Origin of the sequence: Serratia sp. JSRIV002, from assembly GCF_019968725.1 — a bacterium.
GTDB classification, from domain to species: Bacteria; Pseudomonadota; Gammaproteobacteria; order Enterobacterales; family Enterobacteriaceae; genus Chania; species Chania fonticola_B.
Genome location: NZ_CP074143.1, coordinates 979,588 through 1,210,273, shown reverse-complemented (window position 1 = coordinate 1,210,273; position 230,686 = coordinate 979,588). Strand labels below are relative to the sequence as shown.

The 230,686-nt window shown below is 54.5% G+C and carries 187 protein-coding genes, 6 tRNA genes, 3 rRNA genes, 4 pseudogenes and 1 other annotated feature (1 of these 201 cut by a window edge); of the genes and pseudogenes, 70 read left to right on the top strand and 130 right to left on the bottom strand.

Translation table 11 applies throughout. The annotated features are described in order from the left end of the window. A protein-coding gene (locus KGP26_RS05500) for an endonuclease/exonuclease/phosphatase family protein (protein ID WP_021181971.1) crosses the window boundary here: on the bottom strand, positions 1–724 show its 5' portion. It extends 50 nt beyond the left edge of the window; the window shows 724 of its 774 coding nt (coding positions 1–724); its start codon is at positions 722–724; the stop codon falls past the left edge of the window. Positions 725–974: 250 nt separating this feature from the next. Further along, a pseudogene (locus KGP26_RS05495) lies at positions 975–2,151 on the bottom strand (MFS transporter). A 105-nt stretch (positions 2,152–2,256) separates the two neighbouring features. Between KGP26_RS05495 and yafC the strand changes: the two are divergent. Continuing rightward, the gene (yafC, locus tag KGP26_RS05490; protein WP_021805641.1) at positions 2,257–3,147 is read left to right on the top strand and encodes a DNA-binding transcriptional regulator YafC; all 891 of its coding nucleotides are present in this window, start codon (positions 2,257–2,259) and stop codon (positions 3,145–3,147) included. Here the strand turns inward: yafC and KGP26_RS05485 are convergent. Next, positions 3,144–4,016, bottom strand: a complete 873-nt coding sequence (locus tag KGP26_RS05485; protein ID WP_021805642.1) for a hypothetical protein — start codon at positions 4,014–4,016, stop codon at positions 3,144–3,146. The genes yafC and KGP26_RS05485 overlap by 4 nt on opposite strands. 178 nt (positions 4,017–4,194) lie before the next feature. Between KGP26_RS05485 and KGP26_RS05480 the strand changes: the two genes are divergently transcribed. The 5 genes from KGP26_RS05480 to KGP26_RS05460 are packed head-to-tail and all read left to right on the top strand — an operon-like array spanning position 4,195 to position 8,527. Beyond that, positions 4,195–5,481: a PTS sugar transporter subunit IIC gene (locus tag KGP26_RS05480; protein ID WP_021805643.1), complete on the top strand. Its 1,287-nt coding sequence runs from the start codon at positions 4,195–4,197 to the stop codon at positions 5,479–5,481. A 1-nt stretch (position 5,482) separates the two neighbouring features. After that, entirely contained in the window at positions 5,483–6,448 is a 966-nt protein-coding gene (locus KGP26_RS05475) for a N(4)-(beta-N-acetylglucosaminyl)-L-asparaginase (RefSeq protein ID WP_223665125.1), read from the top strand. Further along, on the top strand, positions 6,441–7,901 hold the full coding sequence (locus KGP26_RS05470) for a M17 family metallopeptidase (RefSeq protein WP_223665124.1): 1,461 nt from the start codon (positions 6,441–6,443) through the stop codon (positions 7,899–7,901). Before KGP26_RS05475 ends, KGP26_RS05470 begins: the two co-directional genes overlap by 8 nt. A 1-nt stretch (position 7,902) precedes the next feature. After that, a complete protein-coding gene (locus KGP26_RS05465; protein WP_021805646.1) occupies positions 7,903–8,214 on the top strand; it encodes a PTS sugar transporter subunit IIB in 312 nt (103 codons plus the stop codon). Between the two features lies 1 nt (position 8,215). Next, a complete protein-coding gene (locus KGP26_RS05460; protein WP_021805647.1) occupies positions 8,216–8,527 on the top strand; it encodes a PTS lactose/cellobiose transporter subunit IIA in 312 nt (103 codons plus the stop codon). A gap of 46 nt (positions 8,528–8,573) precedes the next feature. Here KGP26_RS05460 and dkgB read toward each other — a convergent pair whose 3' ends face one another. The 9 genes from dkgB to rluD form a co-directional block, all read right to left on the bottom strand. Then, complete coding sequence (gene dkgB / locus KGP26_RS05455) at positions 8,574–9,377, bottom strand: 2,5-didehydrogluconate reductase DkgB (protein ID WP_218519826.1); 804 nt, start codon at positions 9,375–9,377, stop codon at positions 8,574–8,576. A gap of 215 nt (positions 9,378–9,592) precedes the next feature. Continuing rightward, a tRNA-Asp gene (locus KGP26_RS05450) sits at positions 9,593–9,669 on the bottom strand. Between the two features lie 94 nt (positions 9,670–9,763). Next, positions 9,764–9,879, bottom strand: a 5S ribosomal RNA gene (gene rrf / locus KGP26_RS05445). 102 nt (positions 9,880–9,981) lie between these two features. After that, positions 9,982–12,889: ribosomal RNA gene (locus tag KGP26_RS05440) — 23S ribosomal RNA — on the bottom strand. A 242-nt stretch (positions 12,890–13,131) separates the two neighbouring features. Next, positions 13,132–13,207 (bottom strand) — tRNA-Glu (locus KGP26_RS05435). Positions 13,208–13,412: 205 nt separating this feature from the next. After that, positions 13,413–14,953 (bottom strand): 16S ribosomal RNA (locus KGP26_RS05430). Together the 16S, 23S and 5S rRNA genes with 2 tRNA genes alongside form the textbook arrangement of a ribosomal RNA operon. Positions 14,954–15,503: 550 nt before the next feature. Further along, positions 15,504–18,077: an ATP-dependent chaperone ClpB gene (clpB, locus tag KGP26_RS05425; protein ID WP_021808129.1), complete on the bottom strand. Its 2,574-nt coding sequence runs from the start codon at positions 18,075–18,077 to the stop codon at positions 15,504–15,506. Positions 18,078–18,207: 130 nt separating this feature from the next. Then, entirely contained in the window at positions 18,208–18,939 is a 732-nt protein-coding gene (gene yfiH / locus KGP26_RS05420) for a purine nucleoside phosphorylase YfiH (protein ID WP_021808130.1), read from the bottom strand. Then, positions 18,939–19,916: a 23S rRNA pseudouridine(1911/1915/1917) synthase RluD gene (rluD, locus tag KGP26_RS05415; protein WP_021182199.1), complete on the bottom strand. Its 978-nt coding sequence runs from the start codon at positions 19,914–19,916 to the stop codon at positions 18,939–18,941. Before rluD ends, yfiH begins: the two co-directional genes overlap by 1 nt. 132 nt (positions 19,917–20,048) lie before the next feature. Here rluD and bamD point away from each other — a divergent pair, with 132 nt between their 5' ends. The 4 genes from bamD (at position 20,049) to pheA (ending at position 22,929) form a co-directional block, all read left to right on the top strand. Further along, a complete protein-coding gene (gene bamD / locus KGP26_RS05410; RefSeq protein ID WP_021808131.1) occupies positions 20,049–20,780 on the top strand; it encodes an outer membrane protein assembly factor BamD in 732 nt (243 codons plus the stop codon). Between the two features lie 312 nt (positions 20,781–21,092). Next, positions 21,093–21,437 (top strand): ribosome-associated translation inhibitor RaiA, encoded by a 345-nt coding sequence (raiA, locus tag KGP26_RS05405; RefSeq protein WP_021182197.1) that lies wholly within the window; start codon positions 21,093–21,095, stop codon positions 21,435–21,437. Between the two features lie 124 nt (positions 21,438–21,561). Beyond that, positions 21,562–21,687: a sequence feature (Phe leader region), on the top strand. Further along, the gene (gene pheL / locus KGP26_RS05400) at positions 21,563–21,610 is read left to right on the top strand and encodes a pheA operon leader peptide PheL (protein WP_192958309.1); all 48 of its coding nucleotides are present in this window, start codon (positions 21,563–21,565) and stop codon (positions 21,608–21,610) included. Its footprint overlaps the feature before it by 48 nt. Before the next feature lie 84 nt (positions 21,688–21,771). After that, positions 21,772–22,929 (top strand): bifunctional chorismate mutase/prephenate dehydratase, encoded by a 1,158-nt coding sequence (gene pheA / locus KGP26_RS05395; RefSeq protein ID WP_021182196.1) that lies wholly within the window; start codon positions 21,772–21,774, stop codon positions 22,927–22,929. Between the two features lie 39 nt (positions 22,930–22,968). Here pheA and tyrA read toward each other — a convergent pair whose 3' ends face one another. Further along, positions 22,969–24,090: a bifunctional chorismate mutase/prephenate dehydrogenase gene (gene tyrA / locus KGP26_RS05390; protein ID WP_223665123.1), complete on the bottom strand. Its 1,122-nt coding sequence runs from the start codon at positions 24,088–24,090 to the stop codon at positions 22,969–22,971. 6 nt (positions 24,091–24,096) lie between these two features. Further along, the gene (locus KGP26_RS05385; RefSeq protein ID WP_021182194.1) at positions 24,097–25,170 is read right to left on the bottom strand and encodes a 3-deoxy-7-phosphoheptulonate synthase; all 1,074 of its coding nucleotides are present in this window, start codon (positions 25,168–25,170) and stop codon (positions 24,097–24,099) included. A 665-nt stretch (positions 25,171–25,835) separates the two neighbouring features. Between KGP26_RS05385 and KGP26_RS05380 the strand changes: the two genes are divergently transcribed. The 6 genes from KGP26_RS05380 to KGP26_RS05355 all read left to right on the top strand — a co-directional run bounded on the left by KGP26_RS05380 (position 25,836) and on the right by KGP26_RS05355 (position 30,228). Next, positions 25,836–27,182: an anaerobic C4-dicarboxylate transporter gene (locus KGP26_RS05380; protein WP_021182193.1), complete on the top strand. Its 1,347-nt coding sequence runs from the start codon at positions 25,836–25,838 to the stop codon at positions 27,180–27,182. A 203-nt stretch (positions 27,183–27,385) separates the two neighbouring features. Next, on the top strand, positions 27,386–28,150 hold the full coding sequence (locus KGP26_RS05375; protein ID WP_021808133.1) for a YdiY family protein: 765 nt from the start codon (positions 27,386–27,388) through the stop codon (positions 28,148–28,150). Between the two features lie 279 nt (positions 28,151–28,429). After that, a complete protein-coding gene (locus KGP26_RS05370) occupies positions 28,430–28,648 on the top strand; it encodes an HP1 family phage holin (protein ID WP_021808134.1) in 219 nt (72 codons plus the stop codon). Continuing rightward, positions 28,632–29,186 (top strand): lysozyme, encoded by a 555-nt coding sequence (locus tag KGP26_RS05365; protein WP_115160223.1) that lies wholly within the window; start codon positions 28,632–28,634, stop codon positions 29,184–29,186. The genes KGP26_RS05370 and KGP26_RS05365 overlap by 17 nt, the downstream gene beginning before the upstream one ends. Before the next feature lie 56 nt (positions 29,187–29,242). Further along, entirely contained in the window at positions 29,243–29,461 is a 219-nt protein-coding gene (locus KGP26_RS05360) for a DNA-binding transcriptional regulator (protein WP_021182189.1), read from the top strand. Positions 29,462–29,580: 119 nt separating this feature from the next. Beyond that, the gene (locus KGP26_RS05355) at positions 29,581–30,228 is read left to right on the top strand and encodes a helix-turn-helix domain-containing protein (RefSeq protein ID WP_223665122.1); all 648 of its coding nucleotides are present in this window, start codon (positions 29,581–29,583) and stop codon (positions 30,226–30,228) included. Here the strand turns inward: KGP26_RS05355 and KGP26_RS05350 are convergent. The 6 genes from KGP26_RS05350 to ffh form a co-directional block, all read right to left on the bottom strand. Further along, entirely contained in the window at positions 30,225–30,605 is a 381-nt protein-coding gene (locus KGP26_RS05350) for a VOC family protein (protein ID WP_021182186.1), read from the bottom strand. The genes KGP26_RS05355 and KGP26_RS05350 overlap by 4 nt on opposite strands. Before the next feature lie 193 nt (positions 30,606–30,798). Beyond that, positions 30,799–31,155 carry a 50S ribosomal protein L19 gene (gene rplS / locus KGP26_RS05345; protein WP_004712521.1) on the bottom strand — a complete coding sequence of 119 codons (357 nt, stop codon included), beginning with the start codon at positions 31,153–31,155 and terminating at the stop codon, positions 30,799–30,801. Positions 31,156–31,232: 77 nt separating this feature from the next. Continuing rightward, positions 31,233–31,976 carry a tRNA (guanosine(37)-N1)-methyltransferase TrmD gene (gene trmD, locus KGP26_RS05340; protein WP_021182185.1) on the bottom strand — a complete coding sequence of 248 codons (744 nt, stop codon included), beginning with the start codon at positions 31,974–31,976 and terminating at the stop codon, positions 31,233–31,235. Positions 31,977–32,028: 52 nt separating this feature from the next. Further along, positions 32,029–32,577 (bottom strand): ribosome maturation factor RimM, encoded by a 549-nt coding sequence (gene rimM, locus KGP26_RS05335; protein WP_021182184.1) that lies wholly within the window; start codon positions 32,575–32,577, stop codon positions 32,029–32,031. Positions 32,578–32,595: 18 nt separating this feature from the next. After that, positions 32,596–32,844 carry a 30S ribosomal protein S16 gene (gene rpsP, locus KGP26_RS05330; protein ID WP_004932501.1) on the bottom strand — a complete coding sequence of 83 codons (249 nt, stop codon included), beginning with the start codon at positions 32,842–32,844 and terminating at the stop codon, positions 32,596–32,598. 214 nt (positions 32,845–33,058) lie between these two features. Continuing rightward, a complete protein-coding gene (gene ffh, locus KGP26_RS05325) occupies positions 33,059–34,420 on the bottom strand; it encodes a signal recognition particle protein (RefSeq protein WP_223665121.1) in 1,362 nt (453 codons plus the stop codon). A 166-nt stretch (positions 34,421–34,586) separates the two neighbouring features. Between ffh and KGP26_RS05320 the strand changes: the two genes are divergently transcribed. Continuing rightward, the gene (locus KGP26_RS05320) at positions 34,587–35,381 is read left to right on the top strand and encodes an inner membrane protein YpjD (protein WP_024530732.1); all 795 of its coding nucleotides are present in this window, start codon (positions 34,587–34,589) and stop codon (positions 35,379–35,381) included. Positions 35,382–35,445: 64 nt separating this feature from the next. Then, positions 35,446–36,735, top strand: coding sequence for an HlyC/CorC family transporter (locus tag KGP26_RS05315; protein WP_021808138.1), 1,290 nt, complete (start codon positions 35,446–35,448; stop codon positions 36,733–36,735). 52 nt (positions 36,736–36,787) lie between these two features. Here the strand turns inward: KGP26_RS05315 and KGP26_RS05310 are convergent, their stop codons facing one another. Continuing rightward, positions 36,788–37,879 (bottom strand): IS4 family transposase, encoded by a 1,092-nt coding sequence (locus KGP26_RS05310; protein WP_223664561.1) that lies wholly within the window; start codon positions 37,877–37,879, stop codon positions 36,788–36,790. A 459-nt stretch (positions 37,880–38,338) separates the two neighbouring features. On the opposite strand from KGP26_RS05310, the gene KGP26_RS05305 reads away from it, so the two are divergent. After that, entirely contained in the window at positions 38,339–39,493 is a 1,155-nt protein-coding gene (locus KGP26_RS05305; RefSeq protein WP_371824934.1) for an IS481 family transposase, read from the top strand. 75 nt (positions 39,494–39,568) lie between these two features. Here KGP26_RS05305 and luxS read toward each other — a convergent pair whose 3' ends face one another. The 13 genes from luxS to pncC form a co-directional block, all read right to left on the bottom strand. Further along, complete coding sequence (gene luxS, locus KGP26_RS05300) at positions 39,569–40,084, bottom strand: S-ribosylhomocysteine lyase (RefSeq protein WP_021182180.1); 516 nt, start codon at positions 40,082–40,084, stop codon at positions 39,569–39,571. Positions 40,085–40,248: 164 nt separating this feature from the next. Next, positions 40,249–41,811 (bottom strand): glutamate--cysteine ligase, encoded by a 1,563-nt coding sequence (gshA, locus tag KGP26_RS05295; protein WP_059199887.1) that lies wholly within the window; start codon positions 41,809–41,811, stop codon positions 40,249–40,251. Positions 41,812–41,892: 81 nt separating this feature from the next. Further along, complete coding sequence (locus KGP26_RS05290; RefSeq protein ID WP_039996317.1) at positions 41,893–42,321, bottom strand: YqaA family protein; 429 nt, start codon at positions 42,319–42,321, stop codon at positions 41,893–41,895. Next, on the bottom strand, positions 42,318–42,884 hold the full coding sequence (yqaB, locus tag KGP26_RS05285; RefSeq protein WP_024485178.1) for a fructose-1-phosphate/6-phosphogluconate phosphatase: 567 nt from the start codon (positions 42,882–42,884) through the stop codon (positions 42,318–42,320). The genes KGP26_RS05290 and yqaB overlap by 4 nt, the downstream gene beginning before the upstream one ends. Positions 42,885–43,199: 315 nt before the next feature. Next, positions 43,200–43,276, bottom strand: a tRNA-Arg gene (locus KGP26_RS05280). 52 nt (positions 43,277–43,328) lie between these two features. After that, a tRNA-Arg gene (locus KGP26_RS05275) sits at positions 43,329–43,405 on the bottom strand. Between the two features lie 200 nt (positions 43,406–43,605). Further along, positions 43,606–43,682: transfer RNA gene (locus KGP26_RS05270), tRNA-Arg, on the bottom strand. Positions 43,683–43,685: 3 nt separating this feature from the next. Continuing rightward, positions 43,686–43,778: transfer RNA gene (locus KGP26_RS05265), tRNA-Ser, on the bottom strand. A gap of 331 nt (positions 43,779–44,109) precedes the next feature. Then, the gene (csrA, locus tag KGP26_RS05260; RefSeq protein ID WP_004091602.1) at positions 44,110–44,295 is read right to left on the bottom strand and encodes a carbon storage regulator CsrA; all 186 of its coding nucleotides are present in this window, start codon (positions 44,293–44,295) and stop codon (positions 44,110–44,112) included. Positions 44,296–44,549: 254 nt separating this feature from the next. Continuing rightward, complete coding sequence (gene alaS / locus KGP26_RS05255; RefSeq protein WP_071682370.1) at positions 44,550–47,177, bottom strand: alanine--tRNA ligase; 2,628 nt, start codon at positions 47,175–47,177, stop codon at positions 44,550–44,552. Between the two features lie 131 nt (positions 47,178–47,308). Then, on the bottom strand, positions 47,309–47,842 hold the full coding sequence (recX, locus tag KGP26_RS05250) for a recombination regulator RecX (protein ID WP_024485176.1): 534 nt from the start codon (positions 47,840–47,842) through the stop codon (positions 47,309–47,311). A 58-nt stretch (positions 47,843–47,900) separates the two neighbouring features. Continuing rightward, positions 47,901–48,965, bottom strand: coding sequence for a recombinase RecA (gene recA, locus KGP26_RS05245; protein ID WP_065686951.1), 1,065 nt, complete (start codon positions 48,963–48,965; stop codon positions 47,901–47,903). A gap of 112 nt (positions 48,966–49,077) precedes the next feature. Next, positions 49,078–49,566 (bottom strand): nicotinamide-nucleotide amidase, encoded by a 489-nt coding sequence (pncC, locus tag KGP26_RS05240; RefSeq protein WP_223665120.1) that lies wholly within the window; start codon positions 49,564–49,566, stop codon positions 49,078–49,080. Positions 49,567–49,769: 203 nt separating this feature from the next. Between pncC and KGP26_RS05235 the strand changes: the two genes are divergently transcribed. The 5 genes from KGP26_RS05235 to KGP26_RS05215 all read left to right on the top strand — a co-directional run bounded on the left by KGP26_RS05235 (position 49,770) and on the right by KGP26_RS05215 (position 79,286). Next, positions 49,770–51,161 carry an MFS transporter gene (locus tag KGP26_RS05235; RefSeq protein ID WP_209524145.1) on the top strand — a complete coding sequence of 464 codons (1,392 nt, stop codon included), beginning with the start codon at positions 49,770–49,772 and terminating at the stop codon, positions 51,159–51,161. 685 nt (positions 51,162–51,846) lie between these two features. Next, positions 51,847–74,358, top strand: a complete 22,512-nt coding sequence (locus KGP26_RS05230) for an Ig-like domain-containing protein (protein WP_223665119.1) — start codon at positions 51,847–51,849, stop codon at positions 74,356–74,358. A 186-nt stretch (positions 74,359–74,544) separates the two neighbouring features. Then, positions 74,545–75,942, top strand: coding sequence for a TolC family outer membrane protein (locus KGP26_RS05225; protein ID WP_223665118.1), 1,398 nt, complete (start codon positions 74,545–74,547; stop codon positions 75,940–75,942). A gap of 25 nt (positions 75,943–75,967) precedes the next feature. Next, the gene (locus KGP26_RS05220; RefSeq protein WP_223665117.1) at positions 75,968–78,106 is read left to right on the top strand and encodes a type I secretion system permease/ATPase; all 2,139 of its coding nucleotides are present in this window, start codon (positions 75,968–75,970) and stop codon (positions 78,104–78,106) included. A 10-nt stretch (positions 78,107–78,116) separates the two neighbouring features. Next, positions 78,117–79,286 carry an HlyD family type I secretion periplasmic adaptor subunit gene (locus KGP26_RS05215; RefSeq protein ID WP_166734185.1) on the top strand — a complete coding sequence of 390 codons (1,170 nt, stop codon included), beginning with the start codon at positions 78,117–78,119 and terminating at the stop codon, positions 79,284–79,286. 57 nt (positions 79,287–79,343) lie between these two features. On the opposite strand, the gene dinQ is transcribed toward KGP26_RS05215, so the two are convergent. Both dinQ and mltB read right to left on the bottom strand, forming a co-directional pair. Next, positions 79,344–79,427 (bottom strand): damage-inducible type I toxin DinQ, encoded by an 84-nt coding sequence (gene dinQ / locus KGP26_RS30385; RefSeq protein WP_363135933.1) that lies wholly within the window; start codon positions 79,425–79,427, stop codon positions 79,344–79,346. A 372-nt stretch (positions 79,428–79,799) separates the two neighbouring features. Next, complete coding sequence (gene mltB, locus KGP26_RS05210; protein ID WP_071682374.1) at positions 79,800–80,879, bottom strand: lytic murein transglycosylase B; 1,080 nt, start codon at positions 80,877–80,879, stop codon at positions 79,800–79,802. Positions 80,880–81,146: 267 nt separating this feature from the next. Between mltB and KGP26_RS05205 the strand changes: the two genes are divergently transcribed. From KGP26_RS05205 to KGP26_RS05190, 4 genes are all read left to right on the top strand, one after another. Continuing rightward, positions 81,147–81,884: a carbonic anhydrase gene (locus tag KGP26_RS05205; protein ID WP_223665116.1), complete on the top strand. Its 738-nt coding sequence runs from the start codon at positions 81,147–81,149 to the stop codon at positions 81,882–81,884. Between the two features lie 201 nt (positions 81,885–82,085). Next, positions 82,086–82,559 (top strand): (2Fe-2S)-binding protein, encoded by a 474-nt coding sequence (locus tag KGP26_RS05200; RefSeq protein WP_021179470.1) that lies wholly within the window; start codon positions 82,086–82,088, stop codon positions 82,557–82,559. Next, positions 82,556–84,826, top strand: a complete 2,271-nt coding sequence (locus tag KGP26_RS05195; RefSeq protein ID WP_209524123.1) for a molybdopterin cofactor-binding domain-containing protein — start codon at positions 82,556–82,558, stop codon at positions 84,824–84,826. Before KGP26_RS05200 ends, KGP26_RS05195 begins: the two co-directional genes overlap by 4 nt. 6 nt (positions 84,827–84,832) lie before the next feature. Beyond that, complete coding sequence (locus KGP26_RS05190) at positions 84,833–86,164, top strand: cytochrome c (protein ID WP_223665114.1); 1,332 nt, start codon at positions 84,833–84,835, stop codon at positions 86,162–86,164. Between the two features lie 240 nt (positions 86,165–86,404). Here KGP26_RS05190 and KGP26_RS05185 read toward each other — a convergent pair whose 3' ends face one another. From KGP26_RS05185 to KGP26_RS05170, 4 genes are all read right to left on the bottom strand, one after another. After that, the gene (locus tag KGP26_RS05185) at positions 86,405–87,559 is read right to left on the bottom strand and encodes an IS481 family transposase (RefSeq protein WP_223664977.1); all 1,155 of its coding nucleotides are present in this window, start codon (positions 87,557–87,559) and stop codon (positions 86,405–86,407) included. 86 nt (positions 87,560–87,645) lie between these two features. Further along, positions 87,646–89,010: a sigma 54-interacting transcriptional regulator gene (locus KGP26_RS05180; protein WP_223665113.1), complete on the bottom strand. Its 1,365-nt coding sequence runs from the start codon at positions 89,008–89,010 to the stop codon at positions 87,646–87,648. Beyond that, positions 88,997–90,769, bottom strand: coding sequence for an ATP-binding protein (locus tag KGP26_RS05175; RefSeq protein WP_115160343.1), 1,773 nt, complete (start codon positions 90,767–90,769; stop codon positions 88,997–88,999). The genes KGP26_RS05180 and KGP26_RS05175 overlap by 14 nt, the downstream gene beginning before the upstream one ends. Next, on the bottom strand, positions 90,759–90,932 hold the full coding sequence (locus tag KGP26_RS05170) for a hypothetical protein (RefSeq protein WP_181817575.1): 174 nt from the start codon (positions 90,930–90,932) through the stop codon (positions 90,759–90,761). The genes KGP26_RS05175 and KGP26_RS05170 overlap by 11 nt, the downstream gene beginning before the upstream one ends. Positions 90,933–91,085: 153 nt before the next feature. Here KGP26_RS05170 and KGP26_RS05165 point away from each other — a divergent pair, with 153 nt between their 5' ends. From KGP26_RS05165 to KGP26_RS05155, 3 genes are all read left to right on the top strand, one after another. Then, positions 91,086–91,538, top strand: a complete 453-nt coding sequence (locus KGP26_RS05165; RefSeq protein ID WP_115160344.1) for a periplasmic heavy metal sensor — start codon at positions 91,086–91,088, stop codon at positions 91,536–91,538. A 322-nt stretch (positions 91,539–91,860) separates the two neighbouring features. Then, the gene (locus KGP26_RS05160; protein WP_115160345.1) at positions 91,861–92,328 is read left to right on the top strand and encodes a glycine zipper 2TM domain-containing protein; all 468 of its coding nucleotides are present in this window, start codon (positions 91,861–91,863) and stop codon (positions 92,326–92,328) included. A gap of 147 nt (positions 92,329–92,475) precedes the next feature. Next, a complete protein-coding gene (locus tag KGP26_RS05155) occupies positions 92,476–93,930 on the top strand; it encodes a carboxylesterase (RefSeq protein WP_209524117.1) in 1,455 nt (484 codons plus the stop codon). A gap of 45 nt (positions 93,931–93,975) precedes the next feature. Here the strand turns inward: KGP26_RS05155 and KGP26_RS05150 are convergent, their stop codons facing one another. The 7 genes and pseudogenes from KGP26_RS05150 to KGP26_RS05120 all read right to left on the bottom strand — a co-directional run bounded on the left by KGP26_RS05150 (position 93,976) and on the right by KGP26_RS05120 (position 101,774). After that, positions 93,976–94,554 (bottom strand): helix-turn-helix transcriptional regulator, encoded by a 579-nt coding sequence (locus tag KGP26_RS05150; RefSeq protein WP_223665112.1) that lies wholly within the window; start codon positions 94,552–94,554, stop codon positions 93,976–93,978. A 122-nt stretch (positions 94,555–94,676) separates the two neighbouring features. Continuing rightward, positions 94,677–95,861 carry a fimbrial protein gene (locus KGP26_RS05145; protein ID WP_209528810.1) on the bottom strand — a complete coding sequence of 395 codons (1,185 nt, stop codon included), beginning with the start codon at positions 95,859–95,861 and terminating at the stop codon, positions 94,677–94,679. A 122-nt stretch (positions 95,862–95,983) separates the two neighbouring features. Beyond that, positions 95,984–97,183 (bottom strand): fimbrial protein, encoded by a 1,200-nt coding sequence (locus tag KGP26_RS05140; RefSeq protein ID WP_223498933.1) that lies wholly within the window; start codon positions 97,181–97,183, stop codon positions 95,984–95,986. Positions 97,184–97,243: 60 nt separating this feature from the next. Next, positions 97,244–99,899: pseudogene (locus tag KGP26_RS05135) on the bottom strand (fimbria/pilus outer membrane usher protein). A gap of 75 nt (positions 99,900–99,974) precedes the next feature. Next, positions 99,975–100,676, bottom strand: coding sequence for a fimbria/pilus periplasmic chaperone (locus KGP26_RS05130; protein ID WP_223665624.1), 702 nt, complete (start codon positions 100,674–100,676; stop codon positions 99,975–99,977). Between the two features lie 53 nt (positions 100,677–100,729). Next, positions 100,730–101,275 (bottom strand): fimbrial protein, encoded by a 546-nt coding sequence (locus KGP26_RS05125; protein WP_059199865.1) that lies wholly within the window; start codon positions 101,273–101,275, stop codon positions 100,730–100,732. Between the two features lie 118 nt (positions 101,276–101,393). Then, positions 101,394–101,774 (bottom strand): winged helix-turn-helix domain-containing protein, encoded by a 381-nt coding sequence (locus KGP26_RS05120; RefSeq protein ID WP_218519839.1) that lies wholly within the window; start codon positions 101,772–101,774, stop codon positions 101,394–101,396. A gap of 719 nt (positions 101,775–102,493) precedes the next feature. On the opposite strand from KGP26_RS05120, the gene KGP26_RS05115 reads away from it, so the two are divergent. Beyond that, the gene (locus tag KGP26_RS05115; protein WP_223665111.1) at positions 102,494–103,312 is read left to right on the top strand and encodes a winged helix-turn-helix domain-containing protein; all 819 of its coding nucleotides are present in this window, start codon (positions 102,494–102,496) and stop codon (positions 103,310–103,312) included. 149 nt (positions 103,313–103,461) lie between these two features. Here the strand turns inward: KGP26_RS05115 and KGP26_RS05110 are convergent, their stop codons facing one another. Further along, the gene (locus KGP26_RS05110) at positions 103,462–103,851 is read right to left on the bottom strand and encodes an SHOCT domain-containing protein (protein ID WP_024484143.1); all 390 of its coding nucleotides are present in this window, start codon (positions 103,849–103,851) and stop codon (positions 103,462–103,464) included. A gap of 417 nt (positions 103,852–104,268) precedes the next feature. Beyond that, on the bottom strand, positions 104,269–104,520 hold the full coding sequence (locus KGP26_RS05105; RefSeq protein WP_059199862.1) for a DinI-like family protein: 252 nt from the start codon (positions 104,518–104,520) through the stop codon (positions 104,269–104,271). 431 nt (positions 104,521–104,951) lie between these two features. Between KGP26_RS05105 and KGP26_RS05100 the strand changes: the two genes are divergently transcribed. Next, positions 104,952–105,527 carry a tyrosine-type DNA invertase gene (locus KGP26_RS05100; protein ID WP_094983298.1) on the top strand — a complete coding sequence of 192 codons (576 nt, stop codon included), beginning with the start codon at positions 104,952–104,954 and terminating at the stop codon, positions 105,525–105,527. 111 nt (positions 105,528–105,638) lie between these two features. On the opposite strand, the gene KGP26_RS05095 is transcribed toward KGP26_RS05100, so the two are convergent. From KGP26_RS05095 to KGP26_RS05050, 10 genes are all read right to left on the bottom strand, one after another. After that, positions 105,639–106,253: a helix-turn-helix transcriptional regulator gene (locus tag KGP26_RS05095; protein ID WP_223500896.1), complete on the bottom strand. Its 615-nt coding sequence runs from the start codon at positions 106,251–106,253 to the stop codon at positions 105,639–105,641. Next, positions 106,250–106,915: a hypothetical protein gene (locus tag KGP26_RS05090; RefSeq protein WP_223665110.1), complete on the bottom strand. Its 666-nt coding sequence runs from the start codon at positions 106,913–106,915 to the stop codon at positions 106,250–106,252. The genes KGP26_RS05095 and KGP26_RS05090 overlap by 4 nt, the downstream gene beginning before the upstream one ends. A gap of 66 nt (positions 106,916–106,981) precedes the next feature. Next, positions 106,982–107,899: a fimbrial protein gene (locus KGP26_RS05085; protein ID WP_059199858.1), complete on the bottom strand. Its 918-nt coding sequence runs from the start codon at positions 107,897–107,899 to the stop codon at positions 106,982–106,984. 13 nt (positions 107,900–107,912) lie between these two features. Next, on the bottom strand, positions 107,913–108,413 hold the full coding sequence (locus tag KGP26_RS05080; protein ID WP_137751119.1) for a fimbrial protein: 501 nt from the start codon (positions 108,411–108,413) through the stop codon (positions 107,913–107,915). Between the two features lie 21 nt (positions 108,414–108,434). Then, positions 108,435–108,962 carry a fimbrial protein gene (locus KGP26_RS05075; RefSeq protein ID WP_223665109.1) on the bottom strand — a complete coding sequence of 176 codons (528 nt, stop codon included), beginning with the start codon at positions 108,960–108,962 and terminating at the stop codon, positions 108,435–108,437. Positions 108,963–108,984: 22 nt separating this feature from the next. Next, on the bottom strand, positions 108,985–111,624 hold the full coding sequence (locus tag KGP26_RS05070) for a fimbrial biogenesis usher protein (RefSeq protein WP_094983302.1): 2,640 nt from the start codon (positions 111,622–111,624) through the stop codon (positions 108,985–108,987). An 82-nt stretch (positions 111,625–111,706) separates the two neighbouring features. After that, positions 111,707–112,375, bottom strand: a complete 669-nt coding sequence (locus tag KGP26_RS05065; RefSeq protein ID WP_059199855.1) for a fimbria/pilus periplasmic chaperone — start codon at positions 112,373–112,375, stop codon at positions 111,707–111,709. A gap of 125 nt (positions 112,376–112,500) precedes the next feature. Beyond that, a complete protein-coding gene (locus KGP26_RS05060; RefSeq protein WP_021179445.1) occupies positions 112,501–113,043 on the bottom strand; it encodes a fimbrial protein in 543 nt (180 codons plus the stop codon). Positions 113,044–113,121: 78 nt separating this feature from the next. Further along, on the bottom strand, positions 113,122–113,670 hold the full coding sequence (gene fimA, locus KGP26_RS05055) for a type 1 fimbrial major subunit FimA (protein ID WP_024530428.1): 549 nt from the start codon (positions 113,668–113,670) through the stop codon (positions 113,122–113,124). Positions 113,671–114,075: 405 nt separating this feature from the next. Then, positions 114,076–114,747 carry a tyrosine-type DNA invertase gene (locus KGP26_RS05050; RefSeq protein ID WP_115160357.1) on the bottom strand — a complete coding sequence of 224 codons (672 nt, stop codon included), beginning with the start codon at positions 114,745–114,747 and terminating at the stop codon, positions 114,076–114,078. A gap of 90 nt (positions 114,748–114,837) precedes the next feature. Here KGP26_RS05050 and KGP26_RS05045 point away from each other — a divergent pair, with 90 nt between their 5' ends. Then, entirely contained in the window at positions 114,838–115,071 is a 234-nt protein-coding gene (locus KGP26_RS05045) for a hypothetical protein (RefSeq protein WP_223665108.1), read from the top strand. A gap of 267 nt (positions 115,072–115,338) precedes the next feature. Here KGP26_RS05045 and KGP26_RS05040 read toward each other — a convergent pair whose 3' ends face one another. From KGP26_RS05040 to KGP26_RS05000, 9 genes are all read right to left on the bottom strand, one after another. Next, on the bottom strand, positions 115,339–116,136 hold the full coding sequence (locus KGP26_RS05040) for a hypothetical protein (protein ID WP_223665107.1): 798 nt from the start codon (positions 116,134–116,136) through the stop codon (positions 115,339–115,341). Between the two features lie 68 nt (positions 116,137–116,204). Further along, on the bottom strand, positions 116,205–116,735 hold the full coding sequence (locus KGP26_RS05035; protein ID WP_223500892.1) for a fimbrial protein: 531 nt from the start codon (positions 116,733–116,735) through the stop codon (positions 116,205–116,207). A 9-nt stretch (positions 116,736–116,744) separates the two neighbouring features. Further along, a complete protein-coding gene (locus KGP26_RS05030; RefSeq protein WP_223665106.1) occupies positions 116,745–117,227 on the bottom strand; it encodes a fimbrial protein in 483 nt (160 codons plus the stop codon). A gap of 14 nt (positions 117,228–117,241) precedes the next feature. Further along, the gene (locus KGP26_RS05025; protein ID WP_223500889.1) at positions 117,242–117,676 is read right to left on the bottom strand and encodes a fimbrial protein; all 435 of its coding nucleotides are present in this window, start codon (positions 117,674–117,676) and stop codon (positions 117,242–117,244) included. A gap of 74 nt (positions 117,677–117,750) precedes the next feature. Next, positions 117,751–118,506, bottom strand: coding sequence for a fimbria/pilus periplasmic chaperone (locus tag KGP26_RS05020; RefSeq protein ID WP_059199841.1), 756 nt, complete (start codon positions 118,504–118,506; stop codon positions 117,751–117,753). A 14-nt stretch (positions 118,507–118,520) separates the two neighbouring features. After that, positions 118,521–121,055, bottom strand: a complete 2,535-nt coding sequence (locus KGP26_RS05015; protein ID WP_223665105.1) for an outer membrane usher protein — start codon at positions 121,053–121,055, stop codon at positions 118,521–118,523. Positions 121,056–121,073: 18 nt separating this feature from the next. Further along, positions 121,074–121,652: a fimbrial protein gene (locus KGP26_RS05010; RefSeq protein WP_223498923.1), complete on the bottom strand. Its 579-nt coding sequence runs from the start codon at positions 121,650–121,652 to the stop codon at positions 121,074–121,076. Positions 121,653–121,693: 41 nt separating this feature from the next. Next, complete coding sequence (locus KGP26_RS05005; protein ID WP_223665104.1) at positions 121,694–122,251, bottom strand: fimbrial protein; 558 nt, start codon at positions 122,249–122,251, stop codon at positions 121,694–121,696. A 162-nt stretch (positions 122,252–122,413) separates the two neighbouring features. Next, the gene (locus tag KGP26_RS05000; RefSeq protein ID WP_223665103.1) at positions 122,414–123,085 is read right to left on the bottom strand and encodes a helix-turn-helix transcriptional regulator; all 672 of its coding nucleotides are present in this window, start codon (positions 123,083–123,085) and stop codon (positions 122,414–122,416) included. A gap of 394 nt (positions 123,086–123,479) precedes the next feature. Between KGP26_RS05000 and KGP26_RS04995 the strand changes: the two genes are divergently transcribed. Both KGP26_RS04995 and KGP26_RS04990 read left to right on the top strand, forming a co-directional pair. Next, positions 123,480–124,277, top strand: a complete 798-nt coding sequence (locus tag KGP26_RS04995; protein WP_209555211.1) for a winged helix-turn-helix domain-containing protein — start codon at positions 123,480–123,482, stop codon at positions 124,275–124,277. After that, entirely contained in the window at positions 124,270–124,746 is a 477-nt protein-coding gene (locus tag KGP26_RS04990) for a hypothetical protein (protein WP_223665102.1), read from the top strand. The genes KGP26_RS04995 and KGP26_RS04990 overlap by 8 nt, the downstream gene beginning before the upstream one ends. A 133-nt stretch (positions 124,747–124,879) precedes the next feature. Here the strand turns inward: KGP26_RS04990 and KGP26_RS04985 are convergent, their stop codons facing one another. The 10 genes from KGP26_RS04985 to KGP26_RS04940 all read right to left on the bottom strand — a co-directional run bounded on the left by KGP26_RS04985 (position 124,880) and on the right by KGP26_RS04940 (position 132,717). After that, the gene (locus KGP26_RS04985) at positions 124,880–125,701 is read right to left on the bottom strand and encodes a hypothetical protein (protein ID WP_223665101.1); all 822 of its coding nucleotides are present in this window, start codon (positions 125,699–125,701) and stop codon (positions 124,880–124,882) included. A gap of 52 nt (positions 125,702–125,753) precedes the next feature. Beyond that, positions 125,754–126,299 carry a fimbrial protein gene (locus KGP26_RS04980; protein ID WP_223665100.1) on the bottom strand — a complete coding sequence of 182 codons (546 nt, stop codon included), beginning with the start codon at positions 126,297–126,299 and terminating at the stop codon, positions 125,754–125,756. 10 nt (positions 126,300–126,309) lie between these two features. Continuing rightward, positions 126,310–126,795: a fimbrial protein gene (locus KGP26_RS04975; RefSeq protein WP_218519850.1), complete on the bottom strand. Its 486-nt coding sequence runs from the start codon at positions 126,793–126,795 to the stop codon at positions 126,310–126,312. A gap of 10 nt (positions 126,796–126,805) precedes the next feature. Continuing rightward, positions 126,806–127,294 (bottom strand): fimbrial protein, encoded by a 489-nt coding sequence (locus KGP26_RS04970; RefSeq protein ID WP_218519851.1) that lies wholly within the window; start codon positions 127,292–127,294, stop codon positions 126,806–126,808. After that, entirely contained in the window at positions 127,291–127,827 is a 537-nt protein-coding gene (locus KGP26_RS04965) for a fimbrial protein (RefSeq protein WP_218519852.1), read from the bottom strand. The genes KGP26_RS04970 and KGP26_RS04965 overlap by 4 nt, the downstream gene beginning before the upstream one ends. Then, complete coding sequence (locus KGP26_RS04960) at positions 127,820–127,984, bottom strand: hypothetical protein (RefSeq protein ID WP_181817579.1); 165 nt, start codon at positions 127,982–127,984, stop codon at positions 127,820–127,822. The genes KGP26_RS04965 and KGP26_RS04960 overlap by 8 nt, the downstream gene beginning before the upstream one ends. 190 nt (positions 127,985–128,174) lie before the next feature. Continuing rightward, on the bottom strand, positions 128,175–128,936 hold the full coding sequence (locus KGP26_RS04955; RefSeq protein ID WP_115160378.1) for a fimbria/pilus periplasmic chaperone: 762 nt from the start codon (positions 128,934–128,936) through the stop codon (positions 128,175–128,177). A 100-nt stretch (positions 128,937–129,036) separates the two neighbouring features. Next, positions 129,037–131,547, bottom strand: a complete 2,511-nt coding sequence (locus tag KGP26_RS04950) for an outer membrane usher protein (RefSeq protein WP_223665099.1) — start codon at positions 131,545–131,547, stop codon at positions 129,037–129,039. A gap of 13 nt (positions 131,548–131,560) precedes the next feature. Then, a complete protein-coding gene (locus KGP26_RS04945) occupies positions 131,561–132,103 on the bottom strand; it encodes a fimbrial protein (protein ID WP_223665098.1) in 543 nt (180 codons plus the stop codon). 71 nt (positions 132,104–132,174) lie between these two features. Further along, entirely contained in the window at positions 132,175–132,717 is a 543-nt protein-coding gene (locus tag KGP26_RS04940) for a fimbrial protein (protein ID WP_094982092.1), read from the bottom strand. Positions 132,718–133,250: 533 nt separating this feature from the next. Between KGP26_RS04940 and KGP26_RS04935 the strand changes: the two genes are divergently transcribed. Together KGP26_RS04935 and KGP26_RS04930 are read left to right on the top strand one after the other, a co-directional pair. Next, complete coding sequence (locus KGP26_RS04935) at positions 133,251–134,033, top strand: winged helix-turn-helix domain-containing protein (RefSeq protein ID WP_094982093.1); 783 nt, start codon at positions 133,251–133,253, stop codon at positions 134,031–134,033. Beyond that, positions 134,017–134,511: a hypothetical protein gene (locus KGP26_RS04930; RefSeq protein WP_094982094.1), complete on the top strand. Its 495-nt coding sequence runs from the start codon at positions 134,017–134,019 to the stop codon at positions 134,509–134,511. The genes KGP26_RS04935 and KGP26_RS04930 overlap by 17 nt, the downstream gene beginning before the upstream one ends. A gap of 103 nt (positions 134,512–134,614) precedes the next feature. Here the strand turns inward: KGP26_RS04930 and KGP26_RS04925 are convergent, their stop codons facing one another. Further along, positions 134,615–135,187, bottom strand: a complete 573-nt coding sequence (locus tag KGP26_RS04925) for a helix-turn-helix transcriptional regulator (protein ID WP_223665097.1) — start codon at positions 135,185–135,187, stop codon at positions 134,615–134,617. 409 nt (positions 135,188–135,596) lie between these two features. Then, positions 135,597–136,217: a LuxR C-terminal-related transcriptional regulator gene (locus tag KGP26_RS04920; RefSeq protein ID WP_094982096.1), complete on the bottom strand. Its 621-nt coding sequence runs from the start codon at positions 136,215–136,217 to the stop codon at positions 135,597–135,599. Between the two features lie 588 nt (positions 136,218–136,805). Between KGP26_RS04920 and KGP26_RS04915 the strand changes: the two genes are divergently transcribed. The 10 genes and pseudogenes from KGP26_RS04915 (at position 136,806) to KGP26_RS04870 (ending at position 146,832) form a co-directional block, all read left to right on the top strand. Continuing rightward, a complete protein-coding gene (locus KGP26_RS04915; RefSeq protein WP_223500879.1) occupies positions 136,806–136,952 on the top strand; it encodes a LuxR C-terminal-related transcriptional regulator in 147 nt (48 codons plus the stop codon). 619 nt (positions 136,953–137,571) lie between these two features. Next, positions 137,572–138,123, top strand: coding sequence for a fimbrial protein (locus KGP26_RS04910; protein ID WP_094982098.1), 552 nt, complete (start codon positions 137,572–137,574; stop codon positions 138,121–138,123). A gap of 59 nt (positions 138,124–138,182) precedes the next feature. Then, positions 138,183–138,899, top strand: coding sequence for a molecular chaperone (locus tag KGP26_RS04905; protein WP_094982099.1), 717 nt, complete (start codon positions 138,183–138,185; stop codon positions 138,897–138,899). Further along, on the top strand, positions 138,874–139,440 hold the full coding sequence (locus KGP26_RS04900) for a fimbrial protein (protein WP_094982100.1): 567 nt from the start codon (positions 138,874–138,876) through the stop codon (positions 139,438–139,440). The genes KGP26_RS04905 and KGP26_RS04900 overlap by 26 nt, the downstream gene beginning before the upstream one ends. Positions 139,441–139,447: 7 nt before the next feature. Then, entirely contained in the window at positions 139,448–140,167 is a 720-nt protein-coding gene (locus KGP26_RS04895; protein WP_094982101.1) for a molecular chaperone, read from the top strand. Continuing rightward, entirely contained in the window at positions 140,164–140,928 is a 765-nt protein-coding gene (locus tag KGP26_RS04890) for a molecular chaperone (RefSeq protein ID WP_094982102.1), read from the top strand. The genes KGP26_RS04895 and KGP26_RS04890 overlap by 4 nt, the downstream gene beginning before the upstream one ends. A 15-nt stretch (positions 140,929–140,943) precedes the next feature. Continuing rightward, positions 140,944–143,547, top strand: a complete 2,604-nt coding sequence (locus KGP26_RS04885; protein WP_223665096.1) for a fimbria/pilus outer membrane usher protein — start codon at positions 140,944–140,946, stop codon at positions 143,545–143,547. A gap of 34 nt (positions 143,548–143,581) precedes the next feature. After that, a complete protein-coding gene (locus tag KGP26_RS04880; protein ID WP_223498908.1) occupies positions 143,582–144,700 on the top strand; it encodes a hypothetical protein in 1,119 nt (372 codons plus the stop codon). A gap of 18 nt (positions 144,701–144,718) precedes the next feature. Further along, on the top strand, positions 144,719–145,840 hold the full coding sequence (locus tag KGP26_RS04875) for a hypothetical protein (protein ID WP_223498907.1): 1,122 nt from the start codon (positions 144,719–144,721) through the stop codon (positions 145,838–145,840). A 366-nt stretch (positions 145,841–146,206) separates the two neighbouring features. After that, positions 146,207–146,832 (top strand): annotated as a pseudogene (locus KGP26_RS04870) (Fic/DOC family protein). Here KGP26_RS04870 and KGP26_RS04865 read toward each other — a convergent pair. Then, positions 146,829–146,996 (bottom strand): hypothetical protein, encoded by a 168-nt coding sequence (locus KGP26_RS04865; protein WP_172413946.1) that lies wholly within the window; start codon positions 146,994–146,996, stop codon positions 146,829–146,831. The pseudogene KGP26_RS04870 and the gene KGP26_RS04865 sit on opposite strands and share 4 nt — an antisense overlap. 551 nt (positions 146,997–147,547) lie before the next feature. Between KGP26_RS04865 and mutS the strand changes: the two genes are divergently transcribed. Then, on the top strand, positions 147,548–150,103 hold the full coding sequence (gene mutS, locus KGP26_RS04860; protein ID WP_223500876.1) for a DNA mismatch repair protein MutS: 2,556 nt from the start codon (positions 147,548–147,550) through the stop codon (positions 150,101–150,103). Between the two features lie 125 nt (positions 150,104–150,228). Here mutS and rpoS read toward each other — a convergent pair whose 3' ends face one another. The 8 genes from rpoS to KGP26_RS04820 form a co-directional block, all read right to left on the bottom strand. Then, positions 150,229–151,227 carry an RNA polymerase sigma factor RpoS gene (rpoS, locus tag KGP26_RS04855; protein WP_024484093.1) on the bottom strand — a complete coding sequence of 333 codons (999 nt, stop codon included), beginning with the start codon at positions 151,225–151,227 and terminating at the stop codon, positions 150,229–150,231. A 54-nt stretch (positions 151,228–151,281) separates the two neighbouring features. Beyond that, entirely contained in the window at positions 151,282–152,262 is a 981-nt protein-coding gene (gene nlpD / locus KGP26_RS04850) for a murein hydrolase activator NlpD (RefSeq protein ID WP_172413947.1), read from the bottom strand. Positions 152,263–152,529: 267 nt separating this feature from the next. Continuing rightward, on the bottom strand, positions 152,530–153,156 hold the full coding sequence (locus tag KGP26_RS04845; protein ID WP_115160389.1) for a protein-L-isoaspartate(D-aspartate) O-methyltransferase: 627 nt from the start codon (positions 153,154–153,156) through the stop codon (positions 152,530–152,532). Further along, complete coding sequence (gene surE, locus KGP26_RS04840) at positions 153,150–153,911, bottom strand: 5'/3'-nucleotidase SurE (RefSeq protein ID WP_094982108.1); 762 nt, start codon at positions 153,909–153,911, stop codon at positions 153,150–153,152. Before surE ends, KGP26_RS04845 begins: the two co-directional genes overlap by 7 nt. A 295-nt stretch (positions 153,912–154,206) precedes the next feature. Beyond that, positions 154,207–155,391, bottom strand: a complete 1,185-nt coding sequence (locus tag KGP26_RS04835; protein ID WP_223498905.1) for a CfaE/CblD family pilus tip adhesin — start codon at positions 155,389–155,391, stop codon at positions 154,207–154,209. Between the two features lie 10 nt (positions 155,392–155,401). Further along, the gene (locus KGP26_RS04830) at positions 155,402–158,065 is read right to left on the bottom strand and encodes a TcfC E-set like domain-containing protein (protein ID WP_223665095.1); all 2,664 of its coding nucleotides are present in this window, start codon (positions 158,063–158,065) and stop codon (positions 155,402–155,404) included. Positions 158,066–158,182: 117 nt separating this feature from the next. After that, a complete protein-coding gene (locus KGP26_RS04825; RefSeq protein ID WP_094982111.1) occupies positions 158,183–158,680 on the bottom strand; it encodes a CS1 type fimbrial major subunit in 498 nt (165 codons plus the stop codon). A gap of 82 nt (positions 158,681–158,762) precedes the next feature. Next, positions 158,763–159,488, bottom strand: a complete 726-nt coding sequence (locus KGP26_RS04820) for a fimbrial protein (RefSeq protein WP_172413948.1) — start codon at positions 159,486–159,488, stop codon at positions 158,763–158,765. A gap of 424 nt (positions 159,489–159,912) precedes the next feature. On the opposite strand from KGP26_RS04820, the pseudogene KGP26_RS04815 reads away from it, so the two are divergent. After that, positions 159,913–160,059: pseudogene (locus KGP26_RS04815) on the top strand (hypothetical protein); the annotation flags it as partial. 57 nt (positions 160,060–160,116) lie between these two features. On the opposite strand, the gene truD reads toward KGP26_RS04815, so the two are convergent. The 4 genes from truD to ftsB are packed head-to-tail and all read right to left on the bottom strand — an operon-like array spanning position 160,117 to position 162,683. Further along, entirely contained in the window at positions 160,117–161,163 is a 1,047-nt protein-coding gene (gene truD / locus KGP26_RS04810; RefSeq protein WP_166734129.1) for a tRNA pseudouridine(13) synthase TruD, read from the bottom strand. A gap of 3 nt (positions 161,164–161,166) precedes the next feature. Further along, entirely contained in the window at positions 161,167–161,640 is a 474-nt protein-coding gene (ispF, locus tag KGP26_RS04805) for a 2-C-methyl-D-erythritol 2,4-cyclodiphosphate synthase (RefSeq protein ID WP_021179414.1), read from the bottom strand. Positions 161,641–161,651: 11 nt separating this feature from the next. Beyond that, the gene (ispD, locus tag KGP26_RS04800) at positions 161,652–162,359 is read right to left on the bottom strand and encodes a 2-C-methyl-D-erythritol 4-phosphate cytidylyltransferase (RefSeq protein WP_094982113.1); all 708 of its coding nucleotides are present in this window, start codon (positions 162,357–162,359) and stop codon (positions 161,652–161,654) included. Between the two features lie 3 nt (positions 162,360–162,362). Next, positions 162,363–162,683 (bottom strand): cell division protein FtsB, encoded by a 321-nt coding sequence (ftsB, locus tag KGP26_RS04795; protein ID WP_039995518.1) that lies wholly within the window; start codon positions 162,681–162,683, stop codon positions 162,363–162,365. Between the two features lie 392 nt (positions 162,684–163,075). Here ftsB and KGP26_RS04790 point away from each other — a divergent pair, with 392 nt between their 5' ends. The 3 genes from KGP26_RS04790 to KGP26_RS04780 all read left to right on the top strand — a co-directional run bounded on the left by KGP26_RS04790 (position 163,076) and on the right by KGP26_RS04780 (position 165,403). After that, a complete protein-coding gene (locus tag KGP26_RS04790; RefSeq protein WP_218519861.1) occupies positions 163,076–163,846 on the top strand; it encodes a basic amino acid ABC transporter substrate-binding protein in 771 nt (256 codons plus the stop codon). An 83-nt stretch (positions 163,847–163,929) separates the two neighbouring features. Then, positions 163,930–164,697, top strand: coding sequence for an amino acid ABC transporter permease (locus KGP26_RS04785; protein ID WP_059199800.1), 768 nt, complete (start codon positions 163,930–163,932; stop codon positions 164,695–164,697). After that, positions 164,681–165,403, top strand: a complete 723-nt coding sequence (locus KGP26_RS04780) for an amino acid ABC transporter ATP-binding protein (RefSeq protein ID WP_071682246.1) — start codon at positions 164,681–164,683, stop codon at positions 165,401–165,403. Before KGP26_RS04785 ends, KGP26_RS04780 begins: the two co-directional genes overlap by 17 nt. 48 nt (positions 165,404–165,451) lie before the next feature. On the opposite strand, the gene KGP26_RS04775 is transcribed toward KGP26_RS04780, so the two are convergent. From KGP26_RS04775 to cysG, 5 genes are all read right to left on the bottom strand, one after another. Then, positions 165,452–165,769 (bottom strand): DUF3561 family protein, encoded by a 318-nt coding sequence (locus KGP26_RS04775; protein ID WP_179256326.1) that lies wholly within the window; start codon positions 165,767–165,769, stop codon positions 165,452–165,454. A gap of 88 nt (positions 165,770–165,857) precedes the next feature. Further along, the gene (gene cysC, locus KGP26_RS04770; protein WP_223498900.1) at positions 165,858–166,475 is read right to left on the bottom strand and encodes an adenylyl-sulfate kinase; all 618 of its coding nucleotides are present in this window, start codon (positions 166,473–166,475) and stop codon (positions 165,858–165,860) included. A 1-nt stretch (position 166,476) separates the two neighbouring features. Then, the gene (gene cysN / locus KGP26_RS04765; protein ID WP_059199796.1) at positions 166,477–167,907 is read right to left on the bottom strand and encodes a sulfate adenylyltransferase subunit CysN; all 1,431 of its coding nucleotides are present in this window, start codon (positions 167,905–167,907) and stop codon (positions 166,477–166,479) included. A 12-nt stretch (positions 167,908–167,919) separates the two neighbouring features. Then, a complete protein-coding gene (gene cysD / locus KGP26_RS04760) occupies positions 167,920–168,828 on the bottom strand; it encodes a sulfate adenylyltransferase subunit CysD (RefSeq protein ID WP_024485711.1) in 909 nt (302 codons plus the stop codon). A 10-nt stretch (positions 168,829–168,838) separates the two neighbouring features. Next, positions 168,839–170,269, bottom strand: a complete 1,431-nt coding sequence (cysG, locus tag KGP26_RS04755) for a siroheme synthase CysG (protein WP_223665094.1) — start codon at positions 170,267–170,269, stop codon at positions 168,839–168,841. A gap of 342 nt (positions 170,270–170,611) precedes the next feature. Here cysG and KGP26_RS04750 point away from each other — a divergent pair, with 342 nt between their 5' ends. The 3 genes from KGP26_RS04750 to KGP26_RS04740 all read left to right on the top strand — a co-directional run bounded on the left by KGP26_RS04750 (position 170,612) and on the right by KGP26_RS04740 (position 172,393). After that, positions 170,612–171,694 carry an aminopeptidase gene (locus tag KGP26_RS04750; RefSeq protein ID WP_223498899.1) on the top strand — a complete coding sequence of 361 codons (1,083 nt, stop codon included), beginning with the start codon at positions 170,612–170,614 and terminating at the stop codon, positions 171,692–171,694. 83 nt (positions 171,695–171,777) lie between these two features. Next, positions 171,778–172,053 carry a hypothetical protein gene (locus KGP26_RS04745; protein ID WP_024485708.1) on the top strand — a complete coding sequence of 92 codons (276 nt, stop codon included), beginning with the start codon at positions 171,778–171,780 and terminating at the stop codon, positions 172,051–172,053. A gap of 13 nt (positions 172,054–172,066) precedes the next feature. Then, positions 172,067–172,393 (top strand): type II toxin-antitoxin system RelE/ParE family toxin, encoded by a 327-nt coding sequence (locus KGP26_RS04740; RefSeq protein ID WP_223498898.1) that lies wholly within the window; start codon positions 172,067–172,069, stop codon positions 172,391–172,393. Positions 172,394–172,444: 51 nt separating this feature from the next. On the opposite strand, the gene cysH is transcribed toward KGP26_RS04740, so the two are convergent. Then, on the bottom strand, positions 172,445–173,179 hold the full coding sequence (gene cysH, locus KGP26_RS04735; RefSeq protein ID WP_179248794.1) for a phosphoadenosine phosphosulfate reductase: 735 nt from the start codon (positions 173,177–173,179) through the stop codon (positions 172,445–172,447). Positions 173,180–173,402: 223 nt separating this feature from the next. Here cysH and KGP26_RS04730 point away from each other — a divergent pair, with 223 nt between their 5' ends. Next, entirely contained in the window at positions 173,403–174,494 is a 1,092-nt protein-coding gene (locus KGP26_RS04730) for an IS4 family transposase (RefSeq protein WP_223664561.1), read from the top strand. Between the two features lie 137 nt (positions 174,495–174,631). Here KGP26_RS04730 and cysI read toward each other — a convergent pair whose 3' ends face one another. After that, positions 174,632–176,347, bottom strand: coding sequence for an assimilatory sulfite reductase (NADPH) hemoprotein subunit (cysI, locus tag KGP26_RS04725; RefSeq protein WP_223665093.1), 1,716 nt, complete (start codon positions 176,345–176,347; stop codon positions 174,632–174,634). Continuing rightward, a complete protein-coding gene (gene cysJ / locus KGP26_RS04720) occupies positions 176,347–178,149 on the bottom strand; it encodes an NADPH-dependent assimilatory sulfite reductase flavoprotein subunit (protein ID WP_094982120.1) in 1,803 nt (600 codons plus the stop codon). The genes cysI and cysJ overlap by 1 nt, the downstream gene beginning before the upstream one ends. Positions 178,150–178,568: 419 nt before the next feature. Between cysJ and queD the strand changes: the two genes are divergently transcribed. Then, positions 178,569–178,928, top strand: coding sequence for a 6-carboxytetrahydropterin synthase QueD (queD, locus tag KGP26_RS04715; protein ID WP_021179400.1), 360 nt, complete (start codon positions 178,569–178,571; stop codon positions 178,926–178,928). Positions 178,929–179,138: 210 nt separating this feature from the next. On the opposite strand, the gene queE is transcribed toward queD, so the two are convergent. Further along, a complete protein-coding gene (gene queE / locus KGP26_RS04710; RefSeq protein WP_021179399.1) occupies positions 179,139–179,810 on the bottom strand; it encodes a 7-carboxy-7-deazaguanine synthase QueE in 672 nt (223 codons plus the stop codon). A 319-nt stretch (positions 179,811–180,129) separates the two neighbouring features. Between queE and KGP26_RS04705 the strand changes: the two genes are divergently transcribed. The 4 genes from KGP26_RS04705 (at position 180,130) to KGP26_RS04690 (ending at position 186,624) form a co-directional block, all read left to right on the top strand. After that, the gene (locus KGP26_RS04705; protein ID WP_223665092.1) at positions 180,130–181,467 is read left to right on the top strand and encodes an aromatic acid/H+ symport family MFS transporter; all 1,338 of its coding nucleotides are present in this window, start codon (positions 180,130–180,132) and stop codon (positions 181,465–181,467) included. Positions 181,468–181,865: 398 nt separating this feature from the next. Continuing rightward, positions 181,866–183,557 (top strand): urocanate hydratase, encoded by a 1,692-nt coding sequence (hutU, locus tag KGP26_RS04700; RefSeq protein WP_024483429.1) that lies wholly within the window; start codon positions 181,866–181,868, stop codon positions 183,555–183,557. Continuing rightward, positions 183,554–185,089, top strand: coding sequence for a histidine ammonia-lyase (gene hutH / locus KGP26_RS04695; protein WP_059199788.1), 1,536 nt, complete (start codon positions 183,554–183,556; stop codon positions 185,087–185,089). Before hutU ends, hutH begins: the two co-directional genes overlap by 4 nt. 140 nt (positions 185,090–185,229) lie before the next feature. Then, positions 185,230–186,624 (top strand): amino acid permease, encoded by a 1,395-nt coding sequence (locus tag KGP26_RS04690; RefSeq protein WP_059199787.1) that lies wholly within the window; start codon positions 185,230–185,232, stop codon positions 186,622–186,624. A 51-nt stretch (positions 186,625–186,675) separates the two neighbouring features. On the opposite strand, the gene KGP26_RS04685 is transcribed toward KGP26_RS04690, so the two are convergent. The 14 genes from KGP26_RS04685 to rlmD form a co-directional block, all read right to left on the bottom strand. Then, positions 186,676–187,872: a methionine gamma-lyase gene (locus KGP26_RS04685; RefSeq protein WP_059199786.1), complete on the bottom strand. Its 1,197-nt coding sequence runs from the start codon at positions 187,870–187,872 to the stop codon at positions 186,676–186,678. A gap of 32 nt (positions 187,873–187,904) precedes the next feature. After that, positions 187,905–188,276 (bottom strand): hypothetical protein, encoded by a 372-nt coding sequence (locus KGP26_RS04680; RefSeq protein ID WP_094982126.1) that lies wholly within the window; start codon positions 188,274–188,276, stop codon positions 187,905–187,907. 11 nt (positions 188,277–188,287) lie between these two features. Continuing rightward, a complete protein-coding gene (locus tag KGP26_RS04675) occupies positions 188,288–189,478 on the bottom strand; it encodes an FAD/NAD(P)-binding oxidoreductase (protein WP_223665091.1) in 1,191 nt (396 codons plus the stop codon). Between the two features lie 292 nt (positions 189,479–189,770). Beyond that, the gene (locus tag KGP26_RS04670) at positions 189,771–190,493 is read right to left on the bottom strand and encodes a hypothetical protein (protein WP_223498895.1); all 723 of its coding nucleotides are present in this window, start codon (positions 190,491–190,493) and stop codon (positions 189,771–189,773) included. A gap of 165 nt (positions 190,494–190,658) precedes the next feature. After that, positions 190,659–191,402: a molecular chaperone gene (locus KGP26_RS04665; protein WP_179249332.1), complete on the bottom strand. Its 744-nt coding sequence runs from the start codon at positions 191,400–191,402 to the stop codon at positions 190,659–190,661. An 8-nt stretch (positions 191,403–191,410) separates the two neighbouring features. Next, on the bottom strand, positions 191,411–192,748 hold the full coding sequence (locus KGP26_RS04660) for a fimbrial protein (protein ID WP_071682260.1): 1,338 nt from the start codon (positions 192,746–192,748) through the stop codon (positions 191,411–191,413). A gap of 29 nt (positions 192,749–192,777) precedes the next feature. Beyond that, positions 192,778–195,345, bottom strand: a complete 2,568-nt coding sequence (locus tag KGP26_RS04655) for a fimbria/pilus outer membrane usher protein (RefSeq protein WP_223665090.1) — start codon at positions 195,343–195,345, stop codon at positions 192,778–192,780. 20 nt (positions 195,346–195,365) lie between these two features. Then, a complete protein-coding gene (locus KGP26_RS04650; protein ID WP_223665089.1) occupies positions 195,366–196,094 on the bottom strand; it encodes a molecular chaperone in 729 nt (242 codons plus the stop codon). A 138-nt stretch (positions 196,095–196,232) separates the two neighbouring features. Then, positions 196,233–196,766, bottom strand: a complete 534-nt coding sequence (locus KGP26_RS04645) for a fimbrial protein (RefSeq protein WP_059199781.1) — start codon at positions 196,764–196,766, stop codon at positions 196,233–196,235. Positions 196,767–197,397: 631 nt separating this feature from the next. Further along, positions 197,398–198,693 (bottom strand): phosphopyruvate hydratase, encoded by a 1,296-nt coding sequence (gene eno, locus KGP26_RS04640; RefSeq protein ID WP_021179388.1) that lies wholly within the window; start codon positions 198,691–198,693, stop codon positions 197,398–197,400. Between the two features lie 80 nt (positions 198,694–198,773). Then, entirely contained in the window at positions 198,774–200,411 is a 1,638-nt protein-coding gene (gene pyrG, locus KGP26_RS04635; RefSeq protein ID WP_024483442.1) for a glutamine hydrolyzing CTP synthase, read from the bottom strand. 366 nt (positions 200,412–200,777) lie between these two features. Further along, positions 200,778–201,572, bottom strand: coding sequence for a nucleoside triphosphate pyrophosphohydrolase (gene mazG, locus KGP26_RS04630; RefSeq protein WP_223665088.1), 795 nt, complete (start codon positions 201,570–201,572; stop codon positions 200,778–200,780). A 59-nt stretch (positions 201,573–201,631) separates the two neighbouring features. Beyond that, positions 201,632–203,866, bottom strand: coding sequence for a GTP diphosphokinase (gene relA, locus KGP26_RS04625; protein ID WP_021179385.1), 2,235 nt, complete (start codon positions 203,864–203,866; stop codon positions 201,632–201,634). A 9-nt stretch (positions 203,867–203,875) separates the two neighbouring features. Continuing rightward, positions 203,876–205,213 (bottom strand): 23S rRNA (uracil(1939)-C(5))-methyltransferase RlmD, encoded by a 1,338-nt coding sequence (gene rlmD, locus KGP26_RS04620; RefSeq protein ID WP_218519873.1) that lies wholly within the window; start codon positions 205,211–205,213, stop codon positions 203,876–203,878. 67 nt (positions 205,214–205,280) lie between these two features. Here rlmD and barA point away from each other — a divergent pair, with 67 nt between their 5' ends. Then, positions 205,281–208,013: a two-component sensor histidine kinase BarA gene (gene barA, locus KGP26_RS04615; RefSeq protein ID WP_223665087.1), complete on the top strand. Its 2,733-nt coding sequence runs from the start codon at positions 205,281–205,283 to the stop codon at positions 208,011–208,013. A gap of 275 nt (positions 208,014–208,288) precedes the next feature. On the opposite strand, the gene garR is transcribed toward barA, so the two are convergent. From garR to KGP26_RS04595, 4 genes are read right to left on the bottom strand one after another with little or no spacing between them, the layout of a single operon-like run. Then, positions 208,289–209,173 carry a 2-hydroxy-3-oxopropionate reductase gene (garR, locus tag KGP26_RS04610; protein WP_223665086.1) on the bottom strand — a complete coding sequence of 295 codons (885 nt, stop codon included), beginning with the start codon at positions 209,171–209,173 and terminating at the stop codon, positions 208,289–208,291. Between the two features lie 10 nt (positions 209,174–209,183). Beyond that, on the bottom strand, positions 209,184–209,957 hold the full coding sequence (gene garL, locus KGP26_RS04605) for a 2-dehydro-3-deoxyglucarate aldolase (protein WP_059199776.1): 774 nt from the start codon (positions 209,955–209,957) through the stop codon (positions 209,184–209,186). A gap of 21 nt (positions 209,958–209,978) precedes the next feature. Further along, complete coding sequence (gene gudD, locus KGP26_RS04600) at positions 209,979–211,310, bottom strand: glucarate dehydratase (protein WP_094982131.1); 1,332 nt, start codon at positions 211,308–211,310, stop codon at positions 209,979–209,981. Between the two features lie 48 nt (positions 211,311–211,358). After that, positions 211,359–212,717, bottom strand: coding sequence for an MFS transporter (locus KGP26_RS04595; protein ID WP_223665085.1), 1,359 nt, complete (start codon positions 212,715–212,717; stop codon positions 211,359–211,361). A 443-nt stretch (positions 212,718–213,160) separates the two neighbouring features. Here KGP26_RS04595 and garD point away from each other — a divergent pair, with 443 nt between their 5' ends. Next, positions 213,161–214,732, top strand: coding sequence for a galactarate dehydratase (garD, locus tag KGP26_RS04590; protein ID WP_223665084.1), 1,572 nt, complete (start codon positions 213,161–213,163; stop codon positions 214,730–214,732). 134 nt (positions 214,733–214,866) lie between these two features. Here the strand turns inward: garD and KGP26_RS04585 are convergent, their stop codons facing one another. The 3 genes from KGP26_RS04585 to dgt form a co-directional block, all read right to left on the bottom strand. After that, the gene (locus KGP26_RS04585; RefSeq protein ID WP_059199773.1) at positions 214,867–216,021 is read right to left on the bottom strand and encodes a CdaR family transcriptional regulator; all 1,155 of its coding nucleotides are present in this window, start codon (positions 216,019–216,021) and stop codon (positions 214,867–214,869) included. Positions 216,022–216,200: 179 nt separating this feature from the next. Next, a complete protein-coding gene (gene degP, locus KGP26_RS04580; protein WP_059199772.1) occupies positions 216,201–217,607 on the bottom strand; it encodes a serine endoprotease DegP in 1,407 nt (468 codons plus the stop codon). A 192-nt stretch (positions 217,608–217,799) separates the two neighbouring features. Beyond that, entirely contained in the window at positions 217,800–219,317 is a 1,518-nt protein-coding gene (dgt, locus tag KGP26_RS04575; RefSeq protein ID WP_115159088.1) for a dGTPase, read from the bottom strand. 138 nt (positions 219,318–219,455) lie between these two features. Here dgt and mtnN point away from each other — a divergent pair, with 138 nt between their 5' ends. From mtnN to KGP26_RS04555, 4 genes are all read left to right on the top strand, one after another. After that, positions 219,456–220,157: a 5'-methylthioadenosine/S-adenosylhomocysteine nucleosidase gene (mtnN, locus tag KGP26_RS04570; RefSeq protein ID WP_223665083.1), complete on the top strand. Its 702-nt coding sequence runs from the start codon at positions 219,456–219,458 to the stop codon at positions 220,155–220,157. Position 220,158: 1 nt separating this feature from the next. Then, complete coding sequence (gene btuF / locus KGP26_RS04565) at positions 220,159–220,965, top strand: vitamin B12 ABC transporter substrate-binding protein BtuF (protein ID WP_166734105.1); 807 nt, start codon at positions 220,159–220,161, stop codon at positions 220,963–220,965. Further along, positions 220,962–221,576 carry a TRIC cation channel family protein gene (locus tag KGP26_RS04560; RefSeq protein ID WP_209554998.1) on the top strand — a complete coding sequence of 205 codons (615 nt, stop codon included), beginning with the start codon at positions 220,962–220,964 and terminating at the stop codon, positions 221,574–221,576. The genes btuF and KGP26_RS04560 overlap by 4 nt, the downstream gene beginning before the upstream one ends. Positions 221,577–221,800: 224 nt before the next feature. After that, positions 221,801–222,037 carry a hypothetical protein gene (locus tag KGP26_RS04555; protein ID WP_059199768.1) on the top strand — a complete coding sequence of 79 codons (237 nt, stop codon included), beginning with the start codon at positions 221,801–221,803 and terminating at the stop codon, positions 222,035–222,037. 54 nt (positions 222,038–222,091) lie between these two features. On the opposite strand, the gene erpA is transcribed toward KGP26_RS04555, so the two are convergent. Continuing rightward, complete coding sequence (erpA, locus tag KGP26_RS04550) at positions 222,092–222,436, bottom strand: iron-sulfur cluster insertion protein ErpA (RefSeq protein ID WP_021179368.1); 345 nt, start codon at positions 222,434–222,436, stop codon at positions 222,092–222,094. Positions 222,437–222,525: 89 nt separating this feature from the next. Then, entirely contained in the window at positions 222,526–223,953 is a 1,428-nt protein-coding gene (gene clcA, locus KGP26_RS04545) for a H(+)/Cl(-) exchange transporter ClcA (RefSeq protein ID WP_115159087.1), read from the bottom strand. Between the two features lie 177 nt (positions 223,954–224,130). Between clcA and hemL the strand changes: the two genes are divergently transcribed. Continuing rightward, positions 224,131–225,420, top strand: a complete 1,290-nt coding sequence (hemL, locus tag KGP26_RS04540; RefSeq protein ID WP_059199767.1) for a glutamate-1-semialdehyde 2,1-aminomutase — start codon at positions 224,131–224,133, stop codon at positions 225,418–225,420. Between the two features lie 37 nt (positions 225,421–225,457). Here hemL and ampE read toward each other — a convergent pair whose 3' ends face one another. Together ampE and KGP26_RS04530 are read right to left on the bottom strand one after the other, a co-directional pair. Further along, the gene (gene ampE, locus KGP26_RS04535; protein ID WP_223665082.1) at positions 225,458–226,312 is read right to left on the bottom strand and encodes a beta-lactamase regulator AmpE; all 855 of its coding nucleotides are present in this window, start codon (positions 226,310–226,312) and stop codon (positions 225,458–225,460) included. A gap of 354 nt (positions 226,313–226,666) precedes the next feature. Next, the gene (locus KGP26_RS04530; protein ID WP_121608725.1) at positions 226,667–227,035 is read right to left on the bottom strand and encodes a hypothetical protein; all 369 of its coding nucleotides are present in this window, start codon (positions 227,033–227,035) and stop codon (positions 226,667–226,669) included. Positions 227,036–227,433: 398 nt separating this feature from the next. On the opposite strand from KGP26_RS04530, the gene nadC reads away from it, so the two are divergent. After that, on the top strand, positions 227,434–228,324 hold the full coding sequence (gene nadC, locus KGP26_RS04525) for a carboxylating nicotinate-nucleotide diphosphorylase (RefSeq protein ID WP_223665081.1): 891 nt from the start codon (positions 227,434–227,436) through the stop codon (positions 228,322–228,324). Positions 228,325–228,433: 109 nt separating this feature from the next. Here nadC and KGP26_RS04520 read toward each other — a convergent pair whose 3' ends face one another. From KGP26_RS04520 to KGP26_RS04510, 3 genes are read right to left on the bottom strand one after another with little or no spacing between them, the layout of a single operon-like run. After that, a complete protein-coding gene (locus KGP26_RS04520) occupies positions 228,434–229,117 on the bottom strand; it encodes a LuxR C-terminal-related transcriptional regulator (RefSeq protein WP_209528846.1) in 684 nt (227 codons plus the stop codon). Further along, positions 229,114–229,815, bottom strand: coding sequence for a response regulator transcription factor (locus tag KGP26_RS04515; protein ID WP_024529781.1), 702 nt, complete (start codon positions 229,813–229,815; stop codon positions 229,114–229,116). Before KGP26_RS04515 ends, KGP26_RS04520 begins: the two co-directional genes overlap by 4 nt. 9 nt (positions 229,816–229,824) lie before the next feature. Next, the gene (locus KGP26_RS04510) at positions 229,825–230,517 is read right to left on the bottom strand and encodes a response regulator transcription factor (RefSeq protein ID WP_080660661.1); all 693 of its coding nucleotides are present in this window, start codon (positions 230,515–230,517) and stop codon (positions 229,825–229,827) included. Positions 230,518–230,686 lie beyond the last annotated feature (169 nt).

The window sequence follows — 230,686 nt, the reverse complement described above, 5'->3', positions numbered from 1 at the left end:
TGTGGTCTGAGGCCTGAGTCACCAGCACCGAGGCCTCTGTAACGCCCAGGTTGCGGTAAAAGATAAAATCCAACGGGCGGCCAAAGGCTTTGCGGCGATGATCGTCGGCGAAATTGACCTCGTGCAACGCCATATCGCTGGCAAATTGATACAGCGCGTTGATGCGCTTGCGGCTCCAGGCGTTAAAATCTCCCGCCATAATCACCGGCCCCCGATGAAGGGCGATCTGCTCGCCAATCGGGCCAAGCTGCTTGCTGTAAACGTCCACTCCCAGGCTAAAGTTCACCGCGTGGATATTCACGACCATTAACAGTTGGCCATCTAATAGAGGGTAGACGGTGATCAACGCCGACTTGGCCAAACGCAGCAGCGGCTCCCGTTCGCGCAGCGGGCAACAATACACCGGATGTGCAGCCGCCAGCGTCATCACGCCGGAAGGGTGTTGCGGCAACACAAAGGCGGGCACCTGATCGGCCGCCAGATAGTTAGAGGTGGCAAAGCTGACCAATTCCGGCGTGGTCTGCGCCTCCTGCAATAGCACCAGCTGCGCATCTTTACCGAAGTCTTTCAATACCGAAAGCCAATCGGCACGCTGCTGTTTGAAAATATTCCATACCATCACCCGCAGCGCACCAGACGTAGGCAACGCGGCCCCGGGCGGTAGCGGCTGATTGATGGCACCAGGGAAAATCCGTTCAACTGGCTGGCCCGCAACATACCTCATTGCATAAGTTCGTTTCGGCACGTTATTCGCCTATTTCCCGTTCGGATGAAAATCACGTTGATAGCAACCTGGCTACCAAGACTCAATTCAGTATACGCCTGAGCGGCTCTGCCAACATGGCTTTTAGAGATCCAGTTATAGGGGCAAGGCGGGCCGATTTCAATCAATGCCGTGTATGTGTCTGTAAAGGTTCGCGCTGAATGCGCAAAGGCCCGCCAATGCGGGCCAAGAAGAAAGGTACAAGATGGGATCAGGCGAACTGCCGTGGGTGTTGTTTATCCAAGCGGCCACTGAGGCCAATCAGTAAAAACGCCCCCACGACAATCAGCGCACCGATCCAAGGCGTTTGTGCCAACCCTAGCGAAGCCACGGTCTGCCCGCCAATCACGGAGCCCAATGCTATCCCCACGTTAAAAGCCGCGATATTCAGGCCTGAAGCAACGTCCACCGCGTTCGGCGTGTACTGCTCGGCCTTCTGCACCACATAAACCTGCAAGCCTGGGACATTGCCAAAGGCAAATACCCCCATCACCACTACAGTCAGCAGCGCGGCGGTGCTGTGGCTGGCGGTAAATTGAAACACCAACAGCAAAGCGGCTAACGCGGCAAAGATAAAGCTCAGTGCCCGCACCGCGCCATGACGGTCGGCCAGCTTGCCGCCCCAAATGTTACCGATGGCTACCGCTATGCCATAGGCCAGCAAAATCCAACTGACGGCCGGAGCCGAAAAGCCAGCCAGCTCCTGCATCATCGGTGCCAGGAAGGTAAAGGTCGTGAATACCCCGCCGTAGCCCAGCGCGGTAACGGCGTAAATCAGCAGCAGGCGCGGGTGTGTCAGCACTTGCAACTGATCGCGTATGCTGGCACTGGCCTGGTTCTTGATGTTGTTCGGGATCAGGATCAGGCTGGCAATAATCGCCACTATGCCAATCAACGACACCGCCAGGAAGGTCTCACGCCAGCCGAAGTGCTGGCCGATAAAGGTGCCTAACGGCACGCCTGTCACTAACGCAACGGTCAAGCCACCAAACATGATGGCGATCGCCGTTGCCGCCTTCTCTTTGGCTACCAGGCTGGTGGCAATGGTTGAACCCACCGAGAAAAACACCCCGTGCGCCAGGCCAGTCAGTAAACGAGCAACCACCAGTGACTCATAGCTCGGTGACTGCCAGGCCAGCAGGTTGCCAAGGGTTGAACAGCACCATCAGGCCCACCAGCAGCATCTTGCGCGGCACGCGGCCGGTTAAAGCGGTCAGTACCGGCGCACCGATCGCCACCCCAATGGCATACAGGGTCACCAGCAGCCCTGCGGACGGCACGGTGACGTTCAACTGCTCGGCGATGGTCGGGATCAAGCCGACAATCACAAACTCCGTGGTGCCGATGGCATAGGCACTGATGGTCAAGGCAAGTAAAGCGAGAGGCATTGCTAACTCCAAAATAGCGTTCGGGTTGATAGCGGTGATTATCTGCCTGTGCTTAAATGATAAAAATGCTCAAAATTTCAAATAAATTTTGCTGATGGAGCAACAATGAAGGCAAATTCGGATGAACTGATCACCTTTGTCACCGTGGTGGAATGCGGTAGCTTCAGCCGTGCGGCGGAGCACTTGGAACAGGCGAACTCGGTGGTCAGCCGCACGGTAAAAAAGCTGGAGAGTAAGCTGGGGGTCACGCTGCTCAATCGCACCACCCGCCAGATAAGCCTGACGCAGGAGGGAGAAAACTATTTCCGCCAGGTGCAGAAAGTCCTGAGCGATATGGCCGCGGCGGAAAATGCGCTGATGGAGAGCCGCCAGCGGCCCCAGGGCCTGTTGCGCGTGGATGCCGCAACGCCGGTCGTGTTGCACGTGCTGACCCCGTTGGTTGGCGAGTTTCGTGCCCGCTACCCGGAAATGTCGCTCTCGCTGGTCTCTTCAGAAACCTTTATCAACCTGATTGAGCGCAAGGTCGACATTGCCATCCGCGTGGGGGAACTGACAGACTCAAGCTTGAAGGCGCGCAAACTGATGACCAGCTATCGAAAAATTGTGACGTCACCGGCCTATCTGCAGCAGTTCGGTACCCCGCAAAGCGTAGAGGAGCTGGCGCAACACTGCTGCATCGGCTTCAACGATCTGCCCAACCTGAACCGCTGGCCATTAGCCTGCGCCGATGGCCGGCAGGTGGAGATTACACCGGGGCTGACTACCAACAGCGGAGAAACACAGCGCCACCTTTGCCTGCATGGCAACGGCATCGCCTGTCTGTCGAACTTTATGATCGATGAGGATATTCAGCGTGGGGATTTAGTGCAGATCCTGGTTAAGGAGACGCTGCCGGTTGCCATACCTGTGAACGCGGTTTATTACAGCGACAGCGCCGTAAGCAACCGCCTGCGCAGCTTTATTGACTTTCTTAGCGAAAGCCTGACCCCCCACTAACCTGGCCGATGCTGCAACCAGAATGCGGTGGGCGTCAGGCCACCCAGCTTCTTCTGCGGCCAGTGTTGGTTATAGCTGGCACAGAGCGCCTGCAACACGTTATCCAGCGATGAGCTCTCCGCCGCTGGTAGCAACTGCGCCAGTTGGCTTTCGAGCCGCAGCACAATCTCCATTTGCGGTAACGCGGGTTGTTGCAACGTTATCCCCTGCTCCCGGCACCATAGCTGTAAGGGATGGGTTTGAGACTCGCTATTGCCGAACAGCTTTTTATTTTCAGTCTCAAGAGATTGTATATCACCTGGGCAGTGCGGTAACAGTTCCTTCAGCCAGTTGACCACCAGCATCGGCGAGGCTCCCGCAAAGGCTCGTGCACTCAGCCAGCCGCTGACCTTCTCTTCGGCCCACAAGAGGTGCTGCTCGCCGCCATCTTCGGCCGATAGGCTAATTCGTTGATAAAAAAGAGCGAGATTCCCCGGCCGTTCACCAGCCTTCACCGCCTTTTTACCTCGTAGCGCCCTATTTTCTGCCTCACCACGTTGGCCCACACCGCGCAGATAGCGATCCAATCCCGCACGGGAGATCGGCTGTTGCATGCCCTGAACCACCACCACCAGCAGCTCATCCAGCGGCAGCTGTAATTTTTGTCTCAGCCAGTTGATAAGCAAACTTTGCTCATCCGTCAGCGCCTTGCGAAGGGTCTTGGGCACCGTATGGCGATCGGCGACATCCTGGCGCTGCCGCCAACGGCGTACCGTCGCCACGGAAATGCCCAGCTCCTGCGCCAATACGCGGTCACTTTTATCCGATTGCTGGATATAACGCCGCACTCGTGGGGTGGTGGTCGCATTCGCATGCAGCTTGATTTCCATCGTGGACTCCACACTAGAATTGATGCTCTATCATAACCAATCTTGTGAGATATTTTATAAATTTACCTCACACTGTGAACTGATTCACCTTTCTTTAAAATCCATTCCCTGATAATCCCAGCTAATAAGTCGCCACCCTTACCTGTTTTCTCCAATAAGCATACCTACGGGGTTTACCATGAACAACGCTCTGGGATTTCTTGAAGCCAAGCTGATGCCTCTGGCGGCCAAGGCCGCACAGCAGCGGCATTTGTGTGCCATCCGCGGTGCCTATGTTTCCTTTATGCCGTTCATTATCGTCGGCTCGATCCTGCTGGTGATCTCGTCATTCCCCAATCAGGGTTACCAGCAGTTTATGGCAGGCCTGTTTGGCGCCAGCTGGAGCAATATCATCGAGATCCCGTTCAACGCGGTGTTCTCCACCATGTCGCTGTTTGTCAGTTTCCTTACCGCTTACCGCCTGGCGGAACATTATGACGAGGATCGCGTCTCCAGCGGTATTCTGTCGCTGGTGTGCTTCCTGATCCTCACGCCGTTTATCAAGGTAGAAGCCTTGGGCAATATCAATGTGATCCCAACCGAGTGGATCGGCAGCAAGGGGCTGTTTGTGGCGATGATCGGCTCACTGCTGTGGACCGAACTGTTCTGCTACCTCAAGCGCCGCAAGCTGATTATCAAAATGCCCGAAGGCGTACCACCGGCGGTACAGGAATCCTTCGCCGCTCTGCTGCCTGCGCTGTTCGTGATTATCCTGGTGCTGGCGATCCGTATTCTGTTCGAACACACCAGCTACCAAACCATTCATCAGTTTATTTATAACGTAGTCGCCACGCCGGTACGTCACTTTGGCACTTCCTATATCGGTGCGCTGCTGACGGTATTGAGTATCACCATCCTCTGGTCGGTGGGGATCAACTCCGGTTCGATGGTCAACGGCATCATTCGCCCGCTGTGGATGGAAAACCAGACCGACAACATCGCCGCTATCCAGGCCGGGGTCACGCCACCGCACATCGTTACCGAACAGTTCTTCGATATGATCTGGATGGGCGGCGCTGGTGCCACCCTGTCGCTGGTGATCGCCATTCTGTTCTTTGCCCGTAGCAACAGCATCCGCGAAGTAGGTCGCATGGGGGCTGCGGCTTCAATCTTCAACATTAATGAACCGATCCTGTTTGGCCTGCCGGTGATCATGAACCCTATCATGCTGATCCCCTTCAACCTGGTCCCGGTGGTGTTGGTTACCGTGCAATACGTGGCGATGAAGGTGGGGGCCGTCGCCGTCACCACCGGGGTATTTATCCCCTGGACGCTGCCGCCGGTGATCAGTGGCTTTATCGTGACCGGCCATTTGAGTGGCAGCCTGATGCAGATCGTTAACCTGCTGATCGGCGCCATGCTTTATCTGCCTTTCCTGCGCATTTTGGACAAACAATATCGCGCAGCCGAAACATCAGGAGTTTGATATGTGGGGAATGATTGCAACCTGGCGTATGGCACTGGAAGGCGTCACCCAGGCCAGTGAAACACTGAAAGCCGGAGCAAGCGCCGCACAAAGCGTGGTTAGCGCGGTGGCGGAAGTGGAGGACTTTCCGTTTTATAAATCTGTCGGTTTCGGCGGTCTGCCTACCGAAAATGGTGAGGTAGAACTGGATGCAGCCTTTATGGATGGCGATACGCTGGCCTTTGGTGCCGTTGGTAACCTGGTGGATATCGCCAACCCGGTGAAGGTTGCCCAGGCGCTGAGCCGCGAACGCTTCAACAGCGTCCTGGTGGGCGCTGGCGCACGTGAGTGGGCCCTTAGCCAAGGTTTTGCCGACAAGACCATGCTCACCGAGCGAGCAACCCAGCACTATCGTAAACGTTGCCGCGAAACCATCGATAAGGGCCTTAGCCCCTACGATGGTCACGATACCGTCGGCATTATCGGCCTCGATTTGCATGGCTCAATGAGCGTGGCCACATCTACCAGCGGCTTGTTTATGAAACGCCGTGGCCGCCTGGGTGATTCACCGGTGATTGGCTCCGGTTTCTACTGTGACAGCCAGATCGGTGCGGCAACCGCCACCGGCGTGGGTGAAGACCTGATGAAAGGCTGCACCAGCTATGAGATCGTGCGCCGTATGCAGCAAGGCATGACGCCACAACAGGCGGCCGATTCGGTCATCTTCGAGCTGGAAGACCGCCTGATTGCCCGCTTTGGCCGGGTGGGCGATCTCTCCGTAGTCTGCATGAATCGGCAGGGAGAATTCGGCATCTCTACCAATATCAAAACCTTCTCGTTTGTGGTCGCCAGCGCCATCCAGCCACCGACGGTGTACCTGGCAGAACGCCGTGCCGAGCATACCCACTACACTCCAGCCAGCGAGCAATGGCTAACCGACTATGCCGAGCGCATTCGCGCGCCGATTGAGGAGATCCATTTTGATTAATTATCGATTGCTGAGTGAAATCCCCGCGTGGGAAGTTAACAGCCATGTGATTAGCTATCCCGGCAGCTCACTGCAATTACCCTGCAATGCTGCCCTGTTACAGGAACTGCAGGCCACCGCCCAGCAGCAAACCGCCGACTGCGCCTATGGCTGTGCTCCGGCAGGCCGCGTCACGCTGTTGCCAAAAACGTTCTGGCTCGATGGGCAAACCAGCAAGCTGGTCGCCGCACTGCGTCCTCTACTACGCAGCGGTACTAGTACGCAGTTGATCGTCGACTGCACGGCGTTTGATCGCCGCAGCCTGCCGGCACTGAACCCTCTGCTGCACTTCCTGTTCAACCTGGATTACCAACTGAGCGATCTCGGTCTGAAAAAGGCAGACGCGTCACCCACACCGCGTATCCAGGAGTTGGTGTTCTATTGCCAGCCGGAGCAACGAGCCACTCTCGAGCAGCGGCTGTCTCAAGCGGCTGCCACCGCCATGGGGATGAAGGCAGCACGACGCATTGCCGACATGCCAAGCGATCGTTGTACCCCGGCATTTTTCGCCAGCGAGATCGCCCGCCAGATTGCCCCCTATCCCAGCCTGAGTTGCGAAGTGTTGGATGAACAGCAGATCGCTGAACAGGGTCTTGGCTTGCTACAGGCGGTTGGTAAAGGTGCCGATAATCCTCCGCGTCTGGTGGTGATACGTTACCAGGGGAGCGACACTGGCCCCTTCAGCGCCTACGTGGGCAAAGGTATCACCTTCGATACCGGCGGCCTGTGGCTAAAAGGTGGCGATGGCATGTACACCATGAAATATGACATGTGTGGCGCAGCTAACGTCTTTGGCCTGATGCTGGCCGTGGCAGAACTCAAGCTGCCGGTCCGTCTGGTAGGCGTACTGGCGCTGGCCGAAAATATGATTGGCCCGGCAGCGATGCGCCCAGGCGATGTCGCAACCAGCTACAGCGGCTTAACCGTGGAAATCAATAACACCGATGCCGAGGGGCGGCTGGTACTGGCCGATGGCATCGCCTACGCCAGCAGGTTGACCCATAATCAGCAGCCGCCAGAATACGTGATCGATCTGGCTACGCTCACCGGCGCGGTGGTCAAAGCCTTGGGTTACGATCTTAGCGGCCTGATGACCGAGGATGAAAACCTGCGTCACGATCTCACTCAGGCAGGCTTGCGTAGTGGAGATCCTCTGTGGTCGCTGCCTTTAGATGATCGCTTCAGCAAACAGGTCGAGAGCCATATTGCCGATCTGTGCAACACGCCGACCAACAATGCGGCTATCAGTACCTCTGCCGCCTACTTCCTAAGCCGTTTCAGCCCGGCGGATATTCCCTGGGCGCACCTTGATATCAGCGGTACCGCGCTGTGGCGCGAAAATGGCCGTAGCGTGGCCTCTGGCCGACCGATCCCACTTTTAATCCAGCATTTGCTGGAACGCCTGGAGAAATAACATGAAAAAGATCCTGTTAGTGTGTGACTTGGGTATGTCCACCAGTCTGCTGGTGAAAAAGATGCAGGAAGCAGCCATTGCGCGCGGTATTGACGCCGAGATCTGTGCCAAGTCGATCCGTGAATACAAAACGGCGGTAACCGAATTTGACGTCGCGCTGCTGGGGCCGCAGATCCGCTATAAGCTGGCCGAGTGCGAGAAGATTGCCCAAGAGCACCATAAAAAAGTCGCCTGCATCGATATGATGGCCTACGGCACCATGAAGGGTGACAAGGTATTGGATCAAGCCCTGGCACTGATTGAGGAGGCCTGAAATGGATTTGGAAAACGAGGTGATGGAACTGATTGCCAATGCGGGTTACGCCCGCAGTCTGGTGTTTCAAGCCATGCGCTGTGCGCGCGAAGATGAAGATTTCGTGCAGGCCGAACAGTATATGCAACAAGCGCAGGAGGCACTCTCTGGCGCTCATCACGTGCAGACCAAACTGATCGAAATGGACGAAGGCAGCGGTAAAATCCCGGTTCATCTGGTGATGGTCCATGCACAGGACCATTTGATGAACGCAATTATGTTGATGGAAATGGGCCGTGAGATTATCGCCCTACACCAAAAGATCGCTCGTTAAGACCAGCCAGGCCGTCTGTGGCGTCAAACCACAGACGGCCAATCTATCAATCCCAGTTTGGTGCCAGACCTTCCGGGCTTACCAGACGGCCATTGCATTCTAATGCAGCAATCTCAGCCATTTCATCATCAGACAGCGTCAGTTGCTGGGCCAACAGATTGCTCGCCAGGTTTTCACGCTTGGTCGAGGACGGGATCACCGCATAACCCAGTTGCATAGCCCAAGCCAGGATCACCTGAGCCGCCGTCACATCACGGCGCTTGGCGATATTGTTGATGACTTCATCCTGCAGCGCCTTGCCATAAGCCAACGTCATATAAGAGGTGATGCCAATGCCATGCTGTTGCGCAAATTCAACCACCTGACGGTTTTGCAGATACGGCGAGAGTTCGATTTGATTGGTGGCGATCGCATCAGCACCCACCGCATCAATAGCACGCTGCATCAGTTCAACGGTGAAGTTGGAAATACCAATCTGGCGCGTCAGTCCGAGTTCCTTAGCCTTCACCAACTCCGCCATCGACTCGGCAACCGAGATTTCATCGTTCGGTGACGGCCAATGGATCAGGGTCAGATCCACATAGGAGGTTTGCAGCTTTTTCAGGCTTTCTTGCAGACTTGGGATCAGTTGGTCTTTGCCCAGGTTGGCGATCCAGATTTTGGTGGTGATAAATAGCTCTTCACGTTTCACGCCACTGGCTGCGATAGCTTGGCCAACGGCCGCTTCGTTCTCATAGATTTGTGCGGTATCAATGGCACGGTAGCCCAGTTCCAGAGCGGTGCTCACGGAATCGATCACCACTTGATCTTGTAGACGGAAGGTACCTAAGCCAAATGCAGGGATGCTCATAATTGTGTTCTCTCGGTTTGTTTATCAAAACAGCTTGGGAGGATTATGGCAGCAGTTTTGTTGATCAAAAACGCCCTATTGTGCATAAGACTTTTGATTAATTGGCAACAATAATCAGAAATTGACGCTAATTGAGGCAGGAATAAACCATTGGGGTGTTCAATTTAAGCAAATGAAAAAGCCCTGAGTCAGAGACTCAGGGCTTATCAATTAAGTGGCGGAACGGACGGGGCTCGAACCCGCGACCCCCTGCGTGACAGGCAGGTATTCTAACCAACTGAACTACCGCTCCACCGATTCTTTTACGTCGCATCTTTTGATGCTGGCAAAACCACTTGGGTGATTTCGCGCATTATCAGGTGTCATACTGATAACGTTTATTTGATGCCTGGCAGTGTCCTACTCTCGCATGGGGAGACCCCACACTACCATCGGCGCTACGGCGTTTCACTTCTGAGTTCGGCATGGGGTCAGGTGGGACCACCGCGCTATTGCCGCCAGGCAAATTCTGTTTCATTCTTGGCCGTTACTTTCGTAACCACCAGAACCAATCTCGGAACTTCGCTGAAAATTGTCGTCTACTCTAAAACACCTTCGGTGTTGTAAGGTTAAGCCTCACGGATCATTAGTACTGGTTAGCTCAATGCATCGCTGCACTTACACACCCAGCCTATCAACGTCTTAGTCTTAAACGTTCCTTCAGGGACCTTAAAGGCCCAGGGAAGACTCATCTCGAGGCAAGTTTCGCGCTTAGATGCTTTCAGCGCTTATCTTTTCCGCACTTAGCTACCGGGCAGTGCCATTGGCATGACAACCCGAACACCAGTGGTGCGTTCACTCCGGTCCTCTCGTACTAGGAGCAACCCCTCTCAATCTTCCAACGCCCACGGCAGATAGGGACCGAACTGTCTCACGACGTTCTAAACCCAGCTCGCGTACCACTTTAAATGGCGAACAGCCATACCCTTGGGACCTACTTCAGCCCCAGGATGTGATGAGCCGACATCGAGGTGCCAAACACCGCCGTCGATATGAACTCTTGGGCGGTATCAGCCTGTTATCCCCGGAGTACCTTTTATCCGTTGAGCGATGGCCCTTCCATTCAGAACCACCGGATCACTAAGACCTACTTTCGTACCTGCTCGAGCCGTCACTCTCGCAGTCAAGCTAGCTTATGCCTTTGCACTAACCTCACGATGTCCGACCGTGATTAGCTAACCTTCGTGCTCCTCCGTTACTCTTTGGGAGGAGACCGCCCCAGTCAAACTACCCACCAGACACTGTCCTCACCCCGGATCACGGGGCCGAGTTAGAACATCAAACATTAAAGGGTGGTATTTCAAGGTTGGCTCCATGCAGACTGGCGTCCACACTTCAAAGCCTCCCACCTATCCTACACATCAAGGCTCAATGTTCAGTGTCAAGCTATAGTAAAGGTTCACGGGGTCTTTCCGTCTTGCCGCGGGTACACTGCATCTTCACAGCGAGTTCAATTTCACTGAGTCTCGGGTGGAGACAGCCTGGCCATCATTACGCCATTCGTGCAGGTCGGAACTTACCCGACAAGGAATTTCGCTACCTTAGGACCGTTATAGTTACGGCCGCCGTTTACTGGGGCTTCGATCAAGAGCTTCGCCTTGCGGCTGACCCCATCAATTAACCTTCCAGCACCGGGCAGGCGTCACACCGTATACGTCCACTTTCGTGTTTGCACAGTGCTGTGTTTTTATTAAACAGTTGCAGCCAGCTGGTATCTGCGACTGGCTTCAGCTCCGAGAGCAAGTCTCTTCACCTACGCGCCAGCGTGCCTTCTCCCGAAGTTACGGCACCATTTTGCCTAGTTCCTTCACCCGAGTTCTCTCAAGCGCCTTGGTATTCTCTACCTGACCACCTGTGTCGGTTTGGGGTACGATTTGATGTTACCTGATGCTTAGAGGCTTTTCCTGGAAGCAGGGCATCAACTACTTCTGCACCGTAGTGCATCGTCATCACGCCTCAGGGTTGGTAGCGTTCCGGATTTACCAGGAACACCCCCCTACACGCTTAAACCGGGACAACCGTCGCCCGGCTAGCCTAGCCTTCTCCGTCCCCCCTTCGCAGTAACACCGAGTACAGGAATATTAACCTGTTTCCCATCGACTACGCCTTTCGGCCTCGCCTTAGGGGTCGACTCACCCTGCCCCGATTAACGTTGGACAGGAACCCTTGGTCTTCCGGCGAGCGGGTTTTTCACCCGCTTTATCGTTACTTATGTCAGCATTCGCACTTCTGATACCTCCAGCAAACCTCACAGTTCACCTTCAACGGCTTACAGAACGCTCCCCTACCCAACAACGCCTGAGCGTCGCTGCCGCAGCTTCGGTGCATGGTTTAGCCCCGTTACATCTTCCGCGCAGGCCGACTCGACCAGTGAGCTATTACGCTTTCTTTAAATGATGGCTGCTTCTAAGCCAACATCCTGGCTGTCTATGCCTTCCCACATCGTTTCCCACTTAACCATGACTTTGGGACCTTAGCTGGCGGTCTGGGTTGTTTCCCTCTTCACGACGGACGTTAGCACCCGCCGTGTGTCTCCCGTGATAACATTCTTCGGTATTCGGAGTTTGCATCGGTTTGGTAAGCCGGGATGGCCCCCTAGCCGAAACAGTGCTCTACCCCCGAAGATGAGTTCACGAGGCGCTACCTAAATAGCTTTCGGGGAGAACCAGCTATCTCCCGGTTTGATTGGCCTTTCACCCCCAGCCACAAGTCATCCGCTAATTTTTCAACATTAGTCGGTTCGGTCCTCCAGTTAGTGTTACCCAACCTTCAACCTGCCCATGGCTAGATCACCGGGTTTCGGGTCTATACCTTGCAACTATTCGCCCAGTTAAGACTCGGTTTCCCTACGGCTCCCCTATACGGTTAACCTTGCTACAAAATATAAGTCGCTGACCCATTATACAAAAGGTACGCAGTCACACCACGAAGGTGCTCCCACTGCTTGTACGTACACGGTTTCAGGTTCTATTTCACTCCCCTCGCCGGGGTTCTTTTCGCCTTTCCCTCACGGTACTGGTTCACTATCGGTCAGTCAGGAGTATTTAGCCTTGGAGGATGGTCCCCCCATATTCAGACAGGATGTCACGTGTCCCGCCCTACTCATCGAACTCACAATTAATGCATTTTAGTGTACGGGGCTATCACCCTTTGCTGCGCGACTTTCCAGACGCTTCCACTAACACAAGAACTGATTCAGGTTCTGGGCTGTTCCCCGTTCGCTCGCCGCTACTAGGGGAATCTCGGTTGATTTCTTTTCCTCGGGGTACTTAGATGTTTCAGTTCCCCCGGTTCGCCTCGTATGGCTATGTATTCACCATACGATAGTGTGTCGAAACACACTGGGTTTCCCCATTCGGGTATTGCCGGTTATAACGGTTCATATCACCTTACCGACACTTTTCGCAGATTAGCACGCCCTTCATCGCCTCTGACTGCCTAGGCATCCACCGTGTACGCTTAGTCACTTAACCTCACAACCCGAAGGTGTTTCTGTAAACAGAGACACTGTCGTGCTGTTTATTTGAGAGACTCTATGACAGGTTAATCCTTACCCCGATACATCTACGGAGGGATAAGTTTCAGCTGTCATGTTTCAATTTTCAGCTTGTTCCAGATTGTTAAAGAGCAATATCTTAAACACGACTCGCAAGAGTCATCTTTAAGATAATCAGTCACGAATGACCGGTGATAATGTCTTTCACTCATTATCGGATGGCGTCCCCAAGGGGATTCGAACCCCTGTTACAGCCGTGAAAGGGCAGTGTCCTAGGCCTCTAGACGATGGGGACCCGAAATTTGCTTATCGAATCACTGATTCGATAATTTCGGGTAAAGGTGAGATTTTTCGTGAAAAATCGAGCGCCATTGTTGTTTGTCACTGCACTAGACAGTCACAAATTTCCCGGCACTTACCTATACCACAAGGTTTTGTTTGCTCATTACTTTTCATCAGACAATCTGTGTGGACACTGCACTCAACTGCATATCTTTAGGTAAGGAGGTGATCCAACCGCAGGTTCCCCTACGGTTACCTTGTTACGACTTCACCCCAGTCATGAATCACAAAGTGGTAAGCGCCCTCCCGAAGGTTAAGCTACCTACTTCTTTTGCAACCCACTCCCATGGTGTGACGGGCGGTGTGTACAAGGCCCGGGAACGTATTCACCGTAGCATTCTGATCTACGATTACTAGCGATTCCGACTTCACGGAGTCGAGTTGCAGACTCCGATCCGGACTACGACATACTTTATGAGGTCCGCTTGCTCTCGCGAGTTCGCTTCTCTTTGTATATGCCATTGTAGCACGTGTGTAGCCCTACTCGTAAGGGCCATGATGACTTGACGTCATCCCCACCTTCCTCCGGTTTATCACCGGCAGTCTCCTTTGAGTTCCCGCCATTACGCGCTGGCAACAAAGGATAAGGGTTGCGCTCGTTGCGGGACTTAACCCAACATTTCACAACACGAGCTGACGACAGCCATGCAGCACCTGTCTCACAGTTCCCGAAGGCACCAATCCATCTCTGGAAAGTTCTGTGGATGTCAAGAGTAGGTAAGGTTCTTCGCGTTGCATCGAATTAAACCACATGCTCCACCGCTTGTGCGGGCCCCCGTCAATTCATTTGAGTTTTAACCTTGCGGCCGTACTCCCCAGGCGGTCGACTTAACGCGTTAGCTCCGGAAGCCACGCCTCAAGGGCACAACCTCCAAGTCGACATCGTTTACAGCGTGGACTACCAGGGTATCTAATCCTGTTTGCTCCCCACGCTTTCGCACCTGAGCGTCAGTCTTTGTCCAGGGGGCCGCCTTCGCCACCGGTATTCCTCCAGATCTCTACGCATTTCACCGCTACACCTGGAATTCTACCCCCCTCTACAAGACTCTAGCTTGCCAGTTTCAAATGCAGTTCCCAAGTTAAGCTCGGGGATTTCACATCTGACTTAACAAACCGCCTGCGTGCGCTTTACGCCCAGTAATTCCGATTAACGCTTGCACCCTCCGTATTACCGCGGCTGCTGGCACGGAGTTAGCCGGTGCTTCTTCTGCGAGTAACGTCAATGAACAGTGCTATTAACACCGAACCCTTCCTCCTCGCTGAAAGTGCTTTACAACCCGAAGGCCTTCTTCACACACGCGGCATGGCTGCATCAGGCTTGCGCCCATTGTGCAATATTCCCCACTGCTGCCTCCCGTAGGAGTCTGGACCGTGTCTCAGTTCCAGTGTGGCTGGTCATCCTCTCAGACCAGCTAGGGATCGTCGCCTAGGTGAGCCATTACCTCACCTACTAGCTAATCCCATCTGGGCACATCCGATGGTGTGAGGCCCGAAGGTCCCCCACTTTGGTCCGAAGACGTTATGCGGTATTAGCTACCGTTTCCAGTAGTTATCCCCCTCCATCGGGCAGTTTCCCAGACATTACTCACCCGTCCGCCGCTCGTCACCCAGGAGCAAGCTCCTTGTGCTACCGCTCGACTTGCATGTGTTAGGCCTGCCGCCAGCGTTCAATCTGAGCCATGATCAAACTCTTCAATTAAAAGCTTGATTTGCTGCAACTCGTGCAGCGATGCTCGAAAATTAACTTTCGTAATCATTCATTCGCATGAATGACTGCTTGGTCACTCTTCAAGACTTGATATTTTTTTGCTACCGAAGTAGCTGGATATCGTCTTGTGAGTGCCCACACAGATTGTCTGATAAATTGTTAAAGAGCGTTCGTTACCGGGAAGTTTCTCGGTAACGCGGGAGGTGCATATTACGCTTTCCCGCTGAAGAGTCAACCTTTTTCTCTTACGAGACGCGGTGTTTTCACCGAGTTGCTTCTTCCTGGCTGGGCGACTTGCTCGTCGTTGTTCCCGGTCAGTGGAGGCGCATTATAGGGAGTTCTCAGAAGGGCGCAACCCCTAAATTCAAAAAACTTTTCAAGCGCTCAAATATCAGCCAAAACGGACGTTTTAGGATAATTATTAGTCTAAAAGACGCTGATTTCATGTTGTTGAACACCGAAAACCCGTCAACCAGGCTAAACCCAAACAAAAGGGGGCGGTAAAAACCGCCCCCTTCTATATAGCTACCAGCAACTACTTTTATTGCTTGGCAACGATATGGTCGTTTTCCACGTCCAGCGTCACCGGTTTGCCTGGGATCAACTTGCCAGACAAGATTTGCTGTGCCAGCGGGTTTTCGATTTCCTGCTGGATAGCACGTTTCAACGGCCGCGCACCATACACAGGGTCGTAACCGGTTTTGCCCAACAGCTCCAAGGCTGGCTCCGTAATACTGACTTCGTAGCCACGCTCTTCCAGACGCTGGTACAGACGCGCCAACTGGATCTTGGCAATCTGCGCGATATGTTTCTGGCCGAGCGGATGGAACACCACCACTTCGTCGATACGGTTGATGAATTCCGGACGGAAATGTTGGCTCACCATCTCCATGACCGATTCCTTCATCTGTGGATAGCTCATCTGACCGAAATGCTCCTGGATCAGATCGGAACCCAGGTTAGAGGTCATGATCACCACGGTATTACGGAAATCAACGGTACGACCTTGACCGTCTGTCAGACGTCCGTCATCCAACACCTGTAACAGGATGTTGAACACGTCTGGGTGCGCTTTTTCCACTTCGTCCAACAGGATCACTGAATATGGACGACGGCGCACCGCTTCTGTCAGATAACCGCCCTCTTCATAACCGACATAGCCTGGAGGCGCACCCACCAGCCGCGATACGGAGTGTTTCTCCATAAACTCGGACATGTCGATACGCACCATCGCGTCATCACTGTCGAACAGGAACCCAGCCAACGCCTTACACAGTTCGGTTTTACCCACCCCGGTAGGACCCAGGAACAGGAATGAACCGATCGGCCGGTTTGGATCGGAAAGACCGGCACGGCTGCGGCGAATGGCATTGGACACCGCGTTCACCGCTTCATCCTGGCCAATCACCCGTGAGTGCAGTTCCTGCTCGAGACGCAGCAGTTTGTCGCGCTCACCTTCCAGCATTCTGGCCACCGGGATACCAGTCGCTTTCGCCAATACTTCGGCGATTTCGGCGTCGGTAACGCGGTTACGCAGCAGCTTCATGGTTTTGCCTTCTGCCTGCGTGGCCGCCTCAAGCTGTTTTTCCAGCTCAGGGATTTTGCCATACTGCAGTTCAGACATGCGCCCAAGGTCACCTACGCGGCGCGCCTGCTCCAGCGTGATCTTGGCCTGCTCCAGTTCCGCCTTGATATTCTGGGTACCAGACAGCGAAGCCTTTTCCGCTTTCCACTCTTCTTCCAGTTCTGAGTATTCGCGCTCTTTCTGCTCCAGCTCGCTACTCAGCATTTCCAAGCGTTTCTTACTGGCGTCATCCGATTCCTTGTTCAGTGCCTGCTCTTCCAGTTTCAACTGGATGATGCGGCGCTCCAGGCGATCGAGCGATTCCGGTTTGGAGTCCATCTGCATGCGAATGCTGGAGGCGGCCTCATCGATCAGGTCGATGGCCTTATCCGGCAACTGACGGTCGGAAACATAGCGGTGCGACAATGTCGCCGCTGCTACGATCGCCGGGTCCGTTATCTGCACGTGGTGATGCAGCTCATAGCGTTCTTTCAGGCCACGCAGGATGGCGATGGTGTCTTCCACGCTCGGTTCCGCGACATAGACTTTCTGGAAGCGGCGCTCCAGCGCAGCATCCTTCTCTATATATTGGCGATACTCGTTTAGCGTGGTCGCCCCTACGCAGTGCAGTTCCCCACGGGCAAGCGCGGGTTTGAGCATGTTGCCAGCATCCATCGCGCCATCGGCTTTACCGGCACCCACCATGGTATGCAGCTCATCAATGAACAGGATGACGCTGCCTTCCTGTTTGGAAAGATCGCTCAGCACCGCCTTCAGGCGTTCTTCAAATTCGCCCCGGTATTTCGCCCCGGCAATCAACGCGCCCATATCCAGGGAAAGCACACGTTTATGCTTCAGCCCTTCGGGAACTTCGCCGTTGATAATGCGCTGAGCCAAGCCTTCAACGATGGCGGTTTTACCGACACCAGGCTCACCAATCAGTACCGGGTTGTTTTTGGTACGGCGTTGCAGCACCTGAATGGTGCGGCGGATCTCTTCATCACGGCCAATCACCGGGTCAAGCTTGCCCTGTTCCGCACGCTCAGTGAGATCGATAGTGTATTTTTTCAGAGCCTGACGCTGATCTTCTGCACCTTGGTCATCCACGCTGTCTCCCCCCCGCATTTGTTCAATGGCTTTGGCTATTTTATCCGCTGTAGCACCGGCTGCTTTCAGCAGATCGGTCAAGTTACCGCGATCTTCAAGCACCGCCAGCACAAACAGCTCGGATGAAATAAACTTGTCTGCCCGCTTTTGCGCCAGCTTGTCGCAAAGGTTGAGGACACGTACCAGTTCGTGTGAGGGTTGAACATCCCCACCGGTACCTTCAACCTGTGGCAGACGAGACAATGCCTGATCGATGTCGGTACGCACTCGCGCAGCATCAATCCCGGCAGAAGTCAGTAATGGACGAACCGTCCCCCCATCCTGATTGAGCAGGGCGCTCATCAGATGTAACGGTTCAATAAATTGATTGTCGCGCCCAAGGGCCAAAGACTGGGCATCGGCGAGGGCAAGCTGGAATTTGTTAGTAAGACGATCCAGACGCATAACACCTCCAATGTAGGTCAAAATTGCTACTGGAGATTAAATGAGGTCATCCCTCAAATTTTCAAGGTTATCTCGACACTATATTATGAGTACAACGTCATGCATCAGTGGATCGTCCTAGGGCAGTAGGTTATCTCACCCAGATCAAACTTGCCATACGTCCGGTTGTTCCGTCGCGCCGATAGGAGAAAAAATGACTCATTTCGTTCATTGTGCAACGATTACCGCCATAAATGGCGAAAATACCAGCACCTTGCAGGCGCTGACGAGCCAAAAGATAGAGGTCTGCGAGGAATTTTTCACCGTGGGGAGTAAAAGCGGCGGCGGCGGCGCTATCAATATCCATAAATGCCGCACGCACTTCAGCCCCAACTTCGAACCGGCTTGGGCCGATTGCCGGGCCGAGCCAGGCAGTGATGTTTTCTGGTGCGGCAGCAAAGCGCGCCACGGTATTTTCCAGCACGCCATGACATAAGCCACGCCAACCGGCATGCGCGGCGGCAACTTCATCCCCCGCTTGTGAAGCAAACAGTACCGGTAGGCAATCCGCCGTCATCACTGCGCAGACCAACCCGGCCACATTGCTGTAAACCGCATCGGCGCGCAAATCTTCAGGCGTTTGGCCATCCAGCGTCAGTACACGAGTACCATGTACCTGCTCCAGCCATAGCGGCATCTGCGGCAAGCCGGCGGCCGTGACCAAACATTGGCGGTTACGCGCCACGGCCTGTGCATCATCACCAACGTGCTCACCCAGATTCAGCGAGTCGTAGGGAGGAAGGCTGACACCGCCATGACGAGTGGAGCTGCAGGCTGTTACCCCTGCAGGCAGCGGCCAATCGGGTACAATCAGCGAACTCATTACCAATTCATCTGATCTTTGAATTCTTCGGTATCGAGCTTCAGCGCGTTGATCAGATCGACCATATCCTGTGGGATTGGCGCATGCCATTCCATCTGGATACCGCTGATCGGATGATACAGGCGCAACATGGTTGCGTGCAGTGCCTGACGGTCAAAGCCGCGCAACGTGTTGATAAAGGCCTCTGACGCCCCTTTTGGCGGACGTGGACGGCCACCGTAGAGTTGATCGCCCACCAGCGGATGGTCGATATACGCCATATGCACACGGATCTGGTGCGTACGGCCGGTTTCCAGGCGCAAGCGCAAACGGGTATGGGCGCGGAAATGTTCCATAATGCGGTAATGAGTCACCGCAGGTTTGCCCATTGGGTGCACGGCCATGTGAGTACGTTTGGTGGAGTGGCGGGCAATAGGTTGCTCCACCGTGCCACCCGCGGTCATGGTGCCGATCGCTACCGCTTCGTACTCTCGGGTGATCTCACGCTCCTGCAATGCCTCAACCAGGCGGGTTTGCGCCGGAACGGTTTTGGCAACCACCATCAGGCCGGTGGTATCTTTATCCAAACGGTGAACGATACCGGCACGCGGTACGTCGGCAATCTCCGGGAAATAATGTAACAATGCATTAAGCACCGTCCCATCCGGATTACCCGCACCTGGGTGCACCACCAGGCCGCGAGGCTTGTTGATCACCAGAATATCGGCGTCTTCATAGACGATATCCAGCGGGATGTCTTGCGGTTCCCAACGGGCATCTTCTTCAATCTGTGCATCAATGGCGACCGTCTCTCCCCCCAGTACCTTCTCTTTCGGCTTGTTTATCGTTTTGCCATTGACCTGTACCCTGTCTTCCAGGATCCATTCTTTTATGCGAGATCTTGAATAATCAGGGAACAATTCGGCCAAAGCCTGATCTAAACGTTGTCCGAGTTGAGTTTCGGCCACCGTTGCGGTGAGTTGTACTTGTTGTGCCATATGCAGCTTCTTCGTTAACGTTGGGTTTTCACGGCGATGCCGTTTAATATAATGTGCTATTGTAACTGGTCTTTTGTCGGGAGCTTAACGGACAGTCTCCCAAAATAACACCCTGAGGATAATCTAAACGTCATGACGCGTATGAAATATCTGGTGGCGGCAGCCACGTTGAGCCTGGCGCTGGCAGGTTGCTCCACATCCAAGGATACGGTTCCCGACAGCCCGCCTTCGGAAATCTATGCTACTGCCCAGCAAAAACTGCAGGACGGTAACTTTAAGGGCGCGATTACGCAACTCGAAGCGTTAGATAACCGCTATCCATTCGGGCCGTACTCTCAGCAGGTCCAATTGGATCTGATTTATGCCTACTATAAATCTGCCGATTTACCTTTGGCACAGGCCTCTATCGATCGTTTTATGCGTCTGAACCCAACGCATCCGAACATCGACTACGTCATGTACATGCGCGGTCTGACAGATATGGCGTTGGATGACAGTGCTCTGCAAGGCTTCTTCGGGGTTGACCGTTCTGACCGCGATCCACAGCATGCCCGCGCCGCATTCCGCGACTTCAGCCAGCTGATCCAGCAGTATCCGAACAGCCAATACGCGACCGATGCCTACAAGCGTCTGGTATTCCTGAAGGACCGTCTATCCAAGTACGAGCTCTCAGTGGCGGAATACTACACTAAACGTGGCGCTTACGTCGCGGTAGTTAATCGCGTTGAGCAGATGATGCGTGAATTCCCGGATACCAAAGCGACGCGCGATGCGCTGCCGCTGATGGAAAACGCCTATCGCCAGTTGCAATTGAATGCTCAGGCCGACAAGGTAGCGAAAATCATCGCCGCCAACGCGTCTTGAGTCTTTGATATGGGCACAAAAACAAAACGGCAGCTTCGGCTGCCGTTTTCATTTGCTGCAAATTCAGCCGTTTTAAGGATAAATACACAAGCAAAAACACGGTGTTAGCAAGGCTGCACCACCGGTTAACCTATCGATAATGCGCGTTCTGCTGCCAAGACTCAAGCGTTAGATGGCAGTTTCAGATGCTAAATCACAGATTGAACTAACTTTGCAAAAAGTGACAAAAATTTGTGTTTTCCATCACGCATTTCGGCAAAAAGAGCGGTATGCTGAATCTATCCAAGACGGAAAGACAGAGAGGTAAGTTATATGACACTCAACATTACCAGCAAACAAATGGATATCACCCCCGCAATCCGTAATCATGTCGAAGACCGTCTCAGTAAACTGGAAAAGTGGCAGGCGCAGCTGATCAACCCACACATCGTCTTATCTAAAGAACCTAAAGGGTTTGCCGTCGACGCCACCATTACCACGCCTAACGGTCCGCTGGTTGCCAGCGCCAAACATGAAGACATGTATACCGCCGTTAATGACCTGATTGCCAAACTTGAGCGTCAGTTGAACAAGGTACAACACAAAAGCGAGGCACGCCGCGCTTATGCCAGCGTGAAAGACCTGGCTCCAGTAATCACGCAGGAAGAAGAGGAATAACTCTGCAAGTGATTGTTTCACATCAAACGCGCCCTAGGGCGCGTTTTTTGTCTGTCGGTTTCTATTGACACAATGAAAAGCCAGCGGTTACTTTAAACCCTGATTTACACACATTTTGGAACGCCATGAGCCGTAAACCGTTTTTCTTCGCATTCTTTTTTACCTTCCCCTGATTGGGAGGCGTTTCGTCGTGTGAGAAAGAATGCGAAGACGAACAACCAAGCCTCCTCAAGCAGGGGGCTTTTTTTATGGCTATATGACAACCCTCCCCGCTGGGCTTCAAGCTGCGGCTTGCAAGACGACGGGATTAGAAGAATACAAGGCAAAGCTGATTATGACTGATAACCCGTTACTCGTGCTGCGCGAACGCATCAGCGCACTGGATATGAAATTGCTGGCCCTGCTGGCAGAGCGCCGTGAACTGGCGGTGGAGGTGGGCAAAACCAAACTGCATTCGCACCGCCCGATCCGCGATAAAGAGCGTGAGCGCGATCTGTTGGACGCCTTGATCAGCGCGGCCAAACCTTATGACCTCGATGGTTTTTACGTCACTCGCCTGTTCCAGCTGATTATCGAAGACTCCGTGCTGACCCAGCAGGCCCTGTTGCAGCACCAGCTTAACCAGACCAGCCAACATTCCGCGCGCATTGCCTTCCTGGGGCCAAAAGGCTCTTACTCACATCTGGCCGCCCGCCAGTACGCCGCCCGCCATTTCGATCAGCTCATCGAATGCGGCTGTCAGAAATTCCAGGACATCTTTACCCAGGTGGAAACCGGCCAGGCGGATTACGCCATTTTGCCCATCGAGAACACCAGTTCCGGCTCTATCAACGATGTGTACGACCTGCTGCAACATACCAGCCTGTCGATCGTGGGTGAGTTAACCTTGCCGATCGATCACTGCGTACTGGTAGCCAGCGACACCGATCTGCAGCAGATCGAAACCGTCTATAGCCACCCGCAACCTTTCCAGCAGTGCAGCCAGTATTTGAACCGCTATCCACACTGGAAGATCGAGTATTGCGAAAGCACCGCCGCCGCTATGGAGAAGGTCGCCAAGCTGAACTCGCCAAAAGCTGCGGCGTTAGGCAGCGAGGCCGGTGGTGCGCTGTACAATCTGCAGGTACTGGAACATAACCTGGCTAACCAGCAGCAGAACATCACTCGCTTCATTATTCTGGCGCGTAAGGCGATAGAGGTTTCCGAGCAGGTTCCGGCCAAAACCACGCTGATCATGGCCACCGGTCAACAATCCGGTGCTCTGGTGGAAGCTCTGTTGGTGCTACGTGACAATGGCATCATCATGACCAAGCTGGAATCACGCCCGATCAACGGTAACCCGTGGGAAGAGATGTTTTACATTGATGTGCAGGCTAACCTGCGTTCTGTGGCGATGGAGAAGGCGTTGAAAGGGCTGACACCGATCACCCGCTCGCTGAAAGTGCTGGGCTGTTATCCAAGCGAAAACGTGGTGCCGGTCAATCCGTCTTAAGTAGCAAAAAGGGTTCGGCTATGCCGAACCTTTTCCCCTCTATTGACGGCTATCGTTCGCCTGGCGCAGCAAAGAACGGCTCTCAACCAGGAAGCGCTGGGCATAATCACCAAACCAGTGCTCCACCTTCTGGAAGCTTTGAATAAAGGCCTGCTTGTCGCCCTGTTCCAGTAGCTTGATCGCCTCACCAAAGCGCTGATAGTAGCGTTTGATCAGATGAATATTGTCTTCAGAAGACATGATGATATCGGCGTACAGCTGCGGATCCTGAGCAAATAGCCGCCCCACCATTGCCAGTTCCAACCGATAGATCGGCGAAGAGAGCGCCAGCAACTGCTCCAGCTGTACGTTCTCTTCGGCCAGATGCAGGCCGTAAGCAAAGGTAGCAAAGTGGCGCAGCGCCTGGATAAAGGCCATGTTCTGATCGTGTTCGACGGCGCTGATACGATGCAAACGCGCGCCCCAAACCTGCAACTGCTCCAGCAACCACTGGTAGGCTTCTGGCTGACGACCATCGCAGTACACCACCACCTGTTTGGCCACGCTGCCAACATCCGGGCCGAACATTGGGTGCAACCCCAGTACCGGGCCACCGTGTACGGCCAGCATCGCCTGTAACGGTCGGCTCTTCACCGAAGCCAGATCGACCAGAATACAGTCCTGCGGCAGCGGCGGCAGTTGGGCGATCACCTGCTCGGTAATATGGATCGGCACGCTGACAATCACCATACCGGCATCTGCCAGCAGGCTATCCGCCTGCGGCCAATCCTCTTGATCCAACACTTTAACCTGATAACCCGACAGCGTAAGCAACCGGTTAAACAGGCGGCCCATCTGGCCATTACCGCCAATAATGACGATAGGGCGCAGCTGTGGGCACAGCGTTTTGAAGCCTTTATCGTTCTCGCTAGTGTAGGATTCACGCATCACACGGCGAAGCACGTCTTCGATCAAATCTGGTGGAACGCCGAGGCTTTCCGCTTCCTGGCGGCGAGAGGCCAACATTGCCGCCTCCCGCTCAGGTACGTAAACCGGTAAACCGTAGTGGCTTTTGACTTCCCCTACTTCCGCCACCAGCTCCAGGCGTTTCGCCAACAGGGCCAGCAGCGCTTTATCCACTTCGTCAATTTGATCGCGTAATGCGGTCAGTTCAGCCACCATAACTCACTACTCTCCAGTGCGTGCCATCAGCGCAGCGCCGAGTTCCTGATGCATTTGGCGCAGCAGCGTCTCCGTGCTTTCCCAGTTGATGCAGGCATCGGTCACCGATACGCCGTAGCGCATATCCACACGCGGCTGTTCAGAAGACTGGCTGCCCTCGTGCAGATTGCTTTCCAGCATGATGCCGGTAATCGAACGGTTACCCGCTCTGATCTGCTCAACGACGGATTCGGCAACCGCTGGCTGACGGCGATAGTCTTTATTTGAGTTGCCATGGCTGCAATCTATCATCAAGGACGGATGGAGTCCCGCATCCTGCATCTGTTTTTCGCAGGCGGCAACGTGCTCAGCGCTGTAGTTAGGCGTTTTACCACCGCGCAGGATCACATGACCATCCGGGTTACCCTGGGTTTGCAGCAGGCAAACCTGGCCAGCCTGATTGATACCGACAAAACGGTGCGCCATGGATGCAGCGCGCATCGCGTTGATGGCCGTGCCCAGGCTACCGTCCGTACCGTTTTTGAAGCCCACTGGCATTGAGAGGCCGGAAGCCATTTCACGGTGCGTCTGAGATTCTGTAGTACGCGCACCGATCGCCGACCAGCTGAACAGATCGCCCAGGTATTGCGGGCTGTTCGGATCCAACGCTTCGGTCGCCAACGGCAGGCCCATACCGACCAGATCCAGCAGCAGGCGACGCGCAATGTGCAAACCCGCTTCTACATCAAAGGATCCATCCATATACGGATCGTTGATCAGGCCTTTCCAGCCGACGGTGGTTCTTGGTTTTTCAAAATAGACGCGCATAACGATATACAGCTGATCGCTCAATTCAGCCGACAGGGTTTTCAGACGGCGCGCGTAATCCAGCGCGGCATCAGGATCGTGGATCGAACATGGCCCACAGACCACCAGCAGACGGTGATCTTGCCCTTTAAGGATATTGGCAATGGTTTGGCGGGCCGTCGCGATTTCCGTTTCATCGTTGGCACTGAGTGGGAACTGGTTCTTCAGCTCTTCCGGGGTGATCAGAACCTGTTCTGCACTGATATGTACGTTGTTGAGCGCGTCTTTTTGCATGATCCTATTCCTGTCGTTTGCCGTTATGCGTGTGCGTAGTGAAAACATTGAGCGTTACAGGTGCTACCTTAACCACTCCTTGTAAAGTTTTCAATCCATTTACTGTAAATAAAAAATTACCATCATGAACAGCGAAGTAAAACATCGGCGACAGAAAACAAAATACAGATCAAATAGCTGTTTTATTTAAATAAAAAAACAATAGGCCAATAGGGCGCAGCGAAGAAAAACCAACGTCAGCCTCCCTAAAAAACACAGGCCGTAAATAAAAGTGAACACAAAAATAGATTACTCATTGGCCCTGAAGCGATCAAAAAAACACCACTTCGGCGTGTAGGAGGCACTGCATGCCACGCCCGCATAGCCAACAAATTCCTTGGCAAACCCGCCCCATCCATCGCCAAATTAAACAACTATAAAACAATTGTCATACATTTAACTGGCAATTGATTTTCATTCTTTATTCATTTGAATCTATATCAGAAATAATAGTCACTCTATTGAATAAATATTGCGGGATCTCACAGTTATCCCTCGCCAAATAAATAACTATGGCATAAATCGCTCACACCTCTTTAGGGTTACTCTGCGAAGACAGAGCCCGTACTGCCTGCATTGAGGAGCGATGGGCGTTAGCAGTTATTTCTTTCTGACAAGGGACTCTCATGATCACATTGCAATTCGCAATTATTATTATCTGCCTATTAGTCGGCACCCGATTTGGCGGTATGGGGCTAGGCTTAATAAGTGGTATTGGCTTATTTCTGCTGTGCTTTATTTTCGGTTTGGAACCAGGAAAACCTCCTGTAGATGTCATGCTCACCATTTTGGCGGTGATCGGCTGTGCCTCGGTGTTACAAACCGCTGGCGGCCTGAATGTCATGATGCAATATGCCGAGCGACTACTGCGCCGCCACCCACAACACATCACCTTACTCGCCCCTTTTACCACCTGGACGCTGACCTTTCTGTGCGGTACCGGCCACGTGGTCTACACCATGTTCCCGATCATTTCTGATATCGCCATCAAAAAAGGGATCCGCCCAGAACGCCCTATGGCCGTCGCCTCTGTTGCCTCACAGATGGCTATCACCGCATCCCCGGTTTCCGTGGCCGTAGTATCACTGGTTTCGATCATTGCCGCCGGTCATGGGATCGGTAAAGCCTACTCGCTGCTGGAGATCCTGGCCGTTTCTATCCCGGCTTCGCTGGTCGGCGTATTGATGGCAGCATTGTGGAGCCTGCGCCGCGGCAAAGATCTGGATAAGGATGCGGATTTCCAGGCCAGGATCCAGGATCCGGAGCAGCGTGCCTATATTTACGGCGGCACCGAAACCCTGCTCAATCAAACATTTCCCAAGCAGGCTTACTGGTCAACGCTGATCTTCTTCGGCGCTATCGCTATCGTGGTTATGCTCGGCGCCTTTGCCGATCTGCGTCCTTCCTTTGCCGATGCCAAAGGCGTATTAAAACCACTGTCGATGAACCTGGTGATCCAGATGATGATGCTGATCGCCGGTGCCGTGATCCTGATGGGCTGTAAAGTCAAACCTAGCGATATCGCCAACGGTGCCGTATTCAAAGCGGGTATGGTCGCCATCTTCTCGGTATTCGGTGTGGCATGGATGAGTGACACCTTCTTCCAGGCACATATGGGGGAGTTAAAAGTGGTGCTGGAAGACGTGGTGAAAAGCCAGCCCTGGACTTACGCCATCGTCTTGTTCCTGGTATCCAAACTGGTTAACAGCCAGGCCGCTGCTCTGGCCGCCGTTGCTCCAATGGCCTTGCAGCTAGGCGTCGAGCCTAAAATGTTGCTGGCCTTCTTCCCGGCGGCCTATGGCTACTTCGTGTTGCCTACCTACCCAAGCGATCTGGCCTGCATCGGCTTTGACCGCTCTGGTACCACTCGCATCGGTAAATTTATCATCAACCACAGCTTCATTATCCCTGGCCTGATCGGCGTGCTGTGCTCCTGCATCACCGGTTATCTGCTGGTGATGACCTTCCTTTAATCACGTTTCTGCCGGCAACGGACGCTCCCCGTTGCCGCAGCTAACACCGCCGCAAAAAGCCAACGGTATCACTAGACGAAAAGTGCATAAGCCCCCTGTTTAAACTAAAAACATAAGCTAACCAGGCCTATTTTTGTCCCCTCGGCGAATCGATATAATGTGACCGCTATCACTTATAATCACACTTAACTACTGGATCCAAAATGCTCTCTTTACGCGCTCGTCGCGCCATTCCGCTGTTTTTTAGCTGCTTGACCGCCTTCACCAGTGTTTCCGTGTTCGCCGACAATACCCTCTTCACCGCGATGGACGATCCGGCCACCGCCAAAAAGCCGTTTGATGGTAACGTCCAGGCTGGCTATAACGCCCAGTCAGGCAACACACAGAACTCGACCCTGTTGGCCAACACCACCATGACCTGGTTTAACAGCGATACGGCTTACAGCCTGTGGGGCTCGGCGAACAACACCACCTCCTCCAACGTACGCTCCTCGGAGAAATACCAGGCCGGTGGCCGTACCCGTTATAATCTGTCGGCTCGTAATTATATGTTTGGCCAGGTTGGCTGGTTGAACGACCGTTACAACGGGTACGATTCACGCTCTACGCTAACCGGGGGTTACGGGCGCCAGATCTTTAGCGACCCACGCCAAGATCTGCGTGTCGAATTCGGGCCAGGCGTTCGCCATGATGAATACCACGGCGGTGGCCGCACCACCCGCGCCCTGGCCTATGGCGCAGCCAACTATTCCTACAGGCTGACAGACACGGCCCGCCTATCCGAAGGTCTATCCGCTTTGGCGAACGACGAAACCACCGTTAACTCCGAAACCGCGTTAAACGTCGCCATCAATAACGACTTTGCCCTACGGCTGGCCTACACGGTGGTCTACAACACCAAGCCACCTGCCTCGGCACCGAAAAATACCGATACCACGACGTCAGTAACGCTGGTGTACGGTTTGTAATCTCGTCTTACCGCTCCGCACAGTCCTCCTCTAAGCCCATAATTAATGGGCTTTTTTTATTCCCATTCCCATGTTGACCATTTTGCTAAAAATAGTCCTATCCCCGCTTGACGACTTTAGCATTTTGATTAATACTGTATACATATACAGTAATTATTGCTAAGGTAAAAACCATGATAAACCCGGCAAATGAGGCCAATATCGACCCGCTTATCGTGGCCGACAGTCGCGTTATCCTACAAAACAACCCGCTGCGACAGCAGATGTGGGGTTAATGGGATGGAGAGATTAACCTCATTCATTACCTACTCCGCGGCGCTATTTCTCGCCTGGCTTGGCAAGCTCTCACCGCAGGATGTGGCCTTTCTGATCGGCGCGGCCGTAGGAATCGGCACCTTCCTGGTTAATTGGTACTACAGACGCAAGAGTCTGGAGATCCTCAAAAGCATCGAACGCGATGCGGCAGCACGGAGACTTTTTGATGAACTCAATCGTTAAGCGTTGCAGCGCCCTGGCCATTCTGGCGATCGCCATGCTGCTGCCGCAGGCCAATCACATTAAAACCTCCGAACAAGGGCTATACCTGATTGCCGATTTTGAGGGGTGCCAGTTAACCCCGTATCAATGCGCAGCAGGGGTTTGGACGCAAGGTGTCGGCCATACGGCCGGCGTTATTCCAGGTAAGTCCATAACCCCAGTGCAAGCGGCGGAAAACCTGCTGGAAGATATCCGTCGGGTAGAGAGCCGCATGGCAGCCTGTCTGCCACAGCAGATGCCCCAGGCCACTTATGATGCCGTCATGGCGTTTGCCTTTAACGTTGGTACGGGAGCCGCATGTCGCTCTACCCTGGTTTATTTCCTTAACCATGGCCAATGGCAGCAGGCTTGCGATCAGTTACCGCGCTGGATTTATGTCAATGGCGTCAAAAACCGCGGGCTGGAACGCCGCCGGGCCGCCGAACGTGAGCTGTGCCTAAAAGGTCTCAGCACGCCGAACACCACCAGTTTCCCAGGGAAAGAACAGCTCGCTCAGTAACTTTTCGAGCATTGCTGACGAATAGTTTTTCACCGTTTTATCAAGAGGGGGTCTCTATGATGCATTGTCCACTGTGCGGTAGCGTGGCACACACTCGCTCCAGCCGCTATCTGAGCGAGTCGACCAAAGAACGCTATCATCAATGCCGTAACATTAACTGCAGTTGTACCTTTGCCACCCATGAATCCGTGGCCCGGGTCATCGTTTCACCCGGCGACATCATTCCTGCGCAGCCGCACCCGCAAGAAAGCAAACAACGCGCCGCTGCGATGTAATGAAAAAAGGGGTTACCATCTGGTAATCCCTTGGTTTCACCAGAATAACGATAATCCAACCAGAGGGAATAGATGGTAAGCTTTGGAAAACCGGGTCCTTGAGATGATAGGGAGATCAAATGCAACAGCTGGTCTTGGAACACTGGAGTTTTCATGCGCCAAAAACGACACGGCAAATTGTTGTTCCTGATGGCTGTCGGGATTTAATTTTTCTGACTGACGGGAATGGGCAGCAGGAGATGAAGATCTCTGAGATCGACACCTGTGCCTATAGCGTGGAAAGCGCCGCAGGTGACCAATATGATGGTTTCCGGTTTCGGCCAGATTGTGTTATCGATGAAGGCAAATTATTTCATTACCTCAACGCATCCCGATTAACACCGGAGCATCCAACATTAGTGTCTATCATTCACGATACCGTTCGTGTGGATACGCAGCTTGCCGAAACATTGCAGTCGTTACGGCTTGCCAACTCTCTGACTCAGGCAAGCCTGGAGTTGGGGATTAGCGTTCGTACTCTGGAACGACTGGTGAAGAATAAAACCGGCAAGAGCCCGTTATTCTGGCTTCGTCTATTACGGATGAGAAGAACTGCATCAATGCTAACTGCCTGCGATCGTGTGTCCCTAACAGAAATCGCACTAAACGGTGGTTATTGTGACCAGTCGCACATGAATAGGGAGTTCCAGCACTGGTTAGGGATCACGCCTGCCGCATTCTGTATTAATCCCCATTGGCAACAGGCGTTTGGCGAAGGCTACGATTAGGCCATTACGGAACAGATCTCGACGAGGTTATGCTCTGGATCTGCCACGTAGCATATCGTTTGCCCCCAGGGCATGTGCTGAATATCTTCAACCAGTACCGCACCGGCATCCAACGCGGTTTTCAGCGCTTTCGGCACATCGTCGGTAGTGAAGGCAATTTCAAACACCGGATGGTGATAATCACTTTTAGCGCTCTTTTTACCCTGCCCAGCCAGCAACTCTCTTGAGCAAAATGACAGTCGCGTGGCACCGGTAGCCAACTCTCCCCAGTCCCCGCTTTCATGCAAACAATGGATCTCAAAGCCAAAGGCTCGATGATAGAAATCCATCGTTTGTTGCACGTTATCAACATATAAAATCGTATAGGCAAATTGCATCGCAGGCGCTCCATTCAGTGATCAGTGGCGGTAGTTTTACAAATCCGCCTTCCCGCGTATTGGATAAATACGACAGACGAATTAACGAGTGTGGCCATCATCGTCAAACCGCAACGCCATTCCGGCGCACCATAAAAAAAGGGGATTACCATGACGGTAATCCCCTTATAACTATTAACTTTTGGATGCAGCGTTAGTTAACGCGGTTCAGACGCTCTTTGATACGAGCAGACTTACCAGTACGTTCACGCAGGTAGTACAGTTTGGCTTGACGAACGGCACCACGACGTTTAACAGTAATGCTGTCGATTACTGGAGAGTGAGTCTGGAATACACGCTCAACACCTTCGCCGTTGGAAATCTTACGAACAGTGAATGCAGAGTGCAGACCGCGGTTACGAATAGCGATAACCACGCCCTCGAATGCCTGCAGACGTTTTTTGCTACCTTCAACGACCCATACCTTCACTTCCACGGAATCACCCGGACGGAATGCAGGTACGTCTTGCTTCATCTGCTCTTGTTCAATTTGCTTAATAATGTTGCTCATAATATGTCTCTTACCCTAGGTAAACTGATATATCGGTCTCGTCGAGACAACGCTCAGACGTTCCCTTCATAGTCCTGTTACTTAGCTCGATGTTCCCGTTGGAACTCGGCCAGCAACACCTCTTGCTCGTCAGTCAGAGCTAGGCTTTCTAGAAGTTCAGGTCTTCTAAGCCAGGTACGGCCCAGCGACTGCTTTAAGCGCCAGCGACGTATCTCGGCATGGTTGCCCGACAGCAGAACTGGCGGAACCTCCATCCCTTCTAACACCTCCGGGCGGGTATAGTGCGGACAGTCCAGCAATCCCTCAGCGAAAGAATCTTCTTCTGCCGAAGCCTGATGGCCCAGAACACCCGGTATAAAGCGGGCGACCGAATCGATCAGGGTCATTGCCGGTAGTTCACCGCCACTGAGAACGTAATCGCCGATTGACCATTCTTCGTCAATTTCGGTTTGGATCACGCGCTCGTCTATCCCTTCGTAGCGGCCACACACCAGGATCATCTTCTGGTTAGCCGCCAGTTCGCGCACACCGGTTTGATCCAGCTTGCGCCCCTGAGGTGACAGATAAATCACCTTTGCTCCCTCGCCTGCCGCTGCTTTTGCTGCATGAATAGCTTCCCGCAAGGGTTGCACCATCATCAGCATTCCCGGGCCGCCGCCGTAAGGGCGATCGTCCACGGTACGATGCCGGTCGTAGGTGAAGTCACGCGGACTCCAACACTGCACGCTCAGCAGGCCATTTTTTACTGCCCGGCTAGTTACCCCGTAATCGGTGATTGCGCGAAACATCTCAGGAAACAGGCTTACGATACCAATGAACACCAGCCAATCCCCATTTTGTTATTCCACTTGCTTCGACCATGAAATCCGGAGGTCAAAAACCAGGATCCCACTCAGCCTCGATAATCTTGGCGGCGAGATCGACTTTCTTGATAACCTGCCCATGAAGAAACGGGACCAACCGCTCCTTCATACCGAATGCATCTTTCAGGTTTGCCCGCACGACCATAACGTCGTTAGAACCGGTTTCCATCATATCGATGACTTTACCCAGTTCGTATCCGGAAGTGGTGACTACCTGGCAGCCCATAAGGTCTTTCCAGTAGTAATCATCGCCTTCCAACGGAGGCAACTGCTCGGAATCTACGACAATTTCGCAATTGGTCAGTAAATTCGCGGCATCCCGATCGTCAATGCCTTTGACCTTGATGATCAGATCCTGACTGTGGCGTTTCCAGTCTTCCAACTCGACAAACTGCCACTGACCAGAGCGCTGGATTAACCAGGGCTGATAGTCAAATATGCTTTCGGCGTTCTCGGTGGATGAAAACACTCTGAGCCAACCACGGATGCCGTAAGTAGACCCCATCTTACCGAGTACAATCGGCTGCTTAGGTGCTACCGGTTTGAGTTGCTTGCTCATTGCCACCACCGCGACAGATTAAGCTGCTTTCTTAGCGTCTTTGATCAGCGCGTGAACGCGATCAGAAACGGTAGCACCCAGACCAACCCAGTGCTCAATGCGATCCAGGTCCAGACGCAGTGCTTCAGCCTGACCAGATGCGATTGGGTTGAAGAAACCTACACGCTCGATGAAACGACCATCACGAGCATTGCGGCTGTCGGTCACTACTACTTGATAGAACGGACGCTTTTTAGCGCCGCCACGTGCCAAACGAATTGTTACCATAACATCCTCTTTAGTTAATAAAACAGCCGGGCCCCATTGAGGGACGGGGCCCGGTTGCAATATAAAAAGCCCGAAAATTTTACTCATTTTGGCGCAAAAAGCAATCTAAAGCGTAGATTGCCGGTAATTCGTTTTTGCACCATCACGCTCTCGGACAGGTTTTACCGTGATCGGTAAATCGGCAAACCCGCCACAGCCTTGCTGCGGCGTGGTTTTAACGGCCTGGGAAGCCCGGCGGCATCATACCTTTCATGCCACGCATCATCTTCGCAATTCCGCCTTTTTTCATCTTTTTCATCATGCGCTGCATATCGTCGAATTGTTTTAACAACCGATTAACATCCTGCACCTGCATGCCTGAGCCCATCGCAATACGACGTTTGCGTGAACCCTTGATAATTTCCGGCTTGGCACGCTCTTTCAGCGTCATTGAGTTAATGATCGCCTCCATGCGTACCAGCACTTTGTCATCCATCTGCGATTTGACGTTGTCTGGCAGTTGGCCCGCGCCCGGCAGTTTGCTCAGCATGCTGGCCATACCGCCCATATTACGCATCTGCTTAAGCTGGTCGAGGAAGTCGGTCAGGTCGAAACCGTCGCCCTTCTTCAGCTTGCTAGCCAGTTTTTCCGCCTGTGCGCGGTCAACCTTGCTTTCGATATCTTCGATCAGCGACAGCACATCGCCCATGCCGAGAATACGTGAGGCCACGCGATCCGGATGGAATGGCTCCAGCGCGTCGGTTTTCTCGCCCACGCCGAGGAATTTGATCGGCTTGCCGGTAATGTGGCGAATAGACAACGCCGCACCGCCGCGCGCATCACCATCGACCTTGGTCAGCACTACGCCGGTCAACGGCAGCGCTTCGTTAAAGGCCTTGGCGGTGTTGGCCGCATCCTGGCCGGTCATGGCATCGACTACAAACAGGGTTTCCACCGGCTTGATCGCCGCATGTACCTGTTTGATTTCGTCCATCATCGCTTCATCTACGTGCAAGCGGCCCGCGGTATCGACGATGAGTACGTCGTAGAACTTCAGCTTGGCCTGTTGCAACGCACGGTTAACGATGTCGATCGGTTTTTCTTTAACGTCTGACGGGAAGAAGTCGATGCCGACGCCTTCCGCCAGGGTTTCCAACTGCCGGATCGCCGCAGGGCGATACACGTCGGCAGAAACCACCAAGACTTTTTTCTTCTGCTTTTCTTTGAGGAATTTGCCGAGCTTGGCCACGCTGGTGGTTTTACCCGCACCTTGCAGGCCGGCCATCAGCACCACCGCCGGTGGCTGCGCCGCCAGGTTCAGCTCGGTGTTCACTTCGCCCATCGCGGCAATCAGCTCGCTCTTGACGATTTTGACGAATTCCTGGCCCGGCGTCAGGCTTTTGTTAACTTCATGCCCAACCGCGCTCTCTTTTACACGGTTGATGAAGTCACGCACGACCGGCAGCGCAACGTCCGCTTCCAGCAATGCCATACGCACTTCACGCAGGGTTTCTTTAATGTTCTCTTCGGTCAGCCGCCCGCGGCCGCTGATATTGCGCAGGGTGCGCGACAATCGATCGGTTAAATTTTCAAACATCGTCTCATGCTCAACGTAAGAGTCAGGCCGCAGTGGCGACACAATTGCGGCGATTATAACACGTTGCTACAACGATCTCTGCCTCAGCGTTGGAGATTGGTTGGAGTAGGGGCCGCTCAACGTTATACTGGCATTCCAATTAACCATGCCGATGCTAAATAACGCTATGCCAGTATTCTCTCTTGTGGCTTTGATGGCCTACCTGCTCAGCCTTGGACTGATCATTCCCAGTTTGTTGCGGAAGAATAGCGCATACCGTCGGCTGGCACTGGTCTCGGCCGTAGTGGCGCTGGTCTGCCATGCCATTGCCCTCCAGCAGCGCATTTTTGACGTCAGCGCCGGGCAAAATCTCAGCCTGCTAAACATCGGTTCCATCGTTGGCCTGATTATCTGTTCGGTGATGACCTACGTCGCCTCCCGCGATCGCGGCTGGTTCCTGCTGCCGATCGTCTACAGCTTTGCCATGATCAACCTGGCGTTTGCCAGCTTTCTGCCTGGGGAGTTTATCACCCATCTGGAAGCCAGCCCGGAGCTGATGGTGCATATCGGCCTGGCGCTGTTCTCCTACTCCACCCTGATTATCGCCACGCTGTACGCCCTGCAACTCGCCTGGCTTGATTACCTGCTGAAACATAAAAAACTCAGTTTCAGTGCCGATATGCCGCCGCTGATGAGTATTGAGCGTAAGATGTTTCATATCACCCAAATCGGTGTGGTGCTGCTGACGCTGACGCTGTGTACCGGCCTACTGTATATGGACAACCTGTTTAGCAAAGAGAACGTGCACAAGGCCGTGCTGTCCATCATGGCGTGGTTTGTTTATATCGTGCTGCTGTGGGGCCATTATCACGAGGGCTGGCGTGGCCGCCGCGTGGTCTGGTTCAGCTTTGCCGGCTCTTTTCTGCTTACCATGGCCTACTTCGGGAGCCGCCTGCTCCAGGAACTGATGATGGTGCGCTAAGTCTGGCCTGGCGCTCCATCGCCCTGCTGAGGCACTCTTCTCCCCCAACATAAGGAATACCGCGTTGGAGCACGTTTCGACAGAGACCCTCATTTTCATTTTGGTGATTATGGTCGTGGTCTCCGCTTATTTTTCAGCATCCGAAACCGGCATGATGACGCTCAACCGCTATCGTCTGCGCCACCTGTCTAAGCAAGGCAACCGTGCCGCACGCCGGGTAGAGAAGCTGCTGCAAAAGCCTGACCGCCTGATTGGCCTGGTGCTGATTGGCAACAACCTGGTCAATATCCTGGCCTCTGCGCTGGGAACCATTGTCGGGATGCGCCTGTATGGCGATATTGGCGTGGCAATCGCCACCGGGGTGCTGACCTTTGTCGTACTGTTGTTCGCCGAAGTGTTACCCAAAACCTTTGCCGCTCTCTATCCTGAACGAATTGCCTTCCCTAGCAGCTTCCTGCTGGCCCCGCTGCAAAAAGTCATGCTCCCACTGGTATGGCTGCTCAATGGCATTACCACCCTGGTGCTGCGGATTTTCGGCATCCGCACCAACGTACGTATCAGCGGCGCATTGAGTAAAGAGGAGTTGCGCACCATTGTGAACGAGTCCCAGTCGAAGATTTCGCGCCGTAATCAGGACATGCTGATTTCTGTGCTGGATCTGGAGAAGGTGACGGTGGAAGACATCATGGTGCCGCGCAATGAGATCGTCGGGATTGATATCAACGACGACTGGAAATCGATCATGCGCCAGCTGACACATTCTCCACACGGCCGCATCGTGTTGTATCGCGATTCATTGGACGACTCCATCAGCATGCTGCGCGTACGCGAAGCCTACCGGCTGATGACCGAGAAAAAAGAGTTCAACAAAGAGAACCTGCTACGGGCAGCCGATGAGATCTACTACGTGCCAGAGGGCACACCACTCAATGTGCAACTGGTGAAATTCCAGCGCAACAAAGAGAAGGTCGGCATCGTGGTCGATGAGTATGGTGATATCCAGGGGCTGGTGACGGTTGAGGATATTCTCGAAGAAATCGTCGGCGACTTCACCACCTCAATGTCACCTACGCTGGCGGAGGAAGTGAATCCACAGAGCGATGGCTCGGTATTGATCGACGGCAGTGCCAACGTGCGTGAGCTGAACAAGGCCTTCAACTGGACGCTGCCAGCCACCGAGGCCAGAACCATCAACGGCATGCTGCTTGAAGAGCTGGAGGAGATCCCCAGCATCGGGACCAGGCTGCGTATCAGCCACTATGATATCGATATCCTTGACGTGCAGGATAATATGATCAAGCAGGTGCGCGTCACACCGATTAAATCCTTACAGGCCAGCGTACAGAACCACTAGTCCCCTCACCCTAACCCTCTCCCACAGGGCTGAGTGATCCCCAGTAATATGGTCAACATCCCATGACCATATTACTGTACTCCTTTCCTAATATTTTCAGCGCATTAACTATTTTTATCCTTCTCACTATTATGGGGCGGTCTCGTAATATCTCCCAGGCAAGCCTCAGATATGACAGGACTCTCCTGTCTTTCACCGTATTGGCCTGATAATGGCGATGGAGTTGTTTCTTTTCTGCCATATACCCCGTCAGCCACATCACCAGGCTCGCCATGGCCGCCACTACACTCAGCACCTCCAGGCGTCCTTTACCCTGACTCCGCCCATACCTCATCCCATACCCGAAGCGGTGACTCTTTTCATCGCGGAAGTTTTGCTCTATCTGCATCCGACGGCTATAGAGTGTCATTATCTGAGCGGGCTCCAGACCTTCCACGTTGCTGAACAGTAGCCACGGTTCCTGCGCGCTTTTTCTATGTTCTTTTTCTGTTTTTGACTCAGTCCCTTTTCCATGCCGCCCTGCCGATGGACGCTTTTGCAGATAAAGGCTGCCACCGCAAGGGAGTTTGGGTTTACGCGCAAGCACACCATTGCCGACTTTCCGGGGGCTGGCTTCTGCCTGAAGTTCACTGACTTTCATCCAGTGTTTGCTTCCTTCAGGACGGAAGCAGATAACACCTTTGACCCTGCCCGTAAAAAACCAACCCAGTTGGCTTATATGCCTGAACCAGTCAGTTCTGAAGCCTGCATCCGTGATTATCGTGACGGACTTTCCAGCGGGAATGGCCGCGTGCAGGCGGTCAAGGAAGGCGCACTGTACCTGACTGTTTTGTGCCAGTTTGGCAGGCACGACTTCGCTCATCAGCGGCAGTGAACGGCCATTACAGATCAAGCTGGCTCGCAACAAGTGCCAGTTTTTGTCGTGCCATCCAGTCCAGTCGACAGCAATAACGCAGAACGGCATCAATGATGTGATAGCACCGGTAAGCAGTTGCTGGATGCGAGGCAGGTCGCGATGAAGAGCGGTATTACCGAGGGTTCGATCGGCTCGCTTGATTTTATTTTTGACGTGGGCCTTACCTGGAAGCATGCGGCCGATGCTGGTTAGCGTCAGGTCAGCGCCGTTGCAGAGTGCAGCGGCCATATCTGTAAGTCCCTTAATACGAAAGGAATGGATACCACGTAAAGACGCGGAGAAAAATTTCTGGCAAACTGTTTGTAAAGGCACGATGAGGTCTCTTCTGTTTTGTTAGCGCAACCAGTAGATCACACTTCATCGTGCCTTTCATTTTTTTCTGGGGATACCTCAGCCCACAGGGAGAGGGAACCGATCGAGTTAGGCTGAAAGTAGGGTGATTCTCCATAAGCACCGAAGGTTGAAGGGGCGAGCGGTTAGGTTGAAAGAGTTGTGATTGTTCATGAACACCGGCTGACTGACCTTACTCATCCTGGTTAAAGAGACGTTGCTTGATCACCTCTTTACTTCCAAAAGAGCAGGGACTATCAGCTCCCTCTCCCTGTGGGAGTGTACAGACCGGGGACATCATGAACACTTGTTCGGGGACATGGTAGACACTTACAACATAGGTATGAGTACTTCTGAGTGGAGTTGCTTATGCCGTGGGATGAGAGATCTGCCATGTCATTACGTACCGAGTTTGTGCTTTTCGCCTCGCAAGAAGGCGCTAATATCCGTGCGCTATGCCGTCAGTTCGGCATAGCGCCTGCTACCGCATACAAGTGGTTACATCGCTGGCACTCTGATGGGCGCGCCGGTCTGAACGAACGTTCTCGAGCGCCACACCATTCCCCCAGCAGAACCTCTGACACCGTTGTCCAACATCTCCGCGCTGCACACCTGGCCCATCCGATGTGGGGCGCACGCAAGCTCAAGCGGTGGCTCGAGATGCAGGGGCATACGTTACCGGCCGCCAGCACCGTGCATAACCTCATGCGCCACCATGACCTGCTACCGGGCGGTCCGTCACCAGCGCCCACCGTCGGACGCTTTGAACATGACGCCCCGAACCGACTCTGGCAGATGGACTTTAAAGGCCACTTCCCCTTCGCCGAAGGGCGTTGTCATCCGCTGACCTTGCTGGATGACCATTCGCGCTTCTCGCTCTGTCTGGCGCACTGCCCGGACGAGCGACGTGTCACCGTGCAGTCACAGTTGATAGCGGTGTTCGAACGTTATGGCTTGCCGGAGAGAATGACCATGGATAATGGTGCCCCCTGGGGCGACACGACGGGCAGTTGGACCGCGCTGGAACTGTGGCTGATGCGTCAGGGTATCCGGGTGGGTCACTCTCGGCCTTATCATCCTCAGACTCAGGGTAAGCTGGAGCGCTTCCACCGCAGCCTGAAGGCAGAGCTCCTGCAGGGACGGTGGTTTACCCATGCCGCGCAGTTGCAGGAGGTGTTCGACGCCTGGCGAGATACCTACAACCTGGAACGCCCACACGAAGCCCTGTCAATGGCGGTGCCAGCGTCCCGTTATCAGCCTTCATCGCGACAGTACAATGGCAATCCGGCGGCAGCCGAGTATGACGAGGGGGTCCTGGTCAGGAAAGTGGATGTCAGTGGAAAACTGAGCCTGAAAGGGATGGGTCTGAAAGTGGGCAAGGCCTTTATCGGTGAATATGTCGGGCTGAAGGAAAGTGAGAGAGAGGGCTACTACGAGGTATGGTGGTACAGCACGAAAGTGGGGATGATCGACCTGAGAAATAGGTCGATCATCATGGGTAAAGGATGTTAAAAAGTGTTCACCATGTCCTTGAACACCTGTCTACCATGTCCCCGGTCTGTACAGGGAGAGGGTTGGGGTGAGGGCCTAGATGTGCAGCTCTTGCAGCTTATCTTTCGGCAGCGCCAGCTCTTCGTTATGGTTCACTACCACACCGTGCTCAAGAATATGCTTGGCAATTTCCTGCGCCTCTTCCAGCGAGTGCATATGGTAGGTACCGCATTGGAACTCATTGAGTTCAGGGATCTTGCGCTGGTCAGTCACCTTCAGCACATCGGCCATAGCGGCTTGCCAGGCATCGGCCACGCGCTGCTCTTCTGGTACGCCAATCAGGCTCATATAAAAGCCGGTACGGCAGCCCATTGGTGAGATATCGATGATCTCCACGCCGTTACCGTTCAGATGGTCGCGCATGAAGCCAGCGAACAGATGTTCCAAGGTATGGATCCCACGCTCTGGCATCACTTCCAGATTCGGGCGACAGAAGCGCAGATCGAATACGGTGATGGTATCTCCATGAGGAGTTTGCATGGTTTTAGCAACGCGGACAGCCGGAGCCGCCATGCGAGTATGATCTACGGTAAAGCTATCCAGCAGTGGCATGTCATCACCTCTTGGTAAAATGAAATTATTTCGAAACTTTTTTCGTACCGATGAAACCTTTTACAACCCTGCGGGTCTTAATCTATGAAAGACGCGCATTTGTTATCATCATCACTGTTTTCAGAGATGTGTATTTGGCCACAGTGATGTGGCCTTTTTCTTTTTCAGCCCCCGCCGTTTTCCTTCAGGAACTGTTCAAAGCTTAGCGTATCACTGGCTTCTATGTCGCGCTGGCGCTGCCACGAGGCTTGCTGCTCCTGAGCGAGTTGCTCTTCGGTCAGCAGCTCCAACGGTTCCTCTATCAGCATTTTGCGATATTTTTCCGCCAGTTCAAGGCCAACGTTACCGGTGCCCTGCGCTTTCATTTTCTTGAGGATACGGGCCGAGAAGGTCAGCTCCGGATCGTCAAACGCCGCCACCAGTTGTTCACACACCTGCTGATATTGCCGATCGCCCGCTTCGCTATCCAACACCTCAGCCACGCGCTTCAGATCGTCAAACAGCGCCTTACCAACCTTATCCAACGGTTCACGGGTATCGTTACAGCCGATGCCAATGGTCTGGCCTGGCTTACGCCCTTCCAGGATCACCCGGTTCCAGTTTTTACGCGTGCACAGCAACTCATCGCTGCTCATTTCTGGCGCATCCGCCAATACGCACCACACCAGGAACAGATCCAGGAAACGCGCCTGCACCGCATCCACACCGATTGGCGAGAATGGGTTGATGTCCAGCGAGCGCACCTCGATATATTCGATACCGCCGCGTAACAGCGCATCTGACGGTGTCTCACCGCTGTGGGTGACACGTTTTGGTCGGATCGGGGCATAGAGTTCGTTTTCGATCTGCAACACGTTGCTGTTCAGTTGCAGATAGCGATCGCCCTCTTTCACTCCCAGCTTGGCATAGTCTTCTGAAGGCGTCGCAATAGCGCGTTTCAGACCTTGCACATAGGTTTGCAGATCGTTAAAGGTAATGCCCAGATTGCTCTGCGACTTATTGGTATAGCCCAGATCGCTCAGGCGCAGCGAAGTGGCATAAGGCAAATAGCACATGCCCCGTTCATTGCGCTCAAACGGCAAATCGGTTTCCCGGCCTTTGAGGAACGAGGAACAGATGGCGGGCGATGCCCCGAACAGATACGGGATCACCCAACCAAATCGGTAGTAATTGCGGATCAGGCGGAAATATCCCGCAGAGATCTGCTCTTTACCACTCTCTTCATCCTCAACACCGGCCCACGCCTGCCAAAACTCCAGCGGCAGGGAGAAGTTGTAGTGCACACCGGAAATGGTTTGCATCAACGCGCCGTAGCGGTTCTTCAACCCTTCCCGGTACAGCGTTTTCATCCGGCCAACGTTGGAGGTGCCAAACTGCGCCAGCTCGATATCCTGCTCGGCGTTGATAAAGCACGGCATGCTCAGCGGCCACATGCGCTCATCACCCAGATTGCGCGCCACGTGGCGATGGATATCGCGCAGGAACGTCAGCAAGTGATCGAGATCATCATCAACCGGTGTAATAAATTCTAACAGCGCCTCGGCAAAGTCCGTAGTGATCCAATGGTGCGTTAATGCCGCCCCCAGTTGTTCTGGATGACCCGTGCTGGCAAGCGTGCCATCTGCGGTTACCCGCAGTGTTTCACGCTCAATACCGCGCCGGATCCCTTTTAATGCATGAGGGTGGGCTTCCAACCAAGAAAGCGCCTGTGATACGTCCGGGATCAAATTGACCTCCCGCTTCTAAAAACGATAGCTGTAAGCATACTGAATCCGCTCCCTAGAGAATATTGAGTTATATTCACTTGGTTAATGCCACCAGGCGATACCCTGCAGCGTGATCATCGTCAAGATGATGTAACGCAACGCTTTTCCGATACACAGAAACAGCGTGACAAAGCCCCATGGCATGCGCAACCAGCCTGCCAACACGCACAATAAATCGCCCACAACCGGCACCCAACTGAGCAACAGCGCAGCCGGGCCAAAGCGTTGTAACCAACCAAGAGCCGTTTCCAGCCCGCGTTGTGGTTTCAACGCCGGTAACAGGCGCCCGATAATGACGTTGGTCAACCCACCCAGGGTATTTCCCAACGTTGCAGCCAGCACCAGTAAACCTGGTGAAGCGCTGCTGTTGGTCAACAACGCAACCAACACGATCTCTGAATTGCCAGGCAACAGCGTCGCACTAAGGAAGCTGCTGCCAAACAGCGACATGACCGCCAGCGTACTACTCACAACGTGCGAACGTCCACCACGGCCATATTGGCGCTTCTGGCGGCCTGAATGCCGAAATCGGCATCCTCAAACACCACGCAGTGCTCCGGAGGAACGCCGATCAACTCCGCACAGCGCAGGAAAGTATCCGGTTCCGGCTTGTGGCGTTGAACATCATCAGCCCCGACGATGGCATCAAAGCAGTCGAACAGCCCTAAATGACGCAGCAACATCTCCGCCATCCGGTGCTCACTGCCCGTCCCTACCGCCATGGGACGACGGCCATGATAAGACTTCACCACCTCAATCAGCGGTAACGGACGCACCGTGTCTAATAGCATGCTTTCTACCGCGCGGGTTTTCTCGGCGGCCAGTTGATGAGGATCGAGATCGGCCTGATGTGCGGCAATCACCGCCTGAGCAATACGCCAGGTAGGTGAGCCGTTCAACCCTGTCATGGCGGCCGCATCAAACTTCATTCCGTAACGTGCCAACACCTCGTGCCATGCCTTGAGGTGCGTTGGCTCGGTGTCCAGAATGGTACCGTCCATGTCGAAGATCAGACCCTGATAGCGATCGTACATCGTGACTCCATGACCATTGAGCAAAGAAAGCTACTTTAGCGTAAAGCCGAAAGGTTGTCGCTGCCAGAGCATGACGGAAAATGCGGTGTAGATAAGAGGTTGCGTAAGACAGAAAACAGAAGGTGGGAACTTAGAAATGAAAAGTAAAAAACCCGCCGAAGCGGGTTTCTCTAAGAAGATGGTGCATCCAGGAGGATTATTCAGCGCAAGCGCTTCACCCGTTGGGCCGTTGCAGTGCAACGTTATCCTCCCTAGTGCTACCTTCCATATTATATCTATCTACGAGTTAGCGTTCGCGATAGGTACATTATAATATGGTGCATCCAGGAGGATTCGAACCTCCGACCGCTCGGTTCGTAGCCGAGTACTCTATCCAGCTGAGCTATGGATGCAATCTAATTTTTTTAGCGAATATGTTTCGTTCCGTGAAACGTCACTGAAGAATGGTGCATCCAGGAGGATTCGAACCTCCGACCGCTCGGTTCGTAGCCGAGTACTCTATCCAGCTGAGCTATGGATGCACAGGAATTCTTTTTTGATACCGTATGGTATGTCGTTACTACCCCACCATACTGCAAAATATGGTGCATCCAGGAGGATTACTCAGCGTAACCGCTTCGCCCGCAGGGCCGTTGCTAAAGCAACGTTATCCCCCTTTGTGCTACCTTTCAGCTCGCATTCATCTGTGAGCTAAATACTCTCAGACAAACACTTAGTAATATGGTGCATCCAGGAGGATTCGAACCTCCGACCGCTCGGTTCGTAGCCGAGTACTCTATCCAGCTGAGCTATGGATGCAAATGGCGGTGAGGCGGGGATTCGAACCCCGGATGCAGCTTTTGACCGCATACTCCCTTAGCAGGGGAGCGCCTTCAGCCTCTCGGCCACCTCACCAGTACGCTTCTTGCGAATCGTGCCTAACTTGCTTTAGAGAAGCTCATCGGCACTGCGTGGCGCACATATTACTTTCGTGGGTTTATAAGTCAAACAATTTTTCCCAACTCTCGCGCGTTTGCACAAATCACAGGCAACATGAGTGATTTCGCGGCAAAAAGAGTGCTTTATCAACAAGAAAATGCCGTGCTACCGCGGATAGGAGTTTGATCGCAGGAGAAAGTTATTGGCAAAAAATGGGGGGAGATAACAGTTAGTGTGAAAAGAAGGGGGAAAGCGGGTCAAGAAAAGCAAGAAGCGTCTCGTTGTAGAACGAGACGCTACTTAGAAATCAGTAAGTCGTCTGTTGAGACTTCTCGGCCTGGATGCGCTGGTAGATTTCTTCGCGGTGAACAGACACCTCTTTGGGGGCATTCACACCAATACGAACTTGGTTGCCTTTAACCCCTAGCACTGTGACCGTAACCTCATCGCCAATCATGAGGGTTTCACCAACTCGACGAGTCAGAATTAACATTCTTTGCTCCTTGAAAGATTAAAAGAGTCGGGTCTCTCAGTTTCCCCGCCATTATCCATTATATGCAGTGAAAACGTAAGTCAAGAACCCACAATAAATGTAAGCAGACTTGGTGTCACTCCAGATTAAGAATAAGTTTAGCCGACCTGGAAAACTTTGTTCCCGCAATTGTCACTACATTGTGTTAGCACAGTCTAAAAACGCCATAAGCCACAGTGGCTTACGGCGTCAGTAACGCGCCTATTTATTTATATTCACAGTTTCGCGGCCACCCAGGCCTCTACGCTGTTTAATGCCGCAGGCAAGGCGTTGGCATCACTGCCCCCAGCCATTGCCATATCAGGGCGTCCACCGCCCTTGCCGCCAACCTGCTGTGCGATGTTGCCGATCAGCTCGCCGGCCTTAACCCGGTCGGTCAGATCTTTGGTAACCCCCGCAATCAGGCTGACTTTGCCTTCTTCCACCGTGGCCAACACGATGATCGCAGAACCCAGCTGATTTTTAAGATCGTCAACCATGGTACGCATGATCTTCGGCTCAACGTTATCCAACTGGCTGACCAGCAGCTTCACACCATTGACCAGCTTGGCTTGACTCGACAGCGAAGCACTTTCCTGCGCAGCTTGCTGATCTTTCAGCTGTTGCAGCTCTTTTTCCAGCGCACGAGTGCGATCGAGCACCGCACGCACTTTATCACTCAGGTTATTGCTGTCACCCTTCACCAGGTGAGCAACATCCTGTAACAAGTCACTCTGTTGATGCAAGGTCGCTATCGCCCCTTCACCCGTCACAGCTTCAATACGACGGATACCAGCTGCGGTACCAGACTCACTCTGGATGCGGAACAGGCCGATGTCACCGGTACGGTTGGCATGCGTACCGCCACACAGTTCGGTAGAGAAATCGCCCATCGTCAGCACACGCACGTGGTCATCGTACTTCTCGCCAAACAGTGCCATCGCGCCCTTCTCTTTGGCATCATCCAGCGCCATCACTTCGGTCTGCACCGACAGGTTACGACGGATCTGCTGGTTAACCAAATCTTCTACCGCGCGGATTTGTTCTGGCTTCATCGCTTCGGAGTGCGAGAAGTCAAAACGCAGGTACTTGTCGTTAACTAACGAGCCTTTTTGCGCGACGTGCTCACCCAGGATCTGGCGCAATGCCGCATGCAACAGGTGAGTGGCGGAGTGGTTCAGGCGGATACGGTTACGGCGTTCGCTGTCGATCACCGCATCAACGCGGTCATTCAACTTCAGCGAGCCGCTAGCCAACTTGCCCAGGTGACCGATAGCCTGGCCATATTTCTGCGCATCGCTCACCACGAACTCGATGCCGGCCGCTTTAAGCACGCCTTTATCGCCGACCTGGCCACCCGATTCGCCATAGAATGGCGTTTCGTCCAGCACCACAACGGCCTCTTCACCCGCATGGATCTCATCCACCGGCTGACCATCACGGAACAAAGCGGTCACTTTCGCCTGTTGCTCTTCGCGATCGTAACCATTGAACTGGCTTGCGCCGTCAACACGGATCAGGCTGTTGTAGTCCGCGCCAAAACCGCTGGACTCACGCGCACGGCGGCGTTGAGCCTCCATGGCCTGCTCAAAACCTTGTTCATCAACCTTAAGACCACGCTCACGGCAGACGTCGGCGGTCAGATCCACCGGGAAACCGTAGGTATCATACAAACGGAATGCCGTTTCGCCATCCAGGGTATCGCCCTGCAGCTTGGCCAGTTCGTCATCCAGCAGCGCCAAACCGCGCTCCAGCGTACGGGCAAACTGTTCTTCTTCTGATTTCAGTACCTGCTCAACCTGTGCCTGCTGACGCTTCAGTTCGTCGGCAGCCGGGCCCATCACTTCGATCAACGGAGCAACCAGCTTGTAGAAGAAGGTATCCTTCGCACCCAACATATTGCCATGACGGATCGCGCGGCGAATGATACGGCGCAGCACGTAGCCACGGTTTTCATTCGACGGGATCACGCCATCGGCGATCAGGAAGGCACAAGAACGGATATGGTCCGCAATCACGCGCAACGACTTGTTACCCATATCGGTTGCGCCGGTCAGTTTGGCGACGGCGGCAATCAGGGTGGTGAACAGATCGATTTCGTAGTTGGAATTGACATGTTGCAGCACCGCAGCGATACGCTCGAGGCCCATGCCGGTATCCACCGAAGGCTTCGGCAGCGGCAGCATGGTGCCATCCGACTGACGGTTGAACTGCATGAACACGATGTTCCAGATCTCGATATAGCGATCGCCATCTTCTTCCGGGCTACCCGGAGGGCCACCCCAGATATGGTCGCCGTGATCGAAGAAGATCTCGGTGCACGGACCGCATGGGCCGGTGTCGCCCATCTGCCAGAAGTTATCGGAAGCAAAGGCCGCGCCTTTGTTATCGCCGATGCGGATGATGCGTTCCGCAGGCACGCCAATCTGCTTCTGCCAGATGTCGAAGGCTTCGTCATCGGTCTCATAGACAGTAACCCACAACTTTTCTTTCGGCAGGTTGAACCAGTTTTCACCGGTCAGTAGTTCCCACGCGTAGCTGATGGCATCGTGCTTGAAATAGTCACCGAAGCTGAAGTTGCCTAACATTTCAAAGAAAGTATGGTGACGGGCGGTATAGCCGACGTTTTCCAGATCGTTGTGCTTGCCACCGGCACGCACGCAACGCTGTGAAGTGGTGGCACGCGAGTAGGCGCGCTTGTCCAGCCCCAGGAAAACGTCTTTAAATTGGTTCATGCCGGCATTGGTAAACAGCAATGTCGGATCATTGTTAGGTACCAGGGAGCTGCTTGCTACAACCTGGTGGCCTTTACTATGAAAGAAATCGAGAAACGCTTGACGGATCTCAGCGGTGCTCTTGCTCATAATTTTCCCGGAAAGACTAGAATAACGATGCGTGAACGAGGCTCGACATCCTGACGATATCCTCTGGTTCACGAACTAAATGTGGGGATAAGATAAATTTTCTTCGGGGGGAAGTAAAACGCCGTGTGCATTCATTGCGCAAAATCACGATAAATCGACTGAATTTCCTCCTGGAAGAAGCCGCGATAGAGCAGATAGCGCAACACCTTGGCTTTCTCTTTCCATTCTACCGGTAACGGATCGCCAAATTTGCGCAGCGCGATCTCCCTGGCTTGCTCACACCAGTCGATTTCGCATTCCGCCAGGGCGTCCTGCACTATTTCTTTATCTACGCCCTTTTGCATCAGTTCTGAGCGAATGCGTTGCGCGCCATATCCCTTGCGGCTGCGGCTGGCAATAAAGCTATTGGCGAAACGCCGATCGTCCAGCCAGTTATGCTGGTAGCAATAGCTAATCACCTGTTCAATGATTGCAGGATCGACGGGTTCTTCGGGGGGTTCTGTAGGGGATTTGCTACCGAATCTGGCGTTAGCCATAAATGGCGGCGCCGCAAGTTTGCGGCGCAGTTCGGCTTCACTATGATCGCGTTGGGACAATAGCCGCATCGCACGGCTAATCAACGTATTTTGCTGATTACCAGCAGATTGGGAACCTACATCATTCATATCTGCAAGCCTTGGTGATCGGTATACGCCCTAAGGGGCGTATACCCACCGGCAAAGATTAAAACTCTTCGCTGGTTTCTGCTTCGTTGTCATCGGCCTTCTCGGCACTGGCAGCAGCTGGCTCACCATTGCTGTGCAGCAACAGGTCGCGCAGTTTTTTATCCAGTTCCGCAGCAATGGCCGGGTTTTCTTTCAGGAAGTTACAGGCATTGGACTTACCCTGACCGATCTTCTCACCGTTGTAGCTGTACCAGGCACCGGCCTTCTCGATCATCTTGTGTTTCACGCCCAGATCGACCAGTTCGCCACGGCTGTTGATCCCTTCACCATACAGGATCTGGAACTCTGCCTGTTTGAACGGTGCAGCGATTTTGTTCTTCACCACTTTCACGCGGGTTTCGCTGCCGATCACTTCATCACCTTCTTTGATCGCACCGATACGGCGGATATCCAGACGGACAGAAGCGTAGAACTTCAGGGCGTTACCCCCGGTGGTGGTTTCCGGGTTACCGAACATCACGCCAATTTTCATACGGATTTGGTTGATGAAGATCAGCAAGGTGTTGGCGTTCTTCAGGTTACCGGCCAACTTACGCATGGCCTGGCTCATCATACGTGCCGCCAGCCCCATATGGGAGTCACCGATTTCGCCTTCGATTTCCGCTTTCGGCGTCAATGCCGCTACGGAGTCAACGATGATGACGTCAACCGCACCAGAGCGGGTCAACGCATCACAGATTTCCAGCGCCTGCTCACCGGTATCCGGCTGAGAACACAGCAGGTTGTCGATATCCACGCCCAGTTTCTTGGCGTAGATAGGATCCAGCGCATGCTCGGCATCGATAAACGCACAGGTTTTACCTTCGCGCTGTGCAGCGGCAATAACTTGCAGAGTCAGGGTGGTTTTACCGGAGGATTCCGGGCCATAAATCTCGACGATACGGCCCATTGGCAAGCCGCCTGCGCCCAGTGCGATATCGAGTGACAGCGAGCCGGTGGAGATCGTTTCTACGTCCATGGAGCGGTCTTCACCCAGACGCATGATGGAGCCTTTGCCGAACTGTTTCTCAATCTGGCCCAGTGCTGCAGCTAACGCCTTTTGCTTGTTCTCATCAATAGCCATTTTTGCTCCTTCGTTGCGCAATGTCAGTGTGACTCACATTGCCGCTGAATGTATGTTGTGCAGGAAATTGCTGCTAATTATACTGTATGGTCATACAGTATCAAGCCTAATTTTACAAAAATTCATCAAGCGCCGTTTGCAGCGCAAAAAGGGTTGCCTGCAGGCGCACCGCATCGCGATCGCCGGTAAATTGCATTTTGCGCGCCAGCACCCGGCCGGAACGTTCGGCAAAACCAAACCAGACGGTACCCACCGGTTTTTCCACACTGCCACCGTCTGGGCCGGCAATGCCGCTGACCGAGAGCGCAAGATCGGCTTTGGCCGCGTGCATCGCGCCCCGCGCCATCTCGCGCACCACTTCCTCACTGACCGCGCCATGAGCCTGCAAGGTCGCTTCCGCCACCCCTAGCAGTTCGTGCTTTGCCGCGTTGCTATAAGTGACAAAGCCGCGATCGAAATAGGCCGAGCTGCCGGCGATATCGGTAATTGCCTTGGCAATACCGCCGCCCGTACAGGACTCTGCACAGCTGATCCAACGCCCATTGGCCTTTAGCCTTTGTCCGACGGCAATACTGAGCTCACGCAACCGCTTCTCACTCATGGACTCTCCTTTGAATCAATCAAGGTATATGCGCCTGATGGTAGCATTTATCAAGCCTCTACGGCATTTTACCGGCCGAAATGCCATGCGCTTCGCAGTGCTGCGGTTTTAAGCCGTTGTACTAACTGCTAGTATCGGGGATACGTCCAGCTTGTTGCGGCAAACCCGTTTGCCTCAATCTTCGACTAAAACAGGAAGGCCGAGTGAAAAAAACGTTAGGTGTATTCTTTCCGCTGTATACCACCACCCTGCTGATGCTGCTGGGTTCAGGGTTACTGACCACCTACATTTCCCTGCGGTTAACCTCCATCAACGTCAGTGGCGCCCTGATCGGGGCCATTATCGCCGCCAACTACATCGGCCTGGTGATCGGCGGCAAGGTCGGCCACTTTCTGATTGCCCGCGTAGGGCATATCCGCGCCTATGTCTCCTGCGCCGGGATCATTACCGCTGCGGTGCTGGGCCACGGCCTGACGGAATACATCCCGGTTTGGGTGGTGCTGCGGCTGATTATCGGCCTGTGTATGATGTGCCAGTACATGGTGCTGGAGAGCTGGCTGAACGATCAGTCCGAATCCAATCAGCGCGGCATGGTATTCGGCTTTTATATGGCGGCCTCCTACCTTGGCATGTCGCTGGGGCAGATTGTGCTTATGCTACAAGCCAACCTTGGCATCAGCACGCTGCTGCTCATCGCGCTGTGTTTTTCCCTCTGCCTGGTGCCGATCGCCCTGACAACCCGTACCAATGCCCGGCATATGTCGCCCGCCCCGATGGAGCTGCGCTATTTTGTGCATGCCATTCCTAAAGTGTTGGCCACCACGCTGGTGATCGGCATGGTGGTAGGCTCCTTCTACGGGCTGGCACCGGTATATGCCAGCCAGCAGGCATTGACCACTCAGCAAACCGGTCTGTTTATGGCCATAGCTATCTTTGCCGGGCTGGTGGCGCAGTTTCCGCTGAGCTGGCTGTCAGACCGTTACAACCGCACGCTGCTGATGCGGGTTAATGCACTACTGCTGGTGATTGCCGCCTTACCGCTGGCCCTGTTGCCCCATATCGATTTCCCGGTGTTACTGATCGTCGGCTTCATAGTCAGCATGTTGCAGTTCACCCTATATCCGCTGGCGGTAGCGCTGGCCAACGACATGATTGAGCCAGAGCGCCGCGTCTCCCTGGCTGCCTGTCTGCTCATGGCATTTGGCGTGGGGGCCAGCATCGGGCCGCTGGCCGTCGGTGCGCTGATCCAGCCTTTGGGTGGGAATATCCTGTACGTGTTTTTCGCACTGTGTGGCCTGTTGATTATGGCCTTCAGCAGAACGGTCAAACAGGATGAGTCGCAGTTTGTACAAGATGCGCCAGTGCCCCATATCGCCATGCCAGACAGCCTCTCCAGCTCCCCACTTTCCCCGGCATTAAACCCGACGTTCGATGAGCAGACCATTCAAGATACGATGCCAGCGCCGGAGGCCGCTCCCGACCCGCTAGCAGAAACTCCGTTGGCGGAACTGCTGCCTGAAGAAGAGCCCGCCCATCCCCAAGGTGCAGATCCCGAAGAAGACACCGGGCTGAAAAAAGCCTACACCATGCTATAGGTCAGCCAGGCGTGGTCCGCCACGCCTCCTCACCCCAGAATATGAAGATTTTCTTATGACGCATAGAGAAATCAGTAGCATAACTAATAAATAAAAAGCATTAGCCTCACACTTTCAAAAAACATCTCTTTATTAGCCCGCAAAGACACGCCAATAAAACCCGTAAAAACCGTTAACTTTGTAATGTAATTATCTTATTTATTCCACCCGGTAGCACCAGTTATAAAATAAGTAAAACCTTTGACGTAAAAAAAATTAACCTATTGATTTTAATAAATTAACTATGTAATGGCAGCTAATTTAAATGGTAATTAAAATACAAATTATCTAATTTAAAATTAAAACACCCCGCTGAATTAAGAAACCATCAATTATCCATGGGTACTTACCCACCTTGGTAAATAAGAATTTTTATCAATAGCAAATTCGCACAATAATCATTACTACGTATGGCATTTTTATCAAAGCTCGCTTATACCTTACCTCACAGATAAATTAGGAAGATTAATCTCAAAACCCTTTCAGGGATGAGTTTAGTGTTAACTTTGTATTAATTAGTCATCTAAACACCAGGTTAAATTTAGCTCTAGGGCACCCCCTCGGGCATTCCAGCGCGCCTACAAAAGCCACACAAACGGCTTTGGCGCGCTATGCAAATTAACTTTGGCGTTCAGAGGCTAACCACATGGCACAATCCAATTTTACCCTTGGGGCTGTTGATATTATTGCTCGTCATGGCGGCGCGAAAATCGCTGACGTAGCAACCGGTACCCGTTCCGTCAGCCTCACACAAAGCAGTATTGTGCGGATCCATGGTACTCAGGCTTTGGTGAGCAGCTATGAACGCCAAGGTAACGACCTGATCGTGCATATGAAAGATGGCACCACGGTACGTTATCAGAGCTTCTTTGAAGTGGACGCCGACGGTAAACACAGCGAATTGGTGTTTGATGATGGCAATGGCGCCATCCAGCACGCGATATTCCCGGCAACCGCCGCTACCACTGAACCAATGCTGATCACGCCGCAGTTTGAATCACTGTCTGACGTTTCACCTCTGCTAATTGGCAACCATGATTTATCCAACGGTGCCATCGCCGCCATTCTAGCCGGCCTGGCGCTGGGGGCTGGCGTCGCCATCGCTACCGGGACGGGGAAGAACGACCACAACAATGACGAACCGTCCGTACCACCAGAACAACCTACCCTGACCGTAGGAAAACTGGGTCAGGACAACGTTCTCAACGCCAGTGAAGTTAAAATTGCCCAGTTACTGAGCGGCCTGACCACCGGCGTTGCCGCAGGCGTGACCATCACGCTGACGCTCAACGGCAAAAGTTACACCACTACCGTCGGGGCCGATGGCAAGTGGAGCTTTGATTTCAGCTCCGCTGCGCTTGCTGGCCTAAAAGACGGCAATTATCAACTGACGGTTAAACTGACTAACCAGGATGGGATCAGCGTCGAAAAAACGATCAGCGTACTGGTCGATACCACCCCGCCTGTCTTGACCGTCAACAAGCTGACCGGCGATGACCACCTGACCGGTGCCGAGTTAAAAGCGGCGCAGGCGCTGAGCGGTACCGGCGAGGTCGGGCTGACAATTACCATTACCCTGAACGGTAAAACCTACACCACGACGGTGGGTAGCGACGGCAAATGGAGCCTGCAACTGCCTGCGGCAGATCTGGCTTTGCTGAAAAACGGTAACTACGAGTTAATCGTGACCTCCGTCGATAAAGTGGGCAACCAAACCACGGTCGATCATCAGATCTCGGTTGATACCACCGTAGTTAATCCTACCCCGCAGATCACGATTAACGCCCTGACCGGCGATAACGTAATCAACGCCAACGAAGCGAAAAGCACCCAAACGCTGAGCGGCCATACGCAAAATGTTCAAGCAGGGCAAACCGTTACCATCACCTTGAACGGCAAAACCTATAGCGCAGTGGTTCAAGGCGATGGCAGTTGGTCGCTTTCACTGCCTGCCGCCGATCTGGCCGCGCTGGCCAATGGCTCGATCACGCTCAATGCCACCGTCACCGACAAAGCAGGCCAAAGCGCCAATGCGCATGAGAACATCACCGTCGATTTGACCGCCCCGGTGCTGACCGTCAACAAACTGGCCGGAGACGACGTACTCAACGCCGCCGAGGTGCAAACATCACAGACCCTGAGCGGCACCAGCAATCCTGGCCAGACCATTGTCGTTACCCTGAATGGTAAAACCTACACGACAGTCACTGGCGGGGATGGCAAGTGGAGCCTGGTACTGCCTGCCGCAGACCTGCAGGCGTTGGCTCAAGGGGATAATACCCTCACCGTGACGGCTACCGACGCCGCAGGCAACAGCACTACCGTGACGGAGCACTTGCAGGTAGATACCGTGCCACCGGTGCTGACGTTGGATAAATTTACCGGCGACGATTTGATCACCGTCGACGAGCAAAAATCGGCGCAAAACATCACCGGCACCGCTTCCGTCAGCGAGGCTGGGCAGGTGGTCAGCGTTTCCTTCAATGGTAAAACCTATACCGGCATCGTAGGTGCCGATGGCAAATGGAGCATCAGCGTGCCAGCCGCGGATATGGCCGCGTTGATCGACGGTAGCTATCAGATGATCGCCACGCTCAGCGATCAGGCAGGCAATACCACCACTACCGCGCCACAAGTGATCACCGTAGACAGCAATGCTTCGGCAATCAATATCGGTATTGTCTCTTCAGACGATAAACTCAACGCCGTCGAAGCCGGGCTTCCTCTTGCCATCAGCGGCACCACGGCCAACGTCGCCACCGGGGCTACCGTTACCGTCACGCTCAATGGCAAAACCTATTCCGCGCTGGTATTGGCAGACGGCAGTTGGACATTGCAGGTGCCTAGCGCCGATCTGCAACTGCTGGCCGAAGGCAGCAACACCATTTCTGCCAGCGTGACAGGCAACGATGGTTCTACCGTGACCACCACGCACAATCTGGACGTTTACACTCATGATTTGCCTGCGGTGACTCTGGACACGCCGTTTGGTGATGGCATCCTGAATGGCGCAGAAGCGGGTCAGCCACAGACGCTTACCGGCACCACCGGCATCACCAGCCCGGGCCAGACCATCACCATCACCCTGGGCGGTAAAACCTATACCGGCACCGTGGATGGCAGCGGCCATTGGAGCGTCACCATCCCTGCCGCCGATCTGCAAGCGTTGCCAGACGGCACGCCGGCCTTGACCATCACGGTTACCGATGCGGCGGGCAACAGCAATACGCTGAACACCACCGTCACCGTCGATGAGACCGCGCCAACCCTCACCATCAACACCATCGCGGGCGACGATATCCTCAACGCTGCTGAGGTGCTGGTGGCGCAGACCGTCTCCGGCACTGCGTCCGTTGCCGATGCGGGCCGCACCGTCACCCTGACCTTGAACGGCAAGACCTACACCGCTGTGGTACAAGCGGACGGCACCTGGAGCGCTTCACTGCCAGCAGCTGACCTCGCCGCTCTGGCCGACGGCAACCATAATCTGGTCGCCACCCTCACCGATGCGGCAGGCAACAGCACCAGCGTCACCCACGGCATCAACGTCGACGCCAACCCGACCAATCTGCCAACGCTCAGCATCGGCGTGTTCGCCGGTAACGACATTGTCGACGGCGCAGAGGTGAAAACCGCTCAGACCCTGACCGGTACCACCACTCATGTGGAAGCGGGCCAGACCGTCACCATCACACTAAACGGCAAAACCTACACCGCCACCGTGCTGGCAGACGGTTCCTGGAGCACCAGCGTACCGGCTGCCGATCTGGCGCGGCTGACCAACGGCCAGACCACCATCACCGCCACCGTCAACGACAGCGCCGGGAACCCGGCCAGTGCCAGCCATGACGTGACCGTCGACACCAGCCTGAGCGGGCTGTCTATCGCCGTCATTGCCGGTGATGACAAACTCAGCCTGGCAGAAAGTCAGTCGCCATTGGTCATCAGCGGCAGCAGTGCCAACCTGGCCACGGGCGCAACAGTGACCGTCACGCTCAACGGTAAAACCTACACCGGCACCACGCTGGCGGACGGTAGCTGGAGCGTCACCGTGCCTGCCGCCGACTTGGCGTTGCTGGCCGATGGCACCGCCTCCGTAACCGTGAGCGCCGTCGATCAGGCCGGTAACCCGGTCAGCGACAGCCACAATCTGGGCGTGTTTATCCATAGCCTGCCGGACGCCACCCTGAACACGCCATTTGGCGATGGCATCCTGAACGGTGCAGAGGCGGGCCAATCCCAGACGCTCACCGGTACCACTGGCATCACTACGCCGGGGCAGAGCGTTACCGTCACCTTGGGCGGTAAAACCTATACCGGCACCGTGGATGCCAACGGCAACTGGAGCGTCACGCTGCCAAGCGCCGACCTGCAAGCATTGCCAGACGGCACTCCGGCCTTGACCGTCACGGTCACCGACGCGGCGGGCAACAGCAATACGTTGAACACCACTGTCACCGTCGATGAGACGGCACCGACCCTCACCGTGAGTCTGGTTGCAGGGGATGACGTGCTGAACGCCGCCGAAGTGCTGGTGGCGCAGATCGTCTCCGGTACCGCCTCGATTGGTGATGCGGGCCGCACCGTCACCCTGACCTTGAACGGCAAGACCTACACCGCTGTGGTACAAGCGGACGGCACCTGGAGCGCTTCACTGCCAGCAGCTGACCTCGCCGCTCTGGCCGACGGCAACCATAATCTGGTCGCCACCCTCACCGATGCGGCAGGCAACAGCACCAGCGTCACCCACGGCATCAACGTCGACGCCAACCCGGCCAATCTGCCAACGCTCAGCATCGGCGTGTTCGCCGGTAACGACATTGTCGACGGCGCAGAGGTGAAAACCGCTCAGACCCTGACCGGTACCACCACTCATGTGGAAGCGGGCCAGACCGTCACCATCACACTAAACGGCAAAACCTACACCGCCACCGTGCTGGCAGACGGTTCCTGGAGCACCAGCGTACCGGCTGCCGATCTGGCGCTGCTGACCAACGGCCAGACCACCCTCACCGCCACCGTCAACGACAGCGCCGGGAACCCGGCCAGTGCCAGCCATGACGTGACCGTCGACACCAGCCTGAGCGGGCTGTCTATCGCCGTCATTGCCGGTGATGACAAACTCAGCCTGGCAGAAAGTCAGTCTCCATTGGTCATCAGCGGCAGCAGTGCCAACCTGGCAGTCGGAACTACGGTCACCCTGACCCTGAACGGTAAAACCTACACCGGCACTACCCTGGCGAACGGCTCCTGGAGCGTCACCGTGCCTGCCGCCGATCTGGCGTTGCTGGCCGATGGTTCCGCCTCCGTGACAGTGAGCGCCGTCGATCAGGCCGGTAACCCGGTTAGCGACAGCCACAACCTGGACGTATTTATCCATGGCCTGCCGGACGTCACCCTGAACACGCCGTTTGGCGATGGCATCCTGAACGGCGCAGAGGCGGGCCAACCGCAGACATTGACTGGGACGACTGGCATCACCACGCCAGGGCAAACCGTCACGGTCACCCTGGGCGGTAAAACCTATACCGGCACCGTGGATGCCAACGGCAACTGGAGCATCACCATTCCTGCGGCCGATCTGCAAGCATTGCCAGACGGCACGCCGGCCTTGAGCGTCACGGTCACCGATGCGGCGGGCAATAGCAATACGCTGAACACCACCGTCACCGTCGATGAGACCGCGCCAACCCTCACCATCAACACCATCGCAGGCGACGATATCCTCAACGCTGCTGAGGTGCTGGTGGTGCAGACCGTCTCCGGCACTGCGTCCGTTGCCGATGCGGGCCGCACCGTCACCCTGACCTTGAACGGTAAAACCTACACCGCCGTGGTGCAGCCAGACGGTTCATGGAGCACCAGCCTACCTGCCGCCGATCTGCAAGCGCTTAGCGATGGTAGCCATAACCTGGTCGCTACCCTCACCGATGCGGCAGGCAACAGCACCAGCGTCACCCACGGCATCAACGTCGACGCCAACCCGGCCAATCTGCCAACGCTCAGCATCGGCGTGTTCGCCGGTAACGACATTGTCGACGGCGCAGAGGTGAAAACCGCTCAGACTCTGACCGGTACCACCACCCAGGTGGAAGCGGGCCAGACCGTCACTATCACCCTGAACGGCAAAACCTACACCGCCACCGTGCTGGCAGACGGTTCCTGGAGCACCAGCGTACCGGCTGCCGATCTGGCGCTGCTGGCCAACGGCCAGACCACCATCACCGCCACCGTCAGCGACAGCGCCGGGAACCCGGCCAGCGCCAGCCATGACGTGACCATCGATACCGACCTCAGCGGGCTGTCTATCGCCGTGATCGCCGGTGACGACAAACTCAGCCTGGCGGAAAGCCAGCTGCCATTGGTCATCAGCGGCAGCAGTGCCAACCTGGCCACGGGCGCAACAGTGACCGTCACGCTCAACGGTAAAACCTACACCGGCACCACGCTGGCGGACGGTAGCTGGAGCGTCACCGTGCCTGCCGCCGACTTGGCGTTGCTGGCCGATGGCACCGCCTCCGTAACCGTGAGCGCCGTCGATCAGGCCGGTAACCCGGTCAGCGACAGCCACAACCTGGGCGTGTTTATCCATAGCCTGCCGGACGCCACCCTGAACACGCCATTTGGCGATGGCATCCTGAACGGTGCAGAGGCGGGCCAATCCCAGACGCTCACCGGTACCACTGGCATCACTACGCCGGGGCAGAGCGTTACCGTCACCCTGGGCGGTAAAACCTATACCGGCACCGTGGATGCCAACGGCAACTGGAGCGTCACGCTGCCAAGCGCCGACCTGCAAGCATTGCCAGACGGCACTCCGGCCTTGACCGTCACGGTCACCGACGCGGCGGGCAACAGCAATACGTTGAACACCACCGTTACCGTCGATACGACGGCACCAACTCTGACCGTGGGCCTGATTGCTGGCGATGATGTGCTGAACGCCGCCGAAGTGCTGGTGGCGCAGACCGTCTCCGGTACCGCCTCGATTGGTGATGCTGGCCGCACCGTCACCCTGACCTTGAACGGTAAAACCTACACCGCCGTGGTGCAGCCAGACGGTTCATGGAGCACCAGCCTGCCTGCCGCCGATCTGCAAGCACTCAGCGACGGCAGCCATAACCTGGTCGCCACCCTCACCGATGCGGCGGGCAACAGCACCAGCGTCACCCACAACATCAACGTCGACGCCAACCCGGCCAATCTGCCAACGCTCAGCATCAACGTGTTCGCCGGTAACGACATTGTCGACGGCGCAGAGGTGAAAACCGCCCAAACCCTGACCGGTACCACCACCCATGTGGAAGCGGGCCAGACCGTCACTATCACCCTGAACGGCAAAACCTACACCGCCACCGTGCTGGCAGACGGTTCCTGGAGCACCAGCGTACCGGCTGCCGATCTGGCGCTGCTGGCCAACGGCCAGACCACCATTACCGCCACCGTCAGCGACAGCGCCGGGAACCCGGCCAGCGCCAGCCATGACGTGACCGTCGATACCGACCTCAGCGGGCTGTCTATCGCCGTCATTGCCGGTGATGACAAACTCAGCCTGGCGGAAAGCCAACTGCCGCTGGCGATCAATGGCAACAGCCAGAACCTGGCCGTCGGGACTACGGTTACCGTGACCTTGAACGGTAAAACCTACACCGGCACCACGCTGGCAGACGGCTCCTGGAGCGTCTCCGTGCCTGCCGCCGACTTGGCCTTACTGGCCGATGGCACCACCACCGTGACCGTCACCGCCGTCGACCAGGCCGGTAATCCGGTCAGCGGCAACCACGATCTGGGCGTGTTTATCCATAGTCTGCCAACCGCCACCCTGAACACACCGTTTGGCGATGGCATTCTGAATGGCGCAGAAGCGGGTCAGCCACAAACCATCACGGGGTCTACCGGCATCACCACGCCGGGGCAGACCGTTACCGTCACCCTGGGCGGTAAAACCTACACCGGCACCGTGGATGCCAGCGGCAACTGGAGCGCCACCATTCCGGCAGCCGATCTGCAAGCGCTGCCAGACGGCACGCCTACCCTGTCCGTAACCGTTACGGATGCCGCCGGTAACAGCAATACGCTGAACACCACCGTTACCGTCGATGAGACTGCCCCAACCCTCACCGTTAACGTAGTGGCTGGGGATGATGTGTTGAATGCCGCGGAAGTACAGGTGGCGCAGACCGTCTCCGGTACCGCCTCGGTCGCCGATGCGGGCCGCACCGTCACCCTGACCTTGAATGGCAAAACCTACACCGCCGTGGTGCAACCAGATGGATCGTGGAGCACCAGCCTGCCCGCCGCCGATCTGCAAGCGCTTAGCGATGGTAGCCATAACCTGGTCGCTACCCTCACCGATGCCGCGGGTAACAGCACCAGCACTACCCATGTCCTCGGTGTGGATGCCAACCCGGCCAACCTGCCGACGCTCGGCATCAACGTGTTCGCCGGTAACGACATTGTCGACGGCGCAGAGGTGAAAACCGCCCAGACCCTGACCGGTACCACCACCCATGTGGAAGCGGGCCAGACCGTCACCATCACGCTGAACGGCAAAACTTACACCGCTACCGTGCTGGCCGATGGCTCCTGGAGCACCAGCGTACCGGCTGCCGATCTGGCACTGTTGGCCAACGGCCAGACCACCATTACCGCCACCGTCAGCGACAGTGCAGGTAACCCGGCCAACGCCAGCCATGACGTGACCGTCGATACCGATCTCAGCGGGCTGTCCATCTCCGTGATCGCAGGAGATGACAAACTGAATCTGGCCGAAAGTCTGCAGCCGCTGACGATCTCCGGCGACAGCGCCAACCTGCCGCTCGGTGCCATCGTCACCGTGACGCTGAATGGCAAGATTTACATCGGCCTAACCCTGCCAGACGGTTCCTGGAGCGTTCAGGTCCCAGCCGCCGATTTAGCGCTGCTGGCCGATGGCACCGCCACCGTCAGCGTCAGCGCCGTCGATCAGGGCGGCAACCTGGTCAGCAACAGCCATAATCTGGGCGTGTTTATCCACACTCTGCCGGACGCCACCCTGAACACGCCGTTTGGCGATGGCATCCTGAACGGCACGGAAGCGGGCCAACAACAGACCATCACGGGCTCCACCGGCATCACCACGCCGGGGCAGACCGTTACCGTCACCTTGGGCAGTAAAACCTATACCGGCACCGTGGATGCCAACGGCAACTGGAGCGTCACCGTCCCTACTGCCGATCTGCAAGCGCTGCCAGACGGTACACCGGCCTTGTCTGTAGTGGTCACCGATGCCGCTGGCAACAGCAATACGCTGAATACCACCGTCACCGTCGATGCAACCGCGCCAACCCTGACCGTGGGCCTGATTGCTGGCGATGATGTGCTCAACGCCGCCGAAGTGCTGGTGGCACAAACCGTATCCGGCACCGCCTCAATTGGTGATGCTGGCCGCACCGTCATCCTGACCTTGAACGGCAAAACCTACACCGCCGTGGTGCAACCGGATGGTTCGTGGAGTGCGTCACTGCCCGCCGCCGATCTGCAGGCGCTCAGCGACGGTAGCCATAACCTGGTCGCTACCCTCACCGATACTGCGGGCAACAGCACCAGCGTGACCCACAGCATCAACGTCGATGCCAACCCGGCCAACCTGCCGACCATCAGCGTCGGTGTATTTGCTGGTAATGACATTATCGACGGCGCAGAAGTGAAAACCGCTCAGACCCTGACCGGTACCACCACCCATGTGGAAGCGGGCCAGACCGTCACTATTACCCTGAACGGCAAAACCTACACCGCTACCGTGCTGGCCGATGGCTCCTGGAGCACCAGCGTACCGGCTGCCGATCTGGCACTGCTGGCCAACGGCCAGACCACCATTACCGCCACCGTCAGCGACAGTGCCGGGAACCCGGCCAGTGCCAGCCATGACGTGACCGTCGACACCAACCTCAGCGGCCTGTCGATTGCCGTGATTGCCGGTGACGACAAGCTGAATCTGGCCGAAAGCCTGCTGCCACTCACCATCAACGGCGGCAGTGCCAACCTGGCCACGGGGACAACCGTGACAGTCACGCTCAATGGTAAAACCTACACCGGTACCACGTTGGCAGACGGTTCCTGGAGCGTCACCGTGCCTGCCGCCGACTTGGCGTTGCTGGCCGATGGCACCGCCACCGTGACCGTCACCGCCGTCGATCAGGCCGGTAACCCGGTCAGCGGCAGCCACGATCTGGGCGTGTTTATCCATAGCCTGCCAGACGCCACCCTGAACACGCCGTTTGGCGATGGCATTCTGAATGGCGCAGAAGCGGGTCAGCCGCAAACCATCACGGGGTCTACCGGCATCACCACGCCGGGGCAGACCGTGACCGTGACCCTGGGCGGTAAAACCTATACCGGCACCGTGGACGGCAGCGGCAACTGGAGCGTCAGCGTCCCTTCTGCCGATCTGCAAGCGCTGCCTGACGGCACGCCAGCCTTGACCGTTACGGTTACTGACAGCGCAGGTAACAGCAATACGCTGAATACCACCGTCACCGTCGATGCAACCGCGCCTACCCTCACCGTGGGCCTGATTGCTGGCGATGATGTGCTGAACGCCGCGGAAGTACAGGTGGCGCAGACCGTGTCCGGTACCGGCTCGGTCGCCGATGCGGGCCGCACCGTGACCCTGACCTTGAACGGCAAAACCTACACCGCCGTGGTGCAGCCGGATGGTTCGTGGAGCACCAGCGTACCCGCTGCCGATCTGCAGGCGCTCAGCGACGGTAGCCACAATCTGGTGGCAATCCTCATCGATGCGGCTGGCAACAGCACCAGCGTCACCCACAGCATCAATGTCGACGCCAACCCGGCCAACCTGCCAACCGTCAGCATCGGTGTATTTGCCGGTAACGACATCATCGACGGCGCGGAAGTGAAAACCGCTCAGACCCTGTCAGGCACCTCCACCCATGTGGAAGCGGGCCAGATCGTGACCATTACGCTGAGCGGTAAAACCTACACAGCCACCGTACTGGCCGATGGCTCCTGGAGCACCAGCGTACCGGCTGCCGACCTGGCGTTGTTGGCCAACGGCCAGACCACCATTACCGCCACCGTCAACGACACTGCAGGTAACCCGGCCAGCGGCAGTCATGAGGTGACCGTCGATACCGACCTCAGCGGGCTGTCGATTGCCGTGATCGCCGGTGATGACAAACTCAACCTGGCGGAAAGCCAACTGCCGTTGGCAATCAGCGGTAGCAGTACCAATCTGGCCGTCGGCGCCACGGTTACCGTGACCTTGAACGGTAAAACCTACACCGGCACCACACTGGCTGATGGTTCCTGGAGCGTCTCCGTACCTGCCGCCGACTTGGCATTGCTGGCCGATGGCACCGCTACCGTGACCGTCACTGCCACCGATCAGGCCGGTAACCCGGTCAGCGACAGCCACAACCTGGGCGTCTTTACCCATAGCCTGCCAGAAGCTACCCTGAATACGCCGTTTGGCGACGGCATTCTGAACGGTGCCGAAGCGGGCCAGCCTCAGACCCTCACAGGGTCTACCGGCATCACCACGCCAGGGCAGACCGTCACGGTCACCCTGGGCGGTAAAACCTACACCGGCACCGTGGACGGCAGCGGTAACTGGAGCGTCAGCGTTCCTTCTACCGATCTGCAAGCGCTGCCTGACGGCACACCAGCCTTGTCCGTAGTGGTCTCCGATGCCGCCGGTAACAGCAATACGCTGAACACCACCGTCACCGTTGATGCCACTGCGCCTACCCTCACCGTGGGTCTGGTTGCCGGGGATGATGTGCTGAACGCCGCCGAAGTGCTAGTGGCACAAACCGTGTCCGGCACCGCCTCGGTCGCGGATGCGGGTCGCACCGTGACCCTGACGTTGAACGGCAAGACTTACACCGCCGTGGTACAGCCAGATGGATCGTGGAGCACCAGCCTGCCTGCCGCCGATCTGCAAGCGCTCACCGACGGTAGCCACAATCTGGTCGCTACCCTCACCGACGCGGCTGGCAACAGCACCAGCGTCACCCACAGCCTCAATGTCGATGCCAACCCGGCCAATCTGCCAACGCTGAGCATCGGCGCATTCGCCGGGGACGATATCGTTAACGGGGCCGAAGCGCTGGTCACTCAGGCCCTGTCCGGTACCACCACCCATGTCGAAGTCGGCCAGACCGTGACGCTAACCCTGAACGGCAAAACCTACTTCGCCACCGTGCAGGTGGGCGGCGGCTGGAGCGTTAACGTTCCGGCGGCGGATATGGCGCTGTTGGCCAACGGCCAGGCTACCATCACCGCCAGCGTCAGCGATCGGGCAGGCAACCCGGCCACCGGCAGCCATACCATCAGCGTTGATACGGCGGTGGAAAGCATCGCCATTAACCTGATTGCCGGCGACGATAAGCTGAACCTGACCGAAGCCTCACAGCCGCTGACCATCAGCGGGACCACGGTCAATGTGAACGCAGGCCAAACCGTTACCGTAACCTTGAACGGTAAAACCTACACCGGCGTCGTTCTGGCCAACGGCAGTTGGAGCGTTTCGGTGAACAGCGCCGATCTGCTGGCCCTGCAAGACGGCCTGACCACGGTCACCGCCAGCGTCTCCAACCCAGGAGTCGATCCGGTCAGCAACAGTCATTCGCTGGATGTGCATATCCATACCCTGCCAGAGCCAACCATCAATCTGCCGTTTGGCGATGGTTTCCTCAATCAGGCTGAAGCCGCCACGGCACAACTGCTGAGCGGCAGCACAGGCATCCCTGGTGCAGGACAAAGCGTGATCGTCACTCTGGGTGGCAAAACCTATACCGCAACCGTGGATGGCAGCGGTAACTGGAGCGTTTCCATCCCATCGGCCGATCTGCAAAACCTGCCAGCGGGCAGCAATACCATTAGCGTATCCGCTACGGACTCCGCGGGTAACAGCGTACCTGGCAGCACTACGGCACAGGTCGATCTGGTGCCACCCACTCTGGCGGTCAAGCCGTTTGCCGGGGATGACAAGGTTAACGCCCTGGAAAGCCTCAGCGACCAGGTGGTTTCCGGCACCGCTTCCATCGGTGACGCCGGCCGTACCGTCACAGTGACCTTCAACGGTAAGTCCTATACCGGGGTAGTCGCCAACGACGGCACCTGGAGTGCCACCATCCCAAGCGCCGATCTGCAAGCAATTGGCGATGGCAGTTATCCATTAACCACCACCCTGAGCGATGCGGCGGGCAACACCACTACCGTCACCCATACCGTGACGATCGACGCCAATCCGCTGGATCTGCCAACCCTGAGCATCAATGTGTTTGCCGGTAACGATATTATCGACGGCGCAGAGGTGAAAACCAGCCAGACGCTGAGCGGCACCACCACCCACGTGGAAGCAGGCCAGTTGGTGACCATCACGCTGAATGGCAAAACCTACACCGCCACCGTGCTGGCAGACGGTACCTGGAGCACCAGCGTATCCGCCGCCGATCTGGGCCAACTGGCTCAGGGCAACAGCACCATTAACGTCACCGTTAGCGATACTTCCGGCAACCCGGCTACAGCAACGCACAACGTGCTGGTCAACACGGCCCTGAGCGGCATCGCCATCGACGTGATTGCCGGTGACGATAAGCTGAACCTGGCCGAAAGCCTGTTGCCATTAGCTATCAGAGGCAGCAGCCTCAATCTGGCCATTGGCGCAAGCGTGACCGTAACGCTGAACGGCAAAACCTACACCGGCATTACGCTGGCGGACGGTTCCTGGAGTGTGCTGGTTCCACCGGCCGATCTGGCGCTGTTGGCAGACGGCAATATCAACCTGAGCGTTTCCGCTGTCGACCAGGCCGGTAACCCGGTCAGCAGCAGCCATACCTTGGGCGTATTTATCCATAACCTGCCAGACGCCACCCTCAATACGCCGTTTGGCGATGGCATCCTGAACGGCACGGAAGCAGGCCAGCCGCAGACCATCACCGGCTCCACCGGCATTACCACGCCGGGGCAAACCGTGACCGTGACCCTTGGGGATAAAACCTACACCGCCACGGTGGACGGTAGCGGCAACTGGAGCGTCACCGTTCCGGTTGGCGATCTGCAGGCATTGCCGGATGGGACGCCATTGCTCAACGTTGTGGCCACCGATTCTGCGGGCAACAGCAACACCCTGAGTGGCACCGTCGTGGTCGATAAGGTCGCTCCGACCCTCACCATCGGCGTCATTGCCGGGGATGACGTGCTTAACAGCGCAGAAGTGCTGCTCAACCAGACCGTCTCAGGCACCGCCTCCATCGGCGATGCTGGTCGTACCGTAACGCTGACGTTGAACGGTAAGACTTACACCGCAGTGGTTCAGCCTGATGGTTCGTGGAGCACTTCACTGCCAAGCGCCGATCTCACCGCACTGTCCGATGGCAACTATAACCTGGTCGCCACTTTGACCGATAGCGCCGGTAACAGCACTAGCGTCACCCACGCCATCGGGGTTGATGCCAGCGCGTTGAACGCACCGGTGCTGACCATCGGCACCTTTGCGGGCAACAATATTATTGACGGTGCCGAGGTGCAGGCAACGCAAATCCTGAGCGGCAGCAGCCTGAATGTTGAAGCCGGGCAGATCGTTGCCATCACCCTCAATGGCAAAACCTATACCGCCACCGTGCAGGCAGACGGTTCCTGGAGCACCAGCGTACCGACGGCCGATCTGGCTCTGCTGACCAACGGTAACTTAACGATCACCGCCGACGTCACCGATAAAGCCGGTAACCCGGCCAGCGCCACCCATGATGTTACGGTCGATCTCACCCAGAGCGCCCTGGCGATTGCTCCAATCACTGGCGATAACCAGTTGAACGCCATCGAAGCCGCCGCAGGGATCAGCATCAGCGGGAGTTCCACCAACGTTGCCGCCGGTGCAACCGTCACCATTGCACTGAACGGTAAGTTCTACGAGGCAATAGTGCAGGCCGATGGCAGTTGGACGACAACCGTTCCTTCAGCGGATCTGACAATCCTGGGCGATGGCAAACTGACCGTCACCGTCAGTGCCACCGACGAAGCGGGCAACCTGGTCACCGGTTCGCAGCAGTTGGGCGTGCTGATCAACAGCCTGCCGGTTGCCACCCTGAACACGCCGTTCGGTGATGGCTATCTGAACAAGGCGGAGTCCACCAGCGATCAAACGCTGAGCGGCACCACCGGGGTGAGCGGCAGTGGGCAAACCGTCAGCGTGGTGCTGGGAGGGAAAACCTATACCGGCATTGTCGATAACAACGGCAACTGGAGCGTGAACGTACCAAGTGCCGATCTGGCGGCCCTGCCTGATGGTCCAACCAATATTGGGGTCACCGTCGGCGACGTGGCTGGCAATACCTCCAGCATCAACTCCAGCGCCACAGTCGATCTGACCGTGCCGGTACTGACCATCAACACCATCAGCGGTGATGACACCATCAACATCGCCGAAAGCCAGCAAGCGCTGCAAATCACCGGGACCGCACCGATCAACGACAGCGGTCAGCCAGTGGTGGTGAAAGTCACCATCAACGGCTTGACCTATAACGGGCTGGTGCTGGCGGATGGCAGTTGGAGCGTCACCATTCCGGCTGGCGATCTGGCTAACCTGCCGAACGGTGCCTCCTCCATCACCGCCACCTTGACCGACGCCGCTGGCAACACCGGCAGCGTCAGCCACGGCATCACCCTGGATACCGACCCGGCCCAGGCGCCGCTGTTGACCATCAACACCCTGTCCGGCGATGACTACCTCAGCCTGGCGGAATCCAACCTGCCGCTGACCATCAGCGGGGGTAGCCAGCGCGTCGAACAGGGGCAACAGGTCACCGTAACGCTCAATGGCAAAACCTACACCGCCATCGTCGGCGCGGACGGCAGTTGGAGTCTGCAGGTTCCGGCTGTGGATGTGGGGGCCTTGCCAGACGGTAAAGACACCATCACCGCCACGGTTAGCGATACCTCTGGCAACCAGGCCACCGCCAACCACAACCTCACCGTGATCACCGATGCGGGCAATCTGCCGCAGCTGTCGGTCAACGTGATTGCCGGTGATGACATCATCAACGCCAATGAGGCAAAAGCCGCCATCATCATCAGCGGGGGATCCAGCCACGTGCAGCCTGGCCAGGTGGTCAGCGTGCTGCTTAACGGCAAAACCTACACCGCCGTGGTGCAAGCAGACGGCAGTTGGAGCGCGACGGTGCCATCAGCCGACGTACAGGCATTGCCACAAGGCTCGCAGACCGTGACAGCCTCGGTGACAGATATCGCCGAGAACCCGGCTAGCGCCACCCATAACGTCACTGTTGACACCGTGCCACCATTACTGGAGATCGATATCTTCGCTGGTGACGGCATCCTGAACCTGGCGGAAGCGCTACTGGGGCAAGTGTTGAGCGGGCATACCGATCCGGGCCTGACCGTTACCGTCACGCTGGGTGCCAACGTTTACACCGCCCTGGCGGATCCAACGACCGGTGCGTGGAGCGTGAATATCCCAAGCAATATCCTGCAAGGGCTGTTGGATGGCAACGTGACCATCGGTGTGAGCGTCACCGACGCCGCAGGTAACGGCGTATCAGACTCCATCACGGTGGCGGTCAATACCCATACGCTGCCATCACTGACGTTGAACCCGTTGTTCGGTGACAATATCCTTAATATTGCCGAACTGGGCGTCGCGACGCCAATCGGCGGTGCAGCGGCCAACCTGCTGGTTAACACCCCGGTCGTGGTCAAGATTGGCACCTACGTGGTGAACGGTATCGTGAATAACGATGGCACCTGGAGCGCGCTAATCCCAGCCAATGCCCTGGCCTTGCTGGCAGACGGCACCGTGCAGGTGGTGGTCTCCGCCGTGGATGCGGCAGGTAACCCTGCCAGCGCCGGTGGTTCACTGGAGATCCTGTCGCATATCCTGCCGAATCCAACCATTAACCTGCCGTTTGGCGACGGCGCACTGAACCTGGTGGAGGCCGGGGTCAATCAGCTACTGACCGGCACCACCGGCATTATCGGCAACGGTCAAACGGTGGTGGTCAGCCTCAACGGTAAAGACTACAACGCCACGGTCGGCAACAACGGCCAATGGAGCGTCACCCTGCCAACCACCGATCTGCTGGGGCTACTGGATGGCCCACACACCATCAGCGTGGTTGCTACTGATAAAGGCGGCAACAGCCACGGCGCGACGCTGGACTTTGACAGCATCCTCACCGGGCTGCCAGTGGCCGAGCTGAACACGCCATTTGTCGATGGCATCATCAACCATGCCGAAGCCTTGCTGGGCGGAGCCCTCACCGGTACCACCGGCATCAATAGCAATCTCGGCCAGACCGTGAAAGTGAACGTTAATGGCCTGACCCTGAACGCCACGGTAAATGCCGACGGTAGTTGGACACTGCCACTCGACAGTGCCACCCTGCTTGGCCTGCCGGATGGCACCTGGCCAATCACGGTAACCGTAACGGATAGCGTGGGTAACACCAGCAGCACCAACGGATCGGTCGATATCCTGATCAACAAGCTGCCGTTGCCAACCCTGGACCTGCCGTTTGGCGATGGCTTGCTGAATATTGCCGAAGCCGCGCTGGCGCAAACCCTGACCGGCAAAACCGGTCTGATCGGCAGCGGCCAGATCGTCACGGTGACGGTGGACGAAGGCCTGCCAAATCAGCAGACCTTTACCGCTCAGGCCGATGGACTGGGTGGCTGGTCTCTGCAACTCACCGCAGCACAGCTTGCCGTGTTCACCAACGGGCAACATACCATTGAGGTCACTGTCGAGGATCGTGGCGGCAATACGGCCACCACCACGCCGCTGGACGTTAACGCCCTGCTGACGCTGCCGACTCCTACCATAGTTCCGCCGTTTGGCGTTGACGGCGTGCTGAGCATCAGCGAAGCCGCCGGTGCGTTGACGATCACCGGCACCACCGGGGTGAATGGCGCAGGCCAGGCGGTGAAAGTGGTGATCGATGTCAATGGCGTCAGTTACAACGCGCAGGTTGATAGCAACGGCAACTGGTCGTTACCGCTGCCTGCGGCCACCCTGAGCACCTTGCTGGATGGGCCACACGTGCTGACCGTCACGGCGACCGACGCCGCGGGCAACACCAATAGCAGCAGCCTGAACTTCACCAGCGATCTCACTGCACCGGAGCCAACCATCAACACACCGTTCGGTGACGGTTTCCTCAACCTGGCCGAGGCCAACCTGGGGCAAATTCTCACAGGCAGCGCAGGTGATGCGACTACGGTCAGCGTGAAGATTGGGACGCAAACCTTTACCGCACAGGTCAGCGGCGGCAACTGGAGCCTGGCGCTGACTACGCCGCAGTTAAAAGCGCTGGCCGAGGGCGATAATACCATCACCGTGACCGCCACGGATGCCGCTGGCAACCAGGGCACGGCCGGTTCTTCAGTACATATTTCCGTCAACGCGCTGCCATCCGTCACCATCAGTAACTTTACGGCGGATAACATCATCAACTATGCCGAGAGCCAATCGGTACAGTTGATAACCGGTACCTCCACCAACGTCGCGGTTGGGCAACAAGTGACCGTTACGCTCAATAGCAAAACCTATACCGGGGTGGTGTTGGCCGATGGCAGTTGGAGCGTATCTGTCCTGCCTGCCGACTTGAAAGCCCTGAGCGGGACGCCAAGCATCACGGCTCAGGTCAGCGATCAGGCCGGGAACATTGCCGTCGACAACCACAACTTCACCGTTAACCTGACGCCTCCGGGCCAGATCATCACTCTCGATCCGGTGACAGGCGATAATATCGTTAACGCCAGCGAAGTTGGGCTGATCATCAACCTGACCGGTAAAGTGGTTGGCGGGATCGGGCTTGGTCAGGTTGTCACCATTATCGTTGGTGGCTTGCCACTAGGGATCCCGGTGACCACCCTGGCGGATGGCACCTTCAGCACCGTGGTGACCTTCCCGGTTGACGGCAATATCGTGGTTTCGGCCAGCACCACGTTGCTGACACCACTGCCAACGGTATTTACCGCCAGTGAAACCGTGTTGGTCGATCGCATTCCACCAACGCTCACCATCAATACCTTCGCGGGTAACGACGTGTTGAACGCCAGTGAAAGCTCAGTCGCCCAGGCGATCTCCGGTACCGCTTCGGTTTCGGAAGCGGGCCGCATTGTCACCGTCACGCTGAACGGCAAAACCTACAGTGCGCAGGTCAGTGGAGCCGGCACCTGGTCGGTCAACGTGCCACCGGCAGATCTGGTTAACCTGCCGCAGGGCAGTAGCACCATTAATGCCACCCTGTCCGACGCGGCAGGCAACACCACGCCGGCAACGCACGTCATTACTACCGATACCACGGCACCGCTGCTCTCGGTCGATCTGCTGACCGGGGACAATATCCTGACGCTGGCAGAAGCCCTGCTCGGCCAGACATTAACCGGGACCGGCGGCGTTGGCGAAACCGTCACCGTTACGTTGGGGCCGTTGACCGCCAGCGTGGTGGTTGGCCCGGATGGCAAATGGAGCATTCCGCTGCCGTCGCTTAATCTGCAAAGCCTGACCGATGGGCCGCAGATCATCGGCGTCACGCTGACCGACACCGCTGGCAACAGCAGCCATACCGACGTAACGCTAAACGTGGCGTTGAACAAAACGCTCGGCGCGGGGGTTAACGCCCTGTTTGGCGGCGATGGCGTGCTGAACCTGGCCGAATCGCTGCTGACTCAGGTGATCAGCGGTAACGCCACCGGCGATTACAACGGGGCGGTTGTTCACGTCACCATCGCAGGCATTACGCTGGATGCGGTCGTTGGGGGTAACGGCCAATGGAGCGTGTCACTGCTGCCTAGCCAGCTCAACCTGTTGGGTGATGGTCTGGCACAGGTCAACGTGCAGATCGTCGATTCCCACGGCAACGTGGTTAACGATCTGATCGATATCAACGTGCTGACCCACAACCTGCCGGTGATCGGCCCGGTCGTTGCCTTTGGCGATGGTCTGCTGAATGCGGTAGAAGCCGGTGTGTCTCAGACCATCAGCGGGGTGATTAACGGTCTTGGTATCGGTGGCGGCAGCGTTAGCGTCAGCCTGGGCACCAAAACCTATACCGCTAGCGTCGGAGCGGGCGGTGCCTGGAGCCTGTCGATCCCACCGCTGGATCTGGCTGCCCTGAGCGACGGCAATCTGGCGCTAGGCGTCTCGGTGACCGATTCTGCCGGTAACGTGGTGAGTAAAAATATCGATATCACCGCCATCATCCACAATCTGCCGCACATCGTGCTGGATCCGATCTTTGGCGACGGCATCCTCAACGTAGCGGATCTGCTGCTCAACCAGACCATCAGCGGCACCGTCACCAATCTGGAGAAGGGTGCCACTATCAATCTGGATATTGCCGGTTCGCAAACGCTGACGGCCACCGTAGGCGATGGTGGCAAATGGAGTGCTACCGTCACCCCGGATATCCTCGGCATCCTGCAAGGGCTGGGCAACGGTAACTTTACCGTCACCGCCTCGGCGACCGATGCGGTGGGTAACACCACCAGCGCCACTGCCGGGCTACAGCTGGATGTGAAACTGCCGGTGATCACGCTCGATCCGCTGTTTGGCGGTGATGGCTTCCTCAACGCGGCGGAAGCGTTGGTGGCGCAAACCGTCAGCGGTACCGTGGCCTTCGCCAGCGCCGGTGCGCAGGTGCAGGTTTCTCTTGGCGGTAAAAACTTCCTGACCACCGTCGGTGCCGACGGCAAGTTCAGCCTGGTGCTGCAACCTGCCGATCTGCACACCCTGCTTGACGGCAATATCAACGTTGGCGTTTCGGTGCTGGATGGCTCCGGCAACACCGGCGTGCTGAATACGGCGATTGATGTGATCGTCAACAAGCTGCCAACGCTGGCGCTGAACCCGCTGTTTGGCGGCGACGGCTTCCTCAATGCGGCCGAAGCGTTGCTGACCCAGACCATCAGCGGGACCACCACCAATGCGGCGGCAGGTTCCCAGGTGGTGATCAAGGTCGGTACGCTGCAACTGAACGCCACGGTCGGTGCCGACGGTAGCTGGAGCGCCACCATCAATCCGCTGCAGTTGGCGGATCTGGCGGCGGGCAATCTGATCGTCAGCGCCACGGTCACCGATCCGGCAGGTAACTCCAGCGGTGCCAGCGTAGGCCTCAACGTGGCGACCATTCTGCCAACGCTGACGCTGAACCCTCTGTTTGGCGACGGCACGCTGGATCTGAGCGATCTGCTGTCACCGCAGATCCTGAGCGGCAACGCTGGTAACGTGTCGGCTGGGACCACCATCACTCTGACGCTGGGCAGTCACACCTACACCACCAGCGTCGATGCCACCGGCAAATGGCAGTTGCCGATCCCAGCTCTTGATCTGCAAGGGCTGTTGGATGGCCTGACCAACGTCACCGCCAGCCTCACCGATGCGGCAGGTAACACCGTGAGCAAGGTCAGCCCGCTCAACGTGCTGATCAACGCCCTGCCAACCCTGACGCTGGATCCGCTGTTCGGCGGCGATGGCCTGCTGAATGCGCTGGAAGCGACCGGCAACCAGATCATCAGCGGGCACGCTACCAACGCACCGGGCTCTACCATTCAGGTTCATCTGGGCAGCAATACCTTCACCACCCAGGTGAAAGCGGATGGTAGCTGGTCACTCAGCCTGACGCCGCTCAACCTGTCCAGCCTGCTGGACGGCAATCTGTCACTGGGCGTTTCGGTCACCAACTCCGCAGGAAAAACCGGCAGCATCAGCGCCGATCTGGGTGTGGGTATCCACAACCTGCCGACCGTCAGCCTGGGCAGTCTGTTTGGCGATGGTTTCCTCAACCTGAGCGAAGCCAACCTGAACCAGCTGATCGGCGGCACCACCACCAACGCCATCGGCGGTAGCGTCAGCGTTAATGTGGGGGGACTGGTATTGACCGCCGCCGTAGGCAACGACGGGAAATGGAGCGTCAGCGTTCCTACCCTGAACCTGGTCAATCTGGCTGATGGGCCATTGTCGGTCGGCGTTACCGTCACCGACCGCTACGGTAACACCAGCTCGGCCAACGCCAACGCTACGGTGAAAATCCACGCGCTGCCGCTGTTGGGTATTGATGCTCTAGGGACTCTGACGGGTGCGCTGGGCATTCTGACCAACGGCCTGACCGTCAGCGGTACCAGCCTGAACGTGCAGCAAGGCGCGAAAGTCAGCGTCACCTTGCTGGGCAGTACGCTGCTAGGCACCGTAGACGCCACCGGTCATTGGTCGGTGAAATTCGACACCACCAACGCCCTCAAGGGTCTAAATGTGCTCAACCTGATCCCTACTCTGTTGGGCACCGTAGTGGCAGCTTCGGTCACCGACCTGGCGGGTAACGGGGTTAGCGTCTCTGCAGGGCTGACATCCGGTATCGAATTGCCACTGCTGCTGACGGCCAACGCGGCGGTCGAAACGCTGTCACTGGATACGTCGGGTGCCGAAAACACCAGCACCGACAGCGCGACCGATCTCACTACAGTACAGCATGCTCAGGTAGCCGCCGTGCAACACACCACGACAGAAACCAGCACGCCAACCAGCGAGGTCAGCAGTACCCAGACCACCACGGAGACCAGCGAGCCAGTCACCAGCACGCTGGTGGTGAACCCAACGCTGCCGGTTGATACCGCCGGTGTTACCACGGTTGAGGACACCACCTTCAGCATTGGCGGCGTCACCATCAATCTGGCGGATGGCACTACCGCAAGCGGTGACACCATCCATGGCAGCAGCGGTAACGATGTGATCCACGTCAACGCCCTCGACTTCCTGTCGATCGACGGCGGCGCGGGTATCGACACCCTGGAGCTGGATGGCAAAAACCTCAACCTGGATCTGACGGCGCTGGGCCTGAAGGTGCAACACATCGATATCTTCGATTTAGGTACCAGCGGCACCAACAGCATCACGCTGGATCTGCACGAAGCGCTGACCGTGAAGGACGCTTCCAGCGACGATCTGCTGATCAAGGGGACTACCGGCGACCAGGTCAATCTGACCCAGGGCGAAGGCGGTACCTGGAGCACAGTAGGTCAACGGACGGTAGACGGCCAAGTGTTTGATGTTTACCACAACTCAGCCCTCGAAAGCGGCAACACCCTGGGAGATGTCCTGGTGCAGCAAGGCCTGCACGTCAATCTGGTGTAGTACCCGGCCCATCCGTCAGCCACTGGCTCGTACGCAGCGAGCCAGTGGCATGGGAATGACAGAGTTCAGGCCAAGGCAGTGCGGCGGTTCCGTTCGGGAGACGGGCCGCCGAAATTAACGATCGTCACAATAACAAAGCCGAAACCGCAACCCAGCGCAGTTATCGGCATAGACGTGGTAGCGATAATGAAAAGACACCTTTATGGCATGGATGGAACTCGGCTCACGCTACGGCGTGCGGCCACAATCGGACTGTTTTTGGGCGGACTAGGCGGGCTGACAGGTCAGACTCCCGCCGCACCGCAGGTCGAATTTAACTGGCAAGCCGCACCAACAGAACGTTCGGTCATGACGCTGACGTTACAGGATGCGATCCTGCGAGCCTTTGCTCGTAACCCGCAGATCGCCCAGGCTTCGGCGCAGATTAACGTGGGTAAGGCCGATCTGGCGCTGGCACAAAGCGCCTGGTTCCCGCAAATTGCCCTCAACAGCAATTTTGGCAAATCCAGCCAGACCGACTCCTCCGGCACCTTGAACAACAACGCCTCGGCAGGCGTGACCCTGAATCAGTTGCTGTATGACTTCGGCAAAACCAGCGGCAGCATTGAGGAACAAAATAACCTCTCCGACGCCTATCGCTACACGCTGTACCAAACCATGACCGAGGTGGGCCAACAAACGCTGCAGGCTTACCTACAGGTCAAGCGCTATCAGGACTTGGGTACAGCGGCGGAGCGCAACCTGGTGTCACTGAACCGGGTCAAGGACATCGCCGAACTGCGGGCCAATGCTGGCCTCAGTTCACAATCCGACGTGTTACAGGCGCAAACCCGCATCGCCGGGATGAACGCCACGCTGGAACAGTATCGCGCCCAACACCGTTCAGCCTTGGCGCAGCTTTCCGTACTGACCGGCGTCGTGCCGGATAAATTGCCCGACCTGCCGCAGCAACTGTTGCAACAGAAAATCACCCTCAAGTCGCTACCCTATCAAAAAAGCAATGCGGTGCTCAGCGCCCAGGCCAAGCAGGAAGCCGCGACCCAGCGCATCCGCCAGGCCGAAGCGCAGCACTGGCCTACCATCTCGGTCCAGGCTGGCCGCACCCGCTATGAGAGCGATGGCAAAGACGCCCAATCCTATTGGAACGATCAGCTGCAGCTCGTGGTGCAGGCCCCGATCTATCAGGGCGGCGCGGTCAATGCCAAGGTCGATGCCGCCGAGGGCGATCGCCAGGCGGCACAGGCTCAGGTCGAGGCCGCCAAGCTGGATATGAACCAGAAAGCCTCCACCGCCTATGCGGACCTGATCGGTGCGCAGCAGCGAGAGCTTGCCGGAGCACAGCAGTTGAGCAGCGCGGACTATACCCGCAGCGTCTATCAGGACGAGTACAAGCTCAGCAAGCGCAGCCTGAACGACCTGCTCAGTGTAGAACAAGACGTGCTACAGGCAGAAAGCTCACGCGTCATCGCCCTGTACGACGGCTGGGACGCGGCGGTGCGCTACGCCTCCGCGGTCGACAACTTATTGGATATGTTGGGTATCGAGCGCCAACGAGCCAGTGGCGACAGCTTACCGTCGCTGTAGTCTGAATGATTTGCCAGGAGCGCTTATGTCACAACCTGCTTCACTCGAAGCCTGGATCGCAGCCATGGCCCGAGCGGCCAACGGCTACGGCCTGGCTGTCGATATCAAATCCGTCCGCCAGCAAATGCGCTGGTATGAACAACTGCCAGCCCCGCGCCGCCTGGAACGCCTGGGCCACCTGATGGGGCTTAGCGTCAGCTTGCAGCCACGGGAGAAAGTCCGCTGGCGCAACGAGATCCTGCCCGCGCTGATCGAGATCGACGACGGCGGGCTGATGGTGATCGAATCCCTCGACAGCGAAGGCAAGGCGCTGTATTGGCTCAACGACAGCGGTGACGTGCAGCGAGAAGCCGAGCTGGTGGAGCTGCTGCTGAAAGGGCAAGGTACCATTGTGCTGCTGGGAGCGGCGAAGCGCGGGCAGGATACGCGCATCGACGACTTCGTGCAGCCCTATCGCAAACACTGGTTCTGGCAACATTTTCGCGGGGCCAAACGGCAAATCGGCGAGATCTCGCTGGCATCGATCATCAGCAACGTGCTGGCACTGGCCGGTATTCTGTTTTCGATGCAGGTCTATGACCGGGTTATTCCGGCCCAGTCTTACTCCACCTTATGGGTACTGTTCTTTGGGGTGCTGATCGCGGCGGCGCTGGAGTATGCCATCCGCCTGTCGCGCACCGTGATCTCCGATCTGATGGGCAAGAAAATCGACCTGAAGATCTCAGGCATGCTGTTTGCCCGCGCCTTGGCGATCAAAAACGAAGCGCGGCCAAAATCGACAGGCTCGTTTATCTCGCAGTTGAGGGAGATCGATCAGGTACGGGAATTGCTGACTTCCACCACCGTGGGCGCGGCGGCGGATATGCCCTTCGTGCTGCTGTTCCTCGCCATTATGGCGCTGGTTGGTGGCCCGCTGGTGTTTATCCCGATGCTGGCGATCCCGCTGATCGTCATTCCTGGCATCTTGCTGCAATGGCCGATGGCCAAGCTGGCGAAGGAAGGCATGCGGGAAAGCGCTCTGCGCAACGCGGTGCTGGTTGAGTCGATCGAAGGGGTTGAGGATATCAAGGCACTACAAGCCGAGCCCTACTTCCAGCGCCAATGGGAGCAGACCCACGCGGTCAGTGCCAACATCGGTATGCAGCAGCGGCTGTGGGGCGCGCGGCTCAGCGGTTGGGCCTCAACGGTGCAGCAGTTGACCTATGCCGGGATGCTGGTGTTTGGCAGCTATCTGGTGCTCGCCGGCGATATCACTACCGGTACCATGGTGGCCTGTAGCCTGCTTTCCTCACGCACCATCGCCCCCCTGATGCAGTTGACCATGGTGTTCTCACGCTGGCAGCACGCCAAAACCGCCATGACCGGCCTTGACGATCTGTTGAAGAAGCCGCTCGATAAACCGGAAGAGGGCAAGATGGCTCATTGCCCGGTGCTCAGCGGCCATTTCCAACTGCGCAATCTGCAATACAGCTACGACGTGGAGAAAGGGGAAAACTCGATCACCGTCAATAATCTGGAGATCAAACCCGGCGAACGGGTAGCGATCCTCGGCAAGGTCGGCGCGGGGAAATCGACGCTGCTGAAGCTGCTCTCCGGTCAAGCCAGCGCCACCCGGGGCAAGGTGATCATCGACGGGGTCGACATCAGCCATATCGATCCCAGCGATGTACGCCGCCAACTGGGCTTTCTCTCGCAGGAGTCGCGGCTGTTTTTCGGCAGCCTGCGCCAGAACCTGATGCTCGGCCACCCTCATGCTACCGAATCGGAAATGCTTCAGGCGCTGCGGATCTCGGGGGCACTGAGCCTGGTGCAACAAGATGCCGCCAGCCTGGATCGCATTATTCATGAAGGAGGCCGCGGTCTGTCCGGCGGCCAGCGTCAGATGGTGTTGTTGAGCCGTATGATCCTGCGTAACCCGCAAATCGTGCTGCTGGATGAACCCACCGCCTCCATGGATGAACAGTTGGAAGAGTACGTGATCCGCCAGATGCACGGCTGGCTCAGCGGCCGCACGCTGGTGCTGGTCACCCATCGGCCAGCGCTGTTGAAGCTGGTAGATCGCATTGTGGTGCTGGATAACGGTCGCGTGGTGGCCGATGGGCCAAAGGATCAGATCCTGCAGGCAGCCAATAAGCCGATCAATAAAGAACAGGGCGTAGCATGAGGAGCAAGCAATGAGCAATATCACCATGCAAGACGATCTGGCACGCCAGGGGCGGCGGCATTCCTCGGTACTTTGGTTGACGCTGTTGGGAATGATCCTGTTTGTGGTCTGGGCCTATTTTGCCCTGCTCGATGAGGTCACCGTCGGCACCGGCAAGGTTACACCCTTAAGCCGGGCGCAGCTGATTGAGAGCCTGGACGGTGGGATTATCGATCACCTGTATGTGCACGAAGGGGACATCGTCAACAAGGGCCAGAAACTGGCGCAGTTGGATGTGAAACGCTTCCAGTCCAACTATGGCGAGGCCTTTTCCCGCGTACGCACCCTGCGCGCCTCCGCCGAACGCCTGCGTTCCGAGCTGACCGGCGAGCCACTTCAGTTCAGCGCCGATACCTTGAAGGAGCCAAGTCTGGTGGCCCGTGAACGCCAGCTGTATGAATCCCGCAAGCGCAACCGCGATGAGACCGTCAGCAACCTGCAACAGTCGATGCAGTTGGTCCAGCAGGAGTTACGCATGACCGAACCGCTAGTTGCCAAAGGGGCTGCCGGCCAGGTTGAAGTCATCCGTCTGCGGCGGCAGGTCAGCGAACTGCGCGGCAAGATTGACGAAGCAATTAACCAGTATGCCGTGCGGGCGCGTGAGGAGCAGGTAAAAAACAACGCCGATCTCGACGCCCAGTTAGAGCTGGTGAACGGTAAGGAAGATCAGTTGGATCGCGCCACCATGGTCTCGCCAGTGCGTGGGATCGTGAAGGATATTCAGGTGACCACCGTGGGCGGCGTGTTGCAGCCAGGCGGCAAGCTGATGGAGATCGTGCCGTTGGAAGATCAGTTGCTGATCGAAACCCGCATCAACCCACGGGATATCGCCTATATCCGCCCTGGCCTGCCCGCCACCGTCAAGGTAACCGCCTATGATTCGTCGATCTACGGCAACCTGAATGGCGAGGTGGAGAAAGTTTCCCCGGATACCCTTCAGGACGAGGTCAAACGTGACCAGTATTACTACCGGGTTTACGTGCGCACCAAGCAGGCGGAGCTGATGAATAAGGCGGGTAAGAAGTTCCCGATCGTGCCGGGAATGGTGGCCAGCGTGGAGATCAAAACCGGGCAGAAAAGCGTGCTGGATTACCTGATCAAGCCGCTGAACAAGGTGAAAGAGTCGTTGCGGGAACGGTAATTATTAAAGGCCAGAGAGTGGTTAGCCTCCCTGGCCTTATTTACGTTTCCACCTTCATCAGTCGATGAATCTGCGGATCAGTTCCAACAGCGCAACCAGCGCTTTCAGAACGATGAGAACTTTATCAATGAAAGTTTTCATCCGTTACTCCTTAAAAAGGAGTGAGAGCCCCCTACTTGCCCTTACATTGCCTGTTATAGGAGTTGCCCTTCATTGTTAGATATTGGCTGCTTCACTCCGGCTAGAGCACCAGAACCGGCACCACCCGTAACTCTAGCCAGGACTTGAATACGTTCCCTCGCATACCAGAGTTCAACAGCAAACAGAGCTAACCCTCTGATTATATCCGCTACGCGGTAGTTTGAAAATCAATCAAATCCTGCGTATACTGATCGAGTTAGATATTGGCTGTTTCACTCTGGTTAGAGCCACCAACTCAGGCCGGAAAGTAAAAAAACCCGATTCACCATCGGGTTTTTTTACGCCTGAAACTCGCTCAAAAATCAGAAAAACTCACTGCCCGCGCCGAGCCCTGCCCACCGCTTCACCCAACTGCCACACCGCCATCGAATAATGCACGCTGTGGTTATAGCGGGTGATGGCGTAGAAGTTCGGCAGGCCGTACCAGTATTGATAACGGTTGCCCATATCCAGGCGCAGCAGGCTGACCTGCTGATTACCTTCCAACGAGCCTTGCGGCGTCAACCCAGCCGCAGCCAGCGTAGCAACCGAATAATTGGTTTTAAAACCGGTCTCTAAACCAGGAGCCTGGCCATTAGCTGGCACCGCCACCGTTGCCCCACGCGTCCAGCCATGAGCTTTGAAGTAGTTGGCTACGCTGCCGATGGCATCCACCGGATCCCACAGGTTGATATGGCCGTCGCCGTTGAAGTCAACCGCATAGCTCTTGAACGACGAAGGCATAAACTGGCCATAGCCCATCGCACCGGCGTAGGAGCCGCGCAGGGAAAGCGGATCGTCACCTTCGGCACGCGCCATCAGCAAGAAGGTAGCCAACTCACCGCTAAAGTACTCGGCACGGCGTGGGTAGTTAAACGACAGCGTCGCCAACGCATCGATAATGCGCGTTTTGCCCATCACCCGGCCCCAACGGGTTTCCACCCCAATAATGCCCACGATAATTTCTGGCGGTACACCGTAAACCTGATAGGCGCGCTGGAGATCCGCCTCATATTTATTCCAGAACACCACCCCGTTCTGCACGTTATCCGGCGTCAGGAACTTGTTGCGATAGCGGATCCAGGCGCCGTTTGGCGACGTCGCTGGCTTGCCAGCGGGTGCCTGCTTATCCATCAGAGCCACCACCCAGTCCAGCTGTTTGGCCTGGGCCAGTACGTCATGCAACTGCTGGCGCTCAAAGCCGTGCTCCTGCACCATCTTGTCGATAAAGCGCGCCGTCGCCGGATTATTGGCAAAGTCGCCGCCCAACGGATGAATGGCATGCTCCGGTTCAAGCACAAAACCACTCTGCACCAGGCTATCTGGGGGGGCCAGTTGCTCGGTAGGTTTAGGCTCGCTGCTACAGGCAGCCAGCAAAGGGATCAGGGGTAAAAGCGTAACCAGATGACGCATCGGATATCCATATAGGCCAGGCAAAAATAGTTGTCGCTATGTTAAGCCATTGTCTGGCGCGAACAAACAGGAATCTGGTTCCCGGCGGCCTCATTTTGTTCACAAAATACCCAGCTGAAAAGCCAGGGCACATATACACTTACTAGTGCTTACCTTTATCAAGGCGATACCCGTTCAACGCCACTACTCCCGGTTGTTTCATTACCTCTGGGAACTGGCGCAATCAACGTGTTTTCTCTCCAAAACAGCACACGAGGAATAACGTATATGAGTAAGCTCCCCGATCAAGAACCGCCACGCCGTGCCCTGCTAAAACGTACCGCAGCCCTTTCAGTATTAGCTATGACCGGCATTGCCGGTTTCACCGCACCTTCAGTGGCCTTTGCCGCCGCGATGACCAAAGAACAGCGCGATAAAATGACGCCGGACGACATCATCGCCAGCTTTAAACAAGGCAATATGCGCTTTCGGGAAGGCAAAATGCAGCAGCATGACTATGTCGCCCAGAAGCAGGCCAGCGCTCAGGGGCAGTTCCCAGCAGCGGTCATTTTAAGCTGCATTGACTCACGCGCCCCGGCAGAAATTCTGTTTGACGTCGGCATTGGTGAAACCTTTAACGCGCGCGTTGCTGGTAACATTCAGAATGACGACATTCTGGGCAGCATGGAGTTTGCCTGTGCTGCTGCCGGAGCAAAAGTGGTCCTGGTGATGGGGCACACCGCCTGTGGTGCGATAAGAGGCGCTATTGAGAATGTCGAGCTGGGTAACCTGACCGGATTACTCAACAAGATCAAACCGGCCATCGACAAAACCGAATTCAAAGGCGACCGCAGCGGTAGCAACTATGATTTTGTTGATGCCGTCGCCAAAACCAACGTCGAGCTGACCATCGCCGATATCCGCAAAAACAGCCCGGTGCTGAAAAAGCTGGAAGAGGGAGGAAAAATCAAGATTGTGGGCAGCATGTACCATCTGGACGGCGGCAAGGTTGAGTTTCTCGCTTAACCCCTAGGTAACCCCTCACAACAGCGGCGGGCATTAGCTCGCCGCTGCTTATAACTCTTCTTGAGTATCAATGCATTACATCACATTCTGTTTCAATAATTATTCTGCTAATTATTGAAAACCCCTCTTTTGATCAAACAAGCCCCCAGCCATCAACATAGAATTCACAAAAAATTAAACTCATCAAGGATAGGGTTTTACATGGAAATTAAGGTTAATGGCCGTTTGGTCGCACTGAGCAACATCCCACCAGAGACTCCCCTGCTGTATGTCCTACGCAACGATCTACAACTCAACGGCCCCAAGTATGGCTGTGGCCTGGGCGAATGCGGCGCCTGTACCGTACTGATCGACGGCGTTGCGACCCGTTCTTGTTCCACCCCGTTGTCTGCTGCCCAGGGGAAAGCGGTCACCACGCTGGAAGGGCTAAGCCATGAAGGCCATTTACACCCGGTGCAACAGGGCTTTATCGATGAACAGGCCGCACAGTGTGGCTACTGCACCAACGGCATGATTATGACGCTGGTGGCGCTGTTTGAACGCGATCCCCAAGCCAGCGAGCAACAGATCAAAAACGAATTAGCCTTCAACCTGTGCCGTTGCGGTACCCATCTGGAAATTCTGGCTGCGGCGCAACAGGCCAAGCGGCTTCTGGCCGAGCGCGGTGCCCAATGATGGAGATGCAAATAACCCGTCGCCGCCTACTGCAGGCGGGTGGCGTAGTGATGGTCAGCAGTCTGTTACCCTTCAACGCGCTGGCGAGCAGCCCTGCAGCCACTGGTAAAGCGATCCCCCTGGACCGTATCAGCAGCTTTATTGCCCTCAGTGCCGATGGCAAAGTGACCGCGTTTAACGGCCACGTCGATCTCGGCACCGGCATACGCACCTCACTGGCACAGATTGTCGCCGATGAACTGGACGTGGCTTTCGACGATGTCACGCTGATCCTGGGCGATACCAATCGCACGCCCGATCAAGGCCCAACCATCGCCAGCGCCACCATTCAGGTAACCTCGGTTCCCCTGCGTCAGGCGGCTGCGCAGGTGCGACAATTGCTGGTGGAACTGGCCGCTATTGCCTTCAAGCGCCCGGCCACACAGCTGACAACCGCCAATGGCTTCGTGTTTGCCCCAGATGCCCCCTCAGCCCGCCTGAGCTACGCCGAACTGGCGCGTGGGCAGGATCTGCATCTGCCGCTGGACAGCAATGTGGTGCTGAAAAGCCCGCAAAGCGGCCAGTATGTGGGCAAACCGGTGGCACGCGTCGATATTCCAGCCAAGGTTCGCGGCCAACTGACCTATGTGCACGATATGCGCCTACCAGGCATGTTACATGGGCGGGTAGTGCGCCCGCCTTATGCCGGAGCAGACAGCAGTGCACCATTGGGAAAAGCGATGATTTCCGTCGATCGGGGATCCATCGCCCACCTGCCCGGTATTGTCAAACTGGTGGTCATCAATGACTTTATCGGCATCGTCGCCGAGCGTGAGGAGCAGGCGATCGCAGCCATGCGCCAACTAAAGGTGCAATGGCAACCCTGGGCCGGGTTACCGGATCTGTCTTTGGATAAGCTGCACGCGACGCTGGAAGCCATGCCGAAAGCCGAGCGAATTCTGCGCGACGATCCTGGCACCACCGACGCCCTTGCCGCAGTCGCAACGCAGGTCAATGCCGACTACGTCTGGCCTTATCATTTGCATGCCTCTATCGGCCCTTCCTGTGCCGTGGCCGAGGTAAATGCGCATCAGGTGGAAATCTGGTCCGGTACGCAAAACCCCCACGACCTGCGCAAAGACATTGCCAAATTGCTTGGCCGTGAGCCGGAGCAGGTGCATATCAACCGCATGGAAGCTTCCGGCTGCTATGGACGTAACTGTGCCGACGACGTTTCTGCAGATGCGGCCTTACTGTCACATGCCACCGGCAAGCCAGTGCGGGTGCAGTTGATGCGCGAGCAGGAAGCGGGTTGGGAACCAAAAGGTACCGGGCAATTGATCCGCGTTCGTGGCGGGCTGGATGCCAATCATCAGGTCGCCGCCTACGAGCTGAGAACCAGCTATCCCTCCAACAATGCCGTCACCCTGCCGCTGGTATTAACCGGCATGGTTGCCAATCGGCCAGACGTACAGCAGATGGGGGACCGTACCGCCGTGCCGCAATATGAATATCCGCATATGCGGGTGATTGCGGAAGATGCAGCGCCCATCGTGCGGGCTTCCTGGATGCGTGGCGTGTCGGCGCTGCCGAACGTGTTTGCCCATGAAAGCTGGATCGACGAGTTGGCCTACCTCGCCAAACAGGATCCGATCGCCTATCGGCTGCAATATTTAACCGATCCGCGCGCCATTACGTTGATCCACGCGCTGAAAAAACAGGCCAACTGGCAGGATGGCCCCGCCCATCATAATCCGGTGGTCGAGGATCAAGAGGAGGTCAATGGTCGAGGTTTCGCCTATGCCCGTTACTTCCACAGCAAATTCCCCGGGTTTGGTGCCGCCTGGGCAGCCTGGGTCTGCGATCTCAGCGTTAATCGCCGCAACGGGCAGATCACACTGAACAAGATCTACGTGGCCCACGACTGCGGGCAAATCGTCAATCCGGCCGGGGTGCGCCATCAGGTGCATGGCAACATCATCCAGTCGGCCAGCCGGGTCCTGAAAGAGTTTGTCACTTTTGACAGCAGCGGTGTGACCTCACTGGATTGGGGCGGTTATCCCCTACTACGGTTTGACGAACTGCCAGAGGTGGATATCCAACTACTGGATAACCCGCATGAACCGCCGATGGGAGCAGGGGAATCCGCCTCCGTACCGAGCGCTGCCGCCATCGCCAATGCGTTATTTGATGCGCTGGGCGTCAGGCTGCGCGAAGTCCCCTTCACCCCGGAACGGATCCTGAAGGCTTTAGCTACCGCCACCTCTTCCAGCCATGCAAACGGGTAACACATTATGCACAAGATAAAAAAAATCGCCGGGCTGGGCGCGCTGGCCGTTGCCATCATCGTTGCCGTGGGGGCGATTGCCACCTGGCAGCCAGAAATGGTGCAAATCGATCGCCTGGATACCCATACCTTCAGCCAGGCGCAGATTGAAGAAGGTGAGCGTCTGGCCGCCGTTGGTGATTGTGCGGTTTGCCACACGCGCCCCGGTGGCGAACGCAATACCGGCGGGCTGGCAATGGAAATCCCGTTCGGTACCATCTATACCAGCAATATTACGCCCGACCTGGAAACGGGGATTGGCGGATGGTCCTATCCCGCCTTTGAGCGCGCCATGCGCCACGGGGTCGATCGCCAGGGCAATTACCTCTACCCGGCATTCCCCTATACCGCATTTACCCGCACCAGCGACGAAGATCTCAAGGCACTGTACGCCTACCTGATGACGCAGCCAGCGGTGCACTACCAGCCGCCGAAAACCTCATTACATTTCCCGTTCAATATCCGTCAGGGGATCGTGACCTGGAACTGGCTCTATCTGACGCCCGGTGCCATGCAGCCAGACGCCAGCCAGAGTAAAGAGTGGAACCGGGGGGCCTATCTGACGGAGGGACTGGGCCATTGCAGCGCCTGCCATTCGCCACGAAACTTCCTGTTTGGGGAGCAAGGGGGCAGTAAACATTTGAGCGGTGGTGTCGCAGAGGGCTGGACCGCTCCGGCCCTGACCGCCAACGCTCAGTTACCGCTGGCCTGGAGCCAGCAGGATCTGCTGACCTTTATGCAAACCGGCTACTCCGCTAACCACGGTGTGGCTGCTGGGCCGATGGCACCGGTGATCGAGGAAGGCCTTTCTCAGTTGCCGCCAGAGGATTTGCAGGCGATTGCCACCTATTTACGCTCTTTCCATCCTCAGGATGAAAGCCTCCCGGGTAAGGCCGCAGAGATAAACCGGTTGGCGGAGCAAACGGTAGAACCGCTGACTTCACAGGGATCACGGATTTTCTCCGGTGCCTGTATGGCTTGCCACTCTCAGGAGAAAGGCGCGCAGATGCAGGGCGTACGCCCTTCCCTGGCCCTGAACAGCAACCTGTATAGCAGCAGCCCGGATAATGCCATCCGCGTGGTGCTTTCCGGTATCCAGCAGCCGGCCAAAGGCGAGTTAGGCTATATGCCTGCGTTCCGTTATAACCTCAACGACGAGCAAATCGCCGCGCTGCTGAACTATCTACGGCAGGACTTTACCAAGCAGAAACCGTGGCCTGATTTGCAGCAGCGGGTGACTGAACTGCGGGCGGAGACTGACCCCTCACCCCAACCCTCTCCCACAGGGAGAGGGAGCTGAACGGAGCGCGTGGCAGGGTGCAAAGTTATTCTGTAACTATTTGATAGTTAATTTGTAGCACGCTTACTCCCATTCCCAATTGACACTGCGTTGTCGTCAGCACAGGAGTTAGTCTGTAAACAATTGATGTAAAGACAATTTACTATAATTAAGTGGTGGCTCGATCGGTTCCCTCTCCCTGTGGGAGTGTACAGACCGGGGACATGGTAGACAGGTGTTCAAGGACATGGTGAACACTTTTTAACATCCTTTACCCATGATGATCGACCTATTTCTCAGGTCGATCATCCCCACTTTCGTGCTGTACCACCATACCTCGTAGTAGCCCTCTCTCTCACTTGCCTTCAGCCCGACATATTCACCGATAAAGGCCTTGCCCACTTTCAGGCTCATCCCTTTCAGGCTCAGTTTTCCACTGATATCCACTTTCCTGACCAAGACCCCCTCGTCATACTCGGCTGCCGCCGGATTGCCATTGTACTGTCGCGATGAAGGCTGATAATGGGACGCCGGTACCGCCATTGACAGCGCTTCGTGTGGGCGTTCCAGGTTGTAGGTATCTCGCCAGGCGTCGAACACCTCCTGCAACTGCGCGGCATGGGTAAACCACCGTCCCTGCAGGAGCTCTGCCTTCAGGCTGCGGTGGAAGCGCTCCAGCTTACCCTGAGTCTGAGGATGATAAGGCCGAGAGTGACCCACCCGGATACCCTGACGCATCAGCCACAGTTCCAGCGCGGTCCAACTGCCCGTCGTGTCGCCCCAGGGTGCCCCGTTATCCATGGTCATTCTCTCCGGCAAGCCATAACGTTCGAACACCGCTATCAACTGAGACTGCACGGTGACTCGTCGTTCGTCTGGGCAGTGCGCCAGACAGAGCGAGAAGCGCGAATGGTCATCCAGCAAGGTCAGCGGATGACAACGCCCTTCGGCGAAGGGGAAGTGGCCTTTAAAGTCCATCTGCCAGAGTCGGTTCGGGGCGTCATGTTCAAAGCGTCCGACGGTGGGCGCTGGTGACGGACCGCCCGGTAGCAGGTCATGGTGGCGCATGAGGTTATGCACGGTGCTGGCGGCCGGTAACGTATGCCCCTGCATCTCGAGCCACCGCTTGAGCTTGCGTGCGCCCCACATCGGATGGGCCTGGTGTGCAGCGCGGAGGTATTGGACAACGATATCGGGTGTTCTGGAAGGAGAATGGTGTGGCACTCGAGAACGTTCGTTCAGACCGGCGCGCCCATCAGAGTGCCAGCGATGTAACCACTTGTATGCGGTAGCAGGCGCTATGCCGAACTGACGGCATAGCGCACGGATATTAGCGCCTTCTTGCGAGGCGAAAAGCACAAACTCGGTACGTAATGACATGGCAGATCTCTCATCCCACGGCATAAGCAACTCCACTCAGAAGTACTCATACCTATGTTGTAAGTGTCTACCATGTCCCCGAACAAGTGTTCATGATGTCCCCGGTCTGTACAGGGAGAGGGTTAGGGTGAGGGGTCCAGAAGCGACTTCTGTAACTTGGCCAACAGCGTTTTACGGGTAATGCCGAGCTGTTTGGCCGCCTCGGTCTTGTTACCGGCGGTTTGTTCCAGCGCCGCCAAAATCGCCTGTTTCTCGACCTGCTCCAACGGCTGGATCGCTTGGCCACATTGGCGATCCGGCTGCACATCGACGCACTGGCTGATACTCAGCGGCAGCTCTTTTTCACTGATAAAGTCCCCACTCAGCAGGATCACCCCGCGCTCAACGCTGTTCTCCAGCTCACGCACGTTGCCCGGCCAGGGGTATTTCAGCAGCATATCCATCGCCAGCGGGGTGAATCCTTTAACCGGCTTACGGTTACGCTCGGCAAATTTGGCCAGAAAATGCATTGCCAACAGGGGAATATCTTCGCTGCGCGCCCTCAGCGGCGGGCTGTCCACCGTCACCACGTTCAGCCGATAGTAGAGATCCTGGCGGAACCTGCCAGCCTCCACGTCCGCCAACAGATCCCGGTTAGTCGCTGCGATCAGACGGACATCCACCGACAGGGTCTGATTACTGCCCACCCGCTGGATCTCCCTCTCCTGGATCGCCCGCAGTAATTTTGCCTGCATCAGCGGCGAGACTTCTCCAATCTCGTCCAGGAACAGCGTACCCTGGTCAGCCTCCATAAATCGCCCTTCCCGGCGTTTATCGGCACCGGTAAATGCCCCTTTCTCATGACCGAACAGCTCCGACTCCAGCAGAGATTCGCTCAAGGCGGCGCAGTTAATGCTCACCAATGGCCGCTCCTTGCGCAGGCTGTTGGCGTGTACGGCCCGGGCTATCAGCTCCTTGCCGGTGCCGGATTCGCCGCTGATCAACACCGTCGCTTCGGAAGGGGCGATCATGGCGATCATTTCCAGCAGCTTGCGCATCGGTTCACTGCGGCCAATAAAATTTTGCTGATCGAACCGCAAACGCTGCTTCAGATCCTGGTTCTCGCTCTTTAACGAGGTATGCTCCAGCGCGCGTGCCAATGTGAGCTGCAACGTATCGAAATCGAGAGGCTTGGTCAGATAGTCATAAGCCCCCGCCTTTATCGCTTCCACGGCAGACTCCACGTTGGAGTAGGCGGTCATGATCAGGATCGGGATCGCCGGGTTATAGCTTTTGATGGCCTTCAGCGCCGCGATGCCGTCCATTTCCGCCATCCGCACGTCGCTCAGGATCAGATCGAACGGCTGTGCCCTGACCTGTTCCAACGCTTGTCGGCCGTTATGCGCCACGCTGACCCGGTAGCCCCAGCCGTTTATCAGAGCCTCGAGGATAGTGCAGTGGCTGAGATCGTCCTCAACCAGCAAAATATGTGCATTAGACGTCTGCATGAGCCTCCCCTTGTTGATTGTTGTGCCTGAGCGGGATCACCATTGTAAAGCAAGTGCCCGCTGGTTGGCCGCTGGTGACAGCGATCGTCCCCTGGTGCTCCTCGATCACTTTCTGCACCATGGTCAGCCCCAGGCCGGTGCCCGCCGCCTTGGTGGTGAAGTAAGGGTTAAAGATTTTTCCCAGGTCGTCAGGTGGGATACCAGCCCCCGAGTCGCTGACGGTAATGCGCATCGCCCCCTCCTTGGTCGCTTCAACGTCAACCTCGAGTACGCCATCCGAGCCAATCGCCTGGATGGCATTGAGATACAGATTCAACAACACCTGAGTGAGGCGATCGGGGTCGATCTCCACCAGCGGCAATGCTTCATCACAGCGGGAACGGAGGGCGATATTGTTACTCTCAGCATCCTGACGGATCAGGTGCAGCGAATGCTCGATCACCTCGTTAATCGCCACCCGCTGCAAACGCAGATCGGCAGGGCGCACCAACGCCAGTAACTCGGTGATCACCCGGTTGAGACGATCGACCTCTTTCGCCATCACCTTGGCCAGTTCATGCTGTTCACTACCCGCAGGCGAGCGGTCGGCAAAATACTTGGCGAAGCCTTTGATGGAGGAAAGCGGGTTGCGGATTTCGTGGGCCACGCCAGCCGCTAAATCGCCGATAGCCGCCAGCTTTTCTTTGCGGCGGATCTCCGCTTGCAGTTGGCGAATCTCCCGCATATCGCGGAAGATAAACACGTTGCCCAGAAAATGGCCGCTGTGATTAACAATATTCGCCACGCTGATGCTCAACGGCAGGCTCTGCCCACCAGCCAGACGATGGTCAATATCCTGTTCGATAATAGGCTGGCCGTGGCTACTTTTCTGCGCCAGTTGCTGCCATTCGGCTGGCAGCGCCTGATGGCTAGGCTGGCCAAACAGCTCGGCGGCACTACAACCCAGCATCACTTCTGCCGCATGGTTAACCACCCGGATCTGGTGCTGATCATTGGTGGTGATCAAGCCCATCGGCAAGTTACTGATAATTTCGCTGGAGAAGGCCCTTGAGTCCTGCAACTGTTGGCTGGAACGTTGATAACGCCGCCCCCAGAACAGCGCCAATAAACTGGCTAACGCCAGCAACAGCAGGATGGACAGCAAAATGGAGGTGTTGCGCATATCCTTTGCCTGGGCGGCATCCAGCGCGACAGTGTCTAACGCCGCAAAAATGACGGCCTGCTCATCATCCTGAGGCTCGGCAGCCTCCTGCATACGCGATCGGTTCATCATATGGCCGGAGTGGCCGCTACCGCGCTTAAGCGGCTTAAACCAACGGTAGGCTTCAAAAGCATTCTGCTGCTGAGCCTGCGGCTCATCAAAGGTCGTCATATGCCACTGTGCATCGCTGGAAATCTTCAGCTCAGCCATCTGTTGCGGGCTATACAGCTGCTGGCCAACACGTTGCGGATCGCTGTGCGCCAGAATGCGGCCAGAGCGATCGGTAATGGCGATGTACAGCACGTTCGGCTGATAGGCCATCTCCTCCAACAGGGTTTGACGCTGATCGTGACGCCAGCGCATGCCCATACCGGTACGAGCACCGGATTCAAACGAACTCATCAACACCGCGCTTTTTTCTCGTAGCGTCTGGATCTCCACCTCACGCCCACGCTGCAGATCTTTAATGGCCAGCGTGATGATAATGCCAAGCAGTAACGCGACCGCGGCGATCGCAATCCAGGCAGGTAAGAGCGTCGATTTGGTTTTAAATTCCATGGGCTTCCTCTGCAACCGGCACGCCAGCGTGCGGGTAATTATTACCCACACTATCAGTATGGCGAGTAAAAATAACCCACTTTATCTCTGGATGGCGACCAGCAAACGGCCATCCTCCACCATCAGTTATTTTTATTACTGTCATAAACTTAACGCGCTGCATACTGGAGTTCCTTGGCTGGCGCCCGTTGGCTGAGATAGCCAAGCCCTAACGGCAATCCTGTATCTATACAATTCCCATGCCAGCCTGAAGCTGGCACGACGGTTGCAACTAAAGAAATGGAATCCATGAACCCTCAACCAAAGGAAATCAATCATGACGCTAACTAAAACCACCTTCGCCGCCATTATCTCCGTTGCCCTGCTGGCCGGTGTTAGCACTACCGCGCTGGCGCAAAATGGCAACCGCGCAAACATGACCAATGCACAGGGAACTCATCAGGGGATGGGTTATCAGCACGGTAACCGCGCGAACTTGACGCCTGAACAGCAAGCCGTCAGCCAGAAAGCCTTTGATGAATTCCAGTTGAAAACCGCCGATCTGCGCCAACAACTGATGTCCAAGCAATACGAATATCAGGCATTGCTGACCAGCAAGCCTTTGGATGAGCAGAAGGTCTTGGCCGTGAGCAAAGAAATCACCGCATTGCGTGATAACCTGTACCAACAGCGTGTGGCGCTCGATACCGATCTGGCCAAGGCTGGCGTACCGATGATGAGCCACGGGATGGGTGGAGCGGGGATGCACGGCGGACGTGGCTGTCGTTAAGCCTTAACGTTATCCTCAGATAACATCGGGAGAACACCAGATCTGTTCTGGTTTCTCCCGTCAATTCTTCCCCCTTCCCGGATCGTTCAGGCTGTCACCCCCGCGATACATTTATCCCCTGCTGAACAATTAACAACACTGATTAATGAGAATATTCTTGGTTAATTGACGTAAAACAACACACTAAAACGCTTAATCCTTATTCTTACGCCCGATTATAATTTTTTTTCGTACCGCCTGAATAAAATCAAGTTCCTGCCATACTTATTTGCATGAGACAGCGACTGTCTCTTTGCGCACTTAACTTGCCCGGAGTTTTCTTATGAATAAAACCATCATTGTTGTCGCTCTTGCTGCCGCCGTTCTCAGCGGATGTAACGCTAATCGCACCGCTTCCGGCGATACCTTTACTGCAGCACAGGCCAGGCAGGCCAACTTCGTCACTTATGGCACGCTGGTGTCCGTGCGGCCGGTCACCATCCAGGGGGGTGATGGCACCAACGCCGCTGGGGCTATTGGCGGGGCCGTAGTCGGTGGCTTCCTGGGTAACACGGTAGGTGGTGGCTCCGGACGCAATCTGGCAACCGCAGCGGGTGCCGTCGGGGGCGCAGCCGCTGGCTCAGGTATCCAAAGTGCCATGAATCGCAGCGCCGGGGTGGAACTGGAAGTGCGCCGAGATGATGGCGTGAATATCGTGGTCGTTCAGGCACAGGGCTCAACCCAGTTCCATACAGGGCAACGCGTTGCACTGGTGACCAATGGCACCACCACCACCGTCTCACCACGCTAAAAGGAATAGGTTACTTCAAGGTTTAGGAGCCAGACCGCAATATGGCTCCTTACTACTGCGATACCGGCTCCAGGGACGATCTCTCCTTGCGGGATAATAGCGAGTTTTCCGGCTCGGCCATTACAATAAAAAACGGAGTTAAACCTGATGTTTATCAAATGGATTAAACGCATTGCCCTGCTGCTGGTGGTGTTAATCGTCGGAGCGCTGGGCATGCGAGTTTATGATACTCAGCGTGGGCCATCGTTACAGCTTTGGCATACCTTTGTCCCAAATGAAATGCGCGCCGATGAGATCGATAAGGCCAGTTGGGCGGATTATCTAACTGCCGAGGACGCCATTTTCAAAGAGGTCCGCCAGAATGTGACCGACAAGCTGGACAGCAGTCAGCAGACCTCGTTGAACCGCTACTATGCCGACAGCCCAATCTATCCCGAAAAGTTTCCTACTGACTGGAACCGCTCCTACATTATGATGCCGGAAGGCAAACCGAAAGGCGCCGTGGTGCTGTTACATGGTTTGACCGATACCCCTTACAGCCTGCGGCATATCGCGGATAATTACCGTGAATATGGTTATGTGGCGGTCGGTATTCGTTTACCGGCGCACGGCACCGTACCAGGAGCACTGACCGACGTAGACTGGCAGGATTGGATGGCGGCCACCCGTTTGGCGATCCGTGAAGCCAAACGCCTGGCGGGTGACGACGTACCGCTGCATATCGTAGGCTTCTCAAACGGCGGCGCGTTGGCGATGAAATACACGCTGGATGCGTTGGATGACCCCCGCCTGACGAAACCCCAGCGTGTAGTGCTGATTTCGCCGATGATCGGCGTCACCAGCTTTGCTCGTTTTGCCGGTATTGCCGGTTGGCCTGCCATCTTCCCGGCGTTTGCCAAGGCGGCCTGGTTGGGGATTGTGCCGGAGTTTAACCCGTTCAAATACAATTCGTTCCCGGTAAATGCGGCACGCCAGTCCTTCCAGCTTACCCAGGCATTGCAAAAGCAGATTGCCGCCGATTCACGCAACGGCAAAATGGGCGAATTGCCGCCGATCCTGACGTTCCAATCGGTGATGGATTCTACCGTCAGCACCCGTGCGGTAATCACCGCCCTGTATAACCACCTGCCAGCCAACGGCAGTGAGGTGGTGTTATTTGATTTAAACCAGGCGGTGGCGTTTGGGCCGTTACTCAGAAGCTCATCCTATACCGCGCTGCCGCGGCTGCTACCACCGCCTCCGCGTAACTATACGGCCACCATAGTCACTAACGTAACGCCAGAAACTACCGATACTGAGGCTCGTACCATCGTCGCAGGGCAAACGGCAGAGACCACGGATCTGCTCGGTATCACCTACTTGCCGGATATCTTCTCGCTGTCGCACGTGGCCTTGCCGTTCCCGTTGAGTGATTCCCTGTACGGACGTTACCCGGAACCACGCAATCAGTACGGTATCAGCCTGGGGACCTTTGCCGCACGTGGCGAGCGGGCAGTGCTGGTGGTCGGGCTGGACTCACTGATGCGTCTGTCCTCAAACCCGTTCTTCCCTTATATGCTCAAGCGTATTGATGACAATATCGGCCCGGCTCCAACAAAATAAATTAGGTTAACCCCGGCCAGTCCCCAATCGGTGCTGGCCGGAGTTTCAACCGGCAAAAATGGCTGAATTGAGCACGCTGGTTTTTATTGGGCATGCCTGAAACAGGTTACGCACCCCCAATTTATGCAAAGCATTACGCCGGTGGGTATACACGGTTTTGGTTGAGATACGTAAGCTGAGGCCGATGGCTTGCATATTCATACCATCGATCATAGACAGCAGTACGGCCTTCTCTCTGCGGGTTAAGCTATCATGGAGAAAAGTAGCAACAGGAAGCTCCCCACCGACTATGTTGACTAACTCATTAAACACCGCGTCTACATCAGCATCCTCTGCCAAGGCAATATGCCGCTCAACACTCAGATTGAACTTTATTTTCATTGCGGTTGGCAAAAAAATTATTTTCCCAGGGAATTTGGCAACGGCAATCAAGAACGACATTTCACTGATTGAATTCAACATATAAAACACCAGCACATCCTCTTTACCAAAGCTACTGGCACTGGTGTTTTTCAGTTCATTGAGTGCCATTTGGTTAATCACTCGCCCCTCGGCATGCAAATACGCCTTGAGCCCAACAAAAAAATAATAGTTATCAGTAATGATATTAATTTTCCCAGGCATAGTAATGGCGCTCCTTTATAAAAACACATCTCCATCTCATCGCTGTCACAGCAAACCGAGGCCCAACTATGGCGAGTGGAACGTTCGTATAGTTATGAGTTATGCTATCTACGGGCCACAACTCAATAATAGTTAATGGTAAATACCACTTTGCCATTCGCCTTGCCCGGCGTCGGTGTTGCAGCCGTTTTAATATAGCGGGCAGCCAGGGGGATCCGAACGGTTGAGCTACCGTCTTTCGGTAATGTGATGCTCTGCTCTGCCGAGAAGTTAAACGGCGTCGGTGCTTGAGCACTCTCCCCCCAGCCGAGTTGGATGCCCACGCCGCTGGCCGCTCCGGATACCGTTGAGTCGATAGCCATAATGCCATTGGTGGCATCCAGCACCGTGGTTGTTGGCGTTAGGCGCACACCCAGGCTGTTATTCAGCGAAGTGGTAGTCGTGCTGCTCCCGGTATTGTAATTCATTAATAGCGGCGCATTTGTCGAATTATAAAAGCCGTAGAATTGAGGACAGTTAGTCAGGTTAATTGATGCATCAACCCAGGGAGTGGCGGCATTCGCCGTGCTAAAATACTCATTTATATCGTAACTCCCCAAGTAAACAGCAACAACAGGTGTGGAACAGGTCTGTGCTGATACCGTTATACTGCCTTGAAAACTGAAGATCCAATAATACAATGGTAACCCAGTGATCGTTACGGCATTAGTGTGGCTAGTGGGTGAATAGTCAATCGCCTCCTGAGTGGTAGGGAAATTTGCACCATTGATGCTGTAGGTTCCTGGTACCAGAGGGCCCGTTTTAACCAATACAATACTTCTCGGTGAGCTTGCGCCGATAGGGGTAATTCTAATACCTAATGATGAGTCTAATAAATTCTGCCCCTCAGCATAAAGTTTGGTGGGGGTTATCGCTCTATTTGACACGCCGGTGATAATCGCCACACCGATACCTGGGATACCGGTTTCATACACTCCATTGGCATAAGGTCCGGTTGTCAGGCCGGAGAGCGGTTTTGGCGTAGTCTTTAAACTCAATGATGTCGCATAATACAGATATTTTCCAACATCGGAGGCAACCCATTTCCCTTCAATATAGGTATCTTTCATGGTCAAGCTTGCCTGATATATTACCGTCCCCACTGGCACATCTACACCGGCCGAAATCACCGGTGGGCTCAAGGGAACGATGACGGTTTGCTGGCCGCCTGTCAGCGTCGCGGTAAACGTTGCCCAGCTTGGGCAAGAGATAACCGCTAGCACTATTCCCATCAACAATCCTGATACTTTATCTGTCGATCTTTTCATGAGTAATATCCTCTTTCTCATAATCTATGTAGGCCATGACAGAAAGAATAAAGTTGGAATTGGTGGCTGCACTAACTAGGGTCAACCGTCTTTATTTATCCGAGAGGCAAATTTTTTGTTGCTCAATAGTAATTTATCGTAAACGTCACTTTGCCATTCGCCAGACCCGGCGTAGGGTTCGCAGCCGTTTGAATATAACGGGCAGACAAAGGGATGCGAATGGTTCGGCTGCCATCTTTCGGCAGTGTCACCGTTTGTTCCGCGGCAAAGTTGAACATCGTCGGCGCCTGGCTACTTTCCCCCCAGCCAATCTGGATGCCTACGCCTGAAGCCGCGCCAGATACCGTCGAATCAATAGCCATAATCCCATTGGCAGCATCGATCACCGACGTTGTCGGGGTTAATCTCACACCAATATTGTTATTCAGTGCATTGGAAACCGTCGCCAATCCCGTGTTGTAATCCATCAGTTTCGTGGTATTGGTCGCATTATAAAAACCGTAAAATGTCGGGCAGTTGGTCAGATTGATAGACGCATCAAGCCAAGGAGTGGCCGCTCCCACTCGGCCAAAATACTCGCCTATTTCATAAGCCCCCATGTAAACAGCAACCACCGGGGTGGTGCAAGTTTGCGTAGAGACCGTCAGAGTCCCCTGGAAATTGATATTATAAAAAGTAAACGGCAGCCCGGTGACAGCGACGGAGCCAGGATGGCTATTCACCGGTTGTTCAAGCATAGTCTTGATACTCGGGAGATTTGCCCCGCTTAATGTAAAGCTACCGGGGGTGATCGGCCCTGTTTTAATTAGCGAGATATAACGTGTTGAACCGGTAAAGTTAAGCGCTCCACCTAACTCATTGCCAACCTGCCTGATAGGGTTCTCTACATCGGTGGTCACTGCTGGCCGATTAGGTATTATCGGGCTGCCATCAGGAGTACGTGAGATAGCCACGCCAATCCCGGGAATATTCGTTTGATAGACTGCGCCCGCAAACGGGCCGGTCATCAAGCCGCTCAGAGGCAACGGAGCATTGCTAATCAGCGTTGAGCTACTGTACCAAAATGATTTACCCACGTCGGCCTGTGCCCACTGGCAGCCCATCTTGGTGTTTTTCATCAACCAACTGCCTTGATAAAGCACGGTCCCCACGGGAATATCAACCCCAGCAGAAATCACCGGCGGGCTCAGCGGCACCGTTTCCGTTTGGGTTGCACCAGCATCAAACGAGCAATTCGCCACAGCCCAACTATTGGCGCTGATAACACTTAACAAAATACCGCCGAGCAGACCCGACACTTTATTTATCGATAATTTCATCATTCATTAACCCTCTTTCTGGCAGGCGTTACCAGAAAGGAAAACAGTTGTCATGCCTGGCTGTTAACCCTCGTTAACAGCCGATAGCTTGTCATTGTTCGCCAGTTTCGACCGCAGGGAACTGGCAGGGGCCATCGTCGTGCAAGGCGAATTGAATTGTTGTATCTGCTCTTGGCCCTTGGCCCTTGGCCATAGGCATCAGCATATAGCTGACGGTACATTGCATCTCACCACCTTCGCCCCATTTCACTTGCAACTGGCCCTTGTCTTGCGCCACACGCGCATACAGTTGCCCGCCCTGGCCCACTGAGCCTACGCTGTTGCCTTTGCTATCAAAGATATCGGCCCCGAACGGTACCGGCTCCCCTTGATAGGTTGCGTTCACCAGAATTGGCGTCCCCTGCTTAGTAGTATATTTCACCTTCACCACCGCACCGGAATATGGCGCCACTTTCTGGCTGGTGTTATCCAATTCCACACCGGCCGACGTCCCTTTCGGATCGAGACTGATCTCGTTCATCTGGTACGGATTCAGGTAAGGCACTATCGCGTACCCTCGTGAATCAATGCTCACGCCGGGATATGAGGAAACCTTAGCCCCCTCTGCACCTTTGGCTTCCACCAGCGCGAAGGTGTCCGACGTGTACGGTGTAAAGGTCACCCCGCCAGAGTGGGCGATCACCGTACCGTTCATCCCGGCAGAGGCGCTTTGATAGCCTTTACCCGTGCTGTAAGTACCGCTCAATGCCGTGGCCGGGCTACGGTAGTTACCGTTCAGCGAGCCGCTGGAACCCATACCCTGATTGGCATTCATCGCCGTCACGCCATAGCTGAACTGGTTATCCTGCCCTGTGGTGCCGGATACCGTAGCCTGCTGGCCATAACGGCCGCTGCTGTCATGGGACAAGTCCATCCGCAACTGTGGCGTGTGGGTTTCGTCGCTACGCCCCAACGGCAGGCTGAAGCTCAACAGATAGTTGGTCTGCGCCGTACCCAGGCTGGAGAAGCTGCGGTTAATGCTCAGGCCGTAGGACAGGTCCTTGTAGCGATTGTTGTAACCTATCTGGTACTGCTTCTCGCTGCCGTCTTTGTTCCAGTAATTCTGCAAGGAGCCGCTGATATACAGCTGGCCCCAGTTCTCCGGCAGACCTTGTCCCGCAGTCACCGTCAGGCGATTTTTGGCTCGCGAGATCGACTCCGGCGAGAACCCTTCTGCTACCGCGTCACGAGTCTGCATCGCGGTCATAAAGTCCATAAAGCCATCGGTTGAGAAGCGGTACGCTGCCAGCGACAGATTGCTGTTGGTTTCGCTGATCAGCTTGCTGTAGCTCACCTTGTAGCTTTGCCCACTCAGGCTATTACCCGACTCATGTCGGCCATTGGCATCGGTGCCGTTCCCCAAATGAGTACGCGCCTGGGTAACATCAAATGCCCAGGCACCAATCGGCGTGCCTACCGCCGCACCCAACTGCAGTGCGTAGTAATCCTGGCTGGCCTGCAGGCCACCATAGCCGGTGATGGCGTTAGTTAACCCCAACTGGTAGGTGCCCTGATACAGCGCCGGCTTCTCACGCAGGTTATCGCTACGTACTTCACCTGCGGTGATCGAATACCGTGATGACCCAGGCCGCAGCAGTTGGGCCACCGAAGCATAAGGCACGCTGAAAGTCTGCTCGGTACCGTCGGACTCACGTACAGTGACCTGTAGATCCCCGCCGTAGCCGGTCGGGTACAGATCGTTGATCAGGAACTCGCCCGGGGTGACCGTGGTTTCATACAACACCTGACCGCCCTGGCGTACGGTAACGCGGGCGTTGGTACGGGCAATGCCACGGATATCCGGCGCATAACCGCGCAGGGACTCCGGCAACATCCGCTCATCAGTAGCTAACTGAATACCGGTAAACGGCAGCGTATCGAACAGTTGCCCGGTGGTGTTCGATTGGCCCATCAACACGCGCGCCTTGAGTACTGGAATATCGCGCTGCAAATAAGTATTGAGGTTGTTGTACTGGTTCGGTCCGTTGTCCATCCGGGTATAAGACCCGTTGTGACGGAGATACCAGGCGCCGACATTCAGCCCGGCGTTCACACCAGCAAACAGCGAATTGAAGGTATTACCGTGCGATTCGCTGGTGTAGCCGTTGACGTTGTAGCCCATCAAGAGTGCCGGTACGCCGCTGTCCCACAGCTCCGGGCTAACGGTGCCGCGGGCGGTGTTGAGCATGTAAACCTGCGGCACCACAATATCCAGACGTTGCTCATTACTGTCGTAATTCACCTGAGCTTCCGGTAACTTGCTTTGGAGATCGAAGCAGACATCCCCTTTGTCCAGCGAGGTTAAAAAATCCGCTGGCAGCTTGGCGTAATCAAACGCAATGTTTTTAATCAGTTCGCGGGTCAGGCAGGGATAAACGCTTTTATCTGCCCGCGCTTTGAATTCAATGTCAGTATTGCTGATCGGTTGATTATTAACATATAAAGCCGTTTTATAGATCCCAGGCAATCCCGAAGAGCCATTGGCAAAACGACTGAGGTCAACGGACTTCTCATCATCCACATTCAGGAATGACGCATCGAACTCAAGATTTTTGGCGATGTCTTGTGGTGCAGAAACCGCGTTCTCAGCATTAACGTTAGCCGCAAAAAAAGTTGATAAAATAGCTATGGCCAGTGGCGATAACTGGCTACACAGGCCATATTGAAAATATTTAGACATAGATATCCCTTCAAGAACTGATTCCTGAATAGCGGTCAACCGATTAATGCGGGAGTGTTTTATATAGCGGGGGCGTTATTGTATCACTGCATCAAAAGTATTAACCGCACCGTAATCATTTACGAAACTCCCTGTAACCTTACTACCTGCACTGCCCGCCAAGTCCAATGTCATGGTGCTACGGGGGGCCACCATCGCATGGTCAAGTTTTTTGCCATTAACCGACAGGTTGACCAACGAGACATAATACGGCGTTGGGTTGCTAGCCTGTACCCGGTTACCCTGGCTGTTCCAGGTTAGCGCTTTAGCCGCTTCATTGGCGTTACCTTGCAGACCCGCAGGGCGATAGAACAGCTTGATGCGCGAACGGAAAGCCATCTGCAAGCGGTTCTCGGTCACTTTAGCCTGGGTTTTGGCCGGAACTTCCAGTACGTTCAGCCAGAACACCGATTCTTTATCCATCGGCAGCGAGCCACCGGCGTAGCTGATACGTAACGTCTGGCCCTTGCTCGGCTCCACACGGTTCATCGGGGGCGTCAGGACAAACGGCACCTTGATCGCGGCCGGTTTGGCGTCGGCGTCACCGTTATCGATCCAGCTTTGCAACAACACCGGTGATGGACCGCCATTACTGATTTTGACGCTGACTTCTTTGGCATCAGAGGGGTAAATCACCCGCGTACCACTAATCACCACGCTGGCCAGGCTACTGACGCTGAACAAGGCTGCGGCGGCAACAACGCCAACTTTTAGCACATTAGTAGAGAGTAATTTCATCATAAACTCCGGGAACTGACAGATTGGGAGGGGCGTACCCCTCCCACAGTCCATTACTGGTACTGAATAGAATAAACAACGTTGCTGACTACGGTACCCGCAGTGGTTGCTGCCTCTGCGTAGTAGCGAACGATGTACGGCAGTGTGGTGCTACCACTGGTAACGTCTTTATAAGTCATCGCGGTGGTCTGCTCTTGGCTACCGGCTTTGATCACGGCCTGAGTCGGGCTGGAAGCGTCCAGCAATTGCAGGCTGACGTTGGTAGCCGTACCGGTTGTGTTAAACAGGCGGCCAGTCACCGTATCAACAGAAGAACCCGCCTGGAAGAAAGCGGAGGCAGTCTCCAGGGTCCCTGAACAGTTGCTCAGGGACATCACGAAGCCGGTATCACCTGCTGTGCGAGCAGCGTTTTGCAGTTGGTTGGTGCCGACGGTTGGCAGAATGACGGTCGCGTCCGCACCCTGGCCATCAACCACAACGTCACAGGTATTGGCAGTCAGTTCACCGTTAAAAGTGATGGTACCGGTAGAAGCTGCCTGGGCCAGGCCAACAGTACCGAAAACAGCGATCAGGGATGCAGCGATTGCTAACTTTTTCATATATATTCCTACTTACCTTGTATTATGAATACCATTTTAATATCCATTAAAATGGCCTGGTGAATACCCATGGGGATGGATATAGCTAGATGACTCCAGCATTTATATTAACAACAACTTACTTAACAAATAGCGAAGAGACTCGCTGGTTATCGACGGAGTAGCCAATACCATGAACGTTCGCTATAAAATCTTCCGGGAGCCCAAGTGACGCCAGTTTCTTACGCAATTCATTTATTGCATGCCATAAACGCTGGCTGGACGAAGATAAATTAATCTCCTCCCAAACGTTTTTCATTATGTCATTTTTATAGATGACGGCATCCTGGCTATTCGCCAGCAAATAAATCAGTAATCGGGTCTGGATCTCGTTTAGAGAGATAACCTTGAAAAACAGGGTGCGCTCCGAAGCGCCATCAGAGTAATAAAGGAGTCTTCGATTGGCAATATCGAATTGAATGTCATCATCAATTAGGAATCCATAAAGTCTATTTTCCATATGCATCTCGGATTATTATTTTGGTTTAATAACAAAAATAACAAACCTCCCTTAGGTGAGACATTATAGGAGCAATTTCCACTATGGCAACCGCGCCAAGATGATCACATTGCTATCTCTAAAAGTCTCGCAACAGCCTTAAATACCGAAAAACAAAGCTCGATCAGCATTTAACGCTAGCTGACGCGAATCATTCTGGTGTTTTTCATAACTCATTACTTCACTTCATTTGAGTAGTCATAAATGTCAAAGATTTTTATCTTACAACATTTATAGCTACCCATTAAATTTTACTCATTAACATTCAATCCGTTACCTACAAACCCACGATTAGGATTTATCTGTTACACCGATATATAAAAGACGCTACCGGTGAATCTATCCTTTACCTCAGTAAGATGAAGCCGCTTTACTTCGCTCCCCCCTTGCTGATGGAATAAATACTAGGCGATTGATGGGATTATTCTGAGTGAAGTAGTTTTATTCTTGATAAAAAACAAAAAATGCATGTAATTCAATAAATTAAAGAATAACATTAAATCATAACAGACTATTCTCAACCGTTCTTAAATGACAGTCACTCTCATTTAAGATTGATTATTAACATATTGTTTTTTAAATGAATGTGAATTGTTACTGATTTTTCATGCCACTATAAACGGTTAAACTATACTTTAAATAATCCGGACACTCAGACAACAAAAAGATAATATACTGAAATGAAACATAAAGTTATCATTAACGACACCGTACTGTACCTCCCAGAAGAGCACCGTCTGTGCCCGCTGCGCGCTCGAGGCAAAGAAACCGTTTTAAACGTTCCTGCCAGCCGTTGCCTGCAATTAATGTTGCAACGCCCGGGCGAGGTAATCAGTCAAAGCGACTTTTTCAATGAAGTCTGGCAAAAACATGGCCAGTATGTCACTGCCAATACCCTCTATCAGAACATCTCATTGGTAAGAAAAGGGATGCGGGAAGCCGGGCTGAGCAAAAACATCATCCGCACGGTTCCCAAAGTCGGAGTGGTTTTTTCCGGCACCGTTGAAATACAGCAAGAAGAGAGCGCCAACGTCATAGTGCAGCAAAGCAATAAGCCAGATCCGCTCCCAGTCGAGAGCTCACAGGCCGAAACTCTGCCGCCAGAACGCACGGTTTTAAACCAGACCAAGCTATTGCGCTATGGCCTGTTTACGGCGTTCATCCTGGCTATGTTGATCCTGCTGGCCAGCAATCAATCGCAAAGCGCACGTTTTTTTGACAGCCACACTAAAGCGGCCACGATCAATCAATGTTCTGTCTATATAGATAGAGACGATCTGGAAACCAATGTGGCCGGCTACAAGGAGTATTTAACCGTTAACAATGTAGTCTGTAATCCGGATGAGTTTGTCTACATTACCCGAACCCCGGCAAACCACAACACGCTGGTATTATTTTGCGATACCACTGCACAAGGCGATCTGAGATGTTCCTCACGATTTCAAATCGATAATCAGCACGACCCTCTTGCTGGCCTACGACCAGCAGGGAGGCAATAGCGGTTCAGCCATATAATGACCAACGGCGGCGCTTGGTTGAGCGGTAGATTGCAAGAGATCTCAAGATGGGTTCACTGCCGAATATGGGTTATTAGGGGAGCTTGCCGCCCCCCTTCTCTCTCATGTCATATTTCCTGCCCACTTCAACCTCAGGCCAGTGCTTTAGCCTTCAACTGCTGGTATTCACTTTCGGTGATCACACCGTCATCCAACAGCTTTTTGGCATCCGAAATTTGCTCGGCCGGCGATTTGCCTGCCACCTCACGGATATACTCGTTGGTGGCTGAGACAGATTTTTGCACTTGCGCACGATGCCGCTCGGCCATGCCTTTACCACGGGCAATCAGATAGACCAGGGACGTTAACAGCGGGATGAACAGCAGGAACACAATCCATACTGCCTTATAAAAGCCGCTCAGTTGGTGATCGCGAAACAGGTCGGAGACGACCTGGAACAGGATAAACAGGTAGGCGATGAAAAAGAAAAATGAAAACGTGGTAACCAGAATATCCCACAGGGTAAGTAGGTGATAGGTCATTAGCGCTCCTTATGGTCTAGCAAAACCAGGATAAAACGGCTTTCAATAACAAATTGATGTTTTGCACCATAAGTATATGTCGAACTTTCATTTTTTCCATGTTGGGCGGGAAAAATACGGCACAGGGAGAGCATCTGGATGGGTAAAGCACGGGGCCCTCACCCTAACCCTCTCCCACAGGGAGAGGGAACCGATCGAGTGGGCTGAAAATGTGGTGATACATCTTGGGTAGGGGGCGTTCAAGTTTACTGAGATGACTTCTTTACTTCCAAAGAGTAGGGACTAACAAGCCTCCTCTCCCTTAGGGGATTCACTTTGGATGAGAAAGAGATCGAGTGTGCTGAGCTTATCGCTTTACTACCCAACGAGCAGGGGTTAACAGCTCCCTCTCCCTGTGGGAGAGGGTTGGGGTGAGGGCTATGCGTTACGCCAGTGGCCATGCAGGATGACATCGTCGACAATTTCCTGCACGGTCAATTTTGCCTCAACGTCATTAAAAAAATCACTGGTCACGATCTCAGTCTTATCATTCAGCCCTGCAATCACCGTGAGGTGACTAGCCGGGTAGACCTCATGGACGCGAGTTTGCAGTTCGTCCAGCAACGCCTCACGGGCTTTCTCAGAGAGGTTGTCGAACAGATTGTTATCAACTTTTATTTGAATATTCATTTGGCAGTCTCTAGCAAGGGGCTTGGGGTTATCCTTATCATGATAGGCTCAATGTACAATTTTTGGCTAGTGCCGGTTCACTACGCTGTACATCAACTTTTTATTCTGACAAATGTGAAATTCATTACACTTTACTCTATTAAGAAACCCAATATTCATTATGTTTGCGGGAAACAGTCAAATTATAGACTGTATTATCAATGCTAATTAAACAGTGCAATTGCCCTCCCCCGTAAATGCTGGATATTGACGGTAGTCACCTGTAATATCACAATAAACACCAAATAGGAATTATCCTATGAGATTACCTCCAACTGCACTTTTAACAAACTTTTATTGCACTCTTTGGATTTAATAACGGTAGGTAAGAACTTTATTCTATTTAATCCTAACTCTGGCGTTTTTTAAGCGAAAAAAAATAGGAGTTTTCTTTGGTACAGCGTAAATTTCTCACTCTAACAGAAGTCCGCAAACTGATGAGTGCTGCCAGAAATACACCGACTGGAGTACGAGATAGCTGCCTGATCTTACTGGCTTTCCGCCATGGATTCCGTATCAGCGAACTGCTACGCCTGCGCTTTCGCGATCTTGAAATGGCCGAAGGACGGATAAATATACGCCGGCTTAAAAATGGATTCTCTACCGTTCATCCTCTGATGAATGACGAATGCGAAGCAATTCTGGAATGGAAGCAGCACAGGGCCCAATGGAAACCCGGTGCAGACCCGGACATTATCTTTATTTCTCAGCGAGGAACCCAGCTATCGCGGGGTCAAGCCTGGCGCATTATCCGTCAGGCTGGCGAACTGGCGGGCACGGTCATCAATACGCATCCCCATATGCTACGCCATGCCTGCGGCTATGAACTGGCGGAAAGAGGTGCGGATACCCGATTGATTCAGGATTATCTGGGGCACCGAAATATTCGCCATACCGTACGCTATACCGCCAGTAATGCGGCACGATTCGCGGGGATATGGGAAGCGGGTAAACGCAAAAACGGCTAAACCCGCCGGAATAGCCTTACTTTTTGTGTATTATACAGCAAACTATGCTCCACCACCGCCGGAGATCGCTGATGACAGCGATCTCCAAATCAGGCGGTAACCGATATAGGGCTATTGATTAAAACAGGCATAGAGCTCGACTTCACTCTCAATGCCAAGCTTGCCCATCATGTTGCGTTTATGTGCACTCACGGTCTTGACGCTGCGGGAAATCTTCTTCGCTATCTGCGAAATACTGAAGCCCTCCTGCAATAAGCTATAAACCTTTATTTCCGATCGGGAAAAAGGTCTGGCATCGGCGTTGGGTAGACTGGCCCCCTGTTCACTACGCAGAGACGGACTGATAACAATCTTGCCAGCCAGAACCTGATCGACCTGATTAACTAACTGACGAATATCTTCAGATAAAGCAATATAGGACACCCCCGGTAGATAACCTGGGCATTCCAACACCTGTTTTCCTGGCACATCGGTCATAATCAGTAACGGTTTGTCCTGCCTGACTGATTGAACAAATGACAGCAGCTTCGCCCCCATAGTGATATTTTCATTCAGACCATAGAGCTCACTGACGATCAGATCAACAGCAGATAAATCATCATCAAATACCAAATCATAGATAGAGTGCGCCGGTACGATCTCAGCGTCGGGCAGTTTGCGCCTGAATAGCTGATGCAAACCATGCCAGGTAACAATGCAGGGATGCATAATCATTATTTTTTTCATCGAGTCTCACCACTCAGTCCGTTTATCTTGGTTAAATAAACCAGCTTACCCGCCAGCAGGTAGAGCTCCTCATTGGTTGTCATCTGTAACTTTCTAATGATCGATTTCTTCTGCGTGCTGATGGTGCGTACATCTTTGCCGGTCACATTGGCGATAGCCGTGGCACTACGCCCGCGCAGTAAGGCCAGCGCAATCAATCTTTCCTGCTTACCTAATAAAGCCGCATTTTTGGGCGCTTTGTCAGTCCGATCGCGGCCTAAAAACTGGGTGATTTGATAAAGGTTAACCGGATCGATCAATACCGTATCTACGCCAAACGCGTGGAGAAGTTGCACCATCCAGGCCATATCATGCTGCAACCAGATCACCGAGTTGGTTTTATGATGATAACTGGCAATATCTGACAAAAAGGATAATAACGACAGATAGTCAGTGCCACGAGATAATGAGCTAAACAAGATCACATCAGGTTTAAATTCATAAACTTTCTTTTTGGCATCGGTCAATTTACTGACCCGGCAAAAACTTAACTCCGTGCTGCCCGCGTCCCCCAGTAACCGCTGCAGCCCGATCCAATTGATCCTGGATGGCTCAACAACCAGAATTCGCTTGCGGCTTTCCGCTGTCGCATGCTCGGCTTGCTGATGATTTGCCTGCTGCATTTTTCCTCCTAAATAACCGTGTTTAGTGCCGTTTCCCCAGGCTTGAGGCCTCGTTCATACGCACATTCAAGGATACAAAAAGGTCACACCCACCACGGCCTTGACGTTACCCGCCACTACCTGACCGGTTGTGCGTGCATAGTTGGCGGTCAAACCTAAACTGACTGCAGAACTACCGACGGTCCCCAGCGCGACGTTCCTGTTGGTCGGAATAGCGCCATTGCGGTTGGCAACCTGAATACCAATTCCCTGAGCCACCGGTGCAGAGGCAGTGTTGGCAAAAATCGTGGATGCGGCATCCGTGGTTGGCCCGGTCAGGTAATAGGCCAGGTTTTGGTTCTGGGCACAGCGTACCGTCAACGGTATCGAAACCGTTCCCGGATATTCAGGCAGATTCACGGTGACATCTCGGGAAGAGACATCACAGCCACCGGTAGGGATCACCACGCTATTGCTGGCATAGATATTCCAAATATACGCATGCGATTCCCCCACGTTATTGGTTTGATGCATATTTAACACCGCAATCAAAGAACCACTGGTAATCGCCACGCCACCTGCGGTGCTGATAGGCGTGAGATAAAGCACGGCGGGCCATGGCGTCATAGTGGTGGTTCTATAGACAACGGACTTGGTTTCAGAGGTTGTCGGGAATGGGTAAGAAGTACCGTCATACACAAAGCTACCGGTGAAACTTGCTAGTACGCCACCATAGGCCGAACCTCTTTGCAGAGAAACGTAGTCTATTCGAGTATCTGGATAATCATTTCGGCAGGATATCTGACGGGACAAATCAACGATCAGGTTTTGGCCCACCCCGATCTGCGGAGTCAAATCCACAAACACGTTAGCGCTGCCGCCACCGATAGGGATGGTTGCCCCAGCCGCCGTTCGGCAAGCAAAGGCATGGGCACTGGATGAATAGCCAATCAAGAGCGCAGCTGCACCCAGATATTTCAGAAATACGCGGATTAAGTCTTTCATATGTTCTTCATCATCAGGAATAGGTGTAAGTCACGTTGATCAGGGATTGAATCGACCCCTGCGTCACATTGCCGCTGGGCGTGATGGCCCTCACTTGCAAAACCAGGCTGGCGGCCAGCGATGCGTCATTCACCGCCACGACTTTGGTACTGCCGTTGGGCAGATTTACCCCGCCGCTATCGGCCAGCTGCAACGCAATATTGCGGGCTGCGCCCTGATTGGCGTAATAGTTCCGGGTGCTATCGGCCGTGCCGGAAAAGGTCGCGGTTACCTTTGAGGTCCCCACCGGGCAGTTGGTGAGGTTCAATGTCACCGAATGCCATGGCGAAGTCGCACCTGCCGCCAGCAGGTTGAAGGTATACAAATCACCCAGCTCTACCGTGGTGGACACGGTGGATACCGTGCAGGGTTTTGCCACCACCTTGCCATTGATGGTGATGTTGACATCTGCCGCATGCGCCAGGGGGAGTACCATCATCAGTAACCACCCCGCGATCGGAACCAGCTTGCTCATGTTCATAGCCCTTTTCTCCGGTTACTGAAATTCCAGGGTGAAGTTTGCCGTCGCTCTGACCTGCCCGGCAGTCACCGGGGCGCGGGTTGCCATCAGGCGCGCATAGAAATACAGCGTATTGGATTGCCCAGCGGTGATGTTTGACCAGTTCAACCCGCTCGAGATCTCATTGAGAGCAATGGCATTGCCGCTGTTATCGAGGATCTGTATGCCCATGCCGGCTGCCGCACCGGCCCCACCGTCGATTTTCAGCAACGTCAGATTGTCGCTGTCTGCCACACCGGTGAAACCCGTTTTCACCGCGATGGCTGAACCGCCACATTTATCGAGCACGATGCTGAACGGCACCATCGGCGTCGTCGCCCCTACCCGATGCAGCTGTTTGGCCGCATTACTCATCAGATCCACCACAAAACTTTGCGACCCCGGAGCTATTGAGCAGGCATTGTCCTTAACGTAACCGTTAATGGCGATGGTGCTGTCCGCGGCCTGCGTTACCCTGGTGCTAAACAGCGCCAGCAGACACAGGCTATAAAGTTGTATTCTCATTGCTCGCCTCTCCCGCCCGGCGTCATCGGCATACTGCCGTTAGATAGCTGAGTGCCCGCTGCTGACTTTCCGGCGGCAGTTGGTAACTCGTCACGCATTGCTCGCCTGCACCCTCACCCCATTTGGCTTTCACCTCGCCACGTGGTGGCAGCCCGGTCAGATAGACCTGCCCACCGTCGGCAACAATGCTGCCAGAGCGGCCATTATCGAAGGACACTACCGTCCCGAATGGCAACGGCTGTCCGTTATAGGTCAGCGTCATCAGTACCTTCAGCCCGACATGGGTTTTAAAATCGGCCAGCACTACCGCGCCGTGATTCGGCACCACGCTGACCACCGCGTCATCCAGCTCGACGTTGTTTGCCAACGTATTAGGGTTCAACGCCACGCGGTTTTCCCGGTAATCCATGGCAAACGGCAGTACGGCATACCCCCGCGAGTCGGTACGTATCCCGCTCTGGTTTTCCACCGACACGTTACCCGCCCCCGGTGCTTTGACCAGGATCAGGGTGTCGTTCAGCGGTTGACTCAGGGTGATGCCGTTCTCATGCGCCAGCACGCCGCCGCTTAGCCCGTAATACAGTTGGCTGGTACCGCTGCTGCGGCTGTAACCCACGTTGGCGTTGCCAGAAGCCCCGCGATAGTTCAGCGAGGTGTTACCCGTCCCGCCTGAAGTGCCCGTTCCGCCTCCGGCGTAACCGGCCTGCACGTTGTAACTCAGGTTGTTATCCTCCAGTAACGTGCCATACACCCCAGCCTGATTGGTCATCCTGCCGCTCAGATCGTCAGACATGCTGTAGCTGACGCTGGAGCGGTTGAAAGCGGACTGGCTGTCGGAACGCAGCCAATGGCTGAACGGGATGCTGATGTTGAAGGCCAGCATATTGTCGCGTCCGTCCTGCCAGGCATTTTTGGTCAGACTGTAGCTGAGGGTATAAGTGATATCCTCCAACGTACCGCTGAAACCGGCCTGCAGTTGTTCATCCGCCTTACCTACCCCCCAATAAGTCTGGTGGCTACCGGTCAGATAAAAGGTGCCATTGTCCCCAACCTGCTGAGTCACCGTCATCTGCAACCGCCCACGCTTGTTGTAGGCCAGATTGTAGTAATCGGTGAGTTTCGGCATGAGTTCGACAATACCTTCATCGGTTGCCGCCTTATAACCGCTCATCTGGCGCCAGGTCGTATCACCCAGCGCGTAATAGCCACTGGTGGAATAGCGGTAACCGAGCAGTTGCAGGTTGGTGCCCCACTCGTTTAATGCCTTGTTATAAAGGAAGCGCAGCGACTGCCCCTGATGGGTGCTGTCATCCGGCAAGGTGGCGCGAGCCTGGGTGATGTCAAACGACACCGCGCCGAAAATGCCCAGGTTTTTAGCCACCCCAAGGTTGAATGCACGATAGCGGTCGGCAAGCTGAGTACCGCCAGACAGCGTCCAGCCGTCGGCCAGCCCCCACATCAGGGTGCCCTGGCCAAAGGTAGGTTTTTCTTGCTGATCGTTGCCGCTGCGATACTGCCCCACCATCACCGTATATCTCACCTGCCCTTGGCGCAGCAGCCCAGGAACCGACGTATAGGGCACGGTAAAGACCTGAGCCGTGCCGTCGGCTTCCTGAATGCTGACCTGCAAATCACCGCCGCTGCCCGATCCAGACAGATCGTCGATGGTAAATGGGCCTGGTGGCACCGTGGTTTGATACACCTCGAACCCATTCTGCTTGACCGTGACCCTGGCGGTGCCACGGGCAATTCCGCGGATCACGGGAGCATACCCTCGCTGGCTGTCTGGCAACATATTGTCATCCGTCGCCACCTGTACGCCGCGGAAGTTCGCGCCGTCGAAAACGTCCCCTGAGGTATAGCCGTCACCCAACGTCAGGCGACTGCGCAGCGGCGCAATATCCCGCTGCAAATAGGTATTGACGTGCTGCCAGCGATTTTGATTGGAGCTCGATCCGCCGCCGCTGGTATAGCTCCAGGTAGTATTATCCCGCAGTCGCCAGGCTCCCAGATTCACGCCGCTTTGTAAGTTAAGGAAGGCGTAATTGCTGTTGCTCGACTGGCTGTTACGGACATTACTGCCGGTGAAGCTGTAATTGAGCAGCCCGGCAGTGATGCCATTTTGCCACTGGTCAGGCGGGATATAACCACGGGCAGAGTTGCCCATGTAAGCCTGGGGAACACTGATAGACAGGCGCTGCCGCCCGACGTCAAAATCAGTGGAGGCTTCCTTGATCAGCGAGGTTAAGGGTACGCAGGCTTCCGATGCCAAGATGGCCATTCCTGGGACAGCCCGGGTATTAACGCCCATGGTGGCCAGTTGGCTGCGAGTCAGGCAAGGCACCAAGGCCTTGTTGTCGGCATCGGGCCGGAAAGAGACATCCCGGGTCGACATAAACCCGTCATTCATATAAATGTCGACACGGTAGATACCCGGAGGCGCCTCAAGTCCCTTTTCGAACCCTGACAGATCGGCTACCTTCGCCGGATCGTCAGCCAGAAAACGAGGGTTGAAGTAATTTTCCGCTCGAGCCGATGCATCGCCACATAGCGCCCACAGCATCAAGGCTAAAGGCGTTAAAGTCAGCTTTAAGATGGGGGCACCCTGGTGGTTATCGTTTATCACTCTGCGACTTTCCGTGCCGTTTTTCAGGTATAGCATGATCCCTCCGGTTCGATACAGGTCGCCCGGCTGCCTGATTTATCTGGTTATAGCTTGATGAAGTGGATGGCGGCTCCAGGCCTTACTGCATCACACCCTTGAATACCGGCGTTTGGGCACCGTAATCGTTGATCGTCCGATAGGAAATCGTGCTGCCTGCATCGGCGGGGAGCGCCACATTAGTCGATCCCATCGGCGACACCATGGTGTTTGCCAACTGCCGCGTGCCGGCGTTCAACTCGCTCAGCGTGATGAAATAGGGTGTAGGATTGACGATCGTCAACTCTTTGCCGCTACGTTTAAAACGCAGTTGCTCCGGAGCCTTGTCTGGCGCAATACTCAGCCCATTGGGGCGATAAAACAGTTTGATACGGCTGGTAATAGCCAATTGCAGGGTGTTTTCATCCTGGCGTGATTTGTCCAGTGAGGGGATCGCTTTGACGTTAACCCAGAACAGGCTCTCCCGATCCTTCGGCAAGCTTTGATTAGTCGCGTCAATAATGCGCAGCGTGTTCTCTTTTTTTCCCTGCATCAAATATAACGGTGGCGTAATAATCAGCCGACCGTCTTTCTGGCCATCGGCGTTTTCTACCCAGGATTGGATCAGATAGGTACTTTTCTCATCGTTATTGCTGACTCCCAAAGTCACCTGCTTCTGATCGGCAGGATAGATCACCCGGGTCGCACCCAGGCCGACTCCGGCGTTTGCCATACCCACATGCCCCGCCGCCAACAACAACAGCACGGACATTGCCTTTCCAACCTTCGAAATTGTTCTCACATTTACCTCGTCCATCAGGATCTGACTTCCATAACACTGCGTGGCCAAAGGCCAAACATTCACAGCGCTATTACTTTTCATCTTGCGGCCAAGGCCTACTGATAAGTCAGTGCGAACCAGGCCTGAGCGTTAGCCAAACCATTGTTCACCGGCTGTCCGGTGGCACGGTATTTCGCTACGAAATGCAGGATCACCGGCCCCTCTTGCAACGGCACCCAGTACCGCGGCGCGGTATTGAGTGGAATAAATCGGCCTCTGTCATCAAACAACGCCACGGCTACGCCAGAGGCGACACCTGGCCCGTCACCAACAGAAAGCACCTGCGGATTATTGCTGTCTGCCATGCCATGGAACATCACGCCCACGTTACGACTGACCGTGGAAGTGCAGTTCTGCAGATGTAAATCAAAGGGGACTGGATCGGCCTCATCGCCAGGCATACGAAACCGGTCGGTGGTGATATTCCCCATCGATACCGTCAAATTGCGATCTCCGGCTTCCACCGAACAGGTTTCAGCGATCACTTCACCCTGAAAGCGCATCAGACCACCGAGAGGTTGTTCCTCCCAACGATCGTCAGCAACGGCCTTCCCCACCAACAGCAGAGTTAGCAGGAGTCCCGCTCCCATTCTCCACATCGCACACTCCTTGCCTCCGATAGCTGAAAATCAGGCCTCCCTGGCCTGTCATCATCATCCTTGATAAGCTAATTCAGCTTACTGATACTGCACCTTGAAGGTCGCATCAGCATTGGCAATACCGGCAGTGGCTACGCCGGTCGCGATATAACGAGCCTGGAATGGAACAATAACGGTGCCATCAGAGAGCGTAGTAGCCGCACTGAAGGTAGCGCCATCAACCGCTAACGCAGTACCGGTGCGGTCAAGGATCTGAACGCCGACGTTGGTTGCGTTACCCGCCGCAGAGCCTTGCAGGGCCAGCGCGGTAGGATAGGTAGCGTTAACCGCTGTGCCGCTGAAAGCAACAGCTGCCTGGGTAGCAACGGTTGAATCACAATCATTCAGTTGGATGTTGAACCCGGTAGCGGAGCTAACATCACCAGCGGTAGCCAGTGAAGTTGTTTTAACCTGCCCCAATTGCACTGTCTGGCCAATAGAACCGGCATCCACGGCACAGGCCGCATTAACAACTTCCCCTTTAAAATGGATAGGGCCACCGTTGACGGTAGTAACCGTTGCCGCATTAGCGACGCCAGCCAGAGAAAGAACTGCGGCAATACCAGCAACCAGTGATTTGATTTTCATACTATTTTCCTTTGAACACATAATGTTTCATAACCATGAAAAAGTGTGGAGGTCGATTCCCCTGGCGGGCAACCGCACAGACTTCATTTCTACTCACGGCCGGACCTCCCTATTCCGTTCAGTTTTCGCCAACAACATGAGACATTTGGGGCTATTTTGTCGCACCCTATAAAAAAACGGTAAACACATTAACATCGAATTAATTGACTGATTTTCATTGCTTAATCATTAAAATAAAAGATTAAATGCTTTGCTATTATTAGGGGGATGTGTTTTTGGATATTTAAGGAATTTGCAACAGCGGGCTGGCGCAGTGGCCAAAATTTAGAGGGTAGAGATAGCGATTTACGGAAGTAAAAATATAACTTTGTTTTTCAGTTAGATAGATATTGATCAAGGAATTTTCTAATACAGGGCATTGCAAAATCTTATCTTTCGTTTAAGAATTAGGAACAGTTTAGCCCCAATTGTTTCATCTTTCACCTGATTATTTATCAATAAATCCTTTATAACCAATCCGTTACGCTCCCACATCCCGACAAAGCGCGCCGCGTTGCTGGCGGTATATCGCACGGTGTGCCTGATGTTACGATGCCCCAGATAATCCTGAATCAAACGGGTATCAGTGCCCCTTTCCGCCAATTCATAGCCGCAGGCATGGCGCAGCATATGGGGATGCGTATGGGTAGCGGTGCCCGCCAGTTCCCCTGCCTGACGGATAATTCGCCAAGCCTGGCCGCGCGATAGCTGAGTACCACGCTGGGAGATAAAAACAATCTGTGGATCCACTGCAGGCTTCCACTGCGCTCTGACCTGGTTCCACTCCATAATCGCCTTGCATTCATCACTCATCAGAGGATGAACGGTAGAGAATCCATTCTTAAGCCGGCGTATATTTATCCGTCCTTCAATCATTTCAAGGTCATGATAACGCAAGTTCAACAACTCGCTGATACGAAACCCATGGCGGAAGGCAAGCAGGATCAGGCAACTGTCCCGTATCCCGGTCTGTTTATTCCGGGCTGCACTCATCAGGTTGTTAACTTCGGTGAGAGTGAGAAATTTACGTTGTGCCACAAAAAACTCCTATTGCAATTAGGCTGGATATTACTCGCTCAAGAATTAATAAAATCTGTCGCTGACAGATTGCTTAAAGCATAGCCTATTGTGATGAAGGATTACCAAATAAAAATAGGTTTACCCACCCGCTGGCTAAAACTAAAAAAACAGCAAGACCATAAAAATTTAATGGGCTATTTCCAACACTTCACAAGCGTAAGATTTATCTCACCAAAAGAGCGTTTTTTAAGCAAGGCCAGGGCTAGCCTGACACCTACAGCTAAAACGAGGTTTTCTCCTAATCACTCTGGTAGACAAAAAATCAGCCAAAAAGAATTTTAAATTTTGTAATAAGATGAAAATGCCATCACGCTATTTTGCTAATCAATTGTTCATCCTGTTATTTTTAACCTGACAGAATGTCACATAACTATAGCGGTAATACATTAGCTTATTACGTGTATTCGCTTTATTGATTGAGAAGTTCAGATAAAGGGAAGGCAGTGGAACGGTAATAACAACCCGCGCGGTAGAAGGTCGTGGAACCTGTCGGAAACGGCTGAGGGCGTCGGCCCGCAAAACGCAGGCTGACGTCCTCAGGATAACACGTTAAAGAATATCCACATTAATCACTGCCGAACCGCGAAAAGCCCCCCCCGCCAGATTACCGTTAACCTTCAATATCGAAGCGATGGGTACGGCTATCGTTTGATTGGCCGCGATCTTTTCCAGAGTGCCAACATTGGCTGGCTGGTCGCGGACAAACAAATCCGCCGCCAGCGAGCCATCCATACGCAGCTTGATACCGGTGGTGGTCGTGTAACCGATCACCGTCACTTTAACCGTAGCACTGGCAGTGCATTTAACGAACAAGTCAGAGCTTTTTTTCAATCCTGGCACGCTAGCAGCCTGAATGTCCCCATAACTGATGTCTACCGAAGTACCAATCAGTGAACAGGCGGGGCCTGGCGGTGGCTGAGGCTTCCAGCCATCACCGGTTCCGCTGTGATGTTCAAGAGAAACGTTCATAGTCGGACCATCCGCAGGACGTTTGCCAACTTCCTGACCCAGCCCGAAGAAACTTATTTCATTGGCTTGCAATGTAAACGTGATAGGGAGGACTTTTGCTAAAACTTCACTACAGTTTCCGCTTGCCACCCCCGACGCGGAGGCAATCATTCGTTGATACATACCCGTGGTGGTACTCAATATCGCGTAAAAGTAAACTGTCTTGCCGGTTTTACACACAGTGGTGTAGCCACCGATACCATCAGGCTGGGCACTAATGGTCTGTTGCTTTGGCCCGGTCCAGCTCACATCGATTCCGGCGGTGTAACCATATAGAGGCATCAGTAGACCAGCAACCAGCACGGTTCTTTTGAGTAGTGCTGTTCCTATTAACGTCATTATCTGTTCCTTATTGCTCTGCGCTGTTACTGATTAGCGCCTTCACAGAGGCCAAGCGGCGTCAGCCCCTAGTCATAGGTCAATGCAAAGGTCATGCTGGCACTGAAAGGGCCGCGGTTAATGGTTCGGTTGGTAATCGCGTCTGGCTCGCCTTGCACATAAGCCATCATGCGCAGATAGTTGTCCCCTGCCGCTAATGGGTAGCGATGAGTGCCCAACTGGTTCAATGGCACAGGATTGCCATTTTCTGTCTCAACGCCAATACCAATGCCCGATGCCTGGCTGGAGGCATCCAGCGCCAGTAATCCCGGCAAGGCAGGATTTTCCACCCCGGTAAAGGTGATCTGTACCGATTTGCTCAACGTCTGATCGCAGTTGCTTAGATGCAGTTTGAACTCCCAACTGCGGGTTCTTTGATTGTGATACAACTGTTTGTCGATCACCGTACCAAAATCCAACGGAATGGTTTCTTCACCCGGAGGGATGATGCAAGGTTCCGCCACCAGCGTGCCGTGTAAGCGCATCTTTGCCGCCTGCACGCCCTGGCTCAGCACTAGCAGAGCGACGGTGGCGCAGAGATATCTCAGTATTTGCCGCATATCAGCTCCTTATTGGTAATCCGCAAGCAGCGTCGCCGTGACTTCAAAGGCCCCTTCTGTCAGCTCGGTGCCCGGTTTTTTAACCGGCACGGCTTCTAACATCGGTGGATTTTTTGGGTCAATAGAGATAGGCGTACCGAGCTCAAACGGCTCGCCGTTCTGGTAAATTTTGATGCCCAGATTGGCAATGTTGGTCTGTAGCGTTGCCGGCTCAAAGGCGGCCGCCGGGCCGATCAGCGTCAGTACCATGCTCCAGGCGGATCCCGCCGTACAGTCCAACACGTAATCAACCTGTCTGCGGTGCTTCACCCCATCCACGCTATTGACGCCGATCCGGTCAAAAGGCACGTCGAGGTCTTTGCCGTTGTTCACCTGGCAAGGAGGTGGCTCAATCAACGTACCGCTAAAGCCCATATTTTCTGCCGCTTGCAGTGGGCTTATGGCCAGCAGAGCAAACAATAGCAATAGTGACATCCCTGCAACCGATCTCATTCCTTTCTCCCGTTTCACTGGTAGTCGACCACCATCGTGGCTACCGACGTAAAGTAGCCAGCGGTGAGAGTGCCCCCTGGGCGCTTCACCAAGGTGGCAAACAATACAGGCTGATTTGGCAGCGTGAAATTCAGCCAGCTATTCACTGGCATTGCCTGGCCGTCATTTGACAAGGCGATCCCCAGATCGCCTTTCGAGGTTTGCAGAGCGCCGGCAAAACCGGCGTCCGTGCCCTGGATCTGCATTTTTAACGCGTTGGTATTGCCTGCCGAGCATTCCAACGTGTAAGGCACCGGCTGGCGGTAGTTGATACCATCAACCCGGGTCGTCATCACCTCGTTGGTAAAATCCACCATGATGGTTTGATCCCCGTTAATCACGCAGGGCGGCGGCAGTAAAATGTTGCCCGAGATAGTCAGGTTGGACGTCGCAGCAACGGCTGATGACATGCCCAAAACCAGTATCAAACCTGCAAGTCCCGTCGACGTTATCCACGGCATAGTTCACCTCTGTTGCGTGTAGGCTATGAGTTACGTTTGCCAGGTTCTGCCTGACAGGTATCACCCGCACAGCGGAAAATAAGTTCTGGGCGGCCACCGAAGTCATTCACGTAGGTCAGCACCGGCGCGCTACCTAAAGCACTGACGCTGGCGCTTAACGGTGCATTGGATTTAGGGGGAACCATCAACGGAACAAACCCTTTGGCGCTCTGGCCACCTTTAGTGGTGCTAGCCTCAACGATAGTGATGTAATACGGCGTCGGGTTGTTGATCACATAGCGATCGCCCTGGCGCGTCAGCGTCATTTTTTCCTGCCACGGCGTACTCATCTGTTCCTTGGTCGGTTCAATCGCCTGCGGGCGGTAGAACAGTTTAATGCGTGTCTGCAGCGCAATTTGCAGCGTATTCGGCTTGTCGCTGCGCGGTGGAATTTCACGCAGGTTGAAATAGAACAGCGATTCACGATCCTGCGGCAATTGCTGCAAAGCTGGCAGTCCCTGCACTTTCACCTGGCTTTTGGCACCAGACTCAATACGCTGCACCGGAGGCAGAACGATCAGCGGGCTGGTGATCTTGTTCCCCTGCTCATCCTCAATCCACCCCTGAGCCAGATAAGGCAGGTGTTTGTTTTCATTGCTGACGTTCATGCTGACAGACTTACTGGAAGCGTTATAAATCACCCGGGTACGATCCAGGGCAATCGCCGCATTAGCCTGTGAGGTAAGGATGGCCAGCAGCAAGGCACCAGCAGTTAATAAATGTGTGGTCGTTAATTTCATCAGTCTTTTTCCGTTCAGCTTCTGTTTTCCGTTGCCGGATTTTCCCCTGCGGCGATTGGCCGGCAAGGCAGCAGTAAATTCTGTGTCCCTTGCGGTGGGATATGCGTTGGCAGCGTTATTTCGCACTGGGTGATACCATTCCAACTGGTGGTCATCTTGGCGCCGGGCTGAATACCACTCAGATAAACGCTGCCGTCATCGTTGATAATGCCAACGTCCCGTTGCTTGCTATTTTGTACCGTAGCCCCGAAAGGCGGTGATGACCCATCAGCCAGACGAACCACCGCCATCGCTTTTTCACCAGCCACCACTTCAAAACGCCGTAAACCAATCGCCCCTTCGGTCAATGTCGCCTGCTGCACCGAACTGAGTGCCTCGGTCTTATCGTCCAGCGCGTTCAGATCGATGCTGACCTGGTTGCGGTAGTAGCTGTTAAGATCGGACACCACGGCTTTACCAAACCGGTTGGATAAGGTGGTGGCACCATAACCGCGCACAGGAACGCCTGCGACTCCGTCGGTATCCAATAAAATGCGCGTTCCGCCTGGCATGCCAATCCGATGCATAGCCACGCCCTCCCCGGTCGCCGTCACCCCACCTTGCAGCATCAGGCCCAGAGAGCTGGAACGCCCAGCTTGATAACCCGCGTTGGCACTCACTTGCGCGTCGTTGCCCAAGTGGGTGTAGTAACCGCTGGCAACCGCGCCTTGGCGAGCAGCGCCTGCACTGATCTGATAGGAGTCGGCGTCATTCACACGACCGAAATACCCCACCTGGTGAGTATTTTCATTGCGATCCCATGACCCGCTGTAGGTGATGGAACTGGAGTGACCCCAGGGAATGGTGAGCGCCAGATACATGCCGTCGTCATTGGTGCCGTTAAATTTGTTGCGATAGGCGGTCAACGAGAGGTTAAGATCCTTGAACTTGCCCAGATCGAAGTATCTCGCCAGCGACAGGTTATAATGATCGTTGGCACTGTCGTTCCAATAGGTCTGGTGGCTGTAATTGATAAACGTGCTCAGGCCCAGGTCGACAAACTGCTTATTGAACGTAACGGTGTACATCTCCTTGCTGCTCTGGGTGCGGTAACCGGTAGTCCGTGCGTCCAAAAATTCGCTCATGTTCATAAAGTTGCGTTCTGAGAAGCGATAGCCGGCGAACGTCACCTGGCTGTCATAATCGTCAAAACGCTTGGAATAACTGAGGCGGTAAGAGTTACCAAACAACGAGCTTTCCTGCGGCAAATTAGCCCGGGATTGGGTGACATCGAACGACAGTGCGCCCAGCATCATCAGATCGCGGCCAACCCCCAACGCCAACGCGTTATAGTCGTCGCTACCTACGCCGCCACCGTACAGTGACCAGCCATTGCTAACCCCCCAGGAGAATTCGCCGGTGGAGAACAGTGGCCCGCTGACGTTGTGTTTCCAATCGCTTGGCCGGCCTGCCGCGAGTTTATAGCGCAACGAACCTGGACGCGTCAGATAAGGGATACTGGCGGTGTTCACGATGAACTCCTGCACGCTGCCATCCTGCTCCTCAACGCGAACCTGCAGTTGGCCGGAAACCGCATCATTCAAATCCTGAATACGGTACGGGCCTGGGGCGACCTGAGTTTCATACAACACGCGGTCCTGCTGGCTAATGGTCACCTTGGCATTGCTTTTGGCGACACCACTGACTTCCGGAGCATAGCCGCGTAAGTTAGGTGGCAACATGTTGTCATCGGTATTAAGCGTAACGCCGGTGAAACGGAAGCTGTCGAAAATATCGGAATTGAGAAAGTTTTCCCCGAGCGTCAGGCGGGCAAGCAGCTTGGGCAAGGCCCGATAAGCGTAATAACGGCTCCAATCCAGGCTATTTTCGCCGTTGCCGCCAGACTGATTTCTCATCTGCAACTGCCAATCCGCGCGCAGACGCCAAGGGCCAAAGTTGGCCCCGGTAGTCCCATTACCACTCAGGCTATAGGCCTGATCCTGGTGCTGCTGGCGCGAGGTCAGGAAATTCAGGTTATAGTCAAACAACGCACCGGTAATGCCGTTATCCCAACGGGAAGGCGGATCCCAATCCTCAGAACTGTATTCAAGATAGGCTTGCGGCACGCTGAGCTGCAGGGATGACGTCGCCAAATCGCCCTGTACCGTCAATCCTGAAATACTTTGCAGATCGAGACATTGCCCATCGTCTTCCCAGATAATGTCCTTGAGCACGCTGTCTCTCAGGCCAAACAGCTCGATCAGTTCAGGCGTCAGGCAAGGTTCGCTGCTTTTAGGATCTGCTTTAGAGGGCGCGAAGGTGATTGAACGCTCCGCGATTTGCTGCTGGTTGAGAAACACCGCCATGGTGTAAGTCCCTGGCATAATATAGCCGCCACGGGAGAAATGGCTGAGATCGAGATTTTCCCGATCTTTAATATCCAACACATCGGTATTGAACTGGATATCATCTGCGGCATGCGTAAGATAAACCGGGCTTCCCAGCGATAAAGCAATACAGACCCACAATCCGCGCAGCCGGAAAGTAGAATTCGCAACAGGTTTGGCCATCGATAAAAATTCCGTTTATCAGTAATAATCCATTTTGAAACGCACGGTGGAGCGGTACTCACCGGCTCGCAGTATCTGGTGATTCGGCAACAGGTTTACGGTGTATTGCAGGAGCTTATCTCCGGAGCTTAACTCTGCCAGGGGCATAGCTACGCCGGGTAATGCGATGTTGCCTGATTGGTCTTTGATCTGTAGCCCAACGCCTTGGGCCTCGCCTTCAATACCCAGTAATGCGCCATCCTTCAAACCATCAAAGGTCACGCGGAATGCTTGCCAATCGGGCATCGTGGGATCAAAGCGTGGCAAGGTGCAGTTAATTAAGCGAATAACAAAAGGTTTGGCGATACCTTGCCCATCATGAGCAATCTGTGACGCAGGAACGGTGATCATCTCAATCACTTGCTCACGGCTGCTCATCTCAATGGCGCAGGCAGTTTCAATAATGCTGCCTTCCATGACGACACGGCCCCGTCCCAAAAACGTATCCGCCGTTGCGGTTACGCTAAACAGAGCGCTGAGCAGGCAACTCGCCACGATATATTCCATGTTGTTCACGCTGTTAATTCCCTTCGACACCATGACCTTAAGAATAAACATGCGGGTTTCCCCGCATGTGTGACCGTTAAACCGGTTAAAACTTACTGATAAGCCAGGGTAAAGGTCGTGGTGGTGCTGAAGTCGCCTGGGACGATTTCTGCAGCAGTTTTACCGTCTGCACCCATGTCGCCCTGCAGGTAAGCAGAGAAGTTCAGGATGTTGGTTTGATCCTGGATGCCCTGTGGAGCAGTTGGCTGGCCCAGTTTGATCAGCGTACCGCTACCGTCGGTGATAGCCAGGCTAGCGCCACGAGCAGTACCGGTGATGCCCAGCAGATCGGCGTTACCTGCAGAAGTTGGACCTGTGAAGGTGGTGGTTACCGTTTTAAGGGTAGATGCATCACAGTTTTCCAGGTGGATGTAGAAGTTTTCAGGGGTAGATTTACCGCCGTCTTTCAGCGCTACGTTAGCGATCTGGCCCATTGGGATGCGCTGGTTGTCATCGCCTGGGGCGATAGAGCAAGGTGCATCAATGATGGAACCGTAGAATTCGATTGTGCCATGGCCCGCATCCTGTGCAGCATTGGCAGCATTGGCAGCATTGGCAGCAGAAACAAAACCCAAAGCGATTGCGGCAACCATGAATTTGTTCAGTTTCATTATTTCTATTCCTTTATAAATTGATTGATATAAACAACTAATTAACCATCCATGTCCGGCATGGTATGGGGCACTGCATAAATACAAAGCGTCAGCCCATTAATTAACGGGCTGGCACTTCATTTAATTCATATCTCCGGCACTCAAGGCGAATTACAACGATCAGCCTTCCACGCTGGTACCGTAATAGACCCGCAAGGTCTTATAAAAACCTATTTTATTGGTACAACCGATTTTCTTCATAACGGACACGCGATGACTGCTGACCGTCTTTATATTAATACCTAAAATAGCACCGATCATTTTTGGCGTATAACCGCGAAAAAGATAATAGCAAATCCGTTTTTCTCTATTGCTTAACGCAGCCAGGGTCCCTTTAGGGATAAACTTGTCGCGTTTTGCCCATGTTGTATTTGGTGAATCGGCAATCTGTTTCAGTAGCGCTGTCGAGCACTCATTGGCCGCAATAAAAACAACCCGATCTCTATAGCGTTGATCAATACTTAGCGACAATATATTTAATAATGCAGTACTGGCAATCACCACCATCAACGTCCGGCTTTTCTTTTCACGTATCATTTCGCTAATCAGCAATGCACTGCGTGCCGAGCCATCCGATATCGAATGCTCAAAGGCAATATGACTGTGCTGTTGCTGCAACTTAAGCAAGCTACATCTGATACCTTGTAAAAAATAGCTATTATTGCTGGAGATATGGAAAGAAATCTCGGTTATATCTTCACTGTGATAATCAAAATCATACTCTCTCACACTGCGCCCGTCATCCATAACACTACCAAACTTATCGCCAAATCCATATAGGCTATCGTACATCTGCTTCCCGCCACTATCGCTGAAAAGTTGGATGCATGTTAGCGACCGACACCAAAATGCCATAATCAATTTATATCAACCTGTGAAATTTCATTTAATTAATATAAAAAAATCAATAAAATCATATAATTGAAAAAAATTTCACTTAAGATCAACCAAGCTTAAGAAGATGCCTAGAGCGGTATATTTGAGCATTAACCGACATTAATCAATTTACTAATCAGAAAAATCTTGATAAGTTTTATAGCGCAAGCCAAGGAACAGCCTGGATCCTGGCGGTTCAACGGTGATGCTTTAACAATCAGCAAGAAAAATCTCATTTAATAAAATCGTATACTATCCGTTGTTTTTTGTTTTAATAACGCTCGTGATTTTGGACAAGGAAGTGAAAGGAATGACTAGTAACTGTAGCGGTTATTATTATCTCATCGGTGACAGCGTTGAGTTCTGGCCTGAGGAAAACCTGCTTTACTCTCGTGTCAACGGTGAGAAAATCACGCTATTTATCGCAGCCTCACGCTGCCTTCAGCTCTTATTAAGCCAACAAGGTGAACTGGTTCCACAGCGGGATCTGTTTGAAGCCGGATGGCAAAAAAATGGTTTAGAGGTGTCTAACAATACCTTTTACCAAAACATCCTTATGTTACGTAAAGGATTAAAGCTTGCCGGCTATGAGCAAGCAGTGATAAAAACAGTGCCCCGCCAGGGCCTTACCGTTCCCTCAATGGTTCCGGTAGCAAAAATAATACCGGACACGAGTACAACCTCTGCCGAAGAAATATTTAGTGTAGAGGAAAACCCACTGCCAACACCCAGCAAAGTGGATAAAAAAGCATCCTCTCGGCCTCGCCATCTGTGGGCAATATTGCTTAGTCTCTCTTTTGGTGTCGGTATTGCGCTGTTAGCTGCATGGAATAGCACAGAGAACAAGAATTTCTTCTCTCATTTTAACTTCGTAGGGAATATAGAGCAGTGTTCGGTCTACCTCCACAGCGGCCAGACATCGTTGCAGTCCTACAGGCAATTTATTGCGCAGAACAACTTCACCTGCAAAAAACAGGAGGTTGTCTACTTTACTGCCAACCCATTGGTTCCACGAGCCTCAGTCATTCGCTGCGAATGGCCATTTGCTTCAGGGACCAAGAATCTCTGTATTTCTGAATATTATCTGGAGTGGCAGCATAATGAATAAGCCCCAACTTTTCGGTGTATTTACACTACTCTCTTTGTTGTTCCTGTTGCTCGCGCTGGGAGCATACCGCCTCTATAGCCACTATCAGCAAACACATTTTAACTGCGAAGCCATGTTGCTGGTTCACAAAGATGATGCGGAACTGGCCCTCATGGTTAACTTTATCTTCCAGGGTGATAATGGCATCGTCAGCCTGAAGGGCACCCTTAAGCAGGGCGATAAGACCACCAGCGTCAGCAGAAAAAGCTATTTTGATTTCAATCAGATGAAACAAGTTTATCATCTTAAGTCAATTTCAGCGGTGACCACACCGGCCGACAACAGTGACAGCAAAGATCTCGCCCGTTACCTCCCTCTTTTTTACCTGGAAGCGGGGCTGAAGTTCGACTTCACCGCTTACCCTGCTACCAAAGAAGGGTACGTTTTTTCTACCGGGCAGGTACCGTCATTTTACTGTGCACGTAAGTGAAATTTTGACGTTAACGAGTTTCACTTTGTGGAGGATACTCGTTAACGCTGAGATCGAATGGCTAAAACAGAAAACCGTAGGAAAGTATCTCTTTCCTACGGTGATAATATCGCCGTGGTTTGGTACGGCTTATCTACAGCACATCTACCACAACAACCGCAGACCCGCTGAACGCGCCAGCCTTGACGGTACCCCCTGTGGGGGCGAGAGTCGATGCAATCTGCACATCTGCCGAACCATTAATGGTGATTGGCGGCGGGAATTTTGAGCCGTTGATGGTAATAGTCGATTGTATTCCATTGTAGAAATTGACAGTGTTATCCGATAGAGCGGGGACAGTTATCACAACCTTAGCGGGAGTCGGGCAGGTTATCTTCGCCGTAAGGCTGGCGGTATTCCCAACAAAGGCAGTGCTGTCCACCAGGCCATGGTCGAGCACTGTTGGCCCGGTTATATCGCACCCGGTGGTGAAGGGTTTGAGAACAGTGTTTACGCACGACGTTGTCAGCCTCGCATTAGTGCTGTTAGGACCTTCATAGACAACACAGGTGCGAGTATTTCCTGTGTTCGCATTAACCCTGCTAGCTTTGCCCTTCCAGCTCCCACCTGTTCCGAGCCCGGTTCTCTTCATTAGTTCCGTTTGGAAATCCGACCAATAATAGTAATTCTTTGCATAGGTGGAAGTATAATAACTAAAGGCGCAGTAGGTATCAGTGGCATAGGCATTCCATCCAACATTATTCTTGGTCACACACACGTTAAAGAACGAGGTCGTGCCCGGGCGGATGTTTGTTGTATCATATTGTTCGACACCGTCGGTATAGGTGAAGAACAGCTCTTGTGTTGCCTGGTCGAATTGGGCACTGGTGATGATGAACGCAGCAAAGCTGGACGGACTGGCCATCAGGCAGAGTAAAGCAATTAGCGATTGTATTCGTTTCATGATGTTGTACATATTTATCAGATCTCGATTTCAGGAAAGGGCCGTTATGTGGCGGCACGACTTGCTACTGGTACTCCAGCGCGAAGGTCGCCGTGGCCGTAAATGCCCCCTCGACTATCCCTTGGTTGGCCTTGGCCGCAGGTTCTGCTTGCACATAGGCCTGCAAAGCAATCGTCATGTTGCCCTGCGTCAGTGGCGTGGTGGAGCTTTGGACATTGAGTGGTAACGCCTGGCCAGCCCCCGTTTCCATCCCCACTGCCACTCCACGGGCCACGCTGGCAGCATCCAGCGCCAACAACCCTGGCAATGCCGTGCTCTCGGTGCCCATAAACGTCAGCTTCACTCCCGTTGCCACCGCCATATCACAGTCATCCAGATGCAGCGAGAACGTCTGGCTGGGGGTGCGCGTATTGGTGTACAGGAACTTGTTAACCAGCGTGCCAAAATTCAGCTCTATGGCCTCGTCACCCGGGCGCAGGGTACAGGGCGCATTCACCAGCGCGCCTCTGAATTCCATGTTCTCAACTGCCTGAACCGAGGTGCAGAATAAAAGCGGGCAGGTTGACAGTAGTGCCAGACCGATCCGTGGTAACGCTTGCCATTGCTTCATCAAACGGCTCCTATTGGTATTCGGCCAGCAGCGTGGCGCGTGCGGTAAATGCTCCCGGGCTCGGTGGCTGCGCTGGATCGGCCACTGGTACCGCCATCATTGGCGGGGGGGATTGCGTTGTAACTTGGCTGGCAAACGAGTTCAGATAAAACGGATTGTCATTTCCCAGCGACATATGAATGCCCAATCCCGCGATGCTGCTCTGAATGGCTGCATCATCAAAACGGGTTGCCGTGCCCTGAATGCTCATCCGAACTGACCCTGCGGCGCTGCAATCAATCTGGTAAGGTACCGGCTTGCGGTAACGTACCCCGTCGAGATTACGGATCACCAGGTTGTCGCCAAAATCCACTTCGATCGGGTCACCGTTATTGATAGTACAGGGCAGCGCTTCCACCAGGCCGCCCTGAAAGTTCACCTGCACCGCTTGCGTTGGCTGCACCAGTGCAGCCATCATGCCCAGCAACATTGCCAAGAAAACTGTTTTAGCCGTCATTATTCATCTCTCACTGATAGTCCACCAACAGCGTGGTAACCGCGGTAAAGGCCCCTCCACTCAAAGTGCTGCCCGTGGCCTTAACCGGAACTGCCGTCAGTGCAGGACGAGCCGGATTGGTAAAATTCAGCCAGGTGTTCATCGGCAATTTGACGCCGTCACTGCGCAACTCGAGGCCCAGATTGGTTTTGCTGGTACCTAGCACGCTGGCATCAAAACCTGCCCCTCCGCCCTGAAATTGCAGTTTCAGCGTTGCGGAGGTCGCGCCAGTGCAGTCCAGCGTATAAGTGATGGGCTGTTCGTAATTCACCCCATTTATCCGCCCGGCCAGCATATCGTTGCCAAACACCACCGAAATATCGCTGTTGCTGTTAATCACGCAAGGCGGTGGTACCACCAGGGTGCCGGTGAACTTGACGTCCACGGCCTGCGCCGATAAAGCGCTACTCAGAACGATCGTCAGGGCCAGAACAGGCCATACCGCTGTTAGCTGTTTCATAACACCTCCACCAGCAGCGTTGCCGTGCTGTTGAATACTCCACCCGGCAGAATGGCCCCCGGCCGTTTCACCGGCACGGCACTGATGGCAGGCGGCGTGGCCGAATAGCCGAAGGTAAACCATTCACCCAGCGCTAACGCACTGCTGTCCGGTTTCAACAGCTTGATCCCCAGATCCGTAAAGTTGGTTGCCAACACGCCAGGATCAAAGCCGCTGACCGATCCCTGGAACCGCAGACGCAAGCTGGAAGCGCTGCCGGTACAGCTAAGGGAAAACGGCACCGGCGTGGCATAGTTGTTGCCATCAATGCTGGTGGTCTGCAAGGCACTGCCAAAGTTCACGTCAATCGCGGTGTTACCATTCACTATGCAAGCAGGTCCCGCCATCACGATCCCCTTGATGGTGAGCGCAAGCTGGTTGCTGGCCTGTGCCACAGACAGACACAACACCAGGCTCCCCACCATACCGAGAGCCGTACGCCAAAGGCTACTGAGAGCAGAACGGCCCTTAAGCCGATAAACCAGCCTATTCATAGCTCAGCCTGAAGTTGATATGGGCCAGATATGCGCCAGCTTGTAGCGGCGCCCCGGTACGCTCCGGCGCGATATAGTAGGTCAGTACGTTGTTGCCAGGTGTCAGCAACTGCGGCTGTCCGGCCAACCCCCGGCACGACGTCGCGGCGGGAGTCATCCGTCAGACGCAACCCCATAGCAGCCTGCGCCACGGGAGAAAGCAAGGCAGCCAGTGCCAGTCCGCTCAGGACGGAGCACTTTGCCGTCTTGCCGGGCAGTCTTCTCTTTTCCATGATTGTTTTCCTTGTTCTTCCTTCACGGTTCATACCCGCCAGGCACCGCCCATCACCACCACTGATGCCGGGTGATTATTTATCGCGCTTGCTTTCATCCACCTGGCAGTTGCTGCCACTGCATTTGAAAGTCAGCGTCGGTTGACCGCCGTAGTCATTGACATACACCAGCACCGGGCTCGCCCCTAACGCCGCCGCACTGCCGCCCAGCTTGATGCTACCCTTTGGCGGTACCATTACCGGTTCAAAACCTTTCACCACATCGCCTTCTTTCTTGACGCTGGCACCAATCAACGTCACAAAATACGGCGTTGGGTTGTTGACGGTGTATTGGTCACCCTTTTTGCTCAGCGTCAGTTGCTCCTGATACGGCGTCGCCTGTTGCTTGGCCGCCGCTTCGGCCAGTGCTGCCGGGCGATAGAACATCTTGATGCGCGTCTGCAGCGCTATCTGCAATACGTTCGATTTGTCGCTTTTCGGCGGGATTTCCCGCAGGTTGAAGAAGAACAGCGATTCGCGATCCTGTGGCAACATGTTGGCTCCCGGCGTTGCCTGGATTTTTACCTGGGTCTGCCCCTTGGGTTCAACACGCTGTACCGGTGGCAGCACAGTAAACGCACTGTTTCCTTCCAGCTTGGCGCCGTGAGCGTCTTCCAGCCAGCCCTGAGCCAGATAGGGCAGTTCCGGGTTCTGGTTACGCACGGTCAGACTCACCGACTTTTCATTCCCTGGGAATACCACGCGGGTCCGATCCAGCGAAATGGCCGCCTGTGCAGACGGAGCCAATGTGACTATCGCGACGCCTGCCAACAGGCTCATCACAAAATATCTTTTCATCATCATTCCTATACTCTTCCTATCGGACGACATCTCGGCAGGCGCAAAAGCCTGCGGACAATGACGCCCTTTACTGTTCATCGGGTTTAATTCGCTGCCGTTATCCGTTTACACAAGGCAGCAGCAGGTTGGCGGTCATCCCCACCGGTATTTCCTTCGGCAGCGTAATGCGGCACTGTTCGGCACTGTTCCAGTGCACCGTCATGGTCTCACCCGGCTTGATACCGCTGAGATAGACGTTGCCTGCATCGTTCACCATGCCGGTTTCCTGTTGCTTGGCGTTCAGTACCGTGGCTCCGAAAGGCGGCACCGAACCATCGGCCAGGCGTATTACCGCCATCGCCTTCTCGCCCGCTACGACTTCAAAGTGACGATAGCCAATGGCCCCTTCGGTCAGCGTGCCTTGCAGCACCGAGCCGGTGGCCTGGGCGTTATCCGCCAGTTTGTCTACGTCGATACGTACGCTGCTGCGGTAATAACTGTTCACATCTGCCACTACCGCTTTACCGAAGATATTGGAGTTAACCGTGTTGCCATAACCGCCCACCGGCACTCCTGCTACACCATCGGTATCAACCAGCATCCGCGTCCCGCCCATGATCGATGTACGATGTAAAGCGCCGCCTTCACCCGTCAGGGTAGCTCCGCCCGACATCGACACCCCTGCCGAGCTATACTGCCCGGAGCGGTAACTGGCCATGCCATTCACCTGTGCCAGGGTGCCACGGTGTGAGTAATAGCCGCTGAAATCAGCATCGCTATTTGCCATCCCAGCCCGGACCGTATAGTTGTCGGTATCACCAACCCGATCGGAATAGTTGACCGAGTTGGTATTGTCTCCCGCAGCATAAGACCCGTTATAACCCAGCATGCCGCTGCTTCCCCACGGCATGGACAGCGACAGATACATGCCGTCATCCTTGGTGTTGCTGAAATTGTTGCGATAAGCCGTCAGCGACAGGTTGATGTTACGAAAGCGGCCAATATCAAAATAGCGCGCCAGCGTCATGTCATAGCGGTCACTGGTAGCCTGGTTCCAATAGGTCTGGTGGTTGTAGTTAAGGTACCCACTCATCGCCAGCGACTCGAACTGCTGGCTGAAGGACAGGGTGTACATCTCCTTGCTACGCCCTAGGCTTATCCCATTGGCGTTATCCTTGGCACTCAAGTAGTCCGCCATCGACATAAAACCGCTGTCGGAGAAGCGGTAGCCGGCAAAGGTGACCTGGCTGCCGGTATCATCAAAGCGCTTCGAGTAGCTCAGGCGGTAAGACCCCCCCTGTTGAGTACCTTGATCCGGTAACCGAGCCCGGGACTGAGTCACGTCCGCAGACAAGGCTCCAAAGGCCATCAAATCACGCCCCATCCCCAGTGACAGGGCCGAATATCCATCCCCTCCCAGCCCGCCGCCGTACAGCGACCAACCGTTACTCACGCCCCAGGAGAACTCCCCCGTGGCAAACATCGGCCCATTGACCTTATGTTGCCAATCAGATGGACGGCCCATCGCCAGCTTGAAGCGCACCTGTCCTGGCCGGGTCAGATACGGAATGGTGGCGGTATCAACCTTGAAGTTCTGTACGCTGCCGTCAGCCTCTTCAACCCGCACATTCAATGAACCAGAGACCGCGCTATCCAGATCCTGAATACGGAATGGTCCAGAGGCGACCAGGACTTCCTTGATCACCCTCCCCTGCTGGCTGATCACGACCTTGGCGTTGCCGCGTGCCACACCGGTCACTTCTGGTGCATAGCCACGCAAATTCGGCGGTAACATGTTGTCATCCGAGACCAGGCTGCCCCCGGTGAAACGGAAGCTGTCAAAGATGTCGGAATTGAGGAAATCCTCCCCCAACGTCAGCTTGGCGCGCCACGGTACAATCGCCCGGTAGGCGGTATACTGTGTCCAGTCAAAACTGCGGGTATTCTCTTTTGCCGAATCGCTCTGATGGTCGATCCTGGTCTGCCAGCTAGCCCGTAGCCGCCAAGCTCCCAGGTTCGCCCCTGCCACTCCGTTGCCGCTGAGGTTGTAATTCTGGGTGTCGTTCTGGTTCTGCCGCTGAACTTGAGTATTCAGGTTGTAATCCAGCAAAATGCCAGGGATCCCCTCTTCCCAGCGCGAAGGCGGATCCCAGTTCGCACCGCTATATTCCAGATAAACCTGCGGGATGCTGAGGTACAGCGTGTTGGTACCGAGATCGGGACGGGCCTGAAGCCCATCCAGGCTAGCCAGATCCAGACACTCGCCTTGATGCCACCAGGTCAAACCAGCCAATGCGGCCTTGGTCAGACCCAACTGGTGCACCATCTCTTTGCTCAGACAGACCTGGCTGCCTTTCGGATCGTCGTCCGGCGCCAAGAAGGTTACCGGGCGTGCCGGTTGCACCTGGTTATTCAAGCTCAAAGCAAGATCATAAGTACCCGGCAGGATAAAGCCCTGGTGCGAAAACTGGCCTAAATCAATGTTGTCACGATCCTTGAGATCCAGGACATCCGTGTTGAACTGGATATCTTTTGCCTGGGCCACGCTCACTGCGCCGAGCAATACGCTGCTGCCCAAGCTGGCCTGATACAAGATGGCAAGCAGGGAGCGGGAAAAATAACGCGCCATGAAGAAAGTCCCTTCAGTAATAATCCATTCTGAACCGTATTGCCGTACGGTAATCCCCTGCCCGCAACGTCTGTTGATTATCAGGTGTAATGCGGTTGCCTCTCTCCTGGCAACATGGAGCTGGCCTCAAAGCATCACCCGGTGCTGCTACCTCGCCTTTGGCATCACGTATCATCAACACCACGCCGCGTGCCTCTCCGCTCATGTCGAAATGACCGTGTTCGTCGTCGCCATCAAAGGTCACCTGAAAGCGCTGCCAATAGGGAACTGTCGCGTCAATACGGACCAGAACGCAATTCACCAGGCGTATGGAGAACTCTTTTTCTGGCCCGTGCCCCTCCCGGATCAGTTGGCTGACCGGGAGGGTGTCCATTACCAGACTCTGGTCATGGTCCCCGACTTCAATCGCACAAGGCGTCTCTACAATGGCGCCTTCCATGCTGACGCGCCCCTGCCCCAGCACATCAGCGGAAAATGCACACCCGGAAAACGCCAGGGCACAACACATCAGCAGGGAAGGCACCACACAAGGTGAAGCGTCATAAGTCCATTTCATTAACAGCTCTATGGGGCGCAAAAAAACCTGCGGCAGAGCCGCCGCAGGTTGTTCAACACTACGCAACAGACTTACTGATAAGACAGTACGAAGTTGGTTGGAACCTGGAAGCTACCTGGTTTGATCACGGCATCTTCGCCGCCACCTTTCAAAGCAGCAGTGAAGGTCAGGGAGTTGTTGGTACCATTAACCAAAGTTCGAGCTGCGGTAGGGGTGTTCAGAGCCACTTTGGCACCGTCAGCCTGAGACATCAGAATATAAGCACCTTCAGCAGTACCGATCAGACCCAGACTGGTAGCATCATATGAAGAAGCCGTGCCGGTGAAGGTCACAGAGACTTTATCTTTGGTGCCTGCAGTAGCAATGACGCAATCTTTCAGCTCAATGCTGAAAGCTTGTGGCGTAGAAACACCGGTATTATTGTTAGCTGCCAGAACAACGTTAGACACGGCACCCAATGGGATAACTTGATCCAGTGAACCTGCAGCGATAGAGCAAGGTGCATCAGTAATAGAGCCGGTAAAGGTGATCTTGCCTTCGCCTTGGTTAGCTGCGTAAGCCGTGCTAGCCACCAGGGAAGCGCCAATGATCATTGCAATTGCTTTAACTTTCATGAAATCCGTTCCTATGATTTATATATTAACTAAAATATTAGGCGAATTGTGAAATACACTTTTACGCCTTTTATCACTACCCAACAATAATGCCGTTGCTTAGGATTGGCGCTATAATAACGCCAGAGAAAAATACTTATATAGGACATTCCTCTTTGTTTTCTCTTACTGTCTTATAAAAAAAAACGCCTTAATAACGAATCCATTAAGCACATGAATATACTAATAAAAATAAAAAAACAGTATTTTAATTAATCTTTTTTTTGCTAAAAAATAGGCAAAAAAAGCCTATGCAGGGTATTGTTATCAACACTTTCTGCACGAAATACATTAGATAAACGTTTTTTAACATTCGCGCAACCACTCGTCGCGAGCTAAGCGTTTTCCCCTCTTATGCATACCGTGATGCCACAAGCAGGAGACCGTGTCAGCTATAATTTAAAATTGTGAGACTGCGACACTGTACTGTAGCCTAACAGCAGAGTAGGCTGGTTTAATCAGGTGGAGTCAGATCTTAACCTGCAGGGGGAGACATGGTTTTTACGATTTTTAACATGATTGCGTTCAGAAGCTCAGACGGGGCGATGTGGAACATTGCGCAGCCCGATAGACGGGTCTCCTTCACTACCATTCCTGCCCGGCTCTTTACCTACCTGTTGGAAAACGCCGATAAAATGGTAAGCCGTGAAGAATTACTCAATAATATCTGGAATAAATATGGTCTGGAACCGTCGAGTAACTCGGTCAATCAGTATATTTCGCTGATCCGTAAGTCATTGAGTGAGTTAGGTTGTGAGGAAGAGATCATTAAAACTATTCCTCGCGTCGGGTTTTATATCTCCGGGAAATTGGTATCTTACAATCAGGAAACACCGCCGAGCGTTGAAACCACGAGCACCAAAGCTCAACCTGCAATAAAGCAATCAAGGCTACTCAGAGGTTATAAACCCGCGTTGCTCGCGATCAGCTTGATCATCTCAACCTTATTGGTCCTACAACCTTTCCGTTTCGCTACTGATCATCTGGATTACCGTTTCCCAAAATCTACTTTGTATAAAATTGGCAATATAGCAACCTGTCCTCTCTATACGCTTAGCGCTAGCTCGCCTGACATTGCTGCACGCAAGGAAAAACTCGCCGCAGAGCTGGCTGCTGCGCATGTTCCGTGCGCCAACAATGAGGTGTTTATTTTTCACTCTGGTGAACACTATGCCTACCAACAATCCGGCAGAGCCTTCATAATCCGTTGTACCAATAGTGATCATACCCTGTCTCATTTCTCTGACTGTAAGGGCGTCTATGCTTTCGCTAAATAATCACTCAGGCAAGTTCATCGGGGTGGTTGCTCTCGCCTTGGTCGCCGTAGCTTTGCTCTTCAACCTCCTGATGCACAAATTTTTCATTACTGAGAAAGGCCCCAAAGTGAGCTGTGCCGCCTTTTTCCTGGTACAAAGCGACTTACAAACTCGGGGCGTCATGAGTTTGCATATTGATGGTGTAAGCCATGGGAGGATGCATATTTCCGCAACGGTCAGGGATAGCGCTGGCGCAGTAAAGTATAATCTTCTGCGTAACGTCAATTTTGACTATCGCTATGAAGGTAATGGCCACCTCGCCTTGCAGCTGGTGGATGTCAATAAAAATGCCAGCGATACTATGCCGAATGAGCTGTTTAACCAGTCCATTTTTGATTTTTCGGTGAAAGCCAGACAATTGAGGATCACCGAAGTCGGTGATGGCTATTTGTTGTGGAATGACTTTTCGCCAGTCATGATGTGCATACACAATCCATAACAGGCCAATTTATAGCTAAGCTATAAAGCGCTCTCTCTAGCCATTCGGTGAATGCGGTGGCTGAAGGATAACATCCAACGCCATCGCACGAGTATGTCGTGGTTTATTGCACATGAGTATTACCGAACTTAAGCATATAAAGTTCATTGAAGTTTCTTGCTCCATGCCGTTTTACCGCCTTGACCTTATAGCCACTGACCGTTTTTATCGAAAGGTGCAGCATATTGGCTATTTGTGATTGCGAGTAACCCTCCACTAAAAGCTTTAATACTCGGTTCTCTTTCTGCGACGACTTCAGTACCTCCCCCCAAATATCACCAAAGAGATTATCCGCTACTGTCCTGGGTTGCGTTGAATCCATAGTTTTGACCAGATTTTTCAGATCGGCATAGGCAATTTTTTTATCGACCACAAAGTCGGATAAATGCTTAACCATCGCAGAACACTCTTTACCTTTGGAAAGCAGCGTGATCACATAAATTGTTTTGCCTTCCTTTTTCAGACCATAAATCTGTTTTATGGTGTTGTATATATCGTTTGAGTCCCCGTCAATAAAAGCGACGTAACTTTCATTATGACGTAAGTTTGAGTTTTGCTCAGTACTTAAGGACTCGACTATTGAATCGAAGGCAATCTTATTAAAATGGCAAGGGTAATTCGTGTCAAATATAAACATGGGTAACTTCCTGCAAAATAATATGTAGATTTGGTGAAGTACCAGGTCTAAGGCTATCCAAGATAACCTTGTTCATTGTGAATCGACGTCAGAGGCCTAACCCCTTAAGGGTTTTTCTGATCTCTACCTGGTACCTAACTTATCGTGACTACTCAGGATTGACATTGCGGCCTGCCAGGCCTAAACCCGGCAAACTGCGCCTTGCATCAATCTGAGCCTTAATTTACATGAAAAGTTACCACGGAGTTATTTATAACTAAAAACACACTATTTATAGGTTTAAATTCTTGCTTTTAAGTTTTTTTAACAATAAAAAGGGATTTAACACTATAGAGGCAGCGGTGGTATTCAGCAACAACTCACCCTGTTGCTTAACCTCACCGCCAAGGATGCTGTCTATTGGATGATATCAATCATGATTGCTTAGCTTTAACATGTAGAGCTCGTTGAAGTTTCTTGCCCCATGTCTTTTTATCGCCTTAACCTTATAACTGCTGATGGTTTTTATCGATAAGTTTAACATTTTGGCTATTTTGTATTGGCTGTGGCCATCCAGCAACAGCTTCAACACCAGATACTCCTTATGAGAAGACTTCAAGATATCCCCCCAGATATCGCCAAAAACATTATCTGCTAACGCCTTGGGTTTTGCCGTAACCATGGTTCTGATCAGCCGTTGCAGATCGTCATAGGTGATTTTTTTATCCACTACATAATCAGATAAATGCCTGATCACTGAGGAGCAATCTTTATCTTTTGACAGCAATGTGACCATATAAACAACTTCGCTGTTCTTGCGTAACTCGTAAACCGACTTGACGACGCTGTAGATATTAGCCGAATCCCCATCAACAAAAGCGATTGAACCCTCGCCATAACGCAAGGCAGGGGTTAGATCACACCTTAAGGAATCGATGATCGATTTAAAGGTTATTTTACTTAGCGAACAGGAATAATCCGAGTCTATTAGAATCATTGGAATACTTACCTCCTGGTAAAAATAATCCATCCATATTGGAACGCGCAGCATTCAGGTGCACCAATGACTGGCAACCCAATATCGTCTTTAATGTATATCCAGGTTCTAATACCATAGGCAGAGCAAACCAAAATTAATTTTTGGCTCTTTGATTTATGTAAACAACTCTCTCACCACCTGGATAAAGTTATGACATTCCTTTACACCCAGCCTTATCAGTATATTCTTATAAAATTATTATCGTCAATCGATTTTATTGCTTACAATAACCATTAGATATCATGAGAAATATTCCCCATATTTTATAATCGCTTATGGATGAATTTATTCAAGCATGCAACCAATTATAAGACAAAAAGAAAAAACAAAGAGAAAACTCCCATTTAAATCCGTTATGAACGGCAATACAATAAAGCATGACATTCAATACAACCCAGCAAATTAATTTTCAATCAGAATGTCTAACCCAATCAATGCGTATTTTTACGCTTTGATTTTTAGGCAATTGAAGCCCTACTCGACAAAGCCTTATTCCTGCAGGAAGTAGAGCGCTCCACGGTAGGGAAAAGCGGATGTTCCTCATTACTGACGCTCAAGGAACTGAAGTGCTGAAGTATCTGGCCATAGGAATGAGCGGGCGTGGCACCGCAGGGCATCAAGGACAAGACTGTCAATGGCCATAAGCGCAATGCCATGCGCAAACTGTGCGTCAAGACTAACCAGGAGTTGTACCGGTGGATGGAACTGCGTGACTCCTCTCATCTGGTAGGCCTGTCTTTGATCTGATTCCGCAAGAGTCTCGAGCTGCTCATCCAGACTTAGGATCGCCGAGAGTTGCCCCCCCCTAGGTGAACGCAAAACCACTTTTTTTATTCTATGAACGTAATAGCGACATAATTATTTTTAGACTATCAATCCGCAACATAATTAAATTGGTCTGCACCCACTTAATTTAGATAATTTCCATAATTTTTTATTATCTATAGCCTACAAATGCCTTTCCCTCACCTACTCCATAAAAAACACCCAAAAAAAAGACATAAAAACCAAGTAAATATTAATATAAGAATAAAAACCTATGAAAACCTAAAGTAACAAAATTAAAAACTAATATTTTCACATAAAAAATCCATAAATTAAATAATAAACCTTATAAATCAATGCATTAAATTTAAACCATGCACCACCCTTACATTTTGACAACCATGACGTATTTTGAAATTATTAAAAGCGAAATACAGAGGGAGCCCCCTTCGGAAGTAAATATCGCCTACCTAGCGTAGTAAATGAATAAAAAACCCGTTAACAGATAGACATCCAGTTATTTCTGAGCAGAGATAACTGTAAGTCTAGCAAGCATCAACTCGTTTTTAATAAGCCATCTCAATCTAAAGGAATAGCACTCATGCGTAAATCAATTTTCACTCTGGCTCCGGCTGCATTGGTTTTACTGGCCGTAGCGGGCAACGCTCAAGCGGCAACTAACGCCCAATTAACCGTAACGGCCAACGTGGTTGCTGCCACCTGTGACGTTTCACTGTCTACCAACAGCCTGGATCTGGGTAACTTTTCACCCAAGCAATTTACCGGCGTTCTGACCCCGATCGCGTCCAGCCAGAAACAGTTCACCGTGGGTCTGAACAACTGTGAGGCCCCTGTTGCCGCTGCTGATACCGCTAACCTGGTCGTCAGCGGCCAAACGCTGGCTGCCAACTCAAACGTCTTCAACTCCACCGGCACCAACACCGGTATCATGCTGAGCGAAGTTAGCAAGCCAAACGTCTATATCAAGGCAGGTGACAAACTCCTGATCGCAACCGCAGGCGCAACGCCAGCCGCTGGCGATTTTAATGCCAAAACGCTGAGCCTGCAGGTGGGCCTGGCCTCCACCAGCGCGGACAAAACCAACATTGGCTCCGTCAAGGCACCGATCCTGTTTGCTTTCTCCTATAACTGATTTACCTCTAGGCAGGCGGCTTCGGCTGCCTGCTTTTTTTTCCTACCAAGGGGCAATAAATGACGCGCATAACGCTATTTTTTCCCGTCCTGATGGCGCTGCTGTGCAGTTCGTCCGCCGTAGTGGCGGAGGGATTTGGTATTAATGCCACCCGGCTTATCTACCCGCAGGGAGCAGGCAGCATTGCCGTTACGCTGCGCAACACTCAGCCCGCCTTGCCTTATCTGGTACAGGCTGCGGTAAGCCTGACCCCAGATAGTCGTGACGCCGCTCCATTTACGGTCACACCACCGGTTTTTCGGCTGGAAGCCAAGAGCGAGAGTCAGGTCCGCATTACCGGTAATGACGCATCCTTGCCCAAAGATCGCGAGTCGGTATTCTATTTCCAGGCCATGGCGATCCCAGCCGCAACCGAGCCGACCGCCAGCCAACAGAGCGCCAACGTGAGTGCCACCGCCCAATTTGGCGTCGGCAACATCATCAAGCTGTTTTATCGCCCTACAGAGCTACCAGCAGATTCGGGTTCAGCACAGAAAAACCTGCGCTTCACCCGCGTCAATAGCGGGCTGCGGGTCAGTAACCCCTCCCCCTATTTTGTCAGCCTGGCCAGCCTGACCTTTGCCGGGCAACGGCTCAAGTTGGATACGCCGGACGCGCTGATGATTGCGCCATTCGGTTCCCATATCTATCCCACCACGGCGAAAAGTGGGGCCATTGACTGGCAGACCATTAACGATCAGGGAGGCGTTGATGCGTTTAAACAGGCTCTGCCTTAAGAAGGTATCCCTCATCTCACTCGCTATGGTTACCGGATTAACCAGCAGCACGGCCCCCGCCGTGACGCTGAACTTTTCCGCAACGATCATGCCAGGCACCTGTTCCCTAAGCCTGGATAAAAGCGTACTGCCGCTGGATGAGATGTCGCAGGCGCGCTTGCGTAGCGGTGCCCTGATCAACTCACAGCCGTTTACCCTCAAGGCTGGCAACTGTGACGGTGTCGCCACTGCTGGCCTACAGCCGATGATTACGGTCAGCGGTGAGGGCGTGACCCAAGATGGCAAATGGCTGTTTCGCAGCAGCGACTCCAGTGCCGGTGGGAGCGGGGTGATGTTGGTACAAAGTGCCAACATGCCCAATTACAACAGTACCGAGGTCAAACCTACCGATACTTTCCCCTTGGCGGCCATGGGGCAGATACCGGTCGGTAAAGACCTCCCCTTTTTTGCTGGTATCAGCTGCGGTGGTAGTACCGGCTGCGCGACGGTGAAACCGGGGAAGGTTATCGCCCGTATCACCTTTACATTCGCCTACCGCTGAGGTTGCCATGTCATCTGCCTGCTATTCATCTATCGCACTGTTGCTGTTGCTCTTTACCGGACCGATGGCAATAGCCGACGGCGGTATCAGCTTAAATCAGACCCGGGTGGTGTTTTCCGCAGCGGACAGGGCACAAACCGTCACGGTGAATAATAGCGGCACACAAAAATTTCTGATCCAAAGCCGTATCCAACGCGCACTCGACGACCAGGCTCCAACGCCATTTATTGTCACGCCGCCGCTGTTGCAGCTCGGCCCTGAGCGCAAACAATTACTGCGCATCCTCAAACAGGATCAGGCATTGCCCACGGATCGGGAGTCGCTGTTTTACCTTTCGGTATTGGCGATCCCCGCACAGAAACAGTCGGCACTAGCAGAGGCGCACTTATCGATGGGGTTTCGCTTTGCCATCAAACTGTTTTACCGCCCTGAGGGCCTCAACATCGCCCCGAGGGACGCCAGTTGCCAACTGCGATTGACGCCTACGGCAGCAGGGGTGCGCATTGACAACCCGACCCCCTATTTTCTCACGTTTGCTTCACTGAAGTTCGATGGTCAGCTTATCGATCTGGACACCCAGCCAGCGATGATTGCCCCGATGAGCGCACAGGTGTACCCCGGCAACCCGTCGGCCAGGCAAGCCGTTTGGCAAACCATTACCGACTTCGGCGGCTTATCTGCACCATGCCTGCAGGCCCTGCCATCACCAAAGGACCCACCCGCATGAAACACCTTGGCCAAGCGATATTGCTGCTGTGCAGCCTGCCGTTTTTGACCGCTCCCCAGGCGGCAGAGCCCGACTCCACGGGGATCTCATTTTATGTTCTGCGGGTGATTTATCCCGAAAGCGCCAAGCAAGGCGTCAGTTTGGCGGTAGACAACAAAAGCGCAGCCGCCTATTTGATGCAGTCCCGGGTGCGCCCGGTCGATAGCCAGACCGGCGATGTCGATTTGAGCGAGGGCGAGCAAGCGAAAATGCCGTTTATTGTCACGCCACCGCTGGCGCGCTTAGAGGCCAAGAGTGAACTGACACTGCGTATCCGGCGCAATGGAGAACCCTTGCCGACAGATCGCGAGTCGGTATTTTTTATCTCCATGAAAGCGATCCCCGCGCAGGTGCAAAACGTTCAACCACAGCCGGTAGGCCAGATGGCGGTGACGGTAGTCAGCAATATGAAATTGTTCTACCGCCCTAAGGGATTGGCTAAACGCGCCGTGGCCGACGTGGCCTGCCAACTGCGTTTTCACCGCGCGGGAAAAGAGTTGATTGCCGATAACCCCACTCCCTATTGGCTCACCTTTTCGCGGCTGAAATCGGACCGCGTCTCGCTGGATAAACCCGCGTTACGTTTGATGGTGCCGCCGAAAGGACAACAACGCTATCCCGCCCCTACCGGGACCAGCGGCCATGTCGAGTGGCAACTTATTGATGAGGATGGTTGGAATACTCCCGTTTGTCAGCAGGACTTGCCCCCATTGGATGTTTAAGGACGCGCTAAAATCATGGATAGAACATCAATAAAAAACAGGCCCGGCACTCGAGGTCTTTCACCTTCTTTGGCCGGAGCCCTGCTGCTGGCCGGTGCCGTACCTGCCTGGGGCCGAGACTATTTCGATCCCGGCCTGTTGGCGCTAGGTGGCAACCAGTTGGCTACATCCGATCTGACCGTGTTTGAATCCTCCGGCCAGACCCCTGAAGGGCGCTATCTGGTGACGCTGTGGATGAATCAGTCGGAACAAGGGCAATACAGTCTGATATTCAAAAAAGATGCCCAGGGCCAGGTGCTACCGCAGCTGACTCCGGCATTCCTCCACCAGCTTGGCGTCAATACTCAGGCACTTCCCAGCTTTAGCGGCTTGCCGCCTGAGACTCCCATCGCCAGCCTGGGAAAGCTCATTCCTGAATCGCAGCTACGCTTCGATTTGGCCCAATTGCGTCTGGACATCAGTATTCCGCAGGTCGCCATGCAGCAACATGCCCGGGACTACGTCGACCCTGAACAATGGGACGAGGGTGTCCCCGCATTGTTGTTGAATTATAGCCTGAACGGGAGCCGCAACTGGCAACGCGCACAGTCCGGCATGGGCAAAAGCGAGCAGAGCAATCTGTTCGCCAACCTGCTTGGCGGGATCAACTACCAAGGGTGGCGCCTGCGCAGCACCATGACCTATACCCAAAATGAAAGCCGTGTGGGAGGTTCTTCAAGCCGTTATCAGCGCAGCCAATTCTCCGATACCTATTTACAACACGATATCCGTGCATGGCGCTCCGAGATCCTGGCGGGTGAAAGCAGCAGCGGAAATGACGTGTTCGACAGCATTCCCTTCCGGGGCGTCAAACTGAATTCCAGCGAAGATATGCTGCCCAATAGCCTGCGCGGCTTTGCTCCGGTGATCACCGGCATTGCCCAAAGCAACGCACGGGTAACGGTGAGCCAGAACGGCAACATTGTCTATCAAACTTATGTCGCTCCTGGCCCGTTTCGTATCAACGATCTGTACCAGAGCAGCCAAGGTGGCGATCTGACGGTCACCATCACCGAGGCAGACGGTTCAGTACGCAGCCAAACCCTGGCCTTCTCGTCATTACCGGTGATGCAACGCCCTGGCGCACTGAAGTATGAACTCACCAGCGGGCGCTATAACGGAGGGATCACCCAAGCCTCCCGAGAAGCGACTTTCGGGTTGGGCACCTTAATGTATGGCCTACCCTATAACGTCACTCTGTACGGAGGTGCGCTGGTTGCCACCGATTATCACTCCCTGGTGGCAGGCTCTGGCCTGTCGTTGGGTGACTTCGGCGCCATCTCGGCAGACGTCACCACCTCGGATGCCCGGTTAGCAGGGCAAAACCAACGCCACCAAGGGGCTTCATATCGGTTGCGTTATGCCAAAAGCCTGCTCAGCACCGGGACCTCGGTAGATCTCGCGGCCTACCGCTACTCCACTCGCAACTATTACACCTTCGCCGACTTTAACAACCTGGGCTTTGAGCTCAACGCAGGGCAGGTGCCCTGGGCGTTGACACGCCAACGCTCCAATTTCCAACTGCGTATCAGCCAGCAGTTGGATTCTTGGGGGGCCCTGTACCTATCGGCCTCACGCAACGATTACTGGGGGAACAGCCGAGTGAACAACACCGTTTCCGTTGGTTACAACGGCAGTTATCGTGGTGTCAGCTACGGCGTTGCCTATGGGATTGACCGCATCAAGGGCGACGGCAGCTGGCCAGAGAACCGCCAGCTATCGATGTCGGTGCAGGTCCCCTTCCGCCTGTTTGGCAGTGCGGCTGCCAATAGCCAAAGCTATGCCAGCTACCAGGTAACCCATAACAATCAAGGCCAGATACAACAACAGGCGGGCATCAGTGGCAACGCCATGGACGATCGCCTCTCCTACAACCTGATGCAGGGCTGGTCGAACGATAATGGTAGTGATAACAGCAACTTGAATATGGGCTATCGGGGGAGTAAAGGCCAGGCCAATCTGGGCTACAGCTACAGCAACCAGTTCCGCTCACTCAACCTCAGCGGCAACGGCAGCCTGCTGCTGCACCCGGAAGGCGTGACGCTAGGGTCCATGCTCGGCAATTCGGTGGCGGTGGTCAGCGCGCCAGGCGCTGGCGGCGTTGAGGTGCTCAACGGCAACATTCGCACCGACAGCCGCGGTTACGCGCTGGTGCCGTATCTGGCGAACTACCAGAACAACAGCATCAGTCTGAACCCCACTACCCTGCCGGAGGATGTGGATATGGCGCAATCAAGCCTTAACGTCTCCCCAACCAGAGGGGCCGTCGTCATGGCGAGATTTGACACCCGAGTGGGTTACCAGGCGCTGGTGACGCTGCTACGGGGGAATACCAGCCTGCCATTCGGCACGGTGATTACGGTGGCGGATACTCCGGCAGGAAAAAACAATACCGGTATCGTTGGAGATTCGGGCCAAGTGTATCTGAGCGGGCTACCGGAACAGGGCACACTGACGGCGAAATGGGGGCACGCTGACCATCAGCAGTGCCGTGCCAGTTTCAACCTGAGCGGCATTGCCGCTCCCTCTGCAAGCAACCCGATCCGCCAACTGACGGCACGTTGTGAAACAGGCCGATAACCATGCACAAACCAATCCACAAGGACAAGTGACAGTGAAAGATACCGCCGGCATACCAAGACATACGCTAAACCGCCGCTACCAAGCCTCCTGCATACTGCTGTTAGCCTACCTGGGCCAACCAGCCGCACTGGCGGAAACCATTACTATTGGCAAAGGTACAGGCATTTTGTGGGAAGGCCTGCCGTTTAATGTCACCTTAAGTGGCACGATAGGGAGACAAGACCTTACTCCTAAGTATGCGCTATTGGCGATCTCTTCACACTCCAATATGTGCCAACCCAATGATGAATTGTCGTCCATCGCGGGTTATCAAGCACTCAAACTAGCGCCAGGCGTGGGGCTCATTCCCAGAGGCTTCGGTAATGCAACCTTTGCCCGGTATTCTTCCCTCAAGGAAGATTCGCTATCCGGTACGCTGGGGCTACCAGAAACCAAAGGGGGGAACAGCGACGGGAGTCAAGTAATCGCACCTAATACTTTTAGCTGGTGCCTGCCGCCATCAATGAAATACCAAAACAATTACTATAACCCTAACTATATTCGAAAAGCCACAATATCAGGCACCTGGGTACTGGTTGCCGATGGTCAGCAGAAGACTACTGAAATAACCGTCCCGGTGATGTATGCCGGCAGTTTCTCATCGGTGTCGATTGGGGACCTATCGGCCTCTATCCTCCCGAGCAATATCCAGCTGCGCATATCCACGCTTGAGTGTACGGTCAATACTCCCACTTCAATCACCTTTGGTGGCGTGATGGAAAACCTGCAGGCCGGGGCCGAACTGGGCGTGCAATCCTACCCACTGATCACCAACTGTGGGCAAAGTTCAGACCTGATCGATGCCAATATCAACCTGCAGTTCCGGCCATTGACCGGCCTGTATCAATCAGCCCCGAGCCGTTTGGCCCTGCGCGAGGGCGGGGGCTATATCACCGGTGAGATTGATAACGGCGTGACCGGCAGCGGAAGCTGTATCGCCACCAGCGGACTGAAGTTCGATAATCGCCAGCTAAAAATCGGCCGTATCACCAAGGCGCAAACCAGCCTGAGTATCAGCAATCAGGTGACCTGGCGCTTGTGTTCCGGCGGCAAAGATCTGCCACTCGGTGACGTTAGTGCCGCCGCCGAAATGCTGGTGACGTTTAATTAGCATAGCTAGGACAATAAAGTGAAAAACAGCGCCAGTACGCCAAAGCCTACTCTATATTGCCACCGCTGCTGCGCACTCGGCCTGCTGGCGCTGTTATTGAGCCTGACCCCACCAGCCGTTCTGGCAAAAACCATTATCATGGGTAAAGGGACGGGGATTTTGTGGGAAGGTCTGCCGTTTACGGCAAGCTTAAGTGGCTCTATGGAGCATGCACGCCTTAATGTCAAACACGGGCTATTGGCTGTTTCTTCAAGTAAGGGCAGTTGCCAAGGGACTGGTTTTCTGAAGGTCATTGCGGGTTATCCAGCCCTAGAGATAGCACCGGGCGTGGGGCTCATACCCAGAGCCAGCGGTCAGGTAGGCTATTACACCTTTATGGGCAGCTTCGTTTTGCTATCCGGTACGCTGGGGCTGCCAGAAACCAAAGGGGTAAGCAGCAACGGAACTCAAGTAACCTCACCTGAGGCTTATAGCTGGTGCCTGCCGCCAGCAATGACTTCTCAGGAATATTTTTATTCCCCTTCCACGACTCGTGCTGCCGTAATATCGGGTACCTGGGTGCTGGTTGCCGATGGTCAACAGAAGGCTGCCGAAATAACCTTACCGGAGATGTATGCTGCCAGTTTCTCAGAGGTAGCGGCTGGGGATAGAAGAGCTTCAATCCTCCCGTCCGCTATCAAGCTGCGCATATCCACGCTCGAGTGTGCGGTCAATACCCCCATTTCAATCGCCTTTGGCAACGTGATGAAGGACCCGCAGGCCGGGGCCGAGCTGGCCGTGCAATCCTATCCACTCATCACCAGTTGTGGACAATCCTCCGACTTTATCGATGCCAATATCAACCTGCAGTTCCGGCCGTTAACCGGCCTGTATCAATCAGTCCCGAGCCGTTTGGCGCTGCGCGAAGGCGACGGTTATATCACCGGTGAGATTGATAACGGCGTGACCGGCAGTGGAAGCTGCAGTGCCACCAGCGGGCTACCGTTCGATAATAGCCAGCTAAAAATCGGCCGTATCACCAAGGCGGAAACCAGCCTGAATACCACCCATCAGGTGACCTGGCGCTTGTGTTCGGGGGGCAAAGATCTGCCGCTTGGCAACGTTAGCGCCGCTGCCGAAATGCTGGTGACGTTTAATTGAGGTCTGTCCCCCTTCACTTCTGATTGACTTGCGCTATGGCAATCTTAATCACCATTAAATAGCTAGGTTGCGTAGTGCTTCCAATTTTTGACTGTGACAGCCGATTGCCCGCTGGGCTAGTATAACGGCTGAAAATCAATCCCGCTGTCTATGGCATGCAACCTTCAGATCTTGCTGGGTTCAGCCTGGCTTTTTTCTGTTGATTTGGTCATTGGTTAGCACTGATAAATAACGATTATTTTAGAAAATAAGGACAAACCCTGCTTTCGCCGACACTCCATTAACTGGCTGATTTTATGAGTATTGTACTTAACTGGTTGAACGCTATACTTTCATCTCCACCCGTCACCACTCCCGAGCATACTCATGAACCGATACCACGTTTCTGGCAGCGAAGGGCAGTATGAGAAAGATTCTGACGAACAGGTTTTAGCGAATAAACTCGGGATTGCCGATCCTGACGAGATCGATGATGCCGAGCTGGTGCTACTGGAGCAGCTCTACCGGTCTGTTTTTGAAGAGCACTTTCCGCTGGGACAGCTCACCGTTGGGATGCTAAAAAACTGGCACCATCGCTGGTTAGGCAACATCTATGAGTGGGCGGGACAGGAAAGGACCGTCAATATCAGCAAAGGCGGCTTTATGTTTGCTCCCTGCGCACAACTGCCCAAACTGCCCAAACTGCTGAACGAGTTCGATATGAAATACCTCGCTCGTTACACACCCTGTACAGGCATGAGCGAACAAAAGCTGATTGAAGCTATCGCAATAACCCACTTGGAACTAATCCTCATCCATCCCTTCAGAGAAGGAAATGGGCGTTTGTCGCGACTATTAGCCGATGTGATGGCGGTTCAGGGGGACTATAAGCCTCTGGATTATCAAAGCTGGGAACAGAACAAAACCCAGTATATCTCGGCTATTCACGCGGGTATGTCATTAGACTACGAGCCGATGAATACTGGGTCAGTGAGGCTTTAAGAAGGGATTAGGCAAGGCGAAGATGCGCAAACTTTTTGCGCGCAACTGCCAGCGAAGCTTCAACCTTGGCTGAGGGCTGGCCTGTTTCAATTGCCGTTGACGTCGCCACAGAACGCACAATGTCCGTGCGAGACGGCTTAGCGTATGTCACCTGCTCTTTTTTGTTAGTGCTCATAGCGACTCCTGATTAACTCATCCATTGGTTACAGTATATCAAGGATCGTAGAGAACTGCTGCCATTAGCACTTATCTTGTTCGAAACTCCAAGCGACCCTGCTTTTCTTCTTTCAACTCTGTATCAGGGCAGCGCCCTTCATTGTCAATTTGTTTTAGTTCTTGCAACCTCATACGAGCCATTGCAAACGTAGTTTGCGTAGCGCTTCCAATTTTTGGCTGTGACAGCCTATTGCCCGCTGGGCTAGTATAACGGCTGAAAATCAATCCCGCGGTCTACGGCATGCAACCTTCGGATCTTACTGGGTTCCGTCTGGCTTTTTTCTGTTGATTTGGTCATTGTGCAGGCTTTAAGTGACAAAGGTTTGCCAGCCTGTTTGCTGGTCATATATGCTCGTTCCCTTGACCAACCGATTGATTTATTTGAGCAGCGCTGGCTGTTGCTCATCCTGAACGTTTTGGCGGTTTTTTTAATGAGGCGACGTGATACCCAATGATGCCAATGAATATCACAATCAAATTTAAATTCAATGGATTGGAAACGGTAACGTTATGACTAGCAACGAAAAATTGGATTCGCACACCCCAATGATGCAGCAATACCTGCGCCTTAAGGCGCAGCATCCCGAGATCTTGCTGTTCTACCGGATGGGGGATTTCTACGAGCTGTTCTATGACGATGCCAAACGCGCCTCTCAGTTGCTGGATATCTCGCTGACCAAACGCGGAGCCTCGGCTGGGGAGCCGATCCCAATGGCGGGCGTACCTCACCATGCAGTGGAGAACTATCTTGCCAAGCTGGTACAGCTTGGGGAATCGGCCGCGATCTGTGAGCAGATTGGCGATCCGGCCACCAGCAAAGGCCCGGTCGAGCGTAAAGTGGTGCGCATCGTTACCCCTGGCACCATCACCGATGAAGCCCTGCTGCAAGAGCGCCAGGACAATCTGCTGGCCGCCATCTGGCAGGATGGCCGCGGCTTTGGCTATGCCACCTTGGATCTCAGCTCCGGCCGCTTCCGCGTCGCCCAGCCAGAAGATCTTGAAACCATGGCGGCCGAGCTGCAACGAACCCACCCGGCAGAACTGCTGTACCCGGAAAACTTCGAGCAAATGGCGCTGATCGAACAGCGCCACGGCCTGCGCCGCCGCCCACTGTGGGAATTTGAGCTGGACACCGCACGCCAGCAGTTGAACCTGCAGTTCGGCACCCGCGATCTGACCGGCTTTGGCGTCGAGCAGGCCCATCAGGCGCTGCGCGCGGCGGGCTGCCTGCTGCAATATGTCAAAGATACCCAGCGTACCTCGCTGCCGCATATCCGTGGCCTCACCATGGAGCGCCAGCAGGACGGCATCATCATGGATGCGGCCACTCGCCGTAACCTGGAGATCACCCAAAGCCTGTCCGGCGGCAGTGAAAATACCTTGGCCGCCATCCTCGATCGTACCGTTACCCCCATGGGTAGCCGTATGCTCAAGCGCTGGTTGCATATGCCAACTCGCGACGTCCAGGTGCTGAACAACCGTCAGCAAGCTATCGCCGCATTGCAGCCATTGAGCAGCGAGTTGCAGCAGCCACTGCGCCAGGTGGGCGATCTGGAACGTATTCTTGCCCGTTTGGCACTGCGCACGGCTCGCCCACGAGATCTGGCCCGCATGCGCCACGCCTTCCAACAGTTGCCGGATATCCGCGCCCTGCTGGAAAACGCTGATGCACCACAGATGCAAAAGCTGTTGTCACAGGTCGGCCAGTTTGACGAATTACAGGCACTGCTGGAGCGCGCCATTGTGGAATCCCCACCGGTGCTGGTCCGTGATGGTGGCGTGATTGCCCCGGGTTATAACGAAGAGCTGGATGAATGGCGGGCGCTGGCCGACGGTGCTACCGACTATCTAGATCGCCTGGAGATCCGTGAGCGCGAGAAGCTGGGCCTGGATACGCTGAAGGTCGGTTTCAACGGCGTGCATGGTTACTACATTCAGGTCAGCCGTGGGCAGAGCCATCTGGTGCCGATCCACTATGTGCGCCGCCAAACGCTGAAGAATGCGGAACGCTACATCATTCCCGAGCTGAAAGAGTATGAAGACAAGGTACTGACCTCAAAAGGGAAAGCCTTGGCGATCGAAAAAGGGCTGTATGACGAGCTTTTCGATCTGCTGTTGCCGCACCTGGAGCAACTGCAACAGAGCGCCGGAGCCTTGGCCGAGCTGGATGTGTTGGCCAACCTGGCAGAACGTGCCGAAACGCTGAACTACGCCTGTCCGACCATCAGTGAACAGCCAGGCATTCGTATAGTCGATGGCCGCCATCCGGTGGTGGAGCAGGTGCTAAGCGAACCCTTTATTGCCAACCCGGTTTCCCTTTCACCACAGCGCCGTATGCTGATTATTACCGGCCCCAATATGGGCGGTAAAAGTACCTATATGCGGCAAACGGCACTGATTGTGTTGCTTGCGCATATCGGTAGCTATGTACCGGCGGCAAAAGCCACCATCGGGCCGGTGGATCGTATCTTTACCCGCGTGGGCGCGGCAGACGATCTGGCCTCTGGCCGCTCTACCTTTATGGTGGAAATGACCGAGACCGCCAATATTCTGCATAACGCCACGGAAAACAGCCTGGTGTTGATGGATGAGATTGGCCGTGGCACCTCCACCTACGACGGGCTTTCCTTAGCCTGGGCCTGTGCAGAAAACCTGGCCAGCCGCATCAAGGCCATGACGCTGTTTGCCACCCATTACTTTGAGCTGACCACCTTGCCGGAGAAAATGGAGGGCGTGGTGAACGTGCATTTGGATGCGCTGGAGCACGGCGATACCATCGCCTTTATGCATAGCGTGCAAGATGGGGCTGCCAGTAAGAGCTACGGCTTGGCGGTGGCGGCGTTGGCTGGTGTACCGCGTGATGTGATCAAGCGTGCGCGCCAGAAGTTACGTGAGTTGGAGAGTCTCTCCAGCCAGACGGCGGCGGGTACGGTGGATGCGACTCAGTTGACGCTGTTGAACGAAGAGGTGTCACCGGCAGTTGAAGCCTTGGAAACGCTGGATCCGGATTCTCTTTCGCCACGCCAGGCGTTGGAGTGGATCTACCGGCTGAAAAGCCTGGTGTAAGTCAGATATCGACGACGTTCTGCCCTAGACAAGGGTAAATCGCCGTCAATCACAGCAAATCGCAGGCATAAAAAAACGGTGAGCACATCAATGCTCACCGTTTTTAGTTTATGTCTATAACGCGTTTATTCGCGGAACAGTGCCTCAATACTCAGGCCCTGCATCTGCAGAATTTCACGCAGGCGGCGTAAGCCTTCAACCTGGATCTGACGAACACGCTCACGTGTCAGGCCAATCTCACGGCCAACATCTTCCAGCGTAGCCGCTTCATAGCCTAACAGGCCGAAACGGCGAGCCAACACTTCACGCTGTTTGGCGTTCAATTCGAACAGCCATTTGACGATGCTCTGTTTCATATCATCGTCTTGCGTGGTGTCTTCAGGCCCGTTGTCTTTCTCGTCGGTCAGAATGTCCAACAGGGCTTTCTCTGAATCCCCACCCAACGGCGTATCGACAGACGTGATACGTTCGTTCAGGCGCAGCATACGGCTGACATCATCAACCGGTTTGTCGAGTTGCTCCGCAATCTCTTCAGCGCTGGGTTCATGGTCCAGTTTGTGAGAAAGCTCGCGCGCGGTGCGCAAGTAAACATTCAGTTCTTTGACGATATGGATCGGCAAACGGATAGTCCGGGTTTGATTCATGATCGCCCGTTCAATCGTCTGGCGGATCCACCAGGTCGCATAGGTGGAAAAACGGAAACCGCGCTCTGGGTCAAACTTTTCCACCGCACGGATCAGACCAAGGTTACCCTCTTCGATCAAATCCAGCAGCGCCAGGCCGCGATTGCTATAACGACGGGCAATTTTCACTACCAGCCTCAGGTTACTTTCTATCATGCGGCGGCGGGACGGCACGTCTCCGCGCAGTGCACGCCGCGCAAAATATACTTCTTCCTCTGCGGTCAGCAGAGGGGAGTAACCGATTTCGCCCAGATAGAGCTGCGTGGCATCCAATACGCGTTGGGTAACACCTTGAGACAACAGCTCGTCTTCCGCCAAGTCATTCTCGCTGGTCTCTTCTTCTACCTGCGCTTTTTCATCGAATGACTCAGCCTCCATGGCGTTCTCATCGAAATCTGCATCGTCATGTAACTCGTTAACTTTCAGCGTATTTTGGCTCATAAAGCGGCTCCTACCCGTGATACCGCGAGCAGAATACAGCGCATTCTGCCCAATCTATCGCTGCGGAAGATAACGCAGCGGGTTTACGGATTTCCCCTTGTAACGAATCTCGAAATGCAAACGTACTGAACTGGTTCCGGTGCTTCCCATCGTTGCTATTTTCTGCCCCGCCTTCACTTCTTGTTGTTCCCGGACCAGCATGGTGTCGTTATGGGCGTAGGCACTCAAGTAATCATCGTTGTGTTTGATGATGATTAGATTACCGTAACCCCGTAAAGCGTTGCCTGCGTACACTACACGGCCATCGGCGGTAGCGACAATCGGCTGCCCACGGGAACCAGAGATATCGATGCCTTTGTTCCCACCTTCCGATGAGGAGAAGTTATCGATGATCTTACCGTCAGTTGGCCATTTCCAGGTGCTTACTGGGGCACTGTTGCTGGCGGTGCTGCTCGCCGATGGCGTAGCGGCTGGTGCGGTAACAGGAGCTGCGGCTGAGCCTGCCACTACGGCTCCTGATGCAGGTAACATTTTACCTACATTCTGTTTACTCGAGTTATCAGAATACGCGTTCGTTGATTGAGAATCAACCGTTGCAGTTTGTATCTGAGTGGAAGAAGGCGGTTTTGACACCGTACCATTACCGCCAGCTAACATCCCACCGCCGCCGTTGGCAGAACCGCTCCCCAGCTGCAGGGTTTGGCCGACTTCCAGGCTGTATGGCTGTGGAATATTGTTGCGTTGGGCCAGATCGCGGAAATCGTTGCCGGTGATCCAGGCAATATAGAACAGCGTGTCGCCACGTTTAACGGTATAGGTGCTACCACCGTTATAGCTCCCTTTAGGGATCGAGTTATAGCTACGGTTGTAAACAATACGCCCCTGTGATGCGTTGCCGCCACCAGAGTTAGCCGATGCGGCGGCTCCACCACCACCGACACTGCTGATAGGTGCCGAGGTAGAATTTTTATCCGAACAGCCAACTAACCACACACTTAACATCGTACACACCGCAACTCGGCGTAAAGAACTCATTGGGCTTCCCGTGCTCATGCTTCCCCCATGACAGCAATATCAAAAAATACCTTATACATCGTAGCCGAGCTTTATCGTTCTACAGCACAAGGTTTCCCCGGCCGATCCCTGAAAACCAGAAGATCACCCACCAGGGAGCTAAAAAACCGTGGTGCCAATGCTAGCCACATTGGCACGATCACGCCATAAGACAACGACATACTGGAACAATTCTAATGAAAATTAATATTATTCAACTTATTTATCCGTCACTTTGATCTGCACAGGCTAAGCCAGTTCGCCCTTGACCAAGGGAACGAATCGCACTGCTTCAACGGCATCAATGGAAAACTCACCGCCCCGCCGCTGAATGCATTGCAGTACCTGGGCCTGTTCGCCCACCGGCAACACCAAAATGCCACCGTCGTCCAACTGCTGCATCAACGCCTGCGGGATCTCCGGTGGTGCGGCCGTCACGATGATCGCATCAAAGGGTCCACGCGAACTCCAGCCTTGCCAACCGTCGCCATGACGGGTCGAGACATTGTGCAAATCAAGCTGCTTGAGGCGACGCTTGGCCTGCCACTGTAGCCCTTTGATGCGTTCAACGGAGCAGACATGCTGCACCATATGCGCCAGGATCGCGGTCTGATAACCGGAACCGGTGCCGATCTCAAGCACCCGCGAGGTTGGCTGCAAATTCAGCAGCTCGGTCATGCGCGCGACCATATAAGGTTGCGAGATGGTCTGCCCTGAACCAATAGGCAGTGCCGTATTTTCATAGGCCTTATGTGCTAAAGCTTCATCAACAAAACGCTCACGCGGTACGTTCTCGATTGCCTTGAGCAGCCGTTCGTCCCTGATACCCTGCTGGCGCAGCTGTGCCAGCAGCGTTTGTATGCGTTTGTTCACCATTCCCCGCTAACCTCTGCTTTGGTCAACCATTTTGATAGCACATCTTGCGCCCCGTAGGCGGTCAAATCCACCTGCAAAGGCGTGACCGACACGTAACCCTGATCCACGGCGGCAAAGTCCGTGTCTGGGCCCGCATCGAATTTATCCCCCGGCGGCCCGATCCAATACAGCATCTGGCCACGCGGATCTGGTTGGCTAAACACCTTGTCTGCGGGATGCCGGCTGCCACAGCGGGTCACGCGTATCCCTTTAATTTCCGACAACGGTAAATCAGGGACATTGATATTCAGAATTTTACCAGTACGCAGCGGTTCTTGTTGTAACGCGCGCAATATACGGCAGGTGACTACCGCCGCCGTCTCATAATGCTGATGACCATTGAGCGATACTGCCAACGCGGGCAACCCCAGATGGCGGCCTTCCATCGCAGCAGCCACCGTGCCGGAATAGATAACATCATCACCCAGATTTGGCCCGGCGTTGATACCGGACACCACGATCTCCGGTGCTGGCAGCATCAGTTGGTTAACGCCAAGGTAGACACAGTCCGTCGGGGTGCCCTGCTGCACGGCGATATCGCCGTTGGGCAACGTCAGCGTACGCAGCGGCGACTCCAGCGTCAGCGCGTTAGAGGAACCACTGCGGTTACGATCGGGGGCCACCACCTGCACTTCGGCAAACTCGCGCAACGCCGCCGCCAGTATCTGGATACCCGGGGCGCTAACGCCGTCGTCGTTGCTCAGTAGTATTCTCATATTGCAGTTAAACAACTTTCTTGCTGAAAGCGATAAAACGAGGATTTTGCCCTATTTTATTACATCTATCTGTTTTTAATGAAATTTTCAATAGTAAGCCCAACCCACCGTGTTACCCATTGTGATTTGCGTGGTACAGCAAGGCTTGCCTTGCTGTTGCTGATAGTATTGGCCAAAATGGCCAACTATGCGATCTACTATACAATTCAACGGTCATCAGTGGCAAACGGGGCAGGATAGTCCCTCGGCAAAGGGGCTGGAGTGATTAGCTGAGGTGGGTCGTTAAATTCCCAGGTTATGGGGCCGTCTGGGTGGTTGGCGTATAAATAATGCGTAGCTGGCCGGTATAATCCCCCGCCGTTTTATCCGCCATTGAAAAGGCTGGCGTTGTCAGGGTCAGCGGGGCCGGCACGCAAAATGTCGGAGCACCACCGCCAGGTAACACCACCGGCCGCTGGATATTACGGCGATTGGTATCGATCCAGATGACCTCTTTGCCGTTGGCGATCTCTTGTACTGCCCCAGTGGTGGGATTGATCACGCTGACCTGGTAGTCCAGCCGGTTACTGGCCTTGGTTTTATCACCACCACGGCGATAAAGGGAGAATCGCCCCCTTAATCGTCCTGAAGCGGTCGCGCCTTCATCCTGAAATAGCAGACTGATGCGGTTACTGGTCGAGTCAATACCGTCATAGAGACACATATCCAGGCTGGAGCTACCGCTGATGTTCATGCCGCTATCGCCTCCTGGCCGAGTATTCAGATTCAGGTTAACAGACGGTATCGAAGTCGGGAAGGCGGGTAGATAAATCTGATGATTACCATAATCCGTCACGTTAAGAGTCAGACTCGCCTTCCAGGTAACGCGGAAAATGCCTGGGCAACCGTAGGCAGATGCACTGCAATCATCCCAGGCTTTCACCTGCATCTTGAGTTCAGCGCGCCAAACACCGGCATCAGATAGTTTGTTCAACTCGGATGCGGGAATAAAAGTACTGAATCCCTGGGAACCCAAAGCGGCGCCGCTGATCCAGGAACTATGTTTACCCGTAGCTTTAATAGAGGTGACCAGTAAATTTTTGGTTTTCCCACTACTATGGGTAAAGCGCAGCGTCAGATTTTTCGAAGTATTATTGTTAAGACTATCCCACCACCACAATTTTACCTGACAGGCACCATTGGTTGGATCGGTCTCGGAATAGCACGTTAGGGCGTTAATCATATCCTTGTCTTTGCAATCAGTAGTCGTATTACATTCGCCATCATCAGTACTCCCGCCGAATACCCGCTCCCAGATATAGATATTTGCCGGCAGGCTCATACGATCAAAAGTGATATTTACCTTGGTATCCTGTGCCTGTGGGGCGATACTGGCACCGTACGCCTGTATGCTCAGCCCCCCCAGTAAAACGCACAGGTTAAGAGGGTTAATGGCTCCCGCAATGACAAATTTAAAACCGCTGATTATTTTCAATAACATCAATCATTACCTAGTTCATTTTCATCGCTACCGGCACTTCAGAGCCATGGCCCTGCCGCACGGTCATCAATTGCGCCTGCTTCTGCTCGGCTGGCGGTATGTTAGCCAGGGTCACCCCGGCACAGCGGGTAGTACCGACATAGCGCACCACGTCACGCATGGCCTGCACTGTCATGGCACACTGATAGAACTGTGAGCCACGCATCAGATACAGCTGCTTCATCGGCCGGGTGGTTTCCAGGCTAAAACCGCCTTCACCCAGTGGCGTCCAGGACAGCACGTTAAGCGGAATACCGTTAACCAACGGCTTATCCTGCTCATCCAGCATTTTTCCCAGCCAGGTATAGCGTGAAGTGACCTCGATATTCCGACGCAATACTTTGCCCGGCACCATAAACGCAGTACGCGTTCCCGCCCCTCGGCGGATTTCGCTGCTGATGCCGGTGGGCGCCTTCAGTGATTCGTTGATATCAACGTTGGTTGGCTGATAGCTCGGTACGGTAAACAGCGCCCGGCTGTTACTACGCACGTCTGTTTGCCCTCTACCGTCTATCATGACGTTGACCTGCGAGGCGCGATTCTCTTCCTCTGAGTCCACTCCAACGGTGATCGCGGAGGCCGGGCGGCCATCCCCCCAACGTCCCCAATAAAGCCCGGTGCGATCGACCAGCAAAGAGGAGCTATAGCTACCGCTGCCACTAACTGCATGTCGGTTCGCCACTTTGGCATAAGCATCGCTGACAGTTAAACTGCCGTTACCGTATTGCCCACTGGCACGAGCGTAGGTTGAAGCGCTCAGGGTCTTGCTATTGACGCCATAAATCGACGCCCCCAACTCATTTTGACCGCTCTCGTCAATATAACGGCTGTAGCTGGCGTTATAACTGAGCTGCCCTGCCCCACGTTGGCTATTCTGGTAGTTGGCTCCGAGTGAAGTATTGCTGCTGACGTCATTGCCACCGCGGCGCCCGGAGAACGACAGGCTGATATTGAGGTAGCCGCCTTTATCGGTTCTCTGCTGGCCGCTATCGTTACGTATAAAAGCGCTGACACCGGTGTTGATATTCATCTCGTTAACTGTAAAGGAGCGGCTGACCCCCGTCTGCCAGGTGTGGCTGCGTGAACGGGTTTCATATATCCGTTCCCAAGGCACCCCACCTTGATGGTCACCATCACTGTCGGACAGTTCACTGCGATAGCGGTAACGCCCTTCACTGCTGTTAATCGAATAGCCAACGTTGGCGTTCCATTGCGCAAAGGGCATCGAAAACATCAGGTTGGTGCTTTGGTAACAACCGCTAAAACCGTAGTTCAGCCCCTGAGAATTGCAATCAGGCACCGACATGGCTGAACGATAGAAACTCAATGAGAAACCATCGTTGTAATTGATTTGCTGAATATTTCCCCGGGCACCGTCGCTGCCAGACAGATAACTGGTACGAGCCGTCATTATCCCGTCCAACGGGCCGCTGTTAAAACCGTGGATCCAGTCCGCCGCCCCTTCCCAGTAGTGGACGTCACTCTGCACCGTGGTCCCCGCCGTCAGCGACAACGTATCGGTTAGCGGCATACGCAGCCCGCCCTGCACCACACGCCGGTCGTCCCCCGTACGCTGCGAGTCGCGATCAACCTCAGCCCCGTATTGCAGGAACCACTGAAAAGTATCCAGTGAAGACACGCCAGTGTTGGTGTAAGGGACTGTTTCTGTTCTGACCAGCTGATTGTCCTCATAGACACGCAGCGTAATGGTATAGCTACCGCTGGGGAATGCGCGCGTATCCAGCTCCTGTGCTCCGGCATTCAGGTAAAAGGAAGACAGTAGCTGTTCATCACGATAAGCGTCGATACGTGCGTTACGCGACAAGAATACCGAAACCGGGGTTCCCCGGGAAACCTGCGTCTGGTTGATCCAGGCCAGGGTCGACCCCGCCCGTAACCCACGAATTTTTCCAATCGGCAGTTGGCTCAGGTTGATATTCCCCCCCGAGTTGCTGAAGATATCGCGAGAGTCCATCATGCCACCTTGCAGGTAGAAACGCTGCCACAAGTCCTGCCTAAAATAGGCATTGTTCATCTCTATCTGCTGATGGTTGGCATGGCGATAGCGCTGCCCCAGATAGAGCCAGTCGGCATTAAGATAACCACTTTCAGTAACGCCCAGTGAACCAGTCCCCTGGACCGACAACGACTGATAGTTTTCATCAGCAACAAAATTGAGGTTTTGCTGATGGAGAAACGCATTTTCACTTTCCACACTCGCCTGATAGAAACTGCTTTCCGCGTCTTTTTTCGGTAAGTACTGACGATCAAGAAACAGGTTAACCCGCGAGTTATTTTCGTCATAGATGATGCCAACTGTCTGGGTTTCCAGATAGTCACAACTCGGGGCATTGCCGTTACTGCTACAGGCAAGGTTACCGTTACGCAGCAATGGCTGCCCCAACGCGGCACTCAACTGCACCCTCAGCCCTGGATCGTCGTTGAACTGCTGTTTTACAGCATCAATCAACTCCGCTGGCTTTATAAAGACAACATGTTCAAGATTGATATTGGCTTCATAAAGCCCGAGAGACTTGCCATAGAGTGATACATCAACCCAAAGAACCTGCCCCTGAGCCAACACCTCAAAACCTGGGGGAATTCTTTGGGTAACCGCCAGCGCGACATTTTGCACGCTCAAAAGTCCCAGAAACAATCCTGTAGATAGGCTAACGCGATAAACCATTATCCATCCCTGATAAATATGGGGCTAAAAGACGCCCCATGAAACATTAGAATACCCCGGCTGGGTTTAAGGAGCTTTTGTCGCTTGAGTGATAACCAGGCTGACAACACCAGAGTAGGTGCCAGTAGCAACAACATTTTGAGTGGCCTGTGCAAAACGCAGTGGCAAGACTTCAGAACCATTATCGATTCCCACAGGGAAGAGAGTCGCCGCATCCAGCATCTGGTCGGCGGTAGTCAGTACCTTATCACCCAGGGTTACGGTCAATGGGATCTTGTTCTCTCCATTGACATCCGCCAGGGTCGCCGCACTTACCAGGCGGATATTAACACCCGCAGTGGCACTGTTAGACCAAACCTTGGTATTCAGTTTAAAAGGCGACAGGCCTTTGCCTGGCAGATACTGCATATCGATACTGCTTGGCAAAGCCGTATTATCTGGCTGCGTCATATCAATCGTCGTATCCACGTTGGCATTCACAGTAATATCTTTTCGAATAGCCTGGCTTGAAAATGCGGTTGCCATGATTGAAACAACTAACAGTGGTTTAATTAACTTTTTCATAAAATCTCCATTTTATATTACAAACACATCCAACTTACTTTACATCCCCTATAAAAATAGGGCCCATGATTTAACTCTAAACTTACTTATTTATAGATAAATCAATTTCTTCAACACTCTTTTTGATCCAGTTAAAATAGCGTGCTTTATACTTCTTCCCTGGCTTTACCATAAGGGAAGCAATTTTGAGCTCGGTTCCTGGATATACCGTAGTCGTTTCTTTTTTCCAGTCACAGACGCCGGCCAAATCACAGACGCCGACCTCACGTAGTGGAATACGCAGCGTACCATCATTGATCACCATGCCGCGCTGCGCATCCAACGCCAGGCTGGTAACGACCTTTTTAGGCGCAACGTGGACCAAGGCTCCCCATACCAGGCTGATACCCACCTTACCTGTAGCCGCCTGTGTGCTAGCAGCATTGGTGTTATCATCTAATCCTGACACACCCTCAAAATAGACCCGCCAGGTGGTTTCCTTTTCCGGTAATTCCAGGGCGACTAGTCGTACAAGACGTTGACTACCCGCCGAAATTGCCAGTTTATTTGGTGTTATCACCAACGAGCTTTTGCCGAGTTGCTCAACGCTCACTTCTTTTTCTTGTTCAGTTCCAGCATTTATTATTTGTTTTTCTGTTACTTTGACGAACTGAACCCCATCGCTTTGCGACATAACTCTTATTTGAGCGGCCCCATTTTCGCCGATCCCTAATTCCATAGGATAAACATTCATATTGGCCAATGCAGGGCCTGAACAAATAGAAAGAATAGCAATGCCGAACAGGCATTTAATAACACTGAGTTTCATGATTAATCCGCAACGAGCGCAATGAGAGGCTCTTTCCAAATTTAAAAAACAAATACAGCAGAGACCAGCCTGATTTGTTTATCTTCCGTAGATTTGATAGCAATTATAATGACCACCAATAGCTCAGATCAATATAATAATAATAATAATATCCATCAATGTAACCCATTGATTAATATTATAATAATTTTTAATTATATGGAGTTATCAAGTGATAAATTACAATTAAGCACTAAAAAAACAAGTTAAGGTTTCAATTAATAGCGCGATATCAGGAATAAACAACGTTGCAAAACAGGCCGCTGACAGCGTTCTTTCGCCTCACTCAGGCTCTGCTGAATGTATCGAAACTTTGCTATATATCGAGTTTGGGTCACGTATCATCCCGACAACATCAGGCAAATGGTGGGCAAAACAGCGGTTCACGCTTCGGGATGATGATGGCCAGGTTGCAGAGGTTATGGCCATGCTCCGTGCGCTGAATAAGGTGACGAAAGAGGGATTTTATTGCAGGGGATTGAATCAACTATCTGATGTATTCAACAAAGCCGTTCAATTCCGTTCAGGCTGAACTCCTTTCAGCCCAAACTGGAAAGCAAGGATTAAGAGGTGAGGATCAAGCTGGCAGTCACTCGGCAATATCCGCCTCATCGCTAGCCAATTGCATTATTTCGCGCACTACGCTGGTAGCGAAACTGCCTGCTGGTAACCAGAAACGTAATTCCACGGTGACATCATCCCACCAGCTCCACTGCATTTTCTGCGGCTGTAGCAGCAAGGCCCGCCGCGCAGGCTCTACACGCTCACGCTTTAATAACGCCATCAGCTCTGGCTGTGACACCAGACAAGCTTGTTCAAAGACCAATGCTTCCCCGGCAGTACCGGGTTCACCATCCCCCGGCAATGGAGCCGTGATCATCAGTTCACCCGCGTCTAACCGTTGTTGCAGGGTGGCTAACTCTTCCGCTTTGGCCACGAACCAGCTCCCGCGCCCGGCCAGCTGTAACGCATCCCCTTCCAGCACCGTTTGTTGCTGTTGGTTAGCCAAACGCTGGCTGGCAATGAAGTTGAACAACGCACTGCGGCTGGCGGACAGGTAGAAGCTACGTTTGCTGCGCTCCTTAACCCGGATCTCATCGTTGGCCCAGCGGCGCGCCATCGTCAGGTTGTTGCCCCCACGGCCAAAGCGCTGGCTGCCAAAGTAGTTCGGCACGCCACCCGCCGCGATAGCCTGTAAACGCTGCTCCACCTCTTGGCGATCGCCGATCTGGCGTAGCACCAGGGTGAATTCGTTCCCCTTCAACGTACCGATGCGCAGCTTGCGTAGGTGGCGAGCGGCCTGTAGCACTTCGCAGCCTTCCAGCGCAAACCGGCTGAGATCGGGAGATTCTTTCCCCGGCAGATGCAGACAGAACCACTGCTCGGTGACTGCATGGCGATCTTTCAAACCGGCATAGCTGACCGAACGGGCATGAATGCCGGCAAACTTCGCCAGAGCGTCCGCCACAAACTGGGTGTTGCAGCCGTTCTTGCGGATGTTCACCAGCAGGTGCTCACCTTCACCATCTGGGGTAAAGCCCAGATCCTCAACCACCACAAAGTCTTCCGGGTTGGCTTTCAGCACGCCGGTAGCCGCTGGCTTGCCGTGCAACCAGGTCAGATTGGCCATGTCCATACGTTATTCCTTGATCAACAGGGCAACCGCTTCGCAGGCAATGCCTTCGCCACGGCCGGTAAAGCCCAGCTGTTCGGTGGTGGTCGCTTTGACGTTAACGTCATCCATATGGCATTGCAGATCTTCCGCCAGGAAGATGCGCATCTGAGGAATGTGCGGTGCCATCTTCGGTGCCTGCGCAATGATGGTGACATCCAGATTACCCAGACGATAGCCCTTGGCACGAATGCGTTTCCAGGCTTCGCGCAGCAGCTCACGGCTGTCCGCGCCTTTAAAGGCCGGATCAGTATCCGGGAACAGCTTGCCGATATCCCCCAACGCCGCCGCCCCCAGCAGAGCATCGGTGGCCGCATGCAGCGCCACGTCACCATCGGAGTGAGCCAGCAGTCCTTTTTCATAAGGAATGCGAACACCGCCGATCACCAACGGCCCTTCGCCGCCAAATTTATGGACATCAAAACCGTGACCGATACGCATGATGCGCTCCTTTAGTTGTTCAACTGAGTCAAATAGAACGCCGCCAGCGCCAAATCCTCTGGCCGCGTCACTTTAATATTGTCCGCACGCCCCGCCACCAGCAGCGGATGATAACCGCAATGCTCCAGCGCCGAGGCTTCATCGGTTACCGTCGCCCCTTCATCCAGGGCGCGTTGCAGGCAGAGTTTAAGCAGTTCCAGCGGGAACAGCTGTGGCGTCAGTGCATGCCACAAATCCTGGCGTTCCACGGTGTGCGAGATGATGCTTTGGCCCACCTGCGCACGCTTCATGGTATCACGCACCGGCGCGGCAAGAATGCCGCCGACCTTACTGTGTGCCGTGATCGCCAGCAACCGCTCCAGATCGTCAGGATGCAGGCAAGGGCGGGCAGCATCATGTACCAATACCCAGTGCGCGTTGCCAGCCAGTTGCAGCCCGGCCAGCACCGAATCGGCGCGCTGTTGCCCGCCTTCAGTGACCAACACCCGCGGATCGCTGGCGATCGGTAGCGTTTTAAACTGTTGGTCTTCGGGGCTGATAGCCACGATCACCTGGGTAATACGCGGATGACGTAACAAGGCGTGGATGGCGTGCTCAAGAATGGTTTGATGGCCGATGGTTAAATATTGCTTCGGACAATCGGCCTGCATACGGCTGCCAATACCGGCAGCGGGCAGGACGGCGATCACCTGAGGGGAGGAGCCAATGGATGGATTCATGCGTTACTTCGGTGGGTTGTTCTGTGTGGCAGACGCCGCATTGCGTCCGGAAGATTCAGGCACCAGACGATAGAAAGTCTCGCCGGGCTTGATCATGCCCAGTTCATTACGTGCGCGTTCTTCTATCGCTTCCTGACCACCGTTCAGGTCGTCGATCTCGGCAAACAGCTGATCGTTACGCGCTTTCAATTTGGCATTGCTGCTCTGCTGAGCCGTAACGTCATCATTGACCCGCACATAATCGTGAATACCATTCTTCCCCAGCCACAGCGAATACTGTAACCAGCCAAGCAGCGCCAGCAATAGCAGCGTCAGTTTTCCCATCTCCGCCCCCTAAAAAAAGCGCTTAATCATCCCACAACTTGCCGTTTGACTCCACACCAGCAGCGGCTTTTCACCTGCAGCCCTCAAGCGTAATCAGAACTTCCTGAGTTTAGCGCCTGATTGTCGCCTGAAAGCGGCATTAAATCCAGGCAGGCATAACGTGCACCGCCCCTTGCGTCAGTATGCAGTAAGAATAACTGGATCGATGGCATTTCCACCGACATTTACGCCAATTTTTAAATAATTATTCATATTTAACACTGTTAGCATTTTCATCATCAGGTAGGGGTTGTGTTTTTATTCATGTAAGTTTATTTTTATGCATCTAAAGTGCATAAATAAATCCAATATATAACCTTTACTCAACGACTCAACTTATTCGGGGAATGCTCATGTTAAAACGTTTAGTGCTGATTAGTGCCTGCCTGGCGGCCACTTTTTCCGCGGCTTCCTTTGCCGCAGAACCGACGTATGTTGTCGGCTCCGGCGGTACCTATCGCCCGTTCGAATACGAAAACAGCAAAAAAGAGCTGGAAGGTTTTGATATCGATGTGATCAAGGCCGTCGCCAAAGCGGAAGGTTTCCAGGTGAAGCTGGTAAATACGCCGTGGGAAGGCATCTTTGCCACCTTGAACTCTGGCGACCGCGACATCATCATTTCCGGCATCACCATTACCGACAAGCGCAAGCAGATGGTCGACTTCTCTTCGCCATACTTCCCGGCAGAGCAGGCTATCGTGGTACCGAAAGAGTCTACGGTAGACTCTATCGACGCGCTGAAAACCCTGAAGGTGGGCGTGGTTAACTCCAGCACCGGCGACATCGTGGTTTCCGACGTCTTGGGTAAGAACAGCACCGCCATCAAGCGTTTTGATAACACCCCGCTGCTGCTGCAAGAGCTGTATGAAGATGGCATTGGCGCGGCCGTGGGTGACGTTGGCGTGGCCAAGTTCTATATCAAGACCCACCCGGAGAAAGAGTTCAAGCTGGTGTCAGACGCCAAGTTTGAGCGCCAGTATTTCGGCATTGCGGTGGCCAAGGGCAACGATGAGCTGCGTAACAAGATCAACAGCGGCCTGAAGAAAATCATCGCCGATGGCACCTACGCCAAAATCTACCAGACCTGGTTCGACAGCAACGTCCCTACGCTGCCAGCAGAATAAACCGGCTGTAAATAGGGGCACAATTGACTGTGCCCCTACGCATTAGACCCACAAGTTCGCACTACCACCGTAAGGATTATATTTTGTCAGCATTCCGTTGGGAGATCATTGAGGAATACGCTCCGCTGTTTATGGAGGGTGCCTGGATGACCATCAAATGTACCATCATCTGCGTGATCCTGGGCACCACCTGGGGGCTGCTCCTCGGGTTAGGCCGCCTGGCGCAGGCACCGCACGGCATCTGGAAACCGATCCTGCACTATTGCGTGCAATGGCCGGTGCGCATCTACATCAGCGCCTTCCGGGGCACACCGCTGTTTGTGCAAATCATGGTGGTCCACTTCGCGCTGGTGCCGCTGTTTATCAACCCGCGTGACGGCCTGCTGGTCAGCAACGGTTTGATGAGCGTCGACTTCGCACGCGCATTACGTTCCGATTACGGTGCCTTCCTGTCTTGCGTAGTCGCCATCACGTTGAACGCCGGTGCTTACGTCTCGGAGATATTCCGTGCCGGGATCCAGTCGATCGACCGCGGCCAGATGGAGGCTTCACGCTCGTTGGGGATGGGCTACGGCAAGACCATGCGTAAGGTGATCCTGCCGCAGGCCTTCCGCCGCATGCTGCCGCCGCTTGGCAACAACGCCATCGCCATCGTCAAGGATTCGTCCCTGGCCTCCGCGATTGGTCTGGCGGATCTGGCTTATGCCGCGCGTACCGTTTCCGGCGCGTACGCCACCTACTGGGAGCCCTATCTGACTATTTCAGTGATCTATTGGGTCATCACCTTCCTGCTCTCGCTGATGGTGCAACACATGGAAAAAAGGTTCGGTAAAAGTGATTCGCGTACATAACCTGCAAAAACAATTTGGCGAAGCCCACGTGCTGCGCGGGATCTCCTGCCAGATCGCCCCGAAAGAAGTGGTATGCATTATCGGCCCTTCCGGCTCCGGTAAAAGTACCTTTCTGCGCTGTATCAACGCGCTGGAGACGCTCTCGGGCGGTGAGATCGACGTCAATGGCTTTGCCATTCACGATCAGAAGACCGATCTGAACAAGATGCGTGAAAGCGTGGGCATGGTATTCCAACGCTTTAACCTGTTCCCGCATATGACGGTGTTGGAAAACATCATCATGGCGCCGATGGACGTGAAAAAACTCTCCCGCAGCGAGGCTATTGAACGTGCAGAGGTGTTACTGAATAAAGTGGGCCTGCTCGACAAGATCGATGCCTATCCCAGCAGCCTGTCCGGCGGGCAGCAACAGCGTGTCGCCATCGCCCGCGCATTGGCGATGGAACCGCAAATCATGCTGTTTGATGAGCCTACCTCGGCGCTGGATCCGGAGTTGGTCGGGGAAGTGTTGGCGGTGATGAAGGCGCTGGCTCTTGAAGGCATGACCATGGTGGTAGTAACCCATGAAATGGGCTTCGCCCGCGAAGTGGCCGACCGGGTGCTGTTTATCGATCAGGGGATCATTCAGGAAGAAGGCACACCGGAGCACATCTTCGGTAACCCGACCAATCCGCGCACCCAGGCATTTTTAAGCAAAGTTTTGTAACCTTCGGCACCGCTTTGACATCTCTTGGGCGCACTGGCGCCCTTTTTATTACCAGCCACTCAGAAAGCTGAACACCAGCCAAAACAGACAGATGACGGTGATACCGGTCAGCAGCAGCGTGAGGAACAAACGCCCGCGCAGCAGCACGCTGAAGACAATACCCAGCAGCACCGAGGCTGGCATCAAAGCCAGGAAAAACGGCCAAGTATAAAGAAGGAAAAACAAGGTGTTAGAACCGTAAACTATAAAAGGCACGGTAAACGCCAGCCAATAGAAGACAAAGCCGCTGGTGCCGCCCAAAAAGGAGTACGAGGGTTCCTCTTGCTCGAGTTGGCTATCAATCACTAGTGGCGTGGCATTTTGCATAGCGTTCCCTGGTCTATTGGCTCGCTCTGCGGCGACTTGCTAGAGTAAAAAGCGCGTAGCTCGATCACGCCACGCGCTTTTTGCGAATTCAGGGTTTGATAATAGCCTGACCACGCAGCAGGTCTAACAATTGCGCGGTCAAATTTGTTACCAATTGTTCACCATTAAGCCGGATATCCGGCCGTTCCGGCGCCTCGTACACCGAATCGATACCGGTGAAATTACGCAGCTCACCGGCGCGGGCCTTTTTGTACAATCCTTTCGGATCGCGAGCCTCACAAATCGCCAGCGGGGTGTCGACAAACACTTCGATAAACTGTCCCTCGGCCAACATTTCCCGCACCATCTGCCGTTCGGCACGGTGCGGTGAGATAAACGCCGTCAACACCACCAGCCCAGCATCCACCATCAGCTTGGCCACTTCCCCCACCCGGCGGATATTCTCGCGCCGATCGTCGTCGGAGAACCCCAAGTCGCGGCACAGGCCGTGGCGCACATTGTCACCATCCAGCAGATAGGTACTGACCCCCAACTGATGCAGCGCCTGCTCCAGCGCGCCAGCCACGGTCGATTTCCCCGAACCAGACAGGCCGGTAAACCATAGCACCACACCCTGATGGCCGTTCGCTGTTTCACGCTCCGCACGCGTAACCGCATGCGGGTGCCACACAACGTTTTCGTCTTTCGCTAACTCAGCCTCGGCCACGTTAATTCCCCTTCAGCAGGTCACGCGCACCCCAGTGTGGGAAATGCTTGCGTACCAAGGCGTTCAGCTCCAGTTCAAAGGCGCTGAAATTGCCCGCCGCTGCCGGATTATCCTGCTGCAAGGCTTCGCGGATCAACCCCGCGCCAACCGTGACGTTGGTCAAACGATCGATAAAGATCAGGCCGCCGGTATCATGATTCTGTTGATAGCTGTCCAGCACCAGCGGTTCGTCGAAGGTCAGCTCCACCAGCCCAATGCCGTTCAGGGGCAACACGTCGGCCTGATGCTGCGCCAGCGAGTTGATCTCCACCTGATGGCGAATGCTCTCAACGCGGGCGCGAGTTTTCTTCCCGGCTACCTTGATGTCGTAGCTTTGGCCCGGTAACAACGGCTGTTCTGCCATCCATACCACGTCCGCCAAGGCGCTTTGCGTGGCCTGTAGGGTTTCGCTGGCATCCACCAGCAGGTCGCCCCGGCTGATGTCGACTTCATCTTTCAGCACCAGCGTGATCGCTTCACCCGGCCCCGCCTCCTGCAGATCGCCATCAAAGGTCACGATGCGCGCCACGGTGGATTCAACGCCAGACGGCAGCACCTTGATGCGCTGGCCCACGCGGACCACACCGGCAGACAAAGTCCCGGCATAACCGCGGAAATCGAGATTCGGGCGGTTGACGTATTGTACCGGGAAGCGCAGCGGCTGATGTTCACGCTCGCTGATGACATCCACACTTTCCAACACCTCCAACAGTGTCGGGCCGCTATACCAAGGCATCTGTATGCTCTGGCTAGCAACGTTGTCACCGTCCAGTGCCGACAACGGGACGAATTTAATCTCCAGGTCGTTGGGCAACTGCTCGGCGAAGCTCAGGTAATCCTGTTTGAACTGTTCAAACACCGCCTGGCTGTAATCCACCAGGTCCATTTTGTTCACCGCCACCACCAGGTGGCGAATACCGAGCAGCGTGGCGATAAAACTGTGGCGACGGGTCTGATCCAGCACGCCTTTGCGCGCATCGATCAGCAGGATCGCCAAGTCGCAGGTCGAGGCACCGGTAGCCATATTGCGGGTGTACTGCTCATGCCCCGGCGTATCGGCGATGATAAATTTGCGCTTTTCGGTCGAGAAATAGCGGTAGGCCACGTCGATGGTAATGCCCTGCTCACGTTCTGCCTGCAGGCCATCCACCAGCAAGGCCAGATCGAGCTTCTCCCCTTGGGTGCCGATGCGTTTACTGTCGGTATGCAGGGTTGAGAGCTGATCTTCGTAGATCTGGCGGGTATCGTGCAGCAAGCGGCCAATCAGGGTGCTTTTACCGTCGTCCACGCTGCCACAGGTCAGGAAACGTAGCAGGCTCTTGTGCTGCTGCGCGTGCAGGTAGGCTTCTACCCCGCCCTGTTCGGCGATTTGTTGTGCAATAACGTTGTTCATTCCGGCGGCTCCTTAGAAATACCCTTGGCGCTTTTTCAGCTCCATCGAACCGGACTGATCGCGGTCGATCATGCGGCCCTGACGTTCGCTGGTGGTAGAAACCAGCATTTCCTCGATGATCTCCGGCAGCGTCTGCGCAGAAGAATCCACCGCGCCGGTCAACGGCCAGCAGCCGAGGGTACGGAACCGCACCATACGCTGGCTGATCACCTCACCCGGTTGCAGATCGATACGATCGTCATCCACCATCATCAACATGCCGTCGCGTTCCACCACCGGGCGCGGTTTGGCCAGGTAGAGCGGCACGATGTCGATCTTCTCCAGGAAGATATATTGCCAGATATCCAGCTCGGTCCAGTTCGACAGCGGGAACACGCGGATGCTCTCGCCCTTGTTGATCTGGCCGTTATAGTTGTGCCACAGCTCCGGGCGCTGGTTTTTCGGATCCCAGCGGTGGAAGCGATCGCGGAAAGAATAGATGCGCTCTTTGGCGCGGGATTTCTCCTCGTCGCGGCGGGCACCACCGAAGGCGGCGTCAAAACCGTACTTGTTCAGCGCCTGCTTGAGGCCTTCGGTTTTCATGATATCGGTGTGCTTGGCGCTGCCGTGGACAAACGGGTTGATCCCCATAGCCACCCCTTCCGGGTTTTTGTGGATCAGCAGCTCGAAACCGTACTCTTTGGCGGTACGATCGCGGAATTGGTACATTTCGTTGAATTTCCAACCGGTATCCACATGCAGCAACGGAAACGGCAGCGTGCCCGGATAGAACGCCTTGCGTGCCAGATGCAGCATCACCGAGGAGTCTTTACCGATGGAATAGAGCATCACCGGATTGCCGAATTCGGCGGCCACTTCACGGATGATATGGATGCTCTCCGCCTCCAATTGCCGCAAATGAGTGAGTCGTTTTTGGTCCATAACAGATCCTTTAAGCCAAATTCACGACGGCCGGGCGCGCTGCCACTGCCGTCTGCGATTGATGCCCAAACCAGGCGATTTGATGGTGTAATTCCACCACTTCACCGATCACCAGCAGCGCCGGTAATGGGGCCTGCCGAGTTAATTGTTCCAGCAGTTGCAAGGTGCCAGTCTGCACCTGCTGATCGGCCCGCGTACCCCGGCTGATCACGGCGACTGGCGTGCTCGCATCACGGCCATGGGCAATCAGGTTGCGGCTGATATCCGCCGCCTTCATGGTGCCCATGTAGATCGCCAACGTCTGACGCGCCCGCGCCAGAGCAGGCCAATCCAAACCGTCGTCATCGTCACGGCAATGGCCGGTAATAAAGGTCACGCTTTGGGCGTGATCGCGGTGCGTTAGCGGAATACCGGCATAGGCCGTAGCCCCTGCTGCGGCGGTTACGCCCGGCACTACCTGGAAGGGGATCCCGGCAGCGGCGGCCACCTGTAACTCTTCGCCACCCCGGCCAAAGATAAAGGGATCGCCACCTTTTAACCGCACCACCCGCTTCCCTTGCTGCGCCAGTTCCACCAGCAGGCGATTGGTCTCTTCCTGGATCACCGAGTGCGCACCGGCGCGTTTGCCCACGCAGATACGTTCGGCGTCGCGACGCACCAAATCCAGCGTCTCTTCGCTCACCAGGTGATCGTAAAGCACCACGTCGGCCTGCTGCATCACCTGCAGCCCGCGTAGGGTCAACAAGCCGACATCGCCCGGGCCTGCCCCGACCAGTGCGATCTCACCTTGCGTCCCCTCATTACCCTGCGCAAAAGCCGTTAAATCCTGTTCCAACTGCTGCTGCGCCTGCTCCGTCTGGCCATTCGCCACCAACGTCGCGAAACGGCCGTTGAAGGTTTTCTCCCAGAAACGTCGTCTGGTCCCGATGGAAGCCAGCCGTTGCTTCACTTTGCCACGCAACCCTCCGGCCAGTTCCGCCATCTGCCCCAGGCTGGCGGGCAATAACGCTTCCAGCTTCTCACGTAACATCCGCGCCAATACCGGAGCTTGGCCGCTAGATGACACGGCCACCACCAACGGTGAGCGATCGATAATCGACGGGAAGATAAAGGAGCAGCGCGGTTGGTCATCCACTACGTTGGCCAGCACGCGGCGCTTATCCGCTTCGGCATACACCTCGGCGTTCAGCACGCTATCGTCGGTAGCGGCAATCACCAGAAAGACGTCGTCTAACTGCTGCGGCACAAAGTTCTGCCCCAGCCACTCAACGCGCCCTTGCAGGTGTTGGTGCTCCAGCTCTTCTGAGAGCGCCTGCGCCGCGATCCGCACCTGCGCCCCTGCGCGTAGCAGGAGGTCGACTTTGCGTGCAGCCACTTCGCCGCCGCCAACCACCAGCACAGGGCGGTGTTTCAGGTCGGCAAATATTGGTAGATAGTCCACAACGGCCTTTTCATATAACAGATTGATAGGGTGACTATACGGCGTGCGATTTGCCCCCTGAAATGACGAAAAGGCATGAGATGTTCTTAAAAGGAATAAGGCTGTTGGCATTGCGCCTAACTCGCTGTACGTAATGGGGTTACGGGTGCGAGTTAACAGAGCTTGCTTGATGTTGCCCGATGGTCAAACATGTTCCGCCCCAGACAGGGATAGCAGCGGTTTAACGGCGCGCACCCAAGACAAAAATAGGACGCGAAGAAATTGTCTTATCGGCGCTGGCGTCCCATACTAACTACCGCAAAAATAATCGGCATCACTGCTGTCAGAGAAGGATTTTTAGGTATGTTTTCCCGCTTGTGTCTGAGGGCAGGGCTGTTGTTAGTCGCTCTCGGCAGTGCTGTAAGCGTTTCGGCCGCTACCAAACCCGTAAAAGAAGCCCCGATGGGCCAGTTCGCCGCCAACCAGATCCGCCATATCGCTACCTACTTCCCCGGCCGCATGGCCGGCAGCCCGGCAGAATTACTGGCCGCAGACTACCTGAAACAGCAGTTTACCGAGATGGGCTACCCGGCTGATACCCGTACCTTTGACGCCCGTTATCTCTACACCAATAAAGACACCAGTGAAAACTGGCGCAAGATCAGCGTCACCTCGGTGATTGCGACCAAAAAGGGTGAGCGGCCCCAGCAGGTCATCATCATGGCGCACTTCGATACCTATACCCCGCTGAGCGACGATGAGGTGGACAATAACCTCGGTGGCCTGACGCTGCAGGGGGTCGATGACAATGCCTCCGGCGTGGGCGTGATGCTGGAGTTGGCCAACAGGCTGAAAAACATCCCCACCACCTATACCCTGCGCTTTGTGGCCATGAGTGGCGAAGAGCTGAAGTCAGTAGGCGCTAAAAACTACCTTGGCCGTATGACGCCGGAGGAACGCAAAAACACGCTACTGGTGATTAATCTCGATAGCCTGATCACCGGCGATCGCCTCTATTTCCACTCCGGGCGTAACACCGAGCCGGAAGTGGTGGCCCGATCCCGCGATCGTGCGCTGAGCATCGCCCACCGTTATGGTATTGAGGCGGCCATCAACCCAGGCAGCAAAGGTTTTCCAACTGGCACCGGTTGCTGTTCCGATCAGATCGTCTTCGATAACGCCAAAATTCCGGTGATGGCGGTAGAAGCCACCAACTGGTCGCTGGGGGATAAGGACGGCTATCAACAACGCGCCACCAGCCCTAGCTTCCCGCAAGGCATTACCTGGCATCGTCCGCAATACGACAATCTGCAATATCTGGAAACCCACCTGCCAGGGCGAATCGACAAGCGCAGCCGCGACAGCGTGCGGATCCTGTTACCGTTGGTAAAAGAATGGGTGCAGGCACATCCTGTCCCTGAGCCGAAAAAGAAAAAGAAGAAATAATTGGACGTAAAATCGAGTACAAATTTTGTACTCGACATCTCGGTTAAGTATACTGAGAGAAACCCGTATTCGAGAAAAAACTAATGAGTACGCACAAAACCTTATCGCAACAAGCGACACGAGAGAGTCTCGGTTCACCTGATAGTTTCAAAGGAGGTGTTTGGGTGACTAAAAATGGAACCGCAGAATTATTCGTCCAAACGGCCTTGGAACGACAAGAGGAATTGGCTGCCTGGGAACAGGAGCAGCAAACCCATGCACTGCTAAAACTGGTGCTGAAATCCAAGCAAGAAGTCGCCGAAGGGAAAGTCCTGACTCCTGATGAAGCATTAAAAAGGCTAAGGGCTGCAAGAGGTTAAGGAGTAACCAACCATGTATGAAGTGCGTCTGACCGAAACCGCATTTCAGTGCCTTGCCGATATAGAGTCGTTCAAAACAGCCACTATTGGTTCAGTGGATGCAGGACACTTTGTAGACCAATTGCTCTTGGAAGCTACTGCCACGTTGCGAGAAGATCCCAAGCGCTATCGTTTTAACGCCACTTTGGCTGATTATGGCTTAGGACTACGAGAACGTCTGGATAAACACGAATACCGGACGCTGTATGAAATCACCGGTCATACCTTCGACATCTTGCTGTTTTTGCATACCCGCCAAGATTTGACCCGCGCACTCAGACGTCACATGTTATTGAGCTAGAACTTAATTAGTCGGGCCCTCGCAGAACCCGGTTCGTTAACTATGCGCTCATCAACCTTCGTGCAGACCACACTCGCGCTTCAGGCCGAAGAAGCGGGTTTCTTCCTCGCTCATGCCTTCCTCCCATTTACGGGTGGTGTGGATATCGCCCACCGACAGGTAACCCTGATCCCACAGCGGGTGGTAGCTCAGCCCATGTTCGGTGAGATATTGGTAAATCTGGCGGTTATCCCAGTCGATGATCGGCAGGATCTTGAATACCCCACGCTGCACCGCCAGCACCGGCAGATTGGCACGGCTGCCCGATTGCTCACGGCGCAGGCCGGCAAACCAGGTTTGCGCACCTAGCGTTTCCAGCGCGCGGTTCATCGGCTCAACTTTATTGATTTGGTTGTACTGCTCAATACCCTCTACGCCCTGCTCCCACAGCTTGCCGTAACGCGCCTCTTGCCAGGCTGGTGAATGCTTGGCGCGGAATACCTGCAGGTTCAGGTTCAGTTGGTCGGCCAGTTGGTCGATAAACTGGTAGGTTTCTGGGAACAGGTAGCCGGTATCAGTCAGGATCACCGGGATATCTGGCTTGATGCGCGTGACCAGATGCAGACACACCGCCGCCTGAATACCAAAGCTGGAGGAAAGCACAAACTCCCCCGGCAGATGTTCCAACGCCCAGGCAACCCTCTCCTGTGCCGAAAGCTGTTCCAACTGGCCGTTGACGACCGCCAGTGCCAGCGCCTGCCCGGACTTCGGTAACGCGTTCAGCGCCGCCAGATCCAATTCAGCCATGATGCGATCTCCTGAAAGTGTTGATGTGGCCCCTCACCCTAACCCTCTCCCACAGGGCTGAGGTATCCCCAGAAAAAAATGAAAGGCACGATGAAGTGTGATCTACTGGTTGCGCTAACAAAACAGAAGAGACCTCATCGTGCCTTTACAAACAGTTTGCCAGAAATTTTTCTCCGCGTCTTTACGTGGTATCCATTCCTTTCGTATTAAGGGACTTACAGATATGGCCGCTGCACTCTGCAACGGCGCTGACCTGACGCTAACCAGCATCGGCCGCATGCTTCCAGGTAAGGCCCACGTCAAAAATAAAATCAAGCGAGCCGATCGAACCCTCGGTAATACCGCTCTTCATCGCGACCTGCCTCGCATCCAGCAACTGCTTACCGGTGCTATCACATCATTGATGCCGTTCTGCGTTATTGCTGTCGACTGGACTGGATGGCACGACAAAAACTGGCACTTGTTGCGAGCCAGCTTGATCTGTAATGGCCGTTCACTGCCGCTGATGAGCGAAGTCGTGCCTGCCAAACTGGCACAAAACAGTCAGGTACAGTGCGCCTTCCTTGACCGCCTGCACGCGGCCATTCCCGCTGGAAAGTCCGTCACGATAATCACGGATGCAGGCTTCAGAACTGACTGGTTCAGGCATATAAGCCAACTGGGTTGGTTTTTTACGGGCAGGGTCAAAGGTGTTATCTGCTTCCGTCCTGAAGGAAGCAAACACTGGATGAAAGTCAGTGAACTTCAGGCAGAAGCCAGCCCCCGGAAAGTCGGCAATGGTGTGCTTGCGCGTAAACCCAAACTCCCTTGCGGTGGCAGCCTTTATCTGCAAAAGCGTCCATCGGCAGGGCGGCATGGAAAAGGGACTGAGTCAAAAACAGAAAAAGAACATAGAAAAAGCGCGCAGGAACCGTGGCTACTGTTCAGCAACGTGGAAGGTCTGGAGCCCGCTCAGATAATGACACTCTATAGCCGTCGGATGCAGATAGAGCAAAACTTCCGCGATGAAAAGAGTCACCGCTTCGGGTATGGGATGAGGTATGGGCGGAGTCAGGGTAAAGGACGCCTGGAGGTGCTGAGTGTAGTGGCGGCCATGGCGAGCCTGGTGATGTGGCTGACGGGGTATATGGCAGAAAAGAAACAACTCCATCGCCATTATCAGGCCAATACGGTGAAAGACAGGAGAGTCCTGTCATATCTGAGGCTTGCCTGGGAGATATTACGAGACCGCCCCATAATAGTGAGAAGGATAAAAATAGTTAATGCGCTGAAAATATTAGGAAAGGAGTACAGTAATATGGTCATGGGATGTTGACCATATTACTGGGGATCACTCAGCCCACAGGGAGAGGGGACCGAAATGTGCCCTCGTCGGCATATCACTCTATACAGCGACCAAAAGGACCGGGGTAAGGAAGACTGGCTGCAGCGTAATAAATGCAGCCGTGCAAGTTATTCCCAGAAATCCTGCGCGGGATCCACCACCGGCCGGATAATCCCGGTACGCACGGTGAAATCGCCAAAACCTTCGCCAGCGGTGCGCTCTGTTGCCCAACGCCCTACCAGTTGGTCGATGGTTTGCAGGATTTCGTCTTCGTTAATATTTTCCCGATACATGCGCGGAATACGCGTCCCTTCACGGTTACCGCCCAAATGCAGGTTGTAACGGCCAATCGCTTTGCCCACCAGGCCAATCTCCGCCAGCAGCGCTCGGCCACAGCCGTTCGGGCAGCCGGTGATACGCAGCACTACGTGCTCATCCCCCACGCCATGCCGATGCATGATGCCTTCCACCTTGGTCACAAACTCCGGTAAGAAGCGCTCGGCCTCTGCCATCGCCAGTGGGCAGGTTGGGTAGGACACGCAGGCCATCGAATTCTTGCGCTGCTCGCTGATGCCATCGTCGATCAGGCCATGCTCGCGTGCCAGGGCTTCGATCTTCGCCTTTTCGCTTTCCGGTACGCCAGCCACGATCAGGTTTTGGTTGGCTGTCAGACGGAAATCACCCTGATGGATCTTGGCGATCTCGGCCACGCCGGTTTTCAACGGACGGCCTGGATAATCCAGCAGGCGACCGTTTTCAATAAACAGCGTCAGGTGCCACTGATTATCAACCCCTTTGACCCAGCCGATGCGATCGCCACGGCCGGTAAATTCGTACGGACGCACCGGCGCAAAGGTGATGCCAGCCCGCTTTTCTACCTCGGCGCGGAAGGTATCAACCCCCACCCGCTCCAGCGTATATTTGGTTTTGGCGTTCTTACGATCGGTGCGGTTGCCCCAGTCACGCTGGGTGGTCACTACCGCTTCAGCAACGGCCAGCGTGTGTTCCAGCGGAATATAGCCAAACTCACTCGCCGTACGCGCATAGGTTTTCTTGTTGCCATGCTCGATAGACAGGCCGCCGCCCACCAGCAAGTTAAAGCCCACCAGCTTGCCGTGTTCGGCAATCGCCACAAAGTTCATGTCGTTGGCGTGCAGATCCACATCGTTCTGCGGCGGGATCACCACCGTGGTTTTAAACTTGCGCGGCAGGTAAGTGGCCCCCAGGATCGGCTCTTCGTCCGTGGTCGCGACTTTTTCTTTATCCAGCCACACTTCGGCATAGGCACGGGTACGCGGCAGCAGGTGCTCGGAGATTTTCTTCGCCCATTCGTACGCTTCCTGATGCAGTTCCGACTCCACCGGATTCGAGGTGCAGAGTACGTTACGGTTCACGTCGTTAGCCGTCGCCAGCGCATCCAGCCCCAGGCGGTTCAGCAACTGGTGCACCGGTTTCACGTTACCTTTGACGATGCCATGGAACTGGAACGTCTGCCGGTTGGTGATACGGATGCTGCCGTACAGCGTGCTTTCCGCGGCAAATTTGTCGATCCCCAGCCACTGTTGCGGGGAAATAATCCCGCCTGGCAAGCGGCAGCGCAGCATCATGGCGTGGCGCGGCTCGAGTTTTTGTTCGGCACGTTCGGCGCGAATATCGCGATCGTCCTGTTGGTACATGCCGTGGAAACGGATCAGCAAGAAGTTATCGCCGGTAAAGCCGCCGGTCAGACCGTCTTGTAAATCTTCGGCAATGGTTCCGCGCAGGAAGTTACTCTCTTTCTTCAGACGCTCAGCATCGGTCAGTTTGCCTTCAACCACCAGAGGTCCAGGGTGTTTATCACTCATTAGTAAACGTCTCGCTGATAACGGCGCTCAAGGCGCAGCTCGCTTAAGAATTCGTCTGCCAGCTCGGTATCCATACCACCGTGCTCGGCCACCAGTGCTAACAATGTGTTTTCAACGTCTTTCGCCATGCGGTTGGCATCGCCACAGACATAGATGTGCGCGCCCTGCTGGATCCAGTTCCAGATTTCAGCGCCCTGCTCACGCAGCTTGTCCTGCACGTAAACCTTATGCTGTTGATCCCGTGACCAGGCCAGATCGATGCGGGTTAGCAGACCCTCTTTTACATAGCGCTGCCATTCAACCTGGTACAGGAAGTCTTCGGTAAAGTGCGGATTGCCGAAGAACAGCCAGTTCTTACCCCCGGCACCTTCCGCTTCACGTTGCTGCATAAAGGCGCGGAACGGGGCAATACCGGTACCTGGACCGATCATGATCACCGGCGTTTCCGGGTTGGCGGGCAAACGGAAGTTGTCGTTATGTTCGATAAACACCCGCAGTTCGCCTTCCTCTTCCAGACGATCGGCCAGGAAGCTGGAAGCCCCACCGGCACGGCTGCGGCCATCAATGTCGTAGCGCACCACGCCAACGGTGATGTGCACTTCGTTTTCATTCTCTGCCTGAGAGGAGGCGATGGAGTACAGGCGCGGCGTCAGCGGGCGCAGCAGGCTGAGTAACTGCTCTGCGTTCAGGTCGGCCGGAGCCTGGCGTACCATGTCCACAATCGGGGTGTTATGGGCGTAGTGTTGCAGTTTAGGCTTGTCAGCCAGCAGGCCAATCAGCTTTTCGTCTCGCGACAGCCCGGCATATTTTTCCACGATCGGCGTAGTGTTCTGCGTCAGTTCAAAGTGGCTACGCAAAGCTTCACGCAGCGACAGGGTTTGCCCCTCAACCTCGACCGGTTCGTCGCCTTTCAGCCACAGCAGTTGAACCAGCTCCTCCACCAGCGCCGGATCGTTATCAAACCATACGCCCAAGGCATCGCCCGGCTGATAGCGCAGGCCGGAATCGCCTAAATCGATCTCTATATGGCGCACATCTTTATCGGAAGCGCGGCCAGTGATCTTTTGCTTGGCCGCCAGTTGCGCGGTCAGTGGTTGTTCTTTGCTGTAGGGGCTGCTGTCCAACTGATCGACCGCACCGCTGGCCAATGCTGCCGGAGCACTGTTTTCCGCTGGTGCTCGAGCCTTCAGGACTTCCACCACCTGCTTGCGCCAGGCGATAGCCAGTTCCTGATAATCCACATCCGCATCGATGCGCTCCACCAGGCGCTCGGCCCCCAGCTCGGCCAGCTTGCTATCAAAGTCTTTGCCGGACTGGCAGAAATTCTCATAAGAGCTATCCCCCAGGCCAAACACCGCAAAGGCGGTTTCATTGAGTTTGGGGGCTTTTTTCGAATGCAGGAATTTGTGCAGCGCCACCGCTTCTTCCGCTGGCTCCCCTTCCCCTTGGGTGGAGGCGACCACCACCAGCAGACGCTCCTGGGCGATTTGCTTGAACTTGTAGTCACCGGCATTCACCAGGGTGACGCTCAGCTTCGCCGCCAGCAGATCGTCGCGTAGCTGTTCGGCCAGACGGCGTGCGTTACCGGTCTGGGAAGCAGAAATCAGGGTGATGCTGGCCGCAGGGGCCGCAGCAACCGGTGCTGAAGCCACGCTTCCCGGCTGCTGATTAACCCTGCCCCAGAAATAACCAGAGAGCCACGCCAGCTGCGTTGGGGAGTACCCGCCAATGACGGCCTGCAAACTCGAAAGCTGTTCGGGGGTCAGCGGGAGCAAAGATGTTGGAGGAACCTGAGTCGTCATCGCGGTACGGATATCCTATGCTTAGCCAGTGTCAGTCGCTGTAATTGTTGTTGTGTAATGTCCTGAAAAGACCAGGAGAGTTTGTAAGGTTACCGAGCGTCATTGCAACGATTAAATAAGGGATAGCAATAATTAATAACCAAAACGACTAAGCAGTTTTCCTGGTAAGGGATAGTGGCTAAATCGTTAGATGTTTATTTTTAATTCATTGTTATTTAATGAGTTAATTTCTCAAAGTTTGAATGACTCGCATTTGAGGTGGATAACGTCCCCCTATCGGCTCAATCCCGCCCAAATAAAAAATGCCAGCAGCGCTACATGCTGCGCCCCTGGATCTCCCCTGAAGCAGCCCAAAAGATAGTAACCAGGGCCGCTTTCCGTTAGTATTCGGCGGTTTTTGAGTCAATGAGGCCGTAATAATGGCAACCACGCTATTTAAAGATTTTCAGTTTGAAGCCGCACACCATCTGCCAAACGTGCCGGAGGGCCATAAATGTGGCCGCCTGCACGGGCATTCGTTTATGGTGCGTATTGAAGTGACCGGGGAAGTAGACGCCCATACCGGTTGGGTGATGGATTTTGCCGAGCTGAAGGCCGCTTTCAAGCCGATTTGGCAGCGCCTGGATCATTATAATCTGAACGATATTCCTGGCTTGGAGAACCCGACCAGCGAAGTGCTCGCCGCCTGGATCTGGCAGCAGTTGAAACCGCAGCTGCCTGAATTGTCGGCAGTGATGGTCAAAGAGACCTGTACCGCAGGCTGCGTATATAAAGGTTAACAGGGCAAGGCTCAGGGTGAGGCGATTGGCTCCGGTGCAATCTCCCTCACCCTAACCCCAAGGAGAGGGAACCGATCGAGTTCGTTGATTGCTCAGCGTTTTACTTTCCTTTCTTGTTCTTACTCCCCTTTTCCGAAGCAGCACGATCCCACCAAAGGCTCCGGGCAGCTCCCTCTCCCTGTGGGAGAGGGTTGGGGTGAGGGGTAGGTCTTAAGCAATATTCAAATACTTATGCGTCTGCATCGAAAGCCGCCAGTTGCGGGCAATGCAGGTCTCAATACACAACCGCGTCGCCTCTTCTTTCTGGCTGATCGGCTGCAAAGCGATAATACGGTGTTTTTCGTCGTGCAACGTTGCCAGCAGCTCATCCAACGCCTCAATATCACGTTCACGCCCGACCGGATGCTTGATCTCATCGGCCCGCATCAGCGCCTGCTCTACTACCTTCAAACCACCGCGCATATTCACTTTGGGTGAAACGGTGACCCAGGTATTGGGGGAACAGAGGACTTCATGGGTGCCACTGGTTTCAATTTGGCAGCCGTAGCCCGCATTCTCAAACAGTTTGGTCAACGGGATCAGATCATAGATGCACGGCTCACCGCCGGTGATCACGATATGGCGCGCGGTATAGCCCTGCTGTTCGACCACCTCCAGCAATTGTTCCGCACTGGCGCTTCCCCAGGCATCACTCTCGGCAGTTTTCACCAGGATGCGTTGCATATCCACTTCCCGATCGGCGTCCTTTTCCCAGGTGTGTTTGGTATCGCACCAGCTGCATCCCACCGGGCAACCCTGTAGGCGAATAAAAATGGCCGGAACGCCGGTGAAATAGCCTTCGCCCTGCAAAGTCTGGAACATCTCATTAATCGGGTACTGCATCGCTTTCTCAATCTGTCTAGGTAAAGACGCATTATCGCAGATCCCGACCGGGCGACCAAACCTGGAAAAGTGTATTAAATTTTGTCCGTTCGGCGATGACCAGCAGCTTTCTCCGGTTAACCTGCTAATAGGTGACGTTTATTGCAGATTTAACACCAACCCCCCATGTTATCCACCGCCCAAAACAAACATAAAATTAACATTTAAAACGAAAATATTTGACATAAAAGCGCCTGTGACGCAGATGTATAGACAGGCAGGCACAAGTCGGGCGCAGTTCCGACAACCCATCAACATCCTATCTGCGTTTAAGGAAACTATGGCCCATTCCACCGAGTTGAATATTCAGCAGGCTATCGACGACAGCAAATTTTCGCTGTTTCACTGGACCCTGATCATCCTGGGTTTTCTGATCCTGGCAATTGACGGTTACGATACCGCGGCGATGGGCTATATCGCCCCTTCGGTGGCCAAAGAATGGGGGATCGTGAAACAGGATTTGGGGCCGGTATTAAGCGCGGCGCTGCTTGGCCTTTCGTTAGGAGCCCTGGTTGCCGGGCCGATTTCTGACCGCGTTGGCCGCAAACGGGTGCTGGTGTTCTCCTGCATGTTCTTTGGCCTTTCCAGCCTGGCTACCGCCTACGCAGGTTCACTCAATAGCCTGACGCTGTGGCGCTTCCTCACCGGGCTTGGGCTGGGTGCCGCCATGCCAAACGCCATCACGCTGATCTCCGAATATGCTCCGCAGCGCTGCCGATCGCTGGCCATTAACACCATGTACTGCGGCTTTCCGCTGGGAGCGGCAGGCGGTGGCGCCATCTCTTCCTGGCTGATCCCCGCTTACGGCTGGCACAGCGTGTTGCTGCTGGGGGCCATTGCCCCGCTATTGCTCACCGTGCTGTTGATCCTGCTGCTGCCGGAATCGGTGAAATACATGGTTAACCGTGGGCAAGATGCCGCTAAAATCAAACAGATTGCCCAACGTTTTATCAGCTATAACATCAGCCACATCTCCCGTTTCTACCTGTATGAGGACAAGCTGGCCCTGTCGAAGACCAGCGTCGGCCTGCTGTTCAGCCGCCCCTACCTGGTGGGGACACTGATGCTGTGGCTCACCTACTTTATGGGATTGGTGATCTACTACGTATTACTGAGCTGGATGCCGCTGTTGATGCAAGGGTTGGGGTATCAGCTTGAGCAATCGGCGATCCTGACGTCGCTGTTCACCTTCGGCGGTACACTGGGGATCCTGATGGCTGGCTGGTTGATGGACCGCTGGAATGCCCACAAGGTGGTTTCCACCGGCTTTGCCATCAGCGCCCTGCTGATTGTGGCGATGGCCACCGAGGATAGCCAGATCGTGCTGCTCGGCGCCTTTATCTTCCTGATGGGCATTACCATGAACGGCGCGCAATCCGGCCTGCAAACCCTGGCTGCCACCTACTACCCAACGCACAGCCGCGCTACCGGTATTGCCTGGATGCAGGGGATTGGCCGCTTTGGCGGCGTGGCTGGCACCATGATGGCGGCTCAGCTACTGGCGATGGAGTGGCAGGTGCAGAGTATTTTGCTGTTCCTGGCGATCCCGGCGCTGCTAGCCAGCCTGGCCACGGTATTTAAAATGACGCGTTCAAGCGCATTGCAACCGGCTATCTAACCTATTGATTATATTAATGGGCGCTGTATACAGCGCCCTACAAATCGTTGTCTCCCAATCCTCCGGTAATACGTTTTTTTTATCTCTCCCGCTTAGTTGTAATCCAGATGTAAAATTATTGTGATTTGTCGCTCAAAAATGACACTATTTTAATTCATTTTTGTAGAGCAGCTCACTGTTTTGCCACGTCCGGCTAATGGTCTTAATCCGAAAACAAAACATAAAAACCTGATTTAAAACACAAATAACCTTTTCTTATGCCATTTTTCGCAAATTGTCGCCGCTGTTGCATATGCTTGTACATACAAGTATATGTTAATAAACCCCGCTCATTGTTATGGCCTGTGAGTTGCCGTCATAAGATGAGATTTGTACCGATACTGTTTGAGGAACTAGCTGTGACTGCAAATAACAAAGTTCGCCATGTTGATATTCGCGCGCCCCGCGGCACACAATTAAACGCCAAAAGCTGGCTGACCGAAGCGCCGCTGCGCATGCTGATGAACAACCTCGATCCTGAAGTGGCTGAAAATCCACACGAACTGGTCGTTTATGGCGGTATCGGCCGCGCAGCCCGTGACTGGGACTGTTACGACAAGATTGTTGCCACCCTCAAAACTCTGGAAGACGACGAAACCTTGCTGGTGCAGTCCGGCAAGCCGGTCGGCGTGTTCAAAACGCACAGTAACGCCCCGCGCGTGCTGATTGCCAACTCCAACCTGGTGCCTCACTGGGCAACCTGGGAACACTTTAACGAATTGGATGCCAAGGGTCTGGCGATGTATGGCCAGATGACCGCTGGCAGCTGGATCTACATCGGTAGCCAGGGCATCGTGCAGGGCACTTACGAAACCTTCGTCGAAGCTGGCCGCCAGCATTACGACGGCAGCCTGAAAGGCCGCTGGGTGCTGACCGCCGGGCTGGGTGGCATGGGTGGCGCACAGCCACTGGCCGCTACCTTGGCCGGAGCCAGCTCGCTGAACATCGAATGCCAGCAGAGCCGCATCGATTTCCGCCTGAAAACCCGCTACGTCGATGAGCAGGCCACCGATCTGGATGACGCACTGGCGCGCCTGAAAAAGTACTGCGCCGAAGGCAAAGCCATCTCGATTGCCCTGTGTGGCAATGCGGCAGAAATCCTGCCGGAGCTGGTCAAGCGTGGCGTTCGCCCTGACATGGTTACCGACCAGACCAGCGCCCACGATCCGCTCAACGGTTACCTGCCAAAAGGCTGGAGCTGGGAAGAGTATCGCCGCCGTGCACAAACCGAACCTGCGGTGGTGGTGAAGGCTGCCAAACAGTCAATGGCCGAACACGTAGAAGCCATGCTGGCGTTCCAGAAAATGGGCGTGCCTACCTTCGACTACGGCAACAACATTCGCCAGATGGCCAAAGAGATGGGCGTTGATAACGCCTTTGACTTCCCAGGCTTTGTACCTGCGTATATTCGCCCGCTGTTCTGCCGTGGCGTCGGTCCGTTCCGTTGGGCGGCGCTGTCTGGCGATCCGCAGGATATCTACAAGACCGACGCCATGGTCAAAGAGCTGATCCCAGACGATGAGCACCTGCACCGTTGGTTAGATATGGCACGTGAGCGCATCAGCTTCCAGGGCCTGCCAGCCCGTATCTGCTGGGTTGGCCTCGGCCAACGCGCCAAGTTGGGCCTGGCGTTTAACGAGATGGTACGCCGCGGCGAACTCTCTGCTCCAATCGTCATTGGTCGTGACCACCTGGATTCCGGCTCGGTCGCCAGCCCGAACCGTGAAACCGAATCCATGAAAGACGGCTCTGATGCCGTATCCGACTGGCCGTTGCTCAACGCCTTGCTCAACACCGCGAGCGGTGCCACCTGGGTGTCTCTGCACCACGGCGGCGGCGTCGGCATGGGCTTCTCCCAACACTCCGGCATGGTGATCGTCTGTGACGGCACCGATGAAGCCGCCGAGCGTATCGCCCGCGTGCTGCATAACGACCCGGCCACCGGCGTCATGCGCCATGCCGATGCGGGTTACGAGATCGCTATCGACTGCGCCCGCGAGCAAGGTCTGAACCTGCCAATGGTTGCCGCTACTCAGGGAGAAAAAGCATGAAGGCTCTGACTATCCGCCCAGGTAAGCTGACGCTTGCCGAACTGCGCCAGGTTTATCAGCACCCGGTCACACTGACGCTGGACGACAACGCCTATGGCGCGATCCAGCAGAGCGTTTCCTGCGTGGAACGCATTGTGGAAGAGAACCGCACCACTTACGGTATCAATACCGGCTTTGGCCTGCTGGCTTCCACCCGTATCGCCCGCGAAGATTTGGAGAATCTGCAACGTTCCATCGTGCTGTCACATGCGGCCGGTGTGGGTGCACCTACCGATGACAACCTGGTGCGCCTGATTATGGTGCTGAAGATTAACAGCCTGTCGCGTGGTTTCTCCGGCATCCGTCTGGAAGTGATCCAGGCGCTGATGGCGCTGGTGAACGCCGAAGTGTATCCGCATATCCCGCTGAAAGGCTCCGTCGGTGCTTCAGGCGATCTGGCCCCGCTGGCGCACATGAGTCTGGTGCTGTTGGGCGAAGGTAAAGCCCGCTATCAGGGCGAGTGGTTACCGGCCACCGAGGCGCTGGCCAAAGCGGGTCTGAAGCCGTTAACGCTGGCAGCCAAAGAGGGTCTGGCGCTGCTGAACGGCACCCAGGTTTCCGCCGCCTTTGCGCTGCGTGGCCTGTTTGATGCCGAAGATCTGTTTGCTGCCGCCACCGTCACCGGCAGCCTGACCGTGGAAGCCGCACTGGGATCTCGCAGCCCGTTCGATCCACGCATTCATGAAGTACGTGGCCAGCGTGGGCAGATCGACGCCGCCGCCGCTTATCGCCACCTGCTTGGCGCGCGTAGCGCCGTGTCAGACTCACACGCCAACTGCGAAAAAGTGCAGGATCCTTACTCCCTGCGCTGCCAACCGCAGGTGATGGGTGCCTGCCTGACGCAGATCCGCCAGGCCGCAGAAGTGCTGGAGATCGAGGCCAACGCCGTTTCCGATAACCCGCTGGTGTTTGCCGAACAGGGCGATGTGCTGTCCGGTGGCAACTTCCACGCCGAACCGGTAGCCATGGCCGCCGATAACCTGGCGCTGGCATTCGCCGAAATCGGTTCACTTTCCGAGCGCCGTATTTCACTGATGATGGATAAGCACATGTCGCAGTTGCCACCGTTCCTGGTGGATAACGGCGGAGTAAACTCCGGCTTTATGATCGCCCAGGTCACCGCCGCCGCGCTAACCAGCGAGAACAAGGCACTGGCGCACCCGGCCAGCGTTGACAGCATCCCAACCTCGGCCAACCAGGAAGACCATGTCTCGATGGCGCCGGCAGCGGGCCGTCGCCTGTGGGAAATGGCGGATAACGTCCGCGGCATTCTGGCCGTAGAATGGCTAGCGGCCTGCCAGGGGCTGGATCTGCGTAAAGGTCTGCAAACCACTGCAGGGCTGGAGCAGGCTCGGCATCTACTGCGCGAACATGTCGCCTACTACGATAAGGATCGGTTCTTCGCCCCCGATATCGAAGCAGCCAGCCAACTGTTGGCAGCAGGCCATCTGACCGCGCTGATCCCAGCCACTTTGTTACCTAGCCAGGCGTAACGCCTTTAGGCCGTGCCCCGTCAGTCTGGAGCACGGCCTATTACCCTGCACAATTCGTCCTCTATCCCGCCGGGGTTCGTTCCCCCTGTGCGGATAGCGCTGCCTGTCCGACAACAATATGATTAAAACGGAGAAGCAACATGCGTAATGAGAAACCCCAGCTCCGGCGTGGCCTGAACGCGCGACATATCCGCTTTATGGCCCTGGGTTCGGCCATCGGTACCGGTTTGTTCTATGGTTCCGCTGGCGCTATTCAACTGGCTGGCCCGGCCGTACTGCTTGCCTATCTGGTGGGTGGCGCGGCGGTATTTATGGTCATGCGTGCCTTGGGGGAGATGGCGGTGCATCAGCCCGTCTCCGGCTCCTTCGGCCACTACGCCAGCCATTACCTCGGCCCGTTGGCGGGCTTCCTCACCGGATGGACTTATACCTTTGAAATGGTGATCGTGGCCCTGGCCGACGTGACGGCCTTCGGCATCTATATGGGGCTATGGTTCCCGGATGTCGCGCAATGGGTCTGGGTACTGAGCATCATTCTGTTTATCGGCGCGCTTAACCTGTGCAGCGTCAAAGTGTTTGGCGAGATGGAGTTCTGGCTGTCGCTGGTCAAGGTTGCCGCCATCGTGGCGATGATCGTTGGTGGGGCTGCCGTGATGTTGTTCGGCTTCGGTGTCACGCAGGAAGCGACTGGCTTCAGCAATCTGTGGCAACACGGTGGCTTTATGCCTAACGGTATTGGTGGCGTCATTGCCTCCCTGGCGGTGGTGATGTTCGCCTTCGGCGGGATTGAAATTATCGGTATCACCGCCAGCGAAGCCAAAGATCCCGCCAAGGTGCTGCCCAAGGCGATCAACGCCGTGCCGGTCCGTATCCTGCTGTTCTACGTGCTGACCCTGCTGGTATTGATGTCTATCTATCCGTGGAACAGCATTGGCCAGAACGGTAGCCCGTTTGTCGAGATTTTCAGCCATATGGGCATCAGCTCGGCGGCTAACGTGTTGAACGTCGTGGTGATCACCGCTGCCATCTCCGCCATCAACAGTGACATCTTCGGCGCTGGCCGCATGATGTACGGCATGGCGCAGGATGGGCAAGCACCCAAGGCCTTCACCAAGCTGACCGGTAACGGCGTACCTTGGATGACGGTATTGGTGATGTCCATTGCTCTACTGCTGGCCGTAGTGCTCAACTATCTGATCCCCAAACAGATCTTTATCATCATTGCCTCCATCGCCACCTTTGCCACGGTGTGGGTATGGCTGATGATCCTGCTGTCGCAGATCGCTATGCGCCGCACGCTCACTAAAGATGAAGTGGCAAAGCTGAGCTTCCCAGTACCTTGGTGGCCAGTAGCTCCTGCATTGGCCACGGCGTTTATGGTGTTTGTGATCGGCCTGCTCGGTTACTTCGAGGAAAGCCGCATCGCGCTGTATGTCGGGCTAGTCTGGGTAGCCTTCCTGACGCTGGCTTATACCTTGTGGGTACGCAAAAAAGGTGGGGAAACCTCTGCCGTAGTCTCAACCGAAAGCCGCTAACAACCGGCCCACCAGCCTCGATTAATGAGGCTGGTGCCCGCTGCGGCAGGTTTACTGGCAACGCGCCAGCGCCTGATTGATATCCGCCTTCAAATCTTCAACATCTTCCAGCCCGGCAGAAAGCCGGATCAGCCCATCGCTGATATGGTGCCGCCGGCGTTCTTCGGCGCTGTAGGCTGAGTGCGTCATACTCGCCGGATGCTGCGCCAAGGATTCGCAATCCCCCAGACTCACCGCCCGCAGGATCAGATTTAATCCGTTGAGGAAGCGGATCCCGGCCTCCATTCCCCCTTTCAGCTCAAAGGCCAACATCCCGCCAGGGCGGCTCATCTGCTGGCTGGCTAAGCCATGTTGCGGGAAGCTTTCCAATCCAGGGTAATACACGCGCTCCACCGCCGGATGCTGTTCCAACAGTTCTGCCAACTGCTGAGCGTTGTCGCAATGGCGTTCCATGCGCAATGGCAGGGTTTTCAGGCCGCGGAGCAGCAAAGACGCATCCTGCGCCGATAGCACCGCACCGGTCATGTCCTTCAAGCCAATCAGACGGATTTCCTGCGCCAACTCGGCTTTGGCGATCACCAGCCCGGCCAGCAGATCGCCATGCCCACCCAGGTATTTGGTGGCAGAATGCACCACCATATCGGCCCCTAAAGCCAGAGGCTGTTGCAGGTAAGGCGTGCAGTAGGTGTTATCCACCAACAGCAGCGCTCGTGGTTGCCCGTGAGTGATTTCGGCGATGGCCGCAATATCGATCAGGCGCATATTCGGGTTGGCTGGGGTTTCGCAATATACCAGCCGGGTTCGTGACCCAATGGCCTTCGCCAGTTGCTCCGGGCGTGTCAGGTCAACGTGGGTGATTTTCACGCCGTAACGCGCCAGGCCATGATGGAAGTAGCTAAAGGTGCAGCCATAAATCGTCTCATCGACGATCAGTTCATCGCCCGGTGCCAGCAGCGTCCAACAACAGGCAGTGATCGCTCCCATGCCGGAGGAGAAGGCTACGGCAGCCTCTCCGCCCTCCAGATTGGCGATACGCTGCTCCAGTAAATTCAGCGTCGGATTGGCAATGCGTGAGTAAAAATAGCCAGGCTCGGTACCAGCGAAACAGGCACCGCCATATTCCGCCGAAGGAAAGGTAAAGGTCGAACTCATAAAAACCGGTGGGCAAAGTGCACCCAGAAATTGCTGCGGGTCATAACCGTGATGAATGGCACGTGTGGCGAACGCCTGTTTGGAATTCATTGACATAAAGATGTCCTGTTGAGGGAGAAGAGTTGCCGTCAGCTTTCTGCTGGCAACGATGAGGTACGCAAACGCTGGCCGATGATTTGCAACGTGCGCAACACCAGCATCAATCCTAATAGCGTGTCCGGCTGACGCAGCAGCGCATAGACCGAACGGTAGTTGGCGGGCGAGGTGTTCAATTGCAGCTCGCTATGCGCCATCTTCAACGCCATGCCGCCCTCCCAACCCGCAGCGACGACGCCTTCGAACACCCCGGCCAGTTTTTCCACCAGCGCGTTGTCCGCAATATCCGTTATGTCAGACAGCAACGACAGCAGATCGACCACGTTATCCAGCCTGCCGGTCGCCAGCAGCGGATCAAGCTTGGCCAACAGGGCATCTAACGGCTGTGCTTGCGATGAGTCCATACTTCCTCCGTTCAAATCAGTCCGCGTACGGTGGCCCAGTACAGGCCACGGTTAAACCCGTTGCGCAGCATGCCGCCAAGCTTAGTGGCAGGTGTGGGGATCACGTCATGGCGATAGTCGTAAACCAACGGCATACCGGCCTGTAGTCCCATTTGGGCAATGGCCTGTACCTTACCGTCATAATGGCTATGAGGCTGGCCCAAACGCAGTTCCGCGACGATATTGTCGGCAATCACCGGGGCCTGGTTATGGCAGGAACCGCCCGCCTTGCTGACCGGCAGATCGACAGTATCGCCAATCACATAAACGCCCTGCTGGCCATAAACCTGCAGCGTCTGGTGATCGGTGGGAAGCCAGCCTTCGCCGTTATCGATATCGCTCAGTCCGGTGTTGCGCACCGCTTCCACCGCACGGATCGGCGGGGTAGCCATCAGGATGTCGAAGGGTTGTTCGTCGCCCTCGGAGGAATAGGCAATGCGCCGTTCGCTATCCACTTTGCTTAGGGTAAAACCGCGCTGATGCTTGATATCGCGGGCCGCAAAAATGCTGGGCAAAGCCTCGCCAGTAGGGCGTTGCAGGAACAGGCAGTTACGCAGGAGCTGCGAAATGGTCGGGTAGGTGTAAACAATTTCAACGTTGTTACGCACCCCGCGCCGCCGCAGGTAGTCATCCAGCATCAGGGTGGTTTCTATTGGGGCAATACCACATTGGTGCGGTACGTTGGGCGTTTGCGGGAACGACACCGTGATAAAAATGCGCCCTTTCTCGATAGTAGCCAACTTTTGCGCCAACTGGAGAGACGCCTGATATTGGTAAAAGTGATCGCCCGCCTGGGCCAATCCTTCAATCTGTTCAGGCCAGGGTACGCAGCCGGTGGCAAAGACTAAAAAGTCGTAGTGATATTTATTGCCACTGCGGGTATAAATACAACGCTGGGATAAATCGAATTGTTCAGCCTTATCAATAATAAACTGTATCTCTGGACGTAATAGGCTTTGCTGCGGCCTGGTCAGTTCTTGTTTGAAAAAAGCATTAAAGGCGACATACATAAACGCGGGCTTGTAATAATGCACCGGCGAGTCGGAAATCATCATGATTTCAATCTGATTATTGATAACCTCACGATGTAACTTGGTGGCCAAAAGATTGGCCAGCATGGTACCTCCCGTACCACCACCTACAATAATTATCCTACTTCGCATTCCAACCTCTCAGTCTGTATGCAACAAAGTACGACAGCCAATGGCATTATTCCACCGGCTCTATTTAAGGTATTTAATCGAGGGGAAGCAGATATTTACCTGATAGAATTAAGAGTCTAGTAGCTAACAGCCATAAGGCATAATGAAAATAAATATTAAATTAGGATTATTATTACATTAATAAAATCATGGCGTTATAAATATTGAAAGTAAAATAAATACCATGATAATTAGTTGAATACTATAAATTGCATATTGCAGCTATATCACTAGGGTGGTTTTTCTGACAGACCTAGTTATTATGCTGCTGACATGCTCCATCCAGGCTGTAACCCACCATCGCCATATACAGGCTAAAGTAGCGTTCTGCCATCTCAATAAACGAGCTATTTAACTCAATCAGCACGTTATTTTTGGTGGTGAGCAGGCCCGATTTTTCCGCCGCCAGCAGGATCCGATTGATATGCGTACGGGACACCGAGCTAAACTTGGCGATCTCCGCCGAAGACAAAAACAGCACGTGGGAATTATGACGGATACTTTCTATAAAGAGCATCAGTAACACCATATGGCCCGCATCTTTAGTAATAAATAATGCGGCCTGTGGAACCAGATCGATCAGATAGATCTCCTGTATCATCAGTTGGCCGTAAACCTTGAAGAACGCAGGTAAAAACCAGCTCTGATCCAACAGGTCGGCAACCGGAATTTCGGGGGCTAACGTTTGATAGGGCAGCGCCATCGAGGAAACCAGCTCATGGGTTTGGCGCAAAGCATTCGGGGTAGGCCTAAACAACAGCGTGCGCCGGTCTTGATCGTCCTTCTTGACCTCCAGCCAACGCCCTACGCGCAGAAAGAACAGAAACGAATCCAACGCGTTCTCGCTGATAATATCTTTGTCTTTAAAAAAGGCTTTAACATCCTTCAGGGCGGCCTCGCTTTGGTTGTAATAAATGGCCAGCAGAGTCGAGCAGATAATAAATCGGCTGTTACGAAAGATGATTTTGTAGAACATAGGATGATTCCGATAGGTTTCATCTATCATCACGGCGTGTTTAATTATCGCCTGATGGAACCGCCCCGAGCTTCTTATCCTGGCGGCCCGTTGTGCCAATTCAAGTTCGATCTGAGTTTTATTGGGTATCATCTTTTTCTCTATTTGGCCACAAGGTGAGGCCTGTTATTTCCTTACGGCATATTGTTGATCGACCGCATTACCCTGGTCATCGATAATGGCGGCGTTGACCATCGCTGAGGAGATAGCTCCTGATTGAACAATACCATCAATCCGATACTTTTTGCTGCCAAAAGGTGGCGTCATCATATCGCTCTCTTGTTGCACCGGATAATCCTGCTGGCCAATGCGCAACGCAAGACGGGAAAAAGAGAGATAAACCGGCGACGGGTTATCGCACAGCAAGACGTAATGATTATCTTCCTTTTTCAGTGTGAACACCGGCTTGGGCGCATCCTTCTCTGCCGCGACTACCGCCTTGGGCCGATAGAAAATCTTCATCTGGGTGTTCATCGCCATGGTCACGCTAGGCTGAAGCGGGGGGATCACCGGGCGTGTCGGTGGAATTTCGTACAGATTAATCCAGAAGACCGATTCCCTATCCGTTGGCAGTGACTGCTGGTTATAAATCAGCCTCAGCCCTTTCATGGTCTTGGGCTGCATGCTAAATACGGCAGGCAAGCTGACAAAAGGCGCTGTTGATTGCTCAGGGGCCGCATTGACATCCCCATCGTCTACCCAGGTTTGCACCACTATCGGATAGTCGTTGGTATTGAGGAGCATCAAGCTTTTTTCATTATCGCCCTCACGAAAAATCACTCGCGTTGCGGAGGCAATAATGCCGGCCTGAGCCAGCATGGCAGGTAACAAGCCACCGAGCAGCAGTAGCGTACAGACGATTTTCTTCATAATGTTCTCTACTGTACCTTGACCCAAACATACGCCTTGGCATCAACCTTGCCCGCCGTAACGGTCTGGCCCGGCAAGCGTGATAATGTGGCTGTCAACTGCGTGGTGTAATGAGTATACCCCGTCGCGGTACTGCCCCCGCTGCTTGCGCCATCGAGAACTGGATACCAACCCGCATTGTTACCCTGTGGGCACTGGCCAGCACTACAACGAGCCCAGCCGACAAAGTTCATTGGCGTACCGTTGCTACTGTTAGAGAGTGCAATTCCCACGCCGGTCGCTACACTGCTGTCCGTGCCATAACCGTCAGAGAGCAGATAGCTGACGCCACCGCTGGCGTTGACCAGACCAAGCTGTTGCGCCAGAGCAAAGCTGGCATAAGGGACTTGCAGACCCAAGGCCGTACGATTGGTACTAATCCCCGAAACGGCTGCATTATCACATTCGATATTGATGGTGAACTGGGCCTGCGAGGTTCGCCCCGCGGTTAATTGACCGACGGAAAGCGTGGGCAGGATCACCAGCGGCGTGACGTTACGTGCCACACAGGTGGCGGTGTAAGAAAGAGAAGAAATCGGCGACGTCCCCATCCCCATCGCGTTCCAACGCCCGGTTCCCCAGGTCGAATAGTTGGTGGCTGAATCGCTACCAATAGGATCAGACGCAATACCCGGCCCTTGGAAGGTCACATAGCCATTAGGCTGGATGCAGGTATAGTTCGAATTACCCGTGGTGGAAGCCATGCCAGTCAATGGATTAGAGGCACTGTAACCACAGTAGTTACTGGCACCACGGCCAGGGAGCGAGCTGATGCGGATCAGATCTGCCCGGATGGGGCTGAAATCCTTGACCCGGACCTGGATCTTGTTACCCACGGTGGCATAACGGGTGATCGGCGTTGCCTGCCAGTAACGGGTAAATACCTTGCCCGAATCCAGATGAGTGAGACGAATACCGACATAGGGGAAGTAGGTGGCAAAATAGTTGGGATTGCCGTCCGCCGCCCCTAAATCATAATACCCCCCCACCCGGTCGTCACCGTTGGTGGCAAACACTTCAAAAATCTGCCCGACGTCGCTAGCATCGCACTCATACAAAACTTTGTTCGGATCTGGGTAACGGACGCCGGAGGTGAAATCAAACACGCTACTGCCCAGCGGCGTGCCTACGGGCTGCAGGTATGTGCTGGTCAGGTTGATACGCCCCAGGCCGATCCCGACGCCACAGGCGTCGCAACCGGAGTCAATGGCTGGCGAAACGCGGGTGCATCTGGCCGCCGCTGGTAGGCAGACCCCTGCAAATAGGCCTCCCAACAGCGCCAACCGCAGCAGTGAAAATAACTTCATGGCATAACCTCCGGTGAAAAATCGGTAAATCAGCGGCATGTCGCCTTCAATAACAGGATCGGCTCATCGCTTGGTGGGGGTAATTTATAGAGTAAGCTGCATCGTTCAGTCGCCCCTTTTCCCCAGCGTAAGGTCAATTTCCCCTGCGGTTTATCGCTGCGCAGATAGACCTGATTAGCCTGGCCGACCATGCCGACATCATTATTGTTCTCATCATAGACCGAGGTCCCCATCGGGATGATGCTGCCATCTGGCCGCTGAACCTTGATCAACACCGCCTGACCTCGTATCGTTTTGAAGTGCAGACGCACCGTGGCTCCTGCGAAAGGTGCCACGCGCTGTTGCCCACTTTCCAATTCTGCTTTGCTGCTCATCCCCTGCGGATTCAAAGCCACAGTATTGAAATGATAGGGCACCAACGAAGGAACCAGCGCATAACCGAAACGATCGACACGGGCACCCTGCCCATCCATCACTTGCGCACCACGCGCACCAGGGGCATCGATCAGGGCAAAGGTATCCCCAACATAAGGCCCAAGCGTGACTCCACCGCGATGGGCAACCACTGCCCCCTGTAGTGCTGCCGATCCCTGCCAATATTGGCTGGATGCTGAAACCGAGCCGGTGGCACTGGCATAAGGCAGGCGGGTTTGCAGATTCCCCCCCCAGATACTGTTATGGTTATTATCGTCGGTGGTGAAATTAAGCCCATAGCCGACCTGCTGCGTCTCCCCCACGTTGCCCGAGAGCGCCGCCTGATAACTCCCCCCCTGTCCTTGGCTATGATTAGAGAACAACGATGCCGTTGGCGCAGAAGAAGAGCGGCCAAGAGGAAAGGAAACCGAGAGCGAACTAACGGTTTGCGAGGTGTTGGTACTCGCGAAACCATTGCTATTCACATAAGGCTGATTTCCGTCGTAATAGGCGCTATTGTTGCCGTTCAGGCTACGGGTACGCGTCACCGAAAGGTTCAACGCGACGCCGTTGCCAAATACCTTGCCCCACCCCAACTGTAGCTGATTATCCCGGCCACGCCCATCGCGATAATCCTGCGTAGAGCCTGACAGCGTCAGGTTACCCAATGAGCCGATCCCCTGATTGACGGCCACTTCAAAGCGCGACTGCTGGCGATAGGAATCGGATTGCCAACTTTGTCCACTGCGTTCTGCCTGACGTACGCCAAGCACATCGCTCAAATCACGAAACCCTTCGGTGGAGTAACGATACCCGGCGATGGAAAGCGTGGTATCCGTTGGGGTAAAGCTTTTGCTATAGGACAGGTGCAGCATCCAGCCCGAGGTGGTGCCTTCCGGCAGGCTGGCATGGGAAAAAGTGCTATCCAGGCCAAAAGCCCCCAGCGAGTTACTGTAGACCCCACCCAGCATCAAGGCCTGATAACCATCAGCCAACTGGTTGCCAGTATTAAACGTCAGAGAGTTGCTCAAACCATACTGCCAGGTCAGCTCACTGAAAAGATCGTTGTCGCCGATAAAGCGCGATCGACCAAGAGTCGCCGAATAGCGTGAGGAGCCGGGGCGCATGGATTGGGGAACGGCAGAGAATGGCACGGTGAAGGTGCTGACGCTACCATCTGCCTCGGTCACCACCACCGTCAGGTCACCAGAGAAGTTGGTGGCAAACAGATCGTCAATCGCAAAGGGACCAGGGGCCACCGTGGTTTCATACAGTTGGCTTTTGCCCTGAAACACGGTCACCCTGGCGTTACTGTTAGCAATACCGCGCACCACGGGAGCATAGCCTCGCAGCGAGTCCGGCAGCATACGATCGTCCGACGTCATCCGGACACCGCGAAACCCCAACCCGGCAAAGAAATGGCCGTCGGTAAAACCTTCTCCCAGCAAAACCTCACTGCGTAACGGCAGCACCGCCCGCTGGACATAGCGGCGGCTGGTATCCCAATGGCTGCCAAATTCATTATCAAAACGGAAGCTGGATTGCTGGCGGTAACGCCATAGACCCAGGTTAAAACCCCCATTCAGATTGGCGAAGGTGGAATTGAGATCCTTGGTCTGCCCCTGGCGGTAGTTGACGTGATATTGGTTAACGTTGTAGTTGAAAAACGCCATTGTTTCACCGCTGCTCAGGCTGTCAGGGCTGACGCTGCCACGGGGTTTATGGTTCAACAAACTCTGTGGGATACTGAGATCCAATCTTAGTTGTGACATATCGGCCTGAACCTGAATATCTTTAAGATCGCGTCCAGGTTGCAGGCAGCCTTCCGCAGGCGCCACTGGCACCTCCTTTAGACCAAGGCGTTCCAGCTGTTGTCGGTCAAAACACGGCAAAACGCGCCGATCGTCACCCAAAACAAAGCGGATTTTGCTGCGTTCAACAAATACGCCGTTAGTAAACAGTTCGACCTCATAGTTGCCTGGCGTCACCAGATCCTGTTGGTTGAACTGTTCGAGTTGCGTAGTGCTGAAAACGCTGCCGCGCAGTAAATCGGCGTCGAAGGCGTAGTCGTCGTCCGTCGCGCCTTGTGCCAGGGAGATCCCGCCCAAAGAGAGCAAAAAGAGGCCATAGCGGCAGCACGTTGATAGCAGAGGCGGAAATGTGGGATAGTTTTTAAGCGACATCAGGACCTCCCTGTCCTTTTTTAGTGCGGCGTCTCTAACGTTACGGGAACCTCTACCCCGTAGTCATTCATGACGCCGAGCACCACTTTCAGTTTCCCTTTGGGGAACGCCGAGCCGAGCGGCCAACTCACCTGCGAAAAAGGCGCGACCATATCGGCCGGTTCAATATGCAGGTTTTTATTGCCGCTTTTGGCATAGCTGATGCTGACGTAATAAGGCGTGGGATTACTGACCTGTAATGCATTGCCATTACGCTGGATTTGCAACTGTTTACCCGCCTGATTCCCCTCTCCCGGCAGCCCTTCTGGCCGATAGAACACCTTCAACCGGTTGCTGACCAACAGTACCAGCTTGTTTTTATCCGTTTCGCTTTGCTTGACGGCTGGCACCTGGAGGAAGTTAAGGTGAAACAGGGATTCTCGGTCGGTCGGTAAACCTTTGCCGGTGTAAATCAAACGTACCATTTGCCCGCTATGGGCATTCATCCGGAAAATCTGTGGCGATGCGATAAAGGGGGCATCCGCCGTTTCCGGCGTCGATTTGTCATTATCGATATCAAGCCAGACCTGGAGCAGCGCCGGAGCAGCATCATCGTTGGTAAACTGCAGCGTTTTCTCGCGTGCCTGAGCCGGGTAGATCACTCGGTTGCCCAGCATGGTGACACTGGCAGCAGCGCTATCGACAATCAGCAACGTCAGGCTGAACAGCAATGCCGCCCAACAAGAAAAGGTACGTGTGGTATACGCCATAAGAGAGACCAGTCAACAAGACTAATAACTCAGCACCCCTTAGCGTTTCGGGCGGTGCTGACGTTATTATGGGTAACAGGTTATTTCCCGCCATCAGGCTTGAGCCTGGTGGCGGAAACAACCTGGAGCGGAAGAGTATTATTTATACGTAATCGCATATTGTGCCGTGGCGATCACTGAACCTGCAGTCACCCCAGCTTCTTCGGCATAATAACGGGCAACCAGTTCTTGCGAGGTTGATGTCGCGCCGGTTGCCAGCGTCATTGCGCTGGTGGTGGCCGTTGAACCCGTAGTAAAGCTCAGTGGCGTGGTGGCATCGCTATCCAACAGTTGAATAGAAACCTTGGTCGCATCACCGGTGTTACCCAGGTTGCCATTGGTAGTCGTGTTATTGCCCACAAATACCGTCTTGATGGAGGTGTCGCTGGCCGCGGTAGTACAACCGGTTACGTTAACGGTAAAGGTTGTATCACCAGCGGTGGCACCTTTGGTAGCGAGCGAGCTGGCCGCAACCGTCTGCAGTAACACCACCGGATTGGCTTCATTGCCGTTAATATTCACCGAGCAGGTTTGAGTACTCACTTCACCCTTGAATTGCACGGTGTTGGCTGAATCTGCCATGGAGGTGCTAGAGAATGCAATTAAAGCGAGAGCCGTCATTTTGATTTTCATAAGAAATCCTTTTAATTTACTTTTTCCAATAAAGCAGTCCTGGCAGTAATTAATTACTGGCTTAAACTCACTAAGAATATACATGTCACACTATATTTCTAAAACGCCCTGTGGACATGTGAGATTATTCTAGCAAACCCAGATTTTTCCTAACAACCATTTTTTCGTCGCAATCGCATATAATAGAATTTATTTACATTTTGTAACAACTATTAATCTTGCTTTTTAGATAAATTAAAACATTAAATATCAATAGGTTAAGATATCGCCATGATCACAACGCCACAATAATAAACATTTTGAAACATATTGGCCTTTTTAGGGGGTATTCCCTAAGGTTAGGAATATTCCTGTCATTTTAATATTTTAATGTCTTTGTTTAGATAATTATTGATTGTTCAGTAACCATTCAGATGTCGAAAACTAGGTCGCCGGGGCTGGAAAATACCACCACAAAACAGGAAATCTATCGCTGAAATACCCCTCCCCGCCACCAAGAAGAATCTTAAATAAATTTTTACACCATGTCGCAGATTGGTGAGTTCATTTAACATAGGCATAAAAAAACGGAGAGTACCTTTACGGCACTCTCCGTTTGCTTACTGATTCAGTAACGAATCAAACCGTTATATTACTGACCTTTAACTTCTTTCAGGCCATTGAACGGTGCGCGGTTGCCCAGCGCTTCTTCGATACGGATCAGTTGGTTGTATTTAGCAACGCGGTCAGAACGGCTCATAGAACCGGTTTTGATCTGGCCAGCCGCAGTACCTACCGCCAAGTCAGCGATGGTAGCATCTTCGGTTTCACCTGAACGGTGAGAGATCACCGCGGTGTAGCCTGCGTCTTTCGCCATCTTGATTGCAGCCAGAGTTTCGGTCAGAGAACCGATCTGGTTGAATTTGATCAGGATAGAGTTAGCGATGCCTTTCTCGATGCCTTCTTTCAGGATCTTGGTGTTGGTCACGAACAGGTCGTCGCCCACCAGCTGGATTTTGTCGCCCAGCACTTTGGTCTGGTATGCGAAACCATCCCAGTCAGATTCGTCCAGACCGTCTTCGATAGACACGATTGGGTATTGCTTGGTCAGGTCTTCCAGGAAGTGAGTGAACTCTTCAGAAGTGAAGGCTTTGTTGCCTTCGCCAGCCAGCACGTATTTGCCGTCTTTGTAGAATTCAGACGCTGCACAGTCCATCGCCAGAGTAATGTCTTTACCCAGTTCATAACCTGCCGCTTTTACCGCTTCAGCGATAACAGCCAGCGCTTCGGCGTTAGAACCCAGGTTTGGCGCATAGCCACCTTCGTCGCCTACGGCGGTGTTCATGCCCTTGCTCTTGAGTACTTTAGCCAGGTGATGGAACACTTCAGAACCCATACGCACGGCTTCTTTCAGCGTTTTAGCGCCAACTGGCTGGATCATGAACTCTTGAATATCAACGTTGTTGTCTGCGTGCTCACCACCGTTGATGATGTTCATCATAGGCAACGGCATAGAGAATTTGCCTGGGGTGCCGTTCAGTTCAGCGATGTGCTCATACAGCGGCATACCTTTAGAGGCAGCAGCGGCCTTGGCAGCAGCCAGAGAAACAGCCAGGATGGCGTTAGCGCCAAACTGGGATTTGTTCTCGGTACCGTCCAGATCGATCATGATCTTGTCGATGTTAGCCTGGTCTTTGGCATCTTTACCCACAACCGCCTGAGCGATTGGGCCATTTACTGCGGCAACGGCTTTCAGTACGCCTTTACCCAGGAAACGAGACTTGTCACCGTCACGCAGTTCCAGTGCTTCACGGGAACCGGTAGAAGCACCTGACGGCGCTGCAGCCAGACCGACGAAACCGCCTTCCAGATGCACTTCGGCTTCAACAGTTGGGTTGCCGCGTGAGTCGATGATTTCACGACCGATGACTTTAATGATTTTGGACATTAGGTTTTCCTCAGACAAGTTAAACTAAAACTCCAGACAAACAACGCGCGGTTTTGGCCGCGCGTTGCTTACTAAAACTCTTATTTCACCTGACGCTTCTGGTGTTCACCGGCCGCCTTGACGAAGCCAGCGAACAACGGATGTCCATCACGCGGCGTCGACGTAAATTCCGGATGGAACTGACAGGCCACAAACCACGGATGATCAGGCAATTCAATAATCTCAACCAGCTTGTTGTCCGCAGAACGACCCGCCACACGCATACCTGCGGCTTCGATCGGCTTCAACAGCATGTTGTTAACTTCGTAACGGTGACGGTGACGTTCCACGATGGTTGGCTCGCCGTACATCTTGCGCACCAGGCTGTTGTCGGTCAGGTGGCATTGCTGGCCACCGACGCGCATCGTGCCGCCCAGATCGCTTTCTTCGGTACGGACTTCGACGTTGCCGTCTTCGTCACGCCACTCGGTGATCAATGCGACCACCGGGTACTTACAGTCTGGCACAAATTCGGTGGAGTTAGCATTTTCCATCCCCGCCACGTTGCGCGCAAACTCCATCAACGCCACCTGCATACCCAGGCAAATGCCCAGATAAGGAATTTTGTTTTCACGCGCGTAGCGTGCGGTCATCACCTTGCCTTCCACGCCACGATAGCCAAAGCCGCCAGGGATCAGGATGGCATCCAGATCTTTCAGCACTTCAACGCCGCGGGTTTCAACATCCTGCGAATCGATCAGCTTGATGTTGACGGTCAGACGGTTTTTCAAGCCACCGTGCTTGAGCGCTTCGATCACCGACTTGTAAGCATCTGGCAGTTCGACATATTTGCCGACCATGCCGATGGTCACTTCGCCGCCTGGATTGGCTTCTTCGTAGATCACCTGCTCCCACTCGCCCAGATTGGCTTCCGGCGGTGTCAGGCTGAATCGTTTACAAATATAATCATCCAAGCCCTGAGATTTCAAGAGGCCTGGGATTTTATAAATGGAATCAACGTCTTTCAGGGAGATAACCGCTTTTTCCGGTACGTTACAGAAAAGAGCGATTTTAGCGCGTTCATTAGCAGGAACTGCGCGATCGGAACGGCAGATCAGCACATCTGGCTGAATACCGATGGAAAGCAGTTCTTTTACCGAATGCTGGGTAGGTTTGGTTTTCACTTCACCCGCGGCTGCCAGGTATGGCACCAGCGTCAAATGCATGTACAGAGTGTGCTCACGGCCCACTTCGACGGCCATCTGACGAATGGCTTCCAGGAACGGCAGGGATTCGATATCGCCGACGGTGCCGCCGATTTCGACCAACACCACATCGTGGCCTTCGCCGCCTTCGATGATGCGTTCTTTAATGGCATTGGTGATATGTGGGATCACCTGTACGGTGGCACCCAAATAGTCGCCACGGCGCTCTTTGCGCAGCACATCAGAGTAGATACGCCCGGTGGTGAAGTTGTTACGACGCGTCATTTTGGTACGGATGAAGCGCTCGTAGTGACCCAGATCCAGATCGGTTTCTGCCCCGTCTTCGGTGACGAAAACTTCCCCATGCTGAATCGGGCTCATGGTGCCCGGATCCACGTTGATGTACGGGTCCAGTTTCATGATGGTAACGTTGAGGCCACGGGCTTCAAGAATAGCCGCCAAGGAGGCTGCGGCAATGCCTTTACCCAGAGAGGATACGACCCCGCCGGTTACAAAAATATAGTTAGTTGTCATGCTGAACCTGAGAGTTTAGGTTTAAAGACGATGGAAGAACCAAGACGGGAAAGTAGTATACCCGAACCTCTCTTGACCTACAAACGATCGTTTTACCTGCCATCATCTCAACCACCCTCGTGAGTTCATCCCGGTTTAATCGTTCGGCCCCCGTTTTAGAGCCCTTTAGAAACAATGGGTTAGCATAAAAAACCGCGTGCAAACCGAGTTTAGATGCAATAAAACACCTTAGATTTCAGTTTGTTGAGCTTTTCTGCCGGTTAAACCAGATTCAGCAATCCACAACCCGGAGCTTAACCGTTTCAGCTTGAGCAAATATTGTCGCCGATCAAACAAGCGACACAGTTAGGACAACGGTATTGGCAATTAGTTTTCCAGGCGTTTTACCTGCTGCCAGGCCTCTTCCATCTGCTCCAACGTGGCTTCCTGCATTGTCAGACCGCGGCTTTGCACGATCTCTTCAACCTGGCGGAAGCGGCGTTCAAATTTGCGGTTGGCCACCTGCAACGCCTTTTCCGCCTTATGACCCAGATGGCGGGAAAGATTGACCGTGGCAAACAGCAGATCGCCAATCTCCTCTTCCAGCTTCTGCTCGTCTACCACCGCCTGCTGGGCTTCGTGCATCACTTCATCCAGCTCTTCATATACTTTGCCTACGACCGGCCCCAAGGTGTTCCAGTCGAAGCCGACCGCGGCACAGCGCTTCTGGATTTTATGAGCTTTCATCAGCGCCGGTAAGGCGTTGGGAATATCATCCAGCGCTGAGTGCAGCGCTTTCTCTGCCCGTTCATCGGCCTTCAACTGCTCCCAGCGGGCGGAAACCGCCGCGCTGTCTACTGCCTCAGCCTCACCGAAGATATGCGGGTGACGGCGTTCCAGCTTGTCGCTGATGGCGTTGCACACCTGGTCGAAGTCAAACAGCCCCTGCTCCTGGCCCATCTGAGCATAAAACACCACCTGGAACAGCAGATCGCCCAGTTCATCACGCAGCTCGGCATAGTCCTGGCGCTCAATGGCGTCCAGCACTTCGTAGGTTTCTTCCAGAGTGTAAGGTGCGATGGTGGCGAAGGTCTGCTTACGATCCCACGGGCAACCCACCTGCGGATCGCGCAGGGTTTTCATAATGGTCAGCAGGCGTTGTAACGGCATAGGTTGGGTCATGTTGAGTCTCTGAATAATTAAGGGCCCAGCATGCTGAGCCCTTAAGCAAAAAACAAAAATCAAGCGCCGTGCAGGCGTTTGGCGTCGATAACGTCTGGCAGTTGGTTGAGCTTGGCCAGCACACGCCCCAACACCACCTGGTTATAGATTTCGATGTCCATATCGATGGTGGCCAGCTGCTTTTTGGTGTCGCTGCGGCTGGCGACGCCCAATACGTTGACCTTCTCGTTGGCCAGGATAGTGGTGATATCACGCAGCAAACCGCTGCGATCGTTGGCCACGACGCGTACCACCAGCGAATAACCGCTGGAGTAGCTTTCCCCCCAGACCGCATCCACGATACGTTCCGGCGCGTGAGACTGTAGCTCCGCCAGTTGATCGCAATCCGCACGGTGGATCGAGATCCCACGCCCCTGGGTAATAAAGCCGACAATGTCGTCACCCGGGATCGGCTGGCAGCAGCGGGCAATGTGGTGCATCAGATTGCCGACGCCTTCGACCACCACGCGGCCATTATCTTTGTTGCGGGCCGAGGTTGCCGGGGCTTTCTGCTGGGTCAGTTGGCGTAACGCTTCGCGATCCTGCTCCTCGGCACTAGGCTTGTTGAGCTTGCCCTGTAGGAAGTTCACCATCTGGTTGAGACGGATATCGCCGCCGCCAATGCTCGCCAACACTTCATCCAACGAGTTGACGTTATAACGCGGGATCAGCAACTTTTCGGCTTCCCGCAGGCTGATACCGAGGTGTTCCAGCTCGTTGTCCAGCATCTGCCGCCCGGCCAGGATGTTTTTATCGCGATCCTGCTTGCGGAACCAGTTGTGGATCTTGGAGCGCCCACGGCTGGTGGTGACATAGCCCAGGTTCGGGTTCAGCCAGTCACGGCTAGGGTTCGGCTGCTTCTGAGTGATGATTTCAATCTGATCGCCCATCTGCAACTGGTAGGTAAACGGCACGATACGGCCGCCGATCTTGGCACCGATACAGCGGTGACCGACGTCGCTGTGGATATGGTAAGCAAAGTCCAGCGGCGTGGAGCCGGCTGGCAGATCCACCACGTCGCCCTTCGGCGTAAACACGTAGACGCGATCGTCGAACACCTGGCTGCGCACTTCGTCGAGCATTTCGCCCGAGTCCGCCATCTCTTCCTGCCAGGCGATCAGCTTACGCAGCCAGGCAATACGTTCTTCGTAGCCGGAACGCGCCGTAACCACCGCGCCTTCTTTGTATTTCCAGTGTGCAGCGACGCCCAGCTCGGCATCTTCGTGCATCTGGCGGGTGCGGATCTGGATCTCCAGCGTTTTGCCACGCGGCCCGAGCACCACGGTATGGATCGACTGATAGCCGTTTGGTTTCGGGTTGGCGACATAGTCGTCAAACTCATCCGGCAGATGGCGGAAATGGGTATGGACGATGCCCAATGCCGCATAGCAATCCTGCAGGCGCTCTACCACTACGCGCACCGCACGCACGTCGAACAGCTCATCGAACGCCAGCGATTTCTTCTGCATCTTACGCCAGATGCTATAAATGTGTTTCGGGCGGCCATAAATTTCCGCCTTGATGCCTTCGATCTCCATCGCGCTATGCAATGAAGCCACGAAGTCATCAATAAACTGCTCGCGATCGATACGGCGTTCATGTAGCAGCTTGGCAATGCGTTTGTATTCATCGGGATGCAGATAGCGGAAGCAGAAATCTTCCAGTTCCCATTTCAACTGGCCAATGCCGAGGCGGTTGGCCAGCGGGGCGTAGATATTGGAACACTCTTTGGCCGCCAGCACGCGTTCGTCTTCCGGCGCATCCTTCACTTCACGCAGGTGGGCAATACGCTCTGCCAGCTTGATCACTACGCAGCGGAAATCTTCCACCATCGCCAGCAGCATGCGGCGCACGTTATCGACCTGCTCGGAGCCCATCGAGTCGTTGTGGGTGGCTTTCAGTTGGCGGATGGCGTCCATATCGCGTACGCCGTGCACCAGGGAGGTAATGCCGGAACCGAACTCTTCGGTAAGGGTCGCTTCAGGAACGATCGCCGCGTCCACCAACGGGAACAGCAGCGCCGCGCGCATACTGTCGTTATCCATGCTGAGGGTCGAGAGGATCTCCACCATCTCCAGGCCACGCCATAGCAGCAACGGCGCATCGGGATGGTCTTTCGTCTGCTGTTCACAGTAACGCCAGGTTGCGGCTAATCGCTCACCTGACTGCGGGTTGGGCAACCCCAGGCTGGCTATCCAGTCATCAAGCGCGAATTCACCCGCCGTATTCAGATGTGCAGTTCTTACCGCGACCATAACTTCTCCCTACTTTTTCCGCGACCCGTGGATAAACAGCGCCATGGATTCAAGATGCCCCGTGTGCGGGAACATATCCAACATCCGCACACGCGCAAGACGATAACCGGCGTCCAGCAACACTTTGCTGTCACGTGCCAACGTCGTGGGGTTACAGGATATATACACCACGCGCTCTGGCGCCAGTTTTACAATGTGTGACATCACCCCAGCCGCGCCTGCGCGGGCTGGATCCAGCATCACCTTATCAAATCCCTGTGCTGCCCATGGTTGTCGCGCAACGTCATCTTCCAGATTTTCATGGAAAAAGGAGACATTACTGAGCCTATTCCTATCGGCATTATATTGCCCATTCGCTACCAGCGTGGCAACACCTTCAATCCCGACCACCGCCTTGGCCCGCTTGGCCAGCGGCAGGGTAAAGTTGCCCATGCCACAAAACAGATCCAATATGCGATCATTGGGCTCAATCTCGAGCCATTCAAGGGCCTGAGCCACCATTTGCTGATTTACCGCATCATTTACCTGAATAAAATCGCGCGGATTGAAGTCTAAGCGTAGCCCGTCAACCTGATAATACGGCGCTTCACCGCACAGTTTTTCCAGCCGTTCGCTATCCGGTGCCAAATAAACGGTGGTGCCATTTTGCTGGGAAAACTGCTGCAAAGCCTGACGATCGCCCTGCTTGAGTGCATCCAGGTGGCGCAATACCAGCACCGGTCCGTTATCCGCCAACACCAGCTCCGCATGGCCCAGACGCTGCACGGCCTGCAAGCCGCTCAGGCATTGATACAGCGGCACCAGCAGCCGTTCCAGTTCCGGTGCCAATACCGGGCACTGCTTCACCGCCACCAGATCGGACGAGGCGGCCTGGTGAAAACCCATCAGCAAACGGTGCTGCTGGGGTTGCCACTGTAACCCCAGCCGCGCCCGCCGACGGTAACCATACTGCGGCCCGGCAATCACCGGTTCCTGCTGCGGCGTCACCCCGGTTTCGCGGTAGATCAGGCGCCCCAGCGCCGCCGCCTTGCTTTGCTGTTGCAGCGCCTCGGAGACATGCTGCTGCTGGCAACCTCCGCACACACCAAAGTGTGGGCAGCGCGGCTCAACGCGTTGTATGCTGCAATTTAACAGTTGCCTGAGCTGACCTTTGGCGAATTGCCGTTTGTCCTGCGTCAACTGAATTTCGGCCTGTTCCCCCGGCAAAACGCCGGGGATAAATACCGCTTTGCCTTCATGGCGTGCCACTCCCTGGCCAAATGGATCGAGGTCCGTTACCGTCACCGTGAATATTTGTGAAGCTTGCCGGGTCGTCACGCGGCGTTTCGGAGAGTAGAATTGCGCCATAATTATTGATTGTGTGTTGGTTAATTAAGCTTAAGATTAGCCTCCAATTCTCCCACATTGGAATCCCATGACCAAATACAGCTTGCGCGCGCGCATGATGATCCTGATCCTGGCACCGACTTTATTGATCGGTCTACTGCTCAGCACCTTCTTTGTAGTGCACCGCTACAACGAGCTGCAGGAGCAATTAGTCGATGCTGGTGCCAGCATCATCGAACCTCTGGCCGTCGCCAGCGAATATGGCATGACCTTCCGCAGCCGTGAATCGGTCCGGCAACTGGTCAGCCTGTTGCATCGCCGCCATTCGGATATTGTCCGGGCGATCACCGTATTTGACTCGCAGAACAACCTGTTTGTCACCTCCAACTATCACCACAATTATACCCAGTTGCAGTTGCCCAAAGGTGTGCCGATGCCCACCGATATGATGCTGACCCGGCGTGGCGATTCGCTGATCCTGCGTACGCCAATCCTGTCGGAGTCACAGTTCCCGGACGAGGACACCAGCGGGGAGGCACATCCCGACAGCAATCTCGGCTATGTGGCGATCGAGCTGGATCTGCAATCGGTACGCCTACAGCAATATAAAGAGGTGTTCGTTTCTACCCTGCTGCTGCTGCTGTGTATGTGTATTGCCATTCTGTTTGCCTACCGCCTGATGCGCGACGTCACCGGCCCGATCCGCAATATGGTCAACACCGTCGACCGTATCCGCCGGGGCCAGTTGGATAGCCGGGTCGAAGGCTTTATGCTCGGCGAGCTGCAAATGCTGAAAAACGGCATCAACTCGATGGCGATGTCGCTGACCGCCTATCACGAGGAGATGCAGCAGAACATCGACCAGGCCACCTCCGACCTACGTGAAACGCTGGAGCAAATGGAGATCCAGAACGTTGAGCTGGATCTGGCGAAGAAGCGCGCGCAGGAAGCTGCCCGTATCAAATCGGAATTCCTGGCCAATATGTCCCATGAGCTGCGTACCCCGCTCAACGGGGTGATCGGCTTTACCCGCCAGACGCTGAAAACCGACCTGAGCGCCACCCAGACCGACTATCTGCAAACTATCGAACGCTCGGCCAACAACCTGCTGACCATCATCAACGACGTGCTGGACTTCTCCAAGCTGGAGGCTGGCAAGCTGATCCTGGAACATATTCCGTTCTCGCTGCGTGAAACGCTGGATGAGGTGCTGGTATTGCTGGCCCCTAGCGCACACGACAAAGGGCTGGAGCTGACCCTGGATGTGCAAAACGATGTGCCAGAGCAGGTAATTGGCGATTCACTGCGGCTACAGCAGGTGATCACCAATCTGCTCGGCAATGCGGTGAAGTTCACCGAAACCGGCAATATCGATATCCGCGTTGAGCTACGTAACCAGTTGGAACGCCAGGTTGAGCTGGAAGTGCAGATCCACGATACCGGCATCGGGATTTCTGAACGCCAGCAATCGCAGCTGTTCCAGGCTTTCCGCCAGGCAGATGCCAGCATCTCGCGCCGCCATGGCGGCACCGGGCTGGGCCTGGTGATCACCCAGAAGCTGGTGAAAGAGATGGGGGGCGATATCAACTTCCACAGCCAACTCAACCGTGGCTCGACCTTCTGGTTCCACATCACCCTCGATCTCAACGAAGGCATGTTGTCGCTGCCACCTAGTCTACCGGACTTGCGCGGTAAGACGTTGGCCTATATCGAAGCCAACCCAACGGCGGCCCAGGCAACGCTGAATATGTTGAGCGTCACCCATTTGGTGGTAACCCATTCGCCAACCCTGGGGCAATTGCCGAAAAATCATTATGACTTCCTGTTGGCAGGCGTACCGATCCCTTATCGGGATGCTAATGGCCAGCATCGAGACAAGCTGCTGGAGTCGCTGAAACTTGCCGATCGGGTGATCCTGGCGGTACCTAGCCAGTCGCAGATCGATGCCGAAAAAACGAAAAAGCTGGGCGCTATCGGCTGCCTGACCAAACCGATCAGCAGTAATCGCCTGTATCCGTTACTGCGTCTGGAGGCCCCGCTGCGTCAGAACGCACCAAAGGTACATAGACGCTTACCACTGACGGTGATGGCGGTCGATGATAACCCGGCCAACCTGAAGCTGATCGGTGCCTTGCTGGCAGAACAGGTAGAAAAAACGCTGCTGTGCGAAAGCGGTGAGGAAGCCATCGTGCTGGCACGTGATAACGTGCTGGATATGATCCTGATGGATATTCAGATGCCGAATATTGACGGCATCCGCGCCAGTGAGCTGATCCGCCAGATGCCGCACCACAACTCCACGCCGATCGTCGCCGTGACCGCCCATGCGGTGAGCGGCGAGCGAGAACACCTGTTGGAGGCTGGCATGGATGACTATCTGGCCAAGCCGATTGACGAAGCCATGCTGACACGGGTGCTCTCCCGTTATCACACCATCGAGCTTGAACCAGAGGCAGCCCAGCCGCGTAGCCCAGCTGAACCACCGTTATCGCTGGATTGGCCGTTGGCATTGCGCCAGGCCGCCAATAAAGAGGATCTGGCGCGCGATCTGTTGCAGATGTTGATCGAGTTCCTACCGCAGGTCAGCGATCGGGTAAAAGCCGTGCTGGAAGGAGAAGAGGACGACACCATTCTCGATCTGATCCACAAGCTGCACGGCAGTTGCAGCTACAGCGGCGTTCCGCGCCTTAAGCAACTGTGCTTCTATCTTGAGCAGCAACTGCGTCAGGGTGTGAGCAACGGTGATTTAGAACCGGAATGGCTGGAGCTGTTGGATGAGATTGAGCTGGTGGAGACGGAAGCGAAGTTCCAGTTGGGATAAGCCAGACCCCTCACCCTAACCCTCTCCCACAGGGAGAGGGGACTGTCCGGAGTTGTAGCAAGGTGCCGTGTCAATCTGTTAGCTGGGTAAAAGGGTTAGAGTTAGGGGTTAGGGTGGGCCTGAAAATTCGGTGGTGTACCTTGGATGAGGGGACAATCGAGTTTGTTGAGATAGCCCCTTTATTTGCAAAAGAGCAGGGGCTAACAGCTCCCTCTCCCTACGGGAGAGGGTTGAGGTGAGGGACGTCACCTTAACTAACCAGTACTCCGCTGCCCCTATCGGGTAACCTCTGCTTTGGCCAACTTTTCGTAATAACACGCCAGTGCGCTGTGATCGGCATTGCCCAGACCATCGGCGCGCAGCGCCTGCATCATTTCCATCACCGCAGCGGTCAACGGTAGCTGCGCCCCCACGCCATGGGAGGTATCCAGCGCGTTGGCCAGATCCTTGATGTGCAAGTCAATGCGGAAACCCGGTTTGAAATTGCGATCCATCACCATCGGTGCCTTGGTTTCCAACACCGTGCTGCCTGCCAGCCCACCACGGATCGCCTGGAATACCAGGTCTGGGTTGACCCCGGCCTTGGTGGCCAACACCAGCGCTTCGGACATGGCCGCAATATTCAGCGCCACGATCACCTGATTCGCCAGTTTGGTGACGTTGCCAGCGCCAATATCGCCAGTGTGCACCACCGAACCGGCCATGGATTTCATCACGTCAAAACAGCGATCAAACACCTCTTTATCGCCGCCCACCATCACCGACAATGTGGCATCTATCGCTTTAGGCTCACCGCCGCTCACCGGCGCATCAAGCATGGCGATCTGTTTGGCAGCCAGGGCTTCGCTGATTTCACGGCTTGCCAGTGGAGCAATAGAACTCATGTCTATCAGCACAGTCCCCGCTTTGGCTCCCTCAATCAGGCCATTTTCTCCCAATGCCACTTCCCGCACCTGCGGTGAGTTAGGCAACATGGTGATCACGATATCGCTCAATGCGGCCACCGCCTTTGGCGTGGCGGCAACATCGGCACCCAGCGCAGCCAGTTCAGCCACCGCTTCGGCATTGCGGTCCATTACCACCAACGAATAACCCGCCTGCAGCAGGTTTTTGCTCATGGGTTTCCCCATAATCCCCAAGCCAATAAATCCAATTTTCATCCCGTTCCCCTTATTCAACAGCCTGTTTAAACCGATCGCACAAGGCCTGCGTGGCCGTGCGGAATACGCCAAGATCGCTGCCGACGGCCACGAACCTGGCTCCCCATTCCAGATAACGGCGGGCATCAGCCTCAGCCGGTGCCAAGATGCCGCTGGCTTTACCGTGCGCGCTGGCTCGCTCAAAAATATGACGGATCACCGCCTGCACCTCCGGGTGATTTGGCTGGCCGAGATACCCCAAAGCGGCGGAAAGATCCCCCGGCCCGACAAAGATGCCGTCCACGCCCTCTACGCCAGCTATCGCGTCCAGGTTATCGACCCCCTGCTGGCTTTCGATCTGCACCAGCACCGCTATCTGCTGGTTAATCTGGGCGAAATAGTCCGGCACGGTGCCGTAACCGTTGCTACGGTGCGACACCGAGACCCCACGGATCCCCGCAGGGGGATAACGCGTCGACGCTACCGCCAACTCTGCCTGCTCAGCACTTTCCACAAACGGGATCAAAAAGTTGTAGAAACCGATATCCAGCAGGCGTTTGATAATCACCGGTTCGTTGCAGGGCGGCCGTACCACCGCGGCGCTAGGGCTGCCCTTGAGCGCCATCAGTTGCGGCACGAAAGTGCCAATGTCATTCGGCGCATGCTCGCCATCCAGCACCAGCCAGTCGAAACCGGCCAGCCCCAAGACTTCGGTGGAGATCGGGTTGGCAAGCGCAGACCAGCAGCCGATCAGGGTTTCGCCCGCGAGCAACGATTGACGAAAAGGGTTATGGCAGCTCTTCATGAAATTTCCTCTGTAGACGGATTAACGCACCAGGCACGGGCGTTTGTTATCAAAGATCCAGCCAGGGATCAGGTACTGCATACCCTGCGCATCGTCGCGTGCCCCAAGCCCGTGTTTCTGGTAAAGTTCATTGCCCCGCATTAAACGATCCCGATCCAGCTCGATCCCCAATCCTGGCCGTTGTGGAACCTGTACGCGGCCACCGACAATCTGCAGCGGTTCCCGCGTCAGCCGCTGGTTGCCCTCCTGCCAGATCCAATGGGTGTCGATCGCCGCAATGTTGCCCGGTGCCGCCGCGGCCACATGGGTGAACATCGCCAACGAGATATCGAAATGGTTATTGGAATGTGAGCCCCAGGTCAGGCCGAACTCATGGCACATCTGCGCAACGCGCACCGATCCCTGCATGGTCCAGAAATGAGGATCCGCCAATGGAATATCCACCGACTGCAACTGCAGCGTATGCCCCATCTGCCGCCAGTCCGTGGCGATCATGTTGGTCGCGGTAGGCAGGCCAGTGGCACGGCGGAACTCCGCCATCACTTCCCGCCCGGAGAAGCCCTGCTCTGCCCCGCAAGGATCTTCGGCATAGGCCAACACGTTACGCAGCTGTTTGCCTAGTGCGATCGCTTCTTTCAGCGACCAGGCCCCGTTGGGATCGAGCGTGATGCGCGCCTGAGGGAAGCGCTGCGCCAACGCCGTGACGGCCTCAGCCTCTTCACTGCCCGCCAATACGCCACCCTTTAGCTTGAAATCGTTGAAGCCATACTTATCAAAAGCCGCTTCCGCCAGGCGCACAATGCTTTGCGGCGTCAGCGCTTGTTCATGACGCAGGCGATACCAGTCGCAGGCCTCATCCGGCTGGCTCTGGTAAGGCAGCGGCGTTTTGTTGCGATCGCCGACATAAAACAGATAACCGAGCATTTCCACCGAGTCACGCTGCTGCCCATCCCCTAACAGGGCCGCTACCGGCACATCAAGGAACTGCCCCAACAGGTCCAGCATCGCTGCTTCAATGCCGGTCACCACGTGGATGGTGGTACGTAAATCGAAAGTCTGTAGGCCACGCCCGCTGGCATCCCGATCGGCAAAGCGTTCGCGCACCCGGTTCATCACGTTCTTGTATTCCCCCAGGGTTTTGCCGACCACCAGGGACTGGGCCTCTTCCAGGGTTTGGCGAATTTTCTCCCCTCCAGGGATCTCCCCTAGCCCGGTATTACCGGCGTTATCCTGCAAGATCACGATATTACGGGTGAAGAATGGGGCGTGAGCGCCGCTGAGATTGAGCAGCATGCTGTCGTAACCGGCCACCGGTACAACCTGCATGGCAGTAATTTTTGGTGCTGTTGTCATAGAGATGTCCTCAAAATTGTGGGTTCAGTTGCCAAACTCGCCGCCGTGTCATTGCCTGCTGGCCTTAGCCATGGGTTTCAGTTCGATACGCTTGATATCTCCCACGATGAACAGGTAGCTGGCCACCGCCAACAGCGCATGGATCCCGACGTAGACCAGCGCGCCGTTAAACGATCCGGTGGTACCAATGATGTAGCCGATGGCGATCGGCGTGACGATGCCGGAGATATTGCCGAACATATTGAACAGGCCACCGCTCAGGCCGCTGATCTCTTTGGGGGCGGTATCTGCCATCACTGCCCACCCCAGCGCGCCCAGCCCCTTACCGAAGAACGCGGCGGCCATGATGCCCACCACCATCCATTCGGTTTCAACGTAGTTGCAGAAGATCATCGACATCGACAACAGCATGCCCAGCACGATCGGCGTTTTACGGGCGAAGGTCAGCGACTGGGTACGGCGCATCAGGTAGTCGGAAATCACACCGCCGAGCACCCCACCGACAAAACCACAAATGGCAGGAACCGAGGCGACAAAGCCGGCCTTGAGGATCGACATCCCCCGCGCCTGCACCAGATACACCGGGAACCAGGTGATAAAGAAATAGGTCAGCGCGTTGATGCAGTACTGGCCGATATAGACGCCAATCATCATGCGTGATTGCAGCAGCTGCTTGATCTGGAACCACTTCTCGCCTTTGACCTTCACCTGCGTGGCCTGTTTCTGATCCATATTGATCAAGGCACCGCCGGCTTCGATATAGTCCAGTTCCGCCTGGTTGATGCTGGGGTGATCTTTGGGATTGTGCAGCACCTTAAGCCAGACAAAGCTCAGGATGATGCCCAGCCCGCCCATAAATAAGAACACGTGCGACCAGCCAACGGCATGCGTCAGCCAGCCCATGATCGGTGCGAAGATCACCGTGGCAAAGTATTGGGCCGAGTTGAAGATCGATACCGCCGTGCCACGTTCATGGGCAGGGAACCAGGCGGCGACAATCCGGCTGTTGCCGGGGAATGACGGTGCTTCTGCCAGGCCGACCAGGAAACGCAGCGCAAACAGCGCTATCACGATGCCAAAACCGCTGAAGATATCCACGAAGCCTTGCAGCAAGGTAAACAGCGACCAGATGAAGATGCTCCAGAAGTAGACCCGTTTGGAGCCGAAACGATCCAGTAACCAGCCACCGGGGATCTGACCAATCACATAGGCCCAGGAAAACGCCGAAAAGATATAACCCATTCCAACCGGATCGAGGCCAATATCCTGAGCCATTGCGGTACCGGCAATAGAAAGCGTGGCACGATCGCCATAGTTAAATGAGGTGACGATAAACAGCATTACCACGATCCAGTAACGCTTATTGGTTCGCTTGATGGCACTGTTGGCAGCGCTGATAGTAGACATGGTGCTCTCCTGCATTACTATATTCATCCTGAAAAACCGCTAAAAATAGCTCAGAACGAAAGGTTTAAATTAAATTGCAGCCTTTTTTGAGCAGTTCGATTAATACGGCATCGGCAATTTTTAAACGCATTAACGCTTGGTGGAGAAAAGTATAGGGAACCGGCTGCCGCGACTCATCGGGCAAATAACCCAATAACAGGGCTAATATGGCGGCTTGTTTATGGCGTATGCCCAATCGGGCGCGGGCTGGCTCACGGATCCCCCAGTTGCGTGAGCTATCTCACAGCGGATTAGCACAATGCCAAAGATTGACTCCCGGGAAACGCCAAATCTAGGTCATTTGCATAATGCCCGACACCATTGCGAATGTTATGCTTTTTGCTGAGCCAGTTTTTCGATTATTACCCACGGCGTACATAAATCAGAGTACGTGAGGTTTCACTATGTCCGAATATGCAGTTGGCAGTATTAAAGCATTACCGCGCTATATTCAGGTTCATCGGCAAGATAACGTCGCCATTGTGGTTAATGACTATGGATTGCCTAAAGGGGCAAGCTTCCCTTGCGGTCTGACATTATTGGAGCATATTCCCCAAGGGCATAAAGTTGCGCTGCAAGATATTCCTCAAGACGGCACTATTTTGCGCTATGGCGAAGTGATTGGCTTTGCCGCACGGGATATTCGCCGTGGCAGTTGGATTGATGAATCGCTGGTATTGCTTCCCCCGGCCCCCGAGTTGGCCAGCTTGCCACTAGCCAACAATGTGCCCCAGGCATTACCGCCTCTGGAAGGTTATACCTTTGAAGGCTACCGTAATGCCGACGGCAGCGTTGGCAGCAAGAACCTGTTGGCGATCACCACCAGCGTGCACTGCGTGGCCGGTGTGGTGGATTATGTGGTGAAAATCATTGAGCGCGACCTGCTGGCGAAATACCCCAACGTTGACGGCGTGGTGGGTCTGAATCATCTCTATGGCTGTGGCGTCGCCATCAACGCTCCCGCAGCGGTGGTCCCTATCCGCACCTTACATAATCTGGCGCTCAACCCGAACTTTGGCGGCGAAGTGATGGTGGTGGGGCTAGGCTGCGAGAAATTGCAGCCGGAACGCCTGCTGCAGGGAACCCCAGATGTACACCCCATCTCCGTGGATGAAAGCCGGATTGTGCGCCTGCAAGATGAGAAACACGTTGGGTTTCAGGCCATGGTGGCCGATATTCTGGCCGTGGCAGAGCAGCACCTGCAACGCCTGAACCGTCGCCAGCGGGAAACCGTGCCGGCCTCAGAGCTGGTGGTGGGGATGCAATGTGGCGGTAGCGATGCCTTTTCCGGGGTGACGGCCAACCCGGCGGTAGGTTTTGCTTCCGACCTGCTGGTACGTTGCGGGGCAACCGTGATGTTCTCCGAAGTCACCGAAGTGCGTGATGCCATCCACCTGTTAACCCCACGGGTTGCCGATCAACACGTTGGCAAGCGCTTACTGGAGGAGATGGCCTGGTATGACGATTACCTCAACCAAGGGCAAACCGATCGCAGCGCCAACCCTTCACCCGGCAACAAGAAAGGCGGTTTGGCCAACGTGGTGGAAAAGGCATTAGGCTCGATTGCCAAATCTGGCAGTAGCGCGATTGTCGAAGTGCTCTCCCCCGGCCAACGCCCCAGCAAACGTGGGCTGATTTATGCTGCCACTCCCGCCAGCGACTTTGTTTGCGGCACGCAGCAGTTGGCTTCCGGCATTACGGTGCAAGTGTTCACTACCGGCCGGGGAACCCCTTACGGCCTGACTGCCGTGCCGGTGATCAAAATGGCAACGCGCAGCGCGCTGGCCGAACGCTGGCACGACCTGATCGATATCAACGCCGGAACTATCGCCACCGGGGAGGCAACCATTGAGCAGGTGGGCTGGCAACTGTTTGAACTGATCCTGGATATCGCCAGCGGCCGCAAGCAAACCTGGTCAGATCAATGGGGTTTGTTCAACGCGTTGGCGGTATTTAACCCGGCACCGGTTACTTGAGTGCAACGCCCCTCACCCTAACCCTCTCCCCAAGGAGAGGGAACCGAACGTGCAACTATTTAGCCTCCCGACTCCGTATTAGCTGGGGGTTTAAATATCGCGACACTGAAGCTTGAGGCTGGCGTACAGCTAGCCTAGTCTTCATCAAGCTGTAACCCCACATACAGCAACAGGCGTGCATCGAAATTGGCCAGGTTCAACCCGGTGAGTTCGGATATGCGATTGAGACGATACTCCAGCGTATTGCGATGAATATAGAGTGCCTTGGCGGTCGCGGTGGGTTGCACATTATTCAGGAACCAGGCATTTAAGGTACGCAGCAGCAAACCATTACCGTCCATGGCTTTCAGACGTTCCAACGGCCGAGCCAGCTCATCCGCCTGCCAACCGCTACGCAGGCTGCCCAGCAATACCGGCAGCATCAGATCCTGATAATAATAGGCCCATCGCTCAGGCATGCGCTGCTTGCCAACGGCCATGGTGGTGCGCGCAGTGCGATAGGAACGCACCAGGCTGCCTGGGCCAACGAAATAGTTGCCGAGCGCAATACGCACTCGTAAACGGCTGCTTTCATTGATCCGCACCAGCAGATTCTCCACTCTCCGCCGGTGGGCCTCGGCATCCCAACGCCCATGGTGATTCAGCGCCGGTTTAAGTACCACCATTTCACTGAGAGAAACAATGGCGATCAGGTTGTCACGTTCCGGCAGCGTCAGCAGCTCCTGTAACTGCTGCAACTCGGCCATGGCGCTGTCGACTCCCAACTGGCCGCTATCCACCTCCACTACCGCCGCGACGCGGGGTTGGTTGGGATCTATCCCCAGGCGGTGCGCCCATTCCATCAAGGCCGGTGACAGCTCCTCCGTACGGATCAGGTTCAACACGAACTCTTCACGAAAGCGGCTGTCCTGCGCCAACAAACTCAACAATCGCGCCTGCTCCAGCATCATTTCAGCGGTCATGCAGACCAGTTCACCGTACTGCCGCAGTTGCACCGGATCGCCGGTCAGGCCGATGACCCCAACGATATTCCCGTCAACGTGCAACGGCAGATTAATACCGGGCCGAACGCCGTGCAAATGACGGGCAACGGCATCGTCTATAGCGACCACCCTGGCCTGAGACAGCACCAGCAATGCCCCTTCATGCAGTTCCCCCAGCCGCTCAGGATCGCCACTGCCAATAATCCGGCCCCGGTTGTCCATCACGTTGATATTGCTATCAATAATTTTCATGGTGCGAGCGACAATTTCCCTGGCTAGCTTGGCATCAAGATGATACTCCGCCATTGCGTCTTATCCCCGTCGGATGATAAACCAACGTTCAGCATACCGACGCGCCTCTACTGGCACATTGTGCAGATGCCCAAATGCGTTTTGGCCGGGCGTGAGTTTGTGCTCAAACTCACAGTTTTTAGCCATAAAAAAAGGCACGCCGAAGCGTGCCTCTGTAGAACAACGTGACAACATTACTGCATCAGCAGATACAGCGTCGAGTCGCCACGTTGGATGTTCAACGCCAACACCGCAGGCTTGCTGTCGAGCACCTTACGCAGTTCGCCCAGGTTAGTGATCGGCTGCTGGTTCACACCCATGATCACGTCGCCTTTTTTCAGCCCGATGCGCGCAGCGGCACTGCCAGGTTTCACCTTCTCAATCTTCACACCTTTCACTTTGTCGGTGCTGTTGCTCAGTTCTGCACCTTCAATGCCGGTGTAAATATTGCTGGAATCAACCTGCTCCTGGCTGCTTTGCTCAAGCGTTACGTCAATGGTCACCGGCTTGCCGTCGCGGATAATGCCCAGCGCCATCTTGGTGCCCACCGGCAAGCTGCCGATTTCAGCACGGAACGACGCAAAGCTGGAGATGGCTTTACCGTTCAGGGTGACAATCACGTCACCGGCCTTGATACCGGCCTTGGCAGCGGAGGATTTCGGCACAACCTGGCTGACGAATGCGCCACGCTGGGCGTCCACTTTCATCGCTTGCGCCAGCTCGGAGTTCAGCTCGGTACCCATGATGCCCAGCTCACCGCGTTTAACCTGGCCATATTCCACCATTTGCGAGGTCAGGTTTTTCACCATGTTGCTTGGAATAGCGAAGCCGATACCGATGTTGCCGCCGTCCGGCGCCAGGATCGCAGTGTTAATGCCAACCAGCTCACCGTTCAGGTTAACCAACGCACCGCCGGAGTTACCCCGGTTGATCGCCGCATCGGTCTGGATAAAGTTTTCGTAGTTTTCAATGTTCAAGCCGCTACGCCCCAAGGCAGAAACGATCCCGGAGGTTACGGTTTCACCCAGGCCATACGGGTTACCGATCGCCACGGTGTAATCACCCACGCGCAACTGCTCGGAATCGGCCATTTTGATCGCTGACAGGTTTTTGGCGTCTTTCAGTTGGATCAACGCGATATCAGAACGCGGATCCTTGCCGATCACCTTGGCTTCAAAGCGACGGCCATCGCTCAATTGCACCGTGATCTTGCTGGCATTGTCTACCACGTGGTTGTTGGTGACCACATAGCCTTTGTCCGCGTTGATGATGACGCCTGAACCCAGGGCCTTAAAGGCTTCCTGGGTAGTTGGCCCACCCGGTGCGCCACCTTGGCACATTGGGGAACCTTGGAAGGGTGAACCATCCTGGCAGAACGGCGACATTTGCTGTACCGTTTTCGCATTCACCGCGGCACTTCCTTCCACGTTAATGCTTACCACTGAAGGCATCACTTTTTCCAACATCGGTGCCAGGCTTGGCATCGGTTGGGCGCTAGTGGAGGCAGAAGCCGTTTCTGCGGCGTTGGCGGTCGTTACCGGACCCATTGCCAAACCAATACTCAAAGCCAGGGCGCTTAAAACCAGTGCTGTTTTTTTCATCTGTGTGTCTCTTAAAAGTCGTTCAAAAGGAATACCGGGTCTTGGTGCTTAGTAAGAGCCTGCTGATAAGCTGAAGTTCCCCTGGTGCGGCGGGCTAATAGTAAACAAATATTGTCGGTCTTTACAAAACTCGAAATAATGTTCCAGCTTGAGAGTTATCTCGCTAAAATAAGCGAGAATTATCTCATGATTTTATTCCGCCGCCATTAAACGACGATATTCATCATAGGCATAAAGGTCGGTCATGCCGCTGATATAATCCTGTAACAACCGCGCCCGGAAATAATATTCCCTAATAGCCTGCTGCTCGGCAGAAAGATGCTGCAAACCTTCCACCGCCTCGACATAGGCCAGGCGATGTTTGGTCGAAAGCTTGTGAAACAGCCGCGTTTCAATCGGGAACGCCCGGTGGCTGTCTTCCCGCACCAGCTGGCTGAAATCGGCCAGCGACATGGCCAGCAGCGGGCTATAAATGTCCAGCAGGCCGTTGATCACCCGGTAACCCTGGAGTTCCAACTGCTCCACTTCCGGGTGGTTGAACACGTGTTTGAACGCAACGTTCTTGAAGATAGCCAGCAGGCGGCAAGCCGGGCTGGCATCCTCCAACAAGGCTCCGTTAAAGTGGCCGTGATACACCGAGTCCAGGTTATCAATAAACCGCTGGGCCGCATGGGGAACCAATTTGGCAACGGTAAATACCCGCAGGTACATAAAGAACTGATCTTCTGAACTGCGACGCGCCCCGCTGCGCTCTATTTTGCGAAACGCACTGGCCACGGTCTTATCAAACAGATCCCCTGGAGCAATCTCGCCCCATTCCTGGGTTAAATGCTGATACAGCTGCTCCACGGTAAAGATGTTCTTTTCTACCGCGTCTTCCAGATCGGCCACGCAATAAGAAATATCATCGGCGGCTTCCATAATATAGGTGAGAGGGAAACGATCGAACTCTCCCATATGTAATTCACGCCGCAAACGATCGACAAAGGCTTCTTCCGCCAGATAAAACCCCGGCTTCTTCATCAGATAGCTGTGGCTGGCGGGAATATCGCTCGCCCAATAGGCCGGGCGGGTATATTTCAGGATGCAGCCAACCTGCGCATAGGTCAGGTTCAATTTCAGCAACGTGTAGACCAGGCGGATCGCCTGAGCATTGCCCTCAAAATGGCTGAGATCGTGGCGAATACGGCTGCGCAGCCGGTTAAGGTCGCTCTCCCCTTCATGCAGGCGTAACACCTCTACCTGGCAGCGATCGTGGCTACCCGGCTCACTGCCACAGCTGGCGGGATCGAGCCGCTGGCGGAACCAGTCGTTGATGGCCGATTCGCCGAAATGGCCAAACGGCGGATTGCCGATGTCGTGCATCAGGCAGGCCATTTCGACAATGCTCTCGAAAGGATCGAGCAGCTTGCTCAGGCCAAGCGCATCAATACGCTTTTCCTGTTTGAAGCGGTTGAGGATCTCTTTGGCAATATGCCGCCCCACCTGTTGCACTTCCATCGAGTGGGTCAGACGGCTGCGCACCGCCGCGTTACGCTCCAGCGGAAACACCTGCGTTTTCTGCTGCAAACGGCGTATCGCCGCAGAATTGACAATGCGACCGCGATCGCTCTCGAACTGGCGAATGATGTCGTACTCTTCTTCGGCTTCAATCGGCTTGCTAAAAGGCCGCTGAAAGCTGATCTTCTGCTTAAAGTCGATCCCGGACATCTGTTTCTCCTCCCGTTGCGCATTCCCTCCGTGATAACAATTCCCGGCGGCGGATGCAACGGTATTGCGGATTATCTCTCTCACAGAGCCATGATAGACTATGGCGCAATTTCCATACCCTATCAGCGAGTATTATTTATGAAAGTAGGCATCATCGGCGCAATGGAAGAAGAAGTTACCCTGCTGCGCGAGCAAATTGCGAACCGCCAGACCCTGCAACGTGCGGGTTGTGAGATCTATACCGGCCAAATCAACGGCGTGGAAGTCGCCCTGCTCAAATCGGGCATCGGCAAAGTGGCAGCGGCCCTGGGTACCACCCTGCTGCTGGAACAGTGCCAACCCGATGTGGTGATCAATACGGGTTCCGCCGGTGGCCTGGCCGCTACGCTGAACGTGGGCGATATCGTGGTATCTGAAGAAGTGCGTTACCACGACGCCGACGTGACCGCCTTTGGTTATGAACCAGGCCAGATGGCCGGTTGCCCACCAGCGTTCATTGCCGATCCCGCGTTGATCGAGCTAGCGGAAAACTGCATCAAGCAGCTTAACCTTAACGCGGTACGCGGCCTGATTTGCAGCGGTGACGCCTTTATTAACGGTGCCGAGCCTCTGGCCCGCATCCGCAACACCTTCCCAACCGTTGCCGCCGTTGAGATGGAGGCCGCCGCCGTTGGCCACGTTTGCCATCAGTTCGGCACGCCATTCGTGGTGGTACGCGCGATTTCCGACGTTGCCGATAGTGAATCCCATATGAGCTTCGACGAGTTCCTGGCGGTAGCCGCCAAGCAGTCCTCGCTGATGGTCAATACCATGCTGCAAGCCCTGGCCAAGCGCGGTTGATGTGAAGCTGCGTCTGTGCGCCCTGCTGAGCTGGCTGATCCTGGGGATGCTGCTGCCTGCCAGCGCCGCCCAACGGGTGATCAGCCTGGCACCGAGCACCACGGAGCTTGCCTACGCGGCCGGTATGGGGGATACCCTGCTGGCCGTCAGCGCTTACTCCGATTATCCCCCTGCCGCCAAACAGTTGGAACAGGTCGCCTCCTGGCAAGGGATCAACCTGGAACGGATCCTGGCGTTGAAACCCGATCTGGTTCTCGCCTGGCGTGGCGGTAATCCCCAGCGGGTATTGGATCAGCTTGCCTCCTTCGGCATCCCGATTTTTTATGCAGATGCCAAGAATATTGACGAGATCGCCCAATCGCTGGATGCGTTGGCGCAGTACAGCCCTTATCCGGAACAGGCACATCAGGCCGCTGCCAGCCTCCGCCAACAGGTAGAGGAGCTGAAAACGCGCTATGCCAGCAATTCGCCAAGGCCAGTGCTGCTGCAGTTTGGCACCCAACCGCTGTTCACCAGTTCGGCGGCCACGTTACAAAGCCAGGTGCTGTCCTTGTGCGGCGCAGAGAATATCTTTGCCGATAGCCCCGTGCCTTGGCCGCAGGTGAGCCGTGAGCAGGTGCTGGTGCGTAAACCGCAGGCCATCGTGATCAGCGGGAATGCCCAGCAGATCGCCAATGTGAAAGCCTTCTGGGGCCCACAGCTGGACGTGCCGGTGATTGCCCTTGAGGAAGATTGGTTTAACCGTGCCGGGCCACGCATCATGCTGGCGGCACAATCACTATGCGGTCAATTGGCGGAGATCCATTGATGGTATTTTGGCTGGATATTCTTGGTACGGCGGTGTTTGCCATTTCTGGCGTGTTGCTGGCGGGCAAATTACGGATGGATCCCTTTGGCGTCTTGGTACTGGGAGTAGTGACCGCGGTCGGTGGCGGGACGATCCGTGATATGGCGCTCGCCAACGGCCCGGTATTCTGGGTAAAGGATCCCACCGATCTGGTGGTGGCGATGGTCACCTGTGTGCTGACGCTGCTGCTGGTGCGCCAGCCGCGTCGGTTACCGAAATGGATCCTGCCGGTGCTGGATGCCATCGGGCTGGCGGTGTTCGTCGGGATCGGCGTCAATAAGGCGTTCGCCGCAGGCAGTGGACCGCTGGTGGCGGTCTGCATGGGAGTGATCACCGGCGTCGGCGGCGGGATTATCCGTGACGTGCTGGCCCGTGAGATCCCGATGATCCTGCGAACCGAGGTCTACGCCACCGCCTGCATCGTTGGCGGAGCGGTGCACGTCACGGCGTTCTACAGCTTTGGTATGCCGTTACAGCATGCCATGATGTTGGGGATGATCATCACGCTGGGCATCCGCCTGGCCGCCATTCGTTGGCATCTGAAACTACCGGCTTTTATCCTCGAACAGTAATTCTTGCCTCCGCCAGCTTCGGCGGAGGCTTTGCTGTTAATTAGTATATTCGACTATTATATAAGCAATGTGCTATTATTTTGCGCTATTAAAATGCGCTTGAATAATGTAATCATCCAGTTAACTCTTCGTTAAAAATTATCCCGCGCCATTAAGTTCCGTTCACTTTTGCCGATAGGTCCTATTGCTGTGGCCTGCGGATAGGTATTGTTTTGAATTTAAGCATGAAGAAAAATCTTTTGATCGCCAGCACACTGTTGTTGAGCAGCAGCGTGCTGGCCGAAAACACCAGCGGCAAGATGGGTATCAGTCTGACGATTGTGCCCACCTGCAGCGTAACCACGACCGGCAACACGCCACAGGTAGAATGCGGCAATGGCACAGTCTTACAGCCGAAGATGAGCCATAGCAAACGGATAGTAGACGATCGGGAAAGCGAACTGATCACCGTGGAATGGTAGGCACAAAAAAACCCGCGCACCGTACAGGCAGGCGGGTTTTTTAACGGCGGCAGATCAGATACTGAATGAAGAACCGCAGCCGCAGGTGGTTTTGGCATTCGGGTTAGTCACGATAAAGCGTGAACCTTCCAACCCTTCGGTATAATCCACCGCGCCGCCAACCAGATATTGCAGGCTCATCGGATCAACCACCAGCGCAACGCCCTGTTTCTCGATGGTCATATCGCCGTCGTTGATCTTGTCATCAAACGTGAAGCCGTACTGGAATCCACTGCAGCCACCACCGGTAATGTAAACCCGCAACTTCAGGTTTGGATTCTCTTCGTCAGCAATCAGGAATTTCACCTTGCTTGCTGCTGCCTCGGTAAATTGCAGGGGCAGTGCTGTTTCATCACTCATACTCGTTACTCCCAACAGTGTTTCACATCAGGCGACGACGACGGTAACCTGATTAATGGTGCTGATTATCTAATACCTGAGTGTTGCGTTCAAGTATTCACCGCATTTGTTGTATTTTCTTTACCTGTTTTCTCGGCCAATGCCTGCTGCTGCCTTTGTAAGGTGCGGGCTAAAATGGCGGAATACAATGGCTTACCGCCCAGGAACTGCGCCACCAGGGTCGCGCCGAGGCAGGTAATAATCATCGGCAAAATCAGCTGATAGTTATCGGTCATTTCCAATACCAGCACAATACCGGTTAACGGGGCACGCACGGTAGCGGCAAACAGCGCCCCCATGCCCGCAATAGCAAAGGTGCCAGCCTCAAGCCCATACTCTGGGAACAGATGAGCGCCAAAAAGACCAAAAGCAGTGCCTAGCAGCGTTCCCAGGGCGAGCATCGGTGCAAAAATACCGCCCGGTGCGCCTGAACCGAAGCAGAGCACCGTGGTGATCACCCGTGCGATAAAGATAAACAACAGCATGCCGACGCTGTAATTACCCGCCGCCGCGATCGGGATCAAGGCCGAACCGCCACCCGCGGCTGCTGGCTCGATCAGCCCAAGCACGCCACAAGCGCCCCCTAGCAGAGCACCAATCAGCAGGAACTTGCTCATCTTGCCACCATGAAAACGGGCAAACATATCCTGGGTACGAAACACCAGTGCGTTAAACATCACCCCCACCGCACCAAACACCGTCCCCAGCACCAGGTACAACCACAGCGTATTGAGCGGTGCCGAAGCGAGTTTACCCACCTCGATCAGCGGACTTTCACCATTAAAAATGCGAAAGACAATGCTCGACATAATCACGCCGATAAACACCGCCTTGATGGAGATCAGGTTGTAACGAAACTGCGGCCGCATCTCTTCGATCACGAACAAGATCCCCGCCAGAGGCGCGTTGAACGCGGCGGAGAGACCCGCTGCAGCACCGGTGGCCAGCATGGAGTGGCGCGCTTCCGCACTGCGCATACGGAAAATATCCAACACCATTCGCCCGGCATTGGCCCCCATCTGTACCGTCGGCCCTTCACGCCCTAGTACCATGCCTGCACCGAGCGTCCCCATACCACCGATAAATTTCACCGGGATCACCCGCCACCAGCGCACCGGGCGTAACTCTTCCAGTGCCCCTTCGATCTCTGGGATCCCTGACCCCCCCGCCTCTGGCGCAAAACGTTTGACCAGATAAAAGCCAAAAGCGGCCAGCATGGCTGACAATATAAACGCCAGCGGCCACACCAGGAACCAGGAGTTGGCAACAGAGGCCAGGCCCGACAGCCGCTGCTGCTGTACCCACTCCACCGCTTTATCAAAAGCGACGCCCAACAATCCCGCCAACGTCCCTACCACCGCCGCCATGATCAGGATGACAACCGGCGTTTTATCCTGGCGAATAAACTGACGGACCCTATAGTTGCGAGTCAGGCGCGCGCCTGAAGCCGCAGGAGGCTGTTGCTGTAATTCAGTCATAGTGGGTTCATTATTGAATTGAAAAATCAGACTAATAGCGATGTAAGCTATTCTAGCTCAGTCGTTGTCCTACCGCCCCCACAAAATCGGTATCGGTCCATGATCGTTTCATAACTGCGTACACTCCTCTAGAATAGCGCGGTCAAATCATTCAACAGCAAACCCAGGAGCCGGTTTATGAGCTTACACAGTAAGTCCGAAAGTCTGTACGCCCAGGCGCAACAGCTGATCCCAGGCGGAGTCAACTCCCCAGTGCGTGCATTCACCGGTGTAGGCGGTACCCCGCTGTTTATCGAACGTGCCGACGGTGCCTATCTGTTTGATGCCGATGGTAAAGCCTATATCGATTATGTCGGTTCCTGGGGCCCGATGGTGCTGGGCCATAACCATCCGGCGATCCGCAATGCGGTGATCGAGGCGGCACAGCGCGGCCTGAGCTTCGGTGCACCTACCGAGATGGAAGTGAAAATGGCCGAGTTGGTGACCAATCTGGTGCCAACCATGGATATGGTACGTATGGTGAACTCCGGTACCGAAGCCACCATGAGCGCCATTCGTCTGGCTCGGGGTTACACCAACCGCGACAAGATCATCAAGTTTGAAGGCTGCTACCACGGCCACGCCGACTGCCTGTTGGTGAAAGCCGGCTCCGGCGCACTGACGCTGGGGCAGCCGAACTCACCGGGCGTGCCGGCAGATTTCGCCAAGCACACGCTGACCTGTACCTATAACGATCTCGACTCCGTGCGTACCGCATTCGAGCAGTACCCTTCAGAGATCGCCTGCATCATCGTTGAGCCGGTGGCGGGCAACATGAACTGCATTCCACCGCTGCCAGACTTCCTGCCGGGCTTGCGCGCCCTGTGTGACAAGTATGGTGCGCTGTTGATCATTGACGAAGTGATGACCGGTTTCCGCGTCGCGCTGGCCGGTGCTCAGTCTTATTACGATGTGGTACCAGATCTGACCTGCCTGGGCAAAATTATCGGTGGTGGCATGCCAGTGGGGGCCTTCGGTGGCCGCCGTGAAGTGATGGCCGCTCTGGCACCTACCGGGCCGGTGTATCAGGCTGGTACGCTGTCCGGCAACCCGATTGCCATGGCCGCCGGTTTCGCCTGCCTGACCGAGGTTTCCCAGGTTGGCATTCACCAGACCTTGACCGAACTGACCAACAAGCTGACAGAAGGCCTGTTGGCGGCGGCCAAGGCAGAGAATATTCCGTTCGTGGTCAACCATGTAGGCGGCATGTTCGGGCTGTTCTTTACCGATGCGCCAACGGTCACCTGCTATCAGGACGTGATGGGTTGCGATGTCGAGCGCTTCAAGCACTTCTTCCATCTGATGTTGGATGAGGGGGTTTATCTGGCCCCGTCGGCGTTCGAGGCTGGCTTTATGTCTGTCGCACACAGCGACGAAGATATTCAGCGCACCGTCGATGCCGCGCGCCGCTGCTTCGCCAAGCTGTAATCTGCTGGCGGGCGCCACTCTGCGCCCGCCGTTATCTTCAGAGCAAGGTACCGTAAATCGTCAATATCGCCACGAAGACCACCACAATCAGGGTCACTTTACGCGCTAACGTTACCGCGGCGCGCGGCGTCTGAACCGGGTCCATATGCGGTTCACGTGCCAGAGAGAACTGCGCCAAACGCGTCAATACCTGATACTGCGAAGTATGACGATCCCCCAGCGAAGCAAACCACGCGGGCAGCGCCCTTTCGCCATGTCCAATCAGCGCATACGCTACCCCTGCCAGACGAACCGGGATCCAGTCCAACACATGCAGCAGGAAGTCGATCCCCGTTTGCGAGCGTTGCAGCGGTGTATGATGCCGTGCCAGCCAGGTTTGGTAGGCCCGCAGAAAAGCATAGCCCGCCAGAGCGAGCGGCCCGTATGGCCCGCACACCGCAAACCAGAACAGCGGTGCCAAATAGTAGCGATAGTTAATCCACAACAGGGCATTTTGCAGTTCACGCAGGCGCTCTGCCTCGCTGCACTGCACCGGTAAACCGTGGATCAGCGCCAGCTCTTCCGCCATCTGATCGCTGGCGTGGGTATCGCCCTGCCGCGCGGCCTGCAAATAGGCCCGATAATGTTTGCGTGTGATCCCGGCCCCAACGCACAGCAGACCCATCACAATCCACAGCAGTAGCGCCACAACGCCGAAGAACAGGCCCTGGGCCAACCACAGAATGCCCCAGACGATAAACATCCAGACCAGGGTCATTGCCAACGTTTGTGCCAAAGAAAACCGATGCAGCCGCTGAAACACCACTTCTAAACGATGATCCAACTGCCAATGCTCACCCAGTTTAAAAAGGCGTTCCCACGCCAAAACCAGTAACAGCGTAAACAGCGTCATTAGCTAATCCTCTCCTTCTGTCTGTTCCCCAGCATAATGCTTGCGATGGGACGAGTGCCAGCAGCAGAGTAGCATGTTTCCGCGAAGTGAATTTAATGCGTTGATAATAAATGGATTTGTTACCTGCGCTGTCACATCAAGCACTGTCCCCGGCAGTCGCGGCCTGTGGATGACAGTCAGTACAAAAAATATCTTAACGTACACTCTTTTTCGTTTCTCAAAGGTAGCCCTAAAATAACGCGGTGAATGGCCTATATCCAGTATCTTATTAATACTGAATATAGGCCTGATTACCCCATGATGAAAACGTTATGGGTTAAAAAATACGTTCGTCACCATTGGCCTTCAATAATATTAAGGCTCCAACGCTTCCGTATATTCAGACACACTCACTCTAATTGCTGAGTATTGGAAAGTATTCACGGAAAGAGGGTAATTAGAGGGATCACTGAATGGCTCTTTATACCTTACCACGGAGTAACCGAAGGAATCGGGAACGATCACTTCTGTGGCACTTTGACTTGTCTGATAGTATTGCCCATCGGATAAATCCTTAAATGCGAACTGGTAGGTAGTATTTCTCTGGAGCAACCCATTATCATCGACACTACGATCATCATTGGTCATCCAACCGCCTGTTAGACGAACATAAGTATTATCAATGGTATCGCCAACTTCTGCTTTATACAGTCGATAGAGAACATTTAACGGTAGCTTTTTCATAGTAAATCCTCGTAATACACCTGTGGTGTAAGTTATAAGTTATTGCAAAATTCTATTGATAATTTTATTAACCCAGCAGAACACTGTCTGGATAAACAGTATGTCAAATAAGGGAAGGTTGAGATATTCAATGCGGTTGTGCTGTTGGTAGAACAACTTGCAGCATGGCTAAGGTGGCACGCCGTAGGGGCGCTGCATTGTCGCGCCCATGTTAAGATCAGATGTGGGAGTAAAATTGTGGCACATTCAGTCCCCGCTCACTAAAGCAGAAGGTTAGGGTGAGAGGGATTACAGCATCACTAACCTATTGATATTACGTAGAACTCGCGGCTGGCGCGGGGATATAAAACAGGGTAGCATGTGCACTCACCGCTTATAGCCCATTTCCGGAGTTTGCCATGCCGACCCGTCGCTACAGTGCCGACAGCCGCCGTACCGCGCTTCTCGAACGTATTGCCAATGATGTCCCTGCCGCCGTCGCCCAGGCGCTGAGCGAAGATCTGGGGGGCACCGTGGATGCCGAGCGCGATATCACCGCACAACTGCTACCCGCAGATAAGCAGGCCAATGCCACGGTGATCACCCGTGAACCCGGCGTTTTCTGTGGCCGCCGCTGGTTGGAAGAGGTGTTTATCCAACTGGGTGGACAGGTGAAGATCGAGTGGTTGGTGGAAGATGGCGATAAACTGGCACCCAACCAGCCGCTATGCCGCCTGAGCGGCCCAGCGCGTATACTGCTGACGGGCGAACGTACCGCGCTGAACTTTGTTCAAACGCTGTCCGGCGTAGCCACGGCGGTAAGCCGCTATGTAGCGTTGCTGCAAGGCACACAAACCCGGCTGCTGGACACCCGCAAGACACTGCCTGGCCTACGCACCGCGCTGAAATACGCCGTGCTGTGCGGCGGTGGCAGCAATCACCGTCTCGGCCTCTCGGATGCTTTCCTGATCAAGGAAAACCACATCATTGCTTCTGGCTCGATCAAAAACGCGGTAGAGAAAGCCTTCTGGCTGCATGCCGACGTGCCGGTAGAAGTGGAGGTCGAATCGTTGGATGAGCTGCAACAGGCGCTGGATGCCGGTGCCGATATTGTGATGCTGGATAATTTCAGCGTCGAGATGATGCGTGATGCCGTTGCCCTGGCCCAGGGACGCACGCAGTTGGAAGTTTCCGGCAACGTTACCGATCGGACCCTGCGCGAGTTTGCCGAAACCGGAGTGGATTATATCTCTGTCGGGGCGCTGACCAAACACGTTACCGCGCTCGATCTGTCAATGCGTTTTAACTGAGTCTGTTATTGGCAACGCCTCTTCCTGGGGCGTTGTACCTTATGTGAGAGCCACTCACACAGCATCTCCCTAGCTACCAATGCGGATTCAAGCGAACACGTTGATAAGCTCAGCAATAGTACCAAAGGCTTGGGGTCAGTTCCCCGACCATCTGGACTCCGTCATGGGGCAGCCAACTGTCGGTAAAGACGCGTTGTATCGCGATAAGCTGGGCATAGTGGCGGATCCCCAGCTTGTGCATGGCTATGCCCTTCTGTGTGGAGATGGTTTTGATACTGCGCCTCGTCAGCGCGGCAATTTCAGCGGGAGTCATGCCCTGTATCAGGTACTCGACCACCTGCCGCTCTCCCATAGACAACGTTTCCTCATCACACCCCGGTAAAGTGCAGCCAGCCCGGCTATCCTCACCCAACAGAATCTGACGTAAATGCGTATGCCACAAGACTAACGGTTGTCCCAGATCCACGATATGTCTCACCCCCAGACGGCGCAACCGAGTCACCAGATAAGGAATGGGGTCATCCAGAATAACCATCAGCGCGACGCCGGGAAAAGAGATACGCATCTGCTGAATGAAGCGCAAGGCTGACAATAAGTCTGCCGGTTGCCCAACGTGCAATGACATAACCAGCACATCCACCGGCTGGGCATCCAGATACCATTGTGCTTCAGCGGCTTTCTGGCAGTGCCAGACCCGCGATAGCGAGTGGGTTTTGAGCAACGCCCAAATCCCAGCCTGAAAGAAACGGCACGGTGAAACTACTGCCACGCGATACCGCTTCTGGTTAATCATGTCGTTACATACCAGGGGGAATTCGGCGTGTTGTAGGGCGTGTCGGTGACCTGACTGCGTAAATGCTGGAACAGTTCCGCATCATTGCGAACCCCCAACTTGCGCATGCTATTGCACTTATGTGCGCTGATGGTTTTGACACTGCGATGCAGTAAATCAGCCACGTCAGAAACGCTCATTCCTTGCTGCAAGTACTCCAGTACCTTATGTTCCGCCTGCGTCAACACCACCAAGCTGTCCTGCACTTGCGCAGGAGTGGCACTGTGCAGCAGGTACATGGCCATACTGGGGCTACAAACCTTGGCACCGGTCAGCGCCTGTGCCATATCACGGCGAGTCTGCTCCTGCGACTCCTGGCGGGCAAGCAGGCTGATGTGCGGCCGGAGATTCAATCGCGTCAACAACGCAATGTCCCGGCAATAGGTGCACACCACAATACGCAGCGCGGGCGCACGTTCAGAGAGCATCAGCAACTGTTGCGTGTCGCGAGCAATCTCCTGCGGCGAGCCACTGAGCACCACCGCCAACAGGTCAATTTGTGGCGGAGCCCATTGCGCCAGCAATTGCTCAAGCGAAGAGACCATCACCACCAGATGCATAGGGGGATCAAGGTTCTGAATAAAATGTGCCATCCCTGCCTGAAGCAAGGGTATAGGGGCAACAACGGCTAATTTGACAACCGATAAAGGCGTATTCATGAGCGACTCCTAGATCAGTAATCCATTACGCGCCAGATAATCTCCACGAGTATAGAGATCGCTATCACTATGGAAGCCGAGCTTAATCATGGCACGGCGTTTATGGGTGCTGATGGTGCGCACATCCCGAGCTAGCACCCGCGCCGTGTCGGTCACGGTTCTGCCAGCAAACAGGCACTCCAGTACGTCCATCTCACGTCCGGTGAGCGATAATGACGGCGCGCCATTGCCAATCAGGTTCACTGCTGACGGGCTAAGACTGGACAAACCCGCCATCGCGCAGAGGACGCCTTGTGTCAGTGATGACAAGGGATCCTGTTTAAGGTAGATACCGCTGACCCTCAACGTTCTCAACTGTGCAAGCAGGTGCGGTTCCTGCAAAGAGGTGGCAACGATAAGCGGCACCCGTGCCCAGTACTGGCGTAAATGGCTAATCATTCGCAGCCCCTCCAATACCGATTCACCTTCGCCACACAGCTCGGTGATCACCACATCCACCTTGCCTTGCTGCATCGCCACTGGCAGATCGCACACCTTTTCTACGTGCACACAATCCATGACCTGAAACTGTGGTGGCTGGAATGCAGAGCAGATCCCGGCACGCGTTATCGGGCAAGCATCCATGAGCAATACCCGGTCGATGCGGCATGCCGTCTGCATTTTCGGTAGGGGTGTGTTGTTCCATACGGTTGATGTCATCATGATAATAGTTCCGTTATTAATGACTCAGCTTGTCCTGATAGGTGCTGGCACCCAAAATAGACTTGGGTGCCGATGTTAAAGCTTGCTACGCCAATACACACAGCGGCCAGGGAAACCAACGCCGGCCGTCTAAACTTGACCGTGTTTTACCCGCCGCGATAACTGACTT

What these genes read in the sequence shown, in the direction of transcription:
- KGP26_RS04775 (WP_179256326.1), bottom strand. Translation starts at nt 165,769, where the DNA reads ATGCAAAATGCCACGCCACTAGTGATTGATAGCCAACTCGAGCAAGAG.
- degP (WP_059199772.1), bottom strand. Translation starts at nt 217,607, where the DNA reads ATGAAAAAAACAGCACTGGTTTTAAGCGCCCTGGCTTTGAGTATTGGT.
- KGP26_RS05365 (WP_115160223.1), top strand. Translation starts at nt 28,632, where the DNA reads ATGAACTCAATCGTTAAGCGTTGCAGCGCCCTGGCCATTCTGGCGATC.
- relA (WP_021179385.1), bottom strand. Translation starts at nt 203,866, where the DNA reads ATGGTCGCGGTAAGAACTGCACATCTGAATACGGCGGGTGAATTCGCG.
- mtnN (WP_223665083.1), top strand. Translation starts at nt 219,456, where the DNA reads ATGAAAGTAGGCATCATCGGCGCAATGGAAGAAGAAGTTACCCTGCTG.
- yfiH (WP_021808130.1), bottom strand. Translation starts at nt 18,939, where the DNA reads ATGAGTTCGCTGATTGTACCCGATTGGCCGCTGCCTGCAGGGGTAACA.
- KGP26_RS05465 (WP_021805646.1), top strand. Translation starts at nt 7,903, where the DNA reads ATGAAAAAGATCCTGTTAGTGTGTGACTTGGGTATGTCCACCAGTCTG.
- KGP26_RS04740 (WP_223498898.1), top strand. Translation starts at nt 172,067, where the DNA reads ATGTATGAAGTGCGTCTGACCGAAACCGCATTTCAGTGCCTTGCCGAT.
- KGP26_RS05460 (WP_021805647.1), top strand. Translation starts at nt 8,216, where the DNA reads ATGGATTTGGAAAACGAGGTGATGGAACTGATTGCCAATGCGGGTTAC.
- KGP26_RS05215 (WP_166734185.1), top strand. Translation starts at nt 78,117, where the DNA reads ATGAGCAATATCACCATGCAAGACGATCTGGCACGCCAGGGGCGGCGG.
- queD (WP_021179400.1), top strand. Translation starts at nt 178,569, where the DNA reads ATGGCAACCACGCTATTTAAAGATTTTCAGTTTGAAGCCGCACACCAT.
- KGP26_RS05205 (WP_223665116.1), top strand. Translation starts at nt 81,147, where the DNA reads ATGAGTAAGCTCCCCGATCAAGAACCGCCACGCCGTGCCCTGCTAAAA.
- nadC (WP_223665081.1), top strand. Translation starts at nt 227,434, where the DNA reads ATGCCGACCCGTCGCTACAGTGCCGACAGCCGCCGTACCGCGCTTCTC.
- truD (WP_166734129.1), bottom strand. Translation starts at nt 161,163, where the DNA reads ATGGACATGGCCAATCTGACCTGGTTGCACGGCAAGCCAGCGGCTACC.
- KGP26_RS04750 (WP_223498899.1), top strand. Translation starts at nt 170,612, where the DNA reads ATGTTTTCCCGCTTGTGTCTGAGGGCAGGGCTGTTGTTAGTCGCTCTC.
- KGP26_RS04845 (WP_115160389.1), bottom strand. Translation starts at nt 153,156, where the DNA reads ATGGTGAACAAACGCATACAAACGCTGCTGGCACAGCTGCGCCAGCAG.
- KGP26_RS05165 (WP_115160344.1), top strand. Translation starts at nt 91,086, where the DNA reads ATGACGCTAACTAAAACCACCTTCGCCGCCATTATCTCCGTTGCCCTG.
- fimA (WP_024530428.1), bottom strand. Translation starts at nt 113,670, where the DNA reads ATGAAAATCAAATCACTGGTTGCTGGTATTGCCGCAGTTCTTTCTCTG.
- mltB (WP_071682374.1), bottom strand. Translation starts at nt 80,879, where the DNA reads ATGCGTCATCTGGTTACGCTTTTACCCCTGATCCCTTTGCTGGCTGCC.
- KGP26_RS05350 (WP_021182186.1), bottom strand. Translation starts at nt 30,605, where the DNA reads ATGCAATTTGCCTATACGATTTTATATGTTGATAACGTGCAACAAACG.
- KGP26_RS04820 (WP_172413948.1), bottom strand. Translation starts at nt 159,488, where the DNA reads ATGAAACTCAGTGTTATTAAATGCCTGTTCGGCATTGCTATTCTTTCT.
- KGP26_RS04905 (WP_094982099.1), top strand. Translation starts at nt 138,183, where the DNA reads ATGACGCGCATAACGCTATTTTTTCCCGTCCTGATGGCGCTGCTGTGC.
- rlmD (WP_218519873.1), bottom strand. Translation starts at nt 205,213, where the DNA reads ATGGCGCAATTCTACTCTCCGAAACGCCGCGTGACGACCCGGCAAGCT.
- KGP26_RS04685 (WP_059199786.1), bottom strand. Translation starts at nt 187,872, where the DNA reads ATGTCAATGAATTCCAAACAGGCGTTCGCCACACGTGCCATTCATCAC.
- KGP26_RS05025 (WP_223500889.1), bottom strand. Translation starts at nt 117,676, where the DNA reads ATGTCATCAGCCGTTGCTGCGACGTCCAACCTGACTATCTCGGGCAAC.
- clcA (WP_115159087.1), bottom strand. Translation starts at nt 223,953, where the DNA reads ATGACTGAATTACAGCAACAGCCTCCTGCGGCTTCAGGCGCGCGCCTG.
- KGP26_RS04790 (WP_218519861.1), top strand. Translation starts at nt 163,076, where the DNA reads ATGTTAAAACGTTTAGTGCTGATTAGTGCCTGCCTGGCGGCCACTTTT.
- raiA (WP_021182197.1), top strand. Translation starts at nt 21,093, where the DNA reads ATGACACTCAACATTACCAGCAAACAAATGGATATCACCCCCGCAATC.
- KGP26_RS05075 (WP_223665109.1), bottom strand. Translation starts at nt 108,962, where the DNA reads ATGAGAATACAACTTTATAGCCTGTGTCTGCTGGCGCTGTTTAGCACC.
- KGP26_RS05480 (WP_021805643.1), top strand. Translation starts at nt 4,195, where the DNA reads ATGAACAACGCTCTGGGATTTCTTGAAGCCAAGCTGATGCCTCTGGCG.
- KGP26_RS05385 (WP_021182194.1), bottom strand. Translation starts at nt 25,170, where the DNA reads ATGCAAAAAGACGCGCTCAACAACGTACATATCAGTGCAGAACAGGTT.
- KGP26_RS04925 (WP_223665097.1), bottom strand. Translation starts at nt 135,187, where the DNA reads ATGTTTATATTTGACACGAATTACCCTTGCCATTTTAATAAGATTGCC.
- KGP26_RS05190 (WP_223665114.1), top strand. Translation starts at nt 84,833, where the DNA reads ATGCACAAGATAAAAAAAATCGCCGGGCTGGGCGCGCTGGCCGTTGCC.
- hemL (WP_059199767.1), top strand. Translation starts at nt 224,131, where the DNA reads ATGAGCTTACACAGTAAGTCCGAAAGTCTGTACGCCCAGGCGCAACAG.
- KGP26_RS05080 (WP_137751119.1), bottom strand. Translation starts at nt 108,413, where the DNA reads ATGAGCAAGCTGGTTCCGATCGCGGGGTGGTTACTGATGATGGTACTC.
- KGP26_RS05090 (WP_223665110.1), bottom strand. Translation starts at nt 106,915, where the DNA reads ATGCAGCAGGCAAATCATCAGCAAGCCGAGCATGCGACAGCGGAAAGC.
- KGP26_RS04825 (WP_094982111.1), bottom strand. Translation starts at nt 158,680, where the DNA reads ATGAAAAAGTTAATTAAACCACTGTTAGTTGTTTCAATCATGGCAACC.
- pheA (WP_021182196.1), top strand. Translation starts at nt 21,772, where the DNA reads ATGACTGATAACCCGTTACTCGTGCTGCGCGAACGCATCAGCGCACTG.
- recX (WP_024485176.1), bottom strand. Translation starts at nt 47,842, where the DNA reads ATGAATGATGTAGGTTCCCAATCTGCTGGTAATCAGCAAAATACGTTG.
- KGP26_RS04930 (WP_094982094.1), top strand. Translation starts at nt 134,017, where the DNA reads ATGCTTTCGCTAAATAATCACTCAGGCAAGTTCATCGGGGTGGTTGCT.
- KGP26_RS05180 (WP_223665113.1), bottom strand. Translation starts at nt 89,010, where the DNA reads ATGCAGACGTCTAATGCACATATTTTGCTGGTTGAGGACGATCTCAGC.
- pncC (WP_223665120.1), bottom strand. Translation starts at nt 49,566, where the DNA reads ATGAGTGAGAAGCGGTTGCGTGAGCTCAGTATTGCCGTCGGACAAAGG.
- alaS (WP_071682370.1), bottom strand. Translation starts at nt 47,177, where the DNA reads ATGAGCAAGAGCACCGCTGAGATCCGTCAAGCGTTTCTCGATTTCTTT.
- KGP26_RS04690 (WP_059199787.1), top strand. Translation starts at nt 185,230, where the DNA reads ATGCGTAATGAGAAACCCCAGCTCCGGCGTGGCCTGAACGCGCGACAT.
- KGP26_RS05360 (WP_021182189.1), top strand. Translation starts at nt 29,243, where the DNA reads ATGATGCATTGTCCACTGTGCGGTAGCGTGGCACACACTCGCTCCAGC.
- queE (WP_021179399.1), bottom strand. Translation starts at nt 179,810, where the DNA reads ATGCAGTACCCGATTAATGAGATGTTCCAGACTTTGCAGGGCGAAGGC.
- KGP26_RS05195 (WP_209524123.1), top strand. Translation starts at nt 82,556, where the DNA reads ATGATGGAGATGCAAATAACCCGTCGCCGCCTACTGCAGGCGGGTGGC.
- KGP26_RS05320 (WP_024530732.1), top strand. Translation starts at nt 34,587, where the DNA reads ATGCCAGTATTCTCTCTTGTGGCTTTGATGGCCTACCTGCTCAGCCTT.
- KGP26_RS05095 (WP_223500896.1), bottom strand. Translation starts at nt 106,253, where the DNA reads ATGAAAAAAATAATGATTATGCATCCCTGCATTGTTACCTGGCATGGT.
- rplS (WP_004712521.1), bottom strand. Translation starts at nt 31,155, where the DNA reads ATGAGCAACATTATTAAGCAAATTGAACAAGAGCAGATGAAGCAAGAC.
- KGP26_RS04530 (WP_121608725.1), bottom strand. Translation starts at nt 227,035, where the DNA reads ATGAAAAAGCTACCGTTAAATGTTCTCTATCGACTGTATAAAGCAGAA.
- dgt (WP_115159088.1), bottom strand. Translation starts at nt 219,317, where the DNA reads ATGTCCGGGATCGACTTTAAGCAGAAGATCAGCTTTCAGCGGCCTTTT.
- KGP26_RS05035 (WP_223500892.1), bottom strand. Translation starts at nt 116,735, where the DNA reads ATGCGGCAAATACTGAGATATCTCTGCGCCACCGTCGCTCTGCTAGTG.
- nlpD (WP_172413947.1), bottom strand. Translation starts at nt 152,262, where the DNA reads ATGAGTTCTTTACGCCGAGTTGCGGTGTGTACGATGTTAAGTGTGTGG.
- garR (WP_223665086.1), bottom strand. Translation starts at nt 209,173, where the DNA reads ATGAAAATTGGATTTATTGGCTTGGGGATTATGGGGAAACCCATGAGC.
- KGP26_RS05015 (WP_223665105.1), bottom strand. Translation starts at nt 121,055, where the DNA reads ATGGCCAAACCTGTTGCGAATTCTACTTTCCGGCTGCGCGGATTGTGG.
- cysN (WP_059199796.1), bottom strand. Translation starts at nt 167,907, where the DNA reads ATGAACAACGTTATTGCACAACAAATCGCCGAACAGGGCGGGGTAGAA.
- KGP26_RS04910 (WP_094982098.1), top strand. Translation starts at nt 137,572, where the DNA reads ATGCGTAAATCAATTTTCACTCTGGCTCCGGCTGCATTGGTTTTACTG.
- KGP26_RS04890 (WP_094982102.1), top strand. Translation starts at nt 140,164, where the DNA reads ATGAAACACCTTGGCCAAGCGATATTGCTGCTGTGCAGCCTGCCGTTT.
- KGP26_RS04895 (WP_094982101.1), top strand. Translation starts at nt 139,448, where the DNA reads ATGTCATCTGCCTGCTATTCATCTATCGCACTGTTGCTGTTGCTCTTT.
- KGP26_RS04520 (WP_209528846.1), bottom strand. Translation starts at nt 229,117, where the DNA reads ATGATTAACCAGAAGCGGTATCGCGTGGCAGTAGTTTCACCGTGCCGT.
- KGP26_RS04515 (WP_024529781.1), bottom strand. Translation starts at nt 229,815, where the DNA reads ATGAATACGCCTTTATCGGTTGTCAAATTAGCCGTTGTTGCCCCTATA.
- KGP26_RS05370 (WP_021808134.1), top strand. Translation starts at nt 28,430, where the DNA reads ATGGAGAGATTAACCTCATTCATTACCTACTCCGCGGCGCTATTTCTC.
- KGP26_RS04675 (WP_223665091.1), bottom strand. Translation starts at nt 189,478, where the DNA reads ATGCGAAGTAGGATAATTATTGTAGGTGGTGGTACGGGAGGTACCATG.
- KGP26_RS05110 (WP_024484143.1), bottom strand. Translation starts at nt 103,851, where the DNA reads ATGACCTATCACCTACTTACCCTGTGGGATATTCTGGTTACCACGTTT.
- KGP26_RS05005 (WP_223665104.1), bottom strand. Translation starts at nt 122,251, where the DNA reads ATGAAACTGAACAAATTCATGGTTGCCGCAATCGCTTTGGGTTTTGTT.
- KGP26_RS04745 (WP_024485708.1), top strand. Translation starts at nt 171,778, where the DNA reads ATGAGTACGCACAAAACCTTATCGCAACAAGCGACACGAGAGAGTCTC.
- tyrA (WP_223665123.1), bottom strand. Translation starts at nt 24,090, where the DNA reads ATGGTGGCTGAACTGACCGCATTACGCGATCAAATTGACGAAGTGGAT.
- KGP26_RS05220 (WP_223665117.1), top strand. Translation starts at nt 75,968, where the DNA reads ATGTCACAACCTGCTTCACTCGAAGCCTGGATCGCAGCCATGGCCCGA.
- rimM (WP_021182184.1), bottom strand. Translation starts at nt 32,577, where the DNA reads ATGAGCAAGCAACTCAAACCGGTAGCACCTAAGCAGCCGATTGTACTC.
- KGP26_RS05175 (WP_115160343.1), bottom strand. Translation starts at nt 90,769, where the DNA reads ATGGAATTTAAAACCAAATCGACGCTCTTACCTGCCTGGATTGCGATC.
- KGP26_RS05475 (WP_223665125.1), top strand. Translation starts at nt 5,483, where the DNA reads ATGTGGGGAATGATTGCAACCTGGCGTATGGCACTGGAAGGCGTCACC.
- KGP26_RS04960 (WP_181817579.1), bottom strand. Translation starts at nt 127,984, where the DNA reads ATGACTCCCGCCGCGACGTCGTGCCGGGGGTTGGCCGGACAGCCGCAG.
- recA (WP_065686951.1), bottom strand. Translation starts at nt 48,965, where the DNA reads ATGGCTATTGATGAGAACAAGCAAAAGGCGTTAGCTGCAGCACTGGGC.
- KGP26_RS04865 (WP_172413946.1), bottom strand. Translation starts at nt 146,996, where the DNA reads ATGAGCACTAACAAAAAAGAGCAGGTGACATACGCTAAGCCGTCTCGC.
- KGP26_RS04975 (WP_218519850.1), bottom strand. Translation starts at nt 126,795, where the DNA reads ATGACGGCTAAAACAGTTTTCTTGGCAATGTTGCTGGGCATGATGGCT.
- KGP26_RS05030 (WP_223665106.1), bottom strand. Translation starts at nt 117,227, where the DNA reads ATGAGATCGGTTGCAGGGATGTCACTATTGCTATTGTTTGCTCTGCTG.
- KGP26_RS05485 (WP_021805642.1), bottom strand. Translation starts at nt 4,016, where the DNA reads ATGGAAATCAAGCTGCATGCGAATGCGACCACCACCCCACGAGTGCGG.
- KGP26_RS05160 (WP_115160345.1), top strand. Translation starts at nt 91,861, where the DNA reads ATGAATAAAACCATCATTGTTGTCGCTCTTGCTGCCGCCGTTCTCAGC.
- KGP26_RS04705 (WP_223665092.1), top strand. Translation starts at nt 180,130, where the DNA reads ATGGCCCATTCCACCGAGTTGAATATTCAGCAGGCTATCGACGACAGC.
- eno (WP_021179388.1), bottom strand. Translation starts at nt 198,693, where the DNA reads ATGTCCAAAATCATTAAAGTCATCGGTCGTGAAATCATCGACTCACGC.
- KGP26_RS05310 (WP_223664561.1), bottom strand. Translation starts at nt 37,879, where the DNA reads ATGGCCGCTGCACTCTGCAACGGCGCTGACCTGACGCTAACCAGCATC.
- erpA (WP_021179368.1), bottom strand. Translation starts at nt 222,436, where the DNA reads ATGAGTGATGAAACAGCACTGCCCCTGCAATTTACCGAGGCAGCAGCA.
- garD (WP_223665084.1), top strand. Translation starts at nt 213,161, where the DNA reads ATGTCCGAATATGCAGTTGGCAGTATTAAAGCATTACCGCGCTATATT.
- KGP26_RS04885 (WP_223665096.1), top strand. Translation starts at nt 140,944, where the DNA reads ATGGATAGAACATCAATAAAAAACAGGCCCGGCACTCGAGGTCTTTCA.
- rpsP (WP_004932501.1), bottom strand. Translation starts at nt 32,844, where the DNA reads ATGGTAACAATTCGTTTGGCACGTGGCGGCGCTAAAAAGCGTCCGTTC.
- mazG (WP_223665088.1), bottom strand. Translation starts at nt 201,572, where the DNA reads ATGACCCAACCTATGCCGTTACAACGCCTGCTGACCATTATGAAAACC.
- KGP26_RS05115 (WP_223665111.1), top strand. Translation starts at nt 102,494, where the DNA reads ATGAAACATAAAGTTATCATTAACGACACCGTACTGTACCTCCCAGAA.
- KGP26_RS04835 (WP_223498905.1), bottom strand. Translation starts at nt 155,391, where the DNA reads ATGTTATTGAAAATAATCAGCGGTTTTAAATTTGTCATTGCGGGAGCC.
- surE (WP_094982108.1), bottom strand. Translation starts at nt 153,911, where the DNA reads ATGAGAATACTACTGAGCAACGACGACGGCGTTAGCGCCCCGGGTATC.
- KGP26_RS05125 (WP_059199865.1), bottom strand. Translation starts at nt 101,275, where the DNA reads ATGAAAAAGTTAGCAATCGCTGCATCCCTGATCGCTGTTTTCGGTACT.
- KGP26_RS05000 (WP_223665103.1), bottom strand. Translation starts at nt 123,085, where the DNA reads ATGTACGATAGCCTATATGGATTTGGCGATAAGTTTGGTAGTGTTATG.
- yafC (WP_021805641.1), top strand. Translation starts at nt 2,257, where the DNA reads ATGAAGGCAAATTCGGATGAACTGATCACCTTTGTCACCGTGGTGGAA.
- KGP26_RS05200 (WP_021179470.1), top strand. Translation starts at nt 82,086, where the DNA reads ATGGAAATTAAGGTTAATGGCCGTTTGGTCGCACTGAGCAACATCCCA.
- KGP26_RS04995 (WP_209555211.1), top strand. Translation starts at nt 123,480, where the DNA reads ATGACTAGTAACTGTAGCGGTTATTATTATCTCATCGGTGACAGCGTT.
- ampE (WP_223665082.1), bottom strand. Translation starts at nt 226,312, where the DNA reads ATGACGCTGTTTACGCTGTTACTGGTTTTGGCGTGGGAACGCCTTTTT.
- ispF (WP_021179414.1), bottom strand. Translation starts at nt 161,640, where the DNA reads ATGCGTATCGGTCACGGTTTTGATGTCCATAAATTTGGCGGCGAAGGG.
- KGP26_RS04985 (WP_223665101.1), bottom strand. Translation starts at nt 125,701, where the DNA reads ATGTACAACATCATGAAACGAATACAATCGCTAATTGCTTTACTCTGC.
- KGP26_RS04655 (WP_223665090.1), bottom strand. Translation starts at nt 195,345, where the DNA reads ATGTCGCTTAAAAACTATCCCACATTTCCGCCTCTGCTATCAACGTGC.
- KGP26_RS04650 (WP_223665089.1), bottom strand. Translation starts at nt 196,094, where the DNA reads ATGGCGTATACCACACGTACCTTTTCTTGTTGGGCGGCATTGCTGTTC.
- KGP26_RS05380 (WP_021182193.1), top strand. Translation starts at nt 25,836, where the DNA reads ATGATCACATTGCAATTCGCAATTATTATTATCTGCCTATTAGTCGGC.
- KGP26_RS05105 (WP_059199862.1), bottom strand. Translation starts at nt 104,520, where the DNA reads ATGAATATTCAAATAAAAGTTGATAACAATCTGTTCGACAACCTCTCT.
- KGP26_RS05130 (WP_223665624.1), bottom strand. Translation starts at nt 100,676, where the DNA reads ATGAAATTACTCTCTACTAATGTGCTAAAAGTTGGCGTTGTTGCCGCC.
- KGP26_RS05170 (WP_181817575.1), bottom strand. Translation starts at nt 90,932, where the DNA reads ATGCAGCGCGTTAAGTTTATGACAGTAATAAAAATAACTGATGGTGGA.
- KGP26_RS05020 (WP_059199841.1), bottom strand. Translation starts at nt 118,506, where the DNA reads ATGAAATTAACGACCACACATTTATTAACTGCTGGTGCCTTGCTGCTG.
- KGP26_RS05155 (WP_209524117.1), top strand. Translation starts at nt 92,476, where the DNA reads ATGTTTATCAAATGGATTAAACGCATTGCCCTGCTGCTGGTGGTGTTA.
- KGP26_RS04935 (WP_094982093.1), top strand. Translation starts at nt 133,251, where the DNA reads ATGGTTTTTACGATTTTTAACATGATTGCGTTCAGAAGCTCAGACGGG.
- KGP26_RS04730 (WP_223664561.1), top strand. Translation starts at nt 173,403, where the DNA reads ATGGCCGCTGCACTCTGCAACGGCGCTGACCTGACGCTAACCAGCATC.
- ispD (WP_094982113.1), bottom strand. Translation starts at nt 162,359, where the DNA reads ATGAATCCATCCATTGGCTCCTCCCCTCAGGTGATCGCCGTCCTGCCC.
- KGP26_RS05060 (WP_021179445.1), bottom strand. Translation starts at nt 113,043, where the DNA reads ATGTGGAGAATGGGAGCGGGACTCCTGCTAACTCTGCTGTTGGTGGGG.
- KGP26_RS05225 (WP_223665118.1), top strand. Translation starts at nt 74,545, where the DNA reads ATGAAAAGACACCTTTATGGCATGGATGGAACTCGGCTCACGCTACGG.
- KGP26_RS05120 (WP_218519839.1), bottom strand. Translation starts at nt 101,774, where the DNA reads ATGGAAAATAGACTTTATGGATTCCTAATTGATGATGACATTCAATTC.
- KGP26_RS04980 (WP_223665100.1), bottom strand. Translation starts at nt 126,299, where the DNA reads ATGAAGCAATGGCAAGCGTTACCACGGATCGGTCTGGCACTACTGTCA.
- garL (WP_059199776.1), bottom strand. Translation starts at nt 209,957, where the DNA reads ATGAAGAGCTGCCATAACCCTTTTCGTCAATCGTTGCTCGCGGGCGAA.
- csrA (WP_004091602.1), bottom strand. Translation starts at nt 44,295, where the DNA reads ATGTTAATTCTGACTCGTCGAGTTGGTGAAACCCTCATGATTGGCGAT.
- rpoS (WP_024484093.1), bottom strand. Translation starts at nt 151,227, where the DNA reads ATGAGCCAAAATACGCTGAAAGTTAACGAGTTACATGACGATGCAGAT.
- cysD (WP_024485711.1), bottom strand. Translation starts at nt 168,828, where the DNA reads ATGGACCAAAAACGACTCACTCATTTGCGGCAATTGGAGGCGGAGAGC.
- KGP26_RS04945 (WP_223665098.1), bottom strand. Translation starts at nt 132,103, where the DNA reads ATGAAATGGACTTATGACGCTTCACCTTGTGTGGTGCCTTCCCTGCTG.
- luxS (WP_021182180.1), bottom strand. Translation starts at nt 40,084, where the DNA reads ATGCCACTGCTGGATAGCTTTACCGTAGATCATACTCGCATGGCGGCT.
- KGP26_RS05070 (WP_094983302.1), bottom strand. Translation starts at nt 111,624, where the DNA reads ATGCTATACCTGAAAAACGGCACGGAAAGTCGCAGAGTGATAAACGAT.
- cysJ (WP_094982120.1), bottom strand. Translation starts at nt 178,149, where the DNA reads ATGACGACTCAGGTTCCTCCAACATCTTTGCTCCCGCTGACCCCCGAA.
- cysH (WP_179248794.1), bottom strand. Translation starts at nt 173,179, where the DNA reads ATGGCTGAATTGGATCTGGCGGCGCTGAACGCGTTACCGAAGTCCGGG.
- KGP26_RS04955 (WP_115160378.1), bottom strand. Translation starts at nt 128,936, where the DNA reads ATGAAAAGATATTTTGTGATGAGCCTGTTGGCAGGCGTCGCGATAGTC.
- KGP26_RS04680 (WP_094982126.1), bottom strand. Translation starts at nt 188,276, where the DNA reads ATGGACTCATCGCAAGCACAGCCGTTAGATGCCCTGTTGGCCAAGCTT.
- dinQ (WP_363135933.1), bottom strand. Translation starts at nt 79,427, where the DNA reads ATGAAAACTTTCATTGATAAAGTTCTCATCGTTCTGAAAGCGCTGGTT.
- KGP26_RS04990 (WP_223665102.1), top strand. Translation starts at nt 124,270, where the DNA reads ATGAATAAGCCCCAACTTTTCGGTGTATTTACACTACTCTCTTTGTTG.
- KGP26_RS04920 (WP_094982096.1), bottom strand. Translation starts at nt 136,217, where the DNA reads ATGCTGCGCGTTCCAATATGGATGGATTATTTTTACCAGGAGGTAAGT.
- KGP26_RS05375 (WP_021808133.1), top strand. Translation starts at nt 27,386, where the DNA reads ATGCTCTCTTTACGCGCTCGTCGCGCCATTCCGCTGTTTTTTAGCTGC.
- KGP26_RS04510 (WP_080660661.1), bottom strand. Translation starts at nt 230,517, where the DNA reads ATGATGACATCAACCGTATGGAACAACACACCCCTACCGAAAATGCAG.
- KGP26_RS05040 (WP_223665107.1), bottom strand. Translation starts at nt 116,136, where the DNA reads ATGACGTTAATAGGAACAGCACTACTCAAAAGAACCGTGCTGGTTGCT.
- pyrG (WP_024483442.1), bottom strand. Translation starts at nt 200,411, where the DNA reads ATGACAACTAACTATATTTTTGTAACCGGCGGGGTCGTATCCTCTCTG.
- KGP26_RS04595 (WP_223665085.1), bottom strand. Translation starts at nt 212,717, where the DNA reads ATGTCTACTATCAGCGCTGCCAACAGTGCCATCAAGCGAACCAATAAG.
- KGP26_RS05085 (WP_059199858.1), bottom strand. Translation starts at nt 107,899, where the DNA reads ATGAAAGACTTAATCCGCGTATTTCTGAAATATCTGGGTGCAGCTGCG.
- mutS (WP_223500876.1), top strand. Translation starts at nt 147,548, where the DNA reads ATGACTAGCAACGAAAAATTGGATTCGCACACCCCAATGATGCAGCAA.
- KGP26_RS04965 (WP_218519852.1), bottom strand. Translation starts at nt 127,827, where the DNA reads ATGAATAGGCTGGTTTATCGGCTTAAGGGCCGTTCTGCTCTCAGTAGC.
- hutH (WP_059199788.1), top strand. Translation starts at nt 183,554, where the DNA reads ATGAAGGCTCTGACTATCCGCCCAGGTAAGCTGACGCTTGCCGAACTG.
- KGP26_RS04940 (WP_094982092.1), bottom strand. Translation starts at nt 132,717, where the DNA reads ATGAAAGTTAAAGCAATTGCAATGATCATTGGCGCTTCCCTGGTGGCT.
- yqaB (WP_024485178.1), bottom strand. Translation starts at nt 42,884, where the DNA reads ATGTACGATCGCTATCAGGGTCTGATCTTCGACATGGACGGTACCATT.
- KGP26_RS05065 (WP_059199855.1), bottom strand. Translation starts at nt 112,375, where the DNA reads ATGTCCGTGCTGTTGTTGTTGGCGGCGGGGCATGTGGGTATGGCAAAC.
- rluD (WP_021182199.1), bottom strand. Translation starts at nt 19,916, where the DNA reads ATGGCACAACAAGTACAACTCACCGCAACGGTGGCCGAAACTCAACTC.
- ffh (WP_223665121.1), bottom strand. Translation starts at nt 34,420, where the DNA reads ATGTTTGAAAATTTAACCGATCGATTGTCGCGCACCCTGCGCAATATC.
- KGP26_RS04950 (WP_223665099.1), bottom strand. Translation starts at nt 131,547, where the DNA reads ATGGCGCGTTATTTTTCCCGCTCCCTGCTTGCCATCTTGTATCAGGCC.
- KGP26_RS05355 (WP_223665122.1), top strand. Translation starts at nt 29,581, where the DNA reads ATGCAACAGCTGGTCTTGGAACACTGGAGTTTTCATGCGCCAAAAACG.
- KGP26_RS04555 (WP_059199768.1), top strand. Translation starts at nt 221,801, where the DNA reads ATGAAGAAAAATCTTTTGATCGCCAGCACACTGTTGTTGAGCAGCAGC.
- KGP26_RS04585 (WP_059199773.1), bottom strand. Translation starts at nt 216,021, where the DNA reads ATGGCGGAGTATCATCTTGATGCCAAGCTAGCCAGGGAAATTGTCGCT.
- KGP26_RS04970 (WP_218519851.1), bottom strand. Translation starts at nt 127,294, where the DNA reads ATGAAACAGCTAACAGCGGTATGGCCTGTTCTGGCCCTGACGATCGTT.
- KGP26_RS04660 (WP_071682260.1), bottom strand. Translation starts at nt 192,748, where the DNA reads ATGAAGTTATTTTCACTGCTGCGGTTGGCGCTGTTGGGAGGCCTATTT.
- gudD (WP_094982131.1), bottom strand. Translation starts at nt 211,310, where the DNA reads ATGACAACAGCACCAAAAATTACTGCCATGCAGGTTGTACCGGTGGCC.
- cysI (WP_223665093.1), bottom strand. Translation starts at nt 176,347, where the DNA reads ATGAGTGATAAACACCCTGGACCTCTGGTGGTTGAAGGCAAACTGACC.
- KGP26_RS05150 (WP_223665112.1), bottom strand. Translation starts at nt 94,554, where the DNA reads ATGCCTGGGAAAATTAATATCATTACTGATAACTATTATTTTTTTGTT.
- ftsB (WP_039995518.1), bottom strand. Translation starts at nt 162,683, where the DNA reads ATGGGAAAACTGACGCTGCTATTGCTGGCGCTGCTTGGCTGGTTACAG.
- KGP26_RS05145 (WP_209528810.1), bottom strand. Translation starts at nt 95,861, where the DNA reads ATGAAAAGATCGACAGATAAAGTATCAGGATTGTTGATGGGAATAGTG.
- barA (WP_223665087.1), top strand. Translation starts at nt 205,281, where the DNA reads ATGACCAAATACAGCTTGCGCGCGCGCATGATGATCCTGATCCTGGCA.
- clpB (WP_021808129.1), bottom strand. Translation starts at nt 18,077, where the DNA reads ATGCGTCTGGATCGTCTTACTAACAAATTCCAGCTTGCCCTCGCCGAT.
- KGP26_RS05230 (WP_223665119.1), top strand. Translation starts at nt 51,847, where the DNA reads ATGGCACAATCCAATTTTACCCTTGGGGCTGTTGATATTATTGCTCGT.
- KGP26_RS04900 (WP_094982100.1), top strand. Translation starts at nt 138,874, where the DNA reads ATGCGTTTAAACAGGCTCTGCCTTAAGAAGGTATCCCTCATCTCACTC.
- KGP26_RS04670 (WP_223498895.1), bottom strand. Translation starts at nt 190,493, where the DNA reads ATGTTCTACAAAATCATCTTTCGTAACAGCCGATTTATTATCTGCTCG.
- KGP26_RS04665 (WP_179249332.1), bottom strand. Translation starts at nt 191,402, where the DNA reads ATGAAGAAAATCGTCTGTACGCTACTGCTGCTCGGTGGCTTGTTACCT.
- KGP26_RS04645 (WP_059199781.1), bottom strand. Translation starts at nt 196,766, where the DNA reads ATGAAAATCAAAATGACGGCTCTCGCTTTAATTGCATTCTCTAGCACC.
- bamD (WP_021808131.1), top strand. Translation starts at nt 20,049, where the DNA reads ATGACGCGTATGAAATATCTGGTGGCGGCAGCCACGTTGAGCCTGGCG.
- KGP26_RS05010 (WP_223498923.1), bottom strand. Translation starts at nt 121,652, where the DNA reads ATGTTTATTCTTAAGGTCATGGTGTCGAAGGGAATTAACAGCGTGAAC.
- KGP26_RS05140 (WP_223498933.1), bottom strand. Translation starts at nt 97,183, where the DNA reads ATGATGAAATTATCGATAAATAAAGTGTCGGGTCTGCTCGGCGGTATT.
- dkgB (WP_218519826.1), bottom strand. Translation starts at nt 9,377, where the DNA reads ATGAGCATCCCTGCATTTGGCTTAGGTACCTTCCGTCTACAAGATCAA.